This window comes from Rhizobium sp. PAMB 3182, assembly GCF_052908355.1.
Genome location: NZ_CM128607.1, coordinates 1,631,144 through 1,851,071, shown reverse-complemented (window position 1 = coordinate 1,851,071; position 219,928 = coordinate 1,631,144). Strand labels below are relative to the sequence as shown.

Annotated in this window: 222 protein-coding genes and 2 tRNA genes (2 of these 224 cut by a window edge); 130 read left to right on the top strand and 94 right to left on the bottom strand. The window is 62.9% G+C overall.

Annotated elements, in window-relative coordinates; all coding sequences use genetic code 11:
* The 5 genes from ACU5AZ_RS09225 to ACU5AZ_RS09205 form a co-directional block, all read left to right on the top strand.
* Positions 1-238, top strand: the 3' portion of a protein-coding gene (locus ACU5AZ_RS09225; RefSeq protein ID WP_446825696.1) for an ExbD/TolR family protein. 164 nt of this gene lie to the left of the window's left edge; 238 of the gene's 402 nt are visible here — the last part of the coding sequence; its start codon lies off the left edge, out of view; the stop codon is at positions 236-238.
* Entirely contained in the window at positions 235-1,155 is a 921-nt protein-coding gene (locus ACU5AZ_RS09220) for a TonB family protein (RefSeq protein ID WP_446825695.1), read from the top strand. The genes ACU5AZ_RS09225 and ACU5AZ_RS09220 overlap by 4 nt, the downstream gene beginning before the upstream one ends.
* 164 nt (positions 1,156-1,319) lie before the next feature.
* Positions 1,320-2,135, top strand: coding sequence for a pyrroline-5-carboxylate reductase (proC, locus tag ACU5AZ_RS09215; protein ID WP_446825694.1), 816 nt, complete (start codon positions 1,320-1,322; stop codon positions 2,133-2,135).
* A 63-nt stretch (positions 2,136-2,198) separates the two neighbouring features.
* Positions 2,199-3,656, top strand: coding sequence for a TrkH family potassium uptake protein (locus ACU5AZ_RS09210; protein WP_446825693.1), 1,458 nt, complete (start codon positions 2,199-2,201; stop codon positions 3,654-3,656).
* Positions 3,657-3,760: 104 nt separating this feature from the next.
* Positions 3,761-4,678, top strand: a complete 918-nt coding sequence (locus ACU5AZ_RS09205; RefSeq protein WP_446825692.1) for a glycosyltransferase family 25 protein — start codon at positions 3,761-3,763, stop codon at positions 4,676-4,678.
* Here the strand turns inward: ACU5AZ_RS09205 and ACU5AZ_RS09200 are convergent.
* Complete coding sequence (locus tag ACU5AZ_RS09200) at positions 4,635-5,621, bottom strand: glycosyltransferase family 8 protein (RefSeq protein WP_446825691.1); 987 nt, start codon at positions 5,619-5,621, stop codon at positions 4,635-4,637. The two genes, ACU5AZ_RS09205 and ACU5AZ_RS09200, sit on opposite strands and share 44 nt — an antisense overlap.
* The gene (locus tag ACU5AZ_RS09195) at positions 5,614-6,762 is read right to left on the bottom strand and encodes a glycosyltransferase (RefSeq protein WP_446825690.1); all 1,149 of its coding nucleotides are present in this window, start codon (positions 6,760-6,762) and stop codon (positions 5,614-5,616) included. The genes ACU5AZ_RS09200 and ACU5AZ_RS09195 overlap by 8 nt, the downstream gene beginning before the upstream one ends.
* A gap of 68 nt (positions 6,763-6,830) precedes the next feature.
* Here ACU5AZ_RS09195 and ACU5AZ_RS09190 point away from each other — a divergent pair, with 68 nt between their 5' ends.
* A complete protein-coding gene (locus tag ACU5AZ_RS09190; RefSeq protein WP_446825689.1) occupies positions 6,831-8,369 on the top strand; it encodes a glycosyltransferase in 1,539 nt (512 codons plus the stop codon).
* A gap of 354 nt (positions 8,370-8,723) precedes the next feature.
* On the opposite strand, the gene ACU5AZ_RS09185 is transcribed toward ACU5AZ_RS09190, so the two are convergent.
* The gene (locus ACU5AZ_RS09185; RefSeq protein ID WP_446825688.1) at positions 8,724-9,302 is read right to left on the bottom strand and encodes a TetR/AcrR family transcriptional regulator C-terminal domain-containing protein; all 579 of its coding nucleotides are present in this window, start codon (positions 9,300-9,302) and stop codon (positions 8,724-8,726) included.
* 68 nt (positions 9,303-9,370) lie between these two features.
* Between ACU5AZ_RS09185 and ACU5AZ_RS09180 the strand changes: the two genes are divergently transcribed.
* Complete coding sequence (locus ACU5AZ_RS09180) at positions 9,371-10,624, top strand: FAD-dependent oxidoreductase (RefSeq protein WP_446825687.1); 1,254 nt, start codon at positions 9,371-9,373, stop codon at positions 10,622-10,624.
* A gap of 126 nt (positions 10,625-10,750) precedes the next feature.
* Here the strand turns inward: ACU5AZ_RS09180 and ACU5AZ_RS09175 are convergent.
* A tRNA-Ser gene (locus tag ACU5AZ_RS09175) sits at positions 10,751-10,840 on the bottom strand.
* A gap of 263 nt (positions 10,841-11,103) precedes the next feature.
* On the opposite strand from ACU5AZ_RS09175, the gene ACU5AZ_RS09170 reads away from it, so the two are divergent.
* Both ACU5AZ_RS09170 and msrA read left to right on the top strand, forming a co-directional pair.
* Positions 11,104-11,421 (top strand): hypothetical protein, encoded by a 318-nt coding sequence (locus tag ACU5AZ_RS09170; RefSeq protein ID WP_446825686.1) that lies wholly within the window; start codon positions 11,104-11,106, stop codon positions 11,419-11,421.
* A gap of 50 nt (positions 11,422-11,471) precedes the next feature.
* Entirely contained in the window at positions 11,472-12,122 is a 651-nt protein-coding gene (msrA, locus tag ACU5AZ_RS09165) for a peptide-methionine (S)-S-oxide reductase MsrA (protein ID WP_446825685.1), read from the top strand.
* On the opposite strand, the gene ACU5AZ_RS09160 is transcribed toward msrA, so the two are convergent.
* Entirely contained in the window at positions 12,103-12,312 is a 210-nt protein-coding gene (locus ACU5AZ_RS09160) for a hypothetical protein (protein WP_446825684.1), read from the bottom strand. The genes msrA and ACU5AZ_RS09160 overlap by 20 nt on opposite strands.
* A 69-nt stretch (positions 12,313-12,381) precedes the next feature.
* On the opposite strand from ACU5AZ_RS09160, the gene ACU5AZ_RS09155 reads away from it, so the two are divergent.
* The 8 genes from ACU5AZ_RS09155 to deoA all read left to right on the top strand — a co-directional run bounded on the left by ACU5AZ_RS09155 (position 12,382) and on the right by deoA (position 20,346).
* Entirely contained in the window at positions 12,382-13,377 is a 996-nt protein-coding gene (locus tag ACU5AZ_RS09155) for a BMP family lipoprotein (RefSeq protein ID WP_446825683.1), read from the top strand.
* Positions 13,378-13,456: 79 nt separating this feature from the next.
* Positions 13,457-14,968, top strand: coding sequence for an ABC transporter ATP-binding protein (locus tag ACU5AZ_RS09150; RefSeq protein WP_446825682.1), 1,512 nt, complete (start codon positions 13,457-13,459; stop codon positions 14,966-14,968).
* Positions 14,969-14,977: 9 nt separating this feature from the next.
* Positions 14,978-16,081, top strand: a complete 1,104-nt coding sequence (locus tag ACU5AZ_RS09145) for an ABC transporter permease (RefSeq protein ID WP_446825681.1) — start codon at positions 14,978-14,980, stop codon at positions 16,079-16,081.
* 9 nt (positions 16,082-16,090) lie between these two features.
* Positions 16,091-17,062: an ABC transporter permease gene (locus tag ACU5AZ_RS09140; protein ID WP_261931584.1), complete on the top strand. Its 972-nt coding sequence runs from the start codon at positions 16,091-16,093 to the stop codon at positions 17,060-17,062.
* Between the two features lie 4 nt (positions 17,063-17,066).
* Positions 17,067-17,459 (top strand): cytidine deaminase, encoded by a 393-nt coding sequence (locus ACU5AZ_RS09135; RefSeq protein ID WP_446825680.1) that lies wholly within the window; start codon positions 17,067-17,069, stop codon positions 17,457-17,459.
* A complete protein-coding gene (locus ACU5AZ_RS09130; protein ID WP_446825679.1) occupies positions 17,456-18,271 on the top strand; it encodes a purine-nucleoside phosphorylase in 816 nt (271 codons plus the stop codon). Before ACU5AZ_RS09135 ends, ACU5AZ_RS09130 begins: the two co-directional genes overlap by 4 nt.
* Complete coding sequence (gene deoC / locus ACU5AZ_RS09125; protein ID WP_446825678.1) at positions 18,258-19,037, top strand: deoxyribose-phosphate aldolase; 780 nt, start codon at positions 18,258-18,260, stop codon at positions 19,035-19,037. Before ACU5AZ_RS09130 ends, deoC begins: the two co-directional genes overlap by 14 nt.
* A 1-nt stretch (position 19,038) precedes the next feature.
* Positions 19,039-20,346, top strand: a complete 1,308-nt coding sequence (gene deoA / locus ACU5AZ_RS09120) for a thymidine phosphorylase (RefSeq protein ID WP_446825677.1) — start codon at positions 19,039-19,041, stop codon at positions 20,344-20,346.
* Here the strand turns inward: deoA and ACU5AZ_RS09115 are convergent, their stop codons facing one another.
* From ACU5AZ_RS09115 to ACU5AZ_RS09100, 4 genes are all read right to left on the bottom strand, one after another.
* Positions 20,347-20,877, bottom strand: coding sequence for a retropepsin-like aspartic protease family protein (locus ACU5AZ_RS09115; protein WP_446825676.1), 531 nt, complete (start codon positions 20,875-20,877; stop codon positions 20,347-20,349).
* 124 nt (positions 20,878-21,001) lie between these two features.
* The gene (upp, locus tag ACU5AZ_RS09110; RefSeq protein WP_446825675.1) at positions 21,002-21,631 is read right to left on the bottom strand and encodes a uracil phosphoribosyltransferase; all 630 of its coding nucleotides are present in this window, start codon (positions 21,629-21,631) and stop codon (positions 21,002-21,004) included.
* Positions 21,632-21,744: 113 nt separating this feature from the next.
* Positions 21,745-22,965 (bottom strand): phosphopentomutase, encoded by a 1,221-nt coding sequence (locus ACU5AZ_RS09105; RefSeq protein WP_446825674.1) that lies wholly within the window; start codon positions 22,963-22,965, stop codon positions 21,745-21,747.
* A gap of 190 nt (positions 22,966-23,155) precedes the next feature.
* A complete protein-coding gene (locus ACU5AZ_RS09100; RefSeq protein ID WP_446825966.1) occupies positions 23,156-23,500 on the bottom strand; it encodes a pilus assembly protein N-terminal domain-containing protein in 345 nt (114 codons plus the stop codon).
* A 457-nt stretch (positions 23,501-23,957) separates the two neighbouring features.
* Between ACU5AZ_RS09100 and ACU5AZ_RS09095 the strand changes: the two genes are divergently transcribed.
* The 9 genes from ACU5AZ_RS09095 (at position 23,958) to ACU5AZ_RS09055 (ending at position 32,995) form a co-directional block, all read left to right on the top strand.
* A complete protein-coding gene (locus ACU5AZ_RS09095; protein ID WP_446825673.1) occupies positions 23,958-24,125 on the top strand; it encodes a Flp family type IVb pilin in 168 nt (55 codons plus the stop codon).
* A 193-nt stretch (positions 24,126-24,318) separates the two neighbouring features.
* On the top strand, positions 24,319-24,828 hold the full coding sequence (locus ACU5AZ_RS09090) for an A24 family peptidase (RefSeq protein WP_446825672.1): 510 nt from the start codon (positions 24,319-24,321) through the stop codon (positions 24,826-24,828).
* 134 nt (positions 24,829-24,962) lie between these two features.
* Positions 24,963-25,778, top strand: a complete 816-nt coding sequence (cpaB, locus tag ACU5AZ_RS09085) for a Flp pilus assembly protein CpaB (protein ID WP_446825671.1) — start codon at positions 24,963-24,965, stop codon at positions 25,776-25,778.
* Between the two features lie 13 nt (positions 25,779-25,791).
* On the top strand, positions 25,792-27,330 hold the full coding sequence (locus tag ACU5AZ_RS09080) for a type II and III secretion system protein family protein (RefSeq protein ID WP_446825670.1): 1,539 nt from the start codon (positions 25,792-25,794) through the stop codon (positions 27,328-27,330).
* A 13-nt stretch (positions 27,331-27,343) separates the two neighbouring features.
* Positions 27,344-28,075: a CpaD family pilus assembly protein gene (locus ACU5AZ_RS09075; RefSeq protein WP_446825669.1), complete on the top strand. Its 732-nt coding sequence runs from the start codon at positions 27,344-27,346 to the stop codon at positions 28,073-28,075.
* Positions 28,076-28,106: 31 nt separating this feature from the next.
* On the top strand, positions 28,107-29,396 hold the full coding sequence (locus ACU5AZ_RS09070; RefSeq protein WP_446825668.1) for an AAA family ATPase: 1,290 nt from the start codon (positions 28,107-28,109) through the stop codon (positions 29,394-29,396).
* A 32-nt stretch (positions 29,397-29,428) separates the two neighbouring features.
* A complete protein-coding gene (locus ACU5AZ_RS09065; RefSeq protein ID WP_446825667.1) occupies positions 29,429-30,958 on the top strand; it encodes a CpaF family protein in 1,530 nt (509 codons plus the stop codon).
* 21 nt (positions 30,959-30,979) lie between these two features.
* Positions 30,980-31,987 carry a type II secretion system F family protein gene (locus tag ACU5AZ_RS09060; RefSeq protein WP_446825666.1) on the top strand — a complete coding sequence of 336 codons (1,008 nt, stop codon included), beginning with the start codon at positions 30,980-30,982 and terminating at the stop codon, positions 31,985-31,987.
* Positions 31,988-31,999: 12 nt separating this feature from the next.
* Positions 32,000-32,995 (top strand): type II secretion system F family protein, encoded by a 996-nt coding sequence (locus ACU5AZ_RS09055; RefSeq protein WP_446825665.1) that lies wholly within the window; start codon positions 32,000-32,002, stop codon positions 32,993-32,995.
* Positions 32,996-33,282: 287 nt separating this feature from the next.
* Here ACU5AZ_RS09055 and ACU5AZ_RS09050 read toward each other — a convergent pair whose 3' ends face one another.
* Positions 33,283-34,080 (bottom strand): tetratricopeptide repeat protein, encoded by a 798-nt coding sequence (locus tag ACU5AZ_RS09050; RefSeq protein WP_446825965.1) that lies wholly within the window; start codon positions 34,078-34,080, stop codon positions 33,283-33,285.
* 140 nt (positions 34,081-34,220) lie between these two features.
* On the opposite strand from ACU5AZ_RS09050, the gene ACU5AZ_RS09045 reads away from it, so the two are divergent.
* From ACU5AZ_RS09045 to ACU5AZ_RS09030, 4 genes are all read left to right on the top strand, one after another.
* A complete protein-coding gene (locus ACU5AZ_RS09045) occupies positions 34,221-35,609 on the top strand; it encodes a leucyl aminopeptidase family protein (RefSeq protein WP_446825664.1) in 1,389 nt (462 codons plus the stop codon).
* Positions 35,610-35,676: 67 nt separating this feature from the next.
* Positions 35,677-36,024 (top strand): MarR family transcriptional regulator, encoded by a 348-nt coding sequence (locus tag ACU5AZ_RS09040; protein WP_446825663.1) that lies wholly within the window; start codon positions 35,677-35,679, stop codon positions 36,022-36,024.
* Positions 36,025-36,039: 15 nt separating this feature from the next.
* The gene (locus tag ACU5AZ_RS09035) at positions 36,040-36,885 is read left to right on the top strand and encodes a C40 family peptidase (RefSeq protein WP_446825662.1); all 846 of its coding nucleotides are present in this window, start codon (positions 36,040-36,042) and stop codon (positions 36,883-36,885) included.
* Positions 36,886-36,953: 68 nt separating this feature from the next.
* Positions 36,954-37,289 (top strand): hypothetical protein, encoded by a 336-nt coding sequence (locus ACU5AZ_RS09030; RefSeq protein WP_446825661.1) that lies wholly within the window; start codon positions 36,954-36,956, stop codon positions 37,287-37,289.
* A gap of 5 nt (positions 37,290-37,294) precedes the next feature.
* On the opposite strand, the gene ACU5AZ_RS09025 is transcribed toward ACU5AZ_RS09030, so the two are convergent.
* Positions 37,295-37,726, bottom strand: coding sequence for an Lrp/AsnC family transcriptional regulator (locus ACU5AZ_RS09025; RefSeq protein ID WP_446825660.1), 432 nt, complete (start codon positions 37,724-37,726; stop codon positions 37,295-37,297).
* Positions 37,727-37,845: 119 nt separating this feature from the next.
* Here ACU5AZ_RS09025 and ACU5AZ_RS09020 point away from each other — a divergent pair, with 119 nt between their 5' ends.
* The gene (locus tag ACU5AZ_RS09020; RefSeq protein WP_446825659.1) at positions 37,846-38,952 is read left to right on the top strand and encodes a saccharopine dehydrogenase NADP-binding domain-containing protein; all 1,107 of its coding nucleotides are present in this window, start codon (positions 37,846-37,848) and stop codon (positions 38,950-38,952) included.
* Between the two features lie 102 nt (positions 38,953-39,054).
* Here the strand turns inward: ACU5AZ_RS09020 and amaB are convergent, their stop codons facing one another.
* Positions 39,055-40,590 carry an L-piperidine-6-carboxylate dehydrogenase gene (gene amaB, locus ACU5AZ_RS09015; RefSeq protein ID WP_446825658.1) on the bottom strand — a complete coding sequence of 512 codons (1,536 nt, stop codon included), beginning with the start codon at positions 40,588-40,590 and terminating at the stop codon, positions 39,055-39,057.
* Between the two features lie 113 nt (positions 40,591-40,703).
* Between amaB and ACU5AZ_RS09010 the strand changes: the two genes are divergently transcribed.
* On the top strand, positions 40,704-41,600 hold the full coding sequence (locus ACU5AZ_RS09010; RefSeq protein WP_446825657.1) for a LysR family transcriptional regulator: 897 nt from the start codon (positions 40,704-40,706) through the stop codon (positions 41,598-41,600).
* Here the strand turns inward: ACU5AZ_RS09010 and ACU5AZ_RS09005 are convergent.
* Positions 41,590-41,970: a YkvA family protein gene (locus ACU5AZ_RS09005; protein ID WP_446825656.1), complete on the bottom strand. Its 381-nt coding sequence runs from the start codon at positions 41,968-41,970 to the stop codon at positions 41,590-41,592. The two genes, ACU5AZ_RS09010 and ACU5AZ_RS09005, sit on opposite strands and share 11 nt — an antisense overlap.
* Positions 41,971-42,008: 38 nt before the next feature.
* Entirely contained in the window at positions 42,009-42,713 is a 705-nt protein-coding gene (locus tag ACU5AZ_RS09000) for a GntR family transcriptional regulator (protein WP_446825655.1), read from the bottom strand.
* 259 nt (positions 42,714-42,972) lie between these two features.
* Between ACU5AZ_RS09000 and ACU5AZ_RS08995 the strand changes: the two genes are divergently transcribed.
* From ACU5AZ_RS08995 to ACU5AZ_RS08975, 5 genes are all read left to right on the top strand, one after another.
* Complete coding sequence (locus ACU5AZ_RS08995) at positions 42,973-44,058, top strand: ABC transporter ATP-binding protein (protein WP_446825654.1); 1,086 nt, start codon at positions 42,973-42,975, stop codon at positions 44,056-44,058.
* Between the two features lie 29 nt (positions 44,059-44,087).
* Positions 44,088-45,377, top strand: coding sequence for an ABC transporter substrate-binding protein (locus tag ACU5AZ_RS08990; RefSeq protein WP_446825653.1), 1,290 nt, complete (start codon positions 44,088-44,090; stop codon positions 45,375-45,377).
* Positions 45,378-45,472: 95 nt separating this feature from the next.
* Positions 45,473-46,363 carry an ABC transporter permease gene (locus ACU5AZ_RS08985; protein WP_446825964.1) on the top strand — a complete coding sequence of 297 codons (891 nt, stop codon included), beginning with the start codon at positions 45,473-45,475 and terminating at the stop codon, positions 46,361-46,363.
* Positions 46,364-46,366: 3 nt separating this feature from the next.
* Positions 46,367-47,185, top strand: a complete 819-nt coding sequence (locus ACU5AZ_RS08980) for an ABC transporter permease (RefSeq protein ID WP_446825652.1) — start codon at positions 46,367-46,369, stop codon at positions 47,183-47,185.
* 64 nt (positions 47,186-47,249) lie between these two features.
* Positions 47,250-47,990 (top strand): aspartate/glutamate racemase family protein, encoded by a 741-nt coding sequence (locus ACU5AZ_RS08975; RefSeq protein ID WP_446825651.1) that lies wholly within the window; start codon positions 47,250-47,252, stop codon positions 47,988-47,990.
* Positions 47,991-48,002: 12 nt separating this feature from the next.
* On the opposite strand, the gene ACU5AZ_RS08970 is transcribed toward ACU5AZ_RS08975, so the two are convergent.
* Together ACU5AZ_RS08970 and ACU5AZ_RS08965 are read right to left on the bottom strand one after the other, a co-directional pair.
* Positions 48,003-50,690, bottom strand: a complete 2,688-nt coding sequence (locus tag ACU5AZ_RS08970) for a bifunctional diguanylate cyclase/phosphodiesterase (RefSeq protein ID WP_446825650.1) — start codon at positions 50,688-50,690, stop codon at positions 48,003-48,005.
* 122 nt (positions 50,691-50,812) lie between these two features.
* A complete protein-coding gene (locus tag ACU5AZ_RS08965; RefSeq protein ID WP_446825963.1) occupies positions 50,813-52,987 on the bottom strand; it encodes a methyl-accepting chemotaxis protein in 2,175 nt (724 codons plus the stop codon).
* A gap of 292 nt (positions 52,988-53,279) precedes the next feature.
* On the opposite strand from ACU5AZ_RS08965, the gene ACU5AZ_RS08960 reads away from it, so the two are divergent.
* Positions 53,280-54,416: a fumarylacetoacetate hydrolase family protein gene (locus ACU5AZ_RS08960; protein ID WP_446825649.1), complete on the top strand. Its 1,137-nt coding sequence runs from the start codon at positions 53,280-53,282 to the stop codon at positions 54,414-54,416.
* Positions 54,417-54,504: 88 nt separating this feature from the next.
* Positions 54,505-55,230 (top strand): copper homeostasis protein CutC, encoded by a 726-nt coding sequence (locus tag ACU5AZ_RS08955; protein WP_446825648.1) that lies wholly within the window; start codon positions 54,505-54,507, stop codon positions 55,228-55,230.
* Here the strand turns inward: ACU5AZ_RS08955 and ACU5AZ_RS08950 are convergent, their stop codons facing one another.
* From ACU5AZ_RS08950 to ACU5AZ_RS08930, 5 genes are read right to left on the bottom strand one after another with little or no spacing between them, the layout of a single operon-like run.
* A complete protein-coding gene (locus ACU5AZ_RS08950) occupies positions 55,231-56,670 on the bottom strand; it encodes a M81 family metallopeptidase (RefSeq protein ID WP_446825647.1) in 1,440 nt (479 codons plus the stop codon).
* 10 nt (positions 56,671-56,680) lie between these two features.
* The gene (locus ACU5AZ_RS08945; protein ID WP_446825646.1) at positions 56,681-58,600 is read right to left on the bottom strand and encodes a beta-N-acetylhexosaminidase; all 1,920 of its coding nucleotides are present in this window, start codon (positions 58,598-58,600) and stop codon (positions 56,681-56,683) included.
* A 33-nt stretch (positions 58,601-58,633) separates the two neighbouring features.
* The gene (locus ACU5AZ_RS08940) at positions 58,634-59,413 is read right to left on the bottom strand and encodes an SDR family oxidoreductase (RefSeq protein WP_446825645.1); all 780 of its coding nucleotides are present in this window, start codon (positions 59,411-59,413) and stop codon (positions 58,634-58,636) included.
* Between the two features lie 23 nt (positions 59,414-59,436).
* Positions 59,437-60,300 carry a MurR/RpiR family transcriptional regulator gene (locus ACU5AZ_RS08935; RefSeq protein WP_446825644.1) on the bottom strand — a complete coding sequence of 288 codons (864 nt, stop codon included), beginning with the start codon at positions 60,298-60,300 and terminating at the stop codon, positions 59,437-59,439.
* A gap of 23 nt (positions 60,301-60,323) precedes the next feature.
* A complete protein-coding gene (locus ACU5AZ_RS08930) occupies positions 60,324-60,713 on the bottom strand; it encodes a RidA family protein (protein WP_446825643.1) in 390 nt (129 codons plus the stop codon).
* Between the two features lie 100 nt (positions 60,714-60,813).
* Between ACU5AZ_RS08930 and ACU5AZ_RS08925 the strand changes: the two genes are divergently transcribed.
* The 3 genes from ACU5AZ_RS08925 to ACU5AZ_RS08915 are packed head-to-tail and all read left to right on the top strand — an operon-like array spanning position 60,814 to position 63,900.
* Entirely contained in the window at positions 60,814-61,305 is a 492-nt protein-coding gene (locus ACU5AZ_RS08925) for a hypothetical protein (RefSeq protein WP_446825642.1), read from the top strand.
* 30 nt (positions 61,306-61,335) lie between these two features.
* A complete protein-coding gene (locus tag ACU5AZ_RS08920) occupies positions 61,336-62,811 on the top strand; it encodes a M81 family metallopeptidase (RefSeq protein WP_446825641.1) in 1,476 nt (491 codons plus the stop codon).
* Positions 62,812-63,900, top strand: coding sequence for a D-TA family PLP-dependent enzyme (locus tag ACU5AZ_RS08915; protein WP_446825640.1), 1,089 nt, complete (start codon positions 62,812-62,814; stop codon positions 63,898-63,900). It abuts the gene before it with no gap.
* A gap of 25 nt (positions 63,901-63,925) precedes the next feature.
* Here the strand turns inward: ACU5AZ_RS08915 and ACU5AZ_RS08910 are convergent, their stop codons facing one another.
* The 5 genes from ACU5AZ_RS08910 to ACU5AZ_RS08890 form a co-directional block, all read right to left on the bottom strand.
* Complete coding sequence (locus ACU5AZ_RS08910; protein WP_446825639.1) at positions 63,926-65,059, bottom strand: ABC transporter ATP-binding protein; 1,134 nt, start codon at positions 65,057-65,059, stop codon at positions 63,926-63,928.
* Between the two features lie 155 nt (positions 65,060-65,214).
* A complete protein-coding gene (locus ACU5AZ_RS08905; RefSeq protein WP_446825638.1) occupies positions 65,215-66,429 on the bottom strand; it encodes an ABC transporter substrate-binding protein in 1,215 nt (404 codons plus the stop codon).
* A 125-nt stretch (positions 66,430-66,554) separates the two neighbouring features.
* A complete protein-coding gene (locus ACU5AZ_RS08900) occupies positions 66,555-67,412 on the bottom strand; it encodes a carbohydrate ABC transporter permease (protein ID WP_446825637.1) in 858 nt (285 codons plus the stop codon).
* Entirely contained in the window at positions 67,409-68,293 is an 885-nt protein-coding gene (locus ACU5AZ_RS08895; RefSeq protein WP_446825636.1) for a carbohydrate ABC transporter permease, read from the bottom strand. The genes ACU5AZ_RS08900 and ACU5AZ_RS08895 overlap by 4 nt, the downstream gene beginning before the upstream one ends.
* Positions 68,294-68,332: 39 nt before the next feature.
* Positions 68,333-69,493, bottom strand: a complete 1,161-nt coding sequence (locus ACU5AZ_RS08890) for a Gfo/Idh/MocA family protein (protein ID WP_446825635.1) — start codon at positions 69,491-69,493, stop codon at positions 68,333-68,335.
* A gap of 292 nt (positions 69,494-69,785) precedes the next feature.
* On the opposite strand from ACU5AZ_RS08890, the gene ACU5AZ_RS08885 reads away from it, so the two are divergent.
* The 8 genes from ACU5AZ_RS08885 to ACU5AZ_RS08850 all read left to right on the top strand — a co-directional run bounded on the left by ACU5AZ_RS08885 (position 69,786) and on the right by ACU5AZ_RS08850 (position 78,535).
* The gene (locus ACU5AZ_RS08885; protein WP_446825634.1) at positions 69,786-70,421 is read left to right on the top strand and encodes a TetR/AcrR family transcriptional regulator; all 636 of its coding nucleotides are present in this window, start codon (positions 69,786-69,788) and stop codon (positions 70,419-70,421) included.
* A complete protein-coding gene (locus tag ACU5AZ_RS08880) occupies positions 70,414-71,379 on the top strand; it encodes an HlyD family secretion protein (protein ID WP_446825633.1) in 966 nt (321 codons plus the stop codon). The genes ACU5AZ_RS08885 and ACU5AZ_RS08880 overlap by 8 nt, the downstream gene beginning before the upstream one ends.
* On the top strand, positions 71,376-72,338 hold the full coding sequence (locus tag ACU5AZ_RS08875) for an ABC transporter ATP-binding protein (RefSeq protein ID WP_446825632.1): 963 nt from the start codon (positions 71,376-71,378) through the stop codon (positions 72,336-72,338). Before ACU5AZ_RS08880 ends, ACU5AZ_RS08875 begins: the two co-directional genes overlap by 4 nt.
* On the top strand, positions 72,335-73,471 hold the full coding sequence (locus ACU5AZ_RS08870) for an ABC transporter permease (protein WP_446825631.1): 1,137 nt from the start codon (positions 72,335-72,337) through the stop codon (positions 73,469-73,471). Before ACU5AZ_RS08875 ends, ACU5AZ_RS08870 begins: the two co-directional genes overlap by 4 nt.
* Positions 73,472-73,591: 120 nt before the next feature.
* Entirely contained in the window at positions 73,592-74,035 is a 444-nt protein-coding gene (trxC, locus tag ACU5AZ_RS08865) for a thioredoxin TrxC (RefSeq protein ID WP_446825630.1), read from the top strand.
* A gap of 101 nt (positions 74,036-74,136) precedes the next feature.
* On the top strand, positions 74,137-74,337 hold the full coding sequence (locus ACU5AZ_RS08860) for a YgaP family membrane protein (RefSeq protein WP_446825629.1): 201 nt from the start codon (positions 74,137-74,139) through the stop codon (positions 74,335-74,337).
* 20 nt (positions 74,338-74,357) lie between these two features.
* The gene (locus ACU5AZ_RS08855) at positions 74,358-75,347 is read left to right on the top strand and encodes an efflux RND transporter periplasmic adaptor subunit (protein WP_446825628.1); all 990 of its coding nucleotides are present in this window, start codon (positions 74,358-74,360) and stop codon (positions 75,345-75,347) included.
* Positions 75,344-78,535: an efflux RND transporter permease subunit gene (locus ACU5AZ_RS08850; RefSeq protein ID WP_446825627.1), complete on the top strand. Its 3,192-nt coding sequence runs from the start codon at positions 75,344-75,346 to the stop codon at positions 78,533-78,535. The genes ACU5AZ_RS08855 and ACU5AZ_RS08850 overlap by 4 nt, the downstream gene beginning before the upstream one ends.
* A gap of 31 nt (positions 78,536-78,566) precedes the next feature.
* On the opposite strand, the gene ACU5AZ_RS08845 is transcribed toward ACU5AZ_RS08850, so the two are convergent.
* Positions 78,567-79,070 carry an RrF2 family transcriptional regulator gene (locus ACU5AZ_RS08845; RefSeq protein ID WP_446825626.1) on the bottom strand — a complete coding sequence of 168 codons (504 nt, stop codon included), beginning with the start codon at positions 79,068-79,070 and terminating at the stop codon, positions 78,567-78,569.
* 134 nt (positions 79,071-79,204) lie between these two features.
* On the opposite strand from ACU5AZ_RS08845, the gene cydD reads away from it, so the two are divergent.
* From cydD to cydX, 5 genes are all read left to right on the top strand, one after another.
* Positions 79,205-80,896 carry a thiol reductant ABC exporter subunit CydD gene (gene cydD / locus ACU5AZ_RS08840; protein WP_446825625.1) on the top strand — a complete coding sequence of 564 codons (1,692 nt, stop codon included), beginning with the start codon at positions 79,205-79,207 and terminating at the stop codon, positions 80,894-80,896.
* Complete coding sequence (cydC, locus tag ACU5AZ_RS08835) at positions 80,893-82,551, top strand: thiol reductant ABC exporter subunit CydC (protein WP_446825624.1); 1,659 nt, start codon at positions 80,893-80,895, stop codon at positions 82,549-82,551. The genes cydD and cydC overlap by 4 nt, the downstream gene beginning before the upstream one ends.
* A gap of 151 nt (positions 82,552-82,702) precedes the next feature.
* Positions 82,703-84,304, top strand: a complete 1,602-nt coding sequence (locus ACU5AZ_RS08830) for a cytochrome ubiquinol oxidase subunit I (RefSeq protein ID WP_446825623.1) — start codon at positions 82,703-82,705, stop codon at positions 84,302-84,304.
* 5 nt (positions 84,305-84,309) lie between these two features.
* Complete coding sequence (gene cydB / locus ACU5AZ_RS08825; protein WP_446825622.1) at positions 84,310-85,461, top strand: cytochrome d ubiquinol oxidase subunit II; 1,152 nt, start codon at positions 84,310-84,312, stop codon at positions 85,459-85,461.
* Between the two features lie 15 nt (positions 85,462-85,476).
* Positions 85,477-85,605, top strand: coding sequence for a cytochrome bd-I oxidase subunit CydX (cydX, locus tag ACU5AZ_RS08820; RefSeq protein ID WP_261931518.1), 129 nt, complete (start codon positions 85,477-85,479; stop codon positions 85,603-85,605).
* Positions 85,606-85,781: 176 nt separating this feature from the next.
* Here cydX and ACU5AZ_RS08815 read toward each other — a convergent pair.
* Positions 85,782-85,868, bottom strand: a tRNA-Leu gene (locus tag ACU5AZ_RS08815).
* 81 nt (positions 85,869-85,949) lie between these two features.
* Positions 85,950-87,374 carry a phosphomannomutase gene (locus ACU5AZ_RS08810; protein WP_446825962.1) on the bottom strand — a complete coding sequence of 475 codons (1,425 nt, stop codon included), beginning with the start codon at positions 87,372-87,374 and terminating at the stop codon, positions 85,950-85,952.
* A gap of 298 nt (positions 87,375-87,672) precedes the next feature.
* Here ACU5AZ_RS08810 and ACU5AZ_RS08805 point away from each other — a divergent pair, with 298 nt between their 5' ends.
* A complete protein-coding gene (locus ACU5AZ_RS08805; protein WP_446825621.1) occupies positions 87,673-88,026 on the top strand; it encodes a BA14K family protein in 354 nt (117 codons plus the stop codon).
* Between the two features lie 60 nt (positions 88,027-88,086).
* Here ACU5AZ_RS08805 and ACU5AZ_RS08800 read toward each other — a convergent pair whose 3' ends face one another.
* Positions 88,087-88,368 (bottom strand): SelT/SelW/SelH family protein, encoded by a 282-nt coding sequence (locus ACU5AZ_RS08800; protein ID WP_446825961.1) that lies wholly within the window; start codon positions 88,366-88,368, stop codon positions 88,087-88,089.
* A gap of 156 nt (positions 88,369-88,524) precedes the next feature.
* On the opposite strand from ACU5AZ_RS08800, the gene ACU5AZ_RS08795 reads away from it, so the two are divergent.
* From ACU5AZ_RS08795 to ACU5AZ_RS08770, 6 genes are all read left to right on the top strand, one after another.
* Positions 88,525-89,262: a type 1 glutamine amidotransferase gene (locus ACU5AZ_RS08795; RefSeq protein ID WP_446825620.1), complete on the top strand. Its 738-nt coding sequence runs from the start codon at positions 88,525-88,527 to the stop codon at positions 89,260-89,262.
* A 79-nt stretch (positions 89,263-89,341) separates the two neighbouring features.
* Complete coding sequence (locus ACU5AZ_RS08790) at positions 89,342-89,917, top strand: transglycosylase SLT domain-containing protein (protein ID WP_446825619.1); 576 nt, start codon at positions 89,342-89,344, stop codon at positions 89,915-89,917.
* 92 nt (positions 89,918-90,009) lie between these two features.
* Complete coding sequence (locus ACU5AZ_RS08785; RefSeq protein ID WP_446825618.1) at positions 90,010-90,495, top strand: GFA family protein; 486 nt, start codon at positions 90,010-90,012, stop codon at positions 90,493-90,495.
* 104 nt (positions 90,496-90,599) lie between these two features.
* On the top strand, positions 90,600-90,890 hold the full coding sequence (locus tag ACU5AZ_RS08780) for a hypothetical protein (protein ID WP_446825617.1): 291 nt from the start codon (positions 90,600-90,602) through the stop codon (positions 90,888-90,890).
* 168 nt (positions 90,891-91,058) lie between these two features.
* Entirely contained in the window at positions 91,059-91,298 is a 240-nt protein-coding gene (locus ACU5AZ_RS08775) for a type II toxin-antitoxin system ParD family antitoxin (RefSeq protein ID WP_446825616.1), read from the top strand.
* Positions 91,295-91,597: a type II toxin-antitoxin system RelE/ParE family toxin gene (locus ACU5AZ_RS08770; RefSeq protein WP_446825615.1), complete on the top strand. Its 303-nt coding sequence runs from the start codon at positions 91,295-91,297 to the stop codon at positions 91,595-91,597. Before ACU5AZ_RS08775 ends, ACU5AZ_RS08770 begins: the two co-directional genes overlap by 4 nt.
* Positions 91,598-91,605: 8 nt before the next feature.
* Here ACU5AZ_RS08770 and lepA read toward each other — a convergent pair whose 3' ends face one another.
* Positions 91,606-93,432 (bottom strand): translation elongation factor 4, encoded by a 1,827-nt coding sequence (gene lepA / locus ACU5AZ_RS08765; protein ID WP_446825614.1) that lies wholly within the window; start codon positions 93,430-93,432, stop codon positions 91,606-91,608.
* Between the two features lie 209 nt (positions 93,433-93,641).
* Between lepA and ACU5AZ_RS08760 the strand changes: the two genes are divergently transcribed.
* The 5 genes from ACU5AZ_RS08760 (at position 93,642) to ACU5AZ_RS08740 (ending at position 96,741) form a co-directional block, all read left to right on the top strand.
* A complete protein-coding gene (locus tag ACU5AZ_RS08760; RefSeq protein WP_446825613.1) occupies positions 93,642-94,019 on the top strand; it encodes a hypothetical protein in 378 nt (125 codons plus the stop codon).
* Between the two features lie 53 nt (positions 94,020-94,072).
* Complete coding sequence (locus ACU5AZ_RS08755) at positions 94,073-94,651, top strand: helix-turn-helix domain-containing protein (RefSeq protein ID WP_446825612.1); 579 nt, start codon at positions 94,073-94,075, stop codon at positions 94,649-94,651.
* A 5-nt stretch (positions 94,652-94,656) separates the two neighbouring features.
* Positions 94,657-95,178 carry an N-acetyltransferase family protein gene (locus ACU5AZ_RS08750; protein ID WP_446825960.1) on the top strand — a complete coding sequence of 174 codons (522 nt, stop codon included), beginning with the start codon at positions 94,657-94,659 and terminating at the stop codon, positions 95,176-95,178.
* A 77-nt stretch (positions 95,179-95,255) separates the two neighbouring features.
* Positions 95,256-95,642, top strand: a complete 387-nt coding sequence (locus tag ACU5AZ_RS08745; RefSeq protein WP_446825611.1) for a hypothetical protein — start codon at positions 95,256-95,258, stop codon at positions 95,640-95,642.
* Positions 95,643-95,715: 73 nt separating this feature from the next.
* Entirely contained in the window at positions 95,716-96,741 is a 1,026-nt protein-coding gene (locus ACU5AZ_RS08740) for a histone deacetylase family protein (RefSeq protein WP_446825610.1), read from the top strand.
* A gap of 15 nt (positions 96,742-96,756) precedes the next feature.
* Here ACU5AZ_RS08740 and ACU5AZ_RS08735 read toward each other — a convergent pair whose 3' ends face one another.
* The 4 genes from ACU5AZ_RS08735 to ACU5AZ_RS08720 all read right to left on the bottom strand — a co-directional run bounded on the left by ACU5AZ_RS08735 (position 96,757) and on the right by ACU5AZ_RS08720 (position 99,822).
* Positions 96,757-97,512: an SDR family oxidoreductase gene (locus ACU5AZ_RS08735; protein WP_446825609.1), complete on the bottom strand. Its 756-nt coding sequence runs from the start codon at positions 97,510-97,512 to the stop codon at positions 96,757-96,759.
* An 87-nt stretch (positions 97,513-97,599) separates the two neighbouring features.
* Positions 97,600-98,067: a group III truncated hemoglobin gene (locus ACU5AZ_RS08730; RefSeq protein ID WP_446825608.1), complete on the bottom strand. Its 468-nt coding sequence runs from the start codon at positions 98,065-98,067 to the stop codon at positions 97,600-97,602.
* 77 nt (positions 98,068-98,144) lie between these two features.
* Complete coding sequence (locus ACU5AZ_RS08725) at positions 98,145-99,251, bottom strand: TRAP transporter substrate-binding protein (RefSeq protein ID WP_446825607.1); 1,107 nt, start codon at positions 99,249-99,251, stop codon at positions 98,145-98,147.
* 157 nt (positions 99,252-99,408) lie between these two features.
* A complete protein-coding gene (locus tag ACU5AZ_RS08720) occupies positions 99,409-99,822 on the bottom strand; it encodes a DUF3830 family protein (protein WP_446825606.1) in 414 nt (137 codons plus the stop codon).
* 200 nt (positions 99,823-100,022) lie between these two features.
* Between ACU5AZ_RS08720 and mbfA the strand changes: the two genes are divergently transcribed.
* Positions 100,023-101,006: an iron exporter MbfA gene (gene mbfA, locus ACU5AZ_RS08715; RefSeq protein WP_446825605.1), complete on the top strand. Its 984-nt coding sequence runs from the start codon at positions 100,023-100,025 to the stop codon at positions 101,004-101,006.
* 85 nt (positions 101,007-101,091) lie between these two features.
* On the opposite strand, the gene ACU5AZ_RS08710 is transcribed toward mbfA, so the two are convergent.
* Both ACU5AZ_RS08710 and ACU5AZ_RS08705 read right to left on the bottom strand, forming a co-directional pair.
* Complete coding sequence (locus ACU5AZ_RS08710; protein ID WP_446825604.1) at positions 101,092-101,682, bottom strand: transglutaminase-like cysteine peptidase; 591 nt, start codon at positions 101,680-101,682, stop codon at positions 101,092-101,094.
* 133 nt (positions 101,683-101,815) lie between these two features.
* The gene (locus ACU5AZ_RS08705; protein WP_446825603.1) at positions 101,816-102,592 is read right to left on the bottom strand and encodes an alpha/beta hydrolase; all 777 of its coding nucleotides are present in this window, start codon (positions 102,590-102,592) and stop codon (positions 101,816-101,818) included.
* A gap of 211 nt (positions 102,593-102,803) precedes the next feature.
* Here ACU5AZ_RS08705 and infC point away from each other — a divergent pair, with 211 nt between their 5' ends.
* The 9 genes from infC (at position 102,804) to pheT (ending at position 109,371) form a co-directional block, all read left to right on the top strand.
* Positions 102,804-103,340 carry a translation initiation factor IF-3 gene (gene infC / locus ACU5AZ_RS08700; protein WP_261932012.1) on the top strand — a complete coding sequence of 179 codons (537 nt, stop codon included), beginning with the start codon at positions 102,804-102,806 and terminating at the stop codon, positions 103,338-103,340.
* 217 nt (positions 103,341-103,557) lie between these two features.
* Entirely contained in the window at positions 103,558-103,761 is a 204-nt protein-coding gene (rpmI, locus tag ACU5AZ_RS08695; protein WP_446825602.1) for a 50S ribosomal protein L35, read from the top strand.
* Between the two features lie 37 nt (positions 103,762-103,798).
* Complete coding sequence (gene rplT / locus ACU5AZ_RS08690) at positions 103,799-104,203, top strand: 50S ribosomal protein L20 (protein WP_446825601.1); 405 nt, start codon at positions 103,799-103,801, stop codon at positions 104,201-104,203.
* Between the two features lie 140 nt (positions 104,204-104,343).
* On the top strand, positions 104,344-105,426 hold the full coding sequence (gene pheS, locus ACU5AZ_RS08685) for a phenylalanine--tRNA ligase subunit alpha (RefSeq protein ID WP_446825600.1): 1,083 nt from the start codon (positions 104,344-104,346) through the stop codon (positions 105,424-105,426).
* Positions 105,423-105,743 (top strand): DUF2442 domain-containing protein, encoded by a 321-nt coding sequence (locus ACU5AZ_RS08680; RefSeq protein ID WP_446825599.1) that lies wholly within the window; start codon positions 105,423-105,425, stop codon positions 105,741-105,743. The genes pheS and ACU5AZ_RS08680 overlap by 4 nt, the downstream gene beginning before the upstream one ends.
* Before the next feature lie 4 nt (positions 105,744-105,747).
* Positions 105,748-105,984 carry a DUF4160 domain-containing protein gene (locus ACU5AZ_RS08675; protein WP_446825598.1) on the top strand — a complete coding sequence of 79 codons (237 nt, stop codon included), beginning with the start codon at positions 105,748-105,750 and terminating at the stop codon, positions 105,982-105,984.
* Positions 105,965-106,240 (top strand): DUF2442 domain-containing protein, encoded by a 276-nt coding sequence (locus ACU5AZ_RS08670; RefSeq protein ID WP_446825597.1) that lies wholly within the window; start codon positions 105,965-105,967, stop codon positions 106,238-106,240. Before ACU5AZ_RS08675 ends, ACU5AZ_RS08670 begins: the two co-directional genes overlap by 20 nt.
* The gene (locus ACU5AZ_RS08665) at positions 106,237-106,869 is read left to right on the top strand and encodes a 3'-5' exoribonuclease domain-containing protein (protein WP_446825596.1); all 633 of its coding nucleotides are present in this window, start codon (positions 106,237-106,239) and stop codon (positions 106,867-106,869) included. The genes ACU5AZ_RS08670 and ACU5AZ_RS08665 overlap by 4 nt, the downstream gene beginning before the upstream one ends.
* 72 nt (positions 106,870-106,941) lie before the next feature.
* Positions 106,942-109,371 carry a phenylalanine--tRNA ligase subunit beta gene (pheT, locus tag ACU5AZ_RS08660; protein ID WP_446825595.1) on the top strand — a complete coding sequence of 810 codons (2,430 nt, stop codon included), beginning with the start codon at positions 106,942-106,944 and terminating at the stop codon, positions 109,369-109,371.
* Positions 109,372-109,423: 52 nt separating this feature from the next.
* Here pheT and ACU5AZ_RS08655 read toward each other — a convergent pair whose 3' ends face one another.
* A complete protein-coding gene (locus tag ACU5AZ_RS08655; RefSeq protein ID WP_446825594.1) occupies positions 109,424-109,783 on the bottom strand; it encodes a nuclear transport factor 2 family protein in 360 nt (119 codons plus the stop codon).
* A gap of 83 nt (positions 109,784-109,866) precedes the next feature.
* A complete protein-coding gene (locus ACU5AZ_RS08650; RefSeq protein WP_446825593.1) occupies positions 109,867-110,865 on the bottom strand; it encodes an aldo/keto reductase in 999 nt (332 codons plus the stop codon).
* Positions 110,866-110,974: 109 nt separating this feature from the next.
* Here ACU5AZ_RS08650 and ACU5AZ_RS08645 point away from each other — a divergent pair, with 109 nt between their 5' ends.
* Complete coding sequence (locus ACU5AZ_RS08645) at positions 110,975-111,865, top strand: LysR family transcriptional regulator (RefSeq protein WP_446825592.1); 891 nt, start codon at positions 110,975-110,977, stop codon at positions 111,863-111,865.
* A 107-nt stretch (positions 111,866-111,972) separates the two neighbouring features.
* Positions 111,973-112,971, top strand: coding sequence for a transporter (locus tag ACU5AZ_RS08640; RefSeq protein ID WP_446825591.1), 999 nt, complete (start codon positions 111,973-111,975; stop codon positions 112,969-112,971).
* Here the strand turns inward: ACU5AZ_RS08640 and ACU5AZ_RS08635 are convergent.
* The 3 genes from ACU5AZ_RS08635 to ACU5AZ_RS08625 form a co-directional block, all read right to left on the bottom strand.
* A complete protein-coding gene (locus ACU5AZ_RS08635; RefSeq protein WP_446825590.1) occupies positions 112,968-113,915 on the bottom strand; it encodes an aldo/keto reductase in 948 nt (315 codons plus the stop codon). The two genes, ACU5AZ_RS08640 and ACU5AZ_RS08635, sit on opposite strands and share 4 nt — an antisense overlap.
* 63 nt (positions 113,916-113,978) lie before the next feature.
* Complete coding sequence (locus tag ACU5AZ_RS08630; RefSeq protein WP_446825589.1) at positions 113,979-114,467, bottom strand: thermonuclease family protein; 489 nt, start codon at positions 114,465-114,467, stop codon at positions 113,979-113,981.
* Positions 114,468-114,594: 127 nt separating this feature from the next.
* Positions 114,595-115,038 carry an N-acetyltransferase family protein gene (locus ACU5AZ_RS08625; protein ID WP_446825588.1) on the bottom strand — a complete coding sequence of 148 codons (444 nt, stop codon included), beginning with the start codon at positions 115,036-115,038 and terminating at the stop codon, positions 114,595-114,597.
* Between the two features lie 130 nt (positions 115,039-115,168).
* On the opposite strand from ACU5AZ_RS08625, the gene ACU5AZ_RS08620 reads away from it, so the two are divergent.
* Together ACU5AZ_RS08620 and ACU5AZ_RS08615 are read left to right on the top strand one after the other, a co-directional pair.
* On the top strand, positions 115,169-116,155 hold the full coding sequence (locus tag ACU5AZ_RS08620; RefSeq protein ID WP_446825587.1) for a Gfo/Idh/MocA family protein: 987 nt from the start codon (positions 115,169-115,171) through the stop codon (positions 116,153-116,155).
* 100 nt (positions 116,156-116,255) lie between these two features.
* Positions 116,256-116,810: a nucleotidyltransferase family protein gene (locus ACU5AZ_RS08615; RefSeq protein ID WP_446825586.1), complete on the top strand. Its 555-nt coding sequence runs from the start codon at positions 116,256-116,258 to the stop codon at positions 116,808-116,810.
* A gap of 12 nt (positions 116,811-116,822) precedes the next feature.
* Here ACU5AZ_RS08615 and ACU5AZ_RS08610 read toward each other — a convergent pair whose 3' ends face one another.
* From ACU5AZ_RS08610 to ACU5AZ_RS08600, 3 genes are read right to left on the bottom strand one after another with little or no spacing between them, the layout of a single operon-like run.
* Entirely contained in the window at positions 116,823-117,194 is a 372-nt protein-coding gene (locus ACU5AZ_RS08610; protein ID WP_446825585.1) for a transporter, read from the bottom strand.
* A gap of 3 nt (positions 117,195-117,197) precedes the next feature.
* Entirely contained in the window at positions 117,198-117,890 is a 693-nt protein-coding gene (locus ACU5AZ_RS08605; RefSeq protein ID WP_446825584.1) for a class I SAM-dependent methyltransferase, read from the bottom strand.
* Positions 117,890-118,921 carry a glycosyltransferase gene (locus ACU5AZ_RS08600; RefSeq protein WP_446825583.1) on the bottom strand — a complete coding sequence of 344 codons (1,032 nt, stop codon included), beginning with the start codon at positions 118,919-118,921 and terminating at the stop codon, positions 117,890-117,892. The genes ACU5AZ_RS08605 and ACU5AZ_RS08600 overlap by 1 nt, the downstream gene beginning before the upstream one ends.
* Before the next feature lie 153 nt (positions 118,922-119,074).
* Here ACU5AZ_RS08600 and ACU5AZ_RS08595 point away from each other — a divergent pair, with 153 nt between their 5' ends.
* Together ACU5AZ_RS08595 and xseA are read left to right on the top strand one after the other, a co-directional pair.
* Complete coding sequence (locus ACU5AZ_RS08595) at positions 119,075-120,901, top strand: hypothetical protein (protein WP_446825582.1); 1,827 nt, start codon at positions 119,075-119,077, stop codon at positions 120,899-120,901.
* Between the two features lie 69 nt (positions 120,902-120,970).
* Positions 120,971-122,443, top strand: a complete 1,473-nt coding sequence (gene xseA, locus ACU5AZ_RS08590) for an exodeoxyribonuclease VII large subunit (RefSeq protein ID WP_446825581.1) — start codon at positions 120,971-120,973, stop codon at positions 122,441-122,443.
* A gap of 166 nt (positions 122,444-122,609) precedes the next feature.
* On the opposite strand, the gene ACU5AZ_RS08585 is transcribed toward xseA, so the two are convergent.
* Positions 122,610-123,863, bottom strand: a complete 1,254-nt coding sequence (locus ACU5AZ_RS08585) for an aminopeptidase (RefSeq protein WP_446825580.1) — start codon at positions 123,861-123,863, stop codon at positions 122,610-122,612.
* A 157-nt stretch (positions 123,864-124,020) separates the two neighbouring features.
* Between ACU5AZ_RS08585 and ACU5AZ_RS08580 the strand changes: the two genes are divergently transcribed.
* Positions 124,021-124,206: a PLDc N-terminal domain-containing protein gene (locus ACU5AZ_RS08580; RefSeq protein WP_446825579.1), complete on the top strand. Its 186-nt coding sequence runs from the start codon at positions 124,021-124,023 to the stop codon at positions 124,204-124,206.
* Positions 124,207-124,210: 4 nt separating this feature from the next.
* On the opposite strand, the gene ybaK is transcribed toward ACU5AZ_RS08580, so the two are convergent.
* The 16 genes from ybaK to ACU5AZ_RS08500 all read right to left on the bottom strand — a co-directional run bounded on the left by ybaK (position 124,211) and on the right by ACU5AZ_RS08500 (position 139,870).
* Positions 124,211-124,684, bottom strand: a complete 474-nt coding sequence (gene ybaK / locus ACU5AZ_RS08575) for a Cys-tRNA(Pro) deacylase (protein ID WP_446825578.1) — start codon at positions 124,682-124,684, stop codon at positions 124,211-124,213.
* A gap of 9 nt (positions 124,685-124,693) precedes the next feature.
* Positions 124,694-125,044 (bottom strand): ArsC family reductase, encoded by a 351-nt coding sequence (locus ACU5AZ_RS08570; RefSeq protein WP_446825577.1) that lies wholly within the window; start codon positions 125,042-125,044, stop codon positions 124,694-124,696.
* An 80-nt stretch (positions 125,045-125,124) separates the two neighbouring features.
* On the bottom strand, positions 125,125-126,174 hold the full coding sequence (locus ACU5AZ_RS08565) for an NAD-dependent epimerase/dehydratase family protein (protein ID WP_446825576.1): 1,050 nt from the start codon (positions 126,172-126,174) through the stop codon (positions 125,125-125,127).
* Between the two features lie 171 nt (positions 126,175-126,345).
* Positions 126,346-127,929 (bottom strand): glutamine-hydrolyzing GMP synthase, encoded by a 1,584-nt coding sequence (gene guaA / locus ACU5AZ_RS08560; protein ID WP_446825575.1) that lies wholly within the window; start codon positions 127,927-127,929, stop codon positions 126,346-126,348.
* A gap of 114 nt (positions 127,930-128,043) precedes the next feature.
* The gene (locus ACU5AZ_RS08555) at positions 128,044-128,691 is read right to left on the bottom strand and encodes a 5'-methylthioadenosine/S-adenosylhomocysteine nucleosidase (RefSeq protein ID WP_446825574.1); all 648 of its coding nucleotides are present in this window, start codon (positions 128,689-128,691) and stop codon (positions 128,044-128,046) included.
* Entirely contained in the window at positions 128,688-129,128 is a 441-nt protein-coding gene (locus ACU5AZ_RS08550; protein ID WP_446825573.1) for a PaaI family thioesterase, read from the bottom strand. The genes ACU5AZ_RS08555 and ACU5AZ_RS08550 overlap by 4 nt, the downstream gene beginning before the upstream one ends.
* A gap of 73 nt (positions 129,129-129,201) precedes the next feature.
* A complete protein-coding gene (locus tag ACU5AZ_RS08545; RefSeq protein WP_446825572.1) occupies positions 129,202-129,654 on the bottom strand; it encodes a TspO/MBR family protein in 453 nt (150 codons plus the stop codon).
* Positions 129,655-129,683: 29 nt separating this feature from the next.
* Positions 129,684-130,781 carry a DUF1513 domain-containing protein gene (locus ACU5AZ_RS08540; protein WP_446825571.1) on the bottom strand — a complete coding sequence of 366 codons (1,098 nt, stop codon included), beginning with the start codon at positions 130,779-130,781 and terminating at the stop codon, positions 129,684-129,686.
* Between the two features lie 4 nt (positions 130,782-130,785).
* A complete protein-coding gene (locus ACU5AZ_RS08535; RefSeq protein WP_446825570.1) occupies positions 130,786-131,895 on the bottom strand; it encodes an imelysin family protein in 1,110 nt (369 codons plus the stop codon).
* Positions 131,895-133,436, bottom strand: coding sequence for a di-heme oxidoreductase family protein (locus ACU5AZ_RS08530; protein WP_446825569.1), 1,542 nt, complete (start codon positions 133,434-133,436; stop codon positions 131,895-131,897). Before ACU5AZ_RS08530 ends, ACU5AZ_RS08535 begins: the two co-directional genes overlap by 1 nt.
* A gap of 52 nt (positions 133,437-133,488) precedes the next feature.
* Entirely contained in the window at positions 133,489-134,865 is a 1,377-nt protein-coding gene (locus tag ACU5AZ_RS08525; RefSeq protein ID WP_446825568.1) for an imelysin family protein, read from the bottom strand.
* A 184-nt stretch (positions 134,866-135,049) separates the two neighbouring features.
* Positions 135,050-136,339, bottom strand: a complete 1,290-nt coding sequence (locus tag ACU5AZ_RS08520) for an RsmB/NOP family class I SAM-dependent RNA methyltransferase (protein ID WP_446825567.1) — start codon at positions 136,337-136,339, stop codon at positions 135,050-135,052.
* A gap of 166 nt (positions 136,340-136,505) precedes the next feature.
* Positions 136,506-136,868: a septal ring lytic transglycosylase RlpA family protein gene (locus ACU5AZ_RS08515; protein WP_446825566.1), complete on the bottom strand. Its 363-nt coding sequence runs from the start codon at positions 136,866-136,868 to the stop codon at positions 136,506-136,508.
* Positions 136,869-137,139: 271 nt separating this feature from the next.
* Positions 137,140-138,021, bottom strand: coding sequence for an SDR family oxidoreductase (locus ACU5AZ_RS08510; RefSeq protein ID WP_446825959.1), 882 nt, complete (start codon positions 138,019-138,021; stop codon positions 137,140-137,142).
* Positions 138,021-139,163, bottom strand: coding sequence for a tRNA epoxyqueuosine(34) reductase QueG (gene queG / locus ACU5AZ_RS08505; RefSeq protein ID WP_446825958.1), 1,143 nt, complete (start codon positions 139,161-139,163; stop codon positions 138,021-138,023). Before queG ends, ACU5AZ_RS08510 begins: the two co-directional genes overlap by 1 nt.
* Positions 139,164-139,177: 14 nt before the next feature.
* Complete coding sequence (locus ACU5AZ_RS08500; RefSeq protein ID WP_446825565.1) at positions 139,178-139,870, bottom strand: glutathione S-transferase family protein; 693 nt, start codon at positions 139,868-139,870, stop codon at positions 139,178-139,180.
* 344 nt (positions 139,871-140,214) lie between these two features.
* Here ACU5AZ_RS08500 and ACU5AZ_RS08495 point away from each other — a divergent pair, with 344 nt between their 5' ends.
* Positions 140,215-141,012: an undecaprenyl-diphosphate phosphatase gene (locus ACU5AZ_RS08495; RefSeq protein ID WP_446825564.1), complete on the top strand. Its 798-nt coding sequence runs from the start codon at positions 140,215-140,217 to the stop codon at positions 141,010-141,012.
* Between the two features lie 69 nt (positions 141,013-141,081).
* Here the strand turns inward: ACU5AZ_RS08495 and ACU5AZ_RS08490 are convergent, their stop codons facing one another.
* The 7 genes from ACU5AZ_RS08490 to dnaN all read right to left on the bottom strand — a co-directional run bounded on the left by ACU5AZ_RS08490 (position 141,082) and on the right by dnaN (position 146,368).
* Positions 141,082-141,246 (bottom strand): hypothetical protein, encoded by a 165-nt coding sequence (locus ACU5AZ_RS08490; RefSeq protein ID WP_446825563.1) that lies wholly within the window; start codon positions 141,244-141,246, stop codon positions 141,082-141,084.
* Positions 141,247-141,491: 245 nt separating this feature from the next.
* Positions 141,492-142,253 (bottom strand): sulfite exporter TauE/SafE family protein, encoded by a 762-nt coding sequence (locus tag ACU5AZ_RS08485; protein WP_446825562.1) that lies wholly within the window; start codon positions 142,251-142,253, stop codon positions 141,492-141,494.
* Between the two features lie 4 nt (positions 142,254-142,257).
* Positions 142,258-143,238: a complex I NDUFA9 subunit family protein gene (locus ACU5AZ_RS08480; RefSeq protein ID WP_446825561.1), complete on the bottom strand. Its 981-nt coding sequence runs from the start codon at positions 143,236-143,238 to the stop codon at positions 142,258-142,260.
* A 144-nt stretch (positions 143,239-143,382) separates the two neighbouring features.
* Complete coding sequence (locus tag ACU5AZ_RS08475; protein ID WP_446825560.1) at positions 143,383-143,670, bottom strand: DUF1330 domain-containing protein; 288 nt, start codon at positions 143,668-143,670, stop codon at positions 143,383-143,385.
* A gap of 35 nt (positions 143,671-143,705) precedes the next feature.
* Complete coding sequence (gene pyrF, locus ACU5AZ_RS08470) at positions 143,706-144,413, bottom strand: orotidine-5'-phosphate decarboxylase (protein ID WP_446825957.1); 708 nt, start codon at positions 144,411-144,413, stop codon at positions 143,706-143,708.
* Positions 144,414-144,502: 89 nt separating this feature from the next.
* Positions 144,503-145,096, bottom strand: coding sequence for a phospholipid N-methyltransferase PmtA (gene pmtA / locus ACU5AZ_RS08465; protein ID WP_446825559.1), 594 nt, complete (start codon positions 145,094-145,096; stop codon positions 144,503-144,505).
* Positions 145,097-145,249: 153 nt separating this feature from the next.
* Positions 145,250-146,368 carry a DNA polymerase III subunit beta gene (gene dnaN, locus ACU5AZ_RS08460; protein ID WP_446825558.1) on the bottom strand — a complete coding sequence of 373 codons (1,119 nt, stop codon included), beginning with the start codon at positions 146,366-146,368 and terminating at the stop codon, positions 145,250-145,252.
* Positions 146,369-146,618: 250 nt separating this feature from the next.
* On the opposite strand from dnaN, the gene rsmI reads away from it, so the two are divergent.
* The 9 genes from rsmI to ACU5AZ_RS08415 all read left to right on the top strand — a co-directional run bounded on the left by rsmI (position 146,619) and on the right by ACU5AZ_RS08415 (position 155,699).
* Positions 146,619-147,512, top strand: a complete 894-nt coding sequence (gene rsmI, locus ACU5AZ_RS08455) for a 16S rRNA (cytidine(1402)-2'-O)-methyltransferase (RefSeq protein ID WP_446825557.1) — start codon at positions 146,619-146,621, stop codon at positions 147,510-147,512.
* A gap of 3 nt (positions 147,513-147,515) precedes the next feature.
* The gene (locus tag ACU5AZ_RS08450; RefSeq protein WP_446825556.1) at positions 147,516-147,884 is read left to right on the top strand and encodes a YraN family protein; all 369 of its coding nucleotides are present in this window, start codon (positions 147,516-147,518) and stop codon (positions 147,882-147,884) included.
* Between the two features lie 195 nt (positions 147,885-148,079).
* On the top strand, positions 148,080-149,399 hold the full coding sequence (ugpB, locus tag ACU5AZ_RS08445) for a sn-glycerol-3-phosphate ABC transporter substrate-binding protein UgpB (RefSeq protein ID WP_446825555.1): 1,320 nt from the start codon (positions 148,080-148,082) through the stop codon (positions 149,397-149,399).
* Positions 149,400-149,506: 107 nt separating this feature from the next.
* Positions 149,507-150,391, top strand: coding sequence for a sn-glycerol-3-phosphate ABC transporter permease UgpA (gene ugpA, locus ACU5AZ_RS08440; protein WP_446825554.1), 885 nt, complete (start codon positions 149,507-149,509; stop codon positions 150,389-150,391).
* Positions 150,392-150,402: 11 nt separating this feature from the next.
* Positions 150,403-151,251 carry a sn-glycerol-3-phosphate ABC transporter permease UgpE gene (gene ugpE, locus ACU5AZ_RS08435; RefSeq protein ID WP_446825553.1) on the top strand — a complete coding sequence of 283 codons (849 nt, stop codon included), beginning with the start codon at positions 150,403-150,405 and terminating at the stop codon, positions 151,249-151,251.
* 2 nt (positions 151,252-151,253) lie between these two features.
* Entirely contained in the window at positions 151,254-152,312 is a 1,059-nt protein-coding gene (locus tag ACU5AZ_RS08430) for a sn-glycerol-3-phosphate import ATP-binding protein UgpC (RefSeq protein WP_446825552.1), read from the top strand.
* Between the two features lie 110 nt (positions 152,313-152,422).
* Positions 152,423-152,920 carry a cupin domain-containing protein gene (locus ACU5AZ_RS08425; protein ID WP_446825551.1) on the top strand — a complete coding sequence of 166 codons (498 nt, stop codon included), beginning with the start codon at positions 152,423-152,425 and terminating at the stop codon, positions 152,918-152,920.
* A 97-nt stretch (positions 152,921-153,017) separates the two neighbouring features.
* Positions 153,018-153,965: a glutathione synthase gene (gshB, locus tag ACU5AZ_RS08420; protein WP_446825550.1), complete on the top strand. Its 948-nt coding sequence runs from the start codon at positions 153,018-153,020 to the stop codon at positions 153,963-153,965.
* Positions 153,966-154,166: 201 nt separating this feature from the next.
* Complete coding sequence (locus ACU5AZ_RS08415) at positions 154,167-155,699, top strand: YifB family Mg chelatase-like AAA ATPase (RefSeq protein WP_446825549.1); 1,533 nt, start codon at positions 154,167-154,169, stop codon at positions 155,697-155,699.
* A 41-nt stretch (positions 155,700-155,740) separates the two neighbouring features.
* On the opposite strand, the gene ACU5AZ_RS08410 is transcribed toward ACU5AZ_RS08415, so the two are convergent.
* Positions 155,741-156,139 carry a VOC family protein gene (locus ACU5AZ_RS08410; RefSeq protein ID WP_446825956.1) on the bottom strand — a complete coding sequence of 133 codons (399 nt, stop codon included), beginning with the start codon at positions 156,137-156,139 and terminating at the stop codon, positions 155,741-155,743.
* Positions 156,140-156,221: 82 nt separating this feature from the next.
* A complete protein-coding gene (gene cysK, locus ACU5AZ_RS08405) occupies positions 156,222-157,190 on the bottom strand; it encodes a cysteine synthase A (RefSeq protein ID WP_446825548.1) in 969 nt (322 codons plus the stop codon).
* Positions 157,191-157,419: 229 nt separating this feature from the next.
* Here cysK and ACU5AZ_RS08400 point away from each other — a divergent pair, with 229 nt between their 5' ends.
* A complete protein-coding gene (locus tag ACU5AZ_RS08400) occupies positions 157,420-158,052 on the top strand; it encodes a LysE family translocator (protein WP_446825547.1) in 633 nt (210 codons plus the stop codon).
* A gap of 4 nt (positions 158,053-158,056) precedes the next feature.
* On the opposite strand, the gene ACU5AZ_RS08395 is transcribed toward ACU5AZ_RS08400, so the two are convergent.
* The 5 genes from ACU5AZ_RS08395 to dut all read right to left on the bottom strand — a co-directional run bounded on the left by ACU5AZ_RS08395 (position 158,057) and on the right by dut (position 161,080).
* Positions 158,057-158,674, bottom strand: coding sequence for a LysE family translocator (locus ACU5AZ_RS08395; protein ID WP_446825546.1), 618 nt, complete (start codon positions 158,672-158,674; stop codon positions 158,057-158,059).
* A gap of 98 nt (positions 158,675-158,772) precedes the next feature.
* Positions 158,773-159,273 carry an SRPBCC domain-containing protein gene (locus ACU5AZ_RS08390; RefSeq protein ID WP_446825545.1) on the bottom strand — a complete coding sequence of 167 codons (501 nt, stop codon included), beginning with the start codon at positions 159,271-159,273 and terminating at the stop codon, positions 158,773-158,775.
* Between the two features lie 14 nt (positions 159,274-159,287).
* On the bottom strand, positions 159,288-159,617 hold the full coding sequence (locus ACU5AZ_RS08385) for an ArsR/SmtB family transcription factor (RefSeq protein ID WP_446825544.1): 330 nt from the start codon (positions 159,615-159,617) through the stop codon (positions 159,288-159,290).
* 96 nt (positions 159,618-159,713) lie between these two features.
* Positions 159,714-160,610 (bottom strand): GNAT family N-acetyltransferase, encoded by an 897-nt coding sequence (locus ACU5AZ_RS08380; protein ID WP_446825543.1) that lies wholly within the window; start codon positions 160,608-160,610, stop codon positions 159,714-159,716.
* Positions 160,607-161,080 carry a dUTP diphosphatase gene (gene dut, locus ACU5AZ_RS08375; protein WP_446825542.1) on the bottom strand — a complete coding sequence of 158 codons (474 nt, stop codon included), beginning with the start codon at positions 161,078-161,080 and terminating at the stop codon, positions 160,607-160,609. Before dut ends, ACU5AZ_RS08380 begins: the two co-directional genes overlap by 4 nt.
* 124 nt (positions 161,081-161,204) lie before the next feature.
* Between dut and ACU5AZ_RS08370 the strand changes: the two genes are divergently transcribed.
* Both ACU5AZ_RS08370 and ACU5AZ_RS08365 read left to right on the top strand, forming a co-directional pair.
* Complete coding sequence (locus ACU5AZ_RS08370; protein WP_446825541.1) at positions 161,205-162,788, top strand: peptide chain release factor 3; 1,584 nt, start codon at positions 161,205-161,207, stop codon at positions 162,786-162,788.
* Positions 162,789-163,088: 300 nt separating this feature from the next.
* The gene (locus ACU5AZ_RS08365; RefSeq protein ID WP_446825540.1) at positions 163,089-164,138 is read left to right on the top strand and encodes a methyl-accepting chemotaxis protein; all 1,050 of its coding nucleotides are present in this window, start codon (positions 163,089-163,091) and stop codon (positions 164,136-164,138) included.
* A 13-nt stretch (positions 164,139-164,151) separates the two neighbouring features.
* On the opposite strand, the gene ACU5AZ_RS08360 is transcribed toward ACU5AZ_RS08365, so the two are convergent.
* Positions 164,152-165,510, bottom strand: a complete 1,359-nt coding sequence (locus ACU5AZ_RS08360; protein WP_446825539.1) for an Nramp family divalent metal transporter — start codon at positions 165,508-165,510, stop codon at positions 164,152-164,154.
* A gap of 230 nt (positions 165,511-165,740) precedes the next feature.
* On the opposite strand from ACU5AZ_RS08360, the gene mntR reads away from it, so the two are divergent.
* Positions 165,741-166,190, top strand: a complete 450-nt coding sequence (mntR, locus tag ACU5AZ_RS08355) for a manganese-binding transcriptional regulator MntR (RefSeq protein WP_446825538.1) — start codon at positions 165,741-165,743, stop codon at positions 166,188-166,190.
* A 1,377-nt stretch (positions 166,191-167,567) separates the two neighbouring features.
* Here the strand turns inward: mntR and ubiB are convergent.
* Together ubiB and ubiE are read right to left on the bottom strand one after the other, a co-directional pair.
* Positions 167,568-169,142 (bottom strand): 2-polyprenylphenol 6-hydroxylase, encoded by a 1,575-nt coding sequence (gene ubiB, locus ACU5AZ_RS08350; RefSeq protein ID WP_446825537.1) that lies wholly within the window; start codon positions 169,140-169,142, stop codon positions 167,568-167,570.
* A 6-nt stretch (positions 169,143-169,148) separates the two neighbouring features.
* Positions 169,149-169,925 carry a bifunctional demethylmenaquinone methyltransferase/2-methoxy-6-polyprenyl-1,4-benzoquinol methylase UbiE gene (gene ubiE, locus ACU5AZ_RS08345; protein ID WP_261931423.1) on the bottom strand — a complete coding sequence of 259 codons (777 nt, stop codon included), beginning with the start codon at positions 169,923-169,925 and terminating at the stop codon, positions 169,149-169,151.
* A 163-nt stretch (positions 169,926-170,088) separates the two neighbouring features.
* Between ubiE and mutM the strand changes: the two genes are divergently transcribed.
* The 4 genes from mutM (at position 170,089) to dnaA (ending at position 174,509) form a co-directional block, all read left to right on the top strand.
* On the top strand, positions 170,089-170,967 hold the full coding sequence (gene mutM, locus ACU5AZ_RS08340; RefSeq protein ID WP_446825536.1) for a bifunctional DNA-formamidopyrimidine glycosylase/DNA-(apurinic or apyrimidinic site) lyase: 879 nt from the start codon (positions 170,089-170,091) through the stop codon (positions 170,965-170,967).
* Between the two features lie 31 nt (positions 170,968-170,998).
* Entirely contained in the window at positions 170,999-171,772 is a 774-nt protein-coding gene (locus ACU5AZ_RS08335; RefSeq protein WP_446825535.1) for an enoyl-CoA hydratase, read from the top strand.
* Positions 171,773-171,972: 200 nt separating this feature from the next.
* Complete coding sequence (gene rpsT, locus ACU5AZ_RS08330; protein ID WP_261931420.1) at positions 171,973-172,239, top strand: 30S ribosomal protein S20; 267 nt, start codon at positions 171,973-171,975, stop codon at positions 172,237-172,239.
* Between the two features lie 830 nt (positions 172,240-173,069).
* Complete coding sequence (gene dnaA, locus ACU5AZ_RS08325) at positions 173,070-174,509, top strand: chromosomal replication initiator protein DnaA (RefSeq protein ID WP_446825534.1); 1,440 nt, start codon at positions 173,070-173,072, stop codon at positions 174,507-174,509.
* Positions 174,510-174,614: 105 nt separating this feature from the next.
* Here dnaA and ACU5AZ_RS08320 read toward each other — a convergent pair whose 3' ends face one another.
* Entirely contained in the window at positions 174,615-174,917 is a 303-nt protein-coding gene (locus tag ACU5AZ_RS08320; protein WP_446825533.1) for a hypothetical protein, read from the bottom strand.
* A 182-nt stretch (positions 174,918-175,099) separates the two neighbouring features.
* Between ACU5AZ_RS08320 and ACU5AZ_RS08315 the strand changes: the two genes are divergently transcribed.
* Entirely contained in the window at positions 175,100-175,693 is a 594-nt protein-coding gene (locus ACU5AZ_RS08315; protein ID WP_446825532.1) for a class I SAM-dependent methyltransferase, read from the top strand.
* A 64-nt stretch (positions 175,694-175,757) separates the two neighbouring features.
* On the opposite strand, the gene ACU5AZ_RS08310 is transcribed toward ACU5AZ_RS08315, so the two are convergent.
* The 5 genes from ACU5AZ_RS08310 to rph all read right to left on the bottom strand — a co-directional run bounded on the left by ACU5AZ_RS08310 (position 175,758) and on the right by rph (position 179,559).
* On the bottom strand, positions 175,758-176,336 hold the full coding sequence (locus ACU5AZ_RS08310; RefSeq protein ID WP_446825531.1) for a GNAT family N-acetyltransferase: 579 nt from the start codon (positions 176,334-176,336) through the stop codon (positions 175,758-175,760).
* Between the two features lie 226 nt (positions 176,337-176,562).
* Positions 176,563-177,750, bottom strand: a complete 1,188-nt coding sequence (gene hemW / locus ACU5AZ_RS08305) for a radical SAM family heme chaperone HemW (RefSeq protein WP_446825530.1) — start codon at positions 177,748-177,750, stop codon at positions 176,563-176,565.
* Positions 177,750-178,394 (bottom strand): RdgB/HAM1 family non-canonical purine NTP pyrophosphatase, encoded by a 645-nt coding sequence (gene rdgB, locus ACU5AZ_RS08300; RefSeq protein WP_446825529.1) that lies wholly within the window; start codon positions 178,392-178,394, stop codon positions 177,750-177,752. Before rdgB ends, hemW begins: the two co-directional genes overlap by 1 nt.
* Entirely contained in the window at positions 178,394-178,816 is a 423-nt protein-coding gene (locus tag ACU5AZ_RS08295) for a VOC family protein (RefSeq protein ID WP_446825528.1), read from the bottom strand. Before ACU5AZ_RS08295 ends, rdgB begins: the two co-directional genes overlap by 1 nt.
* Positions 178,817-178,836: 20 nt before the next feature.
* Positions 178,837-179,559, bottom strand: coding sequence for a ribonuclease PH (gene rph / locus ACU5AZ_RS08290; protein WP_446825527.1), 723 nt, complete (start codon positions 179,557-179,559; stop codon positions 178,837-178,839).
* Positions 179,560-179,733: 174 nt separating this feature from the next.
* Between rph and hrcA the strand changes: the two genes are divergently transcribed.
* Positions 179,734-180,822, top strand: a complete 1,089-nt coding sequence (gene hrcA, locus ACU5AZ_RS08285; RefSeq protein ID WP_446825526.1) for a heat-inducible transcriptional repressor HrcA — start codon at positions 179,734-179,736, stop codon at positions 180,820-180,822.
* Between the two features lie 111 nt (positions 180,823-180,933).
* Positions 180,934-181,581 carry a nucleotide exchange factor GrpE gene (gene grpE / locus ACU5AZ_RS08280; protein WP_446825525.1) on the top strand — a complete coding sequence of 216 codons (648 nt, stop codon included), beginning with the start codon at positions 180,934-180,936 and terminating at the stop codon, positions 181,579-181,581.
* Between the two features lie 97 nt (positions 181,582-181,678).
* Here the strand turns inward: grpE and ptsN are convergent, their stop codons facing one another.
* The 7 genes from ptsN to lptC all read right to left on the bottom strand — a co-directional run bounded on the left by ptsN (position 181,679) and on the right by lptC (position 187,144).
* Positions 181,679-182,143 (bottom strand): PTS IIA-like nitrogen regulatory protein PtsN, encoded by a 465-nt coding sequence (gene ptsN / locus ACU5AZ_RS08275; RefSeq protein WP_261931409.1) that lies wholly within the window; start codon positions 182,141-182,143, stop codon positions 181,679-181,681.
* 85 nt (positions 182,144-182,228) lie between these two features.
* Complete coding sequence (hpf, locus tag ACU5AZ_RS08270) at positions 182,229-182,804, bottom strand: ribosome hibernation-promoting factor, HPF/YfiA family (protein ID WP_446825955.1); 576 nt, start codon at positions 182,802-182,804, stop codon at positions 182,229-182,231.
* Positions 182,805-182,872: 68 nt separating this feature from the next.
* The gene (locus tag ACU5AZ_RS08265; RefSeq protein WP_446825524.1) at positions 182,873-183,028 is read right to left on the bottom strand and encodes a hypothetical protein; all 156 of its coding nucleotides are present in this window, start codon (positions 183,026-183,028) and stop codon (positions 182,873-182,875) included.
* 202 nt (positions 183,029-183,230) lie between these two features.
* Complete coding sequence (gene rpoN, locus ACU5AZ_RS08260; RefSeq protein WP_446825523.1) at positions 183,231-184,787, bottom strand: RNA polymerase factor sigma-54; 1,557 nt, start codon at positions 184,785-184,787, stop codon at positions 183,231-183,233.
* A gap of 293 nt (positions 184,788-185,080) precedes the next feature.
* Positions 185,081-185,854, bottom strand: a complete 774-nt coding sequence (gene lptB, locus ACU5AZ_RS08255; RefSeq protein ID WP_446825954.1) for an LPS export ABC transporter ATP-binding protein — start codon at positions 185,852-185,854, stop codon at positions 185,081-185,083.
* 46 nt (positions 185,855-185,900) lie between these two features.
* On the bottom strand, positions 185,901-186,464 hold the full coding sequence (locus ACU5AZ_RS08250; RefSeq protein WP_446825522.1) for an LptA/OstA family protein: 564 nt from the start codon (positions 186,462-186,464) through the stop codon (positions 185,901-185,903).
* 14 nt (positions 186,465-186,478) lie between these two features.
* Positions 186,479-187,144, bottom strand: a complete 666-nt coding sequence (gene lptC / locus ACU5AZ_RS08245) for an LPS export ABC transporter periplasmic protein LptC (protein ID WP_446825521.1) — start codon at positions 187,142-187,144, stop codon at positions 186,479-186,481.
* 287 nt (positions 187,145-187,431) lie between these two features.
* Between lptC and sppA the strand changes: the two genes are divergently transcribed.
* The 10 genes from sppA to ACU5AZ_RS08195 all read left to right on the top strand — a co-directional run bounded on the left by sppA (position 187,432) and on the right by ACU5AZ_RS08195 (position 199,094).
* Positions 187,432-188,376 (top strand): signal peptide peptidase SppA, encoded by a 945-nt coding sequence (gene sppA, locus ACU5AZ_RS08240; RefSeq protein ID WP_446825520.1) that lies wholly within the window; start codon positions 187,432-187,434, stop codon positions 188,374-188,376.
* A gap of 34 nt (positions 188,377-188,410) precedes the next feature.
* A complete protein-coding gene (locus ACU5AZ_RS08235) occupies positions 188,411-188,731 on the top strand; it encodes an integration host factor subunit beta (protein ID WP_446825519.1) in 321 nt (106 codons plus the stop codon).
* 118 nt (positions 188,732-188,849) lie between these two features.
* Entirely contained in the window at positions 188,850-189,191 is a 342-nt protein-coding gene (locus ACU5AZ_RS08230) for a lipopolysaccharide assembly protein LapA domain-containing protein (protein WP_446825518.1), read from the top strand.
* A 96-nt stretch (positions 189,192-189,287) separates the two neighbouring features.
* The gene (locus ACU5AZ_RS08225) at positions 189,288-191,195 is read left to right on the top strand and encodes an O-linked N-acetylglucosamine transferase, SPINDLY family protein (RefSeq protein WP_446825517.1); all 1,908 of its coding nucleotides are present in this window, start codon (positions 189,288-189,290) and stop codon (positions 191,193-191,195) included.
* Between the two features lie 59 nt (positions 191,196-191,254).
* Positions 191,255-193,183, top strand: a complete 1,929-nt coding sequence (locus ACU5AZ_RS08220) for an O-linked N-acetylglucosamine transferase, SPINDLY family protein (RefSeq protein WP_446825516.1) — start codon at positions 191,255-191,257, stop codon at positions 193,181-193,183.
* A 111-nt stretch (positions 193,184-193,294) separates the two neighbouring features.
* Entirely contained in the window at positions 193,295-194,413 is a 1,119-nt protein-coding gene (locus ACU5AZ_RS08215; protein ID WP_446825515.1) for a class I SAM-dependent methyltransferase, read from the top strand.
* A 2-nt stretch (positions 194,414-194,415) separates the two neighbouring features.
* Positions 194,416-195,267 (top strand): TrmH family RNA methyltransferase, encoded by an 852-nt coding sequence (locus ACU5AZ_RS08210; protein ID WP_446825514.1) that lies wholly within the window; start codon positions 194,416-194,418, stop codon positions 195,265-195,267.
* The gene (gene lspA / locus ACU5AZ_RS08205; RefSeq protein ID WP_446825513.1) at positions 195,264-195,755 is read left to right on the top strand and encodes a signal peptidase II; all 492 of its coding nucleotides are present in this window, start codon (positions 195,264-195,266) and stop codon (positions 195,753-195,755) included. The genes ACU5AZ_RS08210 and lspA overlap by 4 nt, the downstream gene beginning before the upstream one ends.
* Before the next feature lie 159 nt (positions 195,756-195,914).
* Positions 195,915-198,125: an ATP-binding protein gene (locus ACU5AZ_RS08200; RefSeq protein WP_446825512.1), complete on the top strand. Its 2,211-nt coding sequence runs from the start codon at positions 195,915-195,917 to the stop codon at positions 198,123-198,125.
* Positions 198,126-198,215: 90 nt separating this feature from the next.
* Positions 198,216-199,094: a GNAT family N-acetyltransferase gene (locus ACU5AZ_RS08195; RefSeq protein ID WP_446825511.1), complete on the top strand. Its 879-nt coding sequence runs from the start codon at positions 198,216-198,218 to the stop codon at positions 199,092-199,094.
* A gap of 9 nt (positions 199,095-199,103) precedes the next feature.
* Here the strand turns inward: ACU5AZ_RS08195 and ACU5AZ_RS08190 are convergent, their stop codons facing one another.
* Positions 199,104-200,117, bottom strand: a complete 1,014-nt coding sequence (locus ACU5AZ_RS08190; RefSeq protein ID WP_446825953.1) for a glutathione S-transferase family protein — start codon at positions 200,115-200,117, stop codon at positions 199,104-199,106.
* A 186-nt stretch (positions 200,118-200,303) separates the two neighbouring features.
* The gene (locus ACU5AZ_RS08185; RefSeq protein ID WP_446825510.1) at positions 200,304-202,589 is read right to left on the bottom strand and encodes an NADP-dependent malic enzyme; all 2,286 of its coding nucleotides are present in this window, start codon (positions 202,587-202,589) and stop codon (positions 200,304-200,306) included.
* Between the two features lie 212 nt (positions 202,590-202,801).
* Here ACU5AZ_RS08185 and mutS point away from each other — a divergent pair, with 212 nt between their 5' ends.
* The 15 genes from mutS to lnt form a co-directional block, all read left to right on the top strand.
* A complete protein-coding gene (gene mutS, locus ACU5AZ_RS08180; protein ID WP_446825952.1) occupies positions 202,802-205,453 on the top strand; it encodes a DNA mismatch repair protein MutS in 2,652 nt (883 codons plus the stop codon).
* Between the two features lie 112 nt (positions 205,454-205,565).
* Positions 205,566-208,397 (top strand): [protein-PII] uridylyltransferase, encoded by a 2,832-nt coding sequence (locus ACU5AZ_RS08175; RefSeq protein WP_446825951.1) that lies wholly within the window; start codon positions 205,566-205,568, stop codon positions 208,395-208,397.
* A gap of 13 nt (positions 208,398-208,410) precedes the next feature.
* Positions 208,411-210,012 carry a murein biosynthesis integral membrane protein MurJ gene (gene murJ / locus ACU5AZ_RS08170; RefSeq protein WP_446825509.1) on the top strand — a complete coding sequence of 534 codons (1,602 nt, stop codon included), beginning with the start codon at positions 208,411-208,413 and terminating at the stop codon, positions 210,010-210,012.
* Entirely contained in the window at positions 210,009-210,401 is a 393-nt protein-coding gene (locus tag ACU5AZ_RS08165) for a VOC family protein (protein ID WP_446825508.1), read from the top strand. The genes murJ and ACU5AZ_RS08165 overlap by 4 nt, the downstream gene beginning before the upstream one ends.
* Positions 210,402-210,565: 164 nt before the next feature.
* The gene (gene trpS / locus ACU5AZ_RS08160) at positions 210,566-211,627 is read left to right on the top strand and encodes a tryptophan--tRNA ligase (RefSeq protein WP_446825507.1); all 1,062 of its coding nucleotides are present in this window, start codon (positions 210,566-210,568) and stop codon (positions 211,625-211,627) included.
* Between the two features lie 93 nt (positions 211,628-211,720).
* On the top strand, positions 211,721-212,212 hold the full coding sequence (locus tag ACU5AZ_RS08155) for a universal stress protein (RefSeq protein WP_446825506.1): 492 nt from the start codon (positions 211,721-211,723) through the stop codon (positions 212,210-212,212).
* Between the two features lie 175 nt (positions 212,213-212,387).
* Positions 212,388-212,948: a NifU family protein gene (locus tag ACU5AZ_RS08150; protein ID WP_446825505.1), complete on the top strand. Its 561-nt coding sequence runs from the start codon at positions 212,388-212,390 to the stop codon at positions 212,946-212,948.
* A 25-nt stretch (positions 212,949-212,973) separates the two neighbouring features.
* Complete coding sequence (gene tsaB, locus ACU5AZ_RS08145) at positions 212,974-213,633, top strand: tRNA (adenosine(37)-N6)-threonylcarbamoyltransferase complex dimerization subunit type 1 TsaB (RefSeq protein WP_446825504.1); 660 nt, start codon at positions 212,974-212,976, stop codon at positions 213,631-213,633.
* A gap of 5 nt (positions 213,634-213,638) precedes the next feature.
* On the top strand, positions 213,639-214,133 hold the full coding sequence (gene rimI, locus ACU5AZ_RS08140) for a ribosomal protein S18-alanine N-acetyltransferase (RefSeq protein WP_446825503.1): 495 nt from the start codon (positions 213,639-213,641) through the stop codon (positions 214,131-214,133).
* Positions 214,134-214,179: 46 nt separating this feature from the next.
* Entirely contained in the window at positions 214,180-214,977 is a 798-nt protein-coding gene (locus tag ACU5AZ_RS08135; protein ID WP_446825502.1) for a lysophospholipid acyltransferase family protein, read from the top strand.
* Positions 214,978-215,037: 60 nt separating this feature from the next.
* A complete protein-coding gene (gene miaB, locus ACU5AZ_RS08130) occupies positions 215,038-216,441 on the top strand; it encodes a tRNA (N6-isopentenyl adenosine(37)-C2)-methylthiotransferase MiaB (protein WP_446825501.1) in 1,404 nt (467 codons plus the stop codon).
* A gap of 27 nt (positions 216,442-216,468) precedes the next feature.
* Complete coding sequence (locus ACU5AZ_RS08125; RefSeq protein WP_261931383.1) at positions 216,469-217,524, top strand: PhoH family protein; 1,056 nt, start codon at positions 216,469-216,471, stop codon at positions 217,522-217,524.
* On the top strand, positions 217,524-218,048 hold the full coding sequence (gene ybeY, locus ACU5AZ_RS08120) for an rRNA maturation RNase YbeY (protein WP_446825500.1): 525 nt from the start codon (positions 217,524-217,526) through the stop codon (positions 218,046-218,048). The genes ACU5AZ_RS08125 and ybeY overlap by 1 nt, the downstream gene beginning before the upstream one ends.
* A 12-nt stretch (positions 218,049-218,060) precedes the next feature.
* Entirely contained in the window at positions 218,061-219,230 is a 1,170-nt protein-coding gene (locus tag ACU5AZ_RS08115) for a hemolysin family protein (protein WP_446825499.1), read from the top strand.
* Positions 219,231-219,402: 172 nt separating this feature from the next.
* Positions 219,403-219,928, top strand: partial view of an apolipoprotein N-acyltransferase gene (gene lnt, locus ACU5AZ_RS08110; protein ID WP_446825498.1) — the 5' end (the start) only. Its footprint extends 1,064 nt past the window's final position; 526 of the gene's 1,590 nt are visible here — the first part of the coding sequence; its start codon is at positions 219,403-219,405; its stop codon lies off the right edge, out of view.

Here is a 219,928-nt window from a genome sequence, read left to right as displayed (position 1 = left end):
TCCGCCGCCCGATGCGCTGGTGGTGCTCGAAGACGGCAGCCTTCGGTTTCGCGGCCAGCCGGTGACGGCCGCCGCCTATGTCGAGATGCGTCGGCAAAACGAGGATGCGGACGACGGAACATACCGGCTGGTGGCCGACAGACGGTTGCCGGCGACGCAGATGCTGGAGGTTGTCGCCGCCCTTCAGGAGGCCGGCGCCGAGAGGATAGAACTCGTCACCGAACGGGCTGCAAAATGAAAACCCGCCTGATTCAATGGGGGGCGGCGCTGGTGCTGTCCGCTTTCGTCCACATGGCCTTTGCCGGCTATTTTGCGCCCGGCCCCGACGAGGTGCTGATCGCCGGCTCGAGCGACGTGGGCGTGACGGTGCTGGGCGATGCCTTCGCCGATGCGCAGATGGCCGGGGAGGCCTCCGAGGAGACGGACACGGTCGAGCCGACGGAATTGTCCGAGGCCGATATGGAAGAGCAGGATCCGGCCGCAGAACCGGTCGAAACGGTCTCTCCGGAGACGAGCGAAGTCGAGCCTGCCGACGCCACGGCGCAGGAAGTCCCGCTGGAGGCCGCGGAGGCTCCGACCGTCACCGAGGCGGAGGTCGAACCGACCGAGGCGGCCGAAGCGGATTCCGTCGCCGAAGTTGCGGCGGTTCAGGCCGAGCCGGAGGAGCTTCAGGCGAGTGAACCGGTGCCGGACGTCGTTCCGTTGCCGCGTCCGAAGCCGCCTGCGGCAGCCAAGCCCGAGCGTCCGCGCAAGACGGAGAAGGCGCGCGCCAGACCGGTGCGCCAGGCAAAGGGTTCGGGTGGTGATTCCGACGCCGACAGCCGACAGGCCCGGGAGGCGCAAAGCCAGGGACGCAAGGCGAGCGCTGCCGGCAATGCTGCTGTCTCCAACTACCCAGGCAAGGTTGCCCGCAAGCTGCGCCGCGCCGTGCGCTTTCCGTCCGGCGCCGGCAGCCAGGGGGAGGCGAGGGTCTCCTTCGTCGTCGACCGGAACGGCAATGCCGGGTCGGTCAGGGTCGTCAGAAGCTCCGGCTCTGCCGAGCTGGACCGGGCCGCTGCCGAGGCGGTTCGCCGCGCCGCGCCGTTTCCGCCGATCCCAGAGGGCGCCGGTCGTTCGAGCTGGCAGTTCGTCGTCCCGATCCGCTTCGATCGCTAGTGCGATTTGCCGGCGGCAGCCGCCGTTTCGCATCGCTGTCGGCTTTGCGTCTCGCCGCCGGGTCTGATATGCGGTGACGCCCGGTGCGGCCAGCTGCGCCGGACTTCGGCGGGAGCGGTTGATGCACCCCCGGCCTGGGTGGACAAATTCAAGCGAGGCACACGATGGCACACACCATTCTCCTGATCGGTTGCGGAAACATGGGTTTTGCGATGATGCGCGGCTGGATGGCCGACAATCCATCGCTTGCCGTCCACGTCGTCGAGCCGGCGGACGCCCTGCGCACCCGTGCGGCCGATGCCGGAGCCGTCGCCGTTGCCTCCATCGATGAGGTCCCGGCCGACCTCACCCCCGATCTCGTCGTCATCGCGGTCAAGCCGAACACGGTTGGCGACGTTCTCAGGCAATGCGCGGCCTTTGCCGAGCGCAAGGCGACCTTCGTCTCGGTTGCTGCCGGGATCACGACGGCGGCGATGGCGAAGAACCTGCCGGAGGGTGCTGCGATCATCCGCTGCATGCCGAACACGCCGGCGGCGATCGGCGAGGGCATGATGGTGCTGTTTGCCGGCGACGAAGTGAGCGCCGATGCCCGCGCGCTGGCTGAAACGCTCTTGAAGACCTCCGGCGCAGTTGCCTGGATCGACGACGAGGCGCAGATGGATGCCGTTACCGCCATTTCCGGCTCCGGGCCCGCCTATGTCTTTCATTTCATCGAGGCGCTGATTGACGCCGGCGTCGCTCTCGGCCTGCCCCGGGAGACCGCCGCCCTTCTCGCCAAGCAGACCGTCCTCGGAGCGGGCCGCCTCGCCATGGCATCCGATACCGATCCGGGCACTCTGCGCGAGCAGGTGACGAGCCCCAACGGCACCACGGCTGCGGCCCTCAAGGTGTTCATGACCGATGATCGGACGAAGACACTGGTCGCCGAGGCCACCCGGGCTGCCTGCGAGCGCAGCATCGAGCTCGGCAAGGCGGATTGACTGGCCCGGCCAACTCCTTAAGGATCGCCGTCGAGCCCCTTCAGCCAGTCGGCAAGAGACAGCATGACCATCGACCGCATTCGCTTCGTTCTGTTCCTGAACGGTCTTTTCCTCTGGCCGCTTGCCACCATGATGCTGGTGCCGGCCATTGTCGATCTGGCTGACTACAACTACGGCGATGCGCGGAATTTTGCGATTTCCGCCGTCATCACCGGCGCGGTCGGGGCCCTCCTGGTGCTTGCCTTCCGCGAACAGCATTTTGACGTGACCGACCGGCGCACGGGCTTTCTGATCACGGTCAGCGCCTGGCTGCTGGCTGTCTTCTTCGGCTGCATTCCGCTGCTCGGCAGTTCGCAGCATATCGGCTTCACCGATGCCATGTTCGAATCCGTCTCGGCGCTGACGACGACCGGCTCGACGATCCTCGTCGGTCTCGACAACATGCCGCGCGGTCTCCTTCTCTGGCGTTCTCTCCTGCAATGGCTCGGCGGCGTCGGCATCATCGTCATGGCGCTGTCCTTCCTGCCGGCCTTGCGTGTCGGCGGCATGCAGCTGTTCCAGTCGGAATCCTCCGACATTTCCGGCAAGCCGTTTCCGAAGATCAGCCAGATGGTGCGCGCCATCCTGTTCGTCTATTTGAGCCTGACGCTCGCCTGCGTGATCGCCATGATGTTTGCCGGCATGCCGGCCTTCGACGCCATCAACCACGCGATGGCGACGATCGCGACCGGCGGGCTTTCGACCAAGGACGCCTCGATCGGCTACTATCGGTCAGTACCCATTGAAGTCGTCACGGAAATCTTCATGGTCGCCGGCGCCCTGCCGCTCGGCTCCTATGCGGTGTTCCTCGTCAACCGGGGCAAGAAGCCCTTCGTCGACGACCAGGTGAAGGCGTTCCTGATCGTTCTGGCGACAGCGATCGGACTGTGCACGGTCTGGAACATTTCACAGGGCATGATCCCGCGCGAGGCGCTCCGCCTTTCCGCCTTCAACGTCACCTCCGTCATCACCGATACCGGTTTTGCCACCTCGGATTTCTCGACCTGGGGCAGCTTCGCCGTCGGCCTGTTCTTCATGCTCTATCTTATCGGCGGCTGCGCCGGTTCGACCGCCGGCTCGATCAAGATCTTCCGCTGGCAGATCCTGTTTGCCGGGGTGATCCGCGGCCTGAAAAGCATGCTCTATCCCAACTCGGTCATGCGCGTGCGCTATCAGGGCAGTGCCGTCGACGAAGCCGTGGTCAGCAATGTCCGCAACTTCTTCTTCGTCTACATCGTCACCCTATTCGTCCTCTCCATGCTGGTGATGGCGACGGGCGTGGATTTCCTCTCCGCAACATCGGCGGTGGCCCAGGGCATGGCCAATGCCGGCCCCGGCCTTGGTCCGCTTGTCGGCCCTTCCACCAACTTCTCCGCCATCCCCGAACTCGCCAAATGGTGGATCATGGCCGCCATGATCCTCGGCCGCCTGGAGCTGATGACCTTCTACGTCATGCTCATCCCGGCGTTCTGGAGGCGGTAGGGCAGCCAGCTTCCGTCGGTGGCAAATGGTGCGGTGGCATGCCGACGCAAATCGGCAACAATATCGCGACATAAGTATCGGTCCGCCAATTCATGGTTGTCCCGATGCAGGCCAAAGAGTACATGGCCACACCTGTAGGTCTCGACCCCTTGCAGGCAAGGTTTCTTTCGAGATGTCGTTGCAGTGTGAACTTCGACCAGCCGAATGGCTGGGGCGACAAAGGTGAAGCCATGGATCAGGATTGTTGCTGCGAAGTGCGTTCGTCGCCCGTGATTGAAACAGCGCCCATCTATGTTCTGACCATTGACGCAGCCGACGGTCCGAGACGGCAACATTGCACAACGATGTTCAATCGACTGCGCATGCAGTTCGACTTTGTGCAGGGAGTTCGTTCAGGTGATGTTTTCGGGATGGGGATATATTCTCCCTGGTTGAACTATCTGCTTTCGAAACGCAGCCTGTCGGCGGCCGAAATCGCCGTGTACCTGGGCCACCGGAAAATCTGGAAGCGGGTGGCCGAAGGTGGAAGCGATGTCGCTCTGGTCGTGGAGGATGATCTGCTGATCTCCGACACCGAGGCATTCGGACACGTCATGCGAAACGCGTCCGATCATGCGGCGTGGGATATTCTCAAGCTTTTCGATTTTTTGCCGAAGAAGATTGTCGCCCGGCATGAATGGAAAGGTGTGACGATCGTCGACTACAAATATCCCGCATCCGGTTGCGTCGCGTATCTGATCACCCGCGATGCCGCGAGACGCCTGCTTGAGAGAAAGCGGATCTTCCGTCCCGTTGACGAAGACTTTTCCTGGTGCTGGGAGTTCGGATTGCGAGTGCGCTCGGTCAGTCCGAACATCGTGTCCGAAGTCAGCCACACCCTGGGTGGTTCATTGCTGGAAGACAGCCGTCGCAATGTTCGGCGACGCAAAAACCTGCTGCGCAGCCTCGTCGGCATGGTCATTGCCGGCGTCAAGCAGCTTAGTGCGCGTCGTCATCTGGCGCGAATTCTACGCGGGCGATAGGCGGCGCCGATCGCCGCCGTGCCAGCCGAAGTTCGGCAAAGACCAGTTCGACCCACAGCAGCCCGGCCGTCCAGTGCTTCGCCTGTCCTGCAAGAAGCCCACATATCCGGCGTTGCATCAGTTCCACTCGTCGCAATACCGGCATGGGGGAAAAGGATGCAACGGTTGCCTTGCGGATGTCTCCCGGAAGATGACGCAAAAATACGCGGCCGAACGGCATAGGGCCGAGCCAGGGCTTTCGCTGACCGCAGAAATGCAAAATTTTCGGGTGGATGCGCCGGATCCTGACCGGATACTCGTCAAAACGCGCCCCGTGAAAATTCCACTCATGCCCCAGCAAGCGCACGCGACCCTGGCAGAGACGGTTCAGCACGGACTGGTCTTCACAGATGAGATCGGGCGCGGCGATGTGCGATCGAGCCCGCCGCACAATGGCCTCCGCGCGCCAGAGCGTCAGGTTGATCAGCATGACGCCGCTATTGAAATAGCAGCCTTTGCGGCTTCCCGTCGCGACGATGTCCTCTTCGGCGATAAAGAGATCGGGAGCCGCCGCCACCAGATTGCTCCCAAGGTCCACGCGCCAAAGCGGCGCGAGGTCGTCGAGGACGACGGTGTCGGCATCAAGCCAGATCACCCGGTCCTGCTTCGGCAGGCATTCGGGCAGGAACAGCCGGGCATACGCCGCGCGCGACACATGCGGCGATCGCAGGGTGACATCACGCAGAAGGCCGGTATCGAATGGCATGATGCTGACACTCAGACAGGCCTGATCGGCAACCGCGCGCAGCAAGGCTTCTTCGGTCACGGAGAGGTCGACTGACAGGATCACCAATGCGGTCTGCGGGGAATTTTCAGCAAGCGAACGAACAAGCGCCATGACGGCAACCACGCCGCTCCTGTCCACGGCAGTCGCGACGAGGATAGGCCGGGACGCGTCAGACATCGGCGGTGTCATGGAAAAGCCCGGACGAGACCAGGGCAGCACGGATTGCGGCGAGATGAGCCTTCGGGCCGAAGCGCTCCTGGACGAGGCTTCGCGCCCGTTCGGACATCTGCGTTGCCGCCTCGCGTGATGCTAGGAGAACCGCAATTTCGGCCGCGAATTCTTCCGGGGTTTCCGCCAGGCGGTAGTGCTCTTGCGGTATCAATCCCAAGCCTTCGACCGCCTTGGTCGTGGCGACAATGGGACAGCCGGCGGCCATTGCTTCCAGCACTTTCAGACGCGTTCCGCCTCCCACCCTGAGCGGAATGGCTGCCACGGCCGCCGCCGCGTAGACGTCCGCAAGATCGGAAGGGTTCGCCGTCAGCCGGTGCCCCGACGACCGAACAAGCGCTTCGATATCGCGTCTCGGGCGCCTGCCGCAGACATGCAGTCGGGCCTCTGGTGCCATCTGCCGGACCCTTGGCATGATATCCCTGCACAAGGTCGCGACCGCGAGGCGGTTTGGGAAATAGCTGAGATGCCCGAGAAAAAGCACCTCCTGCGTTTCGCCTGCAGCGCGTGGCGGGGCAGTGCGGGCCCAGTCGGGAATAGGATTTGGGACAACGGCCAATCGACCACGTCCGAAAAGCCTTTGAGCCTCCTTGAGGTCGGCATCCGAACAGACCCAGACCTGCCGGGAGATTTCAACGACATCGCGCTCCATATGCAACCCGTTCCGGCGTTGCCGGGCAAGGATCAGTGGGGTGAGGGGGCGGATGATGCGCGGCACCTTTTCAATGGCACTCTGCATTTGCAGGGTGCTCTCGACATTGTGCATGTCGATAATGATCGGAAGATCGGGCATAGCCTCTGCGAGCGCCATGGCGGCCTGATGGAGCAGTACGCCTTCCACCAGAACGAAGTCGGGCTGTTCACGCAGGCACTCCGCAACGAGTTGCGCAACGTCTTCGGCCAACAGCGGGGCCGCGAGCTTCGTTCGCGCCTTCCGGCCACGTCGCTTGTCCGCACGAAGTGCCACGATACGGCCGCTTCCCCCGGTGGGCCAAAGCGTTGACAGGGTCTCGAAATTGGCCCTATTGCGGAGCGAAGCGCCCGAAGGCACGGCGTCGTTCTCCGCAATCGTTACCTGGAAAAAACGCATTGAAGTCTCAGTCCGGCGTTCCACGAATCATCCATCAGACATGGAAGACGCGCCATATACCAGATGGCATGGGTTTCCCTGAAAGCTGGATCGAGAAAAACCCGGACTGGGAATACCGCTTCTGGACCGATGATGACCTGCTGGCGTTCTTTCGGGAGGAGCGGCCGGATCTTCTGGACCTTTATCTCTCCTATCCCAGGCCTGTACAAAGGGCGGATTTGGCCCGCTACTGCATCCTGCACCGGTTTGGCGGTCTCTATGCCGATATCGATACACGGTGCCTTGCCTCCATCGAGCCGATCGCCGGCGATTCCCGCGTCATCCTGTGCGAAGAGCCAGACCGGCACAGACAGCCTGCGCTCGTCCGGGGACTTGACCGGCTGTGGTTCAACGGGACGATGGCGAGCCCCCCGGAACATCCGTTCTGGGATTCGGTCATCGACCTGTGCCGGGACATGGCCAGCCGGCGGGACGGTGACGTGCTGGAGACAACCGGGCCGCTCGTCCTGACGGCGGCCGTCCGGAATTGGCCAGCGCCGCAGGATCTGGCTCTCAACTCCTGCGGGCTCTTTGCCGATGCCGACGTGCACGGCAATGCGTCCGACGAAGAGCCCTACGGGCCATTCGCCCCGCTAAAACTCTCCACCCACCTCTGGAAGGGCAGTTGGTACAAGCGCGGCAAGGTGAATTGGTGGCGCCGCAAGATGGCGCGCCTGCGCCAGCTTCGGGATTGGCTGCTGGGCGGCCCGCGCCTCGATCCGGCCCGGACGCTTGCCGAGATCGACATGGCTCTCCTGCAGCAGCCCCCGATGGTGGCGCCCGGGAATGGCTCGCTTCTCGTGCTTGTCCCCGTCAGGGACGCTGAAGCGGACCTGGCGCGCTGTTTCGCGCTGCTTTTGGCGCTCGATCATCCGAGAGACAGGCTGCACCTGCGGTTTGGTCACGGCAACAGCCGTGACAACACAGGCGCCATGCTTGAGGAATTCATCGCGCGGCACGCAGACGCATTCGCATCCGTCGGGATCGTCGCGACCGACCGCAACGCACCCAAACTGGACCGCCGCAAACGCTGGAAGCCCGATCTGCAGCGCCGTCGCCGCTCGGGCATAGCCAAGGCCCGGAACGACCTCCTCGATAGGGCGCTGGCGCCCGAGCATGATTGGGTGCTCTGGATCGATGCCGATGTCGTCGATTACCCGCCCGACATTGTCGGGCGGCTGGCGTCTTCTGGCGGTCGCATTGTCGTGCCCAACTGCGTTCTCGATCCCGGAGGCCCAAGCTTCGATCTGAACACGTTCCTGATGATCTCCGAGCCAACCCGGGTGGAACTCTATCGCTACATTCGCGATGGTCTCCTGCAGCCGCCGGCGGACTGGTTCCCGCGCCGGCATCTGCACGACCTTCGTTATCTTGAAACCGTCCCCCTGTATGGGGTCGGCGGAACCATGATCCTCGTCGATGCAAATTGCCACCGCGCGGGCCTCAGATTTCCGGAGAAGCCCTATCGCCACCTGATCGAAACCGAAGGTTTTGGCGTATTGGCGAGGGACGCCGGCATTACGCCCATCGGCATGCCGAAGCTTGAGATCATCCACGCGCGCGCTTGATCCGCAGAGGGACGAACGGCACGGGACATCGTCCTCGCTCCACAAGCACCGGTCAGCGATGCTCTGCGCAAAAAATGAGGTCGAGAATGTACTGCGTGTTTAGGAGGAAATGGCGGAACACGCCCGATGAAAATGAGAACTTTGAGATCGTGATAATACTTTGAGATGAAATGGCTTTCCTTCTCGCGTGCGGCTATCGGCGGCCTTTGGCGTGTATTTTGCAGGCGTCGGGGCGATAGGGCATTCGGCGACGTATCGTTCTGCCTTTTCATATCGGTGATGGAACTCGCGGTCCCGTAGGCTGCATGCCTGCGTCGAGCCCGCCGCAAAGTGCCTTAGCGGAAGACGCCTGTCTTATTCGGCGGGCTTTGTCCGCGAGGCGAGGGCATCCACGATCAGCTTCAGGCCTTCTTCGAAGGCGGCCTCACGATCTATCTGCGGAATTTCGGCCACATGACGTTCTGCCGTGCTGGAGGTGGCTTCCGCCTGTTCCTCGAGCACGCTTCCTATAGTGAAGTGACTGGACGCGAGCATTGCCATCTGAGCATCTCGCTCGGGCAAACCGGACGCGACCAGGAAGGCCATCTTGTGCGCAATCCGATCCATGTCTGTTGCGCCGGGACGGCTGCCCGCATGGAGCTTTGCGCCGTCGCGCCGCCTTAGCAACGTTCGCCGGAAACTGCGCGTGTTGTCGAGAAACCAGGCGCGCCAGTCGTCCGCTGGCGTTGGTAGCGGAGCGGTCGCGTGCGGCGCCATCGCGGTCTCGGCCATGGCGGAGAGCAGCTCCTCCTTGTTGCGAAAATGCCAATACAGCGACGGCTGTTCGACGCCAAGCCGCTTGGCGAGCTGTCTCGTGCTGATGCCCTCAAGGCCAACCTCGTCCAGCAGGTCGAGCGCTGCGGCAATGACGGTTTCGCGATTCAGCTTGGCCATATTGACAATCTATCGTTGATAGGGAAATTTGTAAATCAAACTATCACCGATAGATTGGAGTTGAGCCCATGAAGATCGACGCAGACAATCGCCGTCTGAAGGTTCTCGTCTGCGGTGGCGGGATTGCAGGGCCGGCCCTCGCCTACTGGCTCGCCCGGAGTGGCCATCGTGTCGTTGTCGTGGAGCGTTTCCCATCGCTCAGGGCCTCGGGTGCGCAGGTTGACCTGCGCGGCCAAGGCATCGAGGCCGCCAGGCGCATGGGTCTCATCGACACCATCCGGAACAACCTTGTCGATGAGGCGGGTGTCTCGTTCGTCGATGCCCGAGGCCGCGCCAAGGCGACGATCATGGCCAACCGGTCCGGTCGCGGCGCTCAATCTCTCACATCCGAATATGAGATCATGCGCGGCGATTTGGTGCGCATTCTTCACGACGCGACCAAGGACGACGTCGAATACGTTTTCGGAAAGCACGTGGAGCATTTCGAGCAGGACGACCAGAGTGTTCTGGTGCACTTTTCCGACAGCACCTCTGACCGCTTCGATATGCTGGTCGGAGCCGATGGTCAGGGATCGCGCATTCGCAAGGGCATCCTGCCGCCGGAAGCCGGCGATCCCTACCTCGAGATGGGCATCCACATGGCCTATTGGTTCATCCCGCGCACAGCGGCCGACGATGGTAACATCAGCAACACCTACCTCGCTCCTCGCGGCCGGATGATCATGCGGCGAAGCCATAATCCGGCGGAAACGCAGGTCTACTTCGTGCTCAGGGAGCGCTCCGAGGAAGCCTCGGCCATTCACAGAGCGCAGCTGGATCAGCAGAAGCAGTTCTGGGCGCAACGGTTCCGGGATGCCGGCTGGCAGACGGATCGTTTCATCCAGGGCATGATGGAGACGGCCAATTTCTACTCCCAGGAAGTGGTACAGGTGCGCACCGACAGCTGGTCCAAGGGGCGCGTGGTCCTTGCCGGAGACGCCGCGCATTGTGCATCCCCCTTCAGCGGCATGGGCGTATCCGGCAGTCTGGTTGGAGCCTACGTCCTGGCCGATGCGATCAATCGCAACCCGGGCGACCTCGCGCGCGCCTTTGCGCTCTATGACAAGACGCTGCGGCCATTTGTCGACGAAATCCAGAACGTGAACCCGTCGCTGCTGCGGCTGGGAATGCCGAGCACGAAGCTGGGGATTGGTATCTTCCTGTTCCTCACGGGGCTCGCGGCGGGGCTTCGCATCCCGGACCTGATCGCCAGACTTTCGTCCGATGACCGGGATGGAGGTTGGCTGTTGCCCGATCAGGCTGCGCCGACTGACGCCAATTGACCTTGCTCAGCACATCGAGGGGCATGGGTGGTATGCGGCGATCTACGGAAATATCGGGCTATGGAGGGCAACGGTGTCTTAGGGGTAAACCGCTATCCATGTCTTCGGTATGCGCACCGACAGGAATGGCGGACAGAGAGGGATTCGAACCCTCGGTACGCTTTCACGTACACACGCGTTCCAGGCGTGCGCCTTAAACCACTCGGCCACCTGTCCATTTGTCTCTTCACCCGTTGGAAATCCGGGTGCTTCGGCAGCGTTGAGGTCAACGGCGTACCGTGCGGAACGGGCGCGATATATACCGATGCTGCAGCGCTAATCAACCCGCCTGTGACAGAATTTTGATCATCCCGTGAAAATCGTTCACTGCTTTGACCATTGCGTCACAAGGGTGGGCAAACTAAATTACGCTCCGGGCGAGATGAGGGAAATCCCGGAAGACCGGAAAATACGGCACGGGAGCATAGGGGGAAGGCAAAATGCGGTTCATTTTCCGCGTTCTAAGTCTGGTTGCGCTCGTGCTGGCGGTGATTTCGGGTACGGTCGATTCCGTCCAGTCGGTCGCCGACAGCGATGTCGTTCTAACGCCGTTCGGAACGGCATGGCAGGATGTGAGCCCCGCGACGTTCCTGTCGCTGCAGGGCTTCGTCGAACACAATCTGAATGCGGGCTCATGGAACCTGATGGTTCAGTGGGTCCTCTCGCAGCCGGCCTTCGCGGTCTTTCTCGCGCTGGCGCTGGTGATGTGGATGATCGGTTACAAGAGAGAGCCGGCCGCAGGACGCTTCGCCGCATAGGGCGAGGCCCTCCGCGCCGCTCGAGCCATAGCGGCAAAGGAAGGTGAAGCATGTTTCTGACCGAAATGTTTTCCAAGAAGACGATGATGCCCGATGCTGCCACGGCCCTGAAGGGCCGCCCCGACGCCATTCCGACGGCGGAGAAGCATTTCGTCAACGGGCGGCCGCTGAAGGGGCCTTATCCGGAGGGCACGGAAGTCGCCTATTTCGGCATGGGCTGCTTCTGGGGCGCCGAGCGGCTGTTCTGGAAGCTCGATGGCGTCTGGGTGACGTCCGTCGGCTATTCCGGTGGCATCACCGAAAACCCGACCTACCAGGAAACCACGACGGGGCTGACCGGCCATGCCGAGGTCGTCAAGGTGGTCTACGACCCGTCGGTGATTTCCTACGAGGCGCTGCTGAAGACCTTCTTCGAGGAGCATGACCCGACACAGGGCATGCGCCAGGGCAATGATGTCGGCACGACCTATCGTTCGGCGCTCTATTGCACGACGGAAGAACAGTTGGCACAGGCGCAAGCCTCCCGCGACCGGTTCCAGACGGCGATGAAAGAGGCCGGCGTGAACGCAGAGATCACCACGGAAATCGCCATGATCGGCCCGTACTACTATGCCGAGGACTATCACCAGCAGTATCTCGCCAAGAATCCCGGCGGCTATTGCGGCTTGCGGGGAACAGGGGTCAGCTGCCCGATCGGCTGAGGTGCATTGGTCCCTTAAAATCTGAATGCCAGAGGGTCGCTTCTGCCGGAAGCGGCCCTTTTTGCACAGGTTTTGATGGCAGGAATAAATTTTTACCAGCTGAGAAAAATTCTGGTGAATTTTTTGTTTGGCCGTGCAAGGATACCTCGACCCTGCCGCCGTTGGCGGTGGCGGATGGTACCGCAGACATGTCCGTTTCCGAGAGGGGCGGGCTTGCGGGAGGACCCAACAAGATCAATAGCTACAACAGGGCTGCACAATGAAAAAATCACTTTTGACCCTCTTCGCCATGGCCGCCATGTCGGCTTCGGCGCTGGCCGCCGACATCAAGCCGGCGCTGGTTTACGGCACGGGCGGCAAGTTCGACAAGTCGTTCAACGAAGCCGCCTATAACGGCGCCGAGAAGTTCAAGGCTGACACCGGGATTGAATACCGCGATTTCGAGCCGACCGACGACACCCAGGGCGAGCAGGCGATCCGCACCTTTGCATCGCGCGGCTTCAACCCGGTGATTGCTCTGTCCTTCGCTTGGAAGTCGGCGCTCGAAAAGGTTGCTCCTGAATACCCGGATACCAAATTCGTCATCGTCGATGACGTGGTTGACCTGCCGAATGTTCGCTCCATCACGTTCAAGGAGAATGAGGGGTCTTATCTCGTTGGCGTGTTGGCCGGCATGAAGTCTGCGACCGGCAAGGTCGGTTTCATCGGCGGCATGGATGTTCCGCTGATCCGCAAGTTCGGATGTGGTTATGAACTCGGCGCCAAGTCCGTCAAGTCCGGCATGGAAGTTCTTCAGAACATGACCGGCACGACCGGTGCGGCCTGGAACGACCCGGTCCGCGGCGGCGAGCTGACCAAGAACCAGATCGACCAGGGCGCGGACGTGATCTTCGCGGCTGCCGGTGCCACCGGTCTCGGCGTTCTGCAGACGGCGGCCGACAACGGCAAGTTCTCGATCGGCGTCGACTCCAACCAGAACTACCTGCATCCGGGTTCGGTCCTGACCTCCATGGTCAAGCGCGTCGATCTGGCCGTATACAACACCTACATGGACGCCAAGGACGACAAGTTCACGCCCGGTCTGCAGGCGCTCGGTGTTGCGGAAGGCGGCGTTGAATATGCTCTGGACGACAACAATGCCAGCCTGATCACCGACGACATGAAGGCTGCAGTCGAGAAGGCCAAGGCCGACATCATCTCCGGTGCCGTCAAGGTTCACGATTACACGACGGACAGCGCCTGCCCCGCCGAGTAAGTCTCGAACAGGCAAATGGGCGCATGGCGGAGGGGAAACCGTCATGCGCCCATTTGCCGTCTGCATCTGGAGTGGTCACGTGAGCCAGGACATCGCAATCGAACTCGCCGGAATCGACAAGAAATTCGGCGCGGTTCATGCCAACAAGAATATCGACCTCAAGGTCGCAAAGGGGACGATCCACGGGATCATCGGTGAAAACGGGGCCGGGAAATCGACGTTGATGTCGATCCTCTATGGCTTCTATCAGGCCGACAGCGGCGAGATCCGCATCAATGGCGCGCCGGTCGCAATCCGCGACAGCCAGGCGGCCATCGACGCCGGTATCGGCATGGTGCACCAGCATTTCATGCTGGTCGAGAATTTTACCGTATTGGAAAACGTCATGCTGGGCGCCGAGGGCGGCAGCCTGCTTCGAAAGGGCGTGGCGGCGGCGCGGGCGGAGTTGAAGCGGCTGGAAAGCGAATATGGCCTAGAGGTCAATCCCGATGCCGTCATCGAGGAGCTGCCGGTCGGGCTGCAGCAGCGCGTCGAAATCCTCAAGGCCATGTATCGCGGCGCGGAGATCCTCATCCTCGACGAGCCGACGGGCGTTCTTACCCCGGCCGAGGCCGATCACCTCTTCCGCATCCTTGGCGTCCTGCGCGACCAGGGCAAGACCGTCATCCTCATCACCCACAAGCTGCGCGAGATCATGGCGATCACCGATACGGTCTCCGTCATGCGCCGCGGAGAAATGGTTGCCACGCGCAAGACGTCGGAAACGACGGTGGAGGAGCTGGCCGAACTGATGGTCGGCCGGCGCGTACTGCTACGGGTCGAAAAGGGTGAAGCCAATCCGGGCAATGTCCTCCTGTCGGTGAAGAACCTGACGGTGAAGGACAGCCGCGGCGTCACCATGGTCGACAACGTTTCCTTCGACGTCCGGGCCGGAGAGATCGTCGGCATTGCCGGTGTCGCCGGCAACGGTCAGTCCGAACTGCTGGAGGCGATCGCCGGCATCCGCAAGCCGACATCGGGACAGATCTTCATCGACGGCAAGCAGGTTCCGCATGCCGACCCCGCGACGCTGAGGGCGCTGGGACTCGCCCATATTCCGGAAGACCGGCACCACATGGGCCTGGTCCTGAAGTTCGAGGAATATGAAAACTCCATACTCGGCTATCATCGTGACGAGCGCTACGGCAAGGGTAGCTTTCTGGACCTTGAGGCAATCCGCAAGGATGCTGTCGAGAAGATCGAGAAATACGACATCCGCCCGCCGGACCCGCGCCTGAAGACGGCCAATTTTTCCGGCGGCAACCAGCAGAAGATCGTCGTCGCCCGGGAAATCGAGCGCGACCCGAAGATGCTGATCATCGGCCAGCCGACCCGTGGTGTCGACATCGGCGCCATCGAGTTCATTCACCGGCGCATCATCGAAATGCGCGACGAGGGCAAGGCCGTTCTTCTGGTATCCGTCGAGCTGGACGAAATCCGCGCTCTTTCGGACCGTATCCTGGTGATGTTTGCCGGCCATGTGGTCGGCGAAAAGACGCCGGACGCGGACGAACAGGCGCTCGGTCTGATGATGGCCGGCATTGCGGCATAAGGGAAATACATGAGCACGGCATCCGTACCGCTACCCAACTGGATCAATTACGGTCTCATCCCGCTGATCAATCTCTGTGCCGCCTTCATCGTTTCGGGCTTCGTCGTCTGGATGATCGGCGAAAGCCCGATCGAGGCGCTGACGCTGCTCTTGCAGGGCGCGCTGGGACGGGGTGAGGGCATCGGTTTCACCCTCTATTATGCGACGAGCTTCATCTTCACCGGTCTGTCGGTCGCCGTCGCCATCCATGCGGGCCTTTTCAACATCGGTTCCGAAGGCCAGGCCTATATCGGCGGCCTCGGTGCGGCGATCGCCGCCCTATCGCTCGATCATTACGTGCCGTGGTACGTCACCATGCCGTTCGCCGTCATCCTGTCGGCGCTCTTCGGTGCCGCCTGGGCGTTTCTGCCGGCCCTGATGCAGGCAAAGCGCGGCAGCCACATCGTCATCACCACGATCATGTTCAACTTCATCGGCGCCAGCCTGATGAACTATCTGCTCGTGCGCGTGCTGATCGTGCCGGGCAAGATGGCGCCGGAAACGCGCACCTTCCTGGAAGGCGGGCAATTGCCGAAGCTCGACTGGCTGATCGCCATGTTCGGCTCCAAGCTCGGCGCCGCGCCTCTCAATTTCTCCTTCCTGGTCGCACTGTTCATGTGCCTGGTCGTCTGGCTGCTGATCTGGCGCACCAAGCTCGGCTACGAAATCCGCACCCTCGGCTTCTCGCCGTCGGCGGCGTCTTATGGCGGCATTCCCTATGTGCGCACGGTCATCATCACCATGCTGATTTCCGGCGGTCTCGCCGGCATGATGGCGCTGAACCCGGTGATGGGGGCATCCGCCCGCCTGCAGCTCGAATTCGTCGGCGGCGCCGGCTTCGTCGGGATCGCGGTGTCGCTGATGGGGCGTAACCACCCGCTCGGCATCATCTTTGCGGCGGTGCTGTTTGGCGTGCTCTACCAGGGCGGCGCGGAACTCTCCTTCGACATGCCGGCGATCACCCGCGAAATGATACTGGTGATCCAGGGTCTCGTCATCCTGTTCGCCGGGGCGCTGGAATACATGTTCCGGCCGGCGATCGTTCGCGTCTACCAAAAATTCGTAACCGTGTGAGGTGAGGGGATGGAATACATCGATATTTTCATCAGTATTCTCGGCTCGACGATCCGTCTGTCGATCCCGCTGATCTTCACCGCGCTGGCCGGGCTGTTTTCGGAGCGTTCCGGCATTTTCGACATCGGCCTGGAAGGCAAGATGCTGGCGGCCGCCTTCGCCTCGGCAAGCGTCGCCTATGTCACCGGGTCCGCCTGGCTCGGCCTTGGCGGCGGCATTCTTGTGTCGATCCTGTTCTCGCTGATCCACGGCTTTGCCTCGATCACCAACCGCGGCAACCAGATCGTCTCCGGCGTGGCGCTGAACTTCCTGGCGGCCGGTCTGACCGTCGTGCTCGGCAGCGCCTGGTTCCAGCAGGGCGGCCGCACGCCGTCGCTGCCGGCAGGCGCACGGTTTACCGAGATCGTCTTCCCCGGTGCCGATGCCGCCCGCAGCATGGGCTATCTCGGCAAGTTCTATGCGAATGTCATTTCCGGTCAGAACATCCTGACCTACATGGCCTTTGCCGCCGTGCCGCTCTCCTGGTGGGTCCTCTACCGCACTCGCTTCGGCCTGCGTCTGCGCGCCGTCGGCGAAAATCCGGGCGCAGTCGATACGGCCGGCATTTCGGTCACCTGGCTGCGCTACCGCGCCCTCATCTGCGCAGGCTTCCTCTGCGGCTTCGCCGGCACCTATCTTTCGACCGCCCAGTCGGCGGCCTTCATCAAGGACATGTCGGCCGGCAAGGGCTACATTGCGCTCGCCGCCCTGATCTTCGCCAAGTGGAAGCCGGTGCCCGTCATGCTCGCCTGCCTTCTGTTCGGCTTCCTTGATGCCTTCGCCAATTTCATGCAGGGCAAGACGGTGTTCGGCATTGGCGAGATCCCCGTGCAGATCTTCCAGGCGCTGCCTTACATCCTGACCTGCGTGCTGCTCGCGGGCTTCATCGGCGTCGCGCGTCCGCCGAAGGCCGGCGGCGTACCCTATACCAAGGAGCGCTAGAGCCATGACCGACGAGCTTTTCAAGGCGGCGAAGGACGCGATGGCATTTGCCTATGCGCCTTATTCCAAGTTCCCCGTCGGCGCCGCAATCCGCGGCGAAGACGGCAAGGTCTACAAGGGCGCCAATATCGAGAACCTCGCCTTCCCGCAGGGCTGGTGCGCCGAATGCACGGCGATCGGCCAGATGATCATGGGCGGCGCGAAGAAAATCGTCGAGATCGCGGTGATCGCCGAGAAGCTGCCGCTCTGCCCGCCCTGCGGCGGCTGCCGGCAGAAGATTGCCGAATTCGCCACGAGAGAGACGCGCATCTATCTGTGTGATGAAGTGGGTGTTCAGAAGACGCTGACGATCGACGAACTGCTGCCCTTCGCCTTCGAGACCGAGGTCATCGGATGAAGGAGGTCATCGACCTGCTTGTCGATCAGCTGAACGGGCTCTTGCCGAAATACGGCATCGTTCTCGGGTCGGGGCTAGGCCATCTAGCCGATGAATTGCGGGATGCGGTCCGCGTCCCCTACGCCGAACTCGAAGGCTTCCCGCATGGTGGCGTTTCCGGTCACGCCGGCGAACTGGTGGCCGGCTACATGGGCAAGACGCCGGTCGTCATGCTGTCGGGCCGGGTTCACTACTACGAGCAGGGCGATGCCGCGGCCATGCGGCTGCCGATCGCCGTGCTGGAAGGCCTTGGCGTCAACTCGCTGATCCTCACCAATTCCGCCGGCTCGCTGAAGGACGAGATGCCGCCGGGATCGGTGATGCTGATTACCGATCACATCAACTATTCCGGCATGAATCCGCTGATCGGCGAGCGCAGCGACCGCCGTTTCGTCGGCATGACGAATGCTTATGATACGGAGCTCGTCGAGCGCATGCGTGCCGCCGCAGTCAAGGCCAACGTCAACCTGGCCAGCGGCGTCTATATGTGGTTTTCCGGCCCGAGCTTCGAGACACCGGCGGAAATCCGCATGGCCCGGATACTGGGAGCCGATGCCGTCGGCATGTCGACGGTTCCCGAAGTCATCCTGGCGCGCTATTATGGTATGAAGGTTGCCGCCGCTTCCGTCATTACCAATTTTGCCGCCGGCATGACCGGCGCAGAACTCAGTCACGAAGAAACAAAAGACATGGCCCCCATTGGTGGAAGGCGTCTTGCGGCAATCCTGAGGGAGATGATTGCCGGAGGAGACCTTCATCATGGATCGCCATGACCTGCGCGAGACGGCGGCGTTAGCCTTGTCCGTACTGGATTTGACCAACCTGCGTGCCGATTGCAGCGAGGACGATGTCGTTGAGCTCTGCGCCCGGGCGCAGACCGGATACGGCAATGCGGCGGCGATCTGCATCCTTCCGCGCTACGTCTCACTGGCGCGGTCCATACTCGGACCGTCGCATGCGGTGCGGATTGCAACGGTGGTCAATTTTCCCGATGGCGAAAATACCTGCGTGGCCGTGGAGGACGAAACGCGCGCGGTTCTCGACGCCGGCGCGGACGAGATCGATCTGGTCATTCCCTACCGCGCCCTGATGGCCGGCGACGAGCAGGCCGTCACACGCATGGTTTCGGCCGTCAAGGCCATTTGCGGCAGCGATGCGATGCTGAAGACCATCCTCGAGACCGGCATCCTTGGCGACCCGCATCTCATCCGCCGTGCCGCCGAACTGGCGATTGCCGCCGGTACCGACTTCATCAAGACGTCGACAGGGCGCGCCGGCGTGCACGCCACGCAGGAGGCCGTCGACACCATCCTGCAGGCCATTCGCTACTGCGGACGCAAGGTCGGGATAAAGCCGTCCGGCGGCATGCGGTCCGTCGAAAATTCCGGCCTCTATCTCGGACTTGCGCAGACGGTGATGGGGGAGGACTGGGTCATGCCCTCGACCTTCCGCTTTGGCGCGACCGTCCTTCTCGACGACATCCTGTCGGTCCTTTCCGGCCGGCGCTTTGAAGACGCAACCCTGCAGGCGAACCATTAGAATGCTCCCACAGGAAACCATCCGGAAGAAGCGCGACGGCGAGGAATTGTCGGCCGCCGCGATCAGCGAGTTCATCGCCGGCATGACCGCCGGCACGATCACCGAAGGCCAGGCCGCCGCCTTCGCCATGGCCGTCTATTTCAAGGGCATGAGCCGCGCCGAGACCGTGGCGCTGACGCTCGCCATGCGCGACAGCGGCGATGTGCTCGACTGGAGCGATGCCGGCCGGCCGATTGTCGACAAGCATTCGACCGGGGGCATCGGCGACAATGTCTCGTTGATGCTGGCGCCCATCCTTGCAGCCTGCGGGGCCGCGGTGCCGATGATCTCCGGCAGGGGCCTGGGGCACACTGGCGGCACGCTGGACAAACTTGAATCCATTCCGGGCTATCAAATCCGTCCGGATGCGCAGCGCCTTCGCGAAACCGTCCGGAACGTCGGTTGCGCCATCATCGGCCCGACCGGCGATCTCGCCCCGGCCGACCGCATCCTCTACGGCATCCGTGACGTGACCGCGACGGTCGATTCCATGCCGCTGATCTGTGCCTCTATCCTGTCGAAGAAGCTGGCGGCCGGCCTCGAAACGCTGGTCCTCGACGTCAAGTTCGGCAGCGGCGCCTTCATGACGTCGATTGCGGAAGCCGAGGAACTGGCCCGCATTCTCGCGGGTGTCGCTAATGACGCGGGTGTCAGGACTTCGGCATTGATCACGGACATGAACGAGCCACTCGCCGCTGCGGCCGGCAATGCGCTGGAAATCGCCAACTGCCTGGCCTTCCTGAAGGGCGAGAAGACGGGAACGCGCCTTGAAGCGATCGTCTTTGCGCTGGCCGGCCAGATGCTGATGCAGTCGGGTATCGCGTCGGGCCCCACGGAGGCTGAAACGATGGCCCGAACAGTGCTTGAAAATGGCCAGGCGGCCGAGACGTTTGCGCGCATGGTCAGCGCACTCGGCGGTCCAGCTGATCTTCTGGAGAGGTCTTCCGCCTATCTGCCGGAAGCGGCCGTCATTCTCCCGGTCCCGGCATCTGCGGATGGCTTTCTCTCAGCCTGCAATGCGCGCGATGTCGGCCTTGCCGTGATCGGCCTCGGCGGCGGCCGCCGCAAGCCGTCCGACGCCATCGACCACGCTGTCGGCTTCAGCGGCTTGCTGCCGCTCGGTAGCGAGGTGAAAAAAGGCGATCCGATTGCCTTCGTCCACGCTCGCAGCGTATCCGAAGCAGACAAGGCGCGCGCGGCCTTGATCGCAAGCTATCGGATCTCCGCGGATCCGCCGGAAGAACGGCCGGTCATCGCCGGCCTCGTCTGATTACTGGACGAGCTGCAGGACACCGTCCTTGACGGCATAGGACTGCAGCTTCTTCATGAAGCTCATGCCGACGAGCATGCCGGACAGTGCCTTGTCCTCCAGCACCACGGCTTCGACATCGCGCACCCGGACATTGCCGATCTGGACGTCCTTCAGCAAGACACTGGCGGCGCGTGCCTTCCCGTTGGCGGTGCCGACCGTGTACTTGTAGTCGATATCGCTGCCGGCAATGCCGATGCGTCGCGCGGTTGTCTCGTTGATGGCCACAGTGCTTGCGCCGGTGTCGATCAGGCCATCGAGGGGCCGCCCGTTAATGACCACCCGGGCATAGAAATGCCCGTTTCGTCCGACGGGTATCTCCGTCCGTCCGCTGTGTCCATAAGAGGCTGGCTCCGCCTTTGCCGTGTCGGTCACAATCGTCTGCTTTGGCTGCACCGACTCGCTCTGGCGGGTGAATGACGACATCAGGGACGGGACCACAATAGCCGAGACGCCGGCAATTGCGGCAATAACGATGCTGCGGACGATCATGGCGGACCCTTGTTTGCAAAACCGGACCGATCGTTATGGATGAGCGTCTGACGAATGGTTAACGCAGACGCAAACGGAGCCGAACCGGCCTCGTTTCCATGCGTCCTGGTTAAGGAAAGTTAAACTATTTGGTCCCGTACATCCGGTCGCCCGCGTCGCCAAGACCCGGAACGATATAGCCTTTTTCATTCAGATGGCTGTCGATCGAGGCGGTGTAGACCGGCACGTCCGGATGTGCCTCGGTGAAGTTCTTCACGCCTTCCGGTGCGGCCAGCAGGCACAGGAAGCGGATGTTCTTCGCACCGCGCTCCTTCAGCTTGTCGACGGCGGCAATCGAGGAATTGCCGGTCGCCAGCATCGGGTCGACGACGATGATCAGGCGCGACGCGATATCCTCCGGCGCCTTGAAGTAATATTCGACCGGCTTCAGCGTTTCGTGGTCGCGATAGACGCCGATGTGCGAGACGCGCGCGGAGGGGACCAGCTCCAGCATGCCTTCCAGAAGGCCGTTGCCGGCGCGCAGGATGGAGGCGAACACCAGCTTCTTGCCTTCCAGCACTGGCGCCTGCATCTCGGTCATCGGCGTCTCGATGGTCTCCATCGTCAAGTCCAGATCACGCGTCACCTCGTAACAGAGCAGCGTCGAGATCTCCCGGAGCAACCGGCGGAAGCTGGCCGTCGAGGTTTCCTTGCGGCGCATGATGGTGAGCTTGTGCTGCACGAGCGGGTGATCGATAACGGTGACGCCGTCCATGGGTAGGCCTTCTTTTCTGGTTATGTACGGACTTTTTTCCACGGAATCTGCGCAGGCCGCAAGAGACGAGACGGCGTTTTGCCCCGTTTCTTTAGACAAAGCGGCTACCGGCTTCAGAGAAAGCTGCGCCCGTAGCGTCCGGCGCGCAGGCCGAGGTGGCGCGCGATGGTTTCGCCGATGTCGGCATAGGTGCCGCGAATGCCGATCGACCGCGTCTGGATGTTCGGCCCGAACGCGATGACCGGAACGCGTTCTCGCGTGTGATCCGTTCCGCGCCAGGTGGGGTCGCAGCCGTGATCTGCCGTCAGCACGATGAGATCGCCCGGTCGCAGCCGGCGGAAGACGTCCGGCATCTGCCGGTCGAACGCTTCCAGGGCAGCGGCATAACCCGCCACGTCGCGACGATGGCCGTAAAGCATGTCGAAATCGACGAAGTTGGTGAAGGTCAGGCTGTTGTCCGGCGCGTTTTCCATCAGGTCGAGGCTTGCCGACATCAGCGCCGCATTGCCATCGGCCTTGATCTTGGCGGTCACGCCGCGCGCGGCGAAGATGTCGCTCACCTTGCCGACGGCGATCACCTCCCGGCCGGATTGCGCGGCGCGGTCGAGCAGCGTCTGCTCCGGCGGCGGGACCGAGAAGTCGCGGCGGTTGCCGGTGCGGGTGAAAGTCGACGCATCCTCGCCGACGAACGGACGGGCGATCACGCGGCCGATATTCAGCGGATCGAGCAGCTGGCGGACGATCTGCGAGAGCTGGTAAAGGCGATCCAGCCCGAAATGCACCTCATGGGCGGCGATCTGAAAGACCGAGTCCGTCGATGTATAGACGATGGGCCTGCCGGTGCGGATATGCTCCTCGCCGAACCGGGCGATGATATCGGTGCCGGATGCGTGGCAGTTGCCGAGGACGCCCGGCAGGTCGGCATGCCGACAGATCGCGTCCAGCAGTTCGGCGGGGAATGACTGCTCCCTTTCGGCAAAATAGCCCCAGTTGAAATTGACCGGCAGGCCGGCAATCTCCCAATGGCCCGACGGCGTGTCCTTGCCGCGCGAAACCTCGTTCGCTGCGCCAAAGAGGCCAAATACCCTGTCAGGGATCTCCATGCCTGCCGGAAAGCGGCCGCACGCCATCTCTGCAATGTGCATCAGTCCAAGCGCGGAAAGGTTGGGCAGGCGCAGCGGGCCGCTTCTCAGGCCTGCCCGATCGGCCGCGCCGGCCGCACAGGCTTCGGCAATATGGCCGAGCGTGTTCGCACCCGAATCCCCGTAGGCGCGCGCATCCGGCGCCCCGCCCACGCCGAAGGAATCCAGAACGTAAAGGAATGCTCGTGCCATTGTGTCCTCGCCTGCCACGCAAGTCCGTCACAGGCTCTGCCTCAACGGGATATTCGGGCGCATCGATATCGCTCCGTCCAGTCATCTCATGCCTGTTGGCAGAGACGATGGCTGATGCCAACCCTCAATAAAGCAATTCCGGCAGATAAGGAAAGTGGGGACATGCGACATCCCCACCGGCCACCAGCTGTTACTTGGACGTGCCGGTCTCGGCGTGGACTTCGCAGTTCGGCGTGCAGGACAGTACGGTGCGTTCTGTCTGGCGGAAGACCCGGACTGTATCGTCTTCGTCGATGGCGACGAGGATGCGTTCGTCGAAAATGGCATTGCCGTCCGCATCGAGCAGAACCAGGTTCGTCGTACCGAACGCGTGGCCAGTCAACACGATCGTCTGGGAATCGGCGACCGTGGCGTCTGCGACATCGGAATTGCCGACGATGACCTTGCTGACCGGACGATCGAGCTTAAGCACCCGCGCCTGGTTCATGTAGACGGTCAGCATGCCGTCAGTATCCCTAGAAATGGCCGGCTTCATCCCGCAGACGGCAAAGGCCAGGACGAGGCAGGATTTGATGAGATGGCCACGCATGACGGCACGATCCTCGAAAGATGACGAGCTTCGGATGACGGAAATACTAACGGGACAATGGCGTGGAATGGTGAATGAACGGTTAAATGCCTCGATTTGGCGCAAGGGCGGAGCGAAATAACCGAGCTAAGCGCAAATATTGGAGTGACCATTGCCGATAATTGTCGTTCGCCAAGTTCGCTCTTCGCGCGGGTCGCCAAGGTGTCCGGAAACCGTCATCGATCATTTAGAAATGCAGTAAAGCCGTTTGCACCTTGTTTACCATAGTAATGATGTCCCGATATTTACGATCTGGTAACTACTTTTTTTAAGTCGATTGCAACAGGGGTTGGCTAGTGTTTCGACATCCGAACAACGGCAACAGTTGGCGGAAGTGCTGAACAAGTGGACTAAGGAGATCACCATGACCAAGCTTTTTGCACGCTTTATGAAGGACGAGTCCGGTGCGACCGCCATCGAATACGGCCTTATCGCAGCTCTCATCTCTGTCGCAATCATCACCGGCGCGACGACTCTTGGTAACAACCTGGGCAACCAGTTTACCAACATCGCTGGCAAGCTGAACTACTGAGGCAATTGAGTTAGCGGCAGTGTGGCAGCGATCTACGGAAAGCTGGCACCTTGATCCAACTACAGATAGACCGCTCTCAGAGATGAGGGCGGTCTTCGTTTTGGATGACGGGAGGGATTTTCGACCGTCAGAGTGTTTCGGATTTTTTAGCACTTTGACGCTAGACTCTTGTGTATGGAACGGAGCTAATGAGATGATCACTGCAGCTATCGTCGTTATATTTCCGCTGTGCCTGGCAATTGCTGCCTTCTCGGATCTATTCACGATGACGATCCCGAATCGCGCTTCGGCAATCCTGCTTGTGACGTTCCTTATCGTGGCGATGTTCCTGGGTCTGTCGTGGCAACAGATCGGACTTCACTACGTTGCCGGTCTCTGCGTCTTCTCCGTTTGTTTCGGCCTCTTCGCCTTCAACGTCATGGGTGGCGGCGATGCGAAGCTGCTGACGGCGGCTGCCGTGTGGTTCGGTTTGACGCCTTCGCTCATGGAGTTCCTGATTTATGTCTGTTATGTCGGCGGCGCTGTGACGTTGTTGATCGTCATGCTGCGCAGCCAGGCAAATGCGATCATGGGTATGGGGCTTTCTCTGCCCGCTTCTATCCTGCATGCGAAGAAGATCCCGTATGGCATTGCGATCGGCATCGGAGGGTTTCTCGCCTATCCTTCCTCGCCACTCATGCTCCTGATAACGAACGGGCGTTGAACCGGCCAACTCTGCCGAAATCGTCGTCAGTAAGCTTGCATTAACCAAGCCTGTACGCATCTCATTAACTATAATTACACCATTTGCTGATCATCCTTGGGGGAAATCAAGTCGCGATTCCTCAAGGGACGATCATGAAACCTGCCCGCATCATTATTCTGACAGTTGCTGTCGTTGCCGCAGGCCTGGCGGGACTTCTCGTGGTCAACATGGTGGGCCGCCCGCAGGTTGTGGTGCAGCAGACTGAAGCTCTCGTCGAGAAGGAGCCGACGGTGGATGTTCTCGTCACGAAGGAGAATCTGCCGGTCGGAAGTCGCCTCAATCCGGAAAATGTCGAATGGATTGCCTGGCCGCAGGGAAGTGTGGCCGACGGGCTGATCACCAAGGCAAAAAGCCCGGATGCCGTCACAGCCATGGCAGGCTCGGTCGTGCGGCTTCCCCTGTTTGCTGGCGAGCCGATCCGGCCGGAAAAGATCGCCGACTCCTCGAGCAGAATCCTGTCTTCGCTGCTGCCGGCCGGCAAGCGCGCCATCTCGACGGATATCACCGTATCGACGGGCGCCGGCGGCTTCATTCTCCCGAACGACCGGGTCGACGTCATCATGGTCCGCCGTGACGACAACCGGAATTTCCAGACGAGGACGATCCTGAGCAACGTTCGGGTCCTGGCGATCGACCAGCAGATCCAGGAGCAGGAGGATGGATCGAAGGCAGTCGTCGGTTCCACCGCGACGCTGGAGCTCACGCCCGATCAGGCGAAGGTGATCGCCGTGGCGCAGCAGATGGCCGACCGGCTGACGCTGGCATTGCGCTCTGTCGCGGACGCCGGCGAAGAGGACACATCGATCCCCAAGGGCATTCTGAATTCCGGGACCGGAGCCGACAGCATCACCGTGATCAAGTCCGGTGAGCTGGCAACCAGCAGCATCAATGCTGCTCAGTCGCAATAAGGGAGTGGGGACCATGAAAATTTTAAAGAAGACGGTCCATGCACTCCTTGCCGGCGGTGTATCGCTATCGTTGACCTTCTCCGGCCTGACAGCCGGGGTATCCACCGTTCTTCTGGTCCCGGAAGCTGCGCATGCGGCTTCGAGCGTGATCAAGATCGCACGTTTTGGGGCGGGCGCATCGCAGCGCGTCAAGCTCGGCCTGAACAAGGCCGTCGTCATCGATCTGCCGACGGATGCCCATGATATTCTCGTGTCCGATCCCGAAATGGCCGACGCGGTGACGCGGACGTCACGCCGGATCTATCTCTTCGGCAAGACGGTCGGGCAGACCAATGTCTTCATCTTCGGCCCCAACGGCCAGGAGATCGTGACACTTGAGATCGAGATCGAGCGTGACATCAGCGGGCTGGAGCAGAACCTGTCGCGCTTCATTCCCGACTCCGACATCAAGATCGAGATCGTATCGGACAACATCGTGCTGACGGGGACAGTCCGGACGCCGCAGGATGCGCTGCAGGCACAAAAGCTCGCCCAAGCCTTCCTCAAGGGCGGTGAGGCGACGACCCGCAGTTCGTCGGCTGCAAGCAGCGCCCAGGGCGGCGATGTTGCGATCTACGAGGAAGACCGTCAGACGTCGCAGATCGTCAATCTGTTGAAGATCGAGGGCGAGGATCAGGTGACGCTGAAGGTCACTGTTGCCGAAGTCACCCGTTCTGTCATGAAACAGCTCGGCTTCTCCGGCTCATTGAGCGGAGCGAATGCCGCGATCCAATATATGAACCCGACCAACCTTGGTTCGTCCGTCAACTCGACCGCGAACGCCACCTTGTCCGGATCAATTGCGGGCATGGATGTCAGCGCGTATATCAATGCCATGGAACGCGCCGGTGTCATGCGGACACTTGCCGAACCGAGCCTTACAGCGATATCGGGCGAGGATGCCAAATTCTATGTGGGTGGCGAGTTCCGTCTCGCTTCCAGCCAGGACATCGACGAAGACGGCAAGGTGACGCGCGAGGTCACGACGACGGAATATGGCATCGAGCTCAACTTCACGCCCGTCGTTCTGTCTCCGGGCAGAATCAGTCTCAAGATCGAGACGAACGTTTCCGAGCCGACTTTCGAGGATTCCTACGTTACTGGCGCGACACTCTCGACCCCTGGCGTCACCTATCAGGGCATCCGCAAGCGCGAAGCATCCACTACTGTCGAATTGCCGTCCGGCGGGTCCATCGTGATTGCCGGTCTGGTGCGCGACGATATTCGCCAGGCGATGTCGGGACTGCCGGGACTGGCGCGCATTCCTATCCTTGGCACGCTTTTCCGCAGCAAGGATTTTACGCGCAACGAGACAGAACTTGTCATCATCGCGACGCCGTATCTGGTTCGCCCGGTGGCGCGCAACAATCTTGCCAAACCGGATGACAACTTCAATCCGGCAAGCGACCAGGCGACGTTCTTCCTCAATCGCATCAACAAGGTTTACGGGCGCGAGGAGGACACCGTTCAACCGGGCCAGTTCCACGGCACCGTCGGCTTCATCTACAAGTAGGCGGAGAACGGCAATGACGAGAAATTCCAGAATAACCCGCCAGGACGCAGAGGCTGCAACCATGGTTCACAAGCCGACCGCCTATCGCTTTTCGCGCCTTTTTGTCGCCAGCTCGATGATGGCGATCGCCGGATTTGTAACCTCCTGCGGTTCCATGGGAGACCGCATCCAGACAGGCTCGATCCCGGACGACTACCGCACCCGCCATCCGATCGTCCTTGCCGACGTCCCGCATACGCTCAACTTGGCAGTCGGCACCGGTGACAAGGCACTTCCGATCGGTTCCAGGGACGTCTTGAAGGGATTCGCGGCCAATTTCATCGCCAGTGGCGGTGGCACGATCCAGGTCGCCCTGCCGCAGGGCGCGATCAACAGCGCGACCGCGTCTCATTTGTCGAAGGAGATTCGTCGGCAATTGGTGACGGCTGGAGTAAGTGCGCCGCAGATCGTCACGACGGTTTACGACGCCGGCTCCTACGAAGGCGCAGCACCTATTCATCTGAGCTACTCGGCAGTGACCGCGGTGACAAACACCTGCGGGCAATGGCCGAAGGATCTCATGGCAGACTCCATGGCGAACAAGAATTGGTACAACTTCGGTTGCGCCAGCCAGAACAATCTTGCCGCACAGATTGCCAATCCCATGGACCTCGTCGCACCGCGTGGAATGACGCCGATCGACGCGGACCGCAGGAGCACCGTCATAGACAATTATCGTGATGGGTCCAGCACCGCCTCCGAATGATCTGGCATTGGATTGAAAGTCAGGAAAGACGATGAACGCGATTGACTACGAAATTGGATCGGCGGGACCCGATGACGGCGGTGAGTTCGATCACGGCATCCTCGGCGATATGGAGCAGATCCGTCCTCTGCCGCGCATCTCCATTCACGCTTTCTGCGAAACCGATACCGTCAGCCGGGTCATGGACCGGATGGCCGAGGATCGGCGGATGTCGAAGGTCAGTCTGCGGATCAACGGCGGCGGCATTGCCGCTGCGGCCCGGATGTTTTCCCAGATCCCGACGCCCAATCTGATCATTCTCGAGACGACTGCCAGCCCGCAGAACCTTCTCGAAGAGCTGAGCCCGCTTGCGGAGGTCTGCGATCCGACGACTAAGGTCATCGTGATTGGCCACCACAACGACATAAATCTCTATCGTGAACTGATCCGCAACGGCCTCTCCGAATATCTGGTCGCCCCTGTGGCGATGGCCGACATCATGAGAACGGTGTCGGGAATCTTCGTCGATCCGCAGTCGGAACCGCTGGGTCGGAGCATTGCCTTCATCGGTGCCAAGGGCGGCGTTGGTTCTTCCACGATCGCGCACAATTGCGCGTTCATGATCTCGCATCTGTTCGACAGCGAAACTGTTCTTGCCGACCTCGACCTGCCTTACGGTACGGCCAACATCGATTTCGACCAGGATCCGGCGCAGGGGATTGCCGAGGCGGTCTTCACGCCGGAGAGATTGGACGAGGTCTTTCTCGATCGTCTGCTGAACAAGTGCTCCGACAAGCTGTCGCTGCTGGCCGCGCCATCGCTGCTTGATCGTGCCTACGACTTTTCCGGAGATGCCTTCCTGCCTCTGCTGGAGATCCTCCAGCGCACGGCGCCGGTAACCGTGTTGGATGTGCCGCATGTCTGGACGGATTGGGCGCGTTCGGTGCTCTCGTCCGCCGACGAAGTGGTCATCACGGCGATGCCCGATCTCGCCAATCTGCGCAACACCAAGAACCTGCTGGATGCCCTGAAGAAATTGCGACCGCACGACAAGGCACCGCATCTGATCCTGAACCAGGTCGGAATGGTCAAGCGGCCGGAAATCGCCCCCTCTGACTTCTGTGAACCGCTCGAGATGGAGGCGGCGGCCATCATCCCGCTCAACGTCCAGCTGTTTGGCGATGCGGCCAACAGTGGCCGGATGATTTCCGAAATCGACGGCAAGTCGCCGGTCGCGGAAACCTTTTCGCAGATCGCCCACCTGGTGACCGGTCGGGCGACCATCAAGAAGGAAAAGCGGGGCGGTCTCGGCAAGGTTCTGGGAATGCTTGGCAGAAAATAGACGGTTGAGAAGAACAGCGACAGGATTGAATGATGTTTGGCAAGCGCGGAAATGAGGGATTTGGCAAGGCGGGTACTGGCATCGGTACGATTGCCCGACCGTCCGTCCCCGAAAAGGTCGCGGTCTCCGAACCCGTCGCGCCACCGTCTTCTGCCGCCGCACCTGCGATGCCGGCTGCCGAAAATCCTGCACCCGCACCGGCAAGGCCGGGCGTGCTGGACGCGGGCCCCATTCCGGAGCGTGGCAAGATTGCGCCGCCGCCTCTGCAGCGCAAGAAGACTGCCCGCAACGAGGACTACTACGACACCAAGTCGCAGGTCTTCTCGGCGCTGATCGACACCATCGATCTGTCGCAGCTTGCCAAGCTTGACAGCGAGAGCGCGCGCGAGGAAATCCGCGATATCGTCAACGATATCATCACCATCAAGAATTTCGCGATGTCGATCTCCGAGCAGGAAGAACTGCTCGAGGATATCTGTAACGACGTGCTGGGCTACGGTCCTTTGGAGCCGCTACTGGCTCGCGACGACATCGCCGACATCATGGTTAACGGCGCCGGCCAGACCTTCATCGAAGTCGGCGGCAAGACGATCGAGTCGGAAATCCGTTTCCGCGACAACGCGCAGCTTCTGTCCGTCTGCCAGCGCATCGTCAGCCAGGTCGGCCGTCGCGTCGATGAATCGAGCCCGATCTGCGACGCACGTCTGCCAGACGGTTCGCGTGTCAACGTCATTGCGCCGCCACTGGCGATCGATGGCCCGGCACTCACGATCCGAAAGTTCAAGAAGGACAAGCTCAACCTCGATCAGCTGGTGAAGTTCGGCGCAATCACCCAGGAAGGGGCCGTACTGCTCCAGATTATCGGTCGCGTGCGCTGCAACGTCGTCATTTCCGGCGGCACGGGCTCGGGTAAAACCACCCTCCTAAACTGCCTGACGGCTTACATCGACACCGATGAGCGCGTCATCACCTGCGAGGACACCGCGGAACTGCAGCTGCAGCAGCCGCATGTCGTCCGTCTCGAAACCCGCCCGCCGAACATCGAAGGCGAAGGCGAGATCACCATGCGCGATCTGGTCAAGAACTGCCTGCGTATGCGTCCCGAACGCATCATCGTCGGCGAAGTCCGTGGCCCTGAAGTGTTCGACCTCTTGCAGGCGATGAACACCGGCCATGACGGCTCCATGGGGACGATCCACGCCAACACTCCGCGAGAATGCCTCAGCCGTATGGAATCCATGATCGCCATGGGTGGCTTCAGCCTGCCGGCGAAAACCGTCCGCGAAATCATTTCCGGCTCGGTCGACGTCATCATCCAGGCGGCGCGCCTGCGCGATGGTTCGCGCCGCATCACGCACATCACCGAAGTCGTGGGCATGGAAGGCGACGTCATCGTCACTCAGGACCTGATGATCTACGACATGGAAGGCGAAGACGCGAACGGACGCATCATCGGCCGTCACAAGTCGACGGGCATCGGCAAGCCGAATTTCTGGGATCGTGCACGCTACTACAATGAAGAGCGACGTCTGGCCGCAGCGCTTGACGCCATGGCGCAGTGATGAACGCAAGTTGGAACGCCGATGTTCGGGATTGATATCAATCTGATTGCCATCATTGTCCTGTCGGCCATCGCCGCCGGCGCGGTATCCTACGGCATTCTGTTCGGCTCGATCGAAAAGCAGAAAAAGACGGAATCCCGGGTCAGCAAGATCAAGTCCGCCGAAACCGACGGAGCGAAGGTCAAGGCGGCGCGGGATCGCGTTCAGGAAATGTCCAAGAGGCGAAAGTCCGTCCAGGACACGCTGAAGGAGATGGAAAAGAAGCAGCAGGAAAAGAGCAAGAAGTCGCTGAGCATCGAGGCAAAGCTCAAGCAGGCATCGATTCCGATTTCGCTGAAGCAGTTCTATACCTACAGCGCCGCCGCCGCGGCCTTCGTTTTCTTTGCCGGCTTTCTGGCTGGCTTGCCCATTTTCGTTGTTCTCGGGGCCGCCTTCGTGATCGGGGCGGGCGTTCCACGCTGGTTTGTCGGCTTTCTGATCAAGCGCCGCCAGAAGAAGTTCTTGAACGAGTTTCCGTCGGCGCTCGACATCATGGTGCGCTCCATTCGTTCCGGCCTGCCATTGAACGATGCGCTTCGCCTGATTGCCGTCGAAGGCCAGGAGCCGGTCAAGACCGAATTCCGTCGTGTCATCGAAGCGCAGCAGGTCGGCATGAATATCCCGGAAGCCTGCGCGCGCATGGGTAACACCATGCCGCTGCAGGAAGTAAACTTCTTCGCGATCGTCATCGCCATCCAGTCCCAGGCCGGCGGTAACCTCTCCGAGGCGCTGGCCAACCTGTCGAAGGTTCTGCGCGAACGAAAGAAGATGAAGGCCAAGGTCAATGCGCTGTCCATGGAAGCCAAGGCCTCTGCCGTGATCATCGGCATCTTGCCGTTTGCCGTGGCGACGCTCGTCTATCTGACGTCCCCCGGCTACATCTCGGTCCTCGTCACCGATCCCCGCGGGCACATGATCCTGCTGGGGAGCGGCATCTGGATGAGCATCGGGATCTTCGTCATGCGCAACATGATCAACTTCGAGATATAGGGACCTGGAGCAATGACGGCTGACCTCGCATCCAGGCTTACCGATCCCGCTACCCTGGTGGCCCTGCTGGTCGCCATCACCGTGTTCGGCACCTTTTATTCGCTGGTCATGCCCTATTTCGAAAAGGGTGATCTCGAGAAGCGCATGAAAGCTGTCTCCACCGAGCGCGACCAGATCAGGGCGCGCGAACGGGCGCGCATGAGCCAGGAGGCATCATCGCAGGGCCGGCGCGTGTCGATCCGTGCCGAGAACAACAAGTCGGTCCGCAGCATCGTCGAGAAGTTCAACCTCAGGGAAGCGCTTGTCGACGAAAACACGATGAACAAGCTTCGCGCTGCCGGCTATCGTTCGCAGAACGCCTTGAACACCTTTCTGGTGGCCCGGTTCGTTCTGCCATTCGTCTTCTTCCTGCTTGCGCTCGGATGGGTTTTCGGCCTCGGCAACCTGCCGGACAAACCGTTCGCCATGCGCTTTCTGGTGACGATCTTCGTTGCCTATGCCGGTTTCTATGCGCCGAACCTCTATATCAGCAACCGCATGGGCAAACGGCAGAAGTCCATCCGCCTTGCCTGGCCGGACGCCCTCGACCTCCTGCTGATCTGCGTGGAATCCGGTATCTCCATGGAAATGGCGATGCGCCGCGTCGCCGAGGAAGTCGCCGAGCAGTCGCCGGAACTTGCAGAAGAAATGGTTCTGACGACGGCCGAGCTTTCCTTCCTGCAGGATCGTCGCCAGGCGCTGGAGAATCTCGCCAACCGCACGCAGCTTCCGGGTGTCCGTGGCGCCACCCAGGCGCTGATCCAGGCGGAGCGCTACGGCACGCCGATCGCCCAGGCGCTTCGCGTCCTGGCGCAGGAAGGCCGCGACGAGCGCATGAACGAAGCCGAAAAGAAGGCCGCCGCCCTGCCGCCCAAACTGACCGTGCCGATGATCCTGTTCTTCCTACCGGTCCTCATCGCCGTCATCCTCGGCCCCGCCGGCATTTCGGTTTCCGACAAGTTCCATTGATTGGACTGCATTCCAGCATGTCTTGAAGACAGGCGTATCCCAGAACTGAGCGATATTGAGTTCATCCGGAGAAGTGTCCTGCGGGCATTTGGCGACTTGCTTACCGGAGCTGGTCCCGAGACGGTTTGAACGCCTTTTGCTAACGGAGCGGCGCAAGCCGCTGCGATTTCCGCAGGCACGGTCAGTGTGTTCTCATTTTCTGGATATCAGGCGCAAGTGATGTGGGCAGGCGGCTGAGGCCTGAGCCTCTTACATAGGGCGCCGACTCTCAGTAAATCCGCCGCACGTCACCCGTTTTTCGCGAGCTTCTTCCAGGTGCCTTGCTGGTTCAGCATCTGCTTCAGGTAGGCGACGTTGGCGTCGGCCTGTTCCTTTGTCAGTTCGCGCTGGGCAATGTTGATCGCCTCGTCGAAGCGGCCCTGAAGGCCGACGACAAGTGCGAGGTTCTGGCGCACGCGGCTGTCGGCCGCCGGCTGGGCGATGGCCGTGCGCAAATAGGATTCGGCCGTCTTCAGGTCGCCGGTCAGGAGATAGGACATGCCGAGATTGGAGAGCACCGACGGCTCGTTCGGGACGATGTCGAGCGCATTGCGATAGCGTTCGCGCGCTTCCGCGGGCCGGCCGAGCTGGTCGAGTACGGCGCCCTCGGCGGAAAAGAGCTTCCAGTCCGGGCGATCCGGTGTCTGCGCCCGCTGGATCGAGGACAGTGCCTGGTCGAACTGGCCGGCAGCCGCCTGCGTCTTGCCGTAGGCGGCAAGGACGACGGGGTTCTTGGGATTGGCGATCGCGACGCGCTGCATGACGGCGAGGGCCTGATCGTTCTTGCCCGACATCAGGAGGAGGTTGGCATAGGTCGTGCCGACCTGCGGGTTGGTCGGCGCCTTGTCATAGGCTCTGCCGGCCTGATTGGCTGCCGCATTGAGTTCGGCCGAATCCATCTGCTCGATGGGCTTGGAGAATTTCGGGATGGAACCGGTGGTCATCTGGCTCGGCCTAGTCGCGCAGCCGCTCACCGAGAGGGTTGCGATCGCCAGACACACGCCAACGAGAAGGCGTTTTTTTCCGGAAGCCAATTGTGCCGGCATGCTCATACTATGCCCCTGTCTCTTCGTGCCCGAGCCGAATCCGTGACCGGAATGCGGCGTCATTCTCACTCCAGCAATATTCTGTTAACCCTAATGGACGGTTAACGTCGCATTTGATTCCCAGCATTTCGAAGGTACTCATGGCTCCCTTTCAGCATATCAATCGCAGTTCTCCCTATCTTGAAGAGGGCGGCGCGACGCTGCCGATCTTCGCCGTCACGCCCGCCCAGATCGAGGCCGGATCGATCGATCCCGTGGCGCTCGACTGGGCCAGGAAGGCCGGCTTCAAGGCCGAAGCTGGCGCGACGCTGCCGGTGCCGGGCGAGGACGGGCATCTGGGCGGTGCCCTGTTCGGCCTCGGCAGTGCGCCGGAAACCCAGCCATTCCTGACGGGCAAGCTGCCGAAGGCGCTACCGGCCGGCAACTGGCACCTGGAAACGGCGCCGATCAATGTGGACTGGCTGTGCCTCGGCTTCGGCCTCGGCGCCTACAGTTTCGATCTCTACAAGGCTCCGTCTTCGGAAAAGGCGCGCATGGCCATGCCGCAGGACGCCGATGCGGTGGAAATCGCCCGCCAGCTCGCGGCGGTCTACCTGGTTCGCGACATGGTCAACACGCCGACAAACGACATGGGGCCGGACGAACTGGAGTCCGTGTTTCTTGCGCTCGCCAGGCACTATGGTGCTGAAACCGAGGTCATCCGCGGCGACGATCTCATCAAGCTGAATTTTCCACTGATCCATACCGTCGGTCGCGCCAGCACGTCGGCGCCCCGTCTCCTGGACATGCGCTGGGGACGCAAGGGCGCGCCGCGCCTGACGCTGGTCGGCAAGGGCGTCTGCTTCGACACCGGCGGCCTCGACATCAAGCCGGCCTCCTCCATGCTTCTAATGAAGAAGGACATGGGCGGCGCCGCCAACGTTCTCGGCCTGGCGCTCTTGATCATGGATGCGGGCCTCGACATCGACCTGCGGGTACTGGTGCCGGCGGTTGAGAATTCCATAGCGGGCAACGCGTTCCGGCCGAGCGACATCTACACCAGCCGCAAGGGCCTGACGGTGCAGATCGACAATACCGATGCGGAAGGCCGGCTGATCCTGGCCGACACACTGGCCTATGCCGATGAGGAAAAGCCTGATCTCATCATCGATATGGCGACCTTGACGGGCGCGGCGCGCGTGGCGCTCGGACCGGACGTGCCGCCGTTCTATACCGACGACGAGGCGCTCGCCGCCTCGCTTGCCAAGGCAAGCGGCGAGGTGTTCGATCCGATCTGGCGCATGCCGCTGTTTGCCGGTTACGAGCAGATGGTGAACGCCAAGATCGCCGATCTGACCAACGCGCCGTCCGGCGGCATGGCGGGATCGATCACCGCCGCACTGTTCCTCAAGCGCTTCGTCACCAAAACGCCGCGCTGGGCGCATTTCGATATCTTCGCCTGGTCGCAGGCCGACAAGCCGCATGCGCCCATGGGCGGCGAGGCGCAGGCGATCCGCGCCATTTACCATGTGCTGAAGGCAGGGCTCTGAGGGGCCTTGTCCCATGTGCCCGGTTGGCGGTAAATAGAACGGTAGCGTAACGGTTCTGGAGAGCCCCGTGTCCGTCGAATTGACCGCCAGTCAGGCGCTGGGCCTCATGCATGGCGTGAGCCTGGAGCAGGTGCGGCTTGAAAACCCGGACCTGACGCTCCGCCAGATGGCGATCCTTCTGCATGTCTACCTCGTGCCACCACCGCACACGGTGCGCGGTCTGGCCGCGACGCTGAACGTCAGCAAGCCGGTCATCACGAGGGCACTTGATACGATGGGCGCCATGAAGCTCATCGATCGGGTGCGTGACGAACGCGACCGCCGCAACGTCATCATCAAACGCACCGTCGCCGGCGCGCTCTATCTCGAAAAACTCGGCGATCTGATCATCGATCAGGCCCGCAAACTGGATTGACGACAGGAGACCACGATGCTCGACCGACGTCTTCATGCCTTCCGGCCCGATCTTGCCGACATCCGCCTGAAGGGTGAGGTTGAAGCGGAACGCTATGTCGAGGGCGAGGCGGGCATCGTTATGGTGCCGGTTGTCGATGTCCGTCCGAAGCCGGATCTTGCGGTCGGGATCGATACCCAGTTCCTGATGGGCGAAGCGATCACGGTGTTTGACAGGGCTGACGGCTGGGCCTGGGTGCAGTCGGCCGTCGACGGCTATGTCGGCTATGTTCCGGCGGAGGCCGTGGCAGAGGATGCGCCGGCGCCAACGCATGTGGTAAGCGTGCCGCGCACCTTCCTCTATCCCGGCCCGGACCTGCGCTTCCCGATCGTCGCGACGCTATCCATGGGAAGCCGGATCGCGGTTGTCGGTGAGGCCGAGACGCGCAACACACGTTATCTCCTGCTTGCCGACGGAACCGCCGTCATCGGCTTCCATTGCCGACCGGTCGGCGACAGTCTCGATGATGATCCGGTGACGATTGCCGGTCTTTTCCTGCAAACCCCCTATCTCTGGGGCGGCCGTAGCGGTCTGGGCATCGATTGCTCGGCGCTTGTCCAGCTGTCCATGCAGATGAGCGGGCGCAATGCGCCGCGCGACAGCGACATGCAGGCCGCCTTCGGCACGACCATCACCCGCAATGATTTGAGACGCGGCGATCTCGTCTTCTGGAAAGGCCATGTCGGCTTCATGGAGGATGCCGAGAGCCTGCTGCATGCCAACGGCCATACGATGCAGGTCACCCGCGAGCCGCTGTCCGACGCGGTCGCCCGCATCGAGCCGCTCTATGGCCAGCCGACGGCCTACCGCCGTTTTTATTGAGTGATCCTTTGCGGCGGCGGCTCGAGCGACCTATATTGGGTGTGTTAGCCGCTTGAGGCCGAGGAAGAATGTTGAAGATCGTCATTGCCATCTCCGGTGTACTCATGCTGGCCGCTGCCGCGTCGGCGTCTGCCACCGAGCTCGATTTTTCGAAGCTCAAGGGCCAGTATCCCTACAAGGATCTGCCCGGCGTGGAGACCTTCGGCACCAGCACCGACACGAGCGCGAAGTTCAGGTGCGAGACGGCGACACGCCAGTTCCGCTTCCATCGCTATGACGACGATGACGGCAATCTGCTGCGGAACAATAGGTCGCTGCCGCGGCTTGTGTATCGCTGCAGCAACGGCGTCTATTCCGTCGAGAGCACCCGCACGCCGTATCCTTCCACCAAGCGCTCGGACTGACGCCCTCAGCGATCGATCCTGGTCGACAGGATGATCGAGGAGAGTGTCCGTTCAACGCCCTCGATCTCACCGATCGCATCGATGATGTGATCAAGGGCGCCGATCGAGGTGGACGCGACGATCGCGATCAGGTCGAAACTGCCGCTCACAGAATGCAGCGCCTTGACTTCGCCGATGGCGGAGAGGTCAGCCGTGACCCGGCCGAGTGATTTCGGTGCGATCGTGATCAGCACATGGGCCTTGACCAGCCCGCTTTCATAGGCGGACGACAGCCGGACCCCGTAGCCGGCGATAACGCCGTCGCGCTCGAGCTTTTCGATCCGCGCCTGGACGGTGGTGCGCGACAGGCCCAGCCGGCGGGCAATGGTCGCCACTGGCATCCTGGCGTTTTCGCCCAGAAGATCCAGCAAGGCCCTGTCCTTGTCGCTTGTCGTCATTCTGATGAATTCCTTCGTCAATTTGGCCAATTGTAGCGGTCAATTTCCTCGTTTGGTAGCTACAAATCGATCTCCCTCGGAGCGATCCTGATGGAAATAGATCCAGAAGGGGATTCGCAATGAAGGATATCGTCGTTATCGGCGCCGGAAAGATCGGCTCGACCATCGCCCGCCTGCTCGCCCATAGCGGCGACTATCGGGTAGTCGTCGCGGATCGTGCGGAAGATCAGCTCGCCGCCATCGAAGCACATCCTGCCGTCTCGACAGAGGTTGTCGATATCGCCGACCGCGCGAGCCTTGAAGCCTTGCTATCCGGCAAGTTCGCCGTCCTCAGCGCCGCCCCCTTCCACCTGACGGTTGCCATCGCCGAAGCCGCGGCCAGCGCCGGCGTTCACTATCTCGACCTGACCGAGGACGTTGATTCCACCCGCCGCGTGAAGGAAATCGCGGCCGGCGCGACGACCGCCTTCATTCCCCAGTGCGGCCTTGCGCCGGGCTTCATCTCGATCGTGGCGCATGATCTTGCCAGCCGCTTCGATACGCTGGAGTCGGTGCGCATGCGTGTCGGCGCCCTGCCGCAATATCCGTCGAATGCGCTCAACTACAATCTGACCTGGAGCACCGACGGCGTCATCAACGAATATATCGAGCCCTGCGAGGCGATCGTCGAGGGCGTGCTGACGGAAGTGCCGGCGCTGGAAGAACGCGAGGAATTCTCGCTCGACGGTGTGACCTATGAGGCCTTCAACACATCCGGCGGCCTCGGGACGCTCTGCGAGACGCTGAAGGGCAAGGTGCGCACCCTCAACTACCGCACGATCCGCTATCCCGGCCATGCCGCGATCATGAAGGCATTGCTCAATGATCTCGGCCTGCGCCACCGCCGCGAGGTGCTGAAGGATATCTTCGAAAACGCGCTGCCGACCACGACGCAGGATGTCGTGATCATCTTCGTTACCGTCTCGGGTCGCAAGGACGGACGCCTTGTCCAGGAAACCTATGCCAACAAGGTCTATAGCGGCGTCGTCGCGGGCCGGATGACGAGTGCCATCCAGATCACCACGGCCGCCAGCATCTGCGCCGTGCTCGACATGATGTTCGAAGGCAAGCTGCCGCGCCAGGCCGGTTTCATCCGCCAGGAAGAAATCAGCCTTGAGGCGTTTCTGGAGAACCGGTTCGGGCAGTATTACGAAGACCGAAGCAAGACCCATCGCATTGCCGGATAGTGGCGATCAAAGACCTGACATGAAAACGGGGCCATGCGGCCCCGTCTCAGTATTCTTGCTCTCAAGGAATGCCCGCCCCAGAGGGCGGTCGGCTCTTTCGGATCAATCGATATCGAAGGACACACCCTGCGCAAGCGGCAGGGCCTTGGAATAATTGACCGTGTTGGTCGCCCGGCGCATGTAGGCCTTCCAGGCGTCTGAACCGGATTCGCGGCCGCCGCCCGTCTCCTTTTCACCGCCGAACGCGCCGCCGATTTCCGCACCCGACGTGCCGATATTGACGTTGGCGATGCCGCAATCGGAGCCTTCCGCCGACAGGAAGCGCTCGGCTTCCTGCATGTCGAGCGTGAAGATCGAGGAGGAGAGGCCGGCCGCGACGTCGTTGTGAAGCGCAAGCGCCTCGTCGAAATCGCTGTATTTCATCACGTAGAGGATCGGCGCGAAGGTCTCTTCGGTAACGGGCGAAACCTGCGCCGGCATTTCAATGAGCGCCGGCTTCACATAATAGGCCTGCGCGCTGCCGGCGTCATCGACGCGGTGGCCGCCGGTCACCGTGCCGCCCGCGGCCTTTGCCGTGTCGATCGCCTTCTGCATGGCATCGAAGGCGGCCTTGTCGACCAGCGGGCCGACCAGCGCCGATGTTTCCAGCGGGTTGCCGACCGATACGCTTTCATATGCCTTCTTCAGCCGCGGCACGAGCGCATCGTAGACGCTGTCATGGACGAACAGGCGCCTGAGCGTCGTGCAGCGCTGGCCGGCCGTGCCCATGGCGCCGAAGGCGATGGCACGCAGGGCCATGTCGAGGTCGGCGGACGGGCAGACGATGCCGGCATTGTTGCCGCCGAGTTCGAGGATGGAACGGGCGAAGCGCCTGGCGAGGCGGGGGCCGACTTCGCGGCCCATACGGGTCGAGCCGGTCGCCGAGACGAGCGCGACCTTGCGGTCGTCGACCAGAACTTCGCCGATGGCGCGATCGCCGATCAGCACGGAGGACAAGCCTTCCGGCGCGTCGCCGAAGCGGGCGATGGCGCGCTCGAGGATAGCCTGCGATGCAAGTGCCGTCAGCGGTGTCTTTTCCGATGGTTTCCAGACGATCGCATTGCCGCAGACGAGTGCCAGCGCCGCATTCCACGACCAGACGGCGACCGGGAAATTGAAAGCGGAGATGATGCCGACGACGCCCAGCGGATGCCAGGTTTCCATCATCCGGTGGCCCGGCCGCTCGGTGGCGATCGTCAGGCCGTAGAGCTGACGGGAGAGGCCGACGGCGAAATCGCAGATGTCGATCATCTCCTGCACCTCGCCGAGGCCTTCGGAGGCGATCTTGCCGGCCTCGATCGATACCAGCCGGCCGAGATCCGACTTTGCGGCCCGCAGTTCCTCACCGAGCAGGCGGATCAGTTCGCCGCGCTTCGGCGCCGGCACGTTGCGCCAGATGCGGAACGCGGCATCGGCCTTCTCGATGATCTTTGCCGCAGCTTCCGGCGTGTGCGGGGTAAGCGCAGCGATCTGTTCGCCAGTCACCGGCGAATGCGACGCCATGCTGCCGCCGGTATAGAGCGCCGCATCGACGCCCAGCTTTTCCAGCAGGGCCGCCGCTTCCTTGGGCACGTTGATTTTTGAAGCTGCATTGGTCATGGGCACCTCTATCGCGAATGGGGTCGCTTGTAAGTTAATTCCGTTTCAGCATTATAATGAAATTCATCGGGGTAATATTGCAAAATTCGCAGTTCAGGTGATGCGTTATGGTCATGAAGCTCAACAGACGGCAGATGCCGGACATGGCGACGCTGCAGGCGTTCGAATGCGCCGCCAGGCATGGCGGCTTCACCCAGGCGGCGCGCGAGCTCAACCTGACACAGAGCGCCGTCAGCCGCCAGATCAAGGAACTGGAGGTCCGTCTCGGTCTCACCCTGTTCGAGCGTGTGCGCCAGCGCGTCGTCCTGTCGGAGCAGGGGCATGCGCTGCTGCCGGAAGTGCGCAATCTTCTCAATCGCACGGAGGCCATGGTGCTGAAGGCGATGGCCTCGCGCGCCGGCCAGCAAAACCTTTCGATCGCCACACTACCGACATTTGCAAGCCGTTGGCTGACGCCGCGGCTGCCGGGTTTTCTCGAAGGCCATCCGGGAACGACGCTCGAACTCGCCTCTCGCTCCGAGCCTTTCGATTTCGACGAGGAAAACTTCGATCTGGCGATCCATTACGGCCAGCCGGTCTGGGCCAAGGCCGTCTGCCACTATCTGTGTCGCGAAGTCATCTTGCCGGTCGCCTGTCCGGCGCTGAAAGCGCGCATGGCAGGACTGACGTCCGCCGACCTCGCTGATGTTCCGCTCCTGCACCTGACTGCACGACCGAAGCTCTGGGCGGAGTGGTTCGACGAACAGGGACTGGAAACGGCCGGCGCCTTCAGCGGTCATCGCTTCGGGCAGTTTTCCATGCAGATCGAGGCGGCCATTGCCGGGCTCGGCGCCGCCCTCCTGCCGCGCTACCTGATCGAACAGGAGCTTGCCGATGGCCGGCTGGCGATCCTGTTCGAGCAGCCGCTGACGACCGAAAACAGCTACTATGTCGTCGTACCGGAGGGAAAGCGCGAAAATCCGCTGGCCGAAGCCTTCCGCGTCTGGATCTCGTCGCAGGTCAGGGAGTAGGGCGCAGCCACCGGGCGAGCCAGATGGCGGCGACCGCAAAGACCGCGATCCAGATGGTGATGATGACGGCTGCGGCCGCTTTGCTGGCCGGCCGCTCTGCGGATGTCAGCCGGCGGTGCTCAGCCATGATCTCCGGCGGAATGAGCTTGATCACGACCCATATGCCGAGCGGAACCAGGATGATGTCGTCGAGATAGCCGATGACGGGAACGAAATCCGGAATGAGATCGATCGGTGACAGCGCATAGCCGACTATGATGACGGCCAGCGCCTTCGCGTGCCAGGGGACACGTGGATCACGGCTGGCGCGGTAGAGTGCCGAGACGTCGCGTTTCATGGCGCGCGCCCAGTTGCGCAGGTTCCATGCCATGCCCGCTCCTCCCCAAGCGGCCAGAACGCCTGTCCGGCCTACAGGTCCAGCGCGTCCTTCAGCGCCAGGCCTTCACGCATGCGGTAGTCGAGATCGGCCTCGATATGGTCGATGTGGTGCAGCATGAGGTCGGCGGCGCGCTTGGCGTCGCCTTTTTCCAGGGAGTCGAGAATGCCGGTGTGTTCGCTGTGGCCGCAGCTCGAAATACCGGTACGCCCGTAGAGCGCGATGACCAGCGAGGAGCGGGCGACGAGCTCGTCCATGAAACGCTGCAGGATCTGGTTGCCGGCGACTTCCGCCAGCATCAGGTGAAAGTCGCCGGACGCCTTGATCTCCCCGCGCCGCGCCTGCGGCCCGCGGGCGTTCATGAAGCGCGATTCCTCATCCAGCTGCTTGCGGAAGCGGGCGATGTCGGTGGCCTTGATCCGCTCGGCGGCGGCAGTGGCGATGCCGGGTTCGATCAGCCGCCTCGATGCAAAGACCTGCCTCGCTTCCTCCGGCGTCGGATTGGAAATGAACGCCCCGCGGTTGCGCTCGGTTTTGACCAGGCCTTCGAAGGCCAGCATCTGCAGGGCCGAGCGCACGACCGTGCGGCTCGCGTCGAACAGCGTTCCCACCTCCGCCTCGGAGAGCTTCGTGCCGGGCACCAGGCGGCGATCAACGATCGCATCGCGAAGCGCGTCGCGAATGGCCTGGGCCCGGTCCTCTGCCGGTGCGTCGATGGAATAGGCTGCGTCAGTCATGGAAGGAATTCACCGCATTTCGATGACTTCATTTAATCCCGAACCGCTTTTCATGCAAATGGCGAGTGTCTGAAAAAGTGCCATCAGATTGCATACAATTTTGACATTGCATCGGAGACAATAGGTTAAATTTTGTGCAATGCGACATTTGTCAATTTTGTGAGCAGGCAGCGTGTGCCAGAAACCTCCATGATATCAGAGGCTTCTTGAGTCTGGCACGCGAAATGCATTTCTCATTTGGCAAGCGAAGGGGCGCCGCATGAGCAAAGCTGCAGAAATCGAAATCGTATCTGTCGTCAAAAAATACGGCGCAACGACCGCCGTCCACGGCATCAACCTCAAAATTCCGGCCGGCACCTATTGCTGCCTGCTCGGCCCGTCGGGGTGCGGCAAGACGACGACGCTGCGCATGGTCGCCGGGCACGAGAGCATCACCGAGGGCGACGTGATCCTCGGCAACAAGAACGTGTCCGACCTGCCGCCGGCGCGCCGCGGCACGGCGATGATGTTCCAGTCCTATGCGCTCTTCCCGCATCTCGATCTCATCGACAATGTCGCCTTCAGCCTGAAGATGAAGGGTGTTGCCCGCGAGGAGCGGCGTGCCAAGGCGCTGGAAATGCTGAAGCTCATGCAGATGGAGCGTTATGCGACGCGCAAGCCCACCCAGCTTTCGGGTGGCCAGCAGCAGCGCGTGGCGCTTGCCCGCGCGCTGATCACCGATCCGGAAGCGCTGCTCCTCGATGAGCCGCTGTCGGCACTCGATCCCTTCCTGAAGGTGCACATGCGCGCCGAGCTGAAAAAGCTGCAGACCTCGCTCGGCATCACCTTCGTTCATGTCACGCACAGCCAGGAGGAAGCCCTGGCGCTGGCCGACCTGATCGTGGTCATGAACGACGGCCGCATTGAGCAGGCCGCGTCGCCGCGCACGGTCTTCGAGCGTCCGGCAACCGCATTCGTCGCCCGCTTCATGGGCGACCACAACGTGATCTCCGGCAAGGCGGCCGGCCATGACGGCAACTTCCTGTCGGTCGCGGTCGAGGATGCCGTCTTCACGGCCATCGACGGCCCGCGCGATCCCGGTGAACCCGTCGACATCGCTGTGCGCACGGACCGCGTGCGCCTCGGCGAGCCGACGGCGCCGGGTCTCGGCTTCTCCGGCACGATCACCAATGTCGAATATCGCGGCTCCTCCGTGAAGCTGACCGCGGACGGTGCAGGGATCACGGATTTCACTGCGATTGTGGGGGACACGGAGTTTTTTGCCCGGCCGGTCAAGGTCGGAGACGCCGTGGCGCTCGCTTGGGACGCCGGGGATGTGGTCGTCCTCGGTCGGATCGATAAATGACCGTCAACAAAACCACCAGGAGAACAGCTATGAGCGAGACGAAGACAGAGAAGAAGGGGCTGACGCGCCGCGACATCCTCAAGACGGGCGCCGCAGCGGCCGGTCTTGCCGCCGGCACCGGCGTCATCACCGGCTTCCCGACCATCTGGGCGAAGAACCCGATCACGCTGCGCCAGATCGGCACGGGCGTTTCCAACATCAACGCCATCGCCGAGAAGTGCAAGGAAGACCTCGGAATCACGCTCGAAATGACCGCGCTCGACTCCGACGCCGCCGCGCAGCGTACGGTCACCCAGCCGGACAGCTATGACATCGCCGACATCGAATACTGGATCCTGAAGAAGGTCTACCCGTCGGGCGCCATCCAGCCGATGGATACCTCCAAGCTGAAATACTATGACAAGATCGTGCCGCTCTTCAAAACCGGTAAGCTGACGCCCGACAGCGTCATTGCCCAGGGCACCGCGCCGCATACCGTCGGCTTCGTCGAAAAGCCCGGCGACAAGACGTTCGCTGCCGGCGAAACCGGCTGGTTCACGATGGTCCCGACGATCTACAACGCCGATACGCTCGGCATCCGTCCCGACCTCGTCGGCCGTGAGATCACCACCTGGGCCGACATCATGGATCCGGCCTTCAAGGGCAAGACCTCGATCCTCAACATTCCGTCGATCGGCATCATGGATGCGGCGATGATCATGGAAGCCATGGGCAACATCAAGTATGCCGACAAGGGCAACATGACCAAGGAAGAGATCGACAAGACGATCGACTTCCTCATCAAGGCCAAGCAGGACGGCCAGTTCCGCGCCTTCTGGAAGTCCTTCGACGAGTCCGTCAACCTGATGGCCTCCGGCGAAGTCGTAATCCAGTCCATGTGGTCGCCGGCCGTCGCCGCCGTCCGCTCCAAGGGCATCGCCTGCAAGTATCAGCCGCTCAAGGAAGGCTATCGTTCGTGGGGTGGCGGTCTTGGCCTTGCCTCGCACCTTTCCGGCGCCGAGCTCGACGCAGCCTACGAATACATCAACTGGTACACGTCCGGCTGGGTCGGCGGCTACCTCAACCGCCAGGGCTACTACTCGGCCTGCATGGACACCGCCAAGGAATACATGTCCGCCGACGAATGGGGCTACTGGATCGAAGGCAAGCCGGCCGAGGGCGATATCCTGTCGCCGGAAGGCAAGGTCATGGAGAAGGCCGGTGCCGTTCGCGACGGCGGCTCGTTCATGGAGCGCATGGGCCACGTCGCCTGCTGGAACTCGGTGATGGACGAGGACCGCTACATGGTCAAGCGCTGGAACGAGTTCATCGCAGCCTGATAACGACTGCCCCTCCCTCGATCTGCGGGGGAGGGGCGCCATCCAAAGCCCGGTCATAGGAGACGGCACCCGTGAGCACCGCTGCCACAGATGACATGATGCCGATGAAGCGCGTGAAGACCAGCCTCGCCTCGCGAATGGCCGGTGGCGCCGCCTCCTATCTCCAGGCCACGCCGCTGACGCTGATCCTCGGCTTCTTCTTCCTGCTGCCGATCGTGCTGATCATTGCCGTCAGCTTCTGGGACTACGACTTCGCCGGTATCTATCCCGATTTCCTCTGGACCAATTACGAGGATGTGCTGTTTTCCTGGGTCACCTGGAAGACCTACCTCAACACCCTGAAATATGCAGCGATCGTCTGGGCGCTCACCCTCGTGATCGGCTTCTGGGTTGCCTATTTCCTCGCCTTCCATGTCAGAAGCGCGGCCATGCAGACGATCCTCTTCCTCGTCTGCACCGTTCCGTTCCTGACGTCGAACATCATCCGCATGATTTCCTGGATTCCGGTGCTCGGGCGCAACGGGCTCGTCAACATGGGCCTGCAGAAGGCCGGACTTGTCTCCTCACCGGTCGAATGGCTGCTCTACTCGGATTTCGCCGTGGTGCTCGCCATGGTCCATCTCTACACGCTGTTCATGGTCACGCCGATCTTCAACACGCTGATGCGCATCGACCGCTCGCTGGTGGAGGCCGCCAAGGATGCCGGTGCGACGGGCTGGCAGACGCTCTGGAACGTCATCATTCCGCTGGCCAAGCCCGGCATGGCGATCGGCACGATCTTCGTCGTCACGCTGGTGATGGCCGATTTCACCACCGTGCAGGTCATGTCCGGCGGCCAGAGCGCATCGGTCGCGCTGATGATGAAGAACCAGATGTCGCTCCTGCAATATCCGGCCGCCGCCGCCAATGCCGTGGTGCTGCTGCTTGCGGTTCTGATCATCGTTTCCGGCATCCTGCGGATTGTCGACATCAGGAAGGAGCTCTGAACCATGCACCACGAAAAGCGCGGCACCGGCTTCTATGTCCTCGCCATCTTCTTCGCGATCTTCGTCCTGTTCCTCTACGGGCCGATGTCGGCGATCTTCATCCTGTCCTTCCAGGGCCCGAATGGCGGCCTGACTTTTCCGATGAACAGCTGGTCGGTGCGCTGGTTCGCCAACCTGTTCGAAAAGCAGGCCGTCGGCGACTTCGCTGGCTCGATCACCCGCTCAGTCACCCTCGGCCTTTTGGTCATGGCCGTTACGGTCATCGTCTCGCTTCTGGCGGGGCTTGCATTCCGCAGGCGTTTCGTCGGCTCGACCGCGCTCTTCTATCTCGCCATCGCCAGCCTCGTGGTGCCGTCGATCATCGTCAGCCTTGGTATCGGCGTGATGTTCCAGCAATTCGGCTTCAAGCCGTTCTGGTATTCCTCGGCCTTCGGGGCGCACCTCACCTGGACGCTGCCCTTCGGCGTTCTCATCATGTTTGCGGTCTTCAACCGCTTCTCGCCGTCCTACGAAGAAGCGGCCCGCGATCTCGGCGCCTCTCCCTGGCAGACCTTCTCGAACGTGCTGTTGCCGATGATCGCGCCGAGCCTCGTCGGCGTCGGCCTGTTCGGCTTCTCGCTTTCCTATGACGAGTTTGCCCGCACGCTGCTGACGGCCGGCAGCTACAACACCTTGCCGCTCGAGATCTACGGCATGACCACCAACGTAACGACGCCGGTGCTCTATGCGCTCGGCACCGTGACCACGCTGTTCTCCTTCGCGGTCATCGGTACGACGCTCGCGGTGATCGTCTATCTTGGGCGGAAGCGCGCGCGGGCGTGACCTCCGGTCAACTGTTTCCCTGCAATGCACCGTCGACCTGGGTCGGCGAACTGACGGACCTTCCATGCGCATTCTCGTCGTGAACCCCAACACCACCGCCAGCATGACGGAGACCATCGCTTCGGCGGCGGTGCGCGTCGCGGCCCCGGGCACGCAGATCTCCGCCGTGACCTCGGCCATGGGCCCGGTCTCGATCGAGGGCTACTACGACGAGGCGTTCGCGGTTCCGGGCCTGCTCGCGGAAATCGCGGCGGGTGAAAAAGCCGGAGCGGATGCGGCCGTCATCGCTTGCTTCGACGACACCGGCCTCGACGCCGCTCGCGCCATGGCCACCATCCCCGTCATCGGCATCTGCGAGGCGGGCCTTGCCGCCGCATCCTTCATCGCCCGCCGTATCGGCGTCGTCACCACCATGGCAATCTCGCTCGACCCGTTGGAGCATCTCGTCCAGCGCTACGGCATGGCGGGCCGGGCGCGGGTGAGGGCGGCCGACATACCGGTGCTGTCGCTTGAAGATCCGCAGTCCGGCGCGCGGGCGCGGCTCGAGGCGGAGATCCGCCGTTCCATCGACGAGGACAGGTCCGAGGCGATCGTGCTTGGTTGCGCAGGCATGGCCGAGATGGCCGCCGAGCTTCAGGAGAAATACGGGCTGCCGGTCATCGATGGCGTCGGTGCCGCCGTCAAGCAGGCGGAAGCGCTGGTGACGCTTGGGCTCAGAACGGCCAAGCGCGGAGCCTATTCGTTTCCGATATCGAAGCCCTACACCGGACTGCTGGAGAGCTTCGGGCCGTCCGCCGTCCGCTAGGGAAGGCTTTTCTCAGGCGCTTCTTCGCCGCCGCGATGTCGCCGGCTTGTATGCCTTGGCGAAGGCCAGAAACTGGTCGGCACTCATCGGCCGCGCCAGCGCGAAGCCCTGCAGGAGATCGCAGCCGAGGTCGCGCAGCAGAGAGGCATGCTCCATCGTCTCGATGCCTTCGGCGACGCTTTCGATGCCCCGCGACCGGCCTATGTCGATGATCGACCGCACCAGTTGCTTCTGTGACTCGCCGGACAGTACCGGCTTGATCAGTTGCCGGTCGATCTTCAGCCGGCGCGGCGACAGGTTGATGAGGCTGATGATCGACGCATAGCCGGTGCCGAAATCATCGAGCTCGATGGCGATCCCCAGCTCCTTGATGGCTTTTATCCGGCTCAGCAGCATGTCGTCCTCGTCATCGAACGAGATCGATTCCAGGAGTTCGAACGACAGCGAGCCGGGCGCCGGAGCGATCTCGCGCAGCTTTTCGATCAGGCCGTCGTCCAGCAGACGCTGGGCGGAGATGTTGACCGACACCTGCGGTATGGCAAGTCCGGCCGCCTGCCAGCGGTGATACTGGAACAGCGCCTGGTGCAGGATGCTCGCGTCGATCTGGGCGACGTTGTTGAGCGCTTCGGCGATCGGCAGAAAGGCGGACGGGGGCAGCATGCCCTTTTCCGGATGCTCCCAGCGGGCGAGCGCCTCGACGCCGGCGATTTCGAGCGTCCGCGCATCGAACTGCGGCTGGAAATACGGGATGAATTCTCCGTGTTCCAGGCCGCGAAGGATTTCGTCGGCCGTGCGCTTGTTCGAGACAGCGACCGCCCGAAGCTCATCGGAGAAGAATTCCACCCGGTTGCGGCCGCGGCGCTTGGCTTCGTAGAGGGCGATGTCCGCATTGATCAGCAGGTCGTCGGCCTTCTCCGAAAAATCGGTGCGGGACGCGACGCCGATGCTGGCGCCGACCCGGCATTCGTGCCCGTTGTAGTCGACGGGCCGGCTGATGCCTTCGATCAGTTTCTCGGCGAGCTGGCTGCTGTCCTCCGGGCCGCCATTGCCGCCCGTGATCACGACGAATTCGTCGCCGCCGATGCGTGCCACGAATTCGGTGACGCCGACATTGGCCAGCAGGGTGTCGGCGGTGTGCTTGAGAATACGGTCTCCGGCGCCGTGCCCGAGCGTATCGTTGATGTCCTTGAACCGGTCGAGGTCGATATGCAGCAGGGTCATGCCCGGCGCTTTCGCTCCGGCATCGCGTTCGGCGAGAATCTGGTCGAGGAAGCGCCGGTTCGGCAGCCCGGTCAGCGCATCGTGCAGTGAATTGTATTCCATCCGCTTGCGGGCGATTTCCAGCTCGCGGTTCTGCTCATCCGCCTTCTTCTTGGCTGCCTTCAACTCGTCCTGGAGGCGTATATCCTCGGTGACGTTCCAGTTCACTCCGACGATCTTGTAATGACCCCGGCGGTCCCGGTAAGCCGTGCCGTAGGCGCGGATATGCCGGACTTCCCCCGTTTCCGTGATGATCCGGAACTGGGTGATGTATTTGCGTCCGGTGGCGATGGTTTCCGCGAATGTGGCTTTTGCGATCGGCAGGTCCTCGGGATGCAGGGATCGCTCCCAGTCCTCATAGATGTTGTTCACCTGGCCTCTCGACATGCCGTAGATGTCGCGCATGCGCTCATCCCAGATGAGGATGTCTTCGTCGACGTCATAGTCCCAGACGCCGATCTGGGAAGTTTCGAGGGCGACCCCGAGCCTCTGGGACAGCTCTTCGAGCTGCTCCTCGCGGTTCCTCAACGCCAGGACATTCTCGTGGCGTTCGCGCATCAGACGGCCGATCCACAGGAGCGGCAGAATGATCAGCAGGCCGACGAGTGCCAGAGTGAGGCGGAAGGTTGCGGTCCCCTCCGGTAACACGTCCCAACCCTCCTTCGGAGAGGCGAGCATGATCCATTGCTCATAGCCGAGATCGATTGCCGCCGCTGTCGGCATCCGGCCCGCTTCGGCGCGGCTGCCGTAGAAATAGCGGATCGACCCGTTGTCGTGGTTGATGGCCCCGACCGTGATGTGCAGGTTCTTGGCAGCCGCGTCGAGGCCGCTCTCCCGGTAAAGCTTGTCCAGATCGATGACGGCGGACAGAACGCCCCAGAACGTCGTTTTTCCATCCGGGTCCGTGACGTTGACCGGATATCGTACGAGCAGCCCCTGGCCGCCTTGCACAAGGTTGACGGGACCGGCGAGCGTCACCCTGTTCTCGTCACGGGCCCTGTAGACGGCGGAGCGCTGGTCGTCGTTCTTCCGGTAGTCGAGCCCCAGGGCCTTTTCATTACCCTTCAGCGGGTAGACATGATTGACGACGAGGTTGGGTGCCAGCGCGATGCTTCTGATCTGCGTGCCCGATTGCATGAGGTGGCCGGCGAGCCTGTCGAAGCTCTCCCCCGGCATGTCGGGTTCCGTCGCGACCGCCGCCGCGAGGCCCTGTGCCAGCAGGATGTTGCCGTTGATCTTGCCTTCCAGCTTGCTGCGGATGAGGTTCAGTTCCTCGTGAACCTTCGTTCGCGCCATGGTCTCGGCCGACTTCTTGCGGACGAAGTCGGCATAGAAGAGTGCGCTGAAGATTGCGACGACGAGCAGCAGCCCGGGAAGGTAGGGCGCCTTGACCAATCTCACCGCAATGCGGCGCAGGGAATGTGCTCGTCTGTCTGCCATTCAACCAGGGACCGGGTTAATTCACAACTATACTCGGCAGTATTGCACCAATAGGTTTAAGAATTTGCTGCGTTCCCCGGGGTGAGAAATGCCCCCGTGGCCAGGCCACGGGGGCATAATTGTCAGGCGGCCCGGCCGACTGCGCGTGTCCGTGCATCGCCGATCTGGAAGTGGCTGATGCGCTGGCTGAGCACGATGCTCTCGCTGTCGAGGCTGTGGGCCGATGCGGTGGTCTCCTCGACCATCGCCGCATTCTGCTGCGTGACCTGGTCGAGAGAGACAACGGTGGAGTTGATCTCGCCCAGACGCTCGGACTGATCACGAGACGCCATGACGATCCCGTTGATCTCGGCGCTGATCGCCTGGATGCCCTCTTCGATCTTGGTCAGGCCTTCACCCGTCTTCAGCACCAGCGCCACACCGTTCTCGACGTCGGTCGCGGAGCCGTTGATCAGGGCGTTGATGTCCTTGGCGGCGGCTGCGGAACGTTGTGCGAGTTCGCGGACTTCCTGTGCGACAACGGCAAAGCCCTTGCCGGCATCACCGGCACGTGCTGCCTCGACCCCGGCGTTGAGCGCCAGCAGGTTGGTCTGGAAGGCGATCTGATCGATGACGTCGATGATCTGGCGGATCTGCTGCGAGGAACTCTCGATCTTGTCCATCGCCGAGATGGCTTCGCGGACGATCGAGGCCGAAGCACTCGCCTGCTGCGTCGTCTGCGTGGTCACGGCTTCAGCATGTTCGCAGCGTCCGCGCGTTTCCTTCAGCGTCTCGGTGATGCTGCCAAGCGCGGCCGCCGTCTGCTCGAGAGCGGCTGCCTGCCGCTCGGTACGCTGCGAGAGGCTCTCGGAAGCCGTCTTCAGGCTGGCCGAACCGCCGCTGATCGTATCGACGCTTTCGCCGATGGCGCCGATCGTCTCTTCCAGTTGCTGCATGGACAGGTTGAAGTCCACACGCAGCTGGTCGAGGCTGGCGACGAAGGGAACGTTGATCCGGTGGCTGAGCCTGCCGCCGGCGAGGTTCTTCAACCCGCTGGCGAGAGCTGCGACCGCCGCCTCGAGGTCGGCGGCGCTGCGCGCCTTCTCGGCTTCGCGCTGGACGCGTTCCGTTTCGATTTCGCGGTTCTTCTCGGCGGCGCTGATCTCCATGGCGTCCTTTTCGAGCGCACTGTTGCGGAAGGAGTCCAGTGCGCGCGCCATGGTGCCGATTTCGTCCTTGCGCTCGACGCCTTCGATGACGATCGACTTGTCGCCGGCATTCAGTCGGTTCATCAATTCCGCCAGCTTGGTCAGCGGACGCGTCATGCGGGCTGCGACGAAGGCGCCGACGAGGCCCATGATGGCAAGCACGGCGAGCGTGGCGACGATGGCCGACTGCGCCAGCTTGGTCGAGGCGGCCAGAACCTTGCTCTCTTCCTGGCCGACGACAAGCATGTCGTTTTCACCGAAAAGCGAGATCGGCAGGTAGGAGTAGAAGAACGAACCCTGGTCGTCGGAGGCAAGCAGCGAACCGGATGAGAACTGGCCGGCGGCCGCAGCGAGATCTGCGGGCGCCTTGCCGTCCTTGGCGAAGCTCGCCGCACCGGCGCGCAGCTCACCGTTGCCGGTCAGCAGGAAGCCGGCGTCGACGGTCGAGCCAAGGCCTTCCGGTTCGACGACCTGCGCAAGCTTGGAGCTGGAGACGCGGATGATCACGAATCCCTTGCGGGTGGGCTTGCCCCAGTAGAGAATCTCAAGCGGTCGACCGATGAACGCCGACACGTCACCGTCTTCGGCCTTGTAGGGCTGGAAGCCCTCGACGAAATCCTTCGTCTCGGTGCTCTTGCCGGCTTCCTCGATGATCTTGGCGAGCGGCTCGTTGCCCGGATCGCTGACGCTCTGCAGGAACTCGCGACCCTTGGTGACGGAGTAGACGATCAGGCCTTCCTGGTTGACGACGTAGATGTCGCTGACCTTGGCGTTCTTCCAGGCCGCGACCAGCGAACTATGGATCGTCGAATGGCGCATGCCGTAGATCAACTTGGTCGCCGAGCCGTCTTCCTTCACGCGCTGGTCAAGCGTCGAGCCGGACGGCGAAAAAGTCTTGAGGATGTTGTCGCGCTCGGACGACATGATGGAGGCGATGTTGTCCACCGCGTCGGCGACGGCCGTGTTCTGCCCTATGTCGCTCAATGTCTGGTTGACGCGCACGACATAGTTGGACACGTCCTTCGCCTGGTTGCCGGCGATCGACGCCAGGCGAAGTTCGCTCGCTTCGATAAGCCCCTGCTTACCGATCTGGTAGCTCAGCAGACCCACGGACAAGCATGAAACCAGTGTCGCACCAATGACCAGCAAGGCAAACTTGGCCTTGATCGACGAGAATTGGAACAGAGGAATATTTCGAACAGGATTTTTCACCAATGGCCCCCCAATACAGTGTGGCGCCCAAACGCCCTCAAATCCCGGGCATTATTTGCAAAATGCCTTATCAAGCGGTTAAGCGATCGCGTAAGTATTGACTATTGGCCTGGCGCGCCACGCTGCGGCGTTGACGTTTCGCCGGTGGTCACCCTATGACTGTCCCTCGAAACAGGATGAGGAGAAGGCCATGTCGGCGCAGGAATTTACAACCGGACTTTTCGTGGGGCGTGTCTGGCGTCGGGACATCGACGGCCCGGCTCTGGTCGTTCTGCGTGATGGCAAGGTGGTCGACATTACCGGCAAAGATGCCCCGACCATGCGTGATCTGCTCGAGAAGGACGATCCCGCCGCCTACGCCCGCACGGCGAAGGGGGAGACGCTCTGCGCGGTGACGGACCTGCTGGATGCGCCGCAGGGCAAGGCATTGACGCTGCTCGCGCCCTGCGACCTCCAGGCGGTCAAGGCCTGCGGCGTCACCTTCGCCCGCTCGATGATCGAGCGCGTGATCGAGGAACGTGCCGCCGGCAATGCGGCGCTCGCACTGAAGATCCGGGAGAAGGTCACATCCATCATCGGCGACAGCCTGCGCAACCTGAAGGCCGGCTCGCCGGACGCCGAGAGGGTCAAGCAGGCGCTGATCGAGGAAGGCGTCTGGTCGCAATACCTCGAGGTCGGCATTGGTCCGGACGCTGAGGTCTTCACCAAGGCTCAGGTCATGTCCTCCGTCGGCCACGGCGCGGACGTGGGGCTTCACCCCGTCTCGAAGTGGAACAATCCCGAGCCGGAGATCGTGCTGGCGGTCAACAGCCGCGGCGAGGTCAAGGGCGCGACGCTTGGCAACGACGTTAACCTGCGGGACGTCGAGGGCCGCTCGGCCCTGCTGCTCGGCAAGGCGAAGGACAACAACGCCTCCTGCGCGATCGGCCCGTTCATCCGTCTGTTCGATGAGACTTACACGATCGACGATGTCCGGCAGGCGGAATTGGATCTCCTGATCGAAGGCACGGACGGCTACGTGCTGCACGGCAAGAGCTCGATGAAGGAGATCAGCCGCGATCCGCTCGATCTCGTCGCCCAGACGATCGGCCGTCACCACCAGTATCCGGATGGTTTCATGCTGTTCCTCGGCACGCTGTTTGCGCCGGTGGAGGACCGGGATTTTCCGGGGCAGGGCTTCACGCACAAGGGCGACGACGTCGTGACGATCTCCAACGATCGCCTTGGCGCGCTCAGCAACCGGGTCCGTCTGTCGACGGAATGCGAGCCGTGGACCTTCGGCGTTTCGGCGCTGATGCGCAATCTTTCGAAGCGCCAGCTCCTCTGATTGCGAATAGAAGCTATGCGCTGAAGGCGGTTGTCACGCCGCCTTCAGGCCATAAATTCTTTGCCACCCAAGAGGAGTGGGATAGTTCATGGCCGAGCGTATTCTCGAAGTCTGCATTGATGATGAAATTGGCATGATGGCAGCCTTTCGCGGAGGGGCGGGCAGGCTGGAACTCTGTAGTGCGCTCTCCATCGGCGGGCTGACCCCGACCCCGGGCCTCATTGCGGCCGCCGTGAACCTGTCCATCCCCTGCTACGCCATGATCCGCCCGCGCGATGGCGATTTCGTCTACTCCGAATCGGAGTTTTCGATGCTGATGCGCGAAATCGACATGGTCCGGCGCGCCGGCGTCGATGGCGTGGTGCTCGGCGCCACACGGCCCGATGGCCGCCTCGACTACAATCTCCTGAAGATCCTTACCGGTCATTCCGAAGGGCTCGGCATGACGCTCCACCGGGCGATCGACCTCGTCCCGGATTTCGACGAGGCCGTCGAGATGGCGATCTCGCTCGGCTTCGAGCGCATCCTGACCTCCGGCGGCAAACGCACTGCGCCGGAAGGCGTCGATGTCATCGAACGGGCGATCGAAGTGGCGGCCGGCCGCATCTGCATCATGCCCGGATCCGGCGTCAATTCGGAAACGATCGACGTCCTGCTGCCGCGACTGAAGACGAATGAGATCCACGGCTCCTGTTCCGTCTCCGTCCCGGTCAGCAATCCCAAGGTCATCGAGCTTGGCTTTGCCCCGACCAATCCGAAGAAGACCGACGAGGCAAGTGTACGCGCCCTGAAGACGAAGATCGACAAGCTCTGATCAGCGCGTCTGCCACCGTTTCGAAAGCACCGCTTCCGGCTTGAAATCGAAATCCTTCTGAAACGGATAGATCGGCCGCTGCCGGCGCGCGTTCGCCAAGGCCTCGATGTCCTGATTGACCGAACCGTCCGTCAGCGCCATCAGGTTTGGATTGGCGATCGGCGCCAGCTCCGGCGACAGATAGCCGGATTTCACCACCAGCAGCCGGACGGATTTCGGATCGAGGCCGAGCCGCGTGAAATCGGCGATGTTGTGATAGGGGCGACGTCGTGCCGAAAGGACGACGGTTATGCCGCCGATCTCGACGACGGCCTGCCGCTCGGGCGCGTCGGTGGGATCGTCCAGCCGGACGACATGTGCCTCGACCGTGACCGGTTGGCTCGCCGGATCGAGGCTGCCGCCGATGGTGAGCGTCACGCTCTGCGCTTCGCCGGCGGCAAAGCAGGCCTCCACCGATGGTCGGTCGCAAATGCCGGCAACGAGCGCGTCCTGCCAGCCGGCGGCAAGCAGCGCGGCAAGCACGTCCGCCCTGTCGCCGACCCCGCCTCCGGTCGGGTTGTCGCCGGAATCTGCGAGGATGATCGGACGGGTGTCTGTCTGCGATGCGATCTTTAGCATGTCCTGAAGCGGCCCTGTCGTCGGCCCGAAGCGGAAGTCCGCCCGCGCATTCCAGTAGGCCGTGGCCAGTTTCTCCGCTTCCCGCATCGCCGTCGCCCGGTCCGTCGCCGTCATGATCGCCGCCGCCGTTGCCCGCGGCTCGTCCGCCCAGACGTAACCCACCATCAGATTGGCATCGAGAATGCCCGCAACACCGTCGATCTCCGGCAGCAGGCCATAGAGCCCCTTGGCCGGCTCGTCTTCCGTCGAGGTCCTTTCGCCCGGCAACAGCACCGGGATCTTCGCCCAGGCGATGCCGGGCCTCACGCCGGACGTCAGTGCCTCGACCAGCATGGAGAAGGCCCGCTCCATCGTTTCCTGCGTGTCGATATGCGGGGCCGTGCGATAGGCCGCGAAAATGTCCAGCCGGTCGATGATCGGCTGGCTGACATTGCCGTGCAGGTCGTAGCTGGCGGCGACCACGCAGTCGGGTCCGACGACATCGCAGGCCGCCGAAATCCAGTCTGCTTCCGCATCGTCCATGCCTTCGACATTCATCGCGCCATGCATGGCGAGATAGAGGCCGTCGACCGGAAGCACGGCGGACAGCCGTTCGAGGAACTCCGTCTTGAAGCGTTCGTAAGTCTCGCGTGACACAGGGCCGCCCGGCACGGCCCGGGCATGCATCAGCGGCAGGCAGTCCATGCCGGCCGCTGCCATGAAACGGAACCGTGCGTCGGCAAGAAGGTCGTCGCCCCTGACGACCCGAAAATCCTCTTCCTTCATGAACACCGAGGAAGATGTCGAGCATTCCGTGTGAATGCCGCCGAAGGCGATGCGCATGGTCATCTCCTCAAAGCGTGGGTGAAAGCGGGGCGATCGCCGCGAAACGCAGCCAGTCCTTCCGTGCCCTCGGTGTCCATGCGGCTTCGGCGATCGCGCTGAGGCGCGGGAAGACCAGATGGTTGAAATAGGCGCGCGAGATGAAGTTCTCGGTCCAGATGCAGGCCTGGATGCCGCGCAGCCGTCCCTTCAGGTCTTCCGGAAACTCGCCTTCCGCCTCGTAGGCGTAGCTGTGCGCCGGCGGCACCGTCCCCGCCCAGCTGGCACCGGGCTCCTGCCATTCCTCGGCCTGCACCATGTCGAGATAATAGGCCTGGCCGGGCGTCATGACCACGTCGTAGCCTTCGCGTGCAAGCTCTATCCCCACCTCCGGGTTCTGCCACGCCATCAGCAGCGTTCCATCGGCGCTGACGCCGCCGCCATGGGCGACCTCGTTCCAGCCGGCAAGCTTGCGGCCGCGGGCGTCGAGCATCGCCTTCACCCGCTTCATGAAATGCGATTGCAGCTCGAAGGTCCCGGCAAGAGCTTCCTTGTCCATCAGGGCACGGGCGAGCGGCGATTTCAGCCACGAGCCGTCGGCGACCTCGTCGCCACCGATATGGATGTATTCGGAGGGGAAGAGCGCGACCATTTCATCGAAGACCTTGCCGAGGAAATCATAGGTCGCCTCGATCGCCGGGTTGAGCGCGTTGTTCGGATACCCCTGGACGGAGCGGTAGCTGTCGGGTGCCTCCTGGCCGTCTGTCAGCTCCGGATAGGTGACGAGGACTGCCGTGCAATGGCCGGGAATGTCGACTTCCGGTACTGTCTCGATATGGAGCGAGGCAGCATGGGCGACGATCGCGCTGACCTCTTCCTGGCTGTAGAAGCCATGGCGCGGTTCGGCTCCGTCGCCGAGCTGCGGGATCAGCGGTTCGTCGGGACCGCGGCGCGCGCCGGTGTCGGTCAGTGCGGGGTATGCCTTGATCTCGAGGCGCCATGCCTCGTCGTCGGTCAGGTGCCAATGGAAGATGTTGAGCTTATGCCAGGCGAGAAGATCGATGAAGCGCAGGACGTCCGCGGTCGGAATGAACTGGCGGGAGACGTCGAGATGGCAGCCGCGCCAGCCATAGCGCGGGCTGTCGGAGATCCGTCCGGACTTCGGGAAGCGGAAGCCGCTGCCGCCGGGACGGGCGCCATGGAGCAGCTGCGCCAAACTGGTCAGGCCGTATTGCCGGCCGGCAGCGCCGCCATAGGCGAGCTTGATGCCGCCGGGTTCGAAGGCGATCTCGTAGGCTTCATCAGCAAGCGCGGACGTTTCGGCAAATTCGACTGCAACGCCGCCATCGACCGCGACGAGCGAGAAGGGCAGGTGATCGATCGGAAAGAGCCGCTGATAGAGCCCCTGGATCGCTGCCATGGCAGCAACGTCGGCGCCAGCAGTGCCCGCTGCAGGAAACAGCGCGACGGGCACCTCGGTCCCGGGTTCCAGCGTGCTTTCGCGCGGCCAGGGCAGAAGCGAGAACGGCTCGTTCGCCTTGCCTTCGGGCAGAAGGCGGGGCGGCGTCTGGCTTTCCGCGCCCTTTAGCATCAGGTCGCCGATCGCCACGGCCAGATGACGGTTATCGACCGTCGTGACATAGGCGGACTTCGCGCCGTCCGTGACATGCTTTGCCGGGCGCGTCAGCCCCTCGACCGTGAAAGACCAGATTGCTCCGGGCGCGAGCGTAAAGCCTTCCGGCGGCGCGTACTCGTGATAATTGGCGACCTTCCTGGTGAGGCGGGCATTTTCGCAGACGTGCTTTTCAGCCGTCCGGGTCAGCGACGTGTACGAGAGACGAAAGCCGGTCAGGGCTTCTTCGGACAGATTGACCAGCGAAAAATGGAATTTTCCGGAGGTGCCGGCAATGGGTTCCCAGGCAGCTTCCAGGCGAAATAGAGGAATGGTCATGATGGGGGCTCTTTTATCGGGAGGTTTTGAACATCAGTAATCGGCAGACTGGCTGAAGGTCGCCGCCAGTTCCGCCTGGCCGGCCGTCAGGCCACAGTCGACAGGCAGGCAGACGCCGGTGATCGATCGTGCCGCCGGACCGGCAAGGAATCGCACGGCGCTTGCCACGTCTTCCGGCGGCACGACGCGTTGCAGTGGATACCAGCGGCGCGCCTCCTCGAAGACGTTCGGATTGGCCGCCGCGCGCGCTTCCCAGGCCTGTGTGCGCACGGTGCCGGGCGCCACCGCATTGGCGCGGATGCCGAACTTGCCGTACTCGACGGCGATCAGCCGGGTGAGGTGGATCATGCCGGCCTTGGCGGCGCTGTAGGCCGGATGGCCGAAGACGTTGAGGCCGTTGACGGAGGCGATGTTGACGACCGACCCCTGCGACTGCTTCAGCGCGCTTTCGAACGCCTTGAAGCAATGAAAGCAGCCGTCGAGGTTGAGCGCCATGTCGCGGCGCCAGTTGTCTCCCGTCGTGCTCTGCAGGGAGATGTCTCGGGCAGCACCGGCATTGTTTACGAGCGTGGCGACCGACCCGAGCCCCGAGGCGAAGGCCGCCAGCGCTTCGGTCGACTGCGGGTCGGTGATGTCGCAGGCAAACGGTTCGAAGCGGGCGCCGTCGTCCGAGAGGCTGGCTGCGGCCGCTGCCGCCGCCGAAGCGTCGATATCGGCGAGCACGATCGCCTCATGGTCGCCGGCAAGGGCGCGGGCGATAGCCCGTCCGATGTCCCCGGCCGCTCCCGTCACCACTGCAACGCTCGTCGCCATGTCGTTTCGTCTCCGATAGTGTTCTAGTCGCCGAGAAGCTGGCGGTCGTCCTCGTCGCGGAACGTCACCAGCTGCTGCTTGATGCGCCGGAGCGTCGCCGTCGCCTGGTTCTTGATCTTGTGGGCCGCCACATTGGCAAGGACGTCGGTCATCGCGAGATAGGCGATACGCGTCGAGGTCGGGCGGAAGATGTCGACGCCTTCGGCAAGGTCGATCGTCAGGGCCAGCCCCGCCGCTCTCGAAACCGGACTGTCGCTCTGCGTCAGCGCGATGGTGAAGATGCCATATTCCCGCGCTTGTTCCAGGATGCGGACCAGTTCGCGGTTGCGCCCCGAAAAGGAGGACCCGACGATCACGTCCTGAGTGGTGGCGGCGGCCGTCATCATCAGCATCATCTGGTGGTCGTTGCAGGCCGTCACGTTGATGCCGAGCCGGAAGAGACGGTTCTGCATTTCGTTGGCGACCATGGAGGAGTTGCCGCCGGACCCGAAGGCATAGATCATCCGCCCCTCGGCAATCCACGTTGCCGCCGCCTCGACCTTTTCGAGGTCGATCGACCGGTGCAGGGCGTAAAGCGCCGACTGCGCCTTGGTGATGACGTTCTCGGCGATGTCCTGCGGCGATGTCGCTCGGGTCGTCGGATTGAGGTAGCGCGTGCCGACGAAGGCCGTCTGTGCGAGCCGCACCTTGAACTCGGAGAAGCTCTGGCATTCGAGCCGCCGGCAGAAGCGCGTCACCGTCGGCGGCGAGACGTCGGCCCGTTCGGCAAGCTCGATGATCGAGGCGTTGACCGCGAAATCGAAATCCGAAAACAGGATGTCGGCGATGCGGCGCTCCGATTGGGAGAGGGCCTCTTTCTCCTGCTGCAGCCGAGTGAGAATGTCCATGAGGTCCCCCGCTTACTGTTGGTCTAGGCCTGGCGGGCCTTGTAGGCCACGCAGTCGATTTCGACCTTGCAGTCGACCATCATCCGCGACTGCACACAAGCGCGCGCCGGCGGATGTTCGCCGAAATAGCCTTCATAGATCTTGTTGAAGCTCCAGAAATCCCGCGGGTCGTCCAGCCACACGCCGACCCGAACGACATGCTCGAGCCCGTATCCGGCTTCCTCCAGAATGGCGATGACATTCTGGATGGTCTTGTGCGTCTGTGTGACGATGTTGCCTTCGATGATTTCGCCGTCTTCCATGGCAACCTGGCCGGAAACATAAAGCCAGCCGTCCGCTTCGACGGCACGCGCAAACGGCAGTCGCTGCCCGCCCGCGCCCTTCTTTTCCGCTCCATATCGCTTGATCGTCATGTGACCCTCATTATGCAAATTATTTTCTTATTTCGTTGACAATTGACCAGATAAGGCGGAAATTTGCCAGACAAAATTGCAATTCATGAAAAGAATTTAAATGCGCGACCCGTTCAAGAACCCTTTCGACGCATCAGACAAGGCGCGCAGCGCCATTTGGGAGATGCTTGTTCCGCGCGATATCGATGCCTTCCTGGCGGCCGACTGGAGCATGGTCGCGAACGATTTCGTCGAGGATGGCTTCATCGGCATCGACGGCGGCAAGACAGAGAGCCCGGACGACTGGCGGCTCGCCTTTCCGACGCTCGGGCACTACCGCGCAGAGTGGCTGCGCCAGGCGCAATCCTTCCAGAAGGAGAGCTTTGCCGAGGACCCGCGCACCGCGATCTTCACCACCACGACACTGGAAGACATCGAGATCAACGGCGACATGGCGCTGGTGCGCAAGAAGTTCGACGGCTCGATCCTGAAGGCCGATGGCGAGCGAGACATCATGAAGTGGCAGACGCTCTATTATTGCAGGCTGCATGAGGGACGCTGGAAGATTTCCGGTTTCACCGGCTACCTGCCCAATCCGATGGGTGGGAAATAAGCCGCAATCATGCCGGGGAGGCCTTCATCCTTGCGTTTCTTTACCGCTGCTCTTGCGACCGAAACCAATACGTTCTCGCCGATCTGCATCGACCGGCGCGCCTTTGAAGCCTCGCTCTACGCGCCGCCGGGAAAGCACCCGGCAACGCCGACACTCTGCTCGGCTCCGGTGACGGTCGGCCGGCGTCTTGCGCGCGAGCACGGGTTTGAACTGATCGAGGGTACGGCCACCTGGGCCGATCCGGCAGGCCTCATCAACCGCGAGACCTATGAGGGGCTGCGCGACGAGATCCTCGAGCAATTGCGTGCGGCACTGCCGGTCGATGGCGTCGTCCTCGGCCTGCACGGCGCCATGGTCGCCGACGGCTACGACGATCCGGAAGGCGATTTCCTGTCGCGCATACGCGAGATGGTCGGTCCCGACGTGCTCGTCTGCGCCGAACTGGACCCGCATTCCCATCTGACCCGCAAGCGTGTCGAGGCTGCGGACTTCTTCGTCGCCTTCAAGGAATTCCCCCATACCGATTTCGTCGATCGCGCCATCGACCTCTGGCAGATCGCGATCGATACGGTCGAAGGCCGGGTGACGCCGCGCATGTCGGTCTTCGACTGCCGGATGATCGACGTCTTCCCGACCTCGCGTGAGCCGATGCGTTCCTTCGTCGACCGCATGATGGACATGGAGAGCGCCGATCCGGATATCCTGTCGCTCTCCGTCATTCACGGCTTCATGGCCGGCGACGTGCCGGAAATGGGGACCAAGGTGATCGCCGTCACCAACGGCAAGCCGGAAAAGGGAGACGAGATCGCCCGCGATCTGGGAATGGAGCTTTTCAGCCTTCGCGGCACCTTCATGATGCCCCAGCTGGATGAGAGGGGGGCCGTCGACGAGGCGCTGAAGTCAGCCGAAGGGCCGGTCGTCATCGCCGACGTCTGGGACAATCCCGGCGGCGGCACGGCGGGCGATTCCACAGTACTTTTGGAAGAGCTTCTGTCCCGCGGCGTCACGGGCGCCGCCTTCGGCACGATCTGGGACCCGATCGCCGTGCAGATCTGCATGGCGGCAGGCAAGGGGGCGGAAATCCCCTTGCGCTTCGGCGCCAAGTCCGCGCCCGGCACCGGCAATCCGGTCGATGCGCGGGTGACGGTCGTCAAGCTGTTGCGCAATGCCGAGATGCGCTTCGGCGAAAGCTATGCGCCCTTCGGCGATGCGGCGCATATCCGCTTTGCCGGCATCGACGTCATCCTCAACTCAACACGGGCGCAAAGCTTCGACCCGAGCCTGTTCGAGGTCATGGGCATCGATCCGCGGGCGCAGCGGATTCTGGTCATCAAGTCGACGAACCACTTCTATTCATCCTTCTCCAAGATCGCCTCGAAAATCATTTACTGCGCGGCCGGGACGCCCTATCCCAACAACCCGGCCAGGACGCCCTATCGCAAGGCGCGCAGGACCATCTGGCCGATGGTCGAAAATCCCCACGCAGAAAAGGATGTGGTCGCTTAAATGAACCCCTTCGAACTGAAGACCGGCATGGCTCTTGCAGGCTTGTCGACCCCCGTTCCGGTCATTGATGAGACCGTTCTCGCCAGCAACATAGCCCGCGTTCAGTCCTACATGGACGAGCATGGCCTGGCGTTCCGTCCGCATATCAAGACCCACAAGATCCCGGCACTGGCCAAGGCGCAGACGGATGCCGGCGCGCGCGGCATTAACTGCCAGAAGGTCACGGAGGCCGAAGTCTTCGCCGATGCCGGCTTCGACGACATCCTGATCACCTTCAACATTCTCGGCACCGAGAAGCTTGCCCGTCTGGTCGCACTCAACGACCGCGTCGCAAGCCTCAAGGTCGTGGCCGACAACGGCATCACCGTGGCGGCACTCTCGCGGGCGTTCGCAAATGGCAAGCCGCTGACCGTGCTCGTCGAATGCGATACCGGCGGCGGTCGCTGCGGCGTGCAGACGCCCGAGGATGCGCTGGCGCTGGCAAGGCAGATCGTCGGATCGATGGGGCTGACGTTCGGCGGGCTTCTGACCTACCCGAAGGCATCCAGTGAAGAGGCGGTCGAGCGCTGGATTTCCAAGGCCGTGGCGCTGCTGGGCGACGCCGGCATCAACTGCCCGGTGATCAGCAGCGGCGGCACGCCGAGCCTGTTTTCAGCCCATCTCGTGCCGTCGGCGACGGAGCACCGAGCGGGGACCTATATCTACAATGACCGTTCGATGGTGCGCGCCGGCCACTGCGATTACCGCGACTGCGCCATGCATATCCTGGCGACCGTCGTCTCCCGCCCGACGCCCGACCGGGCCGTGATCGATGCCGGGTCGAAGGCGCTGACCTCCGACCTGCTGGGTTTTGCCGATTACGGCTACCTGCCGGATTATCCGCAGGCCGTCATCACCGGCCTGTCGGAGGAGCACGGCGTCATCGATATTTCGAAGGTTTCCGGCGAACGACCGGCGATCGGCGATCGGGTCCGCATCATTCCCAACCACACCTGCGTGGTCTCGAACTTATTCGATGAGATGGTGTTCCACCGGGACGGCCAGGTCACCCGTATCGAGAAGATCGCCGCCCGGGGATTGGTCTGGTAGGGAGCCCTCGGGCTCCCTCCATTTTTCAGTGCGTCATCGTCAGGAGTTGCGGATCGATCGCCGTCAGTGCGACCTGGCGTTCGAACGCGCTGCCGTCCTCGTCGAAGAGGTGGCAGTCTGACGCGAAGAAGCCGCTTTCGACCGGTGCCTCGGATGCAAACGAGGCGAGACCGTCGAACAGGCCACAATAGTTCTCCGTCTCGCCGAAGGGCAGGATGAAATAGGCGACGGTGTGGGCGCCGAGCCGTTCGACAACGGTTGGGACCGCCGAGATCTTCATGTCGCCCTGACCCATCTTGATGTGTTCGGGGCGGATGCCGAGCGTCAGCGTCTTGCCGACCGGATTGCCGTGCGGCTTGACCGGAACCGTGATCGACTGGCCCTCATAGGACACCGTGATGCCGTCCGGTCCGGAGGCCGTGCAGCTGACCGGCAGCATGTTCATCTTCGGATTGCCGATGAAGCCGGCGACGAACAGGTTCTGCGGCTTGTGGTAAAGCTCCAGCGGCGCGCCGTACTGGGCGATGTCGCCGCCATTCAGCACCACGATCCGGTCGGCCATGGTCATGGCCTCGACCTGGTCGTGGGTGACGTAGACCATGGTCGCCTTGAGGCGCTTGTGCAGCTTGGTGAGCTCGATGCGCATTTCGCCGCGCAGCGCAGCGTCGAGGTTCGAGAGCGGTTCGTCGAACAGGAAGATCTTCGGTTCGCGCACAATTGCCCGGCCGATGGCCACACGCTGGCGCTGGCCGCCGGACAGCATGCCCGGCTTCTGCTGCAGGCGTTCCTCGAGCTGCAGCACGCGCGCGGCTTCGTGAACCTTCTCCTTCAGTTGCTTTTCGGGCATCTTCTCGACCCGCAGCGGGAAGGCGATGTTCTCGAAGACGGTCATGTGCGGATAAAGCGCGTAGGACTGGAACACCATCGCGATGCCGCGCTTGACGGGCGGCAGGTCGTTGACACGGTTGCCGGCGATGTGAATGTCGCCGTCGGAAATCTCCTCAAGCCCGGCGATCATCCTCAAAAGCGTGGACTTGCCGCATCCGGACGGGCCGACGAAGACCACGAATTCGCCTTCGCGGATTTCGAGGTCGATGTCCTTGATGACGTCGTAGGTGCCGTAATTTTTGCGAATTTTGGTGAGGTTAAGCTGTCCCAAAACGCCAACTCCTGTCGTCCGTTTCATGCGGACGTATGATATGCGATCGGTTGAACAATACCGGAAATGCCTTGCACTGAGAATTGGCGGCACCCCGGAGGTGAAAAAAGAGCGGCCCACCGTTCCAGGAAGGAAAGGCGGGCCGCAGGCTGGGATTACTTGTAGTCTTCGATCTCGGTGGCAGCCTTCTTGATCGCATCCTCAGGCTTGGCCTGCTTGGTGACGACCGACTGCACCATGTCGATCATGGCGTTCTGGAACGCCTTGTAGTCGGTAAACAGCGGCTCTGGACCACCATTGGAGATACCGTCGAGGAACGGCTTCCAGGTCGGGTCGGCCTTGACCATTTCTTCCACGCCGGCAACTGGACGCAGCGGCGTCAGGCCATGGGTCTTTTCATAGAAGAACTGGTGTTCCGGGTTGGTCAGCCACTTGGCAAGGTCGGCTGCCTTGTCTTCGTAGCCGGTGCCCTTGAAGACGGCGAGGCTGTCGGTGATCAGCAGCGTGCCGGGGCCCTTGGCCTCGGGGCCGAGCGGCAGCGGAGCCACACCCCACTTCAGGTCCTTGTTGACGCGCACGCGCACCCACGGACCCTGCTCGATCATTGCGACCTTCGCATCGTTGAACAGCGGCGTCAGTTCGTCCTGCTCGTAGGCGGTCGGACCTTCTTCCGAAACGTCCGTCATCTTGCCGTACCAGGTCAGCGCCTCGATGTTCTCGGGGCTGTCAAGGGTGATCTTGCCTTCGTCGTCTATGACCGTGCCGTTATTGGTGTAAACCCAGTGCAGGAACTGGTGCATTGTGTTGTCGAAGGTCTTGGCGGTCAGACCATAGCCGGCGGTGCCGGTCTTTTCCTTGATGGTCTTGGCCATGTCATAGAGTTCCTGCCAGGTCTTTGGCGGGGTTTCCGGGTCGAGGCCGGCCTTTTCGAACAGGTCCTTGTTCCAGTAGAGCGCCTTGGTGGAGAAGGCGACCGGAACGCCCCACTGCTGGCCATCGAAGGTCACGGTGGAGACGATGTGCGGATAGTAGGAGGCCTTTTCCTCGTCCGTCATCGGTACGGGAACGATCAGGTCGCTCTCGGACAGCTGCTTCAATGTGCGCGAGCCGACATAGGCGAGGCCGACCGGCGTGCCGGCCGCGGCAAGCGTCGTGATCTTGTCCTGGCACTGCGCCCAGCCGACGATTTCGACGGAGACCTTGTAGCCCGGGTTCTTGGCTTCCCATTCCTTGATGAAGCCGTCATAGCCTTCGGCGAGCGAATCGCCGCACTGGATCATGGTGACGGTCGTGTCTTCAGCGGCGGCCAGCTGCGTGGAGGCGAGAAGCGCCACGACTGCTGCGCCAACGAGATTTCGGGTCATGCTCATTGTCTGGGTTCCCTTCTATTGTTTGCCCGTTCGGCAAGGCGCCGGGTTGACATCAGTCACTCCCTTCCCGGGGCCTTGCTCTAATCCGCACACAGCTTTCTCGATGCCGTCCACGAAATCTGTTGTCATGTCTTCACGGCTCCCGCCGTCATGCCGGCCACCAGGTAGCGCTGCAGGAAAATGAAGACGATGAAGACCGGAAGAATGCCGAGGAAGCAGGCGGCCATCAGCTCGTTCCAGATGACTTCCTGGCGTCCGAAGAAGGCGTAGAGTCCGACGGACAGCGGCATGTATTCGGTCTTGGAATTAAACGTCAGCGCAAAGATGAACTGCTGCGCGTAGATCGTCAGGAAGGAATGGATCGCAACGACCGCTATTCCCGGCAAGGCGAGCGGAATGATCACCCGCCGGAAGGTGTAGAGGCGCGATGCGCCGTCGACGAGTGCTGCTTCTTCCAGTTCCCTCGGAATGCGCAGCATGTAGGTGCGCAAAAGCCAGATGCCGGTCGGGATGACGAAGGCGACACCCGGAACGATCATGGCGAAATAGGTGTTGAGCATGCCGAATGTGCGCATCAGGCGGAACAGCGGGATGAGCAGGACGGCGCCGGAGAACATGTTGACTGCCAGGAAGCCGCCCATCAGCGGCCCGCGTCCCTTGAACTCGAAACGGGCAAAGGCATAGGAGGCCGGCACGATCAGGAACAGCGAGATGATCATGCCGACGCCGGCGATGAAGATCGAGTTGACGATGTAGCGGCCAAGCAGCGGCACGCGCTCCCACATGGTGTGATAGGCCTCCAGCGAGGCGTCGTCCGGCCAGAAGCGGTAGGGTGAGGAGAAGAGGTGCGACAGCGGCTTCAGCGAAACGAAGAAGCCTTCCACGAAGGGTGCCAGCACGAAGCTGAGGAACAGGAGGATGCCGGCATAGATGCCGATCTTCTCGTACCAGGTGTAGCGGTTGATCAGCGCGCTCGAGCTCATCGTGCAGCCTCCCCGGAGAAGCGGTTGACCATGCGGAAATAGAGCCAGCAGAACAGCGACAGGAAGATGGTGATGAGCACGGCGCGCGCCGCACCTTCGCCGAACTTGTAGGCACCGATGGCCGTGCGATAGGTGTCGATGATCATCGTCGTCGTCTGGCCGCTCGGCCCGCCCTGGGTCAGGATCCAGATGATGTCGAAGGAATTGAAGGTCGAGATCAGCGAGATCATCGACATGGTGATCATGGCCGGCACGATCAGCGGCAGGGTGATGCGGCGGAAGCGGTAGAAGCGGCCGGCACCGTCGGTCCAGGCGGCCTCATAGAGATCGGTGGGGATCGATTGGATGGCCGCCAGCAGATAGATCGTCACGAAGGGAACGCCGATCCACACGTCGGTGACGATCGTCGCCCAGAAGGCGGTCGGTCCGGTCGAAAGGATGGGGAAGGGCCCGTCGAGGAAGCCGAAGCGCTGCAGCAGGCCGGAAATCATCCCGAACTGGCCGTTGTACATCCATCCCCACATGAAGATGCCGATGGCCATCGGCACGATCCATGGCGGCATGGTCAGCAGGCGAAACAGCGTGCGACCCGGCACGGCCGCGTTCAGCAGGACTGCGGCGCATGTGCCGATGATCATCTTGAAGAGGACGGAGAAGAAGGTCCACACGAAGGTCCGGACGATGATGTCCGAGAAGCCACGGCGAAAGATCTTGGTGAAGTTCTCGAAGCCGACCCAGTCATAGGTCCGTTTGAGGGAGGCGTCGGTGAAGGAGAGCTTGATGGTATCGATCAGCGGATAGGCGACGATGATGAGGACATAGATCAGCGCCGGGAGCAAAAGCATCCAGGCAAAGAGCACCGCACTTCGTCTTGTCGTCATTCCCTGCATTCAAGCTCCCCTTTATTGTTTTGTGCTTGATTATGCGGCCTGTGCCTGGAGTGCGGCGTCGAACCGCGCCCATATGGGCCTCATGTCGATCACCGATCGCGTCCGTCGGGCCTCGTCCATGGCCATTGCCAACACCCCGGCTTCCATGGCGTTGAGGGCCGAGACCGGCAGCGGCGTGCCGTTCTTCATGTGATCGAGAATGTCTTCGGCCATCTGCTCGTCGGCGCCGTAGTGCTGCGAGAGCGCGGTGCGCGTATTGTAGCGCTCCTCGATGACCTTCTTGCCGGTATGCGCGTCGTGGACGTCGACATAGCCGCGGATGAAGTCGCCTTCCGCCATGCCCTTCGAGCCGATGACGCAGAAGCGGCGAAACTGGTCCGGAACGTTGAGATTGGTGTGGAAGGTCATCGCCACGCCGTTCTCGTATTCGACGATCGCCGTCTGGAAGTCGATGATGTCGGCATCGCTGTCGAACACCTTGTCCGAGCCCATCCAGCCGCTCGGCTTGCGGTGGTAGACTTCCATGTCGTTGGTACCCTGATTGGCGGGCGAGTTCTGCGGAATGAAGCTCTTGCGGCCGCCGAAGCTCGCGACCCGCTCCGGCCGGCAGCCGACCACGCCGTTATAGAGGTCGAGGTCGTGGCAGCATTTCTCCAGCATGAAGCCGCCGGCATAACGCTCGTAGCGGCGCCAGTCGCGCATGAAGAAGGCGCCGTGATAGGGCTCGATATGCTCGGAGGCCTCGATCGAGACGACTTCGCCGAGCAGGCCTTCCGCCTGTGCGGCGCGCAGCTTCTTGTAATGCGGGGAGTAGCGCAGCACGAGGCCGACCATCAGGCGGTCGTGGCCGTACTTGGCGAGCAGGTGGGCAAGCTCGTAGGTCTGTTCGAGCGTCGTGACGATCGGCTTCTCGGAGAACACCTTGCAGCCGGCTTCGAGGCCGATGCGGATATGTTCGAGATGCATGTGGTTCGGAGAGCCGATCATCAAGAGGTCGAAGGTCTCGTTGGCGATCAGTTCCTGTGGCGTCTCATAGACGTTGCCGGGCGAAATGCCGTGTTCGTCAAGGGTCTTCATGCCGGCGGGTGCCGGGTCGACATAGCCAGCGATCTGGAAATCCTTGTCCAGGGCATTGAACACATAACTCAGATATCCGAGACGGTAGCCGAGACCGATGATACCTACTCTCATTGATGGGACCCTTTACGATACGTCGTGTTTTCGTAATTTATTTTCTTAGGCTGTGACAAATTTTCGTCCTAGTCAATCGAATTTCGGGCCGAAACGCGAAGTCTATGAAATTCATTTTCAAATTCGTCAGGTTGGTTGATTTTTTATCCGACAGTTATTGAATTTTTTCAAGCCCCTTCCGCAACCCGCCGCGGAAGGCCGGTGTTGCGCCGGAAACAGGGGATTCGACACGCCTAAATTTTGCAATTATATAAATGACCAGTCAGTTATTTATTGTCCGGAGAAAAGGTCTATGCCGCAACCGCCGAAGTTCCGCCGCAGGCCGACCGCGCGCCCGGACGAGGTCCTGGATGCGGCGCTCGATCTCTTCATCGAACGCGGCTTTGCCATGACCCGCGTGGAGGATATCGCCGAGCGCGCCGGCATATCCAAGGGGGCGGTCTATCTCTACTTCCCCAACAAGGAAGCGCTGATCGAGGCGATCGTGAAGCGGGCCTTGGTGCCCGTCGCCGAGAGCGTCGCGCAGGTGGCCGAAAACCTCACCGGCGATCCGGCCGAAGACATCGTCCGGATGATCCATCTCGTGGGCCGGCGTCTCGGCGATCAGAGAGCCGCCGCCGTTCCGCGGCTCATCCTGTCGGAAGCCAAGCTCTTTCCAGACCTTGCCGCGATGTATCGCCGGGAAGTGCTCGACCGCGGCCTCGGGGCGGCGAAAGTCATCCTCGAACGGGGCATGCAGTCGGGACGCTTCCGCCGAATTGATCCTGATCATGCCGTGCGCGCCGTCGTCGGTCCATTGATTGCAAACCTCATTCTCTTCCAGGTGTTCGGGCTGGGAAGCGCAGAGGCCGAGGCACAGGAAAGCTTCATGCGGTCCCACATCGACATCCTGATGAACGGATTGCTGCGGGAGAAAGACGATGAATGACGTGCAATCCTGGCTTGGCGCAGCATTCACCGGCCTGTTGAGCCTCTTCTCAACCGCCCAGCCGGATGGTTTTTCCGGCTATGTCGAGGCGGATTACACCTATGTGGCGCCGCTCGTCTCCGGTCGCCTGGAGCATGTCCATGTGAAGGAAGGCGAGACCGTTGCAGCCGGCGCGCCGCTGTTCGATCTCGACGACACCGCGGCGGCAAGCGCGGTGGCTCAGGCCAAGGCGGAGGCCGATGCTGCGGCGGCCGAGCAGCGAAATCTGGAGACCGGCGCGCGCGAGGCGGATCTGGAGGTTATCCGTCAGAACCTGCAGCAGGCGCAGCTGACGCTGCAGCAGGCGACGGCGGATGCCTCCCGCATCCGCGCGCTGGCGGTGCGCGGCGTCGCCACCTCCGCCGATCGCGACAAGGCCGACACCGCCCTGCAGCAGGCGGCGGCCGAGGTCCGGCAGCTGAATGCCCAGCTTGCATCGGCGGAGCTGCCGGCCCGGCCGGAGCAGATTGCCGCCGCAAAGGCAAAGGCCGAGGCCGCCGGACAGGCGCTCGTGCAGGCGCAAACCGCGCTCGGCTATTATCACGTCGTCGCACCCGTAGAGGGCAGGGTCGACCGGCAGTTTCTCAAGGCCGGTGAAGTGTCCGGCCCGTCTGCGCCCGTTCTGTCGATCGTGCGGACGGGGGACCTCAAGCTGCGCTTCTTCGTGCCCGAAGCCGAACGGTCCCATTTCGCTATCGGCGCCCGGGTCGTGGCCGAATGCGACGGTTGCGACGGTGAGGTCGCGGCCACGGTCACCTACCAGGCGTCCGAGCCGGAATTCACGCCGCCGCTGATCTACAGCCGCGATGAGCGCGGCCGGCTTGTCTTCATGACGGAGGCCCGTCTGGATGAACGGGGCTTCCGCCCGCCTGTCGGCCAACCGGTGATGGTTCGTGCCGCGGATGGTTCAAGCCGATGAGCAGCGGCGAACAGGAGCGCGAGACGGTCATCGACGTGACCGGCCTGACGAAGGTCTTCGGCGCCAAGACGGTGGTCGACGATTTCGACATTCGTGTTCCGCGTGGCGCCATCTACGGCTTTCTCGGTCCGAATGGCAGCGGCAAGACGACAACGATCCGCATGCTCTGCGGCCTGCTGACGCCGGATGCCGGTTCGGGCACCTGCCTCGGCATGGACATCCGGACCGACAGCAACCGGATCAAGGAGCGGGTCGGCTACATGACCCAGAAATTCTCGCTCTATGAGGACCTGTCGATCCGCGAAAACCTCGATTTCATCGCCCGCATGTACCGGCTGGATCGAAGGCGCGAACGCGTCGAGCAGGCGCTCGAAGATCTGGGACTACGAAACCGCGCCCACCAGCTGGCCGGCGAGCTTTCCGGCGGTTGGAAACAGCGCCTGGCGCTGGCTGCCTGCATGCTGCACGAGCCGGACCTGCTGCTCCTCGACGAGCCGACCGCCGGCGTCGATCCCAAGGCGCGGCGCGAATTCTGGGACGAGATCCGCCGCCTGTCGCGCCGTGGCGTTACCGTGCTTGTCTCCACTCATTATATGGACGAGGCGGTGCAATGCGAGTTCATCGCCTACATCGCCTATGGCCGCAAGCTGATCGACGGACGCACCAGCGACATTCCGGACCAGGTCGGCCTCGAGACCTGGAATGTCGAGGGCCCGAACCTCACCGCGCTCGAAGATGATCTGCGGGGGCAGCCGGGCGTCGACCAGGTGACCCGCTTCGGTACCGCGCTGCACGCCTCCGGCACGGATCATGAGGCGCTTGCAAAGACGGCCGAGACGTTGCGTGAGAAAGACAAGTCGCGCGAATGGACACGCCACAAGGCCGGGCTTGAGGACATCTTCATCTACCTGATGTCGAGCTCCAAGGACAATTTCGGCGGCCGGGAGCCGGAGGCATGATGTCCGGTCTTTCCTTCAGCCGTTTCCTCGCGGTCCTGGTCAAGGAATTCATCCAGATGCGGCGCGACCGGGTCACCTTCGCCATGATGGTGGCGCTACCGATCGTCCAGCTATTGCTCTTCGGCTACGCCATCAACACCGACCCGCGCCATTTGCCGACCCTCGTCGACATCCGCGACAGCGGGCCGCTGACGCGGGCGCTCATCGCCGGGCTCAACAATTCCACCTATTTCGACATTCGCGGCGCGGTTTCCGGAGAAAGGCAGGCCGAGGAAGCCTTTGCCGCCGGCAGGGCGACCTTCATCATCGTCGTCCCCGGCAATTTCGAACGTGATGTCGTACGCGGCGAGAAGCCGGCGGTGCTGCTTGCAGCCGACGCTTCCGATCCAACGGCGACCGGCGGCGCGATCGGCGCGCTGAACGGCATCATCGAGGCAGCACTCACCGACAGCCTGCCGGGCGCCCTCAAGCACCTTGCGCCGCAGGCGCCGCCCTACGACATCGTCGTGCACAAGCATTTCAATCCGGCCGGCGTCACCGCCTTCAACATCGTCCCCGGCCTGCTGGCGATCATCATCTCCATGACGATGATCATGATCACCGCAGTTGCCATCGTGCGGGAGACCGAGCGCGGAACGATGGAGACGTTGATCTCGACCCCGGTCCGGCCCGCCGAGGTGATGCTCGGCAAGATCCTGCCTTACGTGCTGGTCGGCTATGTGCAGACGCTGGTCTTTCTGATAATCGCGCTCGTGCTCTTTGCGGTTCCCTTCGAAGGCAGCGGCTGGGCCTTCCTTGCAGGGCTCAACCTGTTCATCGTTGTGAACCTGGCGCTCGGCTTCCTGTTTTCGACGGTGGCCAGGAACCAGATGCAGGCTATGCAGATGTCCTTTTTCTTCATCCTGCCGTCTGTTCTTTTGTCGGGCTTCATGTTCCCCTTCGCCGGTATGCCCGCCTGGGCGCAGGTTGTCGGCAGCGTCATTCCGGCCACCCACTTCGTCCGCATCGTCCGCAAGGTGATGCTCAAGGGGGCGGGCATGGGCGACATCGTGCCGGACATGACCGCGCTCGGCCTGATCATGTTGGTGATCACGGCCATCGCCATGCTGCGCTACCGCCAGACGCTCGACTGACGTCGACGGCTTCGCGGCCGGCATCCCGGCGCAAAGACTTGACCGTGATCAAGTTCCCTCTGCAACGCCTATGCAATAGTCTTCATGTCGGAGATCACGGCGAAGACGAGGAGGCCGGATGTGACAGAAGCGCATCAGATCGTGTGCCCGTCCTGCGCGGGCATCAACCGGTTGCGGACCGACCGCGATCCGCTGGCGGCAAAATGCGGGACGTGTGGGTCGCTTCTGTTTTCGGGCCATCCGATCGAGGTGAACGGAGCGCGTTTCAGCCGCCAGATCGAGAAGAGCACGGTCCCGGTGGTCGTTGACGTCTGGGCGCCCTGGTGCGGTCCGTGCCGGTCGATGGCGCCGGCCTTCGAGGCGGCGGCGAAAAGGCTTGAGCCGAAGGTCCGGTTCCTGAAGCTTAATTCCGACGATGAGCAGGAAACCGCCGGCCGGCTGTCGATCCGGGGCATTCCGACCATGCTGCTCTACAGGAACGGCCGCGAGGTGGCGCGGGTATCGGGCGCCATGGGCGAACGGCAGATCGTCGACTGGCTGACGTCAAGCCTCGCAGCTCACTGAAGCGGCATCCCGAGATCAGGGGAGGAGCACAGACAGAAGGGCCCTTGAAAACCCGGTCAAACAAAAATATATGAATTTCACTATATATTATGGAGGTTCAGATGAACGTTGATCGTGCAGTTCTCGGCTTTGCCGGTTTCATGGTGCTCTTGTCTCTGGCGCTGACCTACGCCGTCAGTCCCTATTTCGTTTGGCTGACCGTCTTTGTCGGCGCCAACATGCTGCAATCGGCCTTCACCGGCTTCTGCCCGGCGGCCATGATCTTGAAGAAGCTCGGCATCAGGCCGGGCAACGCATTCTGATGAAAGCAGGGGATACCGAAATGGGGTGGAAAGCCTTCGTCTTGTCGGGCGCCCTGGCGCTTGGCCTCGCTGGCGGCGCGGTTGACGCCGCAGCCGAGACACTGCGCCTGGAACCGGCCAGGATGACCGAATGGAAGGCTGTCTACGGACGGGTGGAGGCGCGCGACAGCGTTCCCGCCCGTGCCCGTCTCGGCGGTACCATCATCGAGCTGAACGTGACCGAAGGCGATACCGTCAAGGCCGGTGACGTGTTGGCCGTGGTCAAGGATGACAAGATCGATTTCCAGGTCGCGGCCATCAATGCCCAGCTTTCGGGCCTGCAGGCATCGCTTGCCAATGCGCAGAGCGAACTGAAGCGCGGCGAGCAATTGTTGAAGAGCGGCGTGACGACGACGCAGAGGCTCGACCAGTTGCGCACCCAGGTCGACGTCATCACCAACCAGATCGGCGCGGCCGAAGCAGAGCGCGCCGTCATCGAGGAGCAGGCAAAGGAAGGTCAGGTGCTGGCGCCGGTCGACGGCAAGGTTCTGGCCGTGCCGGTCACCCGCGGCGCCGTGGCGCTGGCGGGTGAAACCGTCGCCACGGTCGGCGGCGGCGGTTTCTTCCTTAGGCTCGCCATCCCGGAGCGGCATGCGGCCACCCTGAAGCAGGGCGCCGGAATAGAGATCGACGGTGTCGACGGCACCAGCGCGACGGAAGGCCGGCTCGCCAAGATCTATCCCGAAATCGACAATGGCAGGGTAATCGCCGATGTCGAGGTCGCCGACCTGCCGACCGCCTTCGTCAACGCCCGCGTGCTGGTCCGCCTGCCCGTCGGCAGCCATGACGCACTGCTCGTGCCGAAGGCCGCCGTCGTCAACCGGTTCGGGATCGACTATGTCTCGGTGACGGCCGGCGACATCACCTCGGAACGCGCCGTCGTCACCGGCCAGACGATCTCGGACAATGGCAAGGACATGGTCGAGATCCTGACAGGCCTTCAGGCCGGCGAAGAGGTTCAGCTGCCATGAAGCACGGCCTTGGAATTGCCGGCGGCCTGACGAAGACCTTCATCTCGTCGCCGCTGACGCCGCTCTTTCTGCTTGCCGCCTTCGCGCTGGGCCTCATCGCCCTGATGACCCTGCCGCGCGAAGAAGAGCCGCAGATTTCCGTCCCCATGATCGATATCCTCGTCAAGGCCGAGGGGCTGAAGGCGGAGGATGCCGCCAAGCTCGTCACCGAGCCGCTGGAGACGATCGTCAAGGGCATCAACGGCGTTGAACACGTCTATTCGGAGACCAGCGACGATCAGGTCATGGTCACGGTGCGCTTCCTCGTCGGCACCTCCGCCGATGCGGCGGTGCTGCGTGTCCACGACAAGATCATGGCCAATATGGACCGCATTCCGGTCGGCATTCCCGAGCCGATGATCGTCGGCCGCACCATCGACGATGTGGCGATCATGGCGCTGACGCTGACGCCGTCCGAAGACAAGGGCGCCGGCGTCACGGCGAATGACCTGACCCGCATTGCCAGCGAATTGCGCATGCAGCTGTCGACCATCGAGAATGTCGGCCTGACCTACCTGGTCGGCGAGACGGGCGACGCCATCCGCATCGCGCCGATCCCGGAAAAGCTCGCGCTCTATGGCGTAACGTTGCAGCAATTGACCGGCAAGGTGACCGCCGCCAACCGGTCCTTTTCCACCGGCCTCGTGCGCGACGGCGGCAAGCAGATCGACGTCGTCGCCGGCGAGACGCTGCGCTCCCCGGCCGAAATCGGCAATCTCCTGCTGACGACCCGCGACAACCGGCCGGTCTACGTGCGCGATGTCGCCGATGTCTCCTTCGTCACCGATACCGCCGACACGCACGTCTCTTCCGTCACCCGCGGCAAGGACGGCGAACCGGTGCGCGTTCCCGCCGTCACCCTGGCCATCGCCAAGCGCGCCGGCGCCAACGCCGTCGTCGTTTCCGAGGAAATCCTCGCCAAGGTCGATGAGCTCAAGGGCAAGCTGCTGCCGGACTCCGTATCGGTCGAAGTCACGCGAAACTACGGTGAGACGGCGAACGAGAAGGCCAACGAGCTTCTCTTCCATCTCGGGCTGGCGACGCTGTCGATCATCGCGCTGGTCTGGATCGCCATCGGCCGCCGCGAGGCGATGGTGGTGGCGATCGTCATTCCGGTGACGATCCTCCTGACGCTCTTTGCCGCCAACCTGATGGGCTACACGCTGAACCGCGTCTCGCTCTTCGCGCTCATCTTCTCGATCGGCATTCTCGTCGACGACGCCATCGTCGTCATCGAGAACATCGCGCGCCACTGGGGCATGGGCGGCAGCGACCGGCGGCAATCGGCAATCGAGGCCGTTGCCGAGGTCGGCAATCCGACGATCGTCGCGACCCTGACCGTGGTCGCCGCCCTTCTGCCGATGATGTTCGTTTCCGGCATGATGGGCCCGTATATGAGCCCGATCCCGGCGAACGCCTCGGCCGCTATGATCTTTTCCTTCTTCGTCGCCGTCATGGTCACCCCGTGGCTGATGCTGAAGATCGCCGGCAAGGCGGAATTGCATGCCGATACCGATCATAGTAGCGGCGGCCGTCTGGGCCGCGCCTATGCGGCCGTGGCACGCCCGATCCTCAAGACCAAGACCCGCAGCTGGATCTTCCTCCTCGCCGTCGGCGTGGCGACGCTCGGCTCGCTGACGCTGTTCTACACCAAGGACGTGACCGTCAAGCTCCTGCCCTTCGACAACAAGTCGGAGCTGCAGGTGACGGTCGACCTGCCGGAAGGCTCGTCCGTCGAGGATACCGATGCGGTCGTCCAGGCGGTTGCGCGCGTGGCGCTGGCGGAGCCGGAAGTCATCTCCATGCAGACCCATGCCGGAACCGCCGCACCCTTCAACTTCAACGGGCTGGTGCGTCACGCCTATCTTCGCTCCAACCCCGACATGGGCGACGTGCAGATCAACCTGACGCCGAAGAGTGATCGCGACCGCTCGAGCCATGAGATCGCCATCGACCTGCGTGATCGGCTGAAGGCCATCGATGTGCCGGAGGGTACCTCGCTGAAGGTCGTCGAGCCGCCGCCGGGACCGCCCGTCATGGCGACGCTTCTTGCCGAAATCTACGGTCCGGATGCCGAGACCCGCCGCGCCGTGGCGCTCAAGGTCGAGGAAGCCTTCAAATCGGTACCCTTCATCGTCGATGTCGACAATTCCTTCGGCACGCCGGCGCCGCGGCTGCGCGCGACGATTTCCACCGACGACCTCGATTTCTACGGCGTCTCGGAAAGCGATGTCTTCGATACGCTGAAGGCGTTGAACGGCGACACGGTCGTCGGCTATTCGCACCGTGGCGGCGGACGTGCGCCGATCCCGATCGAGATTGCCCGGCCAAAGGGGGCCAGGGTGCTTGACGAACGGTTCCTGTCGACGCCGGTTCCGGCCAATGTCCTGCCCGGCTCGCGCGCCGTCGTCGAACTCGGCGACGTCGTGAAGATCACCCGTGAACAGACGTCCTATCCGCTGTTCCGTCACAATGGCCGCTTCGCCGAAATGGTGACCGCCGAGCTTGCCGGTCAGTACGAAGCACCGCTCTACGGCATGCTGGCCGTCCAGGATGCGATCGACAGCATGGACTGGACGGGTCTGCAGAAGCCGGTGATCTCGCTGCATGGCCAGCCGACCGACGAGAGCCACCCGACGCTTCTGTGGGACGGCGAATGGGAAGTGACCTGGGTGACGTTCCGCGACATGGGCGCGGCCTTCATGGTGGCCCTGATCGGGATTTACATCCTCGTCGTCGCCCAGTTCGGCTCGTTCAAGGTGCCGCTCGTCATCCTGACGCCGATCCCGCTGACCTTCATCGGCATTCTCGGTGGCCACTGGATCTTCCACGCGCCGTTCACCGCGACCTCGATGATCGGCTTCATCGCGCTTGCCGGCATTATTGTCCGCAACTCGATCCTGCTCGTCGATTTCATCCGCCATGCACGCTCCGAAGACCGGCCGTTGACCGAGGTCCTGATCGAGGCCGGCTCGATCCGCTTCAAGCCGATCCTCCTGACGGCGCTCGCCGCCATGATCGGCGCGGCAGTGATCCTCACCGACCCGATCTTCCAGGGCCTGGCGATCTCGCTGCTGTTCGGCCTGGCGTCGTCGACCCTGCTAACCGTCCTCGTCATCCCGGCCATCTACCGGGTGCTGAGGACCTGAGGCGGATCAAACGGGTGAGACGGTGGCCGGCCTAGATCGCGGCCGGCGAAAGCGGTGCCGCCAATCCGGTGCCCGGCGCTCCAGGCGCCGAGCAGCCGACCGGCGGATGCAGTCGCAACAGGACGGCCAGCGCTTCGTTGCCGTTGACGAGATCGGCCAGCGTGACGCGGTCCAGCGAAGCGTAGAAGGCAGAGACAGCATCGCGGATGGCGTTTCTCAGCCAGCAGGCTTCGACGAGCGGACAGGTGTTCGACGGGCTGAAGCATTCGGCAAAGGGCAGGTCGGCCTCGAATAGCCGGAAGACGGCGCCGATGCCGATCTCCTCCGGTCGCCTGGCGAGCTGCATGCCGCCATTGCGCCCGCGCGTGGCGTCCAGAAGGTCGTGTTGCGCCAGAAGTCGCACCACCTGGCCGAGATGATTTTCCGACGCGTTGCACGCCAGGGCGATATCCGACTTTCGGACGATCGTCTCCCGGTTCACCGCACAGTACATCAGTGTCCTGATGGCAAGATTGGTCCTTGTCGTCAGCCGCATGTCAGATTTTCCCCACCACTAAGTCCGTGTTTTACAGGGCCGCGGCAATTTGGGGTTTGATCGAGATCATGGCTGCCCGTAGCGTGGTCATAAAAGATGCATCCAGAATATGTTTTTTAGATTGTTTCGTCCTCATGCCCCCCCATTCCACCGATGATCCGGCCAAACGCGCGCTCGATGCGCTGGAACAGGCAAGCCGCCGGCCGATCCTCGCCGCCGCGTCCATTGCCTGCGCCGCCTCGCTTCTCTGGATCGTCCAGGCCTATGTCGCAGCCGATCTGATCGGAGCACTGGTTGCCGGCACGGCGACGGTGCAGAAGGCGGTGCTTGGCGCCGTGTTGTTCATTGCCTTCGGCCTGCTGCGGCATGGCGGCGAAGCCTATGCGGCCCGCAGCGCGTTTCGTGCCGCTCAATCCGTCGTGGCCGGCGAGCGGCGGCGGATCATCGATCGGGAAAGCAGGGTCTCGCCGCTCGCCTCCAACCGGCAATCCTCCGCGGCGCTTGCGACACTGGTTGGCAACAAGCTCGAACTTCTCATCCCCTGGATGGCGCGCTACCGCGTCGCCGCCATCAAGGTGGCCGTCGTCCCGATCGCCATCCTCCTGGCCGCGCTTTTCTGGTCCTGGGTGGCGGCGCTGATCCTGCTGATGTCCGGGCCGCTGATCCCGCTGTTCATGGCGCTGATCGGCTTTGCCGCGCGGGACGCGAGCGAGAAGCATCTCGCCGAGACCGGCACGCTCAATGGGCTGCTTCTCGAATGGCTGACCGCCGCCTTCGACATCCGGCTCCTGAACGCGGAAGCCGCAACGCTTGCGCGTTTCGAGGACGCGGCCGATAGCCTCCGGGCCCGCACCATGGCGGTGCTGAAGGTTGCTTTTCTCTCCTCGACCGTTCTCGAACTCTTCGCCGCGCTCGGCATCGCGCTTGCCGCCGTCTATGTCGGCTTCAGCCTGCTCGGCACGTTTTCCTTCGGCACCTACGGCACGCCGCTTTCCGTTGCCGGCGGCATCTTCATCCTGCTTCTGGTTCCGGACTTCTTCCAGCCTATGCGGGAACTGGCGGTTGCCTGGCATGACCGGGCGGCAGCGCTTGCTGTGGCAGGCGAAGTGGCGGCGCTGGAAACCGGGGCGGCTCACACCATCCTCGGTTCCGGAAAAAAGCAGCCGCCGCTTGGGGGCGCGCCTGCCGTCCGCGCGGAGGGTGTGGGGCTGTCGATGAGCGCCGGACGGCAGGTCCGCTTTCCGGACTTTGCCATCGAACCCGGCGAGAAGGTCGCGGTGACCGGCGGCAGCGGCGCCGGCAAGAGCACGCTTCTTTATCTCCTCGCCGGCCTGGTGAAGCCCGACCAGGGATCGCTGACGGTTGCCGGCCAGCCGCTGGACGACGAAACGGCGGATGCCTGGCGCGCCCGGACCGGCTATGTCGGCCAGCACCCCCATCTTCTGAATGCGAGCTTGAGAGCCAATCTCGCGTTGGCCGAAAAACATGCGGATGCGGACCGCCTCTCCTCCGCTCTTGAGAGGGCGCAGGCTTCCGATGTGGTCGCGGTCCTGCCGCGCGGGGCCGATACCAGGCTCGGCGAGAACGGCGCGGGTGTGTCCGGTGGCGAAGCCCGGCGGTTGATGATCGCTCGCGCGATCTACGGCAATGCCGACGTCATCCTTGCCGACGAGCCGACGGCTGACCTCGATGCGATGACCGCGGCACGGATCACCGACGCCCTTCTGGCTGCCGCGCAATCGGGCGCGACCCTGATCGTCGCCACCCACGACCCGGCGCTGATTACCCGCATGGACCGGGAAATCCGGCTGGAGGCCCATCCATGAACGCGCTTTTCAAGGTCTTTCGCCGCGTCTGGAGCGGCCATTTCGGCTCGTTGCTGCTGGGCGTCCTGTTGTCGGTGACGGTGACCGCGGCCAGCATGGCGCTGCTGGGGCTGTCCGGCTGGTTCATCACCGCGGCGGGCGTCGCCGGCGGGGCAGGGGCCGGCCTCGTTTTCGACGTCTTCCGCCCCAGCGCCGGCGTGCGCATGCTGGCCTTCGGTCGGGCCGCCGCCCGCTATGGCGAACGCCTGACCACCCATGACGCGACGCTGCGCGGCCTGGCACGTCTCAGGGTGTCCGTGCTTGCCGCCATGCTGCGCCGCCCCGCACTTGTCCTCTCCAGGCTCCGCGGTTCCGAGCGCCTCAATCGCCTGACAATCGACATCGATGCCCTCGACGGTCTTGCCCTGCGGCTGGTCATTCCCTTCACCGCCGCCGCCATTACCTTTGTCGCCGCCTATCTGCTTCTGGCATGGCTGACGACGCCGCTGATCGCCGGCTGGCAGATCGGCGGCTTCCTTGTCGGCATCGCGGTTGCCACCCTCATGATCCTGAGAAAGGCCCGCAAGCCGTCGCGCCTCGGCCAGATGGCGATGCAGGCGCTGCGCATGCGCGTCATCGACATGATGCGCGCCCAGCCGGAACTGGCGGTTGCCGGACGGCTCGACGATTGGCGCCTGTCGGTCATGGATGCGCAGGATCGGCTGCAGACCGCCGGCGATGCGGTCGACCGCGCCGAACATCGCTCGGCCATTCTGATCACCGGTTTTGCGACAATTGCCGCCGGCGGTTCGCTTCTTCTCGGGGCACTCGCGACCTTGAACGGGACGCTGGATGCCGCCCACGCCGCCCTCGGCTTCTTCGCGGCCCTCGCCCTCGCCGAGATCGCCGCACCGCTCGCCCGCGGTATCGGCGAACTGGGCCGGATGACGGATGCGGCCCGCCGCATCGAGGCCGAGTTCACCGCAGCGGTTCCGACCTCTGCCGCCGATCGGACGTCGCCTCAGACGACTTCGTCTCCTGCCGCTCCGGTGCTGAGTTTCGAGACCGTTTCCCTCGTGCAGGGTGGACGGCCGTTGCTGAAGACACTCTCTTTCGACATCCACGCCGGCGAAATCGTCGCACTCACCGGCCCCAGCGGTTCCGGCAAGACGACGCTTCTCAATCTGGCGCGCGGCCTTCTCGTGCCGGACAGGGGAGTCGTTTCGCTGGCGGGCAGGCCGGTCCTTGATCTCGCCGAGGACGATGTGTCGCATCTCGTCGGCTACCTGCCACAACGTGCCGCATTGGTCGGCGGCAGCATCGCGGATAACCTTCGCCTGGCTCGTCCGGACGCATCCGACGAAGAGATGATGGCTGCGTTGCAGATCGCTGCGCTTGACGCTGTGATCGCGGAAAAAGGCGGCCTGGAATTTCGTCTCGGGGAAGGCGGAGGCGGCCTTTCCGGCGGAGAGAAGCGTCGGCTGGCCTTGGCCCGGATGGTGATCCGGCGGCCGCGCCTCCTGCTTCTCGACGAGCCGACCGAAGGGCTTGACGGCGCGACGGCGGAGACTGTTCTGGCGCGCCTGCAGGCCGCCTTTCCCGAAGCCGCGATCCTGGTCGCGGCCCACCGCGCGGCCGAGAAGGCCTGGGCGCATCGCCTGATATCGCTCTCCTGAAAACCTCTGCCGGCTGCGGCAACGGGGGTGCGACAATAAGGTGCGCGAAAAATGCATCTTATTGACGTGAATCAAGTACGCGGCAAGCGGAGGGGTCTAATGCAAGTCGGGTATGGATGAACGCCTGCTCTGACTAGAAAGCGAGGACGCCATGGCTATCGACATAGTCGAGCTGTCACGACTGCAATTTGCAATGACGGCACTTTATCATTTTCTCTTTGTCCCTTTGACACTAGGCCTTTCCATCATCGTCGCCATCATGGAGACGGTTTACGTGATGACCGACCGGCCGGTCTGGCGCCAGATGACCAAGTTCTGGGGAACGCTGTTCGGTATCAACTTCGTTCTCGGCGTTGCCACCGGCATCACCATGGAATTCCAGTTTGGCATGAACTGGAGCTATTACAGCCATTATGTCGGCGACATCTTCGGCGCTCCGCTTGCCATCGAGGGCCTCATGGCCTTCTTCCTCGAGGCGACATTCGTCGGCCTCTTCTTCTTCGGCTGGGATCGCCTGTCCAAGCGCGCGCACATGATCGTCGCCTGGCTCGTGGCCATCGGCTCGAACTTCTCCGCGCTCTGGATCCTGATCGCCAATGGCTGGATGCAGAACCCGGTCGGCGCCGCCTTCAATCCGATGACGATGCGCATGGAGATGACCTCGTTCTTCGATGTGGTCTTCAATCCGGTCGCCCAGGCGAAGTTCGTGCACACGGTCTCGGCCGGCTACGTCACGGCCTCGGTCTTCGTGCTCGGCGTTTCTGCCTGGTACATGTTGAAGGGCCGGCATATCGAGCTTGCCCGCCGTTCGATCGCGGTTGCCGCCAGCTTCGGTCTTGCCTCGGCGCTGTCGGTCGTGCTGCTCGGCGACGAATCCGGCTATTCGGTCACCCATGACCAGAAGATGAAGCTCGCCGCCATCGAAGGCATGTGGGAAACCCAGCCCGCGCCGGCCTCCTTCACCCTGTTCGGCTTTCCCGACCAGGAAGCCCGCGAAACCCATTACGCCATCCACATTCCCTATGCCATGGGCCTGATCGGCACCCGGTCGCTGACCGAGGAGATCCCCGGCATCGACAAGCTGGTGAAGGTGGCTGAAGAGCGGATCCGCTCCGGCATCATCGCCTATGACGCGCTGCTGACCATTCGCGGAAACAAGGGCAATGTCAGCGACGAGGTCCGCAGGACCTTCGAGGATCACTCGAGCGACCTCGGCTTCGCGCTGCTCCTGAAGCGCTACGTCGACGATCCGCGCCAGGCGAGCGAGGAGCAGATCGTCAAGGCGGCGAACGACACCATCCCGACCGTCTGGCCGCTGTTCTGGGCCTTCCGCATCATGGTCGCGCTCGGCTTCGCCTTCATCGCCATCCTTGGCTGGTTCTTCTACCAGGCCTCGTTCAAGCGCATGCGCTTCTCGCGCCCGGCGCTGTGGTTCGCGGTGGCGATCATTCCGACACCGTGGATTGCCGCCGAACTCGGCTGGTTCGTCGCCGAATTCGGCCGCCAGCCCTGGACGGTGGACGGCGTGCTGCCGACGGCGCTGTCCGCCTCGCAGCTCAGCGTCACCGATCTCCTGATCACGCTGATCGGCTTTGCCGTCTTCTACTCGGCGCTGTTCGTCATCGAGATGGGCCTGATGCTCAAATACATCCGCAAGGGCCCGTACATTGACGTGGCGGAAACCGAACAGTGGATGAACAAGCACCGTAATCGCCTGAGCGCAGGCAATCACGAACTGCAACCCGCGGAGTAACGATCATGATTCTCTTTGAACTGATTGGATTCGATGTCCTGCGCGTCATCTGGTGGGTGCTGCTTGGCGTCCTGTTGACGGGCTTTGCCCTGACCGACGGCTTCGACATGGGCGTCGGCGCGCTCATCCCCTTCGTCGGCAAGACCGACACCGAACGGCGCGTCGCCATCAACACGATCGGCCCCGTCTGGGAAGGCAACCAGGTCTGGTTCATTCTCGGCGGCGGCGCCATCTTCGCCGCCTGGCCGCCGCTCTATGCGGTCAGCTTTTCCGGCTTCTACCTGGCCATGTTCGCCATCCTCGCGGCCCTCATCCTGCGGCCGGTCGGCTTCAAGTATCGCTCGAAGCGCGACAGCGCCACCTGGCGCAATGGCTGGGACTGGGCGCTCTTCATCGGCGGCGCGGTGCCGGCGCTGATCTTCGGCGTCGCCATGGGCAATGTGCTGCAGGGCGTGCCGTTCCGCTTCAACGACGATCTGATGATCTTCTACGACGGAACCTTCTTCGGCCTCCTGAACCCCTTCGCGCTTCTGGCCGGCGTAGTCTCGCTGTCGATGATCGTCATGCATGGCGCGGCATGGCTGAACCTGAAGACGGAAGGTGCCGTACAGGCCCGGGCGCGCCGCTACGGCGCAGTTGCGGCCCTTGTCATGATGGCAGGATACGCGCTGGCCGGCGTCTGGCTGGCAGCAGGCATCCAGGCCTATGCCTTCAGCGTCCCCCCGCTTGCCAACGGACCTTCGAACCCGCTCCTCAGCGAGGTCGTCCGCCAGGGCTCCTGGATGGCAGCCTATTCGGCCCGACCGTGGATCATCGTCTCGCCGATCCTCGGCTTTGCCGGCGCCTTCCTGGCCTTCCTCGGCCTGCGGGCCGGCCGCGAGGTCTCGACGCTGCTGTTCTCCAAGCTTTCGATCATCGGCGTCATCTCGTCGGTGGGGCTCACCATGTTCCCCTTCATCCTGCCGTCGTCGATCGCGCCCAGTTCGTCGCTGACGGTGTGGGACGCCTCGTCGTCGCACCAGACCCTGTTCGTCATGCTGGTGTCGGCGGTGATCTTCGTGCCGATCATCCTCGCCTACACGGCATGGGTCTACAAGGTCCTGTGGGGCAAGGTGACCGAGAAGAGCGTCACCGAAGCCAGCGACGTCGTCTATTGAGAAAGGACATCTGATATGTGGTATTTCGCATGGATACTCGGCCTGCCGCTGGCCGCCCTCTTCGCCGTCCTCAACGCCATCTGGCTCGAACTGCAGGACGACCGCCGCTTCATCGAATCCGGTGACGAGAAAGAGCGCGGCTGAACCCCAACGGCGCTCACAGGGTGCCCTCGACGGCTCGAATGCCGCCGAGGGCATTGCCGTTTACAGACGGATTTCTGTTGGCAGAAAGAGCAAGCTGCTCGCAAGAAAGAAGACAACAAAAAACCCCGCCTAGGCGGGGTTTTTGTATTTTTCCGGAACAGTCCGAAACATGAAATTGGTGCCCAGAAGAGGACTCGAACCTCCACACCCTTGCGAGTACCAGCACCTGAAGCTGGCGCGTCTACCAATTCCGCCATCTGGGCGACGGGGAGCGATGTAAGAGGAGGAGCGCCTGCTGTCAACAGGCATTTTGAAGTTTTCGCGACAAAGCCGGAAAAGAATTTTCAAGGGCTTGCGGCGGCGAAGGCGCGGATCGTCCGCAACCCCTTGTCCAGCAGTGCGGAGGCCGCTTCCTCGCTCCCGGCTTCGACGTAGCAGCGCATTTCCGGCGCGTTGCCCGACGGGCGGAAATGGATCGTCCGGCCGTCCTTGAGAGACACCCGCAGGCCGTCGATGTCGCTGGTCGATTCGACCTCGCCGATGTCGGCAAGAAAGCCGGCCAGGTTTTCGCGCGATGCCCTGAGATGCTGCATGAGCGCGGCGGAGCGTTCCTGCGCAAAGTTCTCCAGCCGGTCCGCGGCCGCCACGGGCAACCGGTAGTCGGCGGCGACGGCAGACAGGCTCTGGCCGCTCGTCGCGGCACGCGCCAGGCAGGCGAGGATCGGCACGAAGCAGTCGCGCGTCGGCAGTGGATTGAGCGTCCGGCCGTTCAAGAGGAACGGCGATGCGGTCAGAAGCCCGCCATTGGCCTCGAAGCCCATCACGCCGTCCTTGCCGTCGGCGAGCGCGTCCAGCATGCCGGCAATGACGTAGGGCGAGCCGACCCGGGTGCGCACCACCTCATAGCGCCCGGCGCCTTCGATGCCGGAATTGGAGGTGACCGGGGTAACGACAACCTTGGCGCCGAGGAAGCCGGCGGCGATCAGGCCGAGAAGATCGCCCCGAAGCGGCGTTCCGGTCTCGTCGGCCACTAGCGGCCGGTCGCCGTCACCGTCGGCCGAGACAATGGCGTCGAGCTTTTCCGCGCGCGCCCATGTCTTCAGCTTGTCGATGGTCTCGGCAGAGACGGCCTCGGTGTCGACCGGGATGAACGTTTCGGAGCGCCCAAGCCGCTTCACGGTCGCCCCATACTGTTCCAGGAGGTCGGCCAGAAGATCGCGCGCCACGGTGGAATGCTCGTAGACGCCGATCGTCATGCCGGAGAGTGTGCCTGGCGACAGCAGGGCACGGTTGCGGTCGAAGAACACCGCCATCGCCCGCTCGCTGGCATCTTCCATGTCCGCATCGGCGGGGGTGGAAAACGTTTCCGCCTCCACCTCGGCGGCGAGCGCCGTAATGGCGGCCTCGTCGTGCTTGTCGATCTCGCCGGACGGCAGGTAGAACTTGATCCCGTTTCGGTCGGCGGGGATGTGCGAGCCGGTGACCATCAGCGAGGCGGCGCCTGTCTTCAGCCCGTAGAGCGCCAGCGCCGGCGTCGGCAGTGTGCCGCAGTTGATCGGGCGCAAGCCGGCATCGGAAAGGGCGGCGGCGCAGGCGGCGGCGATGGCGGGGCTGGAGGGCCGGAAGTCCTGGCCGATCAGCACCGCGTCGCCGTTATTGGCATGTCCGGATTGGAGGAGATGCCTTGCGAACGCCGTCGCGTAGATCGTCGCCGGCTTGCCGGCAAGCTCGGTGGCAAGGCCGCGCAGGCCGCTGGTTCCAAATTTCAGGCTCAACTTTCTCTCCCTCGTCGGTATCGCGTGCGGCCGTCATCGGGCCGCAATCGGTATAGAAGTCATGGCCGAGAATGCAAAGTTTTGACTGGATCGCACCGCTCAATGCGGAACAATCGTCAGGCTTCGTCGTTTCTCGCCGGTAGTTCTGAGATAGGACGCCTCTTGGCTCATGACCACCGGTAGGCAAGATTTCTGTCGACAATCGACGGTTTTGTGCTTCAATTGGGGGCTGGCATGAATAACAAAGCGGCGGGATCGCGTTAACAACCCCATCATTGGGAAGGAGTGCCTCATGCAGAAGATTGCAAGAATAGCTGCTGGTATTGTCATGAGCGTCGCGGCTGTTGCGCCGGCGACGCCCGCGGGCGCGTTCGTCGCGTCTCCGCCGGCCGTTGCCGCCGGTGGCGGAGTGAGCGGCAACGTCCAGGACGTTCGCTGGGTCTGCGACATCTACCGCAACTGCTACTGGCGTGGCGGTCCTCGCCAAATTCGCCCGCTTCCGCCGCCACCGCGGCCTGCTCCGGGCGGATACTGGAACCGGCATGTCCGCTGGTGCCTCGACCGCTACCGGTCCTACAATCCGCGCACCAACCGCTTCCTCTCCTATAGCGGCGACTACAGGGTGTGCCATTCGCCGTGGGGCTGAGGCCGCGAAGCGACAATACGAACGCTGATGAAGCGGGGCCTTGCGCCCCGCTTTTTCACATCAGGACCTGTCGGTGTGGCCGAGGTCGCGCCCCGGTTCGATGACGTCGCGCACCCGCTGCTTGAGCTCCTTCGGACCGGGGAAGCCGCCGTCTCGCTTGCGCTCCCACAGAAGATCGTCGTCGATCCGGATCTCGAAAATGCCGCCCGTGCCGGGCACCAGGGCGACCTCGCTCAGCACATCGGAGAAGGTCGAGAGCAGCTCCTGCGCCATCCAGGCGGAGCGCAGCAGCCAGTTGCACTGCGTGCAGTAGAGGATCGAGATGCGGTATTTCCGGTCCATGGTCATCCAGTCTTTCAAGTGGCGTGTGGCAATCGTATCAGCCGCCCGCCCGCCGGCAACAGATTTGTCCGTGGTTTCTGCAGGCCGGGCCCTTGCGGCGCTTTGGCGAACATGGTCATCTTCTCCCGATTTCGCAAAACGTCCCGAGGATTAGGCATGCGCATACTCGCCGTCGAAAACATGGCCGGCACCGAGCATGGTCTCGTTGGCGAGGCGCTGGCGGAGGCCGGGATTGCTCCTGTCATCCGTCGTCCTTATGCCGGTGACGCGCTGCCGGCAGGCCATACGGATTTCGATGCGCTGATTGTCTTTGGCGGGACCCAGAATGCGCTGGACGACGAGGCGCACCCCTACCTTCCAGCGCTTGCCCGCCTGATGCGCGATTTCGGCGATTGCGGCAAGGCAGTACTCGGCATCTGCCTCGGCAGTCAGATTCTGGCACGCGCCTATGGTGCCGCCAATATCGTCGGGACGGCGACGGAATTCGGCTGGTGCGAAATTGCGCCGACGGCGGAGGGTGCCCGCGATCAACTGCTTAGCGGCCTTGCAGGCGGCTTCCGCGCCTTCGAATGGCATGACGACACCTTCACGCTGCCGCAGGGCGCGGTCCACCTCGCGGCAGGTGCAACCGTTCCCAATCAGGCATTTCGCGTCGGAGAGGCTGCCTATGGCTTCCAGTGCCATTTCGAGGCGGGAACAAGGGTGGTGGAGCGCTGGAGCACGGAGTTTGCCGATGCCGCCCTGAGGATGGATCCCGACTGGCCGCGCCGCCATGCCGGTGAGGCCGCCTTGCATGGCGCACCGGCCCATGCATCGGGAATGGCGATTGCGCGGGCATGGATCGGCGTGGCGCGGCGGCAGGCCGCGCGCCGGTCCGAGGCCGTGGCCGTCTGACCCCAATTTCTATCGGCTCGCTAAAAACTGATCGTTAATCTTTACGATTTATAAATCTCTCGAATCCGGGAGTTTTGTTATGCGTTTCCTGGCGATCTGCCTTTTGCTTTCGCTCGCGGCCTGTGCCGCGCCACCGTCCCAGACCCGCAATGCCTGCGCCATCTTCGAGCAGCGCGACGGCCTGTTCAACAACTGGCGTCGGGCCGCCGAGGCGACCGAGCGCGAATACGGCGTTCCGGTGCCGGTGCTGATGGCGACCATCTACGTCGAATCGAGTTTCAACGGCCGCGCCAAGCCGCCGCGCACGAAGCTGTTCGGCTTCATTCCCTGGAAGCGGCAGTCTTCGGCCTTCGGCTATTCGCAGGCGCTCGACGGCACCTGGGATCGCTACAAGCGCGAGACGGGCCGCTTTGCCGCCAACCGCACGAGCTTCTCGGACGCCATCCAGTTCATCGGCTGGTATCACTACCAGAGCCATCTGCAGAACGGCATTCAGCTCAACGATCCCTACAATCTCTATCTCGCCTATTATGTCGGCCACACCGGCTATTCGAAGGGGTCCTGGCGGGGCAATTCGACGGCACAGCGGACGGCCGCCAAGATGAATTCGATCACCAGCACCTATGCTGCCCAGCTTCAGCAGTGCCCCGGCTGACGGCGGGGCTTCAGCGCGTCCATCTTGAAACGCCCGGCTGATCGGGCGTAAATCGAACGGCGGCAATCCTGCTGCTGCCGGGGAGGGCAGGCATGGACGAGATCTTCGAAGGGCAATGCTTCTGCGGCGGCGTCCGCTTTCGCCAGCACGGGCGGCCGATGTTCATCCATTGCTGCCACTGCAAGGACTGCCAGCGGCAGACGGGCAGCGCCTTTGCGATCAATGCGATCATCGAGGCGGACCGGATCGAGGTGCTCAAGGGAACGCCGGTCGCCGTTGAAATGGCCACCGACAGCGGCCATCCCCACGATATCCATCGCTGCCCCGATTGCGGATCCGCCCTGTGGAGCGATTACGGGCGGCGCGGCTGGATGCTCTTCGTCCGGGTCGCCGCGCTCGACGATCCTTCCTCCCTCGTTCCCGACGTCCATATCTTCACGCGCTCGAAAATGCCCTGGGTGGTCCTTCCCGACGGCGCGAACGCCTTCGAGGAGTACTACGACATGAAGGCTCTCTGGCCCGCGGATAGCTGGGCCCGCCGTGACGCCGCCCGCGCAAAGGCAAAGGCGGCGCGCTAAATCGACGCAGCCCCGATTTCGCCGCAACAAAGGTAATTCCGAGGCAACGGAACCAGCGCTGTGGGTCGCGCATTCTCCTGTCACTGAATGAAAAGGAGAGAGCCATGACCTATGATCCCAACCTGAACAACCCGAACCCCAATCCCTATTCGCCGCCGCCGGAGCCTCCGCGTCGCGGCGGCTCGGTCACCTGGGTAGCCGTCGGCGCCATCGCCGTGGTCGTCATCGCCGTCTGGGCGATCATGGGCACGCCGAGCACCGATCCGGGCACGACCGCCTCCACCACGCCGCCGGCAACGACGGAACAGGCACCGGACGTCAAGCCGGCCGCCCCGGAAGCTCCGGCCGCCAACGATGCGGCTCCCGCTGCCCCGGCCGCCCCGGGTTCGAACTAACGGTCTTCGACCGATAAGAAAAACCGCTCGCTTCCGGATGGAGGCGGGCGGTTTTCGTTTGTATATGCGCGAGTGTTCGGCGATCGAAATCCATTCGCGCGGCTTTAGCATTCACTCTTGTAGGTCATGGCAAATTTTGGCAATATCTGCCATAAAAAGGAAGCGACCATGGCCACGATGAATATTTCTCTCCCTGAGCAGATGAAGAATTGGGTGGAAGAGCAGTCGAGAGGTGGCCGCTATGGCAATGCCAGCGATTATGTCCGCGACCTCATTCGGCGGGACCAGGAGCGTCAGCAGGGTATCGTGGAGATGCAAAAGCTGATTGATGAAGGGCTGGAAAGTGGCGTCGGCACGCGCAGCCTGACGGAACTTTTGGCGGAAGCGCGCCGTCGTGCTGCAAAATGAAGTTGCGGTTCACCGCGCAGGCCGAAGAAGATTTTCTCGGTATATATGCCTTCGGAGTTGAGGCCTTCGGCATCAGCCAGGCCGAGCGATATCATGCGGAGTTAGAGACAACACTTCTTATGTTGGCCGACATGCCTTCAGTAGGGCGGGAGCACGCGGAATTTCATCCGCCAGTCCGCATCCACTTCCACGCCAGTCACGTCATCGTCTATCTGGCAAATCCGGACGGCATCCTGATCGTTCGTTTGCTGGGAAGCCGTCAGAACTGGGCCCGCATTCTGGCGCGTGAAGGCGGCTAGGCGCCGCCTCACTCGTCGCTCATCTTCAGCGCTGCGATGAACGCTTCCTGCGGGATTTCCACCTTGCCGAACTGGCGCATGCGCTTCTTGCCGGCCTTCTGCTTTTCCAGAAGCTTGCGCTTGCGGGTGGCGTCGCCGCCGTAGCATTTTGCCGTCACGTCCTTGCGCAGCGCCGAGATCGTCTCGCGGGCAATCACGTTGCCGCCGATGGCTGCCTGGATCGGGATCTTGAACATGTGCTTGGGGATCAGCTCCTTGAGCTTCTCGCACATGTCGCGGCCGCGCTTTTCGGCGGCCATGCGGTGCACCAGCATGGACAGCGCATCCACCGGCTCGCCGTTGACGAGGATCGACATCTTCACGAGGTTGCCGGCCCGGTAGCCGTCGAGGTGATAGTCGAAGGAGGCATAGCCCTTCGAGATCGACTTCAGCCGGTCGTAGAAATCGAACACCACTTCGTTCAACGGCAATTCGTAGGTCAGCATCGCCCGGCTGCCGACATAGGTCAGGTCCGTCTGGATGCCGCGCCGGTCCTGACAGAGCTTCAGGATGCCGCCGAGATAATCGTCCGGCGTCAGGATCGTGGCCTTGATCCACGGTTCGCGGATTTCGGAGATCCTGACCACGTCCGGCATGTCGGCCGGGTTGTGCAGCTCGCGCTGCGAGCCGTCCGTCATCGTCAGCTCATAGACAACGGAAGGGGCCGTGGCGATCAGGTCGAGATCGAATTCGCGCTCCAGCCGTTCCTGGATGATTTCAAGATGCAGGAGGCCGAGGAAGCCGCAGCGGAAGCCGAAGCCGAGCGCTGCCGAGCTTTCCATCTCGAAGGAGAACGAGGCGTCGTTCAGCCGGAGCTTGCCGACGGCGGCGCGCAGGTCCTCGAAATCATTGGCGTCGACCGGGAACAGGCCGCAGAACACCACCGGCTGGGCCGGCTTGAAGCCCGGCAGCATCTTGGCGGTCGGGCGCTTGTCCTCGGTGATGGTATCGCCGACGCGGGTGTCGGCCACTTCCTTGATCGAGCCGGTAAAGACGCCGATCTCGCCGGGGCCGAGGCTTTCCACGGTCAGCATCTTCGGTGTCAGCACGCCGACGCGCTCGACCTGGTACTTGGCGTCCGTTCCCATCATGCGGATCGTCTGGCCGCGCTTCAGCTCGCCGTCGAGCACGCGCACGAGAACCATGACGCCGAGATAGGTGTCGTACCAGCTGTCGACGAGCAGCGCTTTCAGCGGTGCACTGGCGCCGCCCTCGCTCTTGGGGGCCGGCAACTTGTTGACGATGGCTTCCAGCACATCGGGAATGCCGAGGCCGGTCTTGGCCGAAATCAGCACCGCCTCGGAGGCATCGATGCCGATCACTTCCTCGATCTGTTCCTTGATCCGATCGGGTTCGGCCGCTGGCAGGTCGATCTTGTTGAGGACCGTCACCAGCTCGTGGTTGTTGTCGATCGCCTGATAGACGTTGGCAAGCGTCTGCGCCTCCACACCCTGCGAAGCATCGACCACCAGCAGCGAGCCTTCGCAGGCCGAAAGCGAGCGGGACACTTCATAGGCGAAGTCGACATGGCCGGGCGTGTCGATCAGGTTCAGCACATAGGTCTCGCCATCCTTGGCGATATAGTGCAGGCGCACCGTCTGCGCCTTGATGGTGATGCCGCGCTCGCGCTCGATCTCCATGTTGTCGAGCACCTGCTCCGACATTTCGCGTTCGGCAAGGCCGCCGCAGGTCTGGATCAGACGGTCGGCCAGCGTCGATTTCCCATGGTCGATATGGGCGACGATGGAGAAGTTGCGAATATGGTTAAGCGGTATGCGGTTCGGATCTGTGCTCATGGTCGCGCATATAGCAGCGGCTTCGACCCCGGAAAAGCGGCAATTTAGCGGGATGCGCAGAAATTCGGGTGATTTCGGCCCATTGCAAAGGCTGTCCGGGAGGCCGACGGCCGTTAACGATATGCATATCGATGCCGATGGCTGACCGATCATGCCGCGTGGTAGTTTCAGGCGCGTCCTCCTTGAGAGGCGGTTATGGGGCAATCGACATGACCAATCCGAACCATATTGCGCTTCGCATCCTCACAGCTGGAGCCCTGCTCCTCGCAGCTGCCGGCATCTCCAATGCAGCCGACATGAGCTTTGCCGTTACCAACAATCACTCGACCGCCGCCGAGGCGGCCTTCTACGGGGAAGACAGCGGAACGGTCTGGCCGGGCGTGGAGTCGACCTATTCCTTCATCAAGGGCGAGACGAAGACGGTGACCTTCACCTGTCAGGAGGGCGAACGCATCTGCTACGGCGCCTGGGCGGCGGGTGATGCGGCGACCTTCTGGGGCGTCGGACAGGGCAATCAGCACGGCTGTCCGTATTGCTGCTTCACCTGCTCGGGCGGGCAGACCGAGACCTTCAATCTCGTCCAGTAACATCGGCCGCTATCAGTGTTGACTCCATTATAAGAGATAAATAATCTCCAATAATGGAAATTGGCGCGAACGGATTCGATCTGGCGATTGGCCAACGGCTCAAGGCGTTGCGCCTTGGCGCCAACATGACGCTCGACACCCTGGCGGCCGAATCCGGTGTCAGCCGGGCGATGATCTCACGCATCGAAAGGGCGGAGGCGAGCCCGACGGCCGTGCTGCTCGCCAGGCTCTGCACCGCCATGGGGCTTTCGTTGTCGTCCTTCTTCGAAGGCGCGGAAGAGGCAGCCGATCCCCTGTCGCGCCGCGAAAGCCAGAAAGTCTGGACCGATCCGGAGACGGGATACCTGCGCCGCTCCGTTTCCCCACCGGGCATGGGCGCGCGCGTCGACATCGTTGAGGTCGAGTTTCCGCCGGGCGCGCGCGTCTTCTATCCGCCGCAGACGGCGGCGCAGAGCCAGAGCCAGCATGTCTGGCTGTTTGCAGGGGTGATGGAGCTCTCCGTCGGGGAGGTGGTTCATCGCCTTGCCCCCGGCGACTGCCTTCACATGAACATCGGCCAGGGCCATGCCTTCTTTAATCCGGGCAAGACGGCGGCGCGCTATGCGGTCGTCATAGACAGGGGACTGAAATGACGACGATGGCCAGTGTGCGGCTTCTGGACCAGCAACAGGCGCTGGAGGCAATTCCGGCGCTCTCGGATATTCTGATCGATGGCGTCGAGGGCGGCGCCTCGCTGGGGTTCATGTCGCCCCTCTCGGCCGCCGAGGCGCGCAGATATTGGGAGGGCATCGTCGGGGCGGTCGGCCGCGGCGAAATCCTGCTGTTTGCGGCCGAGGTCGACGGCAGGATCCTCGGCACGGTGCAGGTCGGCTTTGCCATGAAGCCCAACCAGCCCCACCGCGGCGACCTGATGAAGCTGCTCGTTCACAGCGCGGCCAGGGGCAGGGGCATCTCCCGCCTGCTGATGGAAACGGCGGAGCGCGAATCGGCGAAACACGGACGCTGGCTTCTGGTACTCGACACGGCGACGGGGTCACCGGCGGAGGAGATTTATGCTCGCTTCGGTTGGCAACGCAGCGGCGTCATCCCGGACTACGCGCTCTATCCGGACGGCAGCTATTGTTCGACGACGATTTTCTACAAGCGCGTCGCCGCCTAACCTCGCGGACCACTTCCAGACCCATCGGAAATATGACTATATCGCTCCGGCCGCTCACGGCCTTCGGGGAAACACACATGAAATCGCCTCTTCGCTCGGCAGCTTTTCGCTGCCGCCGCGCCGTCACGGCTGCGGCTCTCGTGCTCGTCGTCGCGCCGGCATTTGCCGCCGACGTCACCTTCGTCATGCGCAACGACCACCCGAATGCGGTGGAGGTCGAACTCTATAGCCAGGACAGGGAGCATGTCTGGCCGGGCGGCGGCGAGGTCTACTATCTCGACGATGGCGAGACCAAGGAAATCCCGCTCTCCTGCACGGAAGGCGAGAACATCTGCTACGGCGCCTGGGTCGCCGGCGACCAGCAGACTTACTGGGGCGTCGGTCCGGACGACAAGGACGATTGCGACGACTGCTGCTACACCTGCACGGGCGGCGAGACCGAAGAGATCAACCTGACCGAATAGCCCGGACGATCCGGCTTGCGGCGCTTTAGCCGCCGCGCTAGCGTTCCCGGTGTATTGGCAAAGGGAACGCAGCATGCGCGTATTTTATTCGGAAGACCACAAATTGCGTGACGCGAAGACGGAGCTTCACGGCGGGCAACTGGTCAAGCCGTTCGAAGGGCCGTTTCGCGCCGAATGGATCCTGGCGGCGGTCAGGGAAGAGGGCTTCACCGATGTCGTCGCCCCTGCAAGCCACGGGCTCGAAACCGCATCGAAGGTCCACGACGCCGGCTATCTGGACTTCCTGAAAACCGCCTGGGAGCGCTGGGCTGCCGCCGGCTATGAGGGCGAGGCGATCCCGACGGTGCTGCCCGTCCGTCGGGCCCGACAGATCGTGCCGAAGGACATCGACGGCGCGCTCGGTTACTACGCCAATGCCATCGAGACCTCGATCACCAAGGGCACCTACGAGGCGGCGCTTGCCTCGATGAACTGCGCGCTTTCCGGCGTCGACTGGCTGAACGAGGGCAACCGCTTCTGCTTTTCGCTTTGCCGTCCGCCCGGTCACCATGCCGGCATCGACCTTTACGGCGGCTACTGCTTCATCAACAATGCGGCGGTCGCGGCGCAACGGCTTTTGGACCAAGGCGCCCGAAAGGTGGCCGTGCTCGACGTCGATTTCCACCATGGCAACGGCACGCAGGACATTCTCTACGAGCGCGGCGACATCTTCTTTGCCTCGCTGCATGGCGATCCGGCCGATGCCTTTCCGCATTTCTGGGGCTATGCCGACGAGACCGGCGCCGGTGCCGGCGAGGGGCTGAACGCCAACTATCCGATGCCGCCGGGAACCGCCTGGGAGGCATGGTCCGCAGCGCTTGCCGACGCACTGGGGCGCATCAAGGCGTTCGGCGCCGAGGCGATCGTCGTCTCGCTCGGCGTCGACACCTTCGAAAAGGACCCGATCTCCTTCTTCAAGCTGAAGACACCGGACTATATCCGCATGGGCGAGATGATCGCCGTCAGCGGCCTGCCGGTGCTTGTGCTGATGGAGGGCGGCTACGGCGTCCCTGAAATCGGGCTTAATGTCGCCAATGTGTTGAAGGGGCTTGAGGCGTAGGCAAGCCGTCGGTCGTCACAGCTTGCTGATCGAATTTCCGCCGTCGGCAAGAAAGGCGGTGCCGGTCACGAAGGAGGACCGCTGGCCGATTAGGAAAAGTGCTGCCTCCGCAATCTCTTCCGGATTTGCCATGCGCTTCAACGCATGAAGCCCGCGGACAAACTCATGAAAGGCGGGGTCGTCGCCGGCCATTTCCGTCATCGTGCCGCCCGGCAGCAGTGCATTGACCCGGATCCCCTGTACCCCGTATTCGGCGGCGAGGACCTGCGTCAGCCCGATCAGGCCTGCTTTCGACGCGGCATAGGCGCCCATGCGTGGCAAACCGATCGTGTGTCCGACGAAGGACGAGGTGAACACGACCGATCCGCCGCCGCGGCGCAGAATTGCCGGGATCTGCTTGCGGGCCGCGAAAAAGGCACTGTTCAGGTTCGTTGCGATCACCGAGTGCCAATTCTCGGTGGTCATGTCGGCTATTGGAGCGTATTCGCCCGCGATTCCGGCATTGTTGAACGCGGCGTCGAGACCTCCAAACTTGGTTTCGGCGAGATCGACGAGTGCATGAGCATAGGCTTCGTCGCTGACATCTCCGGCAATGAAGACGGCTCGTCCCGCAGTTTCACGGTTGATCTTGCCGGCAATGTCCTCAAGACGGTCGGCGCGGCGCGCGCCGAGGATGAGGTTGGCGCCTTCCCTGGCAAAAAGCCGCGCGGACGCTTCGCCGATGCCGCTGCTGGCGCCGGTTATGATGATTGCTTTACCTTGCAGTTCCATTTGGGTTCTCCTCTTGTAGGGAGTTCCCAAGTAGACGGCCCGGTGTCCCGCAACCACCCGATTCCAGCGCGGCAGGCAGAGGCGCGGTCAGTTGGCGCGCTTGGCCGGATCGTCCAGCGCCGGATTGTAGAACAGCGCCAGCACCAGGCTCTTGGCGATCCGCTCGGCGGTTGTCATGAACCAGGCTTTGGCATCCGATGACACGCCGAGGTCGTCAAGCGTTGCCGCAAAGAGCTGCAGCCATTCCTTGAACAGCGGCTCTTCCATGTTCTCGACGGTCAGGTGCGCCTGCACGGGCTTGCCGCCATAGGCGCCGTTCTTGAAGGCGACCGCCGACCAGAAGCGTTTCATCTTCGCCAGGTGATCCGGCCAGCGCCCGTCTAGGCGCGCGGCAAAGACCGGTCCGAGCGTGGGATGCGCCTGGATGCGGGAATAGAATGTCTCGACAAGGCGGTCGATGAAGGCGTCGTCGACACCCATCGCCGCCATGTTGGCGCGGGCGCGGTCCTCGATATCCTTGAGGTGGGCGGCTCTCGCCGCAAGCTCCGGGTTCATCCGGCAATCTCCGTCGGTTCACGCCGCCGGTCGGGCGGTTCCGGCCTGAGATAGCCGGAACCGGAGGCCGAGGCAAATCAGAGGTTGCCGGCGCGCTGCTGGGTCATCATGTAGGTATCGAAGGAATACTCCGCCACCTGTTCCCACAGATAGCCATCGCGCTTGAACGCCTGCTGGCTGTCGTAGATCTTCTTGAACTCCGGCGACTTCTGCGACAGTTCCGCAAAAAGCTCCTGCGACGCCTTGTAGGCGGCGTCCATGATCTCGCGGCTGAACGGCTTCAGCTGCGCGCCCTGGGCGACGAGCTGCTTGAGCGCCGTGGCATTGCGCGCATCGTACTTCGCCAGCATCGACTGGTTGGCACGCGCGCAGGCGTCGGTCAGCATGCGCTGGTAGCTCTTCGGCAGCGCCTTGAACTTCTCCAGGTTGAAGAACGCATGCACGGCCGGGCCACCTTCCCACCATGCGGGATAGTAGTAGTACTTGGCGACCTTGTAGAAGCCGAGCTTCAGGTCGTCATACGGACCGACGAATTCGGTCGCGTCGATCGAGCCCTTCTCGAGCGCGGAGTAGACATCGCCGCCGGCGATCTGCTGCGGCGTCACGCCGATCTTTTCCATCACCTGGCCGGTCAGGCCGGCGATGCGCATCTTCAGCCCTTTCATATCTTCAAGGGAGTTGATCTCCTTGCGGAACCAGCCGCCCATCTGCGCGCCGGTATTGCCTGCCGGCAGAGCGTAGAGGTTGTAGGACGACAGCAGCTCGTTGATCATGTCGTTGCCGCCGGCTTCGCTGAACCAGGCGTTGGTCATGCGCGCGTTCATGCCGAAGGGAACGGCGGTGCCGAGTGCGAAGGCCGGGTTCTTGCCGATATAGTAGTAGCAGCAGGAATGACCCATCTCGACGGTGCCGTCACCAACGGCATCGGCTACCTGCAGCGCGGGCACGATCTCGCCCGCGGCATAGGTTGCGATCTGGAAATTGCCGTCGGAAGCTTCGTTCACGCTCTCGGCGATTTCCGTGCCGGCGTCGAACAGAATGTCGAGGTTCTTCGGGAAGGAAGAGACCATCTTCCAGCTGATCTTGGGGCTTTCGGCGGCGATTGCGGGTGCGGCAAGCGCGGTGGCCGCTGCTGCGCCGAGACCGGCGGTGCCGGTCTTCTTGAAAAATGTGCGACGATCCATGGTATTTCCTCAAAAATATACTGTCTTGGCGTCACGTCCTCCCCCGTGCGCGCGCAAGCTGTAAGTCCGCTCCCGGACACGTTGCAAGACCGGAATCGGCAAAACTAGTACGATTTGCTTATTATATTGATCGGCTATTGCACGACGCGACGCGCGTTCAGGCAAGCTCGAAGCGGATCGGCTGCGCGCCCTTCCACAGCGTCGTCCTGCCAAGCTCGTAAAGCCGGTCGAGACCGTCGGTGATCGTGATGAAGTGGTTGCCGGCAAGCTGTCCAGCTTTGGAGGCGAAGCAGACATTGCCGTAGGCAATCAGTATTTCCGTCTCGCTGACGCCGCCTGGATAGAGGATGACCTGACCGGGTGAGGGGTAGCTTGTCGCATCCTCGTAGCCGACGCCGAAATCCCGATCGCCGAGCGGGATCCACACCCCTTCGCCGCTCCAGCGCACATGCACGATCTGGCTTTCGAAGGGCATTGCCTTGCGAAAGGCCGCGACGGTTGCCGGCGCGCGCTTGTCCTCGAAGCGGGCCGGGAACTGGAAGGGGCCTGCGTGAATGATGAGACCTGGCATGGCGGTTTCCTTCCTGAAGGCTTCGATGTCTACGCTTTTGTGAGAACTCTTCTCACGCAGATGCGAAACTTTCAATCATCCGGCAGGCATCCCAGCGGGCAGCGGTTAAACGTCGCAAAAGCCTCATTGTCCGCGCGCCGGGTGTTGACGCTTGTGGGGCACGGGACTAAATTTAGAATAATTCTAAATTGAGGTTTTCCATGCTGCGTCTTTTTTCCCCATCCAAGAAGTCCTTTGAATCCCTGAGCGAGGAGGAGGTCCTGGGTCTGGCCATCTCCTCGGAGGAGGATGACGCGCGCATCTACCGTGCCTATGCCGCGATGTTGAAGGACCGGGCGCCGCAGTCCGCCAAGGTGTTTGAGGACATGGCCCTGGTGGAAGTCACCCACAAGAACATGCTGATCGACATGTTTCGCCGCCGCTTTGGCGAGGAGATCCCGCTGATCCGCCGCGAGCACGTCCGCGGCTTTCCCGAGCGCAAGCCGGACTGGCTGATGCAGACCATGTCGCTGGAAAAGATGCGCGACCAGGCCGAGGCCATGGAAGCGCAGGCCTACCGCTTCTATACCGAGGCGGCCAAGCGTACCTCGGACGCCTCGACCCGCAAGCTCTTGGATGAACTGGCGCTGGCCGAGCAGGGGCACGAGGAAACCGCCCACATGCTGACCGAACGCCATCTCGGTGACGGCGCGCGCGAGGAGGAGGACCAGGCCGAACACAAGCAGTTCGTCCTGACCTATGTGCAGCCCGGTCTTGCCGGCCTGATGGATGGGTCCGTCTCCACGCTGGCGCCGATCTTCGCGGCGGCCTTCGCCACCGGCGACACGTGGCAGACCTTCCTCGTCGGCCTGTCGGCCTCCGTCGGCGCGGGCATCTCCATGGGCTTTACTGAAGCCGCACACGATGACGGCGTCATCTCCGGCCGCGGATCGCCGATCAAGCGCGGCCTGGCGTCGGGCATCATGACGGCGATCGGCGGTCTCGGTCACGCCCTGCCGTACCTCATCCCGCATTTCTGGACCGCGACGGCGATTGCCGCGGTGGTCGTGTTCGTCGAACTCTGGGCGATCGCCTTCATTCAGAACAAGTACATGGAAACGCCGTTCCTGCGCGCCGCCTTCCAGGTCGTGCTCGGCGGCTCGCTCGTGCTTGCCGCCGGCGTCCTGATCGGCAATTCGGGTTAAGCGCAGAGCGTGAAATCCGACAGAGCGAATGCGAAAAAGCGCCCGGCGAGCACCGGGCGCTTTTTCGTAAGTCAGATCGAAAGGTTTACTTGAGCGCGCCGACCAGCACTTCGTCGGAGTTCTCGATCGTCACCCACCGGCCCGAATTGAAGGCCGCCTGGCGCTTCAGATAGGTGTAGGGTGTGTCCGACCAGAGCTTCACCTGGTTGTCGAGATTGTCGAGGATGTAGTCGCCTTCGGACGTCCGGAGCGTCAGCACCGCGTGGCCCTCGCCGTCCGGCTTGCGCACGACGGTGATCAGCAGGTCCTGCGCGCCAAAACCCTTTTCCATCAAGAGCTTCTGCTTCAGCAGGACAAAGTCCTCGCAGTCACCGGCGGTCGTCGGGTAGGCCCAGACTTCCTCGCGGCCGTAGAGCTCCTCGTCGGTCATCGGCACGATCGTCGTGTTGACGGTGGTGTTGATCTTGCGGATCACGTCCCAGCCATAGGCGGTGATCTTCGGCGCCGGCTCGACCTTGCTGCGGATGCTGCACTCGGCCTTGTTGATCTTGCAGAATTCGTAATGGCCGATCGGCTGGGAGGTGATGTTGCCGGTGATCATCGCACGCAGCTTGTTTTGTGCCGGCATAGCGATGTTGGCGGATGCCAGTATGGCCATGATGGCCACGAAAAGCATGGTTTTGCCTGATCCGGTCATGATCAACCCGTCCCCTAATTCTTAACAAAGAGTTAAGAACGTCGAGGCGGGTCGAGTCAATCGTTATGACTTCGTTAACCATGGCCGATTGGGCTTATGGTTAAAATTGAAGTTATTCTGCAACCATGCCTTCGACGGCCGCAAGCATGCGCTCGATGTCCTGCGGGCGCGACAGCCGGTGGTCACCGTCGCGGATGAGGGTCATGACCACGTCGTCGGCCGGAAGATGATTGAGAAGCTTCAGCGCGTGGGCGTAGGGCACGTCCGGGTCCTGCATGCCCTGCAGGATGTGGACGGGGCATCCCGTTTCGATGATCCCGTCGAGCACGCGGTTCTGCCGCCCGTCCTCGATCAGCGCACGGGTGAAGACGTTCGGATCGTCGCTGTATTCGGACGGCTCCTCGAAATAGCCACGCTCGGCAAGCGACGCCCTTTCCGCCTCCGTCAGAGCGGGCTCGATGAGCTCATAGGTAAAGTCCGGCGCCGGGGCGATCAGCACGATGCCGGCAAGCTGCCCGGCGTCCCCGCGCTTCTTCATCTCTTCGACGACGCGCAGGGCAACCCAGCCGCCGAGCGAGGAGCCGACAAGGATCATCCTATTCTTTATATAATGGTCGATGACGGCCAGCGCCTCTTCCAGCCAGAGCGAGATGGTGCCGTCGCGATAGTCGCCGCTCGACTTGCCGTGACCCGAATAGTCGAACCGGACGCAGCCGAGCCCGTTCTCCTCGGCGAAATGGTCCAGCTCGATCGCCTTGGTTCCGTCCATGTCGGAGCGGTAGCCGCCAAGCCAGACGAGCGTCGGCGCATCCGTCGCGTCGGTGGCCGGGCGTGCCGCAACAGCGATCCTGCGTTCGGGCGATGAGGTGGCAAGGGTCAGGAATTCCATGTCGATTTTATCCGCTCCGCTTTGCTTTTGAGGGCATGAGGGTTGAATTTTCCTCGTGTTAAACCAGATTCTGTCTCCTGCGGACAGGTGGTGATTTTTTCTTGAAGGCGTGCTATTGACTTCACCGGGGTAATCACGACATTGCCGCGAAAAGCGGAGTTATCCGCATCTATTCGACCGTCATCTGCAATAGTTTGAGGAGAACACGACCATTCGCAGACCTTTCAAAGCCGGCGCACCGACCAGCGAGGGCCCTCGCGCCAACGGGGACATCCGCGTTCCCAAAATCCAGCTCATCAACGATGAAGGCCAGAATCTCGGCGTCGTTTCCACCGATGAAGCACTGGCGCTTGCCGAACAGGCGGGTCTCGACCTCGTCGAAATCTCTCCGAATTCCGAACCTCCGGTCTGCAAGATCCTCGATCTGGGCAAGCTGAAGTATCAGAACCAGAAGAAGGCCGCCGAGCAGCGCAAGAAGCAGAAGGTCATCGAGATCAAGGAGATCAAGATGCGCCCGAACATCGACACCCATGACTACGAGGTGAAGATGAAGGCGATGAACCGCTTCTTCGAGGAAGGCGACAAGGTCAAGGTCACGCTGCGTTTCCGTGGTCGTGAAATGGCGCACCAGGAACTCGGCATGAAGCTCCTGATGCAGGTCAAGGACGACACGGCGGAAATCGCCAAGGTCGAGGCCGAGCCGAAGCTCGAAGGCCGTCAGATGATGATGGTTCTCGCTCCGCGCTGAGCTGAATTAAGACCGATTTTGCTCGAAGCCGCTCGTCATGGGGCGGCTTTTTGCATTCCGGGAAACAAAGCGCCGGACCCGGCTTGCACTTTCAAAGCCTTGCGGTTATAAGCGCGCGTTCCGAACGGTCCGGCAGGGCATGCCGAGGCCGTTCTTAATGCTGTCGGACCTGCCTCTTCAACGGGTCCGCGACCAATATGAAGAACGGAGTAGCAAAATGCCCAAGATGAAGACGAAATCGTCCGCCAAGAAGCGGTTCAAGATCACCGCGACCGGCAAGGTCGTCGCGGCTGCCGCCGGCAAGCGCCACGGCATGATCAAGCGGTCCAACAAGTTCATCCGCGACGCACGCGGCACGATGGTTCTCGCCGAAGCAGACGGCAAGAAGGTCGTGAAGAACTACCTGCCCAACGGTCTCTGAGACTTTCGGCATTTTTGGATTTTAAGGAGATCATGACATGGCACGTGTAAAACGCGGCGTAACCGCTCACGCCAAGCACAAGAAGACCCTCAAGGCAGCCAAGGGCTTTTACGGCCGCCGCAAGAACACCATCCGCACCGCCAAGGCTGCGGTTGATCGCGCCAAGCAGTACGCTTACCGCGACCGCAAGGTCAACAAGCGCAACTTCCGCGCTCTGTGGATCCAGCGTATCAACGCCGCTGTGCGCGAATTCGGCCTGACCTACGGCCGCTTCATCGACGGCCTCAACAAGGCTGGCATCGAAGTCGACCGCAAGGTTCTCTCCGACATGGCGATCCATGAGCCGGAAGCATTCGGTGCGCTCGTTGCTGCCTCCAAGAAGGCGCTTGAGTACCTGAAGTCGGAAGGCACCACCAACGAGTTTGAACGCGCAGTCGGCTAAGACCAGCGCTTCCCAAGCTTGCACTTTATCAGAATTGGGAAACCCGCGCTGGCAGGGCCAGCGCGGGTTTTTCTGTTGTCAGGGTCCTGCTGGCGGATTAAGCAATGCGCCGGCAGACGATTAGGAAAGTTTTGAGAAACATGTCCGACCTGGAAATTTTGAAGACATCGCTGATGAGCGACATTGCCGCGGCCCTTGACGAAGGCTCGATCGAAGCGGTCCGCGTATCGGCTCTCGGCAAGAAGGGGTCCATCTCCGAGCTTCTGAAGACGCTCGGCAAGATGTCGCCGGAAGAACGCAAGACCCGCGGCGCCGAGATCAATGCGATGCGCGACGAGGTCGCCGAGGCGATTGCCGCCCGCAAGTCCGATCTGAAGGCCGCCGCCATCGCCGAACGCCTGAAGGCCGAGACGGTGGACGTCTCGCTGCCGGTGCGTTCCTCCCCGGCCGAGCGTGGCCGCATCCATCCGATCAGCCAGATCGTCGACGAGATCACGGCGATCTTCGGCGACATGGGCTTCTCGATCGCGGAAGGCCCGGACGTCGAGACGGACTACTACAATTTCACAGCGCTGAACTTCCCGGAAGGCCATCCGGCCCGCGAGATGCACGACACCTTCTTCTTCGGCGCCGATGAAAAGGGCGAGCGCAAGGTGCTGCGCACCCACACCTCGCCGGTGCAGATCCGCACCATGGAGGCCCAGGAGCCGCCGATCCGCATCATCATTCCCGGCAAGACCTATCGCCAGGACAGCGACGCCACGCACTCGCCGATGTTCCATCAGGTCGAGGGCCTGGTGATCGACAAGAAGGCGAACGTCGCCAATCTGCGCTGGGTGCTGGAAGAATTCTGCAAGGCCTTCTTCGAGGTCGACAGCGTGACGATGCGTTTCCGCCCGTCCTTCTTCCCCTTCACCGAGCCGTCCTTCGAGGTCGACATCCAGTGCGACCGCTCCGGCCCGATCGTGAAGTTCGGCGAAGGCACCGACTGGATGGAGATCCTCGGCTGCGGCATGGTGCATCCGAACGTCCTGAAGTTCGGCGGGATCGATCCCGACGAGTATCAGGGCTTTGCCTGGGGCATGGGCCTCGACCGCATCGCCATGCTGAAATACGGCATGCCGGACCTGCGCGACTTCTTCAATGCGGACGCGCGCTGGATGACCCATTACGGCTTCCGTCCGCTGGACATGCCGACGCTGTTTGCAGGTCTGTCGTCGTGACGTCGGTGGCCCCCGACGATCACCGCCGGCAGCCTGTCGACGCCATGTGCGACGACAGCTACCTGCACGTGGAACTGGCCGACGGCCGGGTCATCTCCGTGCCGGTCGGCTGGGCGCCGGCGCTGGAAGCGGCGACGCCGACCGAACGCAACGCCATGGAGTTCATGTCGGCCAGCGTCTTCTGGCCGGAGCTCGGCGCGGAAATCGCGGTTGCCGACCTGCTCGCCGGCGAAGCCGCCGTCAAGGCCGCCGTCGCCCCGCAGGCCGAACTCGAAGCAGATGCATTGTTGAGATCCGTATCGGAAAGAATGGGCTGATCCGATGCCGACCTTGTTGATCTGGCATGGTTATAAGTTCCGGTTTTACGCTGCTGACGGTCCGGAGCCACCGCATGTCCACGTCATCAAGGATGGCAAATCAGCCAAGGTTTGGCTGGAAAGCTTGGAGATGGAATACGGACACGGCTATAATAGTCGGGAGATTGCCGAATTCTCCGGGAAGATTGCAGAGCACCGCAAAGAGTGGATGGAGAAGTGGAATGACTTCTTTGGAATTTGAAACCGAGGAGATGCGACCGGTGAAGGCTTGGTGCACGGAGCACGATGTGCACGTGACGTTGGCTGATGGCCGCACAATATCCACGCCTCTCTGGTGGTATCCGTTCTTGCGCGATCTCGATGTGGGTCAGCTGAACAGTATCGAACTGATGCACGAAGGCATCTGGTGGGATGCTGTTGATGAGGGAATTTCGGTCAAGAGCATGTTTCTCGGCTGGCGTGCGCCTGGTGCGAAGGCACCGGAGAAGGCGGCATGAGCGAACTCGTGCACTATTTTGTAACCGATATCGAGACGGATGGTCCGGATTGCGCAAAGCACTCTATGCTGAGTTTTGCGACGGTCGTTGTCCGTCAAGACGGCACTATTTGCGGAGAATTTGAGGCGGCGATGACGCCGCGTGCAGATCGGAACACCGATCCCCGGACCATGAATTGGTGGGCGACTCAGCCGGAGGCTTGGGAAGCCGCAACATCAAATGCGGAAGCACCGGAAAAGGTGATGACGAAGTATGCAGATTGGATCGAGAGCATTGAAGGCAAGCGCGCCTTTGCCGCTCGTCCCTTGATGTTCGACGGGATCTGGATCGATCGCTACTTACGCGATTTCGCTGGTTGTTTCGTGCTTGATGTCGCTCACTGGGGACGCTGCCTGTTCAACGAAAGTCCACTCGACATTGGCACATTCATGGCGGGTGTTTTCGGACGTGTGAACATGCTCGCCGGCAACCATGGGATACCCGAGGATTGGCTTGGAGATCACAAGCACACCCATCGAGCGATTGACGATGCGCGCGGATACGCGAGCGTCCTGCAGCGACTGCTGCGACTTGCCTCCCAACGTCCGCGCCTGCTGGATGATTACCTTGATGCCGAACCGGTGGGATGATCCGGCAAAAGACTGACATGAATGAGGAGGGCCGAGCGGCCTTTCAAACGCGATGACACGGAAGATCGACCAATGAAATTCACACTCTCCTGGCTCAAGGAACACCTTGAAACCGAAGCAACGCTCGATGAGATCTGCGCCCGCCTGACGATGATCGGGCTGGAGGTCGAGGATGTCGACGACCGGGCGGCCTTCAAGCCTTTCGTCATTGCGAAGGTTCTCTCGGCGGAGAAGCATCCGGAAGCCGATCGCCTGAAGGTGCTCTCGGTCGATGCCGGCGACGGCAAGCCGGTGCAGATCGTCTGCGGCGCGCCGAATGCGCGGGCCGGCCTCGTCGGTGCGTTGGCGCGGCCGGGCGACTACGTGCCGGGCATCGATGTCACCCTGTCGGTCGGCAAGATCCGCGGTGTCGAAAGCCACGGCATGATGTGCTCCGAAAAGGAGCTGATGATCTCCGACAATCACGACGGCATCATCGACCTGCCGGATAACGCGCCGGTCGGCACCTCCTACGCCGCCTATGCCGGCCTTGACGATCCGGTCATCGAGATCAACCTGACGCCGAACCGGCCGGACTGCACCGGTGTCTTCGGTATCGCCCGCGATCTCGCCGCCTCCGGCCTCGGCAAGCTGAAGACCCGCCCCGCGCCGTCCTTCGCCGTCGAAGGCGAGACGCCGGTCAAGGTCACACTCGATTTTTCCGCCGAAGACAAGCATCTCTGCCCGGGCTTCGCGCTGCGCCTGGTGCGCGGCGTCAAGAACGGCCCGAGCCCCGTCTGGATGCAGAAGCGGCTGAAGGCGATCGGGCTGCGTCCGATCAACGCCCTGGTCGACGTCACCAATTACATGACCTTCGACCAGGGCCGTCCGCTGCACGTCTTCGACGCCGCCAAGGTCGCCGGCAACCTCACGGTCCGCCGTGCGAAGGACGGCGAGAAGGTGCTGGCGCTCGACGAGCGCGAATACGAGCTCAATCCGGCCAACGTCGTCATCGCCGATGACAACGGCATCGAGTCGATCGGCGGCATCATGGGCGGGGAGCATTCCGGTTGCGACGAGAATACCGTCGACGTGCTGATCGAATCGGCGCTCTGGGACACGATGAACATCGCCAAGTCCGGCCGCGCCCATGGCATCATCACCGATGCGCGCTACCGCTTCGAGCGCGGCGTCGATCCGGAATATATGGTTCCGGGCATCGAGCGCGCCACCGAGCTGGTGCTCGAGCTTTGCGGCGGCACGCCGGCCAAGCTCGATGTCGTCGGCTATGACGGATACAAGGGCAAGGTCATTGACTTCCCGTTTGCGGAAGTGAAGCGCCTGACCGGTCTCGACGTCCACGCCGAGGAAAGCGCCAAGATCCTGACGTCGCTCGGCTTTGGAGTGACGACGAAGGGTGACCGTGCCGATGCGACCGTTCCCTCCTGGCGTCCCGACGTCGAGGGCAAGGCCGATCTGGTGGAAGAGGTTCTGCGCATTCACGGTGTCGACCGGGTGTCCGGCGCGCCGCTCGAAAGCTTCGGTGCCGTCAACGGCAAGATCCTGACGACGCTGCAGATCCGCACCCGCACGGCCAAGCGGGCGCTTGCCGCGCGCGGCATGCTGGAAGCCGTCACGTGGTCGTTCATCTCCGAAGATCAGGCAAAGCTCTTCGGCGGCGGCTCGGCAAAGCTGAAGCTTGCCAACCCGATTGCCGCCGACATGTCGGACATGCGTCCGTCGCTGCTGCCGGGTCTCATTGCCGCCGCCCAGCGCAATGCCGACAAGGGCTATGGCGACGTGGCGATCTTCGAAGTGTCCGGCACCTACGAGACCGACACGCCCGACGGCCAGCGTCGCGTTGCCGGCGGCATCCGCCGTGGCACCGCTTCGCTTGCGGGCTCCGGCCGCATGTGGTCGAACGCGGCCAAGGGCGGCGGCAAGCCGGTCGACGTCTTCGACGCCAAGGCCGATGCGCTTGCGGTGCTCGAAGCCTGCGGCCTGCCGATGGGCAACATCCAGATCGAGCAGGGCGGACCGGAATGGTTCCACCCCGGCCGCTCCGGCACCATCAAGATGGGCCCGAAGATCATGCTCGGCTACTTCGGCGAGTTCCACCCGCTGACGCTGAAGGCCATGGACGCCACCGGCGCGCTCTGCGGCTTCGAAGTCTATATCGACGCCATGCCGGAACCGAAGAAAAAGGCGACCCGCACCAAGCCGGCGCTCGACCTTTCGCCCTTCCAGGCGGTCAAGCGTGACTTCGCCTTCGTGGTCGACAAGTCGGTCGAAGCCGGCGCCATCCTGCGCGCCGCCACCGGTGCCGACCGCAAGCTGATCACCAGCGTCAACGTCTTCGATATCTTCGAGGGCGCGTCGCTCGGCGAAGGCAAGAAGTCGATTGCGATCGAAGTGGCGATCCAGCCGGCTGAGCGCACGCTAACGGACGAGGATTTCGAGGCTCTGTCGGCCAAGATCGTCGCCAATGTCGAAAAGACCACCGGCGGCGTGCTGCGCGCCTGATCGCGGACCGATTGATAGAACTGAAAACGGCCGGCGTTTCGCCGGCCGTTTTTCATGGATGGATGTGATAGACCTTGCTGACGATCTGCCAGTGCCCGCCGACCTTCAGCAGGGACAGGAGATCGGTGAAGCGCAGGCCGGCGAAATCGTCGCTCACCCTGGCGCTGGCGGTATCGCCGGTCACGTCGATCGACTGGATGTCCATGAAGGGCTGGCTGGCCGGATCAGCGGGCTTTTCGGCGAGCACCGCCTCGATGAAGGCGTCGCGCGTCAGCCATTCCACGGCGCCCTGATAGTTTCCGATGATCGAGGCCTGCGGATGGAACGCCTTCTTCAGCGCGCCCGCATTGCCGAAGGCCATGCCTTCCACATAGAGATGAACGACGGTTTCAACGGCCTGTCTGTCACTCATGGCGGTCCTCCCGGTCCGAATGTGCAATGGAATTCTAGCACATTCGGGCCGGAAAGGCATTCAGCGGGTTAAGGGCGTCCCGTTCAGCGATTGACCATCGCCGACATCGCTTCCGGATAGCGGTTGCCGGCGACATTGTCGGGGGCAAAGGCGTCGGCAAGCCGGTCTAGGTCGCCTTGAGCCAGCTCGACGTCGGCGGCGGCCGCGTTCTGTTCCAGATGCGCGATCCGCCGGGCGCCGGGGATGGGAACGATCATGTCGCCCTGGGCCAGAACCCAGGCAAGCGCCACCTGCGCGGCGGTCGCCTGCTTCTCGGCGGCGATCTCCTCGACGATGGCGACCAGCCGGGCATTGGCGTCCATGTTCTCCTTCTGGAAGCGCGGCAGGGTCAGGCGGAAGTCATTGGCCGCAAGCCCTTCGGTCGAGCGCATCTTGCCGGTCAGGAATCCGCGACCGAGCGGGCTGAAGGGCACGAAGCCGATGCCGAGCGTGCGGCAGGCATCCAGTACGTCGTTGCTTTCGACATCGCGGGTCCAGAGCGAGTATTCGCTCTGCAGGGCGGTGATCGGATGGACGGAATGCGCCTTGGCGAGTGTCTCGGCGGAAACCTCCGACAGACCGATGTGGCGCACCTTGCCTTCCTTCACCAGCTCGGCCATCGCGCCAACGGTGTCCTCGATCGGCACGGTCGGGTCCATGCGGTGCAGGTAGAAGAGATCGATGACGTCGGTGCCGAGCCGCTTCAGCGAGGCTTCGGCCACCTCGCGGGCATGCTCCGGTCGCCCATCCGTGCCGGCAAGCGCCTGTGCGCCCGAGCGTTCGGGATCGATCTTGAAGCCGAACTTGGTGGCGATCACCACCTTGTCTCGCATAGGCTTCAGCGCCTTGCCGACCAGGACTTCATTGGTGAAAGGTCCGTAGGCCTCTGCCGTGTCGAAGAAGGTCACGCCGATGTCGAAGGCGCGGTGCAGCGTCTTGACGGATTCTGCCCCGTCATAGCCGCCATAGGCATGGCTCATGCCCATGCAGCCAAGGCCGATGGCGGAAACGGAAAGGCCTTGTCCAAGCGTTCTGGTTTTCATGACAATCTCCTGTGTCTCGGGCGTTCTTGGGATGGGGCGAACTATAGGCCGATGGCGCAGGACTGATAATCCGTGCAATTGGCAATAAGTTGTTCTAAATAATAGACCAATGAACCGCACCTATCTCTCCCAGCTCGCCGTCTTCGCCGCCGTCGCCAAGGCCGGCAGCTTTCGCGCCGCCGCCCGCGAACTCGAGATCGCGCCGTCCGCCGTCAGCCATGCCATCGGCAGTCTCGAGGAAAGCCTAGGCGTCCGGCTGCTTGCCCGCACCACCCGCAGCGTCCGGCCGACGGAGGAAGGGGAGCGCCTGCTGGCGACGGTTGCGCCGGCCTTTGCGGAAATCGACGCCGGCCTTTCCGCCATCGCCGACAGCGGTGATCGGCCCGCGGGGCCGCTGCGCATTACCATGCCGCTTCTCGCGGCGGAGGATCTGGTCGTGCCGAAGCTCGGCGAATTCGTCGCTCGCTATCCGGATATCGAGCTGGACATCCGCACCAATGACCGGTTCGAGGATATCGTCGAGAACGGTTTCGACGCCGGTCTTCGGCTCGGCGAGCATCTCGAGGCCGACATGATCGCCGTCAAGGCAAGCGGTCCATGGCGCGGCATTGTGGTGGGGTCACCTGACTATTTCGCGAAACATCCGAAGCCGCTGCACCCCGGCGACCTGATCCACCATCGCTGCATCCGCAGGCGGTTCTCCAGCGGCCGCATCTACCGATGGGAATTCGAAAAGGACGGCAAGGCGATCGAAGTGGACGTGCGCGGTCCGGTCATCCTGTCCGACCAGCGCCTGATGCGTTCCGCCGCGCTCGACGGCGCCGGTCTCGCCTATGTGTTCGACCGCCGCATCGAGGAGGATCTCGCAGAAGGCCGGCTGATCGCGGTGCTGGAGGATTGGAGTCCGCCCTTCGACGGCTTCCACATCTATTATCCCACCCGCCGGCAGATGCGGCCCGCGCTGCGCGCCTTCATCGACTTCTTCCGCCACTCCGGCTGATGCTGCGGCTGATTGCGGCAGGTCTTTTCTGCCCGACGGGCCTTGCACATTCGGCCCGGTTGCGGAATGTCTAGGGCGAACCGAAATGCCAGCTTCGTGAGTGTTTGATGCAGATCGTCGAAACCGAAATTCCCGGTCTGATCTGGGCCTGCGGCATGCTTCCCGGCGCGGAGAAGCCGGCCATGCTGAAGGAGGAAACACTGCCGGCGGCACTGGCAGCGTCGGAGGGCTTCGTCTGGTTGCATCTCAACCTCGCCGATGTACGTGTCGCCGATTACCTCGCCACTCTCTCGGATCTGACCGAACCGGCGCTGGTCGCGCTGACCGCACGCGACAGCCATCCGGCGGTCAACGTCGACGAAGGCTCGCTCTACGGAACGCTGATCGACTACCAACGCGAGTTCGATCGGCACACCCGCGATCTCGGCCGGCTGCACTTTGCCATCTGCGGTCGGCTGATCGTCACAACGCGCGTTCACCCGCTGCGCAGCCTCGACCGAGTGCGCGCGGCCATCGAGAAAAGCCCGTCCAAATTCGCCCTTCCGATCGACGTCTTCGAGCAGCTCGTCGCCGAGGTCCAGCGCACCATGTTCCAGCTGGTGCTGGAGTTCACCGAGGAGTTGAACGAGATCGAGGATGCCGTCTACGGCCACAAGCCGCGGGAAGGGCAGGTGCCGCTGCAGCCGCTGCGCCGCTCGATCGTCCGTCTCCATCGCTATCTGCGCACGATGCTGACCGCCATGCGCCATGCCGCGGCCTGGGACGAGGAGGAAATGCCGGAAGGCTTTGACGAAGCTGCCGCCCGCCTGATCAGCCGGCTCGAGGCTGCCGACCATGAGGTCTCCGCCTTGCAGGACCGCGCTCGTCTTTTGCACGAAGAGGCGGATTCCCGCCTCTCCGCCGAGACCAACCGCCACCTCTACATCCTGTCGGTGATGACGGCTTTCCTTTTGCCGCCGACGCTCGTCACCGGCTTCTTCGGCATGAATACGCCGGGCCTGCCGTTTTCCCACGACGGGTCGAGCGGCACGATGTGGGCCTTCGGCCTGATCATCGCCTCCACCGTCGCCGCCTGGTGGCTGCTGCGCCGGGCCGGAATTCTCTAGCCGGCTTCGTCCAGCGCGCGCATCTGCTCGTCCGTCAGCTGCAGGGAGGCCGCCTTCACCAGACTGTCGAGCTGCGCCTTGCTGGTGGCGCTGGCAATCGGCGCAGTAAGGCCACGCTTACGCAAAAGCCAAGCGATCGCGATTTCCGCCGGCTTGGCTTCGGTCTCCTCGGCCACCCGGTCGAGCGCGCCGAGGATGGCGAAGCCGCGCTCGTCGAGATAGCGGGCGGCGCTGCCGCCACGGCTCTTGCCTTCCGTATCCGCCTTCGAGCGGTATTTGCCGGTGAGAAAGCCCGCCGCCAGCGCATAGAAGCTGATGACGCCGATCTCTTCCTTCACGCAAAGGTCCGCAAGCGGTCCCTCGAACAGGCCGCGATTGTGCAGATTGTACTCCGGCTGCAGCACGTCGTAGCGCGGCAGGCCGGCCTTACTCGCGGCAGCAAGCGACTGCGAGAGCTGAGAGGCGTCGAGGTTGGAGGCGCCGATCGAGCGGATCTTGCCCTGTTCCTTCAGCTTCGCCATGGCGCCAAGCGTTTCCTCGTAAGGCGTATCCGGGTCCGGAAAATGCGCGAGATAGACGTCGATGTAGTCGGTCTGCAGGCGTTTGAGCGAAACCTCCGCCGCCTGCAGGATCCATTTTTCCTTGAGCCGCTTCTGGTCGCCCCACATGGGATGGCCGACCTTGGTGATGATGACGGACTTCTCCCGCGCCACCTTGTGCGCCTTCATCCACCGTCCGATGATTTCCTCGGACTCGCCGCCGCCATGTCCTTCGACCCATGCGGAATAGACGTCTGCGGTGTCGATGGCGTTGAATCCGGCATCGAGCCAGGCGTCCAGCAGGGAGAACGAGGTCTGCTCGTCTGCCGTCCAGCCGAACACGTTGCCGCCGAAGACGATAGGTGAAATCCGGATGCCGGTCCGGCCGAGGTCGCGATACTGCATGGGTGGGATCCTGTCTCGAAGAGGGTGTGGGTGGAGAAGAGTGTAGGGCGCGGCGGCCGCCGATCAACCGCACCAGGGCCGGCGCTTGCCGGTCCATTTGCGCGCGAGCCCTTCCTCGACCAATACTTCCCCCGCCGATTTCCCGTCGATCATCACCACGCGCAGCTTGCGGCCGTATCGGTCACGGTCGCGGCTTCCGAGGGGGCGGAGTTCGAAATCGTTGGCGGCCAGCAGTTGCGACAGCCGCTCGGTGGCGCGATCGCCGAGCTCCTGTTCCCGCTGGCAGCGCGACGGATGGGTTTCCGGCGCGTCGATATCGGCGATGCGGATCTTCTCGCCGCCGAAATAGAATGTGTCGCCATCGACGACGCAGTCCGTATGCTTTCCATGCCCGCAGAGGCGATAGGGCCTCTTGGCCGGCACGGGCGCGCTCTGTCCGGCCTCGGGCAGGAACCGGCTGGCGATGGCCGATGCCGTATCCGGATGCAGGAAGACCAGCGAACTGACCGCGCCGATGCCGACGCCGATGAGCGTCGACACAAGCTTCGCCAAACGGCCGGACCATCTCGAAGATGGTCGCGCTCGGTGATGTGATCGAAGTCGCAGTGGAATCAGCTTACCCATGCGGGCAGGCTAGGCGGCGAGACCTTACGCGACGGTTACCATCGATTAGACGAAGTCACACCTTGATGCGATAGCGCACATAATCATCGGTATCTGCGAATGTGTCATAGAGCCGCCGGGCCGCGGTATTATCTGTCTCGGTGTGCCAATAGAGCCGCGACCAACCGCGATCCCGGCAGAGCGCGATCAGATCCTCGATCAGCGCCCGGCCTACGCCCTGGCCGCGAACGCTTTCCTCGACGAAGAGGTCTTCCAGATAGCAGTCGGGCGCAATGCTCCAGGTCGAATCGTGAAAGTGATGGATGGCGAAGCCGACCAGCCTGCCGTCCACATCGGCCACCCTGATCGATACCCGCGAGCCGGGATCGAGAATGCGCGACCATGTGGAGGCGGTCACCTCTTCGCTGAGATCAGTCCTGTAGAAAGCCAGATAGGCATCCCACAGCGCGCGCCATGCCTCTTTGTCCGCAGCGTCCACGTCCCGGATCGTCATGCTCATTCGTGTCATACTCCGTTTGTTCGCAATCGGTAGGCGCGGAGGCCAAGCATGTCAATTCACGGTCAGCGCCATTGCCTTTGCGGGAGGCCGAAACTAAGTTGGCCGCAAATCAGGGACATAGGAGGACGGCATGCTGCGTTTCGGAATTCTCTCGACGGCCAAGATCGGTCGTGAGCTGGTCGTTCCGGCCATTCAGGACGCCGAAAACTGCGTGGTGACGGCCATTGCCAGCCGCGATCTGTCGAAGGCCCGCGCGATGGCCGACCGCTTCTCCGTCCCGCATGCTTTCGGATCGTATGAGGAAATGCTCGCGTCCGACGTCATCGACGCCGTCTATATTCCGCTGCCGACTTCGCAGCACATCGAATGGTCGATTAAGGCGGCCGACGCGGGCAAGCACGTTCTGTGCGAAAAGCCGATCGCATTGAAGGCCGCCGAGATCGACGACGTCATCGCCGCGCGCGACCGCAACAAGGTGCTGATCTCGGAAGCCTATATGGTCACCTATTCGCCGGTTTGGCGGAAAGTCCGCTCGCTGCTGTCAGAAGGCGCGATCGGCAAGCTGCGCCATGTCCAGGGCGCCTTCACCTATTTCAACCGCGATCCCGGCAACATGCGCAACATCCCGGCGCTCGGTGGCGGCGGTCTGCCGGATATCGGCGTCTACCCGACGATCACCACGCGCTTCTCGACCGGCATGGAGCCGCTGCGCGTGCAGGCGACGACTGAGCGCGATCCTGAATTCGGCACCGACATCTACTCTTCCGTCCGGGCCGATTTCGGCTCGTTCGAACTGAGCTTCTACATTTCCACCCAGCTTGCCGCCCGCCAGGTCATGGTCTTCCACGGCACGGAAGGTTTCATCGAGGTCAAGTCGCCCTTCAACGCCGACCGTTACGGCGCCGAAGAGATCGAGGTGACCAACCAGAGCCATGGCGAGTCGCGCCTGTTCCGCTATCAGGACGCCCGCCAGTACCGGTTGGAGGCGGAAGCCTTCGCCCGCGCGGCGGCCGGCGAGGACGCCGAAGTGGTCTCGCTGGAAAGTTCGAAGAAGAGCCAGCTCTTCATCGACGCCATCTACCGCGCCAGCGACAAGGACGGCTGGGAAGCCGTCTGAGCGCCAGTGCCGGCTTTGCCTCGGCGATGGGAATCATGCTGTTCTCGACGGCATGAACCATCTTCGTTTCGCCGGGGCCTCTCCGGAAGAACAGACTGACGTGCTGAAAGACATCATCCTGTCGGAGGATTGGCTCGTTGACGCCTTGCGCCGGCTGGACGGCATGGGCCTCACCGACAGCTGGATCGTCGCCGGTGCGCTCTACAATATGGCGTGGAACCGCCTGACAGACCGTCCATCGCTTCGCGGTATCAAGGATGTCGATATCTTCTATTTCGACGATCACGATCTCACCTACGAGGCGGAGGATCGTGTCATCCGGCGCGCGGCAGAGGTGTTCCCCGGCATGGCGGTACCTGCGGAGGTCCGCAACCAGGCGCGGGTCCATCTGTGGTTCGGCCGGCATTTCGGGTTTGACATCGAACCGATCGCGGACTGCCACGATGCCGTGTCCCGCTTCTCGTCGGTCGCCTATTGCGTCGGCGCCCGCCTGGACGAAACCGGCGATCTGCAAATCATGGCGCCTTTCGGTCTCGACGATCTGTTCTCCTTCCGCATCCGGCCCAACCGTTACTACGAGAACCGCGAGACCCATGAACGCAAGGCGGAGAGGGCCCTGTCGCTCTGGCCGGAACTGACTGTCGAACCGTGGTGAACCTTTTGCTGGTTACACCGCAGCCCCGCCGTTGATGGCGATCAGGCCGCCGAAAATCAGCGCGACACCGATGAAATAGCGAAGCGGCAAGGCTTCGCCGAGGAGCAGGTGCGCCAATAGAGGCACGAAGCAGAATGTCAGCCCCATGAAGGAATAGGCGAGCGTCAGCGGCACCTGCTTCAGCACGAAGATCCAGACGACCGTGCCGGCTCCATAGAGGGCCAGGGCAGCGATGAATGTCGGGTTCAGCATCAGTGCGGCGAGCCCGGCGACATTCATTCCGGCTGTCGTGGAACTCACCAGCTTGAAAAGCACCTGGCCGATCGCAATCAGCAAAGGTGTGCCGATGAGGCCCGCCCAGATCATAATGGGAAAACTCGGCATCCCTCAGTCCCGATCTTCAGAGTAGAAGATGTCGCGTCCGATATCGATGCAGACATGGCGATCGGGAACCGGATGCATGGCGCGCAGGAACGAGTGCGTATACGGGAAGAAGTTGAAGTGCGGGTTGAAGGTGTAGCGATACTCCCGTTCCCGCGGCACCACGATGATCAGGCGTTTCCGCGTGATCCGACGCAGTTCGGCGATCGCCTCCCGATATTCGAGAATATGTTCGATGACGTGGGTGCAGATCACGGTGTCGAACTCCTTGTCGGCAAACGGCAGGCTTTCGATCTTCGCTGCGACATATTCGATGCCGTTGATCCTGGATGCATCGTCGATGACGAAGTCGACACCGGCAAGACGTTGGAACTTGCCTAACTGGCGTATGCGGCTGAGGAGGGCACCTGTGCCGCAACCGACATCGCAGACACTGTCGCCCTCGATCGAGGCAACGATGCGCTTGATGCAGGCTTCCGAATTGTCCGTGCCCTCGTGCACCCGTGGGTGTTTCCGATAGAGGTCGGCATATTCCTCGGCGGTCAGGAAAGGCGCGCGGGCTCTGAAGTCCGCGAGATGGTCAATATGATTGCCCCATGCGGCCTTGGCGCTCCACCTGAACAGGTTCGAGTCCCGGATGAACGGCGGCAGGATCTCTTCGAGAACGAACCGCAGCCTGTTGGTATTTTCTCTGTTCATCAGATGCTCTTTTTGACGAGGCCCATGGTGAAATCGCTCTGTGGCATGGCGTCCTCCGTGCCACTTCCGGCGAAGAAATTCTTGCTGGCGACGCTCCTTTCCGGACCAAGGCTGAGATAGTGGATCCGCAGATGGTCGACACGCGACCGCGCCACGGAATCGAGGATCAGCCCGGCGGTGAACACCATGAAGGAGATCATGATCAGGGCCATGGCCAGCACCCAGGTCGGCAGGCGGTCAACGAGGCCGGTCTCGAAATATTCCAGGAGCACCGGCGTCATGAAGCTGAGGCTCGCCGCCATGAAGAAGGCGCTGATGATGCCGAAGAACACGAATGGGCGGGTTTCCTTCATCAGCATGGCGAACATCCAGAGGATCTTGCCGCCGTCCTTGAAGGTCGAGAGCTTCGAATGCGAGCCCTCGGGCCGGCGTCCATAATCGAGCTCCAGTTCGCAGACCGGCATCTTCAGACGCGAGGCATGAACCGACATCTCGGTCTCGATCTCGAAGCCGTCCGAGACCGCCGGGAAGCTCTTGGCGAAACGTCGCGAGAAGGCGCGGTAGCCGGAAAAGATGTCGGTGAAATCCGTGCCGAAGATTGTCCTGTAAAGGATATTGAAGACACGATTGCCGAAGGCATGGCCCTGCCGCCCGGCATCGTCATGCACGCCGCGGCGCGTGCCGACGACCATGTCGGCGCGCTCGGTGATGAGGGTGCGAACCAGCTCCTCGGCATCTTCCGGTGCGTATGTCCCGTCGCCGTCGGCCATGATGTAGATGTCGGCATCGATATCCGAAAACATGCGACGGACGACATGGCCCTTACCCTGACGTCGTTCACGCACAACGGTTGCGCCGGCATGCTTCGCTCTCAACGCCGTGTCGTCTGTGGAGTTGTTGTCATAGACATAAATGTTCGCGCCCGGCAGGGAGGTCTTGAAGCCGCTGACAACGTCGGCGATCGTCGTTCCCTCATTGTAGCAAGGCAAGAGGACTGCGATGCTGTAAGCGATGCTGTCGGGTTGACTCATGATGTCCGCTCGATCGGGGTTGGCGCTCAACGCGCGTGAAGCGCATCCGCAGGTATGATCATCCGTTTTACTATTTCTTGAGAAGGTTAAGGCTAGGTTTCGGACGTCTCAAGAACAAGCGGAAGGTCCGGAAAGATGACGGATTTGGTCGGGATGTCTGAAACTGCCGAACATCACGGATCTGCCTCACGGTCGAAAACCGTCTTCCGCAACAGCTACGGACCGGTCTGTCTTCTTTATGCCGTCGCACTTGTCGCACTGCTTGTGATCATGACCTGGTTCAGGGCGACCGATTATCTCGGCCCTGACAACGACGATGCCCTGCGCCTGGTAGAGGTGCGCGACCTTTTGAACGGCCAGGGCTGGTTCGATATGATGCAGTACAGGCTCGGCCTCGACGGCGGCACGCTCATGCACTGGTCGCGCTTCATCGATCTGCCGATTGCCGCGCTCATTTCCTTCTTCTCGCTTTTCCTGTCTCCGCAGAACGCGGAGATCGCCGGCGTCGCCGCCTGGCCGCTGTTGCTGGCAGTCGCCCTGCAGTTCGTTCTGGGGCTTGCGGCTCTGCGTGCCGGCGGCATGCGCGCCCTGCATGCGGCCCTTATCCTCAACATTTTCCAAACTGCGCTGTTTGGCCGCTTCCGGCCGGGTGCCATTGATCATCACAATGCTCAACTGGTCCTGGTCGGGCTCATCGCTGCCATGCTTCTTGATCCCGGCAAACGGGCGATGAGCTATGCCGTGGCTGGCGTCTGCGCCGGAATCGCGATCGCCATCGGCGTGGAAACGACGCCGTTCATCGCCGCCGTCTGCGCCATGGTTGCGCTGCAATGGCTTTGGGACGGCCAGCGTGACATGGCGAGAGCTGCCGAGGCTTTCGGGCTTTCCCTGTTGGTCACGGTCACCGCCGCATTTTTCCTGACTGTCCCGCCGGCGCGCTATTCCGTTGTGACCTGCGACAATCTCTCGCTCGGCTTTTTTGCCCTAGCGTCGATCGGTGGCGCCTCCCTGTTTCTCGCCGCCCGTCTAGCCAGCGAAGCGCGCTTTGCCGTCCGTCTCGCTGCCCTCGCCGGCATCGGGGCGGCCGTCGCGGCGTCAGCCTTGTTGATCGCGCCGCAATGCCTGCACAATCCGCTTGCCGACCTCGATCCAATGCTCGTCAAGCTCTGGCTGAACTCCGTGACCGAGGCGCAGTCCATCGTCTCCCAGTCACGTTTCAAGCCAGAGAGCATCGGGCTCTATTTTGCCGTTCCGGTCTTTGCCGTCGCGGTCTGCCTTGCGCGTCTCTATCTTCGCGATCGGGTCGCGATGCACCTGGTGATGCTGGCTCTCATATCGGTCAACCTGGTCATCGGCTGTATTCAGCTGCGTTCCATGTTCTTTGCCAATTTCCTCGCCCTGCTGCCGTTGGCGGTGCTCGCCGGCGAACTGCATGCGAAATCCAGGCGGGAGCCGCAGAATCTCGGCCTTGGCATGGTCTTCGTCGCGACGGTCCTGCTCTCCGCCGTATCGACCTGGGGTCTCATCGAACCGGTCTACAACAAGGTTCGGGGCGTCGACGCCAAGGCCGAGGGCAAGGATGGTGCCGGCCTCACCTGCCGCACGGGTGACGATATGCAGCAACTGGCGATGCTTCCCGCCGGCACTGTGGCGAGTGCGTCGAATGTCGGCGCGCCGATCCTGCGCTTTACCGATCACCGCGTTCTCTCCGCCCCTTATCACCGCAATGTCGGCGGTATGTTGGCCGAACTGCACATTGGCATGGCGCAGCCGAATAAGGCCGAGGCCCTGCTGCGGGACGCCGATGTCAGGTACATCGCCTTCTGCGACACCGACCCGCAGACAGAGCAGCTGATGACGCTTGAGCCCGGCGGGCTCTATGCCGAGTTGCAGAAGGGCGAGGTGCCGGGCTATCTCAAGGCGCTTCCGGTGGATCCGAAATCGGGTATCCGCATATTTGAAGTGGCGCCGGGCTCTTAGCGCTTTCGGCTGCTAGTCGCTTCCCTGTCGGGTCTGTTCACGACCGCATGCCTTCGGCATGATGGCGCCATGAGCAATATCTTCGATACCGATTCGCCCTCCAACCTGGCCGAATATTCCGTTTCCGAACTGTCGGGCTCGATCAAGCGCACGATCGAGACGGCCTTCGATCAGGTGCGTGTGCGCGGCGAGATTTCCGGCTATCGCGGGCCGCACTCCTCCGGTCATGCCTATTTCACCCTGAAGGACGACAAGGCCCGCATCGACGCGGTTATCTGGCGCGGTAATTTCACACGGCTTCGCTTCAAGCCCGAGGAAGGCATGGAGGTGATTGCCACCGGCAAGGTCTCCACCTTCCCCGGTTCGTCGAAATACCAGATCATTATCGAGACCCTGGAACCGGCCGGTGCCGGCGCGCTGATGGCGCTTCTGGATGAGCGCCGCCGCAAGCTCGCCGCCGAAGGACTGTTCGACCAGGAGCGCAAGAAGCCGCTTCCCTACCTTCCGCGGGTGATCGGCGTCGTCACCTCGCCGACAGGCGCGGTCATCCGCGATATCCTGCACCGCATCTCGGACCGCTTTCCGGTTCACGTCGTCGTCTGGCCGGTCAAGGTCCAGGGCGAGGGATCCGGCGAGGAAGTGGCCAACGGCATTCGCGGCTTCAACGCGTTGAAGCCCGGCGGGCCGATCGCGCGGCCGGATGTGCTGATCGTCGCCCGTGGCGGCGGCAGCCTTGAAGACCTCTGGAGCTTCAACGACGAGATCGTCGTACGTGCCGCAGCCGAAAGCACCATCCCGCTGATATCCGCCGTCGGCCATGAGACCGACTGGACGCTGATCGATCATGCCGCTGACATCCGCGCCCCGACCCCGACCGGTGCCGCCGAAATTGCCGTTCCGGTCAAGGCGGATCTCGAGGCGGAAGTCGCCAGCCTGACGGCCCGGCTGCAAGGTGCCGTCTCCCGCCAGATGGACAATCGCGGCCAGGCGCTGCGGGCGCTGGTGCGCGCTCTGCCGTCGCTGGACCAGTTGCTGGCGCTCCCGCGCCGGCGCTTCGACGAGGCCGCCGCGCGCCTGGGCCGCGGTCTGGAGATGAGTACGATCAACAAGCGCCGGACCTATGAGCGGGCCGCCTCAGGCCTCGCCACGCTGCCGGTCCGGCTGCTCGGGCAGATGGAACGGTCGCGCGACCGGGTGCAGGCGCTTTCCGCCCGTGCCGATGGCGCGATCGACGTCCGTATTGCACGGCGCAAGGATGCGCTCGCCGCCCATGGCCGCATACTGAATTCCCTGTCCTACAAGAACGTGCTGGCGCGGGGCTACGCCGTCATCCGCGATGCCGAGGATCGGCCTTTGCCGCGGGCGGCCATGCTCGCCGAGGGGCAGGCGTTCCAGGTCGAGTTCGCCGATGGCCGCGTGCAGGCCGTGGCTGGCGAGGGCGGCGGTCCGGAGGCTCCGCCATCGAAGCCCAAGGCCGCGCCAAGGAAAGCTGCAGCAAAGCCGGCCAAGACCGATCCGCCGAAACAGGGCAGCCTGTTCTAGGGGATCATCAGGCCGTCCTGCCGATCAGCCCTCGTAGCTTGCCAGATACCGCCGCAGGATATCGTCAAGGGCCGAACGATCCTCCCGCATAAGAAGCCGATGAGCCGGGGCTGGTTCTTCACATGCGCGCCGACGGCTTCGTCGATCAGCGAAAATCCCTTGTCCGTCAGGCCCATTCGCCGCCGCGCATCACGGGCACCTTGGAGCCGTCCGGCTTGATGCCGTCGACATCCACCTTGTCGGAGCCGATCATCCAGTCGATGTGGATCAGAGAGGAATTGCCGCCCTGCGCGGCGATCTGCTCCTTCGAGAGCTTGGCGCCATCGATGAAGCACTTCGAGTAGCACTGGCCAAGCGCGATATGGCTCGCGGCATTCTCGTCGAACAGAGTGTTGTAGAACAGGAGGCCGCTCTGCGAGATCGGCGATGAATGCGGCACGAGGGCCACTTCGCCAAGCCGGCGGGCGCCCTCATCAGTGTCGAGCACCTTCTGCAGCACCGCTTCTCCCTTCGAAGCCTTCGCCTCGACGATGCGGCCCTTTTCAAACCGCACCTGGATGTTGTCGATCAGTGTTCCCTGGTGTGACAGCGGCTTGGTGGAGGAGACTGTGCCTTCGACGCGCATCGCATGCGGCGTCGTGAATACTTCCTCCGTCGGGATGTTCGGATTGCAGGTGATGCCGTTCTTGGCGGTCGATTCGCCGCCGAACCATTCATGGCCGTCGGCGAGACCCAGCGTCAGGTCGGTGCCGGGACCGGTGTAGTGCAGTGCCGAGAAGCGATGGACGTTCAGCCAGGCGGAGCGCTTGGCAAGTTCGCCATTGTGCGTGGTCCAGGCCGCGATCGGATCGGCGACATCGACCCGCGAAGCGGCGAAGATGGCGTCGGCGAGCTTTTTGACAGCCTCTTCCTCCGAGAGCTCGGGGAACATCTGCCTTGCCCAGGACGGGTTCGGGTAGGAAACGATGTTCCAGTTGATGTCGAAGTTCGAAATATGCTCCAGCGCCGGCTTGTAGGCGATCGACATCGCCCGGTTGGCGCGCGCCACCTTGGCCGGGTCCTGTTCAGACAGCATCATCGGATTGTCGCCGGAAATGGCGAGCCGCGCCGTGTTGCCGGCATAGGCCTTGGCCATGCCCTCGTAGAGCCAGTCGGCGGCCTTGTCGAAGCTCTCGTCCGGCGCGTGCGCATAGCGGGCGAGCGTCATCTCCTCGTCGGCGAAGAAGGTCGACACCAGCCCGGCGCCGGCCTTGTAGGCATGCTTGGTGATCAGCCGCGCGAGCGGCAGTGCGTTGATTGGCGCCGTGACCACGAGATCCTGCCCGCGCTGCAGCCGCAGGCCGACCTTGACGGCCACCTCGGCCAGCTTGTCGAGTTTTGCGGGATCGATGGCGGTGCGGGCGTCGGGCATTGCGGACATGGGAAGGGCCTTCCTGGTGGTCTTTGAACGAATGGTTCGGAATTTAGGGTGCTTCTGCATCCAAATGAAGACGTCGAGACCAGTTTGACGCCGCGTCTCCGAAACTTTTCCGTCCGCCGCGCGTTTGCAATGTGACGCTCATTCGAAAGGAACGATCATGGAATATGGTATTATCGGGCTGCTGGTCCTCATCGCCGACATCTACGCAGTCATCAAGGTACTCGGCAGCGGCGCTTCCGGCGTCGAAAAGCTGCTCTGGATTCTCGGAATCGTGATCTTCCCGCTGCTCGGTTTCATCGTCTGGCTGCTCGCCGGTCCGGGCGGCCGTCGCGCCCGCATCTGACGGATCAGGCGATCAATGCGGCGGCCTTCGCACCGAGGGCCGCCTGCGCATCCTTGGGCGACAGGCGCACCTGCAATCCGCGCTGCCCACCGTTCATATAGACAAGCGCGTGCTGTAAAGTGGTCTCCTCGATTGCGGTCGGCACGCGCTTTTTCTGTCCGAACGGGCTGATCCCGCCGACATGATATCCCGTCAGGCGTTCGGCATCCGCGGGCTTCATCATCGCTGCAGACTTCGCCCCGAAGGCCGCCGCCAGCTTTTTCATACTCACTTCGCTGTCTGACGGAACGACCACGCAGACCGGCTTGCCATCGGCTTCCGCCATCAACGTCTTCAATACTTTCGAGGGATGTTCGCCCATCGCTTCGGCGGCCGCTTCGCCGATCCGCGCCACATTCGGATCGTAGTCATAGGTGTGGACGGTGAAGGCAACCTTGGCCTTCTCCAGAAATTGCGTCGCGCGCGTCGTCTTCGACATGTCTTTGCCTCAGGACGCGAAAAACGCCGAGTAGGCGTCCGGCTTGAAACCGATCTCGATCCGGCCGTCCTTCTCGATCACCGGCCTCTTGATCATCGAAGGCTGGTTGACCATCAGCGCGATCGCCTTTGCTTCGTCGAGATCCTGCTTGTCCTCGTCGGATAGCTTCTTGAAGGTCGTGCCGGCCCGGTTGATCACCTTGTCCCAACCCGCCTTGGCGCACCATTCCCGGAGCTTCTCCTCCGTCACGCCCTGCTTCTTGTAGTCGTGGAAGTCATAGGCTTCATCGTGCTCGCCGAGCCAGGTGAAGGCCTTCTTCATCGTGTCGCAGTTCTTGATGCCGTAGATGGTGACCGCCATGCCATGCCCTCGCTTCTTGTTGCGGCTCCTGTTTAGCCGCAGCGAACGCGCTGGAAAAGGTCACTCTACGGCAAAACCGTCTACCGGCCGCTCCACAGCAGGCTGCTGTCGAGCGTCCCGCGCTCCAGATGTCCCTTGATCACGTTGAGACGCATGAAGTTGGACGTGCGGAAATCGGCGCTCAGCCAGGGGATGCGTCTGACCCCGTCGACCAGTTCGGCAATCGTGCCCTCCAGCGTGGCGAGCGGCTGGTGATCCGGGGCGAGGCGTTCGTAGAGCGAGAAATCCACCTTGTAGGACCGCTTGTCCGGCGGCGCATCGGAATTGATGTCGAGCACCGAGCCAGGAATGGCGGCGACCACGGCTTCGGCAAGGTCCTTCACCTGGTAGTTCCAGCGATTGGACCCGGCATTGACGGCGAGATAGCGTCCGCCTTCTTCCGGATCGCGGACAAGCGCCCATTCGATTGCCCGCGCCATGTCCTTCACACTGATCAGCGGCCGCCAGGGCGAGCCGTCGGAGAGCACGGTGACCTTGCCGGTCACGAGAGCCGAGGCGACAAAATCGTTGAGCACCAGATCGAGCCGCAGCCGGTCGGACATGCCGCAAGCCGTGGCAAAGCGCAGCGATGTGATCGTCGCCACGTCCTGGTCCAGCTGCTGGAGAAAGGTCTCGGTGTCGACCTTCGATCGGGCATAGGCCGTCAGCGGGTTGAGCTCGTCCGTCTCGGTCTTCGCCACGCCGCTCGCTGCGCCATACATGCTGCAGCTCGACGCGAACACGATGCGCTCGACACCGGCCTCGACCGCGCCGCGGGCGATCTCGCAGCAGGAGAGATAGTTGATGTCGCGCGTCACATCCTCGAACTGATTGCCCATGGGATCGTTGGAGATCGCCGCCAGCAGCACGATCGCATCGAAATCCTCGTAGAAATGTGTCGGGAAGCTGCGCACGTCGCCGTAATACTGCGCGTCGAGCAGCACTTCCGGGCTTGATGTGGCGCCCGTCAGGCAATGCGCGAAATAGCCGGTGTCGTAACCGCAGATCGCCGATTCCGGAAAGCGCTCGCGCAGATGCCTGATCAGCACCGGCCCGACATAACCCTGGTTGCCGACGACAAGAATGTTCATGGAGACGATGTCCTCACACGGGCACGCGTCATGGCATGCCGGTTTCCCTGCGCGGCAGACTGTCGCTTCAACCTTGTCCGAGCCTAAAGCTCGACATCCGGCAGCGGCGTCGCAGGACATGAAAAAGGGCGGGATGACCCGCCCTCCTCAATCTTCGTTCTGTCGGGAAGATCACTCCCACTCGATCGTGCCGGGCGGCTTCGACGTGACGTCGTAGACGACGCGGTTGATGCCCTTGACCTCGTTGATGATGCGGGTCGAGACGCGGCCGAGGAAGTTCATGTCGAAGGGGAAGAAGTCTGCCGTCATGCCGTCGACGGAGGTCACGGCGCGCAGCGCCAGAACCCGGTCATAGGTGCGGCCGTCGCCCATCACGCCGACGGTCTGTACCGGCAGCAGCACCGAGAAGGCCTGCCAGATTTCGTCGTAAAGGCCGGCCTTCTTGATTTCGTCGATATAGATCGCATCCGCCTTGCGCAGGATGTCGAGCTTCTCGCGGGTGACGCCGCCCGGCAGGCGGATGCCGAGGCCCGGGCCGGGGAAGGGATGGCGGCCGATGAAGCTTTCCGGAATGCCGAGCTCACGGCCGAGCGCCCGCACTTCGTCCTTGAAGAGTTCGCGCAGCGGCTCGACCAGCTTCATGTTCATGCGTTCCGGCAGACCGCCGACATTGTGGTGGCTTTTGATCGTCACCGACGGGCCGCCCGAGAACGACACGCTTTCGATAACGTCCGGATAGAGCGTGCCCTGGGCGAGGAAGCTCGGCGAACCCTTGCCGTCCTCGGCGATCTTCTTGGCCTGCTCCTCGAACACCTCGATGAACAGGCGGCCGATGATCTTGCGCTTCTTCTCCGGATCGACTTCGCCTTCCAGCTGGCCGATGAAGAGGTCGGAGGCGTCGACATGCACGAGCGGGATGTTGAAATGGTCGCGGAACATCGAGACGACCTGCTCGGTTTCGCCAAGCCGCATCAGGCCGTGGTCGACATAGACGCAGGTCAGCTGGTCGCCGATCGCCTCGTGGATCAGCACGGCGGCAACGGAGCTATCGACGCCGCCCGACAGGGCGCAGAGCACGCGCTCGGAGCCGACCTGGTCGCGGATCTTCTGGATCATTTCCTGGCGGTAGGCCGCCATCGTCCAGTCCGAATGCAGGCCGACGATCTTGTGCACGAAATTGGCGAGCAGCTTGCCGCCGTCCGGCGTGTGCACCACTTCCGGATGGAACATGGTGGTGTAGTAGCGCTTGTCTTCGTTGACGCAGATCGCGAACGGCGCGTTCGGTGAGGTGCCGATGATCTCGAAGCCTTCCGGTGCCTGCGTGACGCGGTCGCCGTGGCTCATCCACACCGGGTAGCTGCCGCCGACTTCCCAGAAGCCGTCGAACAGCGGCGAGGACTTCAGGATTTTCACATCCGCCCGTCCGAACTCCGCCGCATGGCCACCTTCGACCTTGCCGCCGAGCTGGGTCGCCAGCGTCTGCTGGCCGTAGCAGATGGCGAGGATCGGCACGCCACTGTCGAACACCGCCTGCGGTGCGCGGGGGCTGCCCTCGCGGGTCACCGAATCCGGGCCGCCGGAGAAGATCACACCCTTGGGCTTGAGCTTGGCAAAGCCCTCGTCGGCGCTCTGGTAAGGCCAGATCTCGCAATAGACGCCGGTCTCGCGGACGCGTCTGGCGATCAGCTGGGTAACCTGGCTGCCGAAGTCGATGATCAGGATGGTTTCGGGATGGGGGTGCGCTGTCTGGGTCATGGCGAGCCTTTAGAGAAATCGCTGGCTTTTTTCAATCGGGGAAATGCCGGATTTCCGGGTTTATTGCCTCAATTGTCCCGCTTTAGGGCGTTCTTGGATTGTCGGTCGGGTCTGTCACGCGTGTGCCCTTGTCAGCAGCCCGCTGCTGATCGCGCCGAGCAGCCGATCCACCGCATCGGCCAGCTTCTCGTCCACGACATGGAGATATTCCGTCCAGTCGTTGACGTGGCTGAGTTCCTTCTTGCCGTCTGAAATGCCTCTAAAGGCCACAAGCGGCAGATCGAAGGCCATGGCGGCGCGCAAGACCGCGAAGGTCTCCATGTCGACCATCTCGGCCGGGATCAGGTCATAGGCGGCGCCGGAAACGATGTTGGCGCCGGTGGAGAGGCTGGCTGCTTTCAGGCCGGGAATGGCGGGCGTCAGCGGAACGGTATGGGGCAGGTCGAGAAACGGCGTCAGACCCTTCTCGAAGCCGAGCGGCGAGGCATCCATGTCGCGGTAGCTGACGGACGAGGCCTGGTAGACCTCCGTCTGTTCGAGCACGGCCGATCCGGCGGAACCGAGCGAGACGATAAGGTCCGGCAGCCGGCTTTCGGCTTCCAGCTTCGCCAGCGTCCGGGTCAGCTGCACAGCGGCCTCCACCGGGCCGACACCGGTCATCAGCGGCTTGAAGCGGGCCTGCAGGTGAGGACCGTATTCGGCGGCGACTGCCATGACGAAGAGCACGGACTTTCCGGATGATACATGCAGTTCGAATGTCATCCTGCAAACCCTTCGCGGCCGCGAAATGCCATCATCGTTCCGGTCATCGAGGCGATCAGTCGTGCCGGACCGTCGCTGATCTCATAGGCCCGTCCGTCCGCGACGATGATGTTCGTGCCCGGCTTGGTGATCTCGCCGCGAAACAGGAAGCGCTCGCCGCGCCCCGGGGCCATCAGGTTGACCTTGAACTCGATCGTCAGGATGGAGGTATCCGGTTCGATCAGCGTATAGGCGGCATAGGTGCAGGCGGTGTCGAGCGCGGCGGAGATGACGCCTGCATGCAGGATGCCGTGCTGCTGCGTGAGCTTCATGTCGAAGGGCAGCTCGATTTCCACGGTGCCCTGGCTGACGCGCGTCAACTCCGCGCCGATCAGCGTCATCGCCGCCTGGCGTGAAAAACTCTGCCGGATCCGCTCTTCGAAATTGCTGTTCGCCATTGCCTCTCCCCACTCTCTTCGCAGTTGCGAAATTGGCATGCGGGCCGACGTTGGGCAAGGCGGAGTTGGATCGTCAGTTCAAAAAGACGATCGTCGCATTCAAGAGCGTCGCGAAGGCCACCCAGAGTGCGTAGGGGGCGAGCAGCCACACCGAAAGGCGGTCGCGCGTTCGTGTTGCCATCATCAGCGCCAGAATGCTGACAAGCAGCAGAATGATGACGCCAAGCGCAATGGCCGGGCTCTGCAGCCGGAAGAAGGCGGGCGACCAGAGAAAGTTGAAGCCGAGCTGCACGAACCACAGGTTCAGCGTGTCGCCCGCGCCGCGCTGCAGATAGGCGCGGGCACCGACCACGCCGATCAGGACATAGAGAATGGTCCAGACGGGGCCGAACACATAGGCGGGCGGATTGAAGAACGGCTTCTCAAGCGCCGCGTACCATTCGCCCGGAGGATTGCTGATGCCGATCACCAGACCGCCGGCGACCGTCATCGCGATGAAGAAAGCGTAGATCCAGATGGTTTTCATGTGTGTAGAGATAGGGGACTTGTCGCGCTTTAGCCAGCCCCTGCGGCCTTGACCCGCACCAGATGCTGATCCCAGTTGACCCGGCTTGCCGTCTCGGCCAATTGCCCGGAATAGCTTGAGACCGCAAAGCCATGGGTTCCGCCGGCGACACCGGCGGCGTCCGGGATATCCGTCTCGGCCACGACCTGACCGGTCCTCTGGTCGATGCTGACCAGCCTTCCGCCCTTGGGAGACGTCAGGCCGACCAGTCCGTCACGATCATTGACGGCGATTGCGCCGACATAATTGGCAAGCGCCACGGTCGTCTCGTCGGGCAGGTCGACGAAGGTCAGCGGCTCGCCCTTGTTGAGAAATCCGGCGAGCGGCGGCAGGTCGTTGCGCGGCCCCTCGTACTGGCAGGCAAACCAGATGCGACCGTCGCCGGCGATCGCCAGGTGCCGGGTGGAAAGCTGGGAGAGCTGCTTCGGCAGTCCGTGCTTTTCGATCAGGCGTCCGTCGGAGGCGTCCACGAGCGTGATCGACGGCTGCATGTGGTCGAGGTTGAGCTTCGTGCGGCCGAAATCCGGATGCGTCTCGATGCCGCCATTGGCGACGATCAGCGTGCGTCCGTCAGGCGTGACCGTCAGATCGTGCGGGCCGACACCGTAGGTCTGGTACTCGGCAATGCGGCGATAGCCGTCATTTCCGTCATAGACGCCGATCATGCCGCGCGCATTGGCGAAGTCGTTTTCCGAGGCGTAGAGAAACCGCCCGTCCGGCGAGAAGGCGCCATGGCCGTAGAAATGCCGGTCGGCGACGGAGGTGATGACGGCAGGCTTCTGCCGCATCGCCCGGTCGATCACCATGACATAGGTGCCCGGCCGGCGGGCGAAGACGGCGATGCGGTTTGCGGAGGGGCTGTAGGCGAGGCCGTGCCCGCGATCCGGTAGTTTCGAGCGGTCGATGATCTCGCCGCGCTCAGAGATCGTCGCGATGCCGAAGGAGCCGTCCGCCGCCCTGAAACCCGACGCGTAGACGGCGTCGGCGTCCGACAGCGCAAACGCGGCCCTGGGCGCCAGCCCGCCGAGGAAGGCGAGCCCCGCCGCTTTCACGAAGTCCCTGCGGTCGATCAGCAACCGTCCGGCCAAGGCATCAGTCTCCGTCCGAGAAGGAGAAGCCGGCACCAAGGCCGATCGCGCCACCGAAATCATTGTTGAGGCGGAAGACGAGGTCCTTCATGTTGATGACCACGAACTCGATCTTGCTGCGCTTCTTTTCGTCGCCGAGCAGCCGGTCGATATCCGGATCCATCGCCTTTGCGGCCTTCAGCACGGAATTGGTGACGAAATCGATGGAGCCTGCAATCGAGCGCATGCTCGGATCGAGCAGATCGACCATGCCGGACGACTTGAAGAGCTCGTCGATCGCCTCGACATTCGCCTCGATCGAGGCCCAGGTGAGCTGTGACCGCCAGTAAATGGCGCGATGCGGGAAATCCTGCTTGTTGGCGCCGCCGTAGAAATACTCGATGCGTTCGTCGCGCACGGTCTCGCCCGCATGGACGAGAATGCCGAGAAGTGCGGTGATCGCCTCGTTGCCGTCACGGAAAACCGGATTGTTCGGGCCCGGCTGCTTCCAGGAGGCCGCGACGCCCTGTGGATCGTCCCAGGCCGCGGTCAGTTCGCCGGAAATCTCCTCGATGTTCTTGGCGATCGCATCGCCGAACCGGCAGCGATAGCTGCCCGGCGCCTTCAGCAGTTCGTCGGAACCCGTGCCGTACAGCACGAACTCCAGCGCGCCGAGCCCCTGCATGGCGACGCTTTTGTCCGCCAGCGTCTTCGGGTCCGTCGCGGTGGCGTCCTTGGTGGCGATCGCCTCCTGCACCTGCTTCAGGCCGATGCTCTTGCGGTCCGGGAAGAACAGGATGCGTTCGAAGCGGTGATTGTCGAGCGCCGGTCCCACGCGCACGATCTCGATGCGCGACCAGGCGTCCACCGTGCCGGCATAGGCGGAAAGGGCGCTCTGATAGGTGCCGCTGTCGGGGCTGGCGCAGAGCGCGTCCATCGCCGTCACCATCTTGGCGGCGCTCTCGTGCAGCTTGTGGTAGCCCGGGCGGATGAAGCCGTCGACGGCCTTCTCCAGCACGGTCGGGATCGCCTGCTCGTTGATGGACGGCGGCGGGGCGTCGGCTTCTTGCGCATTGGCAATCGAGCCGCCGGCGATCAGGAATGTCAGGGCGGTGGCGATAAGGGCTCTTTGCATCAAAGCGACTCCAGGAATGTCAGTAGCGATTTTCTCTCGTCGGGCGCCAGAGCGGCAAACGCATCCCTGGCCGCCTGCGCCTCGCCCCCGTGCCAGAGAATCGCCTCCGTCAGATTGCGGGCGCGGCCGTCATGCAGGAAGAACGTATGTCCGCTGACGGTCTCTGTCAGTCCGATACCCCAAAGCGGCTGCGTGCGCCACTCCCTTCCGCCTGCCAGGCCCACTTGCTGGCCGTCGGCGAGACCGTCACCCATGTCGTGCAGCAGGAAATCGGAATAGGGCCAGATCAGCTGAAAGGACTGCGCCGTTCCGCCGGCATCGCGCCGGGTCACGAATTTCGGGACGTGACATGCAGCGCAGCCGGCCTGGTAGAAGGCCTGCTTGCCGCGCAGCACCACGGGCGCATCCGCATCGCGCCGCGCCGGCACCGCCAGGTTTTCCGAATAGAAGGTGATGAGATCGAGCACCGGCGGCGGTGCCTCCGTCTTGCCAAGCCGCAGTTGCACGCCATTGGCCGCGTTCCGGCAGGCGGTCTCGGCATCGGTGCAGTCGCCATATGGGTCCGGCCGGTCGGGCGAGGAAATGCCGATGTCGCCGGACAGCGCGTCGGCCGCCTGGTCGCGCACCGTCGCGTTCTGGGCCTTCCAGCCGAACCGGCCGATGGCGATCTTGCCGCTCAGATGGTCGCGGACGATCGAGGCCTTGCCCGAAATGCCGTCGCCATCCGCATCGTCGGGATCGGCATGGGCGAGGATATCGGCGTCGGCGATCGCCTCGATCAAACCGAGGCCGAGCATCGGCTGCGTTATCCGCGCCGAAATGGTGGTCGCCTTCGAAAGCGGTCCATAGGAAAGGTCGGTCGCCTCGTAATGCGGCTTGCGCAGGTTGACGGTTTCGCCGCCGGCAAGAGTGACGGTCTCTTCCGTGTAGTGCACCGCGACCTTGCCTTCCGCCGAGATGCCGGGCACGGCGACGTCCTGCAATTGCCTGCCGTAGACGGGATCGGGAAAATTGAGCGCCAGATGATCGGCGAGCGCCGCTTTCTCCGCCTCCGTTTCGGCCGGCCGCGCCAGCCGCAGGAACATCGAGGTCGCGTCGCCATCGGCGCGCGGCGGCTGGCCGCGTCCGTCATTCAGGTGACAGCTCTGGCAGGAGCGGGCGTTGTAGAGAGGCCCAAGCCCATCGGAGGCCTGCGTCGAGGACGGCGACGCCACCCAGAACTTGCGGAACAGGGCGTTGCCGAGCTGGAAGTCCAGCGGCTGGTCGCCGACGAGATTGGCGGAGGGCTGCGAGAAGGCGGTACGACCCTTGGCTTCGCGCGACGTCAGGGCACCGCCCTGCATGGCCTCGAAGGCTTCCGCGCGGGAAAAATCGGTTGCCGGTCGGGTGACGTCGGCGACCCGCGCCAGGTCGGCGGCGCTGAGATCGGTCCGTTTGGAAGGGAAGGGGAGTTCCTCTGCCGATGTGGCGAAAAGGACAGACGGGGCCGCAGTGCCGGCAAACAGGCACAAAGCGATGAAACGGCCCGGACGGAAGATCATGTCAAAAGTCGAAGCCGGCCCCGCTGTTGCGGAGCCGGCTGTCCTTGGCTGATTACTGGAAGACGGCGTTCGGAGAATCGAGGCTGTCCGAACCCTCAAGCTCGATATTGCCGAGGTTGAGGGCCGCGATGACGCGCTGGATGGTCTTCGTCTGATCCGTCAGGCCGTCGATGGCCGCCTGTACGACAGCGTTGCCCTCGGTGTTGCCCTCGCCGATCATCTGGTCGTACTTCTCGACCTTCTCGCCGCGCTCCGCCATCTTGTGCATGGCGTCGAGCGTGGTGTTCAGCTTCGTGCGCATTTCCTCGTCCAGCGCCGGATCGATCGAGGCGACCAGGGCCGAAAGCGACGGGCCGGTCATCTTCGTGCCGTCCGGGCGGGTGTACTCGCCGGTATAGGCCGAAGCGATGCCGATCGCGTCGTTGAGATGCGAGTTGTAGGTATTGTCGGAGAAGCAATCATGCTCTTCTTCCGGATCGTGCAGCAGCAGGCCGAGCTTCATGCGCTCGCCGGCAAGCTCGCCGTAGGAGAGCGAACCCATGCCGGTCAGAAGGGCTGTGATGCCCACCTTCGGATCGGCGAGATCAGGGCTGGCGGCAGCGCCGTCCGGTGCCCACATGGCGACCGCTTCCTCGAGGTCGCTGACGAGCAGCGTCGAGGCGGCCTTCAGATAGGCGGCGCGGCGGTCGCAATTGCCGTGCGTGCAGCCGTCGCCGATGATGTAGTCGGTGTAGGAACGCTCGCCGGCGCCGGGTCCGGTGCCGTGCAGGTCCTGGCCCCACAGCAGGAATTCGATGGCGTGGTAGCCGGTCGAGACGTTGGCCTCGACGCCGCCGGCTTCCTTCAGCGTGTTCTTCAGGAGGTCCGGGGTGATCACCGAAACGTCGACATCGGCGCCGTTGATCTTGATCGTCTTGTTGGCGATGACGTTGGCCGTGTAGAGCGGGTTCTCGTCGCTTTCGGTGCCGTAGGAGGCGTCGACATAGTCGATCAGGCCTTCGTCGAGCGGCCAGGCATTGACGTCGCCTTCCCAGTCGTCGATGGCGGCATGGCCGAAGCGGTAGACTTCCGTCTGCTGGTAGGGCACGCGGGCGGCGATCCAGGCGGCCTTGGCGGCGTCCTGGGTCTCCTTGCTCGGCTGCGTCAGGAAAGCGTCGATGGCAGCATCAAGCGCCTTGGCGGTTTCCAGAGAGTCGCCGTACTTTGCGCGCGCCAGTTCGATGTAATGGTTGACGACATCGGCTTCCTGCTTCGCAAGAGCCTCGTCCTTCGCCTTCTGAGCTTCCGTCTCGGCTGCGGCCTTCGCTGCGGTGTCTTCGGTGGTCGCAGCTGCGGCAGGCTTCTGCTCCTGAGCTACTGCCGGCAGCACGAAAGCCACCGAGGCGGTCATAAGTGCCAGCGTTGCGGCGATGGATCTTGTCCGTGTCATGATCTCTCCTTTCAGCTCTTGCAAGCCATAGTCCCCTGATGCGGAGCCTGTTCTTCGCGCAAAAATAAACTGGTGTCAAATAATCTAGTTATATTAGCGGAAAATTTCCGGGCCCCCGAAGCGCCTTCGCCGGATGCCATGCGGGCGGGCGGAAACCACGCCCGTCGGCGATGCGGCGCATGTCTCAGCCGCGCCGCTCCAGCATGGCGAAGAAGAAGCCGTCGGTATCGGTCGAGGCCGGCGTCAGCGTCAGGCTGTTTCCTTCGGCGGAATGCGGCTTGGGGGTATCGTCGCCAAACAGGCCTGACCAGAGCGGCATGGCGGGGACGGCTGCAAATTGCGGATGGCTGTCGAGGAAGCGGGCAATCTGCTTCTCGTTCTCCTCCGGCAGGATCGAGCAGGTGATGTAGACGAGCTTGCCGCCCGGCCGGACGAATTTCGCCGCGGCTTCGAGCACGGCAGCCTGCTGGCCGGTCCGTTCCTCAAGGTTCTTGTCCGACAGCCGCCACTTGGTGTCGGGCCGACGGCGCCAGGTACCCGTGCCGGTGCACGGGGCATCGACCAGGACCCGGTCAAAGCGGTCGCCGAGTTGCGCCAGTGCCTTCTCGTTGTCGTGAACCTGCACATTGCGCGTGCCGGCCCGCTTCAGCCGCTCGATGATCGGCGCCAGCCGCTTGCGGTCCGCGTCGAAGGCATGCACCTGGCCCTTGTTGCCCATGGATGCGGCCATCGCCAGCGTCTTGCCGCCACCGCCGGCGCAATAGTCGAGCACCTGTTCGCCCTCATGCGCGCCGGCGAGATCTGCGACGATCTGCGATCCTTCGTCCTGCACCTCGAACCAGCCCTTCTGGAAGGAAAGTTCCGCAGTGACGTTCGGCAGCCGCGACTGGCCTTCGCCGGGCGGAATGCGCAGGCCCAGCCGCGCGATGCGACAGGCCTCGGCGCCGGCGCGATCGAGAGCCTTCATGACCTTGGCGCGGTCGGCCTTCAGGCTGTTGACGCGAAGATCCAGCGACGGACGGCTGTTGAGCGCCTGTGCCTCGACGAGCCAGTCGTCGCCAAAGCTTGTCTGGAAGGCGGGCAGCACCCACTCGGGAATGTCGCCCTGAACATGCTCCGGCGCATCGCCGAGGTTGCGGCTCGAAAGGGCTGATGCCATGGCCTCGCTGAAGGGCGGCGGCGCAAAGCGGTCGCCGTCGAATTCCGCCGCCAGGCTTTCCGGGCTCATGCCCCATTGCCGGATGAGAACACCGTAGCCGAGCGCCGTCGCGCTGTCGTCGTCCATCAGCCATGCATGCGAAAGCTTCATCCGCAGCGCGTCGTAGACGATGTTGCCGATCGCGGAGCGGTCGCCCGAACCGGCGAACCGGTGGGCGAGCCCCCAATCCTTCAGCGCATCGGCGACGGGACGCCTGCGCGTCTCGATGTCCTCGAGGATTTCGATGGCTCCGGCAAGCCTACCGCCCAGGCGCATGGCATGTCTCCAAGATGCTTCCGACAAGTGTTTTCAACATTGCGGAAAAGGCAAACAAAAAACCTGACGTCCGGGATCGTTCCTCATTGGAGCGATCCCGGACGTCAGGTTGAGCCTCGTAGCCATGAATGACGGCGAGAGCAAGTCTTCGCCGCCTGCAGGCGCATTATTCGATGATGTCGTAACAGATCTTGGCAACGCCGGAGCTGACCATGCCGATATTCACGGCGGCGCCCTTGGAAAGGTCGATCACCCGTCCGCGAATGAACGGGCCGCGATCGTTGACGCGGACGATCACGCTCTTGCCGTTCTTGGCGTTGGTGACCTTGAGCTTGGTCCCGAACTTCAGCTTGCGATGAGCGGCGGTGAAGGCTGAGGGATTCATGCGTTCGCCGGAGGCGGTTTTCGAATGCAGAGCATACCAGGATGCTTTTCCACATTGACTTGCAGCCGATGTTGCCGGGGAGAGCGCAACGGCCAGAGCGGCCATCGCCGCGCCTGCGGCAATAGAGCGGGACAGTTTCATCAAAACAGGTAATCCTTTCACACGGGGCGTGTTCCGTACGTTCGCGGCTACCTCAAAAGGCAGAAAATGGCCAAAATGTGCCGCCGCTCTGAATTGTTATACTGGATATACTGACGGGATCGATTGTCGGTATATGCAGTATCGTGGCGCCTTGGGTAAAATATTCCCTAAAAATGTTAATGAAATCAGACGTTGCTTGATGAATTTCGACGGGTAAGAAATTACCGTTGCAAGTGCGACAATCTGTCAGAAAAAAATTCCGGAACCCTGGTCGTCAGCGTCGATTTTCGGCCTGCCACAGGTCGGCGAGCGACGTCCGGTAGTCGGGAAACTGGAACGAAAATCCCATGTCGCGGATCTTGCGATTGGAGACTCGCTTGTTCTCGCCGTAGAAGGAGCGGGCCATCGGCGTCAGCTCTGCGGTCTCGAAATCCTGCTCCGGCGGCGGCTCGACGCCCGCGATGCGGCAGGCCTCCATGACCACGTCCTGCGGCGGCGCCGGCTCGTCGTCTGTCACGTTGAAGATGCCGTCGGCCATCCGGTCGACGAGAAAACGGGTGGCCGCCCCGATGTCCTCCACGCGGATCCGGTTGAACACCTGGTCCTTCTTGACGAGCCGTCTCGCCGTGCCTTTTTCAATGTTGCGGAAGGTGTTGCGGCCCGGTCCGTAAATGCCGGACAGCCGGAGGATCGCCAGCGGCAGCCCGGCCGCCGTGCAGGCCGTCATCCACTGTTCTTCCGCCATCACGCGTTGACGCGAGCGGGCCGATACCGGCCGGCATTCGCTCGTCTCGTCCACCCAGGCGCCGTCGTGATCGCCGTAGACCCCGACGGTGGAAAGATAGGCCGTCCACACCAGCTTGGGCATCAGGGTCTTCAGTCCACTCTTGCCCACGCAGTCGGAGATCAGCTTCAAGAGCGGGTCGCCATGGGCGTCCGGCGCGATCGACTGCACCAGATGTGTCACGCTTTTGAGCTCCGACAGCAGCGCCTCGCTCATTGCGTTGCCGTCGAAGAGAAACGGCTCGATGCGGTGTTCCGTCAGCGCCGCCATCTTCTCCACCGAGCGCGTCGTCCCGGAAATCCGCGCTGTCTCAGGCATCGCGTTGGCAATGGCCTTGCCGGAGTATCCGGCGCCGAAAATCATCACATGCATCATGCGGCTTCCCATTCGCTGAGGACGTCCGGATCCGTCTCGCTTGTCGAGATGGAGCGCAACGCCTGAAATTCATTTGGCGGCAAGAGCCGCGATAGTGCCCAGACCGCCATGGCCCGCACGTCCGGTGCGCTGTCGGCGAGCAATGCCCTGCAGGGTGCGACAAGTGCTGAAGCCCCGGAATTGCCGGCGGCGATCAGCACGTTGCGCACGAAGCGGTCGCGGCCGATCCGCTTGACCGGAGAACCTGAAAAGAAACTGCGGAAGCGGGCGTCGTCGAAGGACAGGAACAGGGCGATGTCCGGGGCGGACAGATCATCGCGGGCCTTGAGCTTCATTTCGCTGGCGGCCTGGGCAAACTTGTTCCACGGGCAGGCCGCCAGGCAGTCGTCGCAGCCATAGATGCGGTTGCCCATCCTGGCACGCAGGCTCCGCTCGATCGGGCCCTTGTGTTCGATGGTGAGATAGGAAATGCAGCGGCGCGCATCGATCCGGTAAGGGGCGGGAAAGGCCTCCGTCGGGCAGGCGTCGAGACAGGCGCGGCAGGAGCCGCAATGATCGAACTCCGGCGGGTCGCAGTCGAGCTCCGCCGTGGTGAACATCGAGCCGAGGAACAGCCAGGAACCGAACTCGCGGCTCACCAGATTGGTGTGCTTGCCCTGCCAGCCGATGCCGGCCTTGGCGGCCAGCGGCTTTTCCATCACGGGTGCGGTATCGACGAAGACCTTGACATCCTCGCCGGCGCGGGCCGCAAAGCGCGTGGCGATCTCCTTCAGCCGTCCCTTGATGACGTCGTGGTAGTCGCGGTTGCGGGCGTAGACGGAAATGGCCGCTGTCTCCGGCGAGGCCTGCAGCAGGCGCGGGTCCTCGTCGGGACCGTAATTCATGGCGAAGACCACGACGGATTGCGCCTCGGGCCAGAGCGTGCGCGGATCGCCGCGCCGGTCCAGCGTCTCGGCCATCCATTCCATGGTGCCGTGGTGCCCGTTGGCGACGAAGGCGCCGAGGTCCGCAGCCGCCTTGTCCGGCAATGCGGCGGACGTGATCCGGCACAGGTCGAAGCCCTGCGCCTTCGCCTCCGCGCGCACGAAGGCGGTCAGCGTTTCGCGACGCTTCCGGCTCTTGTCATCCTGCCGGTTGATGGGCTGATCCTCGGTTAGAAATCCAGATCGGCGTAGTGTGACACAGGTGTCAGCCCGCGTACACGCTCGGTCAGAAGCGGCCGGAAGGATGGCCGCGACTTCAGCCGCTGGTACCATTCCTTGGCGACCGGCGCATCGGCCCAGTCGATCTCGCCCATATAGTCGAGAATGGAAATCGCGGACGCCGCCGCAAGGTCCGCATAGCTGATGCGGCTGCCGGCAAGCCATGGCCGGGAACCGGCAAGCCAGGTGAGATATTTCATGTGCTGGCGGATATTGGCCCGCGAGGTGCGCAGCACCTTCGAATCAGGCGCGCCGCCACCCTCGTCGGGACGCATCTGCAGCTTGTAGACGCGCTCGCGCACCAGCGGCCGGGTCACGTCCGTTTCCAGCTTGTGCAGGAACCACTCCATCAGCCTGCGGATTTCCGCGCGCTGGAACGGATCTTCGGCCAGAAGCCGGCGGTCGCGCTTCAGTGCGCCGTGCGTCTCGTCCATGAATTCGGAGATGACGCCGGCACCCGAAAGGGTGCGCATGCTGTTGTCGACATAGACGGGCAGGGTGCCGGCCGGATTGAGCGAGAGGAATTCCTTGCGCTTTTCCCAGGGCCTCTCCTCCATAAGCTCCACCTGAAAGCCGTACTCGGCAAGGATCAGTCGAACGAAGCGGGACGCCGAGGACATCGGATGGTGGTAGAGAACTGGCATGCTTGAGTTTTCTGGCCGGTTGGAGTGAGCGTTTGGTAAAACAGGCGCAAAATGTCTTTTAGCGTCTGCGAATTAAGAAAGAATTAGGGAAGAGCCGCTGATCGTCTGGCGCAGCCTTATTGCACGGGCGATCAAACATCGGAAAATGGACATTTCATGGCATCGCCTGCAAAAGGCCATGATTGCCGGGGAGGGAGCTTTTCCCGCCGTTTGGTCAGCCGCGCTCCCGCTTCGAGTTGCATAGCAGTGACGACGAAGAGGGGCGGCTCTCGCCCAAGGCCTCGGGAATACCCCGGATCGCCTCCCGGCCCGGGCTCTGAAACCATCTGAACACGGAGAATGAGATGGGCTACATCGACGCAATCATCCTTGGCGTCATCGAAGGCATAACCGAGTTTCTGCCGATCTCTTCGACCGGCCACCTGATCATCGCCGAACAGTGGCTCGGGCATCGCTCCGACATGTTCAACATCGTGATCCAGGCAGGCGCGATTCTCGCCGTCACCTTCATCTACTGGCGGCGCATCCTGTCTTTCCTGACCGGCTGGCGCGATCCGGAGATCCGCGACTACGTCTTCAAGCTCGCAGCCGCTTTCCTCGTCACCGCCGTTCTCGGCCTCATCGTCAAGAAGATGGGCTTCGAACTGCCGGAAAATGTCACGCCGATCGCCTGGGCGCTGATCATTGGCGGCATCTGGATGATCGCGGCGGAACGGGTCGCGGCCACCAGGCCGCAAAGCAAGCGCATCACCTGGACCGTGGCGCTGCTGGTGGGCCTGGCCCAGGTCGTCGCCGGCGTCTTTCCGGGAACGTCGCGGTCGGCTGCAACCATCTTCATCGCCATGATCGCCGGCACCGGCAGCCGCGCGGCGGCAACCGAGTTCGCCTTCCTGGTCGGCATTCCGACCATGTATGCTGCCAGTGCCTACGAACTGTTGAAGACATTCAAGGACGGCGGCGCGCCGGGTGAGGACTGGACGGCTTTGGCGATCGCCTTCGTCGTCTCCACCATCACCGCCTTCATCGCCGTCAAGTGGCTGCTGTCCTACATCCGCACCCACCGTTTCACGGCCTTCGCGATCTACCGGATCGTATTCGGCATCGCGCTTCTCGGCATGGTCTATGCCGGCTGGGTCATCTGAGAAAAAGGAAAAGGCCGCCTCGCATTCGAGACGGCCTTTTTCACACTATGATGATGAAGCTGGCTTCGATCACTTGGTCGGGATCGACGCCGTCAGTTCGCTGCTGCAGGGATCGACGCCGTAGGCGGGCGAGCACTTGCTGTTGATGGCTGCGACGGTAGAAGGTGCGAGCGCAAAGCCGGCCAGCACGATCAAAGCCGCACCGGCGAAAAAGATTGCAATCGCTTTACCCATGAAATTTGCCCCCGAAATTTGCGATACGCGCTGATAGAAGTTTGTCAAATACGGCGCGCTCTGTGGCGGGCCTTCTATTCCGCAAACTGCCGTCAGACAATAACAGGAACATGTTGAACCTTCGATTAACGGCAGTAATTTTCATCTGATGCTTTTGTGCAACTTGTTCCGTATCGGATCTGTGTCTGCAAGCCGGCATCTTCATGACGAAAACGCGGCGGGAACCTGTTTGTTCCCCTTCGCACCTACCAAATAAGGCCGTCAACGCCGCGCCAGAGCATGTCGAGCGCGATCAGGGTTAACAGCCATTTGAGGCCGATGCGGAAGATGTCCTCCGGCAGCCTGCCGAGGATTGCCAGCCCCGTCCTGGTGCCGGCCAGCCCGGTGACGATCATGGCCGCGACGAGCGGCAGCCAGTCCGAGAATACGAAGCCGGCAAAACCGAAGGCGATGATCTTCAGGAGATGCTGGATCGTCATGACGGCGGCAAGCGACGCCACCAGCGTCTTGCGATCGTCGAAGGACTTGTCGAAGGCGGCCGCGTTCAACGGCCCGGTTGCCCCGAAAAACATGCTGGCGAAGGTGGTGACGGCTCCGGTCGCGGCGAAACCCGGCAGGTTCATCGCCCGCATTTTTGAAAACTTGATCCAGGTGACGAGGATGATGAAAGAACCGAGCGCCAGTTCAAGCACGGCTTCGGGGAGCGCCACGACGACGCGGCTACCCAGACCCGCGCCGATGAGCCCGCCGACCAGGAAGGCACCGATCTGCGGCCAGGCGATGTCCGCGCGCTGCATGACGGCCCGCCCGGCATTGGAGCCGAGCTGCACCGCGCCGTGGACGGGTATCAATGCCGCCACCGGCATGTAGAAGCTCAGTACCGCAAGCATGGTCACCCCGCCGCCGATGCCGAACGTGGCGGTCAGCGCGGAGGTGAAGAAACTGACGATGACGAGAACGGCTGCTGCCGCCGGATGAAGGTCGGGCGGCAGCAGCGTTTGAATCATGGGATCAGGCAGCCTTGCCGCTGTTGGTATACTGTCCGTGCTGACGGTAGCGCACGAGGTAGGACGGCAGGACCGACTGCAGGATCACGGGCGTGATGCCGATGCCCTTCAGCGTCCGGCCTTCCGCCTCGGCTTCCGGGGAAACGAGATTGTCGCTCTTCAGGAGCGTCACCTGGTCGGGGGTCAGCGGCGGCGCGATGAACGGGATCATCGAGGCGATGCTGCCGATCATCGATGCAATGCCGAAGGGGATGGAAACGAGCGGACGCTTGCGGAAGATGACCGCCAGCGTGGTTTCCAGACACTGCTTGAAGGTCAGCACCTGCGGACCGCCGAGCTCGTAGATCTTGCCCTTGGCGACCTTGCCGTCAACGGAGCGGGCGACGGCTTCTGCCACGTCTTCCACATAGACCGGCTGGAACTTCGTCTTGCCGCCGCCGATCAGCGGCAGGAAGGGCATGAAGCGGGCCATGTTGGCGAACTTGTTGAAGAAGTCGTCTTCCGGGCCGAACACGATCGACGGGCGCAGGATGACGGCGTCCGGCTTGATCGACAGAACGGCGGCCTCCGCCTTGCCCTTGGTGCTGGCATAGGTGGATTCAGCTGATGCGTCGGCGCCGATCGCCGAGATGTGGGTCAGGCTGGCATTGGCATTGCGAGCGGCTTCCGCCACGGCCCTGGCGCCGAATTCCTGGACGGCATCAAAAGTCTGGCGGCCGCTTTCGAACAGGATGCCGACGCAGTTGACGACATGGTCCGCACCCGCGACGGCGGCATCGATCGAGGCGCGGTAGCGCAGGTTCGCCTGCACGAAGGAAATCTGCCCGACATTGCCGGCGGGCTGCAGGAACCAGGCGAGATCCGGGCGGCGGACCGCGACGCGGATCCGGTAGCCGCGCTTGGCAAGCGCGCGCACCACATGGCGTCCCACGAAACCGGACCCTCCGAACACGGTGACGAGTGGAGGAAGGTTGGCAAGAGTCATGGCATGCTCCTCGGCAATGAATAGGCGTCTTTCAGTGAGCTCATTTCGTCTCTAGCCGAATTGGCATTCGAGGTGAAGTGCCAACTCGCCGCATGGAAAGCGCTTTTGCAGTCTTTTGTTGCAATTGCGAAGCCTGCTCGCTGCTCAGACGCCCTCGACCAGCATCAGTTCTCCATCCGCGTATTTCTGGCGGATCTTGATGGCTTCCTGGTATTCGGGCGAATTGTAGCAGTCACGTGCCGCCTGCAGCGACGGAAACTCGATGATGACGTTGCGGGCGCGCGGCTTGCCTTCGCACTCGATCACTTCGCCGCCACGAGCCAGGAAATTCGCGCCGAAACGTTCGAACGCCGGTTTCGCGGCAGCTACATACTGCTTGTAGTTTTCCGGGTCCCGCACATCCATGTGTGCGATCCAGTATCCCTTGGCCATCTTTCTCTCCCTGTCTGGTTTTGTTGCTGTCGATGTCAGTTGTTCGCCGGCCAGAGCGCGGCATGCATCTCGTCGAGGATCGCCCGCGCCGCGGCCTTCGGATCGTCCGCCTTCACGATGGGGCGCGCGACGACCAGGTGGCTCGAGCCGGCGTGAATGGCTTCGCCCGGCGTCATCACCCGCTTCTGGTCGCCCTTGTCGGCGCCGGCGGGGCGAATGCCCGGCGTGACCACGGCCATGTCGGGGCCGAGGATGCCGCGGACGGCGGTCGCCTCTTCGGCCGAGCAGACGATGCCGCCCATGCCGACCGCGCGCGCCTGTTCCGCCCGTCTGGCGACGAGGCTCTTCGCGTCCGTCGCATATCCGGCATCGGCAAGATCGCCGTCATCCATGGAGGTCAGTACGGTGACACCGAGCAGGCAGAGCCCGGAGCCCTTCGCGGCTTCGACGGCGGCCTTCATCGCCTTCGGATAGGCATGCAGCGTCAGCATGCTCATGCCCATCTTGGCGATGTTCTCGACCCCGTGCGCCACGGTGTTGTCGATGTCGAGGAGCTTCATGTCGAGGAAGATCTTCTTGCCGCTTTCGGCAAGTTCGCGGGCAAATTCAAGCCCGCCGGCGAACACCAGCTGATAGCCGATCTTGTAGAAGGAAATGTCGTCGCCGATCTGCGAGACGATCTTCTCCGCCTCCGCAACGGTTGGAACATCCAGCCCGACGATCAGCCTGTCGCGTGCACTCATCATTCGATCCCTCGTCCGATTTCAGCCGGCTCCAAGTCGCACGGGACGCCGTCGAGGGCAAGGGAAAATGTGGCGTGGAAGGGGAGGGGTCAGGCCTTGCGGTAGATCCAGAGCTGCGCCGGCGGAATGTTGCGGACGATGAAGTCGAAATGCTGGATCTGGTAGCGGTCGGGACAGGCGACGACCGGCGACACCGGGCCATAGGTGATCTGAACGACCGGGCGGCCGGGCGGAATTCGGGTGAGCAGGCTCTCAAGGAAGCTGACGCGGGCGTGCATCGGAAAATACAGGAGCGGCACGGCGGAAATCACGCAGTCGAAGATGAGGTCCTTCTTCTCGCCGAGCGTCCGGTCGAGATCGAAGGCGTCACCATGGATGAAGTTGACGCCCTGGAACTGCTCGACGAGATGCCGGTAGAAATCCGAGGAATACTCGATGGCGTAGAGGTCTTCGGGCTTCACACCCTTTTCGAGGATCGCCTTGGTGATGACCCCCGTTCCGGGGCCGAGTTCCAGGACTGGCAGGCCGGAGCCGGTATTGACGACGCTTGCCATCTTGCGGGCGGTTACGGAGGAGGTCGGGACAATCGCGCCCACCTGCTTCGGCCCCTGCATCATGCCTTTGAAGAAGCGGATCTCCGCATCGAATTTCTTCTCCAGCTTTTGCTTCAGGCGGATCGCCATGGCGTCCTCTCCTCTTCCCGTCGTTATCGTTACAAAAAATGTCGCAGTCTGATTTATATAAGCGTCATCGTCAGTTTTGCAGCAAATTTGTGCTGCCTGTTTCTTCGTGCCTGAATTGCCGGGAATTGCGGCTTTAGCGAGACCGAGGCAGCGTCAAACGCGCATAGGCATCAGGACATACAGCGCGTCGTCGCCGGCGGTGTCGCGAATGAGCGTCGGCGAGCCGGCGTCGGCGAACAGGAAGATCGCCTCGGAGCCGGACAGTTGGCCGGTAATGTCGAGCAGATACTTGGCATTGAAGCCGATCTCGAGCGGGTCGTTCTCGTAGCCGGCGGCGATTTCGTCGGTCGCGCTGCCGGAGTCCGGATTGTTGACCGTCAGCAGAAGCTGGCCGTCGGAGAGCGACAGCTTCACCGCCCGGCCGCGCTCGGACGAGATCGTCGACACGCGGTCGACCGCCTGCGCGAAGGTCTGGCAGTCGACGGTCATTTCCTTGTCGTTGCCGGTCGGGATCACGCGCTGGTAATCCGGGAAGGTGCCGTCGATCAGCTTCGACGTCATGATGATCGAGCCGATGGTCAGGCGGATCTTCGCATCCGACACTTCGACGGTGACGACGACGTCGGGATTGTCGACGAGCTTCTGCAGTTCGCCAACCGTCTTGCGCGGGATGATGATGCCGGGCATGCCCTCCGAGCCGGACGGCGCATCGACGTCGGCGCGGGCGAGACGGTGACCGTCGGTCGCTACCGCGCGCAGCTTCAGGTCGCTGCCGGCTTCGACCGTATGGAAGAAGATGCCGTTGAGATAATAGCGGGTTTCTTCCGTCGAAATGGCGAACTGCGTGCGGTCGATCAGCATCTTCAGGTCGTTCGCCTTCAGGCGGAAGGTGTGGCTGAACGTGCCGGCGGTCAGGTCCGGGAAGTCCGACTGCGGCAGGCACTGCAGCGAGAACTTCGAGCGGCCCGAGGCAACCGTCATCGCCGTGCCGTCCGTGTTGGTGGCGAGCAGCACTTCGGCCCCGTCCGGCAGCTTGCGGACGATGTCGTAGAGCAGGTGGGCGGGAACCGTGGTCGCACCGGCCTGTTCGATATTGGCCGGCGTCGCCTCGGTGATCTCGAGATCGAGGTCGGTTGCCTTCATCTCCAGGCTGGCGCCGTCGGCCTTCAGCAGCACGTTCGACAGGATCGGTATCGTATTGCGGCGCTCGACCACGCGATGCACGTGGTTCAGCGATTTCAAGAGATTGGACCGCTCGATCGTAATACGCATTGTGACTCTGCCGCTTTCGATAGGACCATCCGGACGGATGGCGGTATTTCCATGGACTGTGCCGGGACCGGGCCGGCGGGCGTGGAGGCGCAAAATGGCAGATGTTACCGTTGCATTGCAAGGGCTTTGTCGTCGCGCAGCCTGTCTTATCCCCGGAGCTTGCGGGCTGAGCGGCCTTGCCGCATAACGGTCCGACGCACCGCGGCGCCGAGTGTGGCCTCGGTATGGGTAAAGTACGGAATGAATATCGATGAATGAAAGTCCCGCCGAAGGCCTTCGTGGCTACCGTCTGAACAATGTCGTGGTGCCGGCGCGCCCGCTGGAGCCGGCGCTCTATCTGGTGGCGACCCCGATCGGCAATCTCGGCGACATTACCCTTCGGGCGCTGGAAACGCTTGCCGGTGCCGATGTGCTTGCCTGCGAGGACACCCGCGTCAGCCGCGTGCTGCTCGATCGTTTCGGCATTCGCGGCCGCCCTTACGCCTATCACGAGCACAACGCCGCCGAGGCCGGGCCGAAGCTCTTGCAGGCGCTGGAGGAGGGGCGCTCGGTCGCGCTCGTCTCCGACGCTGGAACCCCGCTCGTCTCCGATCCGGGCTACCGGCTGGCGCTGCAGGCAATCGAGGCCGGCTATCGCGTCGTCCCCATTCCGGGCGCCTCCGCGCCTTTGGCAGCACTTCTCGGTTCCGGCCTGCCGAACGACGCCTTCCTGTTTGCGGGCTTCCTGCCGTCGAAGGACAAGGCCAGGCGCGACCGTCTCGCCGAACTCGCCGCCGTGCCGGCGACGTTGATCTTCTTTGAATCGCCGCACCGGATTGCCGCCACGCTTACTGCCGCGTCCGATGTGCTTGGGCCGCGACCGGCCGCCGTCTGCCGAGAACTGACCAAGACGTTCGAGGAATTCCGCCGCGGCTCGCTTGCTGATCTCGCCGCGCAATATGAAGGGCAGTCGGTCAAGGGCGAGATCGTGCTCGTCATCGGCCCGCCGGAAGAGGCCGCGCCACCCGAGGCAGCCGACGTCGACAATATACTAAGAGAGCTCGCAAGCACGCTGCCGGCCGGCAAGGCCGCTTCCGAGGCGGCAAAGCGCACCGGCCTGCCGCGCAAGGAGCTCTACGATCGCCTGATGGCGCTGAAAGGCTGACGAATGGCCGACGGCGACGGCAGCTCCCGCAAGCGCAAGGCCTATCGCCGCGGGCTGCTGTCGGAATATATCGCCGCCGTCTTTCTGATGTTCAGGGGCTACCGCATTCTTTCGGTTCGCTATCGAACGAAGGTTGGAGAGATCGACATCATTGCCCGCCGGGGCGATCTTGTCGCCTTCGTCGAGGTGAAGGCGCGGGCCGGAGACAACGCTGCCATCGACGCGGTCGGTTATTCCACCCAGCGCCGCATCCGGTCCGCAAGCGAGATCTGGCTTTCCCGCCAGCCGGATTACGCCCGGCTTTCCTGGCGATACGACATTGTCGCCGTCGTTCCCTGGCATTTGCCGCGGCATCTGCGCGACGCATTCTGACGGTTCCGGTGCCCGCGTCGCGCCGTCATGAAACTGTCATCCGATTGTCACCTGCCGTTCATTCGATGTGGCTAGAGAACCGAAAGTAAAGCGAAACCGTCCGGTCGCTGAACGAACGTCAAAGTGAAAATTCAAGCTTGACGGCCCACCCAACGTCTTTAATGTCTCAACTCTTCTGAGGAGGAGAGGAACACCATGATAAAGAAAATCGCTTTTGCCGCCCTGGCGCTCAGCCTGACGGCCTCCGCATCCTATGCCAAGACGCAGATCACCTGGTGGCATGCCATGGGTGGCGAGAACGGCAAGAAACTCGAAGAAATCGTCGCGAACTACAACAAGTCGCAGGACAACTTTGAAGTTATCCCGACCTACAAGGGTTCGTATCCCGAAACGATGACCGCCGCGATCGCCGCTTTCCGCGCCAAGCAGCAGCCCGATATCGTGCAGGTCTTCGAAGTCGGTACCGCGACGATGATGGCGGCCAAGGGCGCCGTCTACCCGGTCTACAAGCTGATGGCCGACACCGGCACCGAATTCGATCCGAAGGGCTTCATCTCGGCCGTCGTCGGCTACTACTCCGATACCGACGGCAACATGCTGTCCATGCCGTTCAACTCGTCCACCCCGGTCCTTTACTACAACAAGGACGTCTTCAAGAAGGCCGGCCTCGATCCGGAAACCCCGCCGAAGACCTGGGAAGACATGGAAGCCTATTCCAAGAAGATCATGGAATCCGGCGCGGCCAAGTGCGGTTTCACCACCGGCTGGATCTCCTGGGTTCAGCTTGAGAACTTTTCCGCCTGGCACAACCTGCAGATCGGCACGAACCAGAACGGTTTCGGCTCGGTCGACTCGCAGCTGACCTTCAATGGCCCCACGCAGGCGCGCCACTGGGCGAACCTGAAGAAGTGGCAGGACGAAGGCCTCTTCCAGTACGGTGGCCCGGTCGGCGGCGATGACGCTCCGCCGAAGTTCTATTCGCAGGAATGCGCCATGTACATGAACTCGTCGGCAGCCCGCGCAGCCGTCGTCAACAACGCCAAGGACTTCGAAGTCGGCGTCGGCATGCTGCCGTACTACTCCGACGTCCAGGGCGCTCCGCAGAACTCCATCATCGGCGGCGCAACGCTGTGGGTGCTGCAGGGTCACGACCAGGAAGAATACAAGGGCGTGGCGGACTTCTTCCACTACCTGTCCTCGCCGGAAGTCCAGTCCGACTGGCACCAGTTCTCCGGCTACCTGCCGATCACCCAGGCTGCTTATGACTACACCAAGAAGCAGGGCTTCTATGACAAGAACCCCGGCGCCGAAGTGGCTCTCAAGCAGATCACCCTGAATGAGCCGACCGAAAACTCCAAGGGTCTGCGTTTCGGCAACTACGTTCAGGTTCGCACCATCATCGACGAAGAGTTCGAAGCCCTGTTGTCCGGCCAGAAGGACGCCCAGGCTGCTCTCGACTCCGTCGTTGAACGGGGCAACAAGCTCATTGCCGATTTTGCCGCAGCGAACCAGTAATCCCGGTTCCCTGACGACAATCTGAGCGAAAGGCAGGGCCTGCGGCGGATGTCCTATCCTCCGCAGGCCCTTCATCCCATGCAATACCTGACCGTCGGACGCCCATCATGCAGACCAAGCGCACGATATTCGGCAATAAGATACTGCCGTACTGGCTTTTGCTTCCGCAACTTGCCATCACTCTTATCTTCTTCATCTGGCCGGCCGCTCAGGCAATCCGCCAGTCGTTCCTGCGTGAGGATCCGTTCGGCCTCAGTACGGCATTCGTGGGCCTGCAGAACTACAAGGCCCTCTTTGCAGATCCGAATTATCTGAATTCTCTCAAGGTGACGCTCGTCTTTTCCGTCAGCGTGGCCGCCTCGTCGATCATCCTGGCGCTGATCCTGGCTCTGGCCGCCGACGGGCGCCTGCGCAGCCGCAATGCCTATACCACGCTGCTCGTCTGGCCCTACGCGGTCGCACCCGCCGTCGGCGGCATTCTCTGGTGGTTCATGTTCAATCCGACGATCGGGATCGCCCCCTATCTGCTGCAGGGGCTCGGCTATCAGTGGAACCACCGCCTCTCCGGCGTCGACGGCATGATCCTTGTCGTGCTTGCGGCGAGCTGGAAGCAGATTTCCTACAATTTCCTGTTCTTCCTCGCCGGCCTGCAGTCCATCCCGCAGTCGCTGAAAGAGGCGGCCGCCATCGACGGTGCCGGTCCGGTCAAGCGCTTCTTCACGGTGGTCTTTCCGCTCCTGTCTCCGACGACCTTCTTCCTGATCGTCGTCAACGTCGTCTACACCATGTTCGATACCTTCGCCGTCATCCACGCCACCACCAAGGGCGGCCCGGCGCAGGCGACCAACATTCTCGTCTACAAGGTGTTCAACGACGGCTTCATCGGCCTCAACATGGGCTCGTCCGCAGCCCAGTCGGTCGTGCTCATGGGCATCGTCATCCTTCTGACTTTCATCCAGTTCCGCTTCGTCGAGCGGCGCGTACAGTACTGAGGAGAGAGCGGATGGTTGAAAACAGACCCGGTCTCAAGATCCTGTCGCACATCGTGCTCCTGATCGGCGTGGCCACCGTCGCCCTGCCGGTCTATATTGCCTTCATCGCGTCGACGCATGGACCGACCGACTTCCTGTCGGGGCTGATCCCGCTGACGCCAGGGGGCCATGGGTGGGAAAATTACAAGACCATGCTGACCAGCGGCATGGCATCCTCCGGCGCGCCGCCCGTCGGCCCCATGATGGTCAACAGCCTGATCATGGCGCTGTCGATCGCCGTCGGCAAGATTGTCATTTCCATCCTGTCGGCCTTCGCCATCGTCTATTTCCGCTTTCCCTTCCGGCAGTTCTGCTTCTGGATCATCTTCATCACGCTCATGCTGCCGGTCGAGGTTCGCATCGTGCCGACCTTCCAGGTCATCGCCAGCCTGCACATGCTGGACAGCTATGCCGGTCTGTCGATCCCGTTGATTGCCTCGGCGACCGCGACCTTCCTGTTCCGCCAGTTCTTCCTGACGGTCCCGGACGAACTGCTCGAGGCGGCCCGTATCGACGGAGCCGGTCCGATGAAATTCTTCAGGGATATCCTCGTGCCGCTCTCGCGCACGAACATGGCGGCGCTCTTCGTCATCCTCTTCATCTATGGCTGGAACCAGTATCTCTGGCCGCTGATGGTGACGACCGATCCCCGCTATTACACCATCGTCATGGGCATCAAGCGCATGGCCGACGTCGCCGACGCAGAGCCGCAGTGGAACCTCGTGATGGCGACGGCCATGCTCGCCATGTTGCCGCCGGTCCTCGTGGTCGTCTTTATGCAGAGGCTCTTCGTAAAAGGCCTCGTGGAAACGGAGAAGTAACAATGGCGTCTATCGAAATCGACAAGGTCGGAAAGGTTTATACCGGCGGCGTTCAGGCCGTGGATAACGTTTCGATCTCGATCGCCGATGGCGAATTCATCGTGCTGGTCGGTCCGTCGGGCTGCGGCAAGTCCACGCTTCTGCGCATGGTCGCCGGGCTGGAGACGATTTCCAGCGGCACCGTCAGCATCGGCGGCAAGGTCGTCAACCGCATGGAGCCGGCCGAACGCGACATCGCCATGGTGTTCCAGAACTATGCGCTCTATCCGCATATGAGCGTCTACCAGAACCTGGCCTACGGTCTGAAAAACCGCGGCACGCCGAAGGCCGAGATCGACGCGCGCGTCGCCGAAGCGGCCCGCATGCTGCAGCTGGAGCCCTATCTCGACCGCAAGCCGCGCGCCTTGTCCGGCGGCCAGCGCCAGCGCGTCGCCATGGGCCGCGCCATCGTGCGCAAGCCGGCGGCCTTCCTCTTCGACGAGCCGCTGTCGAACCTCGACGCCAAGCTGCGCGTCTCCATGCGCGGCGAGATCAAGCAGCTGCAGCGCCGTCTCGGCACGACGTCGATCTACGTCACCCACGATCAGCTCGAAGCCATGACGCTGGCCGACCGCTTGGTGGTGCTGAATGGCGGCCGCATCGAGCAGATCGGCACGCCGCTCGACGTCTATCACAATCCGGCCTCCACCTTCGTCGCGAGCTTCATCGGCTCGCCGGCGATGAACCTCGCCAAGGCAGCCGTCGAAGGCAACCAGCTGACGATCGGCTCGGCCGTGATCGATCTTGAGGGCCGCTCGCTTCCGTCCGGTCCGCTGACCGTCGGCATGCGCGCCGAGGACATGAAGGTCTCCGAGGACGGTGTGATCCGCATGAAGGTCTCCTATGTCGAGGAGCTCGGTTCGCAGCGTCTGGTCCACGGCATGGTCGGCGACGAAATGCTGAGCGCCGCCGTGCCGGCGCAAACCCCGATCGGCGACGATGTCGCCTTTTCGATCGTTCCCGAGCGGCTGCATTTCTTCGAGACCTCTTCGGGCCGGCGCATTGTGGCGGCGGGTGCCTGAGCGGCATGCGCTAAGCGACCCGCTCGCTAAAATTTTAACGAGCGGGTGAACCGGGACGAAACCCCCTGCATGCTAGGCCTTTTCGGCACAAACAGCATGTGGGGGATACCATGCCTTTGAAATTCATTGCCGCCGCCGTCGTTCTGGCGATCAAGGTACGCAACCGCTCGAACGAGTCGGCGCGAAGCCCTGTCGTCGCGAGCGGGCTCGACGCATTCGAGATGAAGCCGGCGCCCATCAATCCGGACTGGATCATCGAGGGAAATCCGGAAGCGCGTTGCGGCTTCCAGCCCGAGTCGGAAAATCGTGCCGTCATGACCGCCGTGTGGGATTGCACCGCCGGCACGTTCCGATGGAACTTCAGCTGGGAAGAGACCGTCCTGATCCTCGAAGGGGAAGTCGAGGTCACGGCTGAAGACGGAACTGTCACCGTCTTGCGCCAGGGTGATGTCGGCTATTTCGCCAGTGGTACCTGGGCGACCTGGCGGGTCGAAAACTATGTCAGGAAGGTCGCGGTCCTGCCCAAGCCACGCTCGATGCTCATTGCGGCCATGACGCGGCTCGCAAGCCCGCGGGCGTCTCGCGCCAGCGCGCAATGGGCTGCCTGATCAGGCAGCCTCCCGACCGCAAATCGCAGCTTGCGGCCCGTTGCCATTCGGGCCGCCTCACCCTAAATGAGGATGGCCTTTCAAACGGGGAGTTCTCATGGCGGCGATCAAGAATGTAGCGGTCCAGATGGATCATGTGTCCGGCATCAACATCGCCGGTGATTCCACCTTCGCCATGAGCCTTGAAGCGCAATCGCGCGGCTACAAGCTTTTCCATTACACGCCGAACAAGCTGAGTCTCCGCGACGGCAAGGTCTATGCGACCGTCGAGCCGATGGAACTGCGCGACGTCAAGGGCGACCATTTCACGCTCGGCGCGCCGGAGCGCGTCGATCTGTCGACCATGGACGTCGTCCTGCTGCGCCAGGATCCGCCTTTCGACATGGCCTACATCACCTCGACGCATCTCTTGGAACGTATCCACCCGAAGACGCTGGTCGTCAACGATCCGGCATGGGTGCGCAATTCGCCGGAGAAGATCTTCGTCACCGAATTCGCCGACCTGATGCCGCAGACGCTGATCACCCGCGATTTCGCCGAGATCGCCCGCTTCCGCGACGAGATGGGCGACATCATCTTGAAGCCGCTCTACGGCAATGGTGGCGCCGGTGTCTTCCACTCCTCGCGCGACGATCGCAACTTCACCTCGCTTCTCGAAATGTTCGACCAGATGTTCCGCGAGCCCTTCATCGCCCAGCAGTATCTGCCGGCCGTCCGCAAGGGCGACAAGCGCATCATCCTCGTCGACGGGGAGTTCGCCGGCGCAATCAACCGCGTTCCCGCCGAAACAGACAGCCGCTCCAACATGCATGTCGGCGGCCGGGCAGAGGCGACCGAACTGACGGCGCGCGAGAAGGAAATCTGCGAGCGCATCGGCCCGTCGCTGAAGGAACGCGGCTTCCTCCTCGTCGGCATCGACGTCATCGGCGACTACATGACCGAGATCAACGTGACGTCCCCGACCGGCATCCGCGAGGTGAAGAAGTTCGGCGGCGCCGACATCGCCTCGCTTCTCTGGGATGCGATCGAGCGCAAACGGACCTGATCGCGGGTTCCTTGAACCGCAGTGGACCCCACCTGTTCTCGGGCTGCAACCTGGTGCAACCGTCAGGCTATCCTTGCGTGTGTTTGTTCCGTTAATGTTCTTGTCTTGTCCGATCTGATATGCAACACTGCCTCCGGTAGCTCATGAAGAGCCCGGCAGGCGATGGTTGTGCCTGCCGCTTCCATGATGGAGGGGACAGGCATGGTCGCTCGCGTCAGTACGGTTGCATTCCAGGGCATCGAGGGCGTGCCCGTCGATGTTCAGGTCATGGTCGCCCCCGGCAAGGTGGGCATCCAGATCGTCGGCCTGCCGGACAAGGCGGTGGCCGAAAGCCGGGAACGGGTGCAGGCTGCTTTGCATGCCTCCGGCCTGTCGCTGCCGGGCAAGCGCGTCACGGTCAATCTGGCGCCGGCGGACCTGCCGAAGGAAGGCTCCCACTTCGACCTGCCGATTGCGCTCGGATTGATGGCGGCGCTTGGCGCCATTCCGGCGGATGCGCTCGGCGGCTATGTGGTGCTCGGCGAACTCAATCTCGACGGTACGATTGCCGCTGTCGCCGGTGCGCTGCCGGCCGCGATCGGCGCCAATGCGCTCGGCAAGGGCTTGATCTGCCCGGCCGAAAGCGGCCCGGAGGCCGCCTGGGCCGGCGCCGATATCGACATTCTGGCGCCCCGCAGCCTGATCGCGCTCGCCAATCATTTCCGCGGCACGCAGGTCCTCTCACGTCCGAAGGCGGCGATCCGCGCCAATCCGGCAAACCTGCCGGATCTGGTTGAGATCAAGGGGCAGGAAAGCGCCAAGCGGGCGCTGGAAGTGGCCGCGGCCGGAGGGCATAATCTGCTGATGGTTGGCCCGCCCGGTTCTGGGAAATCGATGCTGGCGTCGCGCCTGCCGTCCATCCTGCCACCGCTGTCGGCCGGCGAACTGCTCGACGTTTCCATGGTCCATTCGATTGCCGGACAGCTCTCCGGCGGCAAGCTCTCCGACCGCCGGCCGTATCGCACGCCGCACCACTCGGCGACCATGGCCGCGCTCGTCGGCGGCGGGTTGAGGGCGAAGCCGGGGGAGGCGTCGCTTGCCCATCACGGCGTTCTCTTTCTCGACGAACTGCCGGAATTCTCGCCGCAGGCGCTTGATGCACTGCGCCAGCCGCTGGAAACCGGCGAATGCATCATCGCCCGCGCCAATCATCGCGTTTCCTATCCGGCCGAGTTCCAGCTCGTCGCCGCCATGAACCCCTGCCGCTGCGGCATGGCCGGCGAGCCGGGGCATTCCTGCGCCCGCGGTCCGCGCTGCGCCGCGGATTATCAGGCCCGCATTTCCGGGCCGCTTCTCGACCGTATCGATATCCGCATCGACGTGCCCGCCGTCTCAGCCATCGATCTCATCCAACCGGTCGCTGCGGAAGCGAGTGCCGATATCGCTAGGCGCGTGGCCCGCGCCCGCGCTTTGCAACGCGACCGCTTTGCCGCGCTCGGCGAGGCGCGGTTGCGCATCAATGCCCGCGCTTCGACCGCTCTCGTCGAAAAGATCGCCAATCCGGATCCCGGTGGCCTGCAGCTCCTGCGCGACGCCGCAGAGAAGATGAAGTTTTCGGCGCGCGGCTATCATCGCGTGCTGAAGGTGGCGCGCACGCTCGCCGATCTCGACGGCGTGGAAACCGTCGGCCGCATTCATCTCGCCGAGGCGATCTCCTATCGCATTGCCGGAGAGAGGCTCACGGCAGCGGCTTGAGACTTATTGGCTCCCACGGTGGGAAATTTTGCCGGGAAGCTTCACGAAGCTCCCTTGAACACCGCTTCGATATGATGGCCGTCCGGATCGACGACGAAGGCGGCATAGTAGGTCGGGCCGTAATGGGGACGAAGGCCGGGAGGACCATTGTCGCGGCCTCCGGCGGCGAGCGCGGCCGCGTGGAAGGATGCGACCGCCTGCCTGCTCGGCGCCGCAATGGCGATATGAAAACCCGGGCCTGGGGGTTGGGCGGAATGCCCAAACTCCTTGAGTGCCAGCTTGTCGCCGCCGCCGGGTTCTCCGTATCCGACGGCCTGATCGCTCTCGCCGGGTCGTATATCGGACCAGACGCGGACATAGCCGAGCGGTGCCAGCGCTGCGTCATAAAATTCGGCGGAACGCTCGATGTCGCCAACGCCGAGGGAGATGTGATGCAACATCATTCGCTGCCTGTCTGGAGAAAATCCGGTTGCCCGGACTTTCTCCTGTTGGGCTTGCCGGCCGTCCGGCGCCCTTTCCGGCTCAGCCGCCGAGCCCGTCGAAGAGAGCCGTCGACAGATAGCGTTCGGCGAAGGACGGGATGATGACGACGATGGTCTTGCCGGCGTTTTCCTCGCGTTGGCCGACCTTGATCGCCGCCGTCAGCGCCGCGCCGGACGAAATGCCGACCGGCAGGCCCTCGAGACGCGCGACTTCGCGGGCAAGCGAGAAGGCTTCGTCATTGGTGACCGTGACGATCTCGTCAAAGACATGCGTGTCGAGGATCGGCGGCGCGAAGCCGGCGCCGATGCCCTGGATCTTGTGCGGACCCGGATTGCCGCCGGAAAGCACCGGGCTGTCGGCCGGCTCGACGGCCACGACCTTGACGCCCGGCTTCTTGGATTTCAGCACCTGGCCGACGCCGGTGATCGTGCCGCCCGTACCGATGCCGGCAACGAAGATGTCGACGGAGCCGTCGGTATCGTTCCAGATTTCCTCGGCCGTCGTCTTGCGGTGGATTTCGGGGTTGGCCGGATTTTCGAACTGCTGCGGGATCACCGCGCCCTCGATCGATGCGGCCAGTTCCTCGGCCTTGGCGATCGCGCCCTTCATGCCCTTCGGGCCCTCGGTCAGCACCAGTTCGGCGCCGAGCAGCGCCAGCATCTTGCGGCGCTCCACCGACATGGTCTCCGGCATGGTGAGGATCAGCTTGTAGCCCTTGGCGGCGGCGGCAAAGGCCAGCGCGATGCCGGTATTGCCGGAGGTCGGTTCGACCAGCGTCGTCTTGCCGGGGGCGATCTTGCCTTCTGCTTCCATGCTCTCGATCATGGCGACGCCGATGCGGTCCTTGACGGAGGAGATCGGGTTGAAGAATTCGAGCTTGGCGAGAAGATTGGCTTTCACGCCCTTGGCCTCGGCCAGCTTGTCGAGGCGCACGATGGGCGTGTCGCCGATCGTGTCGATGATCGAATTGTAGATCCGGCCGCGGCCGGGCTTGCGTGCATCTGCCATGGTGCTCTCCCTTGATTGGTTGTGAGCCAAGATAGGGTGCCGCCGCCGGAATTGCCAGCGACCGTAGAGCCGCCGGAGGTTCAGACGGAGAATGCAATTTCGATTTTCGACCCGCTGCGGGAATGTCGTTTCATGTTCCGGCAAATGCCACGGTGACAAGAAATCCCTTGCCGGCAAAATCGCAATCACGCTTCATTCGGCCATTCAACGCGCCGCAGGAAGACAGCCCATGCCGGATCTCGCCCATATCGCAGGCTTTGCCCTCATTGCGCTCGGCATGGTGATGACGCCGGGTCCGAACATGATCTACCTGATCTCGCGGTCGATCTGTCAGGGGCCCGCCGCGGGGCTGATCTCGCTTGGCGGCGTGGCGCTCGGCTTCGTCTTCTACATGCTCTCGGCCGCCCTCGGCATCACGGTTCTGGTCATGGCGGTGCCGCTCGCCTATGACGCCCTGCGTCTGGCCGGAGCGCTCTATCTTCTCTATCTCGCCTGGAACGCGGTCAGGCCCGGAGGCCATTCGCCCTTCGCCGTCCGGCAGCTGCCGAAGGACAGCCCGAAGAAGCTGTTTCTCATGGGGCTTTTCACCAACCTGCTGAACCCCAAGGCGGCCGTGCTCTACCTTTCCCTGCTGCCACAGTTCATCGACCCGGCAAAAGGTCAGGTCCTGCTGCAGTCTGTGGTCTTCGGCGGCACGCAGATCGCCATCAGTGTCACGGTAAATGCCATCATCGCGATCACGGCCGGGTCGATCGCGCTCTTCCTCGCCCGTCGTCCCTTCTGGGCGAGCGTGCAGCGCTGGCTGATGGCAACGGTCCTGGCGGGGCTTGCCGCCCGCATGGCGCTCGAAGGGCGGCGCTAAGGTCTCAATTCGCCCGAACGGCGATCATCGCCGCGGCCCCGGCAATGAAGCTTGCCGCCACGCGGTTCAGCACCTTGAGCTGCTTCGGCTTTTGCAACAGGCCGCGGGCGCGGGCCGCGAGCAGCACATAGCCGCCAAGCACGAGCGTCAGCACGGTCGCGGTCGCACCGACGAGTTCCAGGAAGCCTGTGGCGTTGACGCTTGAGACATCGATCAGCGTCGGCACCAGCGCGACATAGAACAGCATCGGCTTGGGATTGCCGAGCGTGGTGAAGAGGCCGGAGAAGAGCGGCATCCATATGCCGGTCTTCTTCTCCGCCGTCACCTCTCGCGGCAGGATGCCGGCGGTCCAGATCTTCCACGCCACATAGGCGAGATAGACCGCGCCGAGATACTTGATCACCATGAACGCCGTCGAGAAGGTCTCGGCGATATAGGCGAGCCCGGCAATGACGGCGCTCAGGAACACGAGGTCGCCGAGCATCATGCCGATCGCCATCGGAAAGGTGGCACGAAAGCCCGAGCCGAGCGCGCGGGCGATCAGCGCGGTCACGCCGGGGCCGGGAATGAGCGCGGCCACGAAAAGCGCGCCGGTATATGTGAGCAAAGCTGCGAACGTCATCAAGCACCTTCCATCTGCAGCGAGCGTCATACGCCTGCGTACCCTCGGCGGCAAGCTGCAGGAAAAGTCCTTGCAATGCACGGCCTAGCAGCGCTGCCTCAGTGGCAGTCGTCGATCGTTCGTGTCACCGTTTCGCCGGCAAGATGCATGGCCAGCATGTCCATCTGGGCACCGGTTCCATGCAGCCGCGAGGCCGTCATCTCGCCCATGTCCTGATCGGAGAAATAGGAGGTCGTTTCCGCAAACCGCATCGCCGTCCCACCATCGCGGCCCTCGAACACGATGTCGGCAAGCGAGACCGAATAGAGGGTGCCGTCGATGAAGAGGTCGTAGCTGTAGACGAGGCGGCTCTCCTCCTCGACATGATGGTACTTCGCCTCGAAGCGGGTGACGGTGCCGCTCGGCCAGCGCATTTCCAGCACCTCGCGTCCGCCGGTGCGGCAGTCGAGCACGCGTTCCACTTCCGATCCGTCGGTCGGGCCGGCGAACCACTGCGCTTTCTGGTCCGTCTGCGAGAAGGCGGCGAACACCCTCGCCGGCGACTGGCCGAACATCCTGTCGATGGTGATTGCGCTCATCCTGTCGGAAATCTTGTTCATGGTGTCCGGCCTCCTCAGTCCTGTTTCTTGTCCAGAAATGCTGCAAGATTGTCGAATTGTGCCTGCCAGAAGCGCTCGCGGTCGCTGATCCAGGTCTTCAAAAGTGCCATGCCGGCGGGGTCGATGGCGCAGCGGCGCGTGCGCCCCTCCTTGCTGGTCTTGATCGCTCCGGCCCTTTCCAGAACCTGTACATGCTGCACGATCGCAGCCAGCGACATGCCGAAAGGCTCTGCAAGCTCACTGACGGAGTGCGGCGAAACGCTCAGCCGCTCGATCATGGCAAGCCGCGTCGGATCGGCAAGGGCGGCCATCAGGGTGGTGAGTCTGGGATCATAGTTAAGCATGGACTTGACTATATCGACGACAATTCAAAAGTAAAGTCGAGACTTAACTTTCAGCGTGAAATCGGAAATCCGGTCGCGATTCAGCCGAACTGTGGCTCAGAACTCGGCCAAAGGCGAAAGCATGAAGAATGAGGGCAGGGCGTCTGCCGGCAGACCGGAGATCATCAGGTCGCAATAGCCCTTGTGCGGCACCGCAACGCCATCCCAGTTCAGCCGGTCTGTCGGGAAGAGCACGTCCAGCCGCGTGGCATCGGGATTGAGCGCACCGACGATCCGCTCGACCGGCGGAATGTCATGGCACACGAGATCCAGCAGTTGCAGCGCTCCATCGTCTGAGACTTTCCAGGCCGCGACGCAGTCGAGTTCCTGGACAAAGGTCAGCCGGATTTCATCATCGAAATGGCAGTTAAGGAGAAACATCTCCTTCTGCCGGATCGGTGCAAAGATTTCGGAGACGGGCTGCCGCTGGTCGAGCAGCTTTGCAATGAGCGCGATGTCCTCGCCATTCCCGATGCTCAACGGACGCGCATTTGGGCGTTCCGCGCGCCTGTCCGGCACCGGTCCGGAAAAGCGATGCTGCGGAACGCTCCGGAATCCGTAGGGCGCATAGAGCGACGGCTTGTCCGTCAGCAGTATGCCGATCTCGTGTCCGGTCTCCACCGCCCACCCAAAGGCTCTGCGCATCAGGTCCCGGTACAGGCCCTTGCCGCGAAACTCCGGCCGCACAGCGCCGGATTGATAGCCGGCGGCCTTGACCGCCCGGCCATTGATCATCAGCGGCATGGTGAAGGCGGAGAAGTTCGCCACGCATCGGCCGGCTTCATCGAAATAGCCAAACGGCATGGACGTCGGGTCGGGTCCGCCAAAAGCGTTCTGCAGCGAGATGTCGATCCCGAACGTGTCCTGCAGCAGGTCGCTCAGAGCGGCAAAGGCCGACGGATCGGAGAAATAGTTCTGGCGAAGGACGAGCTCCGCCGGAACATTGGCGTTCATGCGGTCCCCGTCGAGCCGAAGCCGCCTGCGCCGCGGGTGGTCTCTTCCACCGCATGGGTTTCCGCGACGGACACCTGCGTCACCGGCGCAATCACCATCTGGGCGATCCGCATGCCGCGCTCGATCAGGAATTCCTCGTCGCCGAGGTTGACGAGCAGGACCTTCACCTCGCCACGATAGTCGCTGTCGATCGTGCCGGGCGTGTTGAGACAGGTGATGCCATGCTTGAAGGCGAGGCCGGAGCGGGGGCGGACCTGCCCCTCGTAGCCGTCCGGGATTTCGAAGACGAAGCCGGTCGGCACGAGCGCCCGTTTGCCGGGCATCAGCATCAACGGCCGGTCTTCCGGCACGGCTGCGCGCAGGTCCATTCCGGCTGCGCCGGCGGTCTCGTAGGACGGCATGTCGAGCCCTTCGCCGTGCGGCAGGCGAAGAAGCGCGAGGCATGGTCTGGCATGCGGGCGTATGTTCATGGCAGAACCCATTTTCCATTGTGTGCAGGATGCGGGGACTCTCGGGCGAGTCCGCATCCCAGGTCAATTGCATCGCCGGCCATTAGCGGGTATGAGGGCGCCAATTCACAGGATTCTCGAAGACATGGCCGAAAGTTTGAACGAGGCGGTCTCGCGCCGCCGCACCTTTGCGATCATCGCCCACCCGGACGCCGGCAAGACCACGCTCACCGAAAAGCTGCTGCTGTTCGGTGGCGCCATCCAGTTGGCCGGTGAAGTGAAGGCGAAGAAGGACCGCATCCAGACGCGCTCCGACTGGATGAAGATCGAGCGCGAACGTGGCATCTCGGTCGTCACCTCGGTAATGACCTTTGAGTATAACGACCGCATCTTCAACATCCTCGACACGCCTGGTCACGAGGACTTCGCCGACGACACCTACCGCACGCTGACGGCGGTGGACGCCGCCATCATGGTCATCGACGCCGCCAAGGGCATCGAGCCGCGGACGCTGAAGCTGTTCGAAGTCTGCCGCATGCGCGACATCCCGATCATCACCTTCATCAACAAGATGGACCGCGAAAGCCGCGATCCCTTCGAGATCCTGGATGAGGTCGAGGAGAAGCTGGCGCTCGACACCGCCCCGATCACCTGGCCGGTCGGCCGGTCGAAGACCTTTTGCGGCGCCTACCACCTGGCCGACAACGCCTTCCGCGGTTCCGATACCCAGGTCGTCGCCGTCCCGGTCAACGGCCCGCAAAGCGTTGCCGAGCACCTGCCGGAAAACGAGCGCGAGACCTTCATCGAGGAGCTCGAACTCGCCCGCGAGGCCTGCCGTCCCTTCGACCGTACGGCCTTCCTGGAAGGTCATCTGACGCCGGTCTTCTTTGGCTCGGCGCTCCGAAACTTCGGCGTTCGCGACCTGATCAATGCGCTCGGCGAAATCGCGCCGCCGCCGCGCGACCAGGTTGCCGACATCCGTACCGTGCATGCCGCCGAGGACAAGATGACGGCCTTCGTCTTCAAGATCCAGGCGAACATGGACCCCAATCACCGCGACCGCATCGCCTTTGCCCGCATCTGCTCCGGCAAGCTGGAGCGGGGCATGAAGGCGCGCCTGTCGCGCACCGGCAAGCAGATGGGCCTAACGGCGCCGCAATTCTTCTTCGCCTCGCAGCGCCAGCTGGCCGATACCGCCTATGCCGGCGACGTGGTCGGCATTCCGAACCATGGCAGCCTGCGCATCGGTGACACGCTGACCGAAGGCGAGCCGCTGGTCTTCCAGGGCGTGCCGAACTTCGCGCCTGAAATCCTGCGCCGCGTGCGCCTGGAAGACGCGATGAAGGCGAAGAAGCTGAAGGAAGCGCTGCAGCAGATGGCGGAAGAGGGCGTCGTGCAGCTTTTCTCGCCCGAAGACGGTTCGCCCGCCATCGTCGGCGTCGTCGGCGCGCTGCAGCTCGACGTTCTGAAGGAACGCCTTTCGGCCGAATACGGCCTGCCGGTCTCCTTCGAAATGCCGCGCTTTTCCGTCTGCCGCTGGATATCGGCCGACAAGACCCTGGACCTTGAAAAGTTCATTTCCACCCATCGCGGCGACATTGCCCGCGACCTCGACGGCGATCCGGTCTTCCTGGCGCAGGACGGCTTCTCGCTCAGATACGAGAGCGAGCGCTACCCGGATATCCGCATGGTCGCCATCAAGGAATATCACGCAGCCAAGGCCGCCTGATACCGTCAAGCCCCCCTAAACGTCAGCCGCCTCTGCTCATCAAATGGGCAGGGGCGGCTTGCCTTTGTGGCCTGCACACAAATCATGCGGAATTTCGGCCGGCCTTAACCCAAAATAAACCATGCTTCCCTAGGGTTAGGCGCAGGTCCCGAGGCGGCGTTATTTCAATTCCGAATAGGTACTCTCTTTATTGGTCAGCTCCTTTTGAACGGTCATTTTCCGATGAACGCACGCTTGCCTGTGCCTTCCAAATCCCGAGCGGCAAATTCCGCAAGCCGACTGTCCGCAACGCCGCGCAGTATGCGCCTTCTGACGGAATCCATCGGCACCGCGCTTGAGGCCTTCAGTGTCGACAATCTCAAGATCGTCCGGATGATCCGCCTTCTGGCGACCAACGCCATCATCGAGGCGGCCCGTGCCGGCGAGGCCGGCAAGGGCTTTGCGGTCGTCGCCAACGAAGTGCAGCGACTGGCAGAAAGCTCGGCATCGATTGCCGCGGACTTCGAAAACAGGGTGATGCACCGCATCGAGATTTCCCGCGGCATGTCCTCCGATCTCGTCCAGCAGATGGAGGGCAGCCGCCTGATCGACCTGTCGCTCAGCCTCGTGCAGCTGATCGTCCGCAACCTGTTCGAGCGCACCGCCGACGTGCGCTGGTGGGCGACCGATCCGTCGCTCTGGAAGGCGCTCGAAGAACCGAGTGCCGACAGCGCCGCCTATGCCGCCTCGCGGCTCGGCGAAATCAACAAGTTCTACACTGTCTACATCGATCTGGTGATGACCGACCGCAACGGCCGCGTGGTTGCGAGCGCCAATCCGAAATACCGCAAGGGCCTCGAACGCGCCGATCTGTCTGGGCTCGACTGGGTCCGCGCGGCGGCCAAGACCCGCTCGGGCAACGACTACATCGTCGACCAGATGCGGCCGAGCCAGCATCACGACAAGCGCAACGTGCTGGTCTATGCGACCGGTGTGAGGCGCGGCGGCAAGCCCGACGGCGAACTCCTGGGTACGCTCGGCGTCTATTTCGACTGGCAGGAGCAGGGCCAGGCGATCGTCGAGAAGGAGGCGAACCTGCCGCCGGCGGTCGCCGAACGGACATCCGTCCTGCTGCTCGACCAGCACGGCACCATCATCGCCGCCTCGCGCCCCGAGCTTGTCTTTACCCGCTTCATGCTCGACCGCTCCGGCGGCGAGGGCAGCGGCAGCTACTATACCGACGACGGCGCGATCGTCGCCTATGCCAAGACGCTCGGCTACGAGGACTATGACGGCCTTGGCTGGTACGGCGTGATCGTCCAGCGCACCGAAGACGAACAGCGGATCCGCGCCGAGGTCGAGCGCCTCTGAAACGCCGCCGGCCTCAGCCGGTGAACGTGTCGTAGAGCAGCTTGAAGTTCAAAACCAGGATCAGGCCGGCGACCAGCCAGGCGATGAGCGCGACGGGCCGCGGAATGGCGAAGACGCCCATCTTCTTGCGGTCGGTGACGAAGCGCACGAGCGGGATCACCGCAAACGGCAGCTGCATCGACAGGATGACCTGCGACAGGATCAACAGTTCGGCCGTGCCGCGCTCGCCGTAGATGGCGGTGACCGCGATGACCGGGATGATCGCCAGGCCGCGGGTGATCAGCCGGCGCATCCAGCCGGGCAGCCTCAGCCGCAGGAACCCTTCCATGACAATCTGGCCGGCAAGCGTGGCCGTCACCGTCGAGTTCAGGCCCGAGGCGAGCAGGGCGACGGCAAACAGGGTCGAGGCGATGCCGAGCCCGAGGATCGGCGAGAGCAGCTTGTAGGCGTCCTCGATTTCGGCCACTTCCGTGTGGCCCGTCGTATGGAAGGCCGCTGCCGCGATGATCAGGATCGCCGCATTGATGAACAGCGCCATCATCAGGGCGATCGTGCTGTCGATGGTTGCCCACTTGATCGCCTCGCGCTTGCCGGTCTCGGTGCGCTCATAGGCGCGGGTCTGCACGATCGAGGAGTGCAGGTAGAGATTGTGCGGCATGACGGTCGCGCCGATGATGCCGATGGCGATGTAGAGCATGGCCGGATTGGTGACGATCTCGCCGGTCGGCACGAAGCCGCCGAGGACGGCCGCGACCGGCGGTGAAGCGGCAATGATCTGCACCGCGAAACAGACGAAAATCACCGTCAGCAGCGTGATGACGAAGGCTTCGAGGAAGCGGAAGCCCTTCTTCATCAGGAGCAGCAGCAGGAACACGTCGAGCGCGGTGATCAGCGCGCCGGCGATCAGCGGAATGCCGAAGAGCAGGTTGAGCGCGATCGCGGTGCCGATGACTTCCGCGAGATCGCAGGCGATGATCGCAAGCTCGCAGGCAAACCACAGGCCGAAATTGACCGGCGGCGAATAATGGTCGCGACAGGCCTGGGCGAGATCGCGGCCGGTGGCGATGCCGAGCCGGGCCGTCAGCGCCTGCAGGAGGATCGCCATCAGGTTCGACAGCATGATGACGGAGAGCAGCGTGTAGCCGAACTGCGCGCCACCGGCGAGGTCCGTCGCCCAGTTGCCGGGGTCCATGTAGCCGACCGACACCATGTAGCCCGGCCCGGCAAAGGCCAGAAGCTTGCGCAGCCACGATCCGGTCTTCGGCACCGCCACGGAGCTGTGGACTTCCGGCAGGCTCGGGCGCTCGCTGTCTTCCGGCAACGAGAATTGCCAGCCGGTCCTCTGTTCGGCGGTCGTCGGGGCATCGGACATCAGGGGGCCTTTCGCAGATGCAGCATTACCAGTTTCGTGCAATCTGCACCACAGCTTATAATTATGCAATAGGCTATATTTCATATATGAGGGTTCTTGAAATCTCGCGGCGACTCCGGCAAAGGGCACCGGACGGGATGCTCCGGGGATTGCGGCAGGAGCCGCTGTTAAAAATCCAAGCATTTGCTATAACTCTTCAAGGGCACTCGGGATTGGGGCGGAACAGGACCTTGGCGGCGACACGCAAACACATTCAGCGCAGCGAGCCGTTGCCCGACGCGGAGGTGCATTCCGAAGGGTTTCGCCAGACCCGCGAGGCGCGGCGCAACGCGCTGATCGAGGATTATGTCGAGCTGATCGCGGATCTCATCGAGGATGGCAACGAGGCACGCCAGGTCGATATCGCCGCCCGCCTCGGCGTCGCCCAGCCTACGGTCGCCAAGATGCTCGCCCGCCTGACCGCCGAAGGCCTCGTCACCCGCAAGCGCTATCGCGGCGTCTTTCTGACCGAGGCCGGGCTGAAGGTCGCCCAGGAAAGCCGCGAACGCCACCAGACCGTCGTCGCCTTTTTGATCTCGCTCGGTGTGTGCGAGGAAACCGCCCGCATCGACGCCGAGGGCATCGAGCACCATGTCAGCGTCGAAACGCTGGAGGCCTTCCGCAAGGCGATGCGGGGGTAGCGGGGTTGACGCTCCATGTCTTCCCTCATCCTCGGGCTTGTCCCTGGGATCCAGCCGCCGCGCGTCGGCGCGGCGAGAGAACCCGCCTTCCAACAACCCAGCCGTCATCCTTTCCATAGAGTCTCCTGCGCGATGGACATCGCGCCGCTGGATCCCCGGCACAAGGCCGAGGATGAGGGTGGTGGGGATGGCGGCCTCGGTGCCTGCCGTTACCGGTGTCACTGCCGCATTCCTCTTCGCTGCAATCTTCACCACCGTTGATCTCTTCCTTCCGTCATGCCGGACCTGATCCGGCATCCAGCCACCGCGCGTCGGCGCGGTGAGAGATGCGGCGGCGGACGCCTTCCTTGGACAAGAGTCCCTGGCGCGATGGACATCGCGCTGCTGGATCCCGGATCAGGTCCGGGATGACGGGTGTTGTTGGTGGCCATCGTCTGCGTCTCCATTCCTGTCCTCACCCTCCGGACACACCTTCCCCTTCACGCGCCCGTTTCCGGCCGTGGCATGAAGGGTATGAAGGACGAAGCGCCCGGGGTGCCTCATCTTTTGTGTAATATCATGGCCCTTCCGGGCGCCTCGTTCGGCGGTTTGTGCCCGCGGATCCCTCTGCGGCCTTGCCTCGCGGCAGGGCCCTGCGTGCCTCGAAGGCACGTCATTCAAGGGCGCGCCGGCGGGGCGTTTTTAACGCCCGACCGGTCTGCCCACCCGCCAGCACGCAACGGCTTGCGTCCTGTATGGCCCCCGCATCGCGGGAACCGCACGGGCCGAGGGGGACCGTTCGCGAACCCCGACGGATATGAGCCTGCGATCGCCCGCACCCGTCAGCGCCGGTTCCGCTCGCCAGGTTCGCTCCCCCGGCCTATCCACACGGAACGGGACGAGTATGGCACGGGTTTCGGGGAGGGGGATTTGAGTGGAAGATTGGTGGCTTGTGGGGCGCCTCTCCCCTTGTGGGAGAGGATACAAAATCACGGCCTTGGCGCAGCCAAGTCGTAGATTTTGTTGGTGAGGGGATAGTTTCGCCAGCGTGGCTCTGACCCCCTCTCTTGGAATTTCTAACACTTAGCCGTTGGCTAAGATGTTGAAATTCCATTCTCCCCCGCCAAGGGGGAGATGACGCGCCGCGAGCGTCGCCCTCTCTTTCTTCCGTCATGCCGGACTTGATCCGGCATCCAGCCAACGCGCGTCGGTGCGGTGAGAGAAGCGGCGACGGACGCTTCCCTTGGAAGAGAGTCCCACGCGCGATGGACATCGCGCCGCTGGATCCCGGATCAGGTCCGGGATGACGGAGGTGGGGTGCTCCATCCTTTCCCTTATCCTCGCCCGAGGCCGAAGGGTGGGCAGGTCCGTTCAGCTCGATAGGCCTTTCGCCCCGCCCTAAGCCAGCACCCAGCCGATCCAGATCAGCGCCGCCGCAATCACCCATAGCGCCAGCCGGCCGGAGCGGCTGTGGCGGGCTTCGGCCTTGCCGATGGCTTCCGCGGTGGCCGGGTCGAACCTGAGGCCGTTTTCGCTCATCACCATCAGTTCGTGATGGAATTTTTCCGTGCGGGCGGCGATTTCCGGGACGGCTTCGGCGAGCTTCAGGGCGGCCGACAGGCCGTCCTTCAGGTCGGTCACGATGCGCTTCGGGCCGAGATTGTCGCGAATCCAGCCGCCGACCACCGGCTCGGAGGCCTTCCACATGTTGAACTTCGGATCGAGCGTGCGCGCCACACCCTCGACGACGACCATGGTCTTCTGCAGCATGACGAGTTCGGGCCGCGTCTCCATGTCGAAGAGTTCGGTCACTTCGAAGAGCAGGGTCAGGAGCTTGGCCATCGAGATCGTCTCGGCCGGCTGGCCGTGGATCGGCTCGCCGATCGCGCGGATCGCCTGGGCGAAGCTCGCATGGTCGTGGTGGCCGGGCACATAGCCGGCCTCGAAATGGGTTTCGGCGACGCGCATGTAGTCGCGGGTGATGAAGCCGTAGAGGATTTCGGCGAGGAACCGGCGTTCCTTCTTGCCGAGCCTTCCGACGATGCCCATGTCGACGGCCACCACGGTGCCGTCGGCTTCCACGAAGAGGTTGCCCTGGTGCATGTCGGCATGGAAGAAGCCGTCGCGCAGCGTGTGGCGCAGGAAGGCCTGCATCATGGTGACGGCGAGCGCGTTGAGATCGTGGCCGGCGGCGCGAAGCGCCTCGACGTCCGACATCTTGATGCCGTCGATCCATTCCATGGTGACGACGTCGCGGCCGGTGCGCTCCCAGTCGACCTTCGGCACGCGGAAACCGGGATCGTCCTTGGAATTCTCGCCGAGTTCGGAGAGTGCGGCGGCTTCGAGACGGAGGTCCATCTCGACCTTGGTCGTCTGCTCGAGTGTCTTCGTCACCTCGACCGGGCGCAGCCGCCGGGTTTTGGGAATGAAGCGCTCCTGCAGCCGGGCAAAGGCATATTGCGCCTCGATGTCGCGGGCGAAACGCTCGCGCACGCCGGGCCGGATGACCTTGACGGCAACCTTGCGGGGGATGCCGTTCGTCTCGACCTCGGCAGGATGCACCTGCGCGATGGAAGCGGCGGCGACCGGCTCGCCGAACGAGGCGTAGAGCGTCTCGATGCTGCGGCCGAGCGAGGCCTCGATCTGCGCCCGTGCGGCGGCCGTCGGGAACGTCTGCATGCGGTCCTGCAGCATGGAGAGGTCAGCGGCGAATTCGACGCCGACGACATCCGGGCGGGTGGCCAGGAACTGGCCGATCTTGACGTAGGAAGGGCCGAGCCGTTCGACCGCGCGGGCGAGATTGTCGCGCCGGTCGCGGCGAAGCGCGCGGTTGCGGGCAAAGATCCCGGCAAGCTTCTGGCCGACGCGGGCGAGCGGCGGCAGGTCTTCCGAAGGCAGCGCCGAGACGACGCCCTCGCGGACGAGAACCCAGCCGACCCGGGCGAGCCGGTAATATGCGCCGATCGTGCTCATCCGGGCTTAAAGCTTCCAGCCGGAATGCAGCGCCGCGATGCCGCCGGTGTAATTGGTGAAGGTGACGCGGGAGAAGCCGGCGGTCTCGATCATCGCGGCAAAGTCCTTCTGGCTCGGGAACTTGCGGATCGATTCGACCAGATACTGGTAGGGCTCGTCGTCGCCGGTGATCGCCTTGCCGAATTTCGGGATCGCCTTGAACGACCATTCGTCATAGACGCGGTCCAGCAGCGGCAGTTCGACTTCGGAGAATTCGAGCACCAGCAGCCGGCCGCCGCGCTTCAACACACGGTAGGCTTCCGACAGCGCCACGTCGATGCGCGGCACGTTGCGGATGCCGAAGGCGATCGTATAGGCGTCGAAGGAATTGGCTTCGAAGGGAAGTTCCTCGGCATTCGCCTCGACGAAGGTGAGGTTGTCGGAAAGCCCCTTCTTCGCCGCGCGCTCCTCGCCGACGGCCAGCATCGAGCCGTTGATGTCGAGGACGGTCGCATGCGCCTGGCGCTTCGAGGCCTCGATGATGCGAAACGCGATGTCGCCGGTGCCGCCGGCCACGTCGAGCACGCGGTAGGACGGATCGGGCCGCGGGGTGAGGGCGGCGACCATGGCGTTCTTCCACACCCGGTGCAGGCCCGCCGACATCACGTCGTTCATGATGTCGTAGCGCTTGGCCACCTTGTGGAAGACGTCGTTGACGAGGCCCTGCTTTTCGCCTTCCGCAACGTCGCGGAAACCGTAGGATGTCGCCATGCCGCCATCGGCGGACGTGCGGCCTTCAGCCATGAGCCTTACTCCATTTCAAACTGGGGATGCGGAAATCGTCATTGCCGCACCTTATATAGGGCGTGGCGGCGAAGGCGAGAACACCCTTTGCCGCAGCCTGTCCGCGCTGCTATAGCCGGAAACAGAAAATCTTGAAACAGGAAGTTCGACGAAGGGTTACCGGATGCCGGAATTGCCGGAAGTGGAGACCGTCAGGCGCGGGCTCGCCCCCGTGATGGAGGGCACCGTGCTCGGCCGGCTGGAGCTGCGCCGCAGCGACCTGCGCTTTCCCTTCCCCGCGGCCTTCGCCGAGCAGGTAGCGGGAAGGCGGATCGTTTCGCTGTCGCGCCGCGCCAAATATCTGCTGATCGATCTCGAGGACGACCTGACGGTGGTCGCCCATCTCGGCATGTCCGGCTCGTTTCGCGTCGCCGATGCCACGCTCGGCGAGTTTCACCATCCGCGCGGCAAGGACGTCAAGCACGACCATGTCGTCTTCCATCTGGAAGGAGAGGGGGCCGGGCGGCATGTCATCTATAATGACCCGCGCCGCTTCGGCTTCATGGACCTGATGCGCCGCTCCAATGCGGCAGCCTATCCGGCCTTCCGCGACCTCGGGCCGGAGCCGACCGGCAATGCGCTCGACGCCGATTATCTCGCCGCCCGTTTCCGCGGCAAGGCGCAGCCGCTCAAATCCGCGCTCCTCGACCAGAAGGTGATCGCCGGGCTCGGCAATATCTATGTCTGCGAGGCGCTGTGGCGCGCCGGCCTGTCGCCGATAAAGCCCGCCGGAAGCCTGGTGACGAAGACCGGCCGGCCGGGGGCGAAGCTCCTCGAACTGGAAGCGGCGATCCGCGCCGTCATCGCCGACGCGATTGTCGCCGGCGGCTCGACTCTGCGCGACCATATCCGCACCGACGGCTCGCTCGGCTATTTCCAGCACTCCTTCTCCGTCTACGACCGGGAGGGAGAGCCCTGCCGCCGCGAGGGCTGCGCCGGCACCATCCAGAGGCTCGTGCAGGCGGGCCGCTCGACATTCCATTGCCCGCGCTGCCAGAAATAGCGCGCAGAACAAGACAAAAGGGAGAAGCAGCATGGCCTATGAGACGCTGATCGTGGAGAAGAAGGGCAGGGTGGGGGTCGTCACGCTCAACCGGCCGCAGGCGCTGAACGCGCTGAATTCGACGGTGCTTGCCGAGATGATCGAGGCGCTGGCCGCCTTCGACGGCGACGACGAGGTCGGCGCGATCGTGATCACCGGCTCGGAAAAGGCCTTCGCCGCCGGCGCCGACATCAAGGAAATGCTGCCGCTCGAATACCCCGACATCTATAAGTCCGGCTTCATCGCCGGCTGGGACAAGGTGGCGGCGACCCGCAAGCCGATGATCGCGGCCGTTTCCGGCTATGCGCTCGGCGGCGGCTGCGAACTCGTGATGATGTGCGACATCGTGATTGCCTCCGAGACGGCGAAATTCGGCCAGCCGGAGATCACGCTCGGCGTCATTCCCGGCATGGGCGGCACGCAGCGCCTGGTGCGTTCGGTCGGCAAGGCGAAGGCGATGGATCTCGTGCTGACCGGACGGATGATGGATGCCAAGGAGGCGGAAAGCTGCGGCCTCGTCGCCCGCGTCGTCGCGCCGGAAAAGCTGATGGAGGACGCGATGGCCGCCGCCGAGAAGATCGCTTCCTTCTCGCTGCCCTCGGTGATGATGGCCAAGGAAGCCGTCGCCAACGCGTTCGAGCTGACGCTCGCGGAAGGCATGCGCTACGAGCGCAACCTGTTCTACGCACTGTTTGCGACGGAGGACCAGAAGGAGGGCATGGGGGCCTTCGCCGAAAAGCGCAAACCGGACTTCAAGAACCGGTGAATGGCGGTGGCGGCATGCAGATTCTTTTCCGCCGGACCCCGTTTGCGCGTTGACGTCAGGCCGGATTGCAGCTATATGCCCGCCACGGTTTGGGAAGCCCATCAGGCTTTCCCTTAAATTTGCTCCCGCATTGTTGCACGGAATGGCCGCAGACTGGCCGCGGCGATGACGGGATTGTTTGATTTCGAAGAGAGGCATACATGGCCAATACCAAGTCGGCAAAGAAGGCGACCCGCAAGATCGCTGGCCGTACCGCAGTCAACAAGAACCGCGTTTCGCGCGTCCGCACCTTCATCCGCAAGGTTGAAGAAGCGATCGCTTCGGGCAATGCTGCCGACGCTCTCGCAGCCCTCCAGTCCGCTCAGCCGGAACTGCAGCGCGCCGCATCGAAGGGCGTCATGCACCGCAACACCGCATCCCGCAAGGTGTCGCGTCTTGCCCAGCGCGTGAAGGCCCTTTCGGCCTAATTTCGACGCTTCATTTCGTCTCTCGACAAAGCCTGGCCGTTTCGGCCGGGCTTTTCGTGTTTGTCCCGGTCGCCGTTTTGCCCTCCGTCAATGTGTCAATCTTATGACGTCGCGGTGACATTAAAAAATCATTAAAATCAAGAACTTGCAGAAGGATATGACGGCCGGTTCGATCTTACGCTACGGAAGATGACCCCCGAAGTGAGTCAAGCGAATTTTTATTTTTTTTCGATTTCGGGTGTTGCAGACCTGCACTTGAGCTGAATCCCGTTGATTCAAAAGCGATTCTCCAACCCTCCAAAACGGGCTTTTAAACCCCGCCCCGAGAGTCAATGGCCGCCCGTTAAATTTGCGTAAATTTCACCGTTGATCTTGGCCATCGATCTTGCCTAAATGACTTCCAGCAAAGGGGTGGGGCAACTCCAAAGGGTTAGGCATGAAAATTGCTGGCGACAGCAAGCGGTTTTTTGCACCCACTTGCTGCGGGACTTTTCTGTCCCGCATTTCGCGAAACGAACAAGGGTTTGCCGGGAGTCCGTCTGGTCTCCGGACACATTGTCTTTGTCTCTTTGCGAGAGTGTGAAGCGTAGGCGGGTGGCTCCGCCAGAAAAAGAAGGAGGCCGTGTTTTTAGGTGACCGGGTAAGCGCATGCGAGGGCGCGAACTTTGTGTCTTGACGGAGAACTGACTGGCGCGGCGGAGACCTGCTCGGCGAAGCGGGACGTGGCGGCTGTATAAAAAAGGCGGAAAAAAGTGCTGACTACAATCAAATCATCCGGTTCTAACGATAATGCCGAAGAAGTGCTGTCTGCGGTGGGAGGCTGGTCCACGATGGATCACAACGTTCTTTTCGACCGTTTCAGCAAGCGTCTGAAGGCTCAGGTCGGGTCCGATGTCTATGCAAGCTGGTTCGGACGTCTCAAGCTGCATTCAGTCTCGAAGAGCGTCGTAAGGCTTTCCGTTCCCACCACCTTCCTGAAATCCTGGATCAACAACCGCTATCTGGATCTCATCACCAGCCTGCTGCAGGAAGAAGAGCCGGCGGTTCTGAAAGTCGAGATCATGGTGCGCAGCGCGACCCGCGCCGCCAAGCCGTCGGCTGAGGAGACCGCCTCCTCCGGCACCGACGCGCCGGTCCAGACCACCCTTTCCGGTCCGCAGTCGATCGCCCAGGCCGTGCCCGTGCTGAAGACGCAGATGCAGCGTCCGGCAAACACGCAAGGCCCGCTGTTCGGTTCGCCGCTCGACAGCCGCTACACCTTCGACAGCTTCATCGAGGGCGCGTCCAACCGTGTCGCCCTTGCCGCCGCCCGCACCATTGCGGAAGCCGGCGCGAGTGCTGTGCGCTTCAATCCGCTCTTCATCCATTCCTCCGTCGGCCTCGGCAAGACGCACCTCCTGCAGGCGATCGCCAATGCGGCAATTTCCAGCCCGCGCCAGCTGCGCGTCGTCTACCTGACGGCCGAATACTTCATGTGGCGCTTCGCCTCGGCGATCCGCGACAACGACGCCCTGTCGTTGAAAGACACGCTGCGCAACATCGACCTGCTCGTCATCGACGACATGCAGTTCCTGCAGGGCAAGTCGATCCAGCACGAATTCTGCCATCTCCTGAACATGCTGCTCGACAGCGCCAAGCAGGTCGTCGTCGCCGCCGACCGCGCGCCGTGGGAGCTGGAATCGCTCGACACCCGCGTTCGCTCCCGCCTGCAGGGTGGCGTGGCGATCGAGATGGAAGCGCCCGACTACGAGATGCGCCTGGAAATGCTCAAGGGCCGGCTCGAACAGGCCCGCAAGGAAGATCCGTCGATCGATATCCCCGCCGATATCCTCACGCATGTCGCCCGCAAGGTGACCGCCAGCGGCCGCGAGCTGGAAGGCGCATTCAACCAGCTCCTGTTCCGCCGCTCCTTCGAGCCGAACATCTCGGTCGAGCGCGTCGATGAACTGCTTGCCCATCTGGTCGGGGCCGGCGAGCCGCGTCGGGTGCGCATCGAGGACATCCAGCGCGTCGTCGCCCGTCATTACAACGTGTCGCGCCAGGAGCTCGTCTCCAACCGCCGCACTCGCGTCATCGTCAAGCCGCGCCAGATCGCCATGTATCTGTCCAAGACGCTGACGCCGCGCTCCTTCCCGGAAATCGGCCGCCGCTTCGGCGGACGCGATCACACCACCGTTTTGCACGCGGTGCGCAAGATCGAGGAACTGATTTCGGAGGATACGAAGCTTTCCCACGAGATCGAGCTGCTGAAGCGGCTGATCAACGAATAGGCGGACCAAGAAGGGCCGGCGGAAACGCCGGCCTTTTTCTTTAGCCGTGTCCGAAAATCGCGTTGGAACGCATGAATCCGGCAATTCGCTCCCGGGCTGGCGGCATCATTTTTCTCCGCCAAGCGCCTTGAGATAATCCGAAATCGCTTGAACGCACTTCACTGACGCCTGGTGCCGCTCATCGGTCAGACGCCCGAGCCCCATGTGCTCGGTTACGACTCGGTCGAGATATGAAATTGCGTCCTTCGGTTGGCCTCCCTGACGCAGGAGATCAACGACATGGAGGAGGTAGGAATCGTATTCGTCGGCCGTGCAGGTCTTCCAGTCTGCCGATTCGGCACTGCGGATACCGATTGGATCCCAATCATCCCACCCGATCTTTCGTAGTTCGCTGATCTGGATGTTCAAAGGGCTTTTCATCAGAGCACCATCAACGCTCACCTGGACATTGATTATCCTATATTCGCGACATCATCTTGGGCAACCTTCGTGTCCTCTGAAGGACAGAGCGCTCGGCTTTCGCAAACATCGCCCTTGCCCTACAAGATTTGTGGACGCTACTGCTTCTATTCATGATTGAAAGGCGCGTGATGACCGACGACCATTCCACCGACCGCTTCTATGCGCAGAATGCCGCGCAATATGCCGCGGATACGGAGCGGCGGAATTTCGGGAGGCTGGACGCCTTCATCGCCCGCCTGCCGAAAGGCGCCCGCGTTCTCGAGCTTGGCTGCGGCGCTGGCCATGACAGCGCCCACATGCTGTCACTCGGGATCGAGGTCAGGCCAACCGACGGCACGGCGGAAATGGCCGCCGAAGCCGAGAGGCGGCTCGGCGTTCCGGTTCGCGTGCAGCCTTTCGCGACCCTCTCGGACAGCGCCGCTTTCGACGCCGTCTGGGCGAACGCCTGCCTGCTGCACGTGCCGAGAACCGAACTGCCGGAGATCATCGGCCGCATCGCGCGGGCGCTGAAGGCCGGCGGCCTGTTCTACGCGAGCTACAAGACGGCGGCGGACGAGACGATCGATCGCTTCGGCCGCTACTACAACAACCCGTCGGCGGAGTATCTGCAGAGCGTTTACGAGGCCGCCGGCCTTGGCACGATCGAAATCGATGCCAGCTCGGGCGGCGGCTATGACGGCGTGCCGACAGATTGGCTGCATGTGACAGCGACGAAGGTTTGAGGGCGGGCCAGCCTCTTCCATTGAGGAGGGTCCAGTTACCTGTAGCAGCCCCGCCTGTCCCCAGTCACTCGGTCGTTGTCGGTTGTCGCGGCATGGGATCGAACCGCAGGCGAGCCATCATGAGGGCGTCCGCATAGGTTCCGTTTCGATAGGCATAGCCGCGCAGCAGCCCTTCATCCTGAAAGCCGAATTTGCGGTAGAGACCGATTGCAGCCTTATTGTCGGCAAAGACCTCAAGCTCCAGACGGCGAATGTCGTGCCAATTGTCGGCAGCGTCGATGATCGCGGCAAGAAGAGCGGAGCCGATGCCCCGCCGGTGATAGTCGTCATGCAGGCCCATGCCGATCCGCGCGACATGCGCACGCCGTCCGGCAAAGCGGCGTGCGCCGGCATCGCCCACCACCTTGCCGTTCAGTTCGGCGACGATGGAGATGTCGTCGGGGCCGATCGCCGCGAACCACTTCTCCGTGTCGGAGAATCGCTGGAAAGGGAGCCGGAGCGTTCCCGCCCGGAAACCCGGCATGGTAACGATTTCGAAAAGGGCAGGCAGATCCCGTTCATGGACTGGGCGGATGATGAGGTTGGCGGGGCCGGATCCCAGTTTGCTTGGCAGGTCTGCATGGTCAGGCTTGCTTTCACGCATGGCTTTTTCCTGGTTGTGGAAGAAGCGGAGCGCTGAAAAAACAAAACCCCGCTTGGTTCGCGGGGTTGGTCGGGATCTATGATGCTGAACTCAAACCTCAGCCAGTCCCGCAAACCCCGAGGTCTGCATGGTGGTCATGGTCATAAGGGTCTGGCCGGCTGTGATCATGAAGGGGAGGATAGCCGAGCGGTTCGAAAGATCAAGCAGGGTCGCCGCTTGTTCTTCATCAGCAAGCCAAATCGGCGACCACCGCGTCGAGCACCAGCATGCCCGACGGCGTGCATCTCAGCCGCGAATTGCCGATCCGCTCGATAAAGCCGTGTTCGAGGAGCGTTGCCTCGCGCTTCGGATCGGGGTCGCGGCCCGACAGCATCTGCCAGCGGGCGAGGTCGACCCCTTCGCGCAGGCGCAGGCCCATCAGCAGCAATTCGTCCGCCTGCTCCTCATAGCCGAGAAGCTCCTGGTCGATCATGCCGTGGCCCTGCGTCTCGACGAGTTGCAGCCAGCGTTCCGGATTGCGCTCCGTGCTGGTCGCGGTCTTGCGGTTGCCGGTCTTCAGACGGCCATGCGCCCCGGGGCCGATGCCGGCATAGTCGCCGTAGCGCCAGTAGGTGAGGTTGTGGCGGCTTTCGGCGCCCGGCCGGGCGTGGTTGGAAACCTCATAGGCCGGCAGCCCTTCGTCGGCGGTGATCGCCTGCGTGGCCTCGTAGAGCAGCGCCGACTGGTCGCCGTCCGGCACGATCAGCTTGCCGGCCTTGTGCAGGCCATAAAACGGCGTGCCTTCCTCGATCGTCAGCTGGTACAGCGACAGATGGTCGACGGCATAGGAAATCGCCTCGCGCAGCTCCTGCTCCCAGGCGGTGACCGTCTGGTTGGGGCGAGCATAGATCAGATCGAACGACATCCGCGGGAAGATTTCGCGCGCCAGCCGGATCGCCTTCAGCGCATCGGCGACGTCGTGCAGCCGGCCGAGGAATTTCAGGTCGATGTCGTTCAGCGCCTGGACGCCGAGCGAGACGCGGTTGACGCCGGCCGCGCGGTAGCCCTTGAACCGCTCGGCCTCGACGCTCGACGGATTGGCCTCCATGGTGATCTCGATGCCGGCCGGCACGTGCCATTCGCGGGCGATGCCGTCGAGGATGGTCTCGACCGTCCTCGGTTCCATCAACGAGGGCGTGCCGCCGCCGAGAAAGATCGAGGTGACGGTGCGGGCACCGCTCATCTGCCGCATGGTCGCCATTTCCTTCAGGAAGGCGGCGGCGAAGCGCTCCTGGTCCACCGGCTGGTGGCGCACATGGCTGTTGAAGTCGCAATACGGGCATTTGGCCGCGCAGAACGGCCAATGCAGATAGACGCCGAAACCCGGATCGCCGGTGTCGGGCAGCAGTCCGGCATGTGCATCTATCAATGCCATCAGGCCTCCAGGCAGGTTTCGACGAACAGCTTGAAGGCGCGGGCGCGGTGGGAAAGCGCGGTCGCATCGCCGGGCTTCCAGCCGTGCTTTTCGTCGGCCTCCATTTCGCCGAAGGTGCGCTCATGGCCGTCGGGCTTGAAGATCGGGTCGTAGCCGAAGCCGCGGCTGCCGCGCGGCGGCCAGACGATCTCGCCTTCGACCTCGCCGCGGAACATTTCGGTATGGCCATCCGGCCAGGCAAGGCAGAGCACGGAGACGAAGCGGGCGGTGCGCTCATTGGCGGCGGCGCCCTTGTCCTTGAGCGCCTGCTCGACCTTTTCCATCGCCATCATGAAGTCGCGGCCGCTGCCGTCCGGCTTCTCCGCCCAGTCGGCAGTGTAGACGCCCGGCGCGCCGTCGAGCGCGTCGATGACGAGGCCGGAATCGTCCGAAAGCGCCGGCAGGCCGGAGGCTTTCGCCGAGGCGAGCGCCTTGATGGCTGCATTCTCCTCGAAGGTCGTGCCGGTCTCGTCGGGGACCGGAAAGTCGAGAGCCGCAGCCGAGCTGGCATTGAAGCCGAACGGACCGATCAGGTCCTCGATCTCACGGATCTTGCCGGCATTGTGGCTGGCGACGACGATCGTCTTCTGGTCGAGTTTGCGCATCAGTCCTGCTCTAGTCCCCACAGTTTCGGTTCGGCGCATTCGAGGCTGTTGCCGGCCGGATCGCGAAAGTAGATCGACCGCGCGCCGTTCGGCCAGCAAAAATCCGCTTCGATGGCGACGCCGGCATTTTCGAGCCGCGCGCGAACGCCGTCTATCTCTGCGCCGGCAACCCGGAAGCAGGCATGGCCCGGACCGTTCGTACCGTGCGACGGCACCGGCAGGCGGTCCGGCGCGGCGGGCTTTGCCGTCTCGTCCGGATTGAAGACGAGCAGAATACCGTCGCCGCAGCGGAAGAAGACGTGCCTGTTCGCCACCCGTGTGATTCTCTCAAGGCCAAGGATGCCGCCATAGAACGCCTCCGCCGCGTCGAGATCGCGGGCGTAGAGCGCTGTTTCCAGTATGGCGGCAATCGCGTTCGTCATGATCTCCGGGACGCTTAGCCTCAGGCCGCGCCGACCGCCTGCTTCTGCAGCGATACGAGATCGGCAATGCCGGTCTTGGCAAGGCCCATCAGGGTGAGGAATTCCTCGTCCGAGAACGGCTTGCCTTCCGCCGTGCCCTGGATCTCGACGATGCCGCCCTTGCCGGTCATGACGAAGTTGGCGTCGGTTTCGGCAGCCGAGTCTTCGAGATAATCGAGGTCGATGACCGGTTGGTTGGCGAAGATGCCGCAGGAAATGGCGGCGACATGATCGATCAGCACGCGATCGGTCTTGATCATGCTGCGCGCTTCCATCCATTTCAGGCAGTCGTAAAGGGCGATCCAGCCGCCGGTGATCGAGGCGGTGCGGGTGCCGCCGTCAGCCTGGATGACGTCGCAGTCGACGGTGATCTGGCGTTCGCCGAGCGCTTCGAGATCGATGACGGCGCGCAAGGAGCGGCCGATGAGGCGCTGGATTTCCTGCGTGCGGCCGCCCTGCTTGCCGGCGGTCGCCTCGCGGCGCATGCGTTCGCCGGTCGAGCGCGGCAGCATGCCGTATTCGGCCGTCACCCAGCCCTTGCCGGAATTGCGCATCCAGCCCGGTACCTTTTCCTCCAGGCTGGCGGTGCACAGAACATGCGTGTCGCCGAATTTCACCAGGCAGGAGCCTTCCGCATGCTTGGTGAAATTGCGCTCGAAGCTGACGGCGCGCATTTGATCTGTTTTTCTGCCGGATGGACGCATAAGGTATCTCCTTGTTCTTTGGTCAGCCTTCTACGGCTCACCCGGCCTTTTTGCAAAGAAAAAGCGAGGATCATGCCCGACTTCCATGGTCGCAGGCGAAATTCCGGTTTGAGTTGGAAAAGGGAACGACTATATTTCAGACAGAGTTGAACTGTGATGGATATCGCGCATCAGATGGGTTTTCCTGGCAAGCCGGACAAGGACGCTGTCACCGCACTGGACGACCGTTCGAAAGAGATTTTCCGGCGCATCGTGGAGAGTTATCTGGAGAGCGGCGAGCCCTTGGGCTCGCGCAATCTCTCGCGCCTCCTGCCGATGTCGCTGTCGCCGGCCTCCGTGCGCAACGTGATGAGCGATCTCGAGGAGCTGGGTCTCGTCTATTCGCCACATATCAGCGCCGGACGGCTGCCGACGCAGCTTGGCCTGCGCTTCTTCGTCGATGCCTTCATGCAGATCGGCGACCTGTCGGAGGATGACCGCGCCTCGATCGACCGCCATATGCGCTCGGGCCATGCCGACCAGTCGGTGGAAACCCTCCTCAATGATGCCAGCCAGATGCTGTCTGGCATGTCGCGCGGCGCCGGCCTGGTGATCACCTCGAAGGCCGATCCGGTCTTGAAGCATGTCGAGTTCATCAGGCTCGAGCCGACCAAGGCGCTTGCCGTGCTGGTGGGTGAGCAGGGGCAGGTGGAAAACCGCATCATCGACCTGCCGTCCGGCATCACCACCTCGCAGCTGACCGAGGCTGCCAATTTCATGAACGCCCATATGACCGGCAGGACGCTCGCCGAACTGCGCCGGCAGCTGGAGGCCTTGAAGGACGAGGTGCGCCGCGAGCTCGACACGCTGTCGCAGGACCTCGTCAGTCGCGGCCTCGCCGTCTGGTCCGGATCGGGCGAGGAGGGCAAACCCTCCCAGCTCGTGGTGCGCGGCCGCGCCAACCTGCTCGAGGGTGTGGGCGGCGTCGAGGACATCGACCGGCTGCGCATGCTGTTTGATGATCTGGAGAAGAAGGACAGCCTGATCGAGATCATGAGTCTCGCTGAAACCGGGTCGGGCGTGCGCATCTTCATCGGCTCGGAGAACAAGCTTTTCTCGCTCTCCGGCTCCTCGCTGATCGTCGCGCCCTTCCGCGATGCCGACGAGCGGATCGTCGGCGCGGTCGGCGTCATCGGCCCGACACGGCTCAATTACGCCCGTGTCGTGCCCATGGTCGACTACACCGCGCAGCTGATGGCGCGGCTCGCCCGCTCGGGGCGCTAGACAATCCCGAAAACGACGGATTTCCGGCCGGCGATCGCACGCAAGCCTTGATTTTTCGGCCGTGAACCTCGATATCGGGCACGACATGAAATGACCTATCCGGAGATCGTCATGACCGATGAAATGAAGAAGAACGGCCCTGACACCGCCGCAGAGGCCGCAGCCGAAACCGAAGCTCCGAAGGAGCAGGATGCAGCCGGCGCCGCCGAAGCGGAAGCGCGGGCGCCCGACCCGATCGAACAGCTGCAGGCCGAAAACCTCGACCTCCGCGACCGCATGCTGCGCCTCGCAGCCGAGATGGAAAACCTGCGCCGCCGCACCGAGCGTGACGTCAAGGACGCCCGTTCGTATTCGGTCGCAGGTTTCGCCCGCGACATGCTCGCCGTATCCGACAACCTGCGCCGCGCGCTCGACGCCGTTCCGGCCGAGGTTCTGGAAAACGCCGATGCGGGCCTGAAGGCGCTCGTCGAAGGCGTCGACATGACCGAGCGTTCGATGCTCTCGGCGCTTGAGCGTCACGGCGTCAAGAAGATCGAATGCGAAGGCGAGAAGTTCGATCCGAACTTCCACCAGGCGATGTTCGAGGTTCCTAATCCGAACGTGCCGAACAACACCGTCATGCAGGTCGTCCAGGCCGGCTACACGATCGGCGAGCGCGTGCTGCGCCCGGCCATGGTCGGCGTCGCCAAGGGCGGCCCGAAAGCTGAAACCGTAGCGGCCGAACCGGGCACCGAGGCCGTGAACGAAAAGGACGCGTAAGGGCACATCCTTCCGCAACGTTCCAGAAACTCGACACAAGAAAGCCGCCGGACGCATTTCACGTCCGGCGGCTTTTCATTGGTGCCTGCGAAAAGGATCAGGCGGCGTTCGAGGCTTCTTCCTCGTTGAGGAAGGTGTAGATCGCCGAGGCGCTGTCGGTGGCGCGCAGCTTGGCGACGAGATCCTGGTCGCGCAGGATGCGGGCGATGCGCGACAGCGCCTTCAGGTGGTCCGCACCGGCGCCTTCGGGCGCCAGGAGCAGGAACACCAGATCGACCGGCTGGTCGTCGAGCGCCTCGAAATCGACCGGTGTCTCCAGGCGTGCGAACACGCCGACGATCGACTTGATGCTGGTGAGCTTGCCGTGCGGAATGGCGATGCCATGTCCGACGCCGGTCGAGCCCAGTCGCTCGCGCTGCAGGATGACGTCAAAGATCTCCCGCTCGGGAATGCCGGTTATCTTGGAGGCCTTGGAAGCCAGTTCCTGGAGCAACTGCTTTTTCGAATGAGCCCTCATCGAGGGGATGACCGCATCTGTCTGCAGAAGGTCTGCCAATGCCATTTAATGTTCCTTCGCGCCGCATGAAGGGAGGAGAGCCCGGCGGGTGCCAGTTAACGGGTTCTTTGCCTGCCGGGCTATCTTGATTTCAACTCTTGATGGTGGCTGCGTCAATCCAGCCGATATTGCCGTCCTGACGACGGTAGACGATATTCAGGTCTTCCTTGCCCGGGCTGCGGAAAATGAAGACCGGTTCGTCGGTCATGTCGAGCGCCATGACGGCGGTCGCCACCGTCATGGTTCTGATCTGCTTGCTGCTTTCGGCAACGATCGTCGGCGCGAAATCTTCCGGGAGCTCTTCGTGCTCTTCCGGAACCGCGTCCATCACCGTGTAGGAGATTTCCGCGGAGCCGTTCTGGTTGTTGCCGGCGTGATGATCCTTGAGTTTCCGCTTGTAGCGACGAAGCCGCTTCTCGATCCGCTCCGCGGCCGCGTCGAACGCAGCCTCCGGGCTGTTGGCCTGACCTGCCGCGTGCAGAACCACGCCGCTGTCGAGATGAAGCCTGCAATCCGCCGCAAAGCGGGAGGACGACTTCTCGACCGTCACCTGTCCTGAAAAGCCGCCGTCAAAGTACTTCTCGATCGCCTCCCCGATCTGACCTGTAATCCGTTGACGGAAAGAATCGCCAATTTCCATATGTTTACCGGATACACGCACACTCATGGATTTTTCCTTCTTATGCTGATTTGCGGGTATCAGTTTACGCCAACCGGCGGTCTCATCCAAGCGTTTCAAGCGAACAGGTCATTGATCGATGCCGTATCGACGATGACCAGCCATTCGAATTCGAGGAGTTTTGCGGGTCTCGTCGAGACGATCGCATCAATCGTGCCGGCTTTTCGCCCTGGCAATCGCTTGACCGATGCTCCGGTTCGGCTTTCGCTCATCCCCATTCAGGCGGACAAGCTGCGCCGGGAGCGCAAAAATCTTCGCATTCGAGCGTCGCAGGCTTCCTTTTCAGCTGGAACCATAGCGGCTGCGGCAATATGCCGTCAGCTTCCCAAGTGCGGGCGGCTTCTAGCGCCGGACCCCTTCGAAGTCAACACTTTCCGTTAACTTTTCCCCGGCAGTGCGGAGGGTTGTGGATAGTCAAAAGCCGGAAACCCTGGCCATCGCCCGCTTTTCACGCCGGCGTTGAACGGAGGAGGGGATGTTCATCGCCTCGCGGTATTTGGCGACCGTGCGGCGGGCGAGATCGATGCCGCCGCCCTTCAGCCGCTCGACAATGTCGTCGTCAGACAGGACGGCATCCGGGGCCTCCTGGGCGATCATCACCTTGATGCGGTTGCGCACCGCTTCCGCCGAATGATTGTCGCCACCCTCGGAGGAGCCGATCGACACGGTGAAGAAGTATTTGAGCTCGAACAGGCCTCTCGGCGTCAGCATGTACTTGTTGGACGTCACGCGGCTGACGGTCGACTCGTGCATCTTGATGGCGTCGGCGACGGTCTTCAGGTTGAGCGGCCGCAGCGCGTCGACCCCGTGGGTCAGGAAGCCGTCCTGCTGGCGGATGATTTCGCTCGCCACCTTCATGATGGTGCGGGCCCGCTGGTCGAGGCTGCGGGTGAGCCAGTTGGCGTTCTGCAGGCATTCGGACAGGAATGCCTGGTCCTCGCTCTTGCACGCCCGGCCCTTTGACACTTCGGCGTAATAGCCCTGGTTGACGAGAACCCGGGGCAGGGTCTCCGGGTTGAGCTCGATCGCCCAGCCGCCGGAGGGAGCCTCGCGCACGATGACGTCGGGCACGATCGCCTCGACCGGATTGCGGTCGAAATTGCTGGCCGGCTTCGGGTTGAGCTTGCGGATCTCCGACAGCATGTCGATGAGGTCTTCCTCGTCGACGCCGCAGATCTTCTTCAGCGAGGCAAAGTCGCGGCGCGCCAGAAGATCGAGATTGACGACGAAGGCTTCCATGGCCGGATCGTACCGGTCGAGCAGCTTCAGCTGGATCGCCAGGCATTCGCTGAGCGAGCGGGCGAAGATGCCCGGCGGATCGAGCGTCTGCAGCGCGGCCAGCACCTTCTCGATGAAGACGAGGTCCATGCCCAGCCGGCTGGCAATCGAATCCGTGCTTTCCTGCAGGTAGCCGGCATCGTCCAGAAGATCGACCATATGGTCGGCGGCGATGCGTTCGCGCGGTGTGGTCAGCACGAAGGGGATCTGCTGGCTGAGGTGGTCGCGAAGCGAAACCTGCCCGGCGACGAAATCCTCGAGATCGTAGCCGTCCGATCCTTCCGACGAGCCCGGCATGGATTTCCACTGGTCGATGAGACCGGGCGCTTCCGCCTTGCGCGGCGCGCTGTCGTCCGACATGGCTTCGTCGAAGTTGCTGTCGAGTTGGTCGTTGAGCCGGACGGTACCGCCCGTGGCGCCATGCTCGTACCAGTCACCCGAAGGCTCGGCGTCCGCGGCTTGCGTCCGGGCATCCGCTTCGGCGGCCTCGGAAGCGTCGCGCTCCCGGTCTGGCGTCCGGTCGGACGTGTCGTCTTCGGCGATTTCGAGAAGGGGGTTCTTTTCGACTTCCTGGGCAATGAACTGCGTCAGTTCGAAATGATTCATCTGCAACAGCTGAATCGACTGCATCAATTGCGGTGTCATCACCAGGGACTGGCTCTGTCGCAGATGAAGGCTGGCCGATAATGCCATGGCGAACGCTGAACTCCCTACGGATCAGATCGGGACACCGCCTGCCTGTTTTGCAGGCAATATCCATCTGGCCCAAAAATTGCTTTTTTGTAGCCCGAGGTCAAGCGTCATGACGTCTTAAGATTAATTTCGCCCGGTCGCATCCCTGTTTTGGGGCGTTGGCGATGCCGATGAGCCGCGGATCAGGGCGCCGGAGCGTGACGCGCACACGGGAATCGCGCGAGCCGCGCGTCACATCCTGGTTTCCGAGTGGGCGTCGGCGTTCAATCGGGAGCAATTGAACGCGGCGGGGCCTAGAGGCTGAACTTGTCGCCGAGATACAGGCGGCGCACTTCCGCATTTCCCACAACTTCATCGGCGCGGCCGTGAGTCAGCACCTCGCCGGCGTGGATGATGTAGGCGCGGTCGATCAGGCCAAGAGTCTCGCGGACATTGTGGTCGGTAATCAGCACGCCGATGCCGCGCGCCGTCAGGTGACGGACGAGGTTCTGGATATCGGCAACCGAAATCGGATCGACGCCGGCAAAGGGCTCGTCGAGCAGCATGAACGCCGGATCGGTGGCCAGCGCGCGGGCGATTTCAAGACGGCGCCGTTCGCCGCCGGAAAGCGCTACGGCCGGAGACTTGCGCAGATTGTCGATGTGGAACTCTGCGAGCAGCGAATTCAGCTTCTCGGTCCGCTCACGCTTGTTCTTCACATGCATTTCGAGAATAGCGTTGATGTTCTGCTCGACGGTCAGGCCGCGAAAGATAGAGGCTTCCTGCGGCAGATAGCCAACACCGAGACGTGCGCGCCGGTACATCGGCATCGAGGTCACGTCATTGCCGTCAAGCTCGATGCGCCCCTCGTCGACCGGCACGAGGCCGGTGATCATGTAAAAGCAGGTCGTCTTGCCGGCTCCGTTCGGGCCGAGCAGACCGACGGCCTCGCCGCGGCGCACCACCAGCGACACGCCGTTGACGACGCGTCGGTTGCGGTAGGCCTTCGTCAGGCCGCGGGCAATCAGGGTTCCTTCATATCGGGACCTGTCTGACGGCGCAGCGGCCTGCTTCTTCGGTTCGGCGATCTCTTTGGTCGGGTTGAAGGGTTTCGTCACGGAAAGGTCAGTCCTGTTACGGCTTCTGCCGGGATTTCGGGTCTAGCTGGATCTTTACCCGCCCGCCACAGGCATCCAGCTTGGCTTCTCCGGTCTGCATCTGAACGGTCAGCTTACAGCCGACGAACACGTTTTGCCCCTGCGACAGCACGACCTGCTTGCCTTGCAGCACGAAGGTCTGCGCCTGCATGTCGAAATGACCGGTATCGGCGGTCGCCTGCTGGGTCTCGGAGCTCAGGAAGACATTGTCGGAGACATCGATCTTGTCGATGTCGGCATTGCCCGAGGCCACCGATGCGGCACCGCCGGAGGTCTGTCCCTGCTTGACGTAGTAGACGGTCATCTTGCCGGCCTTCAGCGTCGTCGTGCCCTGCACGACATTGACGTTGCCGGTGAACACGGCCGAACTCGACTGGTCATGGACCTCGAGCTGGTCGCTCTCGATCTGGATCGGCTGATCATTGGAAAGCTTCATGCCCTCCATCTGCGTCGATTGTGCCAGCGCTCCCGTCGACAGGCTCGCGGCGAGCGCGAAAGATGTCACCAGGCAACCAAATTTTTTCACTCGGCCTACATTCATCGGATTTCCATCTTTCACTTTTTCGTCTTTCGCAGAGCGTCCGGGCTTACATTCATGCGGACATGACCGGTGAACTTTATCACGCGGCCGTTATCCGACATATCAAGAGAATCGGCATCAATCGATGCGCCATTTGCCGTAATCGAGACGGGCCGGTCGGAGACCAGATGTCCGCCGTTGACGTCGAGGAAGCCCGACTGGAAGCGCGCCGTCACACCGTTCGACAGGGTGATCGTGAACGGTTCCTCGACGGTCAGGTCGTCGGCCTTGCGGTCGTAGGTGGCGGACTTGGCGACCACGTGGGCCATCGTATCGGCATTCATCGGCATCGATGCGTTGATGTCTTCAAGCTTGATGGTGTTCGAATCCTTGATCGGCTGCAAGGCTCTTGCCGCGGTCATGGAATAGAGGATGCCCATCCGGTTGCGCCCGGAAATCGCCGGCTTTTCCATCACCACCATGCCGTTCTCGATGGTGGCGGCGGCGATCTTGATGTTGTCCGGCAGGTAGCTGCGCACGACGGCGACGCCGACGAATGAGCCCGAGACGAGAATGGCGGCCAGCGGCAGGAGGACTTTCAGCCAGCGCACACGCCGAGAATGGCGAAGCCCGCGCGAATACGCGCTCTGCGACTTCGCCAGGCCGGCGCCGTATGCCGGCTTCTGCACGCTATCAAGCATGAACCCCAGACTTTCCCAACAATCGAATAGTCGGAACATATGTTCCGAAGTTAAAGTAATAACACAATATAATGCAAATCAATTGCATTGCGCGCAATGTCAAGCTCGGTCAAAGCCCGTTAATACCACGCAATTCACTGATTCCCGGTGAACATGCGACCTTTTCGGCACACATGCCATCATGACAGCCGATTGCCAATATGGTTTCTTTCTTGCCATATGCAACCGCGTGGCGCTAGTGGTGCGGCACGAACCGACATTTTCCGGCACAGGGCTTTTATTCTCCGATGGACCAATCCGCAATCGCCGACCGCCGAGCACTTCGCCGCAAGCTGGGCTTCTGGAGGCTCTTCGCGGCCGCGCTCATTCTTGTCGGTGGCTTTTCGGCCTATTTTATGGCCAATGGCGAGCGGGTCGGCTCGGCCCCGCAGGTTGCCCGCGTCAGCGTCACCGGCCTGATCACCGACGACGAGGAGCTCTTGGCGCGGCTTACCCGGATCGAGGAGAGCGACGCGGTCAAGGCACTGGTCGTTTCCATCTCGTCGAATGGCGGCACCACCTATGGCGGCGAAAAGGTCTACAAGGCGATCCGCCGCATCGCGGCGGTCAAGCCGGTCGTCTCCGACATCCGCACCACCGCGGCGTCGGCCGCCTACATGATCGCGGTTGCCGGCGACCGCATCTTTGCCGGCGAGACATCGATCACCGGTTCGATCGGCGTGATCTTCCAGTATCCGCAGGTCAAGGACCTCCTGGACAAGATCGGCGTTTCGCTTGAGGAGATCAAGTCGGCACCGCTGAAGGCCGAGCCATCGCCATTCCATCCGCCGAGCGAGGATGCCAAGACCGTGGTGCGCGACCTGGTGCTCGACAGCTATGACTGGTTCGTCGACCTCGTCGCCGAACGGCGCGGCTTCTCGCATGACGAGGCCGTGACCCTTGCCGACGGGCGCATCTTTTCCGGCCGCCAGGCGCTGAAGCTGAAGCTGGTCGACGAACTCGGCGGCGACGAGGAAATCCGCGCCTATCTTGAGACCAGAGGCGTGTCTTCGGACCTGCCGATGGTCGACTGGCAGGCGAGTGAGGGCATTTCCGGCTTCACGCTGCCCAGAGCACTTTCCACATTGATTAATTTGCTTGGTTATGGTGACTTAGCCGGACGTGACAAATTGCCGGCTGGTGCCGGAGAACACTTGCTGGTTGACGGGTTGACGTCGTACTGGCGGCCTTGAGTGGCCAAATAAGAATTTTGAAACGGGGGAAGTCGTGATCAAATCCGAGTTGGTGCAGATCGTTGCCGCGCGCAATCCGCACCTTTATCACCGCGACGTGGAAAATATCGTCAACGCCGTGCTGGACGAAATTACTGATGCGCTGGCGGCCGGTAACCGGGTCGAACTGCGTGGCTTCGGTGCGTTTTCCGTCAAGAATCGTCCGTCCCGCTCCGGTCGCAACCCGCGCACCGGCGAAAGCGTTTTCGTCGAGGAAAAATGGGTTCCCTTCTTCAAGACCGGCAAGGAACTGCGTGAACGCCTGAATGCCGACGGCATGCTGGATGACGACGAGGACGACGAAGACGAGGATTGATCCGGCAGGGCGCGAGACGGCAAAATCCGCATGATGGTCTTGCGGAACGGTCGCTTCGCCCCATATTTTGCCGGAAATGCATGCCAGTCTGTGCCGACACTGGCGAGGAGAATGCCGAATGACGCGAAAGCTGATCAACATCATCGTCCTGGTGCCGCTCGGCATCGTCTTGATCCTGCTCTCCGTTGCCAATCGTGACAGCGTGACGCTGGCGCTCAACCCCTTCCGCCCGTCCGACCAGGTCCTGTCCGTCAGCGCACCGCTGTTCGTCTTCCTCTTCTGCGCCCTGATCCTCGGCATGATCGTCGGTTCGGCCGCCACCTGGGTCAGCCAGGGCAAGCACCGCAAGCGCGCCCGCCGCGAGGCACGCGAGGCCGTCAAATGGCAGGCCGAAGCCGGCCAGCACAAGGCGCGGGCGGAATCGCTCGCCGGCCAGTCGCTCTCCCTGCCGGGCAACTGACCGGCTCCACCCTCTCCAGTTTTTTTGCCCGTCGAGCAGGTTCACGCAAGTGTCGGCCGCTAGACCTTGCCGCCGTGGCAAGAGGCATGCGGTGATATGACGGACAATCCGCCGATGGCGGCAAAGGCGCTGGCTGACTACCGCGCTGGCGATTTTGCCGGCGCGGCCGATGCGGCGGGTGCGGCTCTTCAATCCGCCGATGCGAACGCCCGGCCGATGCTCCTCGTCATCCTCGCCAATGCCAGCCTGAAGCTCGGCCGCCGGCAGGCCGCCGCCGATGCCTTCGTACGGGCGGCCGAGATCCTTCCCGACAAGCGCGCCGAATTTCTGAAATTCGCCGCCAATCTGTTCTTCGACGAGGGACGGTTCGAGGCGATGGCGGCGATTGCCGCCGAGGTCGGGGCGGCGAACCGTGACGACAAGCCGCTGCTCGCCAAGCTCGCCTCGGCGCTGAAGCACGCGGGACGGCTGGCCGACGCCGCGCCCTTCATCGCCGACCTGGACCTGGAAAGGCCGCAGCAGTTCATGCTGCTCGGCGAGTTCGAGCAGGCGCTCGGCGATCCGGCCGGCTTCTACCGGTTCCTGAAAGACGCCTGCCGGGCGCGGCCGGACAACATTCCGCTCAACAGCGTGCGCTATGCACGGGCGAGGGCGATCTGCGACTTTGCGGCCCTCGATGAATTCGATGCGGTCGCGACGGGCGACGGACCGCGCGCCCGCGCGTTTCGGGAATACGAGCTGGCGCTGATCCGCCTGACGCGGACCGACGACGAGCGCGCGCATGCGCGGCCCTCCTTCGATACGCTGGTCATGCACCGGACCGATCCGGACGACATTCCGCGCAATCGCCGGCAGCCGTCCGCCGTCGGCGAAAAGATCCGCGTCGGTTACCTCTCCAACGACTTCTTCGGTCACGCGACCATGCGCCTGTTCGAGGAGGTGCTGCTCGGCCACGACCGCGAACGCTTCGATATCCGGCTGTTCTGCTATACGGGCAAGGAGGCCGCCCGCTATCAGGAACGCTGGCCGGCGGTGCTGCGGGATGAGGTGGTTTCCGTCCGGGACCTGGGCGACGCGGAGGCGGCGGCTTTGATCGATCGCGAGGGCACCGACATTCTCATCGATCTCAAGGGTTTCACGCTTGGCGCCCGGCTCGGCATTCTCAACCGCTCCGACGCGCCGGTGAAGGCGACCTATCTCGGCTATCCCGGACCGCTGACAGGAATGGACGTCGACTATGCGATCACCGATCCGATCGTGACGCCGGACGAAAGCCGGTCCGTCTATCGGGAAAAGCTCTGCCGCCTGCCGGACACCTACCAGTCGAACGGCAGCCGCAACCGGCCACGACCTGCTCCCGTCACCCGCGCCGAACTGGGATTACCGGCGGACCGGTTCGTTTTCGGGTCGTTCAACGCGGTCCACAAGATCACCCATGCGACGCTGCGGCTCTGGGCGGACATCCTGCGGCGCGTGCCGGATGCGCTGCTCTTCATGCTCTGCAACGATCCGCTGGCGCGGGGTTACATTGCGGATGCCTTCGGGCGCGAGGGGATTGGCCAAGATCGGCTGATCTTCTTCGCGAACGTTGCGTACGAGGCCTATCTCGGCCGCATCGCCGCTGTCCACCTGGCGCTCGACACGCATCCCTATAATGGCCACACGACAACGTCCGATATCCTGTGGGCCGGAACGCCGCTGGTGACGTTCAAGGGCAGGAGTTTCGCTTCGCGGGTCTCGGAAAGCCTGCTTGAGGCGATCGGTCTGCCGGAGCTGGTAGCGAAAGACGCGGCGGGCTTTTGTGATCTGGCTGCGGAGCTGGCGGGTGATGCGGCGCGCCTGACGACGATCCGCGAGCGGATTGCGACCAACCGTCCGACGGCCCCGCTCTTCGATACCGATCGCTTCACCCGGCATCTGGAGCACGGTTATGAGATGATGATGGAGCGCGCCCGTGCGGGGTTGCCGCCGGACCACATCGATGTGCCGAAACTTGCGCGGTGACGGTCGCGACCTTTAACTAGTCCAGGGGGCATGATGCAAAGCTCGGATCGAAATACGCGATGAAACAGGCTCCATCCGGCATGGCGACTGCGCTCGCCGCCTATCAGGCCGGCCGCTTTGCTGACGCGGTAGAGGCGGCCGAGGGAGCGCTCGCGCGTGCCGACATCAAGACACGGCAGAACCTTCTGGTTATTCTCGCCAATAGCAATCTGAAGCTCGGGCGGAAGGTCGCGGCCGCCGAGGCATTTGTCAGCGCTGCGGCGGCGATCGCCGACAAGCGGGCGCTCTTCCTGCAGTTTGCCGTCAACCTGTTTGCGGATGAGGGGCAGCATGCCCGGATTGCCGCAATCGCCGCGGACGCCGCGCGTCTTCATCGTGGCGATCCGGCCTTCCTTTACCGGCTTGCCATGGCCTGCAAGTTGGCAGGCGCGCTCGCCGAGGCCGAAAGCTTCATTGCCGATCTCGACCTCGCCAATCCGCAGCATTTTGCCCTTCTCGCCGATTTCGAGACGGCGATCGGGGATGCCGATCGCTTCTATCTGTTCCTTGCCGAAGCCTGCCGCACGCGGCCGCAGAGCCTGCCCTTGAACAGTCTGCGCTATGCACGGGCGATCAATGTCGCGGACCTGGACGCGACGGCGGAATTCAGTGCGCTCCAGAGCCGCAACGATGCGGCGGCGGAGGCGCTCTGCCGCAACGAACTGGCCTGGTCGCGGCTGATGCGCACCGACGACGAACGCGTCCACGCGCTGCCGTCCTACGATACGCTGGGCCTGCACCGCATCGAGCCGCAGGATATTCCTGCGCGAAGGCGGACGCCTTCGAAGGCCGGCGAAAAGATCAGGATCGGTTATCTCTCCAACGACTTCCATTGGCATGCGACGATGATCCTGTTCGAGGAGGTCATGCAGGCGCACGACCGCGAGCGCTTCGAGATCACGCTGTTCTGCTACACCGACGCGGCAGACGCGGACTACCAGAGGCGCTGGCCGGCATGGATGCGCGATGCGGTGGTGCAAGTGCGCGCCATGACGGATGCCGAGGCGGCCCGGTGCATCGCGGCGCATGGCATCGACATTCTCGTCGACCTGAAGGGTTTCACCACCGGCGCCCGGCTCGGCATCTTGAACCGCTCCGACGCCCCGGTGAAGGCGACCTATCTCGGCTATCCGGGATCGCTGACCGGCATGGACGTCGATTATGCCATCACCGATCCGATCGTCACGCCGGACACGAGCAAGCCCTTTTACACCGAGCGCCTGTGCCGCCTGCCTGAGACCTATCAGGCGAATGGCAGCCGTAACCGCCCGAAGCCGCTGGCCCTCACGCGCGACGATCTCGGACTGCCGAACGACAGGCTGGTGTTCGGCTCGTTCAACTCGCCGGCCAAGATCACCATGACCACGCTGAACCTCTGGGCGGATATTTTGCGCCGCGTCCCGGATTCCGTCTTCTGCTTGCTGTGCCGGGAAGGCCTGCCGCGGGAAAATCTGGCGAAGGTGTTCGCCAGTCGTGGCGTGGCCGCAGAGCGGCTGATCTTCTTTTCCGGCGAAGCGTATGACCGCTACCTGTCGCGCATCGCCGCCGTCGATCTCGCGCTCGATGCCTATCCCTGCAACGGCCATACGACGACCTCGGACATCCTCTGGGCCGGCACGCCGCTGGTGACGTTCAAGGGAGGCAGTTTCGCCTCCCGGGTCTCCGAAAGCCTGCTGACGGCCGTCGGGCTTCCGGACCTCGTGGCGGAGGACGCTGCCGGGTTCGCCGATCTCGCCGTGGCGCTGGCCGGCGATCGGGAACGCCTGGCCGATATCCGTGCGCGGCTTGCGGCAAACCGGGTGAGTGCGCCGCTCTTCGATACCGAGCGCTTCACCCGGCATCTGGAGCGCGCCTATGAGATGATGATCGAACGGGCCCGCGCCTGTCTTGGCCCGGAACACATCGACGTGCCCGCTCTGCCGGCGCGGGGCGGCACCTTTCTCGTCTGATGGATGGTCCCGGCGCTGGAAACCTCTTGCGCCTTCCCTTATGTACGGCTTCCCTATATTGACGAACGAAAGCAACAGCCACGGGCCGGATGGTCCGGAGAGACAGGTGACGTGAAGAACAGGCAGCGCAGGACCGACGGTGGCAAGCCCTTTGCCAAGGGCGCCGGCACGAAGAACCCGGGCGGAAAGCCGCCGAAGCCGAAGCGCGAGCGCGCTGCGGACCGGCCGCAGGCGGCCAGGGCAAATGTTGCCGAAAGCCCGCGTTCCGAGCAGAAGGAGACGGTGACCGTCGAGCGCCTGCCGCTTCTTTCGGGCGAGCGCCCGGCCGAACGCCTGCCGGTCATCCTCGAAAGCGCCGCGTCCGGCGACTTCCATCTGATCGACAGCGGCTACGGGCTGAAGCTGGAACAATACGGCCCCTACCGCATCGTGCGGCCGGAAGCGCAGGCGCTGTGGCCGCCGGCATTGCCTGCGCATGTCTGGGAGAACGCCGACGCCATTTTCACCGGCGATACGGACGAAGACGGCATGGGCCGCTGGCGTTTTCCGCGCGAGGCGCTCGGCGAGACCTGGCCGCTGAAGGTGCTGGACGTCGATTTCCTCGGCCGCTTCACGTCCTTCCGCCATGTCGGCGTGTTCCCCGAGCAGATCGCCCACTGGTCGTGGATGAAGGACGCGATCGAGGCCGCCAAGCGGCCGGTCAAGATCCTGAATCTGTTCGGTTATACCGGTGTCGCGTCGCTGGTCGCCGCCTCCGCCGGCGCCGAAGTCACCCATGTCGACGCCTCGAAGAAGGCGATCGGCTGGGCGCGCGAAAACCAGACGCTCTCGCGCATGGACAGGTTGCCGATCCGCTGGATCTGCGAGGACGCGATGAAGTTTGTCGAGCGCGAGGGACGGCGCGGCAACCGCTATGACATCATCCTGACCGATCCGCCGAAATTCGGCCGCGGCCCGGCGGGCGAGGTCTGGCACCTGTTCGACCATTTGCCGCACATGCTGGCCGGCTGCCGCGAAATCCTGGCGCCGAAGGCGATCGGCCTGGTGCTGACGGCCTACTCCATCCGGGCGAGCTTCTATTCCATGCATGAACTGATGCGCGAAACCATGCGCGGCAGGGGCGGCGTGGTGGAATCGGGCGAGCTCGTCATCCGTGAGGCGGGCCTCGACGGCAAATCGCAGGGCCGTGCCCTTTCGACCTCACTCTTCAGCCGCTGGGTGCCGAAATGACCATGAACCACGATCACGACCGCCGCCGCGTCGGCCAGGTCAAGGAAGTCACCAGCCTTTCCAATCCGATCGTCAAGGACATCAAGGCGCTCGCCCAGAAGAAGGAGCGCGACGCGACGAAGACCTTCCTCGCCGAAGGCCTGAAGCTGATCATCGACGCGATCGAACTCGGCTGGACCATCCGCACGCTGGTCTATGCCAAGGCGGCCAAGGGCAAGCCGGCGGTCGAGCAGGTGGCGGCAAAGACGGTCGCGACCGGCGGGCTGGTGCTCGAAGTCTCGGAAAAGGTGATGTCCTCCATCACCCGGCGCGACAATCCGCAGATGGTCGCCGGCGTCTTCGAGCAGCGCTGGCTGCCGCTGGCCAGGGTGAAGCCGCAGGCTGGAGAGACCTGGGTGGCGCTCGATCGGGTGCGCGATCCCGGCAATCTCGGCACCATCATCCGCACGGCCGATGCTTCCGGCGCCTCGGGCGTCATCTTGGTCGGCGAGACGACTGATCCCTTCTCGATGGAAACGGTTCGCGCCACCATGGGCTCCGTCTTCGCCATGCCGCTGATCCGCGCAACAGTGGACGAATTCATCGCCTGGAAGAAGACGGCGGGCGTCAGCGTGGTTGCCACGCATCTCGCTGGCGCGGTCGACTACCGGACCATCGACTACCGCAAGAAGCCGGTCGTCCTGTTGATGGGCAACGAGCAATCCGGCCTACCCGACGAGCTGGCAAGCGAGGCTGATGCGCTCGCCCGCATTCCGCAGCAGGGCAGGGCCGACAGCCTCAATCTCGCCGTCGCCACCGCCGTCATGCTGTTCGAGGCCCGCCGCCACCTCCTGACGCTGGACGGCGGCGCATGACGCAGACATCCGGCTTCCTGCGCAATCCCGTCGCGATCATTCTCTTCATCGTGCTGGCGGTCGCCGCAGACCAGGCGGTCAAGATCGCCGTCGACCATTACCTGCCGTTCCAACAGGCGGTGCCGGTGATGCCCATGCTGGCGCTCTACCGCACCTACAATCTCGGCGTCGCCTTCTCGATGCTGTCCGGCATGGAAGGCTGGTTCATCGTCGGCATGCGGCTTGCCATCGTCGCCTTCGTCATCTGGCTCTGGCGACGCACCGATCCCGACCGGCATTTCGCCCATGTCGGCTTCGCCATGATCATCGCCGGGGCGCTCGGCAATCTCTTCGACCGTTTCCTCTACGGCCATGTGATCGACTATGTTCTGTTTTACACATCGACGTGGTCGTTTGCCGTTTTCAACCTTGCGGACAGCTTCATCACCATCGGCGCCGTGCTCGTCGTCATCGATGAATTCCTCGGTTCCAAAGCGCAAAAACCCTAAAAATTTAGTGTTTCGACAAAACGATTCGGAAGAAGTGTATGCTACTCAGGTTGCATGAGTGAATTTGCGCGCAGCCTGAGAACCGATAAGGATATCCTGTCCGTCTCTTCGAAATCCGAAGCAGCGGAGGCGTCGGCTGGCGTGGAGGTAAGGCCTGCCATGAAGACTGATCCGAAGCCCGCGTCGAAACAAAATGGTGGCAGCATGGCCCGCCTGCTTCTTCGTATCTGGCTCGGTGGCGGCGGACTGGCAGCGGTGGCGCTGCTGTTCAGCGCGGCCGGCGGCCCTGCCGGCTGGATGGTGCTCGGCATCATGACCGCAGGAATCGTCTTCATCATCGTCCAGCTGGCGCTGGCGCCCGTCGATTACGGCACGGCCAAGGCCGATACGGCAACCGACGAGCTGTCGCGGCTGGTCGAGGAGGCCGATCACGATCGCTCCTGGGCGGATGCCGAACGCAGCGTCCGCCTGGCCGCGATCCATGACGACCTCGGCGACATCGCGCTCAGCCGCGATTCCGACCGGCGCATCATTGACGCCAACCAGACCTTCCGCCGCCTGACCGATTGCGATGAGCCGGAGGGAAAGACCTGCCGCGAGCTCGGCCTGATCTTCAACCCCTCGACGGTGCCCAACCGCTTCGAGGTCGAAATCACCGGTCCCGCCGGCAAGCGTCTCTTCATCTGGCACGACATTACCGTGCGCGACCCTTCGAGCGGGCAGCTGATCATCAGCAGCGTCGGCCGCGACGTTACCGACGAACGCCGGCTGATGCGGGCGCAGGAAGAGGCGCGGCTGAAGGCGGAACAGTCGAATGCCGCCAAGTCGCGGCTGCTGGCGACCGTCAGCCATGAAATCCGCACGCCGCTGTCGGGCATCATCGGCATGAGCCAGCTTCTGGAGGAAGCGCCGCTGACGCCGGCCCAGCGCAACTATCTCGAAGGCATCCGCCAGTCCGGCGACACGCTGGTCAAGCTGGTCGAGGACCTGCTCGACTTCTCCGCCATGGAGGCCGGCCGCTTCGAGCTGAGGCAGAAGCCGGTGGCGCTGCGCAAGCTGGTCGAGGGCGTCTCCGAAATGCTGTCGCACCGTGCCCATGACAAGGGCATCGAGATTGCCACCTCGATCGCGGCCGACGTTCCCGCCATCCTCGAATGCGACGAGGCCCGCCTGCAGCAGGTTCTCTACAATGTCATCGGCAATGCGGTGAAGTTCACCGTCAAGGGTGGTGTGCAGATCCGCGCGAGCCGCGAGGGCGACATGGCCGTCATTTCGGTGATCGACACCGGGCCGGGCATGACCGAGGACGAGGAGCGCCGCGTGTTCGGCGAATTCGAACAGGCCGGCAACAGCGAGGAAAAGAGCGCCGGGTCCGGCCTCGGTCTGGCGATATCGCTGCGCATCATGAAGGCCTTCGGCGGAGACCTGAAGGTCGCGAGCATCAAGGGCAAGGGATCGACCTTCCGCATCCTGTTTCCGATCCGGTCCGAGGAGCGCGAGGACGTGGTGGCCGCCCGCCGCCAGGCGCTGGCCGAAACGAGCGTGCTGATCATCGCGCCGAAGGGCCCTGCCGAGACCGCGCTTGCCGCGACGATCACGACGCTGGGGGGCTCCTGCTCCAGTGCCGCCGGCATCGATGCCGCGATGGAGATCATCAGCGGCGGTCGCGCCTTCACCGACGTCATCGTCGACAACCGGCTGGCCGATGCCTTCAATGCCCGGATGCCGCAGCATCTGCACGAGAACGGCCAGTCGCCGCGCCGGATCCTGCTCGTCAATCCGGAAGAGCGCAATGCCGCCGGCTTCGGCGCGTTCGACGCCTGGCTCATCCGGCCGCTGCGCGAACAGTCGCTGATCGACGTGCTCCTGGGCCGCATGCGCGGCGTCGAGCGGCGCGAGGCGATCAACGACAACGCCCGCAAATACGAGTTCAACCTGCCGAAGCTGTCGGCACCGGCGGGCAGCGGCCTGAAGGTGCTGCTCGGCGAGGACGATCCGGTCAACGTCATGCTGGTGCGCGCTGTCCTCGAGAAGTCCGGCCATACGGTCGATGTCTGCGGCGATTTCGAAGCCATGATGGCCGCGCTTTGCGGCGATGATGCCGACCGCCCGGACATGATCGTCACCGACCTTCACATGCCCGGCGGACATGGTCTCGAGATCCTGCCGAAGATCCGCGAGCGCGAACTGGGCCTCGGCTCCGATCCGATGCCGATCATCGTGCTCACCGGCGACAAACGCGACGACATCCACCGCCAGGCGCTGATTGCCGGCGCCAACCGCGTGCTGACGAAGCCGCTCGACCCGGCAGGACTGCTGGCCGAGATCAGCGCATTGTCCAAGGCAAAGCCGGCCGCGCGCAAAGCCTGATCCGCCGCTTCACAGGGTTGTCATGCTGCTGTAGTACAGCCATGATTTAAGCGCGCTCGAACTTTTCAGGCGAACACAAGGCGATTCGCAATGACAACCAATGTTGCCGACCGGCCTGGTCTCGATCTCATCACGGAACGGGCATCCATCGTCCGTCCCGGCTCTGATGCGAAGCTGCTCGGACGCATCGGCAGCCTGGAAACGCGGCTCGCCCGCACGGCGTCCGAAATCGACGCTGCCCAGGCCGTGCGCTACCGGGTCTTCGTGGAGGAGATGCGGGCGAAGCTCGACCCCGAGGCAGAACGCCGCAAGCGTGACTTCGATGCCTTCGACCTGATCTGCGACCATCTGCTGGTGCTCGACCGCTCGCTGGAAGGCGATACCGAGGACCAGATCGTCGGCACCTACCGGCTGATGCGCCAGGAAGTCGCAGAGGCTCATGGCGGCTTCTACTCGGCCTCCGAATTCGACGTCGACGGGCTGATCGCGCGCCATCCGGGCAAGCGCTTCATGGAGCTTGGCCGCTCCTGCGTGCTGCCGGCCTACCGCACCAAGCGCACCGTCGAGCTTCTGTGGCAGGGCAACTGGGCTTATGCGCTGCGTTACGGCGTCGATGCCATGTTCGGCTGCGCCTCGTTCCCCGGCGTCCATCCGGAGGCGCACGCACTGGCGCTCTCCTTCCTGCATCACAATGTCAGCGCCACCGGCGAATGGCATGTCGAGGCCCTGCCGCACCTCAAGCGCGACATGGACCTGATGCCGGCGGAAGCCGTCAATGCCCGCCGGGCGATGATGGCACTGCCGCCGCTGATCAAGGGCTATCTGCGGCTCGGCGCCATGACCGGTTCCGGCGCCGTCGTCGACCAGGCGTTCAATACCACCGACGTGCTGATCGTCCTGCCGATTTCCTCGATCTCCGATCGCTACATCAACTATTACGGCGCCGACGCCGGCCGCTTCGCCAGCTAAGACGAACCGTTACGCGGCCTTCGGCGCGTGCCGCCAGATACCGCTTCCTGCCAGCACTTCCCGTCCATGCGGTCCGTCGAAGGACTGTTCCGGTCCGAGCGGCACGATGCCGGTCGGATTGATGTGGCGGATGCCGTAATAGCCGGCCTTGATGTGATCGATCTGCACGGTTTCGGCGACGCCGGGCCACTGGTGGATTTCCCGCACATAACCCGAAAGGGCAGGATAATCGGCCAGCCGGCGGGTGTTGCACTTGAAGGCGCCGTGATAGGCGGCGTCGAAGCGGATCAGGGTCACGAACAGCCGGATATCGGCCTCCGTCAGCCATTGTCCGGCGATGTAGCGGTTCTTGCCGAGATGCGCCTCCAGCGTGTCGAGCGTCCCGAACACATCCCCGACAGCGGCCTCGTAGGCGGCCTGCGTTTTCGCAAAGCCCGCCCGGTAGACGCCGTTGTTCAGCGTGTCGTAGATCAGCGCGTTCCAGCGGTCGATCTCGGCGCGGAGCGGTTCCGGATAGAAATCCTGGCGGTCGCCGGTCATCCCGTCGAAGGCGGTGTTGAGAATGCGGATGATGTCCGCGGATTCGTTGTTGACGATCACGCCGTTCTTGCGGTCCCAGAGGACCGGAACCGAAACCTTGCCCGAATAGTGTTGGTCGCTGGCCGTGTAGAGCTGATGCAGGAAGCTGATCGGTTTCAGCGTCGGGCCTGCGTCCTGTGGCTCGGCAAATTCCCAGCCATTGTCGCCGATGCGCGGCTCGGCGACGGAAAGGCGGATAATGTCCTTCAGGCCCTTCAGGCTGCGCATCATCAGCGTGCGCGACGCCCAGGGGCAGAGATAGGAGACGAACAGCTGGTAGCGGCCGGGCTCGGCGATAAGGCCGAGCTGCCCGTCCGGACCGGAAGCGCCGTCGGCGGTGATCCAGTTGCGGAACTTCGTCGGCTCGCGGTGGAAGCTGCCATTCTTCATTTCATTGGCGGCAACGTCGTCGTTCACCCATTTGCCATCGATCAGCTGCGGCATGGTCATCACATCCTTCGGTCTCGTTTGCTGGCCGGAAGATAGACCCTCACGCGCGCTCTGGCAGCCCGCTGAATGTTCGACAGAGCGTTTACCGTCTGCGTCGGCTGGCCAGCGGCTGACGGCGGCGCAACGGAAAAGGGGAGGCGCCGTGCCTCCCCTTCGCATTCCGGATCAGGGACGAACGCCTTACGTTCCCGAGGTATAGGCCGCGATCGCCGCCATGTTGACGATGTCGGAATCCTTGGCGCCCATGGAGGTGATCTGCACCGACTTGTCGAGGCCGGTGAGGATCGGGCCGATGACGGTCGAGCCGCCGAGTTCCTGCAGCATCTTGGTCGAGATCGACGCCGAGTGGAACGCCGGCATGATCAGGACGTTGGCCGTGCCGGACAGGCGGCAGAACGGATACTGCTCCTGGATGCGCGGATTGAGCGCGACGTCGGCGGCCATTTCCCCGTCATATTCGAAATCGACGCGACGCTTGTCGAGAAGCTTGACCGCCTCGCGCACTCGTTCGGCACGCTCGCCGGTCGGATGGCCGAAGGTCGAATAGGCAAGGAAGGCGACGCGCGGCGTATAGCCCATGCGGCGCGCCATGTTGGCGGCCTCGATGGCGATGTCGGCAAGCTCCTCCGAGGTCGGCATGTCGTGGACCGCGGTGTCGGCGACGAAGACCGTCCGGCCGCGGCAGACGGCGACGCTGACGCCGATCACCCGGTGGCCGGGCTTCGGATCGATGCAGCGGCGGACATCCTCGAAGGCCGTGTAGTAGTTGCGCGTCGTGCCGGTGACCATCGCGTCGGCATCGCCGAGCGCCACCATGCACGAGGCGAAGTGGTTGCGGTCGTTGTTGATCAGCCGCTGGCAGTCGCGGTGCAGGAAGCCCTGGCGCTGCAGGCGCTGGTAGAGATATTCGGTATAGGCCTCGACCCGGTCCGACAGGCGGGCGTTGACGATCTCGATCCCAGCGCGGTTGAGTTCGATGCCGGCCTTTTCGGCCGTCTCGCGCATCTGTTCATCGCGGCCGAGAAGGATGGCGGTGCCGAGTTCCTGGTTGGCGTAGGAGACGGCGGCGCGCATGACCTGCTCTTCCTCGCCCTCGGCGAAGACGACGCGCTTCGGCCGGCGCTTGACACGCTCGTAGAGCGACTGCAGCGTCGAGGCGATCGGATTGCGCCGCGCCGACAGTTCCTGGGCATAGGCTTCGAGATCGGTAATCTCACGGCCGGCGACGCCGGACTCCATCGCTGCCTTGGCGACCGCCACGGGAATGGTCGAGATCAGGCGCGGGTCGAATGGGACGGGGATGATGTATTGCGAGCCGAAGCGCGGACGGCTGCCCTGATAGGCGGCGGCGACATCGTCCGGCACATCCTCACGGGCAAGCTCGGCGATCGCCTGGGCGGCGGCGATCTTCATGTGGTCGTTGATCGTCGAGGCCCTGACATCGAGCGCGCCGCGGAAGATGTAGGGGAAGCCGAGGACGTTGTTGACCTGGTTGGGATAGTCCGAGCGGCCGGTCGCCATGATCGCGTCGTCGCGGATTCGGGCGACCTCTTCCGGCGTGATTTCCGGGTCCGGATTGGCCATGGCGAAAATGATCGGCTTCGGGGCCATCGAGCGGATCATGTCGGCGGTGAACGCGCCCTTCTGCGACAGGCCTAACACCACGTCGGCGCCTTCCATGGCTTCCGCCAGCGTGCGCCGGTCGGTCTTGACCGCATGCGCCGACTTCCACTGGTTCATGCCTTCCTCGCGGCCCTGGTAGATGACGCCCTTGGTGTCGCAGAGGATGACGTTGGCCGGATTGAAGCCCATCGACTTGATGAGCTCGACGCAGGCGATCGCCGCAGCACCCGCACCGTTGCAGACCAGCCTGGTGGTCTTGAAGTCGCGGCCGGTTAGTTCGATCGCATTGATGAGGCCGGCCGCGGCGATGATCGCCGTGCCGTGCTGGTCGTCGTGGAAGACGGGGATGTCCATGACTTCCCGCAACCGCTGCTCGATGATGAAGCATTCCGGCGCCTTGATGTCCTCCAGGTTGATGCCGCCGAAGGAGGGGCCGAGGAAGCGCACGCAGTTGATGAATTCCTCCGGGTTCTCGGTATCGACCTCGAGGTCGATGGAATCGACGTCGGCGAAGCGCTTGAAGAGCACCGACTTGCCTTCCATCACCGGCTTGGCGGCGAGCGCGCCGAGATTGCCGAGGCCGAGAATGGCCGTGCCGTTGGTGATGACCGCCACCATGTTGCCGCGCGTCGTGTAATCGTAGGCGCATGCCGGATTTTCGGCGATCGCCTTCACCGGAACGGCGACGCCCGGCGAATAGGCGAGCGACAGGTCGCGCTGTGTCGCCATCGCCTTGGTCGGAGTGATCTCCAGCTTGCCGGGGCGGCCCTGCGAATGGAAATCGAGCGCCTCCTGCTCGGTGATCGAGGACATCGGTCGATTGGCCTTGTCGGTTGCGGGCATGTTTCCTCCAGCTTGTTGTGGGCAGCCACCGGGTTAGGGCGGTTTGTTATTGTCTTCCCGTTTCCCGCAAAGCTAATGTCACTCCACTTTTCCCGCAAGAACGCAAATTCTGTTTTAAAGCGAACAACGTGACGGGCATCCGCATATCTGAAGTTGAGAAATTGTCGGCCGAGGTTCTTGTCTCGGACGAGAGCCGCGCATCGGCGACGCCGATGATGGAACAGTATATCGAGATCAAGGCCAACAATCCGGACTCGCTGCTGTTCTACCGCATGGGCGATTTCTACGAGCTGTTCTTCCAGGACGCGGAAGAGGCGTCGCGCGCGCTCGGCATCACGCTCACCAAGCGCGGCCAGCATATGGGCGTCGATATCCCCATGTGCGGTGTGCCGGTGCATGCCGCCGACGACTATCTGCAGAAGCTGATCTCCAAGGGTTTCCGCGTCGCCGTCTGCGAGCAGGTTGAAGATCCGGCAGAGGCCAAGAAGCGCGGCTCGAAATCCGTCGTGCGCCGCGATGTCGTGCGTCTCGTCACGCCCGGAACGCTGACGGAAGAAAAGCTGCTGTCGCCATCGGAATCGAACTACCTGATGGCGCTTACCCGCATTCGCGGCGCCGGCGGCGATATGGCGCTGGCCTGGATCGACATTTCGACGGGCGTGTTCCGGCTGGCCGAGACCGATGCCGCGCGGCTGCTTGCCGATATCCTGCGCATCGATCCGCGCGAGCTGATCCTGCCAGATACGCTCTTCCATGATCCGGAGCTGCGCTCGGTGTTCGACGTGCTCGGCAAGGTCGCGGTGCCGCAGCCGCCGGTGCTGTTCGACAGTGCCACGGCGGAGGGACGCATCGCCCGCTATTTCGGCGTCAAGACGCTCGACGGCTTCGGCGGTTTCTCGCGCGCCGAAATGGCTGCCGCCGCCGCTGCGGTCGCCTATGTCGAGAAGACGCAGATCTCCGAACGGCCGGCGCTCGGCATCCCGGAGCGGGAAGCCGCTGCCTCGACGCTGTTCATCGATCCGGCCACGCGCGCCAACCTGGAGCTCGCCAAGACGCTGTCCGGCGATCGCAACGGCTCGCTCTTGAAAGCCATCGACCGTACCGTCACCGGCGGCGGGGCGCGCATGATCGCCGAACGGCTGATGTCGCCGCTGACCGATCCCGACGCGATCAACCGGCGGCTCGATTCGATCTCCTACCTGCTTGGCCGGCAGGCTTTGACCGACGATATCCGTATGGCGCTCAAACATGTGCCGGACATGCCGCGCGCGCTCTCCCGCCTGGCGCTCGACCGCGGCGGGCCGCGTGATCTCGGCGCTGTGCGCCAGGGCATCGAGGCCGCCCGCACGATTGCCCTGCGCCTTGCCGCCGACCTCCCGCTGACGGAGGAGCTTTCGGCGGCGCTCGACGGGCTGAAGGCACTGCCGACCGAGCTCGAGGCCATGCTGGGCGCGACCCTCTCCGATGAACTGCCGCTCCTGAAGCGCGACGGCGGCTTCCTGCGGCCCGGCGCCAATGCCGAGCTCGACGAGGTGAGGGCGCTGCGCGACGAGAGCCGCCGGGTGATCGCCGGCCTGCAGCTGCAATATGCGGAAGAGACCGGCATCAAGTCGCTGAAGATCAAGCACAACAACGTGCTCGGCTATTTCATCGAGGTCACCGCCGGCAATTCCGGGACGATGACCGGCACCGACGACGCGAAGGGCCGCTTCATCCATCGCCAGACGATGGCGAGCGCCATGCGGTTCACGACGACGGAGCTCTCCGATCTCGAAAGCCGTATTGCGAACGCCGCCGGCCGGGCGCTGGAGATCGAACTCGAAGCCTTCGAGGCGATGAAGGCCGCCGTCGTGGCGCAAGCCGAGGCGATCAAGGCCGGCGCACGGGCGCTCTCGGTGCTCGATGTTGCGGCCGCGCTTGCCGTGCTTGCCGAAGAGCAGGGCTATTGCCGGCCGCATGTCGACGGCTCGAAGGAGTTCGCCATCGTCGCCGGCCGCCATCCGGTCGTCGAGCAGGCGTTGCGCCGCCAGTCCGAACATCCCTTCGTCGCCAACAATTGCGACCTGTCGCCGGAAAGCGGCGGCGATTTCGGTGCGATCTGGCTGCTGACCGGTCCGAACATGGGCGGCAAGTCGACCTTCCTGCGCCAGAACGCGCTGATCGCCGTCATGGCCCAGATGGGTTCCTTCGTGCCGGCCGGTTCCGCCTCGATCGGCGTCGTCGACCGCCTGTTCTCGCGCGTCGGCGCCTCCGACGATCTCGCCCGCGGACGTTCCACCTTCATGGTCGAGATGGTCGAGACGGCGGCGATCCTCAACCAGGCGACCGACCGCTCGCTGGTCATCCTCGACGAGATCGGCCGCGGCACGGCGACCTTCGACGGCCTGTCGATCGCCTGGGCGGCGGTCGAGCACCTGCATGAGGTCAATCGCTGCCGCGGCCTGTTCGCCACCCATTTCCACGAGTTGACGGTGCTGTCGGAAAAGCTCGGGCGGCTGTCGAATGCGACGATGCGGGTGAAGGAATGGGACGGCGACGTGATCTTCCTGCACGAGGTCGGCCCCGGAGCCGCGGACCGTTCCTACGGCATCCAGGTCGCCCGCCTCGCCGGGCTGCCGGCGGCCGTCGTCTCGCGGGCCCGCGAGGTCCTGACCATGCTGGAGGACGCCGACCGCAAGAACCCTGCCCATCAGCTGATCGACGACCTGCCGCTCTTCCAGGTGGCGGTCCGGCGCGACGAGCAGTCAAAAGCGAAGACGTCCGCCGTCGAGGAGGCCTTGAAGGCGATCAATCCGGACGATATGACACCGCGTGACGCGCTCGACGCGCTCTATGCCTTGAAGAAACGACTTGGAAATCCTTGATACTTATAGTCGCGACGCGGATGCGCGACAGGGAGTTTGAGGGCCAATGCAGGCGAGACATTCCGGCAACGGGCTGGTCAGAAGCGAAACAAAGAACGAAGACCGGCAAACCATGGCCAGGAACGACAGCGAACTTTCGAACATTCTTGACGTGGACGCCCTGAAGGCGGCCTGCAACAAGATCGCCGCCGCGCACAAGTCCGACGCCGGCGCGATGCGCATGGCGCTGCTCACCGAGCTGCGCAAGGCCAGCCAGGCCGGCCGTGAAAAGGCCCGCGAACTGCTGTTCGAGGATGGCGGCGGGCTCGCCTGCGCCAGGCGGATTTCCTGGCTGCAGGACAACCTGATCTCGATCCTCTACGAATTCGTGCTGACCCACGTGCATGACGAGAAGAAGGACGCGATGGCGGTCTGCGCCGTCGGCGGCTATGGCCGCGGCACGCTGGCGCCCGGCTCCGACATCGACCTTCTCTTCCTGTTTCCGGCGAGCCAGAAGCCGTGGATGAAGCAGGTCGTCGAATACATCCTCTACATCCTCTGGGACATGGGCTTCACCGTCGGCCATGCGACGCGCACGATCAACGAGTGCATCTCGCTGTCGAAGAGCGATATGACGATCCGCACCGCCGTGCTCGAAGTGCGCTATCTCTGCGGCGCGCCGGTGCTGGTCAGCGAACTCGAAAGCCGCTTTGAGAACGAGGTCGCCCACGATACCGGGCCGGAATTCATCGCCGCCAAGCTCGCCGAGCGCGACGCCCGTCATTCGAAGAGCGGCGACACGCGCTATCTGGTCGAGCCGAACGTCAAGGAAGGCAAGGGCGGTCTCCGCGACCTGCACACGCTCTACTGGATCTCGAAATACTACTACCACGTCCGCGACACGCAGGATCTCGTCAAGCTCGGCGTCTTGTCGCGCTCCGAGTTGAAGCTGTTCAACAAGTCGGAGGATTTTCTCTGGGCGGTGCGCTGCCACCTGCATTTCCTCACCGGCAAGGAAGAGGAGCGGCTGTCCTTCGACGTCCAGCGCGAGATTGCCGAAAATCTCGATTACCAGCCGCGTCCCGGACTTTCCGCCGTAGAACGCTTCATGAAGCACTATTTCCTCGTCGCCAAGGATGTCGGTGACCTGACGCGGATCTTCTGCGCGGCGCTCGAAGACGAGCAGGCGAAGTCCATTCCCGGCCTGACGGGCGCCTTCACGCGCTTTACCAAGCGCGCCCGCAAGATCCCCGGCACGCTCGACTTCGTGCAGGAGCGTGGCCGCATCGGGCTGGCCGACCCCGAGGTTTTGAAGCGCGATCCGGTCAACATCATCCGCCTGTTCCACATGGCCGACGTCCAGGGCCTCGAGCTGCATCCGGACGCGTTGAAGGGCGTCACCCGCTCGCTTAAGCTCATTGACAACAAGCTGCGCGAGGACGAGGAGGCCAACCGCCTGTTCCTCTCGATCCTGACCTCGCGCAAGGACCCGGCGCTGATCCTGCGACGCATGAACGAGGCCGGCGTGCTCGGCAAGTTCATCCCCGACTTCGGCAAGATCGTCTCGATGATGCAGTTCAACATGTATCATCACTACACCGTCGACGAGCACCTGCTGCGCACCGTCGATGCGCTCTCGCGCATCGAGCGCGGGCTGGAGAAGGATGCCCATCCGCTCGCCACCAAGGTGATCGCCAGCCTTGAGGACCGGACGGTTCTCTACACCGCCGTGCTGCTGCATGACATCGCCAAGGGCCGCAAGGAGGATCATTCGATCGCCGGCGCCAAGGTGGCCCGCAAGCTCTGCCCGCGGCTCGGGCTGACGCCGATGCAGACCGAACTCGTGGCCTGGCTGATCGACGAGCATCTCGTCATGTCGATGACCGCCCAGACCCGCGACCTCGGCGACCGCAAGACGATCGTCGATTTTGCCGAGAAGGTGCAGTCGCTGGAGCGCCTCAAGCTTCTGATGATCCTGACCGTCTGCGACATCCGCGCCGTCGGGCCGGGGGTCTGGAACGGCTGGAAGGGCCAGTTGATCCGCACGCTCTACTACGAGACGGAACTGCTGATCGCCGGCGGCTTCTCCGAGGTCTCCCGCAAGGAGCGCGCCGCGCACGCCGCCAACAAGCTGCAGGGCGCGCTGGAAGGCTGGAGCGAGAAGGAGCGCAAGGCCTACGTCAAGCTCCACTATCAGCCCTATCTTCTGTCGGTGACGCTGGAGGACCAGATCCGCCACGCGAATTTCATCCGCGACGCCGGCAAGGCCAACAAGGTGCTGGCCACCATGGTGCGCACCCATTCCTTCCACGCGATCACCGAAATCACGGTGCTGGCGCCCGACCATCCGCGCCTGCTGACGATCATCGCCGGCGCCTGTGCGGCGGCCGGTGCCAACATTGCCGACGCGCACATCTTCACGACCTCGGACGGACGCGCACTCGACACCATCGTCATCAACCGCGAATTCACCAATGACGAGGACGAGCTTCGCCGCGCCGCGGCGATCAGCGCGCTGATCGAAAGCGTGCTGGCCGGCAAGAAGCGCCTGCCGGAAGTGATCGCCAGCAAGGCGAAGAGCCGCAGGCGCCCCAAGGCCTTCACAATTCCGCCGCACGTCACTGTTTCAAACGGTCTGTCGAACAAGTTCACCGTCATCGAGGTGGAGTGCCTGGACCGAACCGGTCTTCTGGCCGATATCGCCGCCGTGCTGTCTGACCTGTCGCTCGATATCCATTCGGCCCGCATCACCACCTTCGGGGAAAAGATCATCGACAGTTTCTACGTGACCGACCTCGTCGGCGCCAAGATCACCAGCGACAATCGGCAGTCGAACATCGTTGCCCGGCTGAAGGCGGTTCTCGCCGGCCAGCAGGACGACCTGCGCGACAAGATGCCGAACGGCATCATCGCACCGGCGCCGGTCGCAACGCCCGCCCAAAAGGCGAAGGTGCGCGCCTCGTGAGCCCGGCCGCACGATGAGCCTCGTCAAGAAATTCGTCACGGTCGGTGGCGGCACGCTCGGCAGCCGCCTGATGGGCTTCGGCCGCGAAATGCTGATGGCGGCGGCCCTTGGTACGGGGCCGATGGCGGAAGCCTTCATGGCCGCCTTCAAGTTCCCGAACCTGTTCCGCCGCCTGTTTGCCGAGGGCGCGTTCAACGCCGCCTTCGTGCCGCTCTTCGCCAAGGAGATCGAGGCGGGCGGCATGGAAGGCGCCAAGCGCTTTTCCGAGGAAGTCTTCGGCGTGCTCTTCACCGTGCTGCTCGGCCTGACAGTGCTGATGGAGCTCGCCATGCCGCTCCTGATGCGCACCATCATCGCGCCGGGCTTTTCCGGCGACAAGTATGACGTGACGGTGCGGCTCGCCGTCATTATGTTCCCCTATCTCGCCTGCATGTCGCTGACGGCGATGCTGTCGGGGATGCTGAATTCCCTGCATCACTACTTCGCCGCCGCCATTGCGCCTATCTTCTTCAACATCGCCATGATTGGGGCGCTGGTCTATGGCCTGTGGATGGACTCCGATGCCGTCACCATCGCCTATTATCTGGCCTGGGCGGTGCTGGTCGCGGGCGTGCTGCAGATCCTCGTTCTCTATATCGGCGTGCGCTTTGCCGGCATGTCCATCGGCTTCCGCCGTCCGCACCTGACGCCGGGGGTGAAGCGGCTGCTGCTGCTCGCCTTTCCGGCCGCCGTCACGGGCGGTGTGCAGCAGATCAACCTGATCATCGGCCAGGCGATCGCCTCGCTGAAGGAAGGCGCGATCGCCTCGCTGCAATATGCGGATCGGATCTACCAGCTGCCGCTCGGCGTGGTCGGCGTCGCCGTCGGCGTGGTGCTGCTGCCGGAGCTGGCACGGGCATTGAAGGGCGGCCACAAGGAGGAAGCGGACAACCTGCAGAACCGGTCGATCGAGTTCGCGCTGTTCCTGACACTGCCCGCCGCCGCCGGCATTTTCGCGCTGGCGCCGGACATCATCCGCCTCGTCTATGAGCGCGGCGCCTTCCGGCCGGAAGCGACGGCAACCGTTGCCGCCGTCCTCACCCTCTTCGGCTTCGGCCTGCCGGGCTTCGTCCTCAACAAGGCGCTCACCCCAGGCTTCTTCGCCCGCGAGGATACGAAGACGCCGATGCGCTTCACGATGATGTCGGTGGTCTTCAACACGGTACTGTCCGTCAGCCTGTTCCCGATCCTCGCCGAACGCGGCATCGCGCTCGCCGAGACGCTGGCCGGCTGGCTGACCGTCGTCCTCTTGTTCTATACCCTGCGCAAGCGGGGGCATTTGACGATTGAACGCTCGCTCGTCTCGCGGGTCATCCGCATGATGATCGCCTCGGTGATAATGGCCGCCGCCGCGCGCTATGGCGCGAACTATTTCTCCGCCAGCCTCGCGTCCAATGCGACGTCGCTGGAGCAGGCTGCGGTCCTCTTGCCGCTGATCGCCGCCGCGTTCGTGCTCTATCTGGTCATCGTCTTCGCCATCGGCGGCGCGGATATCGGCATGATCCGCCGCAGCCTGAAGCGCGGCCGCGCCAAGCCGGCAGCCGCGCAAACGCCGGATGAGGGCATCGAGCCATGAAGCGGCAGCTCGGGCTGATCACGCTGGTCGTGCGCAACTATGATCAAGCGCTGGCCTATTATTGCGACGTCCTGGGCTTCGAACGCGTCGAAGACACGGCCCTGCCGGACGGCAAGCGCTGGGTGGTGATCCGGCCCGGCGCCGACGGCGCGGCGCTGCTGCTGGCGGAAGCCGTCGACGAACGCCAACGCATGGCGGTCGGCAACCAGGCCGGCGGCAGGGTGGGCTTCTTTCTGCAGACCGGCGACTTCGCCGCCGATCACCGGCGCCTGTGCGAGCGTGGCGTCCGCTTCCTGGAAGAGCCGCGACACGAGGCCTATGGCAGCGTCGCGGTATTCGAGGACATCTACGGCAACCGCTGGGATCTGATCGAGCCGAAGGAAAGTTAGGCGATCCCCTTGATTGCCGGCTTTCATCTGTGCATAAGCCCGCGCCAGTAGCATCAACCACGGGAACCTTTGTCCTACGGCATGTCGGGCCGATCGCAGGCGACATCTTGCGGTCACGGCATGACGATAATCGAGGCCCTCCACCAGCTCTTTCGAGGACGTACATGAACCAGTTCCAGCCGCTCGTCTTTTCCGGCGTCCAGCCCACCGGCAATCTCCATCTCGGCAATTATCTCGGCGCCATCCGCAAGTTCGTCGCCCTGCAGGAAACCAACGACTGCATCTACTGTGTTGTCGACATGCATTCGATAACGGCCCAGCTCGTGCATGAGGATCTGAAAGGACAGACGCGCTCGATCGCCGCGGCCTTCATCGCCTCCGGCATCGATCCGACGAAGCACATCGTCTTCAACCAGTCGGCCGTGGCCGGCCATGCCCAGCTTGCCTGGATCTTCAACTGTGTCGCCCGCATCGGCTGGATGAACCGAATGACCCAGTTCAAGGACAAGGCCGGCAAGGATCGTGAGAACGCATCCTTGGGGTTGCTGGCATACCCATCCCTGATGGCCGCCGACATCCTGCTCTACCGCGCCACCCATGTGCCGGTCGGCGACGACCAGAAGCAGCACCTGGAACTGACCCGCGACATCGCGCAGAAGTTCAACCTCGACTTCGCCGAAAAGATCCGTGCCATCGGCAAGGGCGTCGACATCAAGGTCGGCGACGAGCCGGTGCACGCCTATTTCCCGATGGTCGAGCCGCTGATCGACGGCCCGGCGCCGCGCGTCATGAGCCTGCGCGACGGCACCAAGAAGATGTCGAAGTCGGATGCCTCGGACCTTTCGCGCATCAACCTGATGGACGATGCCGACACGATCGCCAAGAAGGTCCGCAAGGCCAAGACCGACGCCGACGGCCTGCCGAGCGAGACCGCGGGCCTTGCCGGACGCCCGGAAGCAGACAACCTCGTCGGCATCTACGCGGCTTTGTCCGACAAGTCCAAGGCCGACGTGCTTGCCGACTTCGGCGGCCAGCAGTTCTCCGCCTTCAAGCCGGCGCTGGCCGACCTCGCCGTCGAGGTGTTGTCGCCGATCACCGGGGAAATGCGCCGGCTGATGGACGACACGGCGCATATCGACGCGATCCTGAAGGACGGCGCCGAGCGCGCCAATGCCCGCGCCGAAGTCACCATGAAGGAAGTCCGCGACATCGTCGGCTTCCTGTGATCTGAGCGCCTTGCGCCTGCCGTTTCGAGGCCTTCTCAGCCGTGTCGGGGAGGGGGCTTGCGAAGCGGGGGGCGCGGTGGCAAAGTCCGCGCCATGGTATCAAAACGTCTTTCACGGCTTGAGGGTCACCGCCGCAAATTCATGGCGGTGATCGACAATACGCCCGAGTGCGAGCGCGCCGTGCATTACGCAGGGCGCCGGGCGAAGAACTCCACCGGTGGACTCGTCCTGCTCTTCGTCATCCCGGAGGGCGACTTCCAGCAATGGTTGGGGGTCGAGGAGATCATGCGTGCCGAAGCGCGCGAGGAGGCCGAGTCGATCGTCGCCAAGGCGGCCCAGAAGGTGCGCGAGACGATCGGCATCGAGCCGGAGATCGTCATCCGCGAGGGAAGCGCCACCGAGGAGATCAACAAGCTGATCGAGGACGACCGCGACATCGCCATCCTCGTCCTGGCCGCGAGCTCCGCCAAGGAAGGGCCCGGCCCGCTGGTGGCCTCGATCGCCGGCCGCAGCGCCACCTTCCCGATCCCGGTCACCGTTCTGCCCGACACGCTCTCGGATGAGGAAATCGACGCGCTCTGCTGATCGCCAGGCCTTCGCGGAATTCTGTTCCGGAAATCCTGCATGGTGCGATCATGTTTTCGTGCTATAAGCCGCGCAAGCGCCGACTCCGTCCTTGAACTGGCATGACATTCGGCCTATTTTCTTTTGAAAGATTCTAAAGAATGCCGGCGCATGTTCCGGCATGCGGAGAGATACGATGTTCATTCAGACCGAAGCCACGCCGAACCCGGCGACCCTGAAGTTCCTGCCCGGCAAGGTGGTCCTGGAAACCGGAACGGCGGAATTCCGCTCTGCGACGGAAGCGGAAGCCTCGCCGCTCGCCTCGCGCATCTTCGCGGTGCCGGGCGTGACCGGCGTCTTCTTCGGCTACGATTTCATCACCGTGACCAAGCAGGACCAGGAATGGCAGCACCTGAAGCCGGCGATCCTCGGCGCGATCATGGAGCATTTCATGACCGGCGCGCCGGTCATCGGCAACGCCGCGCAGGATGATGCCGATCTGGACGGCGAGTTCTTCGAGAAGGGCGACGAAACGATCGTCGCAACCATCAAGGAGCTGCTCGAGACCCGCGTTCGTCCGGCCGTTGCCCAGGATGGTGGTGACATCACCTTCCGCGGCTTCCGCGATGGCAAGGTCTATCTCAACATGAAGGGCGCCTGCTCCGGTTGCCCGTCCTCGACGGCGACGCTGAAGCACGGCGTCCAGAACCTGCTCCGTCACTTCGTGCCGGAAGTGCAGGAAGTCGAGGCCGTCTGACAGTGAAGACTAATGGCGGACGGCGATGATCGTCCTGGCACTGGATACGGCGGGGGTCGATTGCTCCGCCGCGCTCTACGACAGCGATACGGATGAAGTTCTTGCCGAGGTGAGCGAGACGATCGGGCGCGGCCATGCCGAACGCCTGATGTCCTTTGTCGAGACTTGCGTTGACCAGTCCGGTCTGACGCTCGATCATGTCGATCGGATCGCCGTGACCATCGGCCCCGGCTCGTTTACCGGCATTCGCGTCGGCGTTGCCGCGGCCCGTGGGTTTGCGCTGGCGCTCGGCGTGCCGGCCGTCGGCGTATCGACGCTGGCGGTGCTGGCTGCGAAGGAAATCGAGGCCGGCGGCGGCGATGCCGTCACGGCCGCGATCGACGCCAAGCGTGGCGAAATCTATTTGCAGGCTTTTAACTCTCAGGGCGTAGCATCGACTGAGGCAGTGGTCGTGAGCGTGGAGGACGCAAGAACGACCGCGGCGGCGTTTGAAGGCAGGATCACCGGATCCGGAGCCGCGCTGCTGGCCGGCGAGGGGAGGGAAGCGGACGTGGATCATTACCCGATCAGGACACTGGCAAGGCTGGCATCAGCCGAAGGCGCCAGTATGGTGCGACCGAAGCCGCTCTATCTGAGAGGCCCGGATGCCAAGCCGCAAAGCGGATTCGCTCTCGCACGGAAATGAACGACATGCTGGCTTCCTTTCTCTCTTTCAAACCGGAATTCGAAATTCTGGCAATGGATGCGTCCGATTGCCGCCGGGTGGCCGAGGTGCATGCCGAACGCTTTTCCCGGCCGTGGAACGACGGCGAGTTCGAAAGCCTGCTGACGCAGGAAAACGTCTTCGGCTACGTCGCCCGCCAGCGCAATACGGTGTTCGGCAAGCCGGTGGCCGGCTTCGTGCTCGCCCGCGAAGTGGCCGGTGAAGCCGAAATCCTGACGATTGCCGTTGGCAGCAAGTACGGCCGCTTCGGCCTCGGCTGGCGGCTGATGCTGGCGGCCCTGCACGAGGCGAACCGCCGCGGCGGCGAGGCGATTTTCCTGGAGGTCGATGACACCAACACCGCCGCGCTCGCCCTCTATCGCAAGATGGGGTTCGAAAAGGTCGGCGAACGCCCGGCCTATTATTCCGATCCCAAAATTGGCAAGACCTCCGCGCTCGTCATGCGGCGGGATCTCCGCTAGCCTTGGCGGATCTTGTCGCAGGACATGGGATGATGGAGAGCAGCCGTTGATGGTCTGGTTGCGTGCCGCGATCGTGGCGGTCGTCCTCACGGTGACGACGCTTGTCCTCTTGCCGTTCCAGCTCGTCGGCCTGAAATTCGACCTGCAGATCGCGCGGCGCATTCCGCGCTGGTGGCACTGGGTCGCCTGCCGGATGCTGGGCATCCGGGTGCGCGTCCATGGCCGTCTAGAGACCCGCCGGCCGCTCATGCTGGCTCCCAACCATGCCTCCTGGCTCGACATTCTCGTGCTCGGATCGATTGCCGACGTCGCCTTCATCGCCAAGTCGGAGGTCAAGGGCTGGCCGGTCTTCGGCCAGCTCGCCCGTTGGCAGAACTCCGTCTTCATTGAACGAGAGCAGAAACGCGCCACCGGCAAGCAGGTGAGCGAGATCGCGCTGCGCATGGCCAAGGGCGAAGTCATGGTGCTCTTTGCGGAAGGCACGACCGGCGACGGCAACCGCGTGCTGCCGTTCAAGACGTCGCTGTTCGGGGCGGCCACCTCCGCGCTTGCCTCGGCACCCGAGGGCGTGGTCCACATCCAGCCGGTGGCGATCGCGTTCACCGGCTATCATGGCGCGCCGATGGGCCGATATCATCGCCCGGTCGCCGCCTGGGTGGGCGACGCCGAACTGCTGCCGCATCTGGTGGGCATCCTGCGCGCCGGCGCATTCGAGGTCGATGTCAGCTTCGGCGAGCCCTTGGCATTTACCGCCGAAACGAAGCGCAAGGACGCGGCCGCCTATCTGGAGGATCGTGTGCGCACCATGCTGCAGAGGCATCTGCACGGCCGCGACATCGACTGAGGCCCCTGGCGTCCGCATTTTTTGATTTCATCGCGGACTGAAAAGCACTAAATAGCGGCCATGACCCAGGATATTACTGTTCTCGACGCCCCGAAGGAGCCCCTTCGCGAAGGCTCGAACCGGCGCAAGGTTTTCATCAAGACCTATGGCTGCCAGATGAATGTCTACGATTCCGGCCGAATGAGCGATGCGCTCGACCGCGACGGATATGACCAGACGGAAGATCTCGGCGAGGCCGACCTGGTGCTGATCAACACCTGCCACATCCGCGAGAAGGCCGCCGAGAAGGTCTACTCGCAGCTCGGCCGCCTGCGTGACATGAAGAAGGCACGCGAGGCCGAGGGTCGCGAATTCATGATCGGCGTCGCCGGCTGCGTGGCCCAGGCCGAAGGCGAGGAAATCCTGCGCCGGGCGCCGGCCGTCGATGTCGTCATCGGTCCGCAGACCTATCACCGCCTGCCGGAAGCGCTGAAGCGTGCCAAGTCCGGCGAGCGCGTCATCGACACCGAATATGCGATAGAGGACAAGTTCGAGCACCTGCCGGCAACCGGCAAGGCGACCATCCGTGCCCGCGGCGTCACCGCCTTCCTGACGGTGCAGGAGGGTTGCGACAAGTTCTGTACATTCTGCGTCGTGCCCTATACGCGCGGTGCGGAAGTGTCGCGTCCGCTCGCCCAGATCGTTGAGGAAGCGCAGAAACTTGTGGATGGCGGGGTGCGCGAAATCACCCTTCTCGGCCAGAACGTCAACGCCTGGCACGGCCTCGATGCCGCCGGCCGCGAGATGACGCTCGGCGATCTGCTCTACCGGCTCGCCGAAATTCCCGGGCTTGCGCGGCTGCGCTACACGACCAGCCACCCACGCGATATGGACGACCGGCTGATCGCCGCCCATCGCGATCTGCGCGCACTGATGCCCTATCTGCACCTGCCGGTGCAGTCGGGGTCGGACCGTATATTGAAGGCCATGAACCGTCGCCATACGGCGGACGACTATGTTCGCCTGATCGGGAAAATCCGCGAAGCCCGCCCTGATATCGCCATTTCCGGGGACTTTATTGTCGGTTTCCCGGGGGAGACCGATGCCGACTTCGAAGATACGATGAAGATCGTCGGCGAGGTCAGATACGCACAGGCTTACTCGTTTAAATATTCGACAAGGCCGGGAACGCCCGGCGCGGATCTGAAGGACCAGGTGCCGGAAGCCGTCAAGGCGGAGCGTCTGGAGCGGCTTCAGGCGCTGCTGATCAGGCAACAGCACGAGTTTGCGGAAGAATGCGTCGGCCGCGAGGTGGACGTCCTTCTGGAAAAACCGGGTCGATATGACGGCCAGTTGATCGGTCGCTCGCCCTGGCTGCAGTCAGTAATAGTTGATGCAAAAGCTTTGCAAATCGGTGACATTGTTAAGGTACGAATCACCGGAACGGGCCCGAACAGTCTGATTGCCGCGGTGGCGCAGAATTAGGGCCGACCCTACAGGAGCCAGACCCGCTTGAACGGACAGGAATTGGTAGCTACTTCTTCGCGTACCAGCAAAACTGCAGCGGCCGACGCCAACCACTTTGTCTTGACGTTCGAAAACAACCGGCTGGCCAGCGATCTCTTCGGACAATTCGACCAGAACCTGAAGCTGCTCGAGGAGCGCCTGCACATCGATGCGCGCGCCCGCGGCAACTCGGTGTCGATCAGCGGCGAGCTTCAGGCGACCAATCAGGCCCGCCGGGCGCTGGATTATCTCTACGACCGGCTGCAGAGCGGCGCTTCGGTGGAAACCTCCGACGTCGAGGGCGCGATCCGCATGGCGGTGGCAGCCGACGACCAGCTGAGCCTGCCCACCATGGAGCGCAAGGCCAAGCTGACAATGGCGCAGATTTCCACACGCAAGAAGACGATTGCCGCCCGCACGCCGACGCAGGATGCCTACATCCGGGCGCTCGACCGCACCGAACTCGTCTTCGGCGTCGGTCCGGCCGGTACCGGCAAGACCTATCTCGCCGTCGCCCATGCCGCACAGCTGCTCGAGCGCGGCCAGGTCGACCGCATCATCCTGTCGCGTCCGGCCGTCGAAGCCGGCGAGCGCCTGGGCTTCCTGCCCGGCGACATGAAGGAAAAGGTCGATCCCTACCTGCGACCGCTGTATGACGCGCTTTACGACATGATGCCCGGCGACAAGGTGGAGCGGGCGATCACCGCCGGCGTCATCGAAATCGCGCCGCTCGCCTTCATGCGCGGGCGCACGCTGGCGAACGCCGCCGTCATCCTCGACGAGGCGCAGAACACCACCTCGATGCAGATGAAGATGTTCCTGACGCGTCTTGGCGAAAACGCCCGGATGATCATTACCGGCGACCCAAGCCAGGTCGATCTTCCGCGTGGCGTCAAGTCGGGCCTGGTCGAAGCCTTGCAGATCCTGAAGGGCGTGGAGGGCGTATCGACCATCCGCTTCAAGGATGTCGACGTCGTGCGCCATCCGCTCGTCGCCCGCATCGTCCGGGCCTATGAAAGCCAGACCGCGGTGCCGGACGAAAGCGAGAGCGTGGAGCGCTGATGACGACGGCCGACATCGGCCCCGACCTCGATATCCAGATATCGGTGGAAGCGGGCGACTGGCCATCCGAGGATGAGCTTGAAGCGCTTGGCGATCGCGTGCTTTCCGCCGCAGCCGGCTTTCTGGCCCGCGAGGAAGAACAGCCTTTTCCGCAGATGCCGGTTGAACTGTCGCTGGTTTTCGCCGATGACGAGATGATCCGTGGCATCAATGCCGAATGGCGCGGCAAGGACAAGGCGACCAATGTCCTGTCCTTTCCCGCATTTCCCCTCGAACCAGGGGGTATGCCCGGACCGATGCTTGGTGATATCATCATCGCGAAGGAGACCGTCGAGCGTGAGGCCAGCGAGCTGGACAAGACGTTCGACGAACATTTGACGCATTTGTTGGTTCATGGATTTTTGCACCTTTTCGGATACGATCACATCGAAACATCCGAAGCGGAAGAAATGGAAGAGCTGGAGACTCGCATTCTGGCGGTCCTAGGCCTATCTGACCCCTATCAGGGCCAGGACCCGGTTTGACAGTAAGGAACGATGAACGACTACCCGACAGACACCGGCACTAACGCCGGCGAAGGCACCGAGCCTTCTTCCTCGGAAGAGGGAAGCAGTCCGCACAGGACCGAAACCGGTGCGAAATCCCCCACCTCGTTCTGGACGCGCGCCGCGCGTTTCCTGAAGGGCCAGCAAAGCTCCGGCCTGCGAGAGAACCTAGCCGACGCGCTGATGACCTATGCCGAGGGGGATGACGATTTCTCCCCGGAAGAGCGCGCCATGCTGCACAACATCCTCCGCTTCCGCGAAGTGCGGGTCGAGGACATCATGATCCCGCGCGCCGACATCGAGGCCGTGGACCAGTCGATCACCATCGGCGAGCTGATCGTGCTGTTCGAGGAAAGCGGCCGCTCGCGCATGCCGGTCTATTGCGACACGCTGGACGACCCGCGCGGCATGGTCCACATCCGCGACCTCCTGTCCTATCTGACCAAGCAGGCGCGCAACAAGCGGCGCAACGGATCGCGCAACGGCTCTGCAGCAACGGCGGCCGCCACGAACGGCGACAAGCCGGCGACGGAAAAGTCGTCGCGGGTGCCGAAGCCGAATTTCGATCTCGGACGCGTCGATCTCGAGAAGACCGTCGTCGAAGCCGGCATCATCCGCAAGATCCTGTTCGTGCCGCCATCCATGCTCGCGTCCGACCTTTTGACGCGCATGCAGGCGAACCGCACGCAGATGGCGCTGGTGATCGACGAATATGGCGGCACCGACGGCCTCGTCTCGCACGAGGACATCGTCGAGGTCGTGGTCGGCGACATCGACGACGAGCATGACGACGAGGAGGCGATGTTCACCCGCGTCTCCGCCGACGTGATGATCGCCGATGCCCGCGTCGAGCTGGAGGATCTCGCCGATGAGTTGGGCCCTGATTTCGACGTCAAGCAGCATACTGAGGAAATCGACACGCTCGGCGGCCTGATCTTCTCCGCGCTCGGCCGCATTCCGGTCCGTGGCGAGGTGGTGCAGGCCTTGCCCGGCTTCGAGTTCCAGATCCTCGACGCCGACCCGCGACGGGTCAAGCGCGTGCGGATCCTGCGCAAGCGCCAGGCCGTCCGCCGCCGCATCGTAAAGGGCGAACCGGAGCCGGTCGCGATGAAGCCGGAGGCAACCGCCGACGGCATCGACACCGCGAAGGCAGACGTCTGAGCCGCTTTGCAGCCAACGACCGTGCATCGGCAGCGATCAAAGGTCGCCGAACGGCCGGATTGCGCGACAAGTCCTGCTTTTTTTGGAAGACTGCCGGAGTGATTCGGCGGTGACTTTACCGGGTCCTGGCCAGCAAAGGCTGGGACCGGTATCAGGGAAGTGGGGACCAGGCATGCAAGGGCTCGCGAACAGGATCATGCTCCTGTGGGGATTTCGGCGGGCGCTGGTCGCCGTTCTGGCGGGAGCGGTCGGTGTCCTGGCGCTGCCGCCCTTCGGCTTCTTTGCCGCCCTGTTCATCTCCTTCACGATCCTGACATGGCTGATGGACGGCAATGCCGGCGGCGAATATGGCGGCGTCTGGGGACGCCTGCGCGCCGATTTTGCCACCGGCTGGCTGTTCGGCCTCGGCTATTTCGTGGCCGGCCTGTGGTGGCTCGGCAATGCGCTGCTCGTCGATGCGGAAGGCTTTGCCTGGGCGATCCCCTTCGCCGTGCTCGGCCTGCCGGCGGTGCTTGCGATCTATTACGGGCTGGCGACGGCGGCTGCCGGGCTTCTCTGGTCGGAAGGCTGGGGCAGGCTCGCAGCCCTTGCCGCGGCCTTCGGCCTTGCCGAATGGCTGAGAAGCGTGCTGCTGACCGGCTTTCCGTGGAACGCGATCGGTTACGGCGCCATGCCAATCCCGGTGATGATGCAGTCCG

What these genes read in the sequence shown, in the direction of transcription:
- ACU5AZ_RS09035 (WP_446825662.1), top strand. Translation starts at nt 36,040, where the DNA reads ATGCTCGACCGACGTCTTCATGCCTTCCGGCCCGATCTTGCCGACATC.
- guaA (WP_446825575.1), bottom strand. Translation starts at nt 127,929, where the DNA reads ATGACCCAGACAGCGCACCCCCATCCCGAAACCATCCTGATCATCGAC.
- ACU5AZ_RS08250 (WP_446825522.1), bottom strand. Translation starts at nt 186,464, where the DNA reads ATGAATGTAGGCCGAGTGAAAAAATTTGGTTGCCTGGTGACATCTTTC.
- ACU5AZ_RS08175 (WP_446825951.1), top strand. Translation starts at nt 205,566, where the DNA reads ATGGCCAGGAACGACAGCGAACTTTCGAACATTCTTGACGTGGACGCC.
- ACU5AZ_RS08450 (WP_446825556.1), top strand. Translation starts at nt 147,516, where the DNA reads ATGGCCGACGGCGACGGCAGCTCCCGCAAGCGCAAGGCCTATCGCCGC.
- ACU5AZ_RS08750 (WP_446825960.1), top strand. Translation starts at nt 94,657, where the DNA reads ATGGCCAGTGTGCGGCTTCTGGACCAGCAACAGGCGCTGGAGGCAATT.
- rdgB (WP_446825529.1), bottom strand. Translation starts at nt 178,394, where the DNA reads ATGCGCAAACTCGACCAGAAGACGATCGTCGTCGCCAGCCACAATGCC.
- grpE (WP_446825525.1), top strand. Translation starts at nt 180,934, where the DNA reads ATGACCGATGAAATGAAGAAGAACGGCCCTGACACCGCCGCAGAGGCC.
- ACU5AZ_RS08365 (WP_446825540.1), top strand. Translation starts at nt 163,089, where the DNA reads ATGCGCCTTCTGACGGAATCCATCGGCACCGCGCTTGAGGCCTTCAGT.
- lspA (WP_446825513.1), top strand. Translation starts at nt 195,264, where the DNA reads ATGACGCAGACATCCGGCTTCCTGCGCAATCCCGTCGCGATCATTCTC.
- ACU5AZ_RS08550 (WP_446825573.1), bottom strand. Translation starts at nt 129,128, where the DNA reads ATGGCGAACAGCAATTTCGAAGAGCGGATCCGGCAGAGTTTTTCACGC.
- ACU5AZ_RS09195 (WP_446825690.1), bottom strand. Translation starts at nt 6,762, where the DNA reads ATGCGTTTTTTCCAGGTAACGATTGCGGAGAACGACGCCGTGCCTTCG.
- mbfA (WP_446825605.1), top strand. Translation starts at nt 100,023, where the DNA reads ATGCTGCGTCTTTTTTCCCCATCCAAGAAGTCCTTTGAATCCCTGAGC.
- ACU5AZ_RS08185 (WP_446825510.1), bottom strand. Translation starts at nt 202,589, where the DNA reads ATGCCCGCAACCGACAAGGCCAATCGACCGATGTCCTCGATCACCGAG.
- ACU5AZ_RS08155 (WP_446825506.1), top strand. Translation starts at nt 211,721, where the DNA reads ATGGTATCAAAACGTCTTTCACGGCTTGAGGGTCACCGCCGCAAATTC.
- ACU5AZ_RS08780 (WP_446825617.1), top strand. Translation starts at nt 90,600, where the DNA reads ATGACCTATGATCCCAACCTGAACAACCCGAACCCCAATCCCTATTCG.
- ACU5AZ_RS08230 (WP_446825518.1), top strand. Translation starts at nt 188,850, where the DNA reads ATGACGCGAAAGCTGATCAACATCATCGTCCTGGTGCCGCTCGGCATC.
- ACU5AZ_RS08200 (WP_446825512.1), top strand. Translation starts at nt 195,915, where the DNA reads ATGAAGACTGATCCGAAGCCCGCGTCGAAACAAAATGGTGGCAGCATG.
- rph (WP_446825527.1), bottom strand. Translation starts at nt 179,559, where the DNA reads ATGCGTCCATCCGGCAGAAAAACAGATCAAATGCGCGCCGTCAGCTTC.
- ACU5AZ_RS08555 (WP_446825574.1), bottom strand. Translation starts at nt 128,691, where the DNA reads ATGACATTCGAACTGCATGTATCATCCGGAAAGTCCGTGCTCTTCGTC.
- ACU5AZ_RS09200 (WP_446825691.1), bottom strand. Translation starts at nt 5,621, where the DNA reads ATGTCTGACGCGTCCCGGCCTATCCTCGTCGCGACTGCCGTGGACAGG.
- ACU5AZ_RS09025 (WP_446825660.1), bottom strand. Translation starts at nt 37,726, where the DNA reads ATGACGACAAGCGACAAGGACAGGGCCTTGCTGGATCTTCTGGGCGAA.
- ACU5AZ_RS08800 (WP_446825961.1), bottom strand. Translation starts at nt 88,368, where the DNA reads ATGGACCGGAAATACCGCATCTCGATCCTCTACTGCACGCAGTGCAAC.
- ACU5AZ_RS08775 (WP_446825616.1), top strand. Translation starts at nt 91,059, where the DNA reads ATGGCCACGATGAATATTTCTCTCCCTGAGCAGATGAAGAATTGGGTG.
- ACU5AZ_RS08510 (WP_446825959.1), bottom strand. Translation starts at nt 138,021, where the DNA reads ATGCATGTGATGATTTTCGGCGCCGGATACTCCGGCAAGGCCATTGCC.
- ACU5AZ_RS08790 (WP_446825619.1), top strand. Translation starts at nt 89,342, where the DNA reads ATGCGTTTCCTGGCGATCTGCCTTTTGCTTTCGCTCGCGGCCTGTGCC.
- ACU5AZ_RS08650 (WP_446825593.1), bottom strand. Translation starts at nt 110,865, where the DNA reads ATGAAAACCAGAACGCTTGGACAAGGCCTTTCCGTTTCCGCCATCGGC.
- ACU5AZ_RS08535 (WP_446825570.1), bottom strand. Translation starts at nt 131,895, where the DNA reads ATGCAAAGAGCCCTTATCGCCACCGCCCTGACATTCCTGATCGCCGGC.
- ACU5AZ_RS08605 (WP_446825584.1), bottom strand. Translation starts at nt 117,890, where the DNA reads ATGAACAGAGAAAATACCAACAGGCTGCGGTTCGTTCTCGAAGAGATC.
- ACU5AZ_RS09220 (WP_446825695.1), top strand. Translation starts at nt 235, where the DNA reads ATGAAAACCCGCCTGATTCAATGGGGGGCGGCGCTGGTGCTGTCCGCT.
- ACU5AZ_RS09105 (WP_446825674.1), bottom strand. Translation starts at nt 22,965, where the DNA reads ATGGCACGAGCATTCCTTTACGTTCTGGATTCCTTCGGCGTGGGCGGG.
- rpmI (WP_446825602.1), top strand. Translation starts at nt 103,558, where the DNA reads ATGCCCAAGATGAAGACGAAATCGTCCGCCAAGAAGCGGTTCAAGATC.
- ACU5AZ_RS08625 (WP_446825588.1), bottom strand. Translation starts at nt 115,038, where the DNA reads ATGAGCATGACGATCCGGGACGTGGACGCTGCGGACAAAGAGGCATGG.
- ubiB (WP_446825537.1), bottom strand. Translation starts at nt 169,142, where the DNA reads ATGAGCACGATCGGCGCATATTACCGGCTCGCCCGGGTCGGCTGGGTT.
- ACU5AZ_RS08635 (WP_446825590.1), bottom strand. Translation starts at nt 113,915, where the DNA reads ATGCAGTATCGCGACCTCGGCCGGACCGGCATCCGGATTTCACCTATC.
- ACU5AZ_RS08670 (WP_446825597.1), top strand. Translation starts at nt 105,965, where the DNA reads ATGACTTCTTTGGAATTTGAAACCGAGGAGATGCGACCGGTGAAGGCT.
- ACU5AZ_RS08220 (WP_446825516.1), top strand. Translation starts at nt 191,255, where the DNA reads ATGAAACAGGCTCCATCCGGCATGGCGACTGCGCTCGCCGCCTATCAG.
- ACU5AZ_RS08210 (WP_446825514.1), top strand. Translation starts at nt 194,416, where the DNA reads ATGAACCACGATCACGACCGCCGCCGCGTCGGCCAGGTCAAGGAAGTC.
- cysK (WP_446825548.1), bottom strand. Translation starts at nt 157,190, where the DNA reads ATGGCAGATGCACGCAAGCCCGGCCGCGGCCGGATCTACAATTCGATC.
- ACU5AZ_RS08310 (WP_446825531.1), bottom strand. Translation starts at nt 176,336, where the DNA reads ATGCGTGAAAGCAAGCCTGACCATGCAGACCTGCCAAGCAAACTGGGA.
- cydC (WP_446825624.1), top strand. Translation starts at nt 80,893, where the DNA reads ATGAACGCGCTTTTCAAGGTCTTTCGCCGCGTCTGGAGCGGCCATTTC.
- ACU5AZ_RS08480 (WP_446825561.1), bottom strand. Translation starts at nt 143,238, where the DNA reads ATGACTCTTGCCAACCTTCCTCCACTCGTCACCGTGTTCGGAGGGTCC.
- ACU5AZ_RS08900 (WP_446825637.1), bottom strand. Translation starts at nt 67,412, where the DNA reads ATGAGCTCGAGCGCGCTGATCAACCGCTACACCTGGTACGAGAAGATC.
- ACU5AZ_RS08225 (WP_446825517.1), top strand. Translation starts at nt 189,288, where the DNA reads ATGACGGACAATCCGCCGATGGCGGCAAAGGCGCTGGCTGACTACCGC.
- ACU5AZ_RS08970 (WP_446825650.1), bottom strand. Translation starts at nt 50,690, where the DNA reads ATGGCAGACAGACGAGCACATTCCCTGCGCCGCATTGCGGTGAGATTG.
- ACU5AZ_RS08895 (WP_446825636.1), bottom strand. Translation starts at nt 68,293, where the DNA reads ATGACGACAAGACGAAGTGCGGTGCTCTTTGCCTGGATGCTTTTGCTC.
- ACU5AZ_RS09210 (WP_446825693.1), top strand. Translation starts at nt 2,199, where the DNA reads ATGACCATCGACCGCATTCGCTTCGTTCTGTTCCTGAACGGTCTTTTC.
- ACU5AZ_RS08945 (WP_446825646.1), bottom strand. Translation starts at nt 58,600, where the DNA reads ATGACCATTCCTCTATTTCGCCTGGAAGCTGCCTGGGAACCCATTGCC.
- ACU5AZ_RS08805 (WP_446825621.1), top strand. Translation starts at nt 87,673, where the DNA reads ATGCAGAAGATTGCAAGAATAGCTGCTGGTATTGTCATGAGCGTCGCG.
- ACU5AZ_RS08850 (WP_446825627.1), top strand. Translation starts at nt 75,344, where the DNA reads ATGAAGCACGGCCTTGGAATTGCCGGCGGCCTGACGAAGACCTTCATC.
- ACU5AZ_RS08525 (WP_446825568.1), bottom strand. Translation starts at nt 134,865, where the DNA reads ATGACACGGACAAGATCCATCGCCGCAACGCTGGCACTTATGACCGCC.
- ACU5AZ_RS09135 (WP_446825680.1), top strand. Translation starts at nt 17,067, where the DNA reads ATGACCGACGAGCTTTTCAAGGCGGCGAAGGACGCGATGGCATTTGCC.
- dnaN (WP_446825558.1), bottom strand. Translation starts at nt 146,368, where the DNA reads ATGCGTATTACGATCGAGCGGTCCAATCTCTTGAAATCGCTGAACCAC.
- ACU5AZ_RS09000 (WP_446825655.1), bottom strand. Translation starts at nt 42,713, where the DNA reads ATGACTGACGCAGCCTATTCCATCGACGCACCGGCAGAGGACCGGGCC.
- ACU5AZ_RS08425 (WP_446825551.1), top strand. Translation starts at nt 152,423, where the DNA reads ATGCCTTTGAAATTCATTGCCGCCGCCGTCGTTCTGGCGATCAAGGTA.
- ACU5AZ_RS08610 (WP_446825585.1), bottom strand. Translation starts at nt 117,194, where the DNA reads ATGCCGAGTTTTCCCATTATGATCTGGGCGGGCCTCATCGGCACACCT.
- ybeY (WP_446825500.1), top strand. Translation starts at nt 217,524, where the DNA reads ATGACGACGGCCGACATCGGCCCCGACCTCGATATCCAGATATCGGTG.
- ACU5AZ_RS08885 (WP_446825634.1), top strand. Translation starts at nt 69,786, where the DNA reads ATGCCGCAACCGCCGAAGTTCCGCCGCAGGCCGACCGCGCGCCCGGAC.
- ACU5AZ_RS08950 (WP_446825647.1), bottom strand. Translation starts at nt 56,670, where the DNA reads ATGCGCATCGCCTTCGGCGGCATTCACACGGAATGCTCGACATCTTCC.
- ubiE (WP_261931423.1), bottom strand. Translation starts at nt 169,925, where the DNA reads ATGGCTGAAGGCCGCACGTCCGCCGATGGCGGCATGGCGACATCCTAC.
- rpoN (WP_446825523.1), bottom strand. Translation starts at nt 184,787, where the DNA reads ATGGCATTATCGGCCAGCCTTCATCTGCGACAGAGCCAGTCCCTGGTG.
- ACU5AZ_RS09185 (WP_446825688.1), bottom strand. Translation starts at nt 9,302, where the DNA reads ATGGCCAAGCTGAATCGCGAAACCGTCATTGCCGCAGCGCTCGACCTG.
- ACU5AZ_RS08410 (WP_446825956.1), bottom strand. Translation starts at nt 156,139, where the DNA reads ATGTTGCATCACATCTCCCTCGGCGTTGGCGACATCGAGCGTTCCGCC.
- ACU5AZ_RS08545 (WP_446825572.1), bottom strand. Translation starts at nt 129,654, where the DNA reads ATGAAAACCATCTGGATCTACGCTTTCTTCATCGCGATGACGGTCGCC.
- cydB (WP_446825622.1), top strand. Translation starts at nt 84,310, where the DNA reads ATGATTCTCTTTGAACTGATTGGATTCGATGTCCTGCGCGTCATCTGG.
- ugpB (WP_446825555.1), top strand. Translation starts at nt 148,080, where the DNA reads ATGATAAAGAAAATCGCTTTTGCCGCCCTGGCGCTCAGCCTGACGGCC.
- ACU5AZ_RS09130 (WP_446825679.1), top strand. Translation starts at nt 17,456, where the DNA reads ATGAAGGAGGTCATCGACCTGCTTGTCGATCAGCTGAACGGGCTCTTG.
- ACU5AZ_RS08980 (WP_446825652.1), top strand. Translation starts at nt 46,367, where the DNA reads ATGCACCACGAAAAGCGCGGCACCGGCTTCTATGTCCTCGCCATCTTC.
- hrcA (WP_446825526.1), top strand. Translation starts at nt 179,734, where the DNA reads ATGGGTTTTCCTGGCAAGCCGGACAAGGACGCTGTCACCGCACTGGAC.
- ACU5AZ_RS08360 (WP_446825539.1), bottom strand. Translation starts at nt 165,510, where the DNA reads ATGTCCGATGCCCCGACGACCGCCGAACAGAGGACCGGCTGGCAATTC.
- ACU5AZ_RS08720 (WP_446825606.1), bottom strand. Translation starts at nt 99,822, where the DNA reads ATGCCAGGTCTCATCATTCACGCAGGCCCCTTCCAGTTCCCGGCCCGC.
- ACU5AZ_RS08165 (WP_446825508.1), top strand. Translation starts at nt 210,009, where the DNA reads ATGAAGCGGCAGCTCGGGCTGATCACGCTGGTCGTGCGCAACTATGAT.
- ACU5AZ_RS08475 (WP_446825560.1), bottom strand. Translation starts at nt 143,670, where the DNA reads ATGGCCAAGGGATACTGGATCGCACACATGGATGTGCGGGACCCGGAA.
- ACU5AZ_RS08485 (WP_446825562.1), bottom strand. Translation starts at nt 142,253, where the DNA reads ATGATTCAAACGCTGCTGCCGCCCGACCTTCATCCGGCGGCAGCAGCC.
- ACU5AZ_RS08730 (WP_446825608.1), bottom strand. Translation starts at nt 98,067, where the DNA reads ATGAACCCGGAGCTTGCGGCGAGAGCCGCCCACCTCAAGGATATCGAG.
- miaB (WP_446825501.1), top strand. Translation starts at nt 215,038, where the DNA reads ATGACCCAGGATATTACTGTTCTCGACGCCCCGAAGGAGCCCCTTCGC.
- deoA (WP_446825677.1), top strand. Translation starts at nt 19,039, where the DNA reads ATGCTCCCACAGGAAACCATCCGGAAGAAGCGCGACGGCGAGGAATTG.
- ACU5AZ_RS08295 (WP_446825528.1), bottom strand. Translation starts at nt 178,816, where the DNA reads ATGACGAACGCGATTGCCGCCATACTGGAAACAGCGCTCTACGCCCGC.
- amaB (WP_446825658.1), bottom strand. Translation starts at nt 40,590, where the DNA reads ATGACCAATGCAGCTTCAAAAATCAACGTGCCCAAGGAAGCGGCGGCC.
- ACU5AZ_RS08710 (WP_446825604.1), bottom strand. Translation starts at nt 101,682, where the DNA reads ATGCTTTTCGTGGCCATCATGGCCATACTGGCATCCGCCAACATCGCT.
- ACU5AZ_RS08675 (WP_446825598.1), top strand. Translation starts at nt 105,748, where the DNA reads ATGCCGACCTTGTTGATCTGGCATGGTTATAAGTTCCGGTTTTACGCT.
- pheT (WP_446825595.1), top strand. Translation starts at nt 106,942, where the DNA reads ATGAAATTCACACTCTCCTGGCTCAAGGAACACCTTGAAACCGAAGCA.
- ACU5AZ_RS08875 (WP_446825632.1), top strand. Translation starts at nt 71,376, where the DNA reads ATGAGCAGCGGCGAACAGGAGCGCGAGACGGTCATCGACGTGACCGGC.
- ACU5AZ_RS09075 (WP_446825669.1), top strand. Translation starts at nt 27,344, where the DNA reads ATGACGAGAAATTCCAGAATAACCCGCCAGGACGCAGAGGCTGCAACC.
- ACU5AZ_RS08760 (WP_446825613.1), top strand. Translation starts at nt 93,642, where the DNA reads ATGACCAATCCGAACCATATTGCGCTTCGCATCCTCACAGCTGGAGCC.
- ACU5AZ_RS08655 (WP_446825594.1), bottom strand. Translation starts at nt 109,783, where the DNA reads ATGAGTGACAGACAGGCCGTTGAAACCGTCGTTCATCTCTATGTGGAA.
- ACU5AZ_RS08705 (WP_446825603.1), bottom strand. Translation starts at nt 102,592, where the DNA reads ATGGAATTCCTGACCCTTGCCACCTCATCGCCCGAACGCAGGATCGCT.
- ACU5AZ_RS08880 (WP_446825633.1), top strand. Translation starts at nt 70,414, where the DNA reads ATGAATGACGTGCAATCCTGGCTTGGCGCAGCATTCACCGGCCTGTTG.
- sppA (WP_446825520.1), top strand. Translation starts at nt 187,432, where the DNA reads ATGGACCAATCCGCAATCGCCGACCGCCGAGCACTTCGCCGCAAGCTG.
- lptC (WP_446825521.1), bottom strand. Translation starts at nt 187,144, where the DNA reads ATGCTTGATAGCGTGCAGAAGCCGGCATACGGCGCCGGCCTGGCGAAG.
- ACU5AZ_RS08390 (WP_446825545.1), bottom strand. Translation starts at nt 159,273, where the DNA reads ATGAACAAGATTTCCGACAGGATGAGCGCAATCACCATCGACAGGATG.
- trpS (WP_446825507.1), top strand. Translation starts at nt 210,566, where the DNA reads ATGAACCAGTTCCAGCCGCTCGTCTTTTCCGGCGTCCAGCCCACCGGC.
- cydD (WP_446825625.1), top strand. Translation starts at nt 79,205, where the DNA reads ATGCCCCCCCATTCCACCGATGATCCGGCCAAACGCGCGCTCGATGCG.
- ugpA (WP_446825554.1), top strand. Translation starts at nt 149,507, where the DNA reads ATGCAGACCAAGCGCACGATATTCGGCAATAAGATACTGCCGTACTGG.
- ACU5AZ_RS09010 (WP_446825657.1), top strand. Translation starts at nt 40,704, where the DNA reads ATGAAGCTCAACAGACGGCAGATGCCGGACATGGCGACGCTGCAGGCG.
- ACU5AZ_RS09190 (WP_446825689.1), top strand. Translation starts at nt 6,831, where the DNA reads ATGGGTTTCCCTGAAAGCTGGATCGAGAAAAACCCGGACTGGGAATAC.
- ACU5AZ_RS09005 (WP_446825656.1), bottom strand. Translation starts at nt 41,970, where the DNA reads ATGGCATGGAACCTGCGCAACTGGGCGCGCGCCATGAAACGCGACGTC.
- xseA (WP_446825581.1), top strand. Translation starts at nt 120,971, where the DNA reads ATGAGCAATATCTTCGATACCGATTCGCCCTCCAACCTGGCCGAATAT.
- ACU5AZ_RS08315 (WP_446825532.1), top strand. Translation starts at nt 175,100, where the DNA reads ATGACCGACGACCATTCCACCGACCGCTTCTATGCGCAGAATGCCGCG.
- ACU5AZ_RS08115 (WP_446825499.1), top strand. Translation starts at nt 218,061, where the DNA reads ATGAACGACTACCCGACAGACACCGGCACTAACGCCGGCGAAGGCACC.
- ACU5AZ_RS08975 (WP_446825651.1), top strand. Translation starts at nt 47,250, where the DNA reads ATGCGCATTCTCGTCGTGAACCCCAACACCACCGCCAGCATGACGGAG.
- gshB (WP_446825550.1), top strand. Translation starts at nt 153,018, where the DNA reads ATGGCGGCGATCAAGAATGTAGCGGTCCAGATGGATCATGTGTCCGGC.
- ACU5AZ_RS08795 (WP_446825620.1), top strand. Translation starts at nt 88,525, where the DNA reads ATGCGCATACTCGCCGTCGAAAACATGGCCGGCACCGAGCATGGTCTC.
- ACU5AZ_RS08830 (WP_446825623.1), top strand. Translation starts at nt 82,703, where the DNA reads ATGGCTATCGACATAGTCGAGCTGTCACGACTGCAATTTGCAATGACG.
- ACU5AZ_RS08785 (WP_446825618.1), top strand. Translation starts at nt 90,010, where the DNA reads ATGGACGAGATCTTCGAAGGGCAATGCTTCTGCGGCGGCGTCCGCTTT.
- ACU5AZ_RS09170 (WP_446825686.1), top strand. Translation starts at nt 11,104, where the DNA reads ATGCGGTTCATTTTCCGCGTTCTAAGTCTGGTTGCGCTCGTGCTGGCG.
- pheS (WP_446825600.1), top strand. Translation starts at nt 104,344, where the DNA reads ATGTCCGACCTGGAAATTTTGAAGACATCGCTGATGAGCGACATTGCC.
- ACU5AZ_RS08990 (WP_446825653.1), top strand. Translation starts at nt 44,088, where the DNA reads ATGAGCGAGACGAAGACAGAGAAGAAGGGGCTGACGCGCCGCGACATC.
- ACU5AZ_RS09205 (WP_446825692.1), top strand. Translation starts at nt 3,761, where the DNA reads ATGCAGGCCAAAGAGTACATGGCCACACCTGTAGGTCTCGACCCCTTG.
- ACU5AZ_RS08645 (WP_446825592.1), top strand. Translation starts at nt 110,975, where the DNA reads ATGAACCGCACCTATCTCTCCCAGCTCGCCGTCTTCGCCGCCGTCGCC.
- murJ (WP_446825509.1), top strand. Translation starts at nt 208,411, where the DNA reads ATGAGCCTCGTCAAGAAATTCGTCACGGTCGGTGGCGGCACGCTCGGC.
- ACU5AZ_RS08570 (WP_446825577.1), bottom strand. Translation starts at nt 125,044, where the DNA reads ATGGCGGTCACCATCTACGGCATCAAGAACTGCGACACGATGAAGAAG.
- ACU5AZ_RS08265 (WP_446825524.1), bottom strand. Translation starts at nt 183,028, where the DNA reads ATGAGCGAAAGCCGAACCGGAGCATCGGTCAAGCGATTGCCAGGGCGA.
- ACU5AZ_RS09095 (WP_446825673.1), top strand. Translation starts at nt 23,958, where the DNA reads ATGACCAAGCTTTTTGCACGCTTTATGAAGGACGAGTCCGGTGCGACC.
- ACU5AZ_RS08735 (WP_446825609.1), bottom strand. Translation starts at nt 97,512, where the DNA reads ATGGAACTGCAAGGTAAAGCAATCATCATAACCGGCGCCAGCAGCGGC.
- ACU5AZ_RS08745 (WP_446825611.1), top strand. Translation starts at nt 95,256, where the DNA reads ATGAAATCGCCTCTTCGCTCGGCAGCTTTTCGCTGCCGCCGCGCCGTC.
- ybaK (WP_446825578.1), bottom strand. Translation starts at nt 124,684, where the DNA reads ATGTCGAAGACGACGCGCGCGACGCAATTTCTGGAGAAGGCCAAGGTT.
- ACU5AZ_RS08500 (WP_446825565.1), bottom strand. Translation starts at nt 139,870, where the DNA reads ATGCCAGTTCTCTACCACCATCCGATGTCCTCGGCGTCCCGCTTCGTT.
- ACU5AZ_RS09020 (WP_446825659.1), top strand. Translation starts at nt 37,846, where the DNA reads ATGAAGGATATCGTCGTTATCGGCGCCGGAAAGATCGGCTCGACCATC.
- tsaB (WP_446825504.1), top strand. Translation starts at nt 212,974, where the DNA reads ATGATCGTCCTGGCACTGGATACGGCGGGGGTCGATTGCTCCGCCGCG.
- ACU5AZ_RS09050 (WP_446825965.1), bottom strand. Translation starts at nt 34,080, where the DNA reads ATGCCGGCACAATTGGCTTCCGGAAAAAAACGCCTTCTCGTTGGCGTG.
- ACU5AZ_RS08940 (WP_446825645.1), bottom strand. Translation starts at nt 59,413, where the DNA reads ATGGCGACGAGCGTTGCAGTGGTGACGGGAGCGGCCGGGGACATCGGA.
- ACU5AZ_RS08755 (WP_446825612.1), top strand. Translation starts at nt 94,073, where the DNA reads ATGGAAATTGGCGCGAACGGATTCGATCTGGCGATTGGCCAACGGCTC.
- ACU5AZ_RS09155 (WP_446825683.1), top strand. Translation starts at nt 12,382, where the DNA reads ATGAAAAAATCACTTTTGACCCTCTTCGCCATGGCCGCCATGTCGGCT.
- ACU5AZ_RS09045 (WP_446825664.1), top strand. Translation starts at nt 34,221, where the DNA reads ATGGCTCCCTTTCAGCATATCAATCGCAGTTCTCCCTATCTTGAAGAG.
- ACU5AZ_RS08770 (WP_446825615.1), top strand. Translation starts at nt 91,295, where the DNA reads ATGAAGTTGCGGTTCACCGCGCAGGCCGAAGAAGATTTTCTCGGTATA.
- ACU5AZ_RS08640 (WP_446825591.1), top strand. Translation starts at nt 111,973, where the DNA reads ATGCAGATCGTCGAAACCGAAATTCCCGGTCTGATCTGGGCCTGCGGC.
- ACU5AZ_RS08665 (WP_446825596.1), top strand. Translation starts at nt 106,237, where the DNA reads ATGAGCGAACTCGTGCACTATTTTGTAACCGATATCGAGACGGATGGT.
- rsmI (WP_446825557.1), top strand. Translation starts at nt 146,619, where the DNA reads ATGAATGAAAGTCCCGCCGAAGGCCTTCGTGGCTACCGTCTGAACAAT.
- ACU5AZ_RS08905 (WP_446825638.1), bottom strand. Translation starts at nt 66,429, where the DNA reads ATGAGCATGACCCGAAATCTCGTTGGCGCAGCAGTCGTGGCGCTTCTC.
- ACU5AZ_RS08855 (WP_446825628.1), top strand. Translation starts at nt 74,358, where the DNA reads ATGGGGTGGAAAGCCTTCGTCTTGTCGGGCGCCCTGGCGCTTGGCCTC.
- hpf (WP_446825955.1), bottom strand. Translation starts at nt 182,804, where the DNA reads ATGAGTGTGCGTGTATCCGGTAAACATATGGAAATTGGCGATTCTTTC.
- cydX (WP_261931518.1), top strand. Translation starts at nt 85,477, where the DNA reads ATGTGGTATTTCGCATGGATACTCGGCCTGCCGCTGGCCGCCCTCTTC.
- hemW (WP_446825530.1), bottom strand. Translation starts at nt 177,750, where the DNA reads ATGGCATTGATAGATGCACATGCCGGACTGCTGCCCGACACCGGCGAT.
- ACU5AZ_RS09180 (WP_446825687.1), top strand. Translation starts at nt 9,371, where the DNA reads ATGAAGATCGACGCAGACAATCGCCGTCTGAAGGTTCTCGTCTGCGGT.
- upp (WP_446825675.1), bottom strand. Translation starts at nt 21,631, where the DNA reads ATGGACGGCGTCACCGTTATCGATCACCCGCTCGTGCAGCACAAGCTC.
- ACU5AZ_RS08870 (WP_446825631.1), top strand. Translation starts at nt 72,335, where the DNA reads ATGATGTCCGGTCTTTCCTTCAGCCGTTTCCTCGCGGTCCTGGTCAAG.
- ACU5AZ_RS08890 (WP_446825635.1), bottom strand. Translation starts at nt 69,493, where the DNA reads ATGAGAGTAGGTATCATCGGTCTCGGCTACCGTCTCGGATATCTGAGT.
- ACU5AZ_RS09055 (WP_446825665.1), top strand. Translation starts at nt 32,000, where the DNA reads ATGACGGCTGACCTCGCATCCAGGCTTACCGATCCCGCTACCCTGGTG.
- ACU5AZ_RS08195 (WP_446825511.1), top strand. Translation starts at nt 198,216, where the DNA reads ATGACAACCAATGTTGCCGACCGGCCTGGTCTCGATCTCATCACGGAA.
- dnaA (WP_446825534.1), top strand. Translation starts at nt 173,070, where the DNA reads ATGGATCACAACGTTCTTTTCGACCGTTTCAGCAAGCGTCTGAAGGCT.
- ACU5AZ_RS08930 (WP_446825643.1), bottom strand. Translation starts at nt 60,713, where the DNA reads ATGACGATCAAGCGATATGGAGCGGAAAAGAAGGGCGCGGGCGGGCAG.
- ACU5AZ_RS08580 (WP_446825579.1), top strand. Translation starts at nt 124,021, where the DNA reads ATGGAATATGGTATTATCGGGCTGCTGGTCCTCATCGCCGACATCTAC.
- mutS (WP_446825952.1), top strand. Translation starts at nt 202,802, where the DNA reads ATGATGGAACAGTATATCGAGATCAAGGCCAACAATCCGGACTCGCTG.
- ACU5AZ_RS08335 (WP_446825535.1), top strand. Translation starts at nt 170,999, where the DNA reads ATGGCCTATGAGACGCTGATCGTGGAGAAGAAGGGCAGGGTGGGGGTC.
- ACU5AZ_RS08370 (WP_446825541.1), top strand. Translation starts at nt 161,205, where the DNA reads ATGGCCGAAAGTTTGAACGAGGCGGTCTCGCGCCGCCGCACCTTTGCG.
- ACU5AZ_RS09065 (WP_446825667.1), top strand. Translation starts at nt 29,429, where the DNA reads ATGTTTGGCAAGCGCGGAAATGAGGGATTTGGCAAGGCGGGTACTGGC.
- ACU5AZ_RS08520 (WP_446825567.1), bottom strand. Translation starts at nt 136,339, where the DNA reads ATGCGCCTGGGCGGTAGGCTTGCCGGAGCCATCGAAATCCTCGAGGAC.
- ACU5AZ_RS08915 (WP_446825640.1), top strand. Translation starts at nt 62,812, where the DNA reads ATGAACCCCTTCGAACTGAAGACCGGCATGGCTCTTGCAGGCTTGTCG.
- rplT (WP_446825601.1), top strand. Translation starts at nt 103,799, where the DNA reads ATGGCACGTGTAAAACGCGGCGTAACCGCTCACGCCAAGCACAAGAAG.
- ACU5AZ_RS08960 (WP_446825649.1), top strand. Translation starts at nt 53,280, where the DNA reads ATGTCGGCGCAGGAATTTACAACCGGACTTTTCGTGGGGCGTGTCTGG.
- ACU5AZ_RS08860 (WP_446825629.1), top strand. Translation starts at nt 74,137, where the DNA reads ATGAACGTTGATCGTGCAGTTCTCGGCTTTGCCGGTTTCATGGTGCTC.
- ACU5AZ_RS08490 (WP_446825563.1), bottom strand. Translation starts at nt 141,246, where the DNA reads ATGGGTAAAGCGATTGCAATCTTTTTCGCCGGTGCGGCTTTGATCGTG.
- ugpE (WP_446825553.1), top strand. Translation starts at nt 150,403, where the DNA reads ATGGTTGAAAACAGACCCGGTCTCAAGATCCTGTCGCACATCGTGCTC.
- ACU5AZ_RS08565 (WP_446825576.1), bottom strand. Translation starts at nt 126,174, where the DNA reads ATGAACATTCTTGTCGTCGGCAACCAGGGTTATGTCGGGCCGGTGCTG.
- ACU5AZ_RS09115 (WP_446825676.1), bottom strand. Translation starts at nt 20,877, where the DNA reads ATGATCGTCCGCAGCATCGTTATTGCCGCAATTGCCGGCGTCTCGGCT.
- rpsT (WP_261931420.1), top strand. Translation starts at nt 171,973, where the DNA reads ATGGCCAATACCAAGTCGGCAAAGAAGGCGACCCGCAAGATCGCTGGC.
- cpaB (WP_446825671.1), top strand. Translation starts at nt 24,963, where the DNA reads ATGAAACCTGCCCGCATCATTATTCTGACAGTTGCTGTCGTTGCCGCA.
- ACU5AZ_RS08530 (WP_446825569.1), bottom strand. Translation starts at nt 133,436, where the DNA reads ATGATCTTCCGTCCGGGCCGTTTCATCGCTTTGTGCCTGTTTGCCGGC.
- ACU5AZ_RS09070 (WP_446825668.1), top strand. Translation starts at nt 28,107, where the DNA reads ATGAACGCGATTGACTACGAAATTGGATCGGCGGGACCCGATGACGGC.
- ACU5AZ_RS08430 (WP_446825552.1), top strand. Translation starts at nt 151,254, where the DNA reads ATGGCGTCTATCGAAATCGACAAGGTCGGAAAGGTTTATACCGGCGGC.
- mutM (WP_446825536.1), top strand. Translation starts at nt 170,089, where the DNA reads ATGCCGGAATTGCCGGAAGTGGAGACCGTCAGGCGCGGGCTCGCCCCC.
- ACU5AZ_RS08600 (WP_446825583.1), bottom strand. Translation starts at nt 118,921, where the DNA reads ATGAGTCAACCCGACAGCATCGCTTACAGCATCGCAGTCCTCTTGCCT.
- ACU5AZ_RS08415 (WP_446825549.1), top strand. Translation starts at nt 154,167, where the DNA reads ATGGTCGCTCGCGTCAGTACGGTTGCATTCCAGGGCATCGAGGGCGTG.
- dut (WP_446825542.1), bottom strand. Translation starts at nt 161,080, where the DNA reads ATGAACATACGCCCGCATGCCAGACCATGCCTCGCGCTTCTTCGCCTG.
- rimI (WP_446825503.1), top strand. Translation starts at nt 213,639, where the DNA reads ATGCTGGCTTCCTTTCTCTCTTTCAAACCGGAATTCGAAATTCTGGCA.
- ACU5AZ_RS08585 (WP_446825580.1), bottom strand. Translation starts at nt 123,863, where the DNA reads ATGTCCGCAATGCCCGACGCCCGCACCGCCATCGATCCCGCAAAACTC.
- ACU5AZ_RS08740 (WP_446825610.1), top strand. Translation starts at nt 95,716, where the DNA reads ATGCGCGTATTTTATTCGGAAGACCACAAATTGCGTGACGCGAAGACG.
- ACU5AZ_RS08190 (WP_446825953.1), bottom strand. Translation starts at nt 200,117, where the DNA reads ATGCCGCAGCTGATCGATGGCAAATGGGTGAACGACGACGTTGCCGCC.
- ACU5AZ_RS09145 (WP_446825681.1), top strand. Translation starts at nt 14,978, where the DNA reads ATGAGCACGGCATCCGTACCGCTACCCAACTGGATCAATTACGGTCTC.
- ACU5AZ_RS08595 (WP_446825582.1), top strand. Translation starts at nt 119,075, where the DNA reads ATGTCTGAAACTGCCGAACATCACGGATCTGCCTCACGGTCGAAAACC.
- ACU5AZ_RS08385 (WP_446825544.1), bottom strand. Translation starts at nt 159,617, where the DNA reads ATGCTTAACTATGATCCCAGACTCACCACCCTGATGGCCGCCCTTGCC.
- ACU5AZ_RS09080 (WP_446825670.1), top strand. Translation starts at nt 25,792, where the DNA reads ATGAAAATTTTAAAGAAGACGGTCCATGCACTCCTTGCCGGCGGTGTA.
- ACU5AZ_RS08150 (WP_446825505.1), top strand. Translation starts at nt 212,388, where the DNA reads ATGTTCATTCAGACCGAAGCCACGCCGAACCCGGCGACCCTGAAGTTC.
- ACU5AZ_RS08380 (WP_446825543.1), bottom strand. Translation starts at nt 160,610, where the DNA reads ATGAACGCCAATGTTCCGGCGGAGCTCGTCCTTCGCCAGAACTATTTC.
- ACU5AZ_RS09160 (WP_446825684.1), bottom strand. Translation starts at nt 12,312, where the DNA reads ATGTCTGCGGTACCATCCGCCACCGCCAACGGCGGCAGGGTCGAGGTA.
- ACU5AZ_RS08935 (WP_446825644.1), bottom strand. Translation starts at nt 60,300, where the DNA reads ATGGACATTCTCACTCGGCTGCAGCAGGAGAAAGAGGCCCTCTCCCAA.
- ACU5AZ_RS09100 (WP_446825966.1), bottom strand. Translation starts at nt 23,500, where the DNA reads ATGAAGCCGGCCATTTCTAGGGATACTGACGGCATGCTGACCGTCTAC.
- ACU5AZ_RS08495 (WP_446825564.1), top strand. Translation starts at nt 140,215, where the DNA reads ATGGGCTACATCGACGCAATCATCCTTGGCGTCATCGAAGGCATAACC.
- pmtA (WP_446825559.1), bottom strand. Translation starts at nt 145,096, where the DNA reads ATGGCGATCCGCCTGAAGCAAAAGCTGGAGAAGAAATTCGATGCGGAG.
- ptsN (WP_261931409.1), bottom strand. Translation starts at nt 182,143, where the DNA reads ATGGCATTGGCAGACCTTCTGCAGACAGATGCGGTCATCCCCTCGATG.
- ACU5AZ_RS08985 (WP_446825964.1), top strand. Translation starts at nt 45,473, where the DNA reads ATGATGCCGATGAAGCGCGTGAAGACCAGCCTCGCCTCGCGAATGGCC.
- ACU5AZ_RS08995 (WP_446825654.1), top strand. Translation starts at nt 42,973, where the DNA reads ATGAGCAAAGCTGCAGAAATCGAAATCGTATCTGTCGTCAAAAAATAC.
- ACU5AZ_RS09030 (WP_446825661.1), top strand. Translation starts at nt 36,954, where the DNA reads ATGTTGAAGATCGTCATTGCCATCTCCGGTGTACTCATGCTGGCCGCT.
- msrA (WP_446825685.1), top strand. Translation starts at nt 11,472, where the DNA reads ATGTTTCTGACCGAAATGTTTTCCAAGAAGACGATGATGCCCGATGCT.
- ACU5AZ_RS08725 (WP_446825607.1), bottom strand. Translation starts at nt 99,251, where the DNA reads ATGGATCGTCGCACATTTTTCAAGAAGACCGGCACCGCCGGTCTCGGC.
- pyrF (WP_446825957.1), bottom strand. Translation starts at nt 144,413, where the DNA reads ATGAGTGCACGCGACAGGCTGATCGTCGGGCTGGATGTTCCAACCGTT.
- ACU5AZ_RS08925 (WP_446825642.1), top strand. Translation starts at nt 60,814, where the DNA reads ATGCGCGACCCGTTCAAGAACCCTTTCGACGCATCAGACAAGGCGCGC.
- ACU5AZ_RS08955 (WP_446825648.1), top strand. Translation starts at nt 54,505, where the DNA reads ATGGCCGAGCGTATTCTCGAAGTCTGCATTGATGATGAAATTGGCATG.
- lepA (WP_446825614.1), bottom strand. Translation starts at nt 93,432, where the DNA reads ATGAGCACAGATCCGAACCGCATACCGCTTAACCATATTCGCAACTTC.
- ACU5AZ_RS08400 (WP_446825547.1), top strand. Translation starts at nt 157,420, where the DNA reads ATGCCGGATCTCGCCCATATCGCAGGCTTTGCCCTCATTGCGCTCGGC.
- proC (WP_446825694.1), top strand. Translation starts at nt 1,320, where the DNA reads ATGGCACACACCATTCTCCTGATCGGTTGCGGAAACATGGGTTTTGCG.
- ACU5AZ_RS08845 (WP_446825626.1), bottom strand. Translation starts at nt 79,070, where the DNA reads ATGCGGCTGACGACAAGGACCAATCTTGCCATCAGGACACTGATGTAC.
- ACU5AZ_RS09060 (WP_446825666.1), top strand. Translation starts at nt 30,980, where the DNA reads ATGTTCGGGATTGATATCAATCTGATTGCCATCATTGTCCTGTCGGCC.
- ACU5AZ_RS09140 (WP_261931584.1), top strand. Translation starts at nt 16,091, where the DNA reads ATGGAATACATCGATATTTTCATCAGTATTCTCGGCTCGACGATCCGT.
- ACU5AZ_RS08395 (WP_446825546.1), bottom strand. Translation starts at nt 158,674, where the DNA reads ATGACGTTCGCAGCTTTGCTCACATATACCGGCGCGCTTTTCGTGGCC.
- ACU5AZ_RS09090 (WP_446825672.1), top strand. Translation starts at nt 24,319, where the DNA reads ATGATCACTGCAGCTATCGTCGTTATATTTCCGCTGTGCCTGGCAATT.
- deoC (WP_446825678.1), top strand. Translation starts at nt 18,258, where the DNA reads ATGGATCGCCATGACCTGCGCGAGACGGCGGCGTTAGCCTTGTCCGTA.
- ACU5AZ_RS08620 (WP_446825587.1), top strand. Translation starts at nt 115,169, where the DNA reads ATGCTGCGTTTCGGAATTCTCTCGACGGCCAAGATCGGTCGTGAGCTG.